Source organism: Pseudomonas sp. UBA4617 (assembly GCF_002386445.1).
GTDB lineage: Bacteria > Pseudomonadota > Gammaproteobacteria > Pseudomonadales > Pseudomonadaceae > Aquipseudomonas.
The window spans coordinates 1-225,179 of the sequence record NZ_DGIR01000027.1; the positions used below are offsets into that span (position 1 = coordinate 1).

General features: G+C 64.2%; 219 protein-coding genes and 4 pseudogenes (1 of these 223 running past the window's edge). 105 read left to right on the plus strand and 118 right to left on the minus strand.

The window, feature by feature from the left end:
* Positions 1–63: 63 nt before the first annotated feature.
* From B4L76_RS12370 to icmH, 3 genes are read right to left on the minus strand one after another with little or no spacing between them, the layout of a single operon-like run.
* Positions 64–987, minus strand: a complete 924-nt coding sequence (locus tag B4L76_RS12370) for a hypothetical protein (protein ID WP_296232827.1) — start codon at positions 985–987, stop codon at positions 64–66.
* Positions 987–3,065 (minus strand): type VI secretion system Vgr family protein, encoded by a 2,079-nt coding sequence (locus tag B4L76_RS12375; protein ID WP_296232829.1) that lies wholly within the window; start codon positions 3,063–3,065, stop codon positions 987–989. The genes B4L76_RS12370 and B4L76_RS12375 overlap by 1 nt, the downstream gene beginning before the upstream one ends.
* Before the next feature lie 15 nt (positions 3,066–3,080).
* Positions 3,081–3,947 (minus strand): type IVB secretion system protein IcmH/DotU, encoded by an 867-nt coding sequence (icmH, locus tag B4L76_RS12380; RefSeq protein ID WP_296232830.1) that lies wholly within the window; start codon positions 3,945–3,947, stop codon positions 3,081–3,083.
* Positions 3,948–4,171: 224 nt separating this feature from the next.
* Here icmH and treS point away from each other — a divergent pair, with 224 nt between their 5' ends.
* From treS to B4L76_RS12395, 3 genes are all read left to right on the plus strand, one after another.
* A complete protein-coding gene (gene treS, locus B4L76_RS12385; protein ID WP_296232832.1) occupies positions 4,172–6,238 on the plus strand; it encodes a maltose alpha-D-glucosyltransferase in 2,067 nt (688 codons plus the stop codon).
* A gap of 81 nt (positions 6,239–6,319) precedes the next feature.
* Positions 6,320–6,946, plus strand: coding sequence for a riboflavin synthase subunit alpha (locus tag B4L76_RS12390; protein ID WP_296232833.1), 627 nt, complete (start codon positions 6,320–6,322; stop codon positions 6,944–6,946).
* 9 nt (positions 6,947–6,955) lie between these two features.
* Positions 6,956–7,657 (plus strand): YoaK family protein, encoded by a 702-nt coding sequence (locus B4L76_RS12395; protein ID WP_296232835.1) that lies wholly within the window; start codon positions 6,956–6,958, stop codon positions 7,655–7,657.
* Here B4L76_RS12395 and proP read toward each other — a convergent pair whose 3' ends face one another.
* The 7 genes from proP to B4L76_RS12430 all read right to left on the minus strand — a co-directional run bounded on the left by proP (position 7,658) and on the right by B4L76_RS12430 (position 15,567).
* Entirely contained in the window at positions 7,658–9,160 is a 1,503-nt protein-coding gene (proP, locus tag B4L76_RS12400) for a glycine betaine/L-proline transporter ProP (protein ID WP_296232837.1), read from the minus strand.
* A 140-nt stretch (positions 9,161–9,300) separates the two neighbouring features.
* A complete protein-coding gene (hemB, locus tag B4L76_RS12405; RefSeq protein ID WP_296232839.1) occupies positions 9,301–10,275 on the minus strand; it encodes a porphobilinogen synthase in 975 nt (324 codons plus the stop codon).
* Between the two features lie 120 nt (positions 10,276–10,395).
* Positions 10,396–11,289, minus strand: coding sequence for a PA4780 family RIO1-like protein kinase (locus B4L76_RS12410; protein ID WP_296232841.1), 894 nt, complete (start codon positions 11,287–11,289; stop codon positions 10,396–10,398).
* An 87-nt stretch (positions 11,290–11,376) separates the two neighbouring features.
* Entirely contained in the window at positions 11,377–12,768 is a 1,392-nt protein-coding gene (gene gabP, locus B4L76_RS12415) for a GABA permease (protein ID WP_296232844.1), read from the minus strand.
* 149 nt (positions 12,769–12,917) lie between these two features.
* On the minus strand, positions 12,918–14,168 hold the full coding sequence (gene lhgO / locus B4L76_RS12420) for an L-2-hydroxyglutarate oxidase (RefSeq protein ID WP_296232846.1): 1,251 nt from the start codon (positions 14,166–14,168) through the stop codon (positions 12,918–12,920).
* 113 nt (positions 14,169–14,281) lie between these two features.
* Positions 14,282–15,259: a glutarate dioxygenase GlaH gene (gene glaH / locus B4L76_RS12425; protein ID WP_296232848.1), complete on the minus strand. Its 978-nt coding sequence runs from the start codon at positions 15,257–15,259 to the stop codon at positions 14,282–14,284.
* On the minus strand, positions 15,256–15,567 hold the full coding sequence (locus B4L76_RS12430) for a hypothetical protein (protein WP_296233213.1): 312 nt from the start codon (positions 15,565–15,567) through the stop codon (positions 15,256–15,258). Before B4L76_RS12430 ends, glaH begins: the two co-directional genes overlap by 4 nt.
* Between B4L76_RS12430 and csiR the strand changes: the two genes are divergently transcribed.
* From csiR to B4L76_RS12445, 3 genes are all read left to right on the plus strand, one after another.
* Complete coding sequence (csiR, locus tag B4L76_RS12435; RefSeq protein ID WP_296232850.1) at positions 15,458–16,156, plus strand: DNA-binding transcriptional regulator CsiR; 699 nt, start codon at positions 15,458–15,460, stop codon at positions 16,154–16,156. The genes B4L76_RS12430 and csiR overlap by 110 nt on opposite strands.
* A 103-nt stretch (positions 16,157–16,259) precedes the next feature.
* The gene (locus tag B4L76_RS12440) at positions 16,260–16,940 is read left to right on the plus strand and encodes a response regulator transcription factor (protein WP_296232851.1); all 681 of its coding nucleotides are present in this window, start codon (positions 16,260–16,262) and stop codon (positions 16,938–16,940) included.
* On the plus strand, positions 16,918–18,309 hold the full coding sequence (locus tag B4L76_RS12445) for a sensor histidine kinase (protein ID WP_296232853.1): 1,392 nt from the start codon (positions 16,918–16,920) through the stop codon (positions 18,307–18,309). Before B4L76_RS12440 ends, B4L76_RS12445 begins: the two co-directional genes overlap by 23 nt.
* Before the next feature lie 136 nt (positions 18,310–18,445).
* On the opposite strand, the gene cysS is transcribed toward B4L76_RS12445, so the two are convergent.
* Positions 18,446–19,828: a cysteine--tRNA ligase gene (gene cysS / locus B4L76_RS12450; RefSeq protein ID WP_296232854.1), complete on the minus strand. Its 1,383-nt coding sequence runs from the start codon at positions 19,826–19,828 to the stop codon at positions 18,446–18,448.
* A gap of 9 nt (positions 19,829–19,837) precedes the next feature.
* On the minus strand, positions 19,838–21,541 hold the full coding sequence (locus B4L76_RS12455; protein ID WP_296232856.1) for a glutamine--tRNA ligase/YqeY domain fusion protein: 1,704 nt from the start codon (positions 21,539–21,541) through the stop codon (positions 19,838–19,840).
* Positions 21,542–21,789: 248 nt separating this feature from the next.
* Between B4L76_RS12455 and B4L76_RS12460 the strand changes: the two genes are divergently transcribed.
* Positions 21,790–22,290 (plus strand): peptidylprolyl isomerase, encoded by a 501-nt coding sequence (locus B4L76_RS12460; protein WP_296232857.1) that lies wholly within the window; start codon positions 21,790–21,792, stop codon positions 22,288–22,290.
* Complete coding sequence (locus tag B4L76_RS12465; RefSeq protein WP_296232858.1) at positions 22,287–23,009, plus strand: UDP-2,3-diacylglucosamine diphosphatase; 723 nt, start codon at positions 22,287–22,289, stop codon at positions 23,007–23,009. Before B4L76_RS12460 ends, B4L76_RS12465 begins: the two co-directional genes overlap by 4 nt.
* A 95-nt stretch (positions 23,010–23,104) precedes the next feature.
* Here B4L76_RS12465 and B4L76_RS12470 read toward each other — a convergent pair whose 3' ends face one another.
* A complete protein-coding gene (locus B4L76_RS12470) occupies positions 23,105–25,396 on the minus strand; it encodes an acylase (RefSeq protein WP_296232859.1) in 2,292 nt (763 codons plus the stop codon).
* Between the two features lie 219 nt (positions 25,397–25,615).
* Here B4L76_RS12470 and B4L76_RS12475 point away from each other — a divergent pair, with 219 nt between their 5' ends.
* Entirely contained in the window at positions 25,616–25,990 is a 375-nt protein-coding gene (locus B4L76_RS12475; RefSeq protein WP_296232861.1) for a fe2+ zn2+ uptake regulation protein, read from the plus strand.
* A 36-nt stretch (positions 25,991–26,026) separates the two neighbouring features.
* Here the strand turns inward: B4L76_RS12475 and B4L76_RS12480 are convergent, their stop codons facing one another.
* Entirely contained in the window at positions 26,027–26,215 is a 189-nt protein-coding gene (locus tag B4L76_RS12480) for a hypothetical protein (protein ID WP_133324186.1), read from the minus strand.
* 152 nt (positions 26,216–26,367) lie between these two features.
* Between B4L76_RS12480 and B4L76_RS12485 the strand changes: the two genes are divergently transcribed.
* From B4L76_RS12485 to B4L76_RS12500, 4 genes are all read left to right on the plus strand, one after another.
* Positions 26,368–26,826 (plus strand): hypothetical protein, encoded by a 459-nt coding sequence (locus B4L76_RS12485; RefSeq protein WP_296232864.1) that lies wholly within the window; start codon positions 26,368–26,370, stop codon positions 26,824–26,826.
* A gap of 250 nt (positions 26,827–27,076) precedes the next feature.
* Positions 27,077–27,457 (plus strand): Mor transcription activator family protein, encoded by a 381-nt coding sequence (locus tag B4L76_RS12490; RefSeq protein WP_170029688.1) that lies wholly within the window; start codon positions 27,077–27,079, stop codon positions 27,455–27,457.
* Between the two features lie 66 nt (positions 27,458–27,523).
* Positions 27,524–28,180, plus strand: coding sequence for a DUF2589 domain-containing protein (locus B4L76_RS12495; RefSeq protein ID WP_414707188.1), 657 nt, complete (start codon positions 27,524–27,526; stop codon positions 28,178–28,180).
* 64 nt (positions 28,181–28,244) lie between these two features.
* Positions 28,245–28,799 carry a DUF2589 domain-containing protein gene (locus tag B4L76_RS12500; RefSeq protein ID WP_296232870.1) on the plus strand — a complete coding sequence of 185 codons (555 nt, stop codon included), beginning with the start codon at positions 28,245–28,247 and terminating at the stop codon, positions 28,797–28,799.
* 18 nt (positions 28,800–28,817) lie between these two features.
* On the opposite strand, the gene B4L76_RS12505 is transcribed toward B4L76_RS12500, so the two are convergent.
* Genes B4L76_RS12505 through B4L76_RS12515 form a run of 3 tightly spaced genes read right to left on the minus strand, consistent with a single transcriptional unit; the run spans position 28,818 to position 34,934 of the window.
* Positions 28,818–32,492: a translocation/assembly module TamB domain-containing protein gene (locus B4L76_RS12505; RefSeq protein WP_296232873.1), complete on the minus strand. Its 3,675-nt coding sequence runs from the start codon at positions 32,490–32,492 to the stop codon at positions 28,818–28,820.
* Positions 32,489–34,231: an autotransporter assembly complex protein TamA gene (locus tag B4L76_RS12510; RefSeq protein ID WP_296232875.1), complete on the minus strand. Its 1,743-nt coding sequence runs from the start codon at positions 34,229–34,231 to the stop codon at positions 32,489–32,491. The genes B4L76_RS12505 and B4L76_RS12510 overlap by 4 nt, the downstream gene beginning before the upstream one ends.
* Before the next feature lie 52 nt (positions 34,232–34,283).
* Positions 34,284–34,934: a GNAT family N-acetyltransferase gene (locus B4L76_RS12515; protein WP_296232876.1), complete on the minus strand. Its 651-nt coding sequence runs from the start codon at positions 34,932–34,934 to the stop codon at positions 34,284–34,286.
* Between the two features lie 167 nt (positions 34,935–35,101).
* On the opposite strand from B4L76_RS12515, the gene xthA reads away from it, so the two are divergent.
* Complete coding sequence (gene xthA / locus B4L76_RS12520) at positions 35,102–35,914, plus strand: exodeoxyribonuclease III (protein WP_296232878.1); 813 nt, start codon at positions 35,102–35,104, stop codon at positions 35,912–35,914.
* Between the two features lie 76 nt (positions 35,915–35,990).
* Here the strand turns inward: xthA and B4L76_RS12525 are convergent, their stop codons facing one another.
* A complete protein-coding gene (locus B4L76_RS12525) occupies positions 35,991–36,743 on the minus strand; it encodes an anti-sigma factor family protein (protein WP_296232880.1) in 753 nt (250 codons plus the stop codon).
* Complete coding sequence (locus tag B4L76_RS12530; protein ID WP_296232881.1) at positions 36,740–37,261, minus strand: sigma-70 family RNA polymerase sigma factor; 522 nt, start codon at positions 37,259–37,261, stop codon at positions 36,740–36,742. Before B4L76_RS12530 ends, B4L76_RS12525 begins: the two co-directional genes overlap by 4 nt.
* Positions 37,262–37,385: 124 nt before the next feature.
* On the opposite strand from B4L76_RS12530, the gene B4L76_RS12535 reads away from it, so the two are divergent.
* The 5 genes from B4L76_RS12535 to B4L76_RS12555 all read left to right on the plus strand — a co-directional run bounded on the left by B4L76_RS12535 (position 37,386) and on the right by B4L76_RS12555 (position 41,221).
* A complete protein-coding gene (locus B4L76_RS12535; RefSeq protein WP_296232882.1) occupies positions 37,386–38,438 on the plus strand; it encodes a catalase family peroxidase in 1,053 nt (350 codons plus the stop codon).
* A complete protein-coding gene (locus tag B4L76_RS12540; protein WP_296232883.1) occupies positions 38,435–38,968 on the plus strand; it encodes a cytochrome b in 534 nt (177 codons plus the stop codon). The genes B4L76_RS12535 and B4L76_RS12540 overlap by 4 nt, the downstream gene beginning before the upstream one ends.
* A gap of 85 nt (positions 38,969–39,053) precedes the next feature.
* Complete coding sequence (locus B4L76_RS12545; RefSeq protein WP_296232885.1) at positions 39,054–40,259, plus strand: MFS transporter; 1,206 nt, start codon at positions 39,054–39,056, stop codon at positions 40,257–40,259.
* Between the two features lie 82 nt (positions 40,260–40,341).
* Entirely contained in the window at positions 40,342–40,887 is a 546-nt protein-coding gene (locus tag B4L76_RS12550) for a cupin domain-containing protein (RefSeq protein WP_087500627.1), read from the plus strand.
* Positions 40,888–40,939: 52 nt separating this feature from the next.
* The gene (locus B4L76_RS12555) at positions 40,940–41,221 is read left to right on the plus strand and encodes a DUF7693 family protein (protein ID WP_296232888.1); all 282 of its coding nucleotides are present in this window, start codon (positions 40,940–40,942) and stop codon (positions 41,219–41,221) included.
* On the opposite strand, the gene B4L76_RS12560 is transcribed toward B4L76_RS12555, so the two are convergent.
* Both B4L76_RS12560 and B4L76_RS12565 read right to left on the minus strand, forming a co-directional pair.
* Positions 41,194–41,808, minus strand: a complete 615-nt coding sequence (locus tag B4L76_RS12560; RefSeq protein ID WP_296232889.1) for a 2-hydroxychromene-2-carboxylate isomerase — start codon at positions 41,806–41,808, stop codon at positions 41,194–41,196. The two genes, B4L76_RS12555 and B4L76_RS12560, sit on opposite strands and share 28 nt — an antisense overlap.
* A gap of 30 nt (positions 41,809–41,838) precedes the next feature.
* Entirely contained in the window at positions 41,839–42,570 is a 732-nt protein-coding gene (locus B4L76_RS12565) for an SDR family oxidoreductase (RefSeq protein ID WP_296232890.1), read from the minus strand.
* 89 nt (positions 42,571–42,659) lie between these two features.
* Here B4L76_RS12565 and B4L76_RS12570 point away from each other — a divergent pair, with 89 nt between their 5' ends.
* Positions 42,660–43,223 (plus strand): TetR/AcrR family transcriptional regulator, encoded by a 564-nt coding sequence (locus B4L76_RS12570; RefSeq protein WP_296232891.1) that lies wholly within the window; start codon positions 42,660–42,662, stop codon positions 43,221–43,223.
* On the plus strand, positions 43,210–43,800 hold the full coding sequence (locus B4L76_RS12575) for a DUF4157 domain-containing protein (RefSeq protein WP_296232892.1): 591 nt from the start codon (positions 43,210–43,212) through the stop codon (positions 43,798–43,800). Before B4L76_RS12570 ends, B4L76_RS12575 begins: the two co-directional genes overlap by 14 nt.
* Before the next feature lie 51 nt (positions 43,801–43,851).
* On the opposite strand, the gene B4L76_RS12580 is transcribed toward B4L76_RS12575, so the two are convergent.
* Positions 43,852–44,844 (minus strand): bile acid:sodium symporter family protein, encoded by a 993-nt coding sequence (locus tag B4L76_RS12580; RefSeq protein WP_296232894.1) that lies wholly within the window; start codon positions 44,842–44,844, stop codon positions 43,852–43,854.
* 120 nt (positions 44,845–44,964) lie between these two features.
* Between B4L76_RS12580 and ampC the strand changes: the two genes are divergently transcribed.
* Together ampC and B4L76_RS12590 are read left to right on the plus strand one after the other, a co-directional pair.
* Positions 44,965–46,107, plus strand: coding sequence for a class C beta-lactamase (ampC, locus tag B4L76_RS12585; protein WP_296232896.1), 1,143 nt, complete (start codon positions 44,965–44,967; stop codon positions 46,105–46,107).
* Between the two features lie 300 nt (positions 46,108–46,407).
* Positions 46,408–46,740 (plus strand): hypothetical protein, encoded by a 333-nt coding sequence (locus B4L76_RS12590; protein ID WP_296232897.1) that lies wholly within the window; start codon positions 46,408–46,410, stop codon positions 46,738–46,740.
* A gap of 46 nt (positions 46,741–46,786) precedes the next feature.
* On the opposite strand, the gene B4L76_RS12595 is transcribed toward B4L76_RS12590, so the two are convergent.
* From B4L76_RS12595 to B4L76_RS12610, 4 genes are all read right to left on the minus strand, one after another.
* Positions 46,787–47,098: a hypothetical protein gene (locus B4L76_RS12595; RefSeq protein WP_296232898.1), complete on the minus strand. Its 312-nt coding sequence runs from the start codon at positions 47,096–47,098 to the stop codon at positions 46,787–46,789.
* Positions 47,099–47,237: 139 nt separating this feature from the next.
* Complete coding sequence (locus B4L76_RS12600) at positions 47,238–47,426, minus strand: hypothetical protein (protein ID WP_296232899.1); 189 nt, start codon at positions 47,424–47,426, stop codon at positions 47,238–47,240.
* A 139-nt stretch (positions 47,427–47,565) separates the two neighbouring features.
* Entirely contained in the window at positions 47,566–47,886 is a 321-nt protein-coding gene (locus B4L76_RS12605) for a YbjQ family protein (RefSeq protein WP_296232900.1), read from the minus strand.
* Positions 47,887–47,945: 59 nt separating this feature from the next.
* Complete coding sequence (locus tag B4L76_RS12610) at positions 47,946–48,830, minus strand: EamA family transporter (RefSeq protein WP_296232901.1); 885 nt, start codon at positions 48,828–48,830, stop codon at positions 47,946–47,948.
* 234 nt (positions 48,831–49,064) lie between these two features.
* Between B4L76_RS12610 and B4L76_RS12615 the strand changes: the two genes are divergently transcribed.
* Positions 49,065–50,462: a purine-cytosine permease family protein gene (locus tag B4L76_RS12615; RefSeq protein WP_296232902.1), complete on the plus strand. Its 1,398-nt coding sequence runs from the start codon at positions 49,065–49,067 to the stop codon at positions 50,460–50,462.
* 159 nt (positions 50,463–50,621) lie between these two features.
* Here the strand turns inward: B4L76_RS12615 and B4L76_RS12620 are convergent, their stop codons facing one another.
* Entirely contained in the window at positions 50,622–51,233 is a 612-nt protein-coding gene (locus B4L76_RS12620) for an FMN-dependent NADH-azoreductase (protein ID WP_296232903.1), read from the minus strand.
* Positions 51,234–51,365: 132 nt separating this feature from the next.
* On the opposite strand from B4L76_RS12620, the gene B4L76_RS12625 reads away from it, so the two are divergent.
* Positions 51,366–52,268: a LysR substrate-binding domain-containing protein gene (locus B4L76_RS12625; protein WP_296232904.1), complete on the plus strand. Its 903-nt coding sequence runs from the start codon at positions 51,366–51,368 to the stop codon at positions 52,266–52,268.
* The gene (locus tag B4L76_RS12630) at positions 52,261–52,647 is read left to right on the plus strand and encodes an MmcQ/YjbR family DNA-binding protein (RefSeq protein WP_296232905.1); all 387 of its coding nucleotides are present in this window, start codon (positions 52,261–52,263) and stop codon (positions 52,645–52,647) included. Before B4L76_RS12625 ends, B4L76_RS12630 begins: the two co-directional genes overlap by 8 nt.
* Here B4L76_RS12630 and B4L76_RS12635 read toward each other — a convergent pair.
* Both B4L76_RS12635 and B4L76_RS12640 read right to left on the minus strand, forming a co-directional pair.
* Positions 52,629–53,042, minus strand: coding sequence for a DUF1294 domain-containing protein (locus B4L76_RS12635; RefSeq protein WP_296232906.1), 414 nt, complete (start codon positions 53,040–53,042; stop codon positions 52,629–52,631). The genes B4L76_RS12630 and B4L76_RS12635 overlap by 19 nt on opposite strands.
* Complete coding sequence (locus B4L76_RS12640; protein ID WP_296233185.1) at positions 53,035–53,865, minus strand: undecaprenyl-diphosphate phosphatase; 831 nt, start codon at positions 53,863–53,865, stop codon at positions 53,035–53,037. Before B4L76_RS12640 ends, B4L76_RS12635 begins: the two co-directional genes overlap by 8 nt.
* A 387-nt stretch (positions 53,866–54,252) precedes the next feature.
* On the opposite strand from B4L76_RS12640, the pseudogene B4L76_RS24340 reads away from it, so the two are divergent.
* From B4L76_RS24340 to B4L76_RS12695, 12 genes and pseudogenes are all read left to right on the plus strand, one after another.
* Positions 54,253–54,924: pseudogene (locus B4L76_RS24340) on the plus strand (cache domain-containing protein); the annotation flags it as partial.
* Positions 54,925–55,062: 138 nt separating this feature from the next.
* Positions 55,063–55,797 carry a methyl-accepting chemotaxis protein gene (locus B4L76_RS24345; RefSeq protein WP_414707190.1) on the plus strand — a complete coding sequence of 245 codons (735 nt, stop codon included), beginning with the start codon at positions 55,063–55,065 and terminating at the stop codon, positions 55,795–55,797.
* A gap of 113 nt (positions 55,798–55,910) precedes the next feature.
* Positions 55,911–56,477: a nicotinamide riboside transporter PnuC gene (gene pnuC / locus B4L76_RS12650; protein ID WP_296232908.1), complete on the plus strand. Its 567-nt coding sequence runs from the start codon at positions 55,911–55,913 to the stop codon at positions 56,475–56,477.
* Positions 56,474–57,043 carry an AAA family ATPase gene (locus tag B4L76_RS12655; protein ID WP_296232909.1) on the plus strand — a complete coding sequence of 190 codons (570 nt, stop codon included), beginning with the start codon at positions 56,474–56,476 and terminating at the stop codon, positions 57,041–57,043. Before pnuC ends, B4L76_RS12655 begins: the two co-directional genes overlap by 4 nt.
* A gap of 297 nt (positions 57,044–57,340) precedes the next feature.
* Complete coding sequence (locus B4L76_RS12660) at positions 57,341–57,778, plus strand: hypothetical protein (protein ID WP_296232910.1); 438 nt, start codon at positions 57,341–57,343, stop codon at positions 57,776–57,778.
* Position 57,779: 1 nt separating this feature from the next.
* Entirely contained in the window at positions 57,780–58,358 is a 579-nt protein-coding gene (locus B4L76_RS12665; protein WP_296232911.1) for an adhesin, read from the plus strand.
* A gap of 50 nt (positions 58,359–58,408) precedes the next feature.
* Entirely contained in the window at positions 58,409–59,860 is a 1,452-nt protein-coding gene (locus tag B4L76_RS12670) for a heme utilization protein (protein ID WP_296232912.1), read from the plus strand.
* Positions 59,861–59,922: 62 nt separating this feature from the next.
* Positions 59,923–60,603, plus strand: coding sequence for a C39 family peptidase (locus B4L76_RS12675; protein ID WP_296232913.1), 681 nt, complete (start codon positions 59,923–59,925; stop codon positions 60,601–60,603).
* 45 nt (positions 60,604–60,648) lie between these two features.
* Entirely contained in the window at positions 60,649–61,401 is a 753-nt protein-coding gene (locus B4L76_RS12680; protein ID WP_296232914.1) for a hypothetical protein, read from the plus strand.
* A 46-nt stretch (positions 61,402–61,447) separates the two neighbouring features.
* Entirely contained in the window at positions 61,448–62,728 is a 1,281-nt protein-coding gene (locus B4L76_RS12685) for a hypothetical protein (protein WP_296232916.1), read from the plus strand.
* A 135-nt stretch (positions 62,729–62,863) separates the two neighbouring features.
* Positions 62,864–65,065, plus strand: a complete 2,202-nt coding sequence (locus B4L76_RS12690) for an LTA synthase family protein (RefSeq protein ID WP_296232917.1) — start codon at positions 62,864–62,866, stop codon at positions 65,063–65,065.
* Between the two features lie 95 nt (positions 65,066–65,160).
* On the plus strand, positions 65,161–65,889 hold the full coding sequence (locus B4L76_RS12695; protein WP_296232918.1) for a DUF899 domain-containing protein: 729 nt from the start codon (positions 65,161–65,163) through the stop codon (positions 65,887–65,889).
* A 69-nt stretch (positions 65,890–65,958) separates the two neighbouring features.
* On the opposite strand, the gene ureG is transcribed toward B4L76_RS12695, so the two are convergent.
* From ureG to B4L76_RS12765, 14 genes are all read right to left on the minus strand, one after another.
* On the minus strand, positions 65,959–66,582 hold the full coding sequence (ureG, locus tag B4L76_RS12700; protein WP_296232919.1) for an urease accessory protein UreG: 624 nt from the start codon (positions 66,580–66,582) through the stop codon (positions 65,959–65,961).
* An 11-nt stretch (positions 66,583–66,593) separates the two neighbouring features.
* The gene (locus B4L76_RS12705) at positions 66,594–67,268 is read right to left on the minus strand and encodes an urease accessory protein UreF (protein ID WP_296232920.1); all 675 of its coding nucleotides are present in this window, start codon (positions 67,266–67,268) and stop codon (positions 66,594–66,596) included.
* Entirely contained in the window at positions 67,268–67,813 is a 546-nt protein-coding gene (locus tag B4L76_RS12710; protein WP_296232921.1) for a HupE/UreJ family protein, read from the minus strand. Before B4L76_RS12710 ends, B4L76_RS12705 begins: the two co-directional genes overlap by 1 nt.
* Positions 67,814–67,830: 17 nt before the next feature.
* Positions 67,831–68,340, minus strand: a complete 510-nt coding sequence (gene ureE / locus B4L76_RS12715; protein ID WP_296232922.1) for an urease accessory protein UreE — start codon at positions 68,338–68,340, stop codon at positions 67,831–67,833.
* Between the two features lie 10 nt (positions 68,341–68,350).
* On the minus strand, positions 68,351–70,054 hold the full coding sequence (gene ureC / locus B4L76_RS12720) for an urease subunit alpha (protein WP_296232923.1): 1,704 nt from the start codon (positions 70,052–70,054) through the stop codon (positions 68,351–68,353).
* Positions 70,051–70,368: an urease subunit beta gene (locus tag B4L76_RS12725; protein WP_296232924.1), complete on the minus strand. Its 318-nt coding sequence runs from the start codon at positions 70,366–70,368 to the stop codon at positions 70,051–70,053. Before B4L76_RS12725 ends, ureC begins: the two co-directional genes overlap by 4 nt.
* A gap of 19 nt (positions 70,369–70,387) precedes the next feature.
* Positions 70,388–70,690 (minus strand): urease subunit gamma, encoded by a 303-nt coding sequence (locus B4L76_RS12730; protein ID WP_186674355.1) that lies wholly within the window; start codon positions 70,688–70,690, stop codon positions 70,388–70,390.
* Between the two features lie 9 nt (positions 70,691–70,699).
* Positions 70,700–71,533, minus strand: coding sequence for an urease accessory protein UreD (locus B4L76_RS12735; RefSeq protein ID WP_296232925.1), 834 nt, complete (start codon positions 71,531–71,533; stop codon positions 70,700–70,702).
* A gap of 229 nt (positions 71,534–71,762) precedes the next feature.
* Positions 71,763–72,677 carry a site-specific integrase gene (locus tag B4L76_RS12740; RefSeq protein ID WP_296232926.1) on the minus strand — a complete coding sequence of 305 codons (915 nt, stop codon included), beginning with the start codon at positions 72,675–72,677 and terminating at the stop codon, positions 71,763–71,765.
* Positions 72,678–72,911: 234 nt separating this feature from the next.
* Positions 72,912–75,185, minus strand: coding sequence for an ATP-dependent DNA helicase (locus B4L76_RS12745; RefSeq protein ID WP_296232927.1), 2,274 nt, complete (start codon positions 75,183–75,185; stop codon positions 72,912–72,914).
* A complete protein-coding gene (locus tag B4L76_RS12750) occupies positions 75,182–76,831 on the minus strand; it encodes a VRR-NUC domain-containing protein (protein ID WP_296232929.1) in 1,650 nt (549 codons plus the stop codon). Before B4L76_RS12750 ends, B4L76_RS12745 begins: the two co-directional genes overlap by 4 nt.
* Positions 76,832–76,957: 126 nt before the next feature.
* Complete coding sequence (locus B4L76_RS12755) at positions 76,958–78,331, minus strand: GntR family transcriptional regulator (RefSeq protein ID WP_296232932.1); 1,374 nt, start codon at positions 78,329–78,331, stop codon at positions 76,958–76,960.
* Entirely contained in the window at positions 78,331–79,716 is a 1,386-nt protein-coding gene (locus B4L76_RS12760; RefSeq protein ID WP_296232933.1) for a hypothetical protein, read from the minus strand. Before B4L76_RS12760 ends, B4L76_RS12755 begins: the two co-directional genes overlap by 1 nt.
* 512 nt (positions 79,717–80,228) lie before the next feature.
* On the minus strand, positions 80,229–81,251 hold the full coding sequence (locus tag B4L76_RS12765) for a zinc-dependent alcohol dehydrogenase family protein (protein WP_296232934.1): 1,023 nt from the start codon (positions 81,249–81,251) through the stop codon (positions 80,229–80,231).
* Between the two features lie 206 nt (positions 81,252–81,457).
* Here B4L76_RS12765 and B4L76_RS12770 point away from each other — a divergent pair, with 206 nt between their 5' ends.
* The 3 genes from B4L76_RS12770 (at position 81,458) to B4L76_RS12780 (ending at position 83,628) form a co-directional block, all read left to right on the plus strand.
* Positions 81,458–82,372 carry a LysR family transcriptional regulator gene (locus B4L76_RS12770; RefSeq protein ID WP_112249302.1) on the plus strand — a complete coding sequence of 305 codons (915 nt, stop codon included), beginning with the start codon at positions 81,458–81,460 and terminating at the stop codon, positions 82,370–82,372.
* Positions 82,373–82,678: 306 nt separating this feature from the next.
* Entirely contained in the window at positions 82,679–83,272 is a 594-nt protein-coding gene (locus B4L76_RS12775; protein WP_296232937.1) for a GNAT family N-acetyltransferase, read from the plus strand.
* Positions 83,269–83,628: a cupin domain-containing protein gene (locus tag B4L76_RS12780; RefSeq protein ID WP_296232938.1), complete on the plus strand. Its 360-nt coding sequence runs from the start codon at positions 83,269–83,271 to the stop codon at positions 83,626–83,628. Before B4L76_RS12775 ends, B4L76_RS12780 begins: the two co-directional genes overlap by 4 nt.
* 113 nt (positions 83,629–83,741) lie before the next feature.
* On the opposite strand, the gene B4L76_RS12785 is transcribed toward B4L76_RS12780, so the two are convergent.
* Positions 83,742–84,284 (minus strand): AAA family ATPase, encoded by a 543-nt coding sequence (locus tag B4L76_RS12785; RefSeq protein WP_296232940.1) that lies wholly within the window; start codon positions 84,282–84,284, stop codon positions 83,742–83,744.
* A gap of 802 nt (positions 84,285–85,086) precedes the next feature.
* Between B4L76_RS12785 and B4L76_RS12790 the strand changes: the two genes are divergently transcribed.
* Positions 85,087–86,334: an MFS transporter gene (locus B4L76_RS12790; RefSeq protein WP_296232942.1), complete on the plus strand. Its 1,248-nt coding sequence runs from the start codon at positions 85,087–85,089 to the stop codon at positions 86,332–86,334.
* A 7-nt stretch (positions 86,335–86,341) separates the two neighbouring features.
* Complete coding sequence (locus tag B4L76_RS12795; RefSeq protein WP_296232944.1) at positions 86,342–87,595, plus strand: arsenic transporter; 1,254 nt, start codon at positions 86,342–86,344, stop codon at positions 87,593–87,595.
* Between the two features lie 65 nt (positions 87,596–87,660).
* Here the strand turns inward: B4L76_RS12795 and B4L76_RS12800 are convergent, their stop codons facing one another.
* Positions 87,661–88,548, minus strand: coding sequence for a MerR family transcriptional regulator (locus B4L76_RS12800; RefSeq protein ID WP_296232945.1), 888 nt, complete (start codon positions 88,546–88,548; stop codon positions 87,661–87,663).
* Between the two features lie 147 nt (positions 88,549–88,695).
* Between B4L76_RS12800 and B4L76_RS12805 the strand changes: the two genes are divergently transcribed.
* From B4L76_RS12805 to B4L76_RS12835, 7 genes are all read left to right on the plus strand, one after another.
* On the plus strand, positions 88,696–89,142 hold the full coding sequence (locus B4L76_RS12805) for a PAS domain S-box protein (RefSeq protein ID WP_296232946.1): 447 nt from the start codon (positions 88,696–88,698) through the stop codon (positions 89,140–89,142).
* A 104-nt stretch (positions 89,143–89,246) separates the two neighbouring features.
* Positions 89,247–89,669 (plus strand): nuclear transport factor 2 family protein, encoded by a 423-nt coding sequence (locus B4L76_RS12810; protein ID WP_296232947.1) that lies wholly within the window; start codon positions 89,247–89,249, stop codon positions 89,667–89,669.
* Entirely contained in the window at positions 89,666–90,418 is a 753-nt protein-coding gene (locus tag B4L76_RS12815; RefSeq protein WP_296232948.1) for an SDR family NAD(P)-dependent oxidoreductase, read from the plus strand. Before B4L76_RS12810 ends, B4L76_RS12815 begins: the two co-directional genes overlap by 4 nt.
* Positions 90,419–90,423: 5 nt before the next feature.
* Complete coding sequence (locus B4L76_RS12820; protein ID WP_296232950.1) at positions 90,424–91,671, plus strand: NAD(P)/FAD-dependent oxidoreductase; 1,248 nt, start codon at positions 90,424–90,426, stop codon at positions 91,669–91,671.
* Positions 91,668–92,477: a DUF1365 domain-containing protein gene (locus B4L76_RS12825; RefSeq protein WP_296232952.1), complete on the plus strand. Its 810-nt coding sequence runs from the start codon at positions 91,668–91,670 to the stop codon at positions 92,475–92,477. Before B4L76_RS12820 ends, B4L76_RS12825 begins: the two co-directional genes overlap by 4 nt.
* Positions 92,452–93,699 (plus strand): SAM-dependent methyltransferase, encoded by a 1,248-nt coding sequence (locus B4L76_RS12830; protein ID WP_296232953.1) that lies wholly within the window; start codon positions 92,452–92,454, stop codon positions 93,697–93,699. Before B4L76_RS12825 ends, B4L76_RS12830 begins: the two co-directional genes overlap by 26 nt.
* 2 nt (positions 93,700–93,701) lie before the next feature.
* Positions 93,702–94,190, plus strand: a complete 489-nt coding sequence (locus B4L76_RS12835; protein WP_296232955.1) for a DUF2878 domain-containing protein — start codon at positions 93,702–93,704, stop codon at positions 94,188–94,190.
* On the opposite strand, the gene B4L76_RS12840 is transcribed toward B4L76_RS12835, so the two are convergent.
* The 11 genes from B4L76_RS12840 to B4L76_RS12890 all read right to left on the minus strand — a co-directional run bounded on the left by B4L76_RS12840 (position 94,164) and on the right by B4L76_RS12890 (position 102,353).
* A complete protein-coding gene (locus tag B4L76_RS12840) occupies positions 94,164–94,310 on the minus strand; it encodes a DUF2256 domain-containing protein (RefSeq protein ID WP_296232957.1) in 147 nt (48 codons plus the stop codon). The genes B4L76_RS12835 and B4L76_RS12840 overlap by 27 nt on opposite strands.
* Positions 94,307–95,848: a cryptochrome/photolyase family protein gene (locus B4L76_RS12845; RefSeq protein ID WP_296232959.1), complete on the minus strand. Its 1,542-nt coding sequence runs from the start codon at positions 95,846–95,848 to the stop codon at positions 94,307–94,309. The genes B4L76_RS12840 and B4L76_RS12845 overlap by 4 nt, the downstream gene beginning before the upstream one ends.
* The gene (locus B4L76_RS12850; protein WP_296232960.1) at positions 95,842–96,147 is read right to left on the minus strand and encodes a DUF6482 family protein; all 306 of its coding nucleotides are present in this window, start codon (positions 96,145–96,147) and stop codon (positions 95,842–95,844) included. Before B4L76_RS12850 ends, B4L76_RS12845 begins: the two co-directional genes overlap by 7 nt.
* Positions 96,144–96,680 carry a DUF3833 domain-containing protein gene (locus B4L76_RS12855; protein WP_296232961.1) on the minus strand — a complete coding sequence of 179 codons (537 nt, stop codon included), beginning with the start codon at positions 96,678–96,680 and terminating at the stop codon, positions 96,144–96,146. Before B4L76_RS12855 ends, B4L76_RS12850 begins: the two co-directional genes overlap by 4 nt.
* Before the next feature lie 14 nt (positions 96,681–96,694).
* A complete protein-coding gene (locus B4L76_RS12860) occupies positions 96,695–97,210 on the minus strand; it encodes a chalcone isomerase family protein (RefSeq protein ID WP_296232962.1) in 516 nt (171 codons plus the stop codon).
* 107 nt (positions 97,211–97,317) lie between these two features.
* Positions 97,318–99,756, minus strand: a complete 2,439-nt coding sequence (locus B4L76_RS12865) for a TonB-dependent siderophore receptor (protein ID WP_296232963.1) — start codon at positions 99,754–99,756, stop codon at positions 97,318–97,320.
* A gap of 76 nt (positions 99,757–99,832) precedes the next feature.
* Positions 99,833–100,663, minus strand: a complete 831-nt coding sequence (locus tag B4L76_RS12870) for a FecR family protein (RefSeq protein ID WP_296232966.1) — start codon at positions 100,661–100,663, stop codon at positions 99,833–99,835.
* On the minus strand, positions 100,660–101,184 hold the full coding sequence (locus tag B4L76_RS12875) for an RNA polymerase sigma factor (protein WP_296232967.1): 525 nt from the start codon (positions 101,182–101,184) through the stop codon (positions 100,660–100,662). Before B4L76_RS12875 ends, B4L76_RS12870 begins: the two co-directional genes overlap by 4 nt.
* Positions 101,185–101,277: 93 nt before the next feature.
* Entirely contained in the window at positions 101,278–101,922 is a 645-nt protein-coding gene (locus tag B4L76_RS12880; RefSeq protein ID WP_296232969.1) for a DUF2238 domain-containing protein, read from the minus strand.
* A 33-nt stretch (positions 101,923–101,955) separates the two neighbouring features.
* Entirely contained in the window at positions 101,956–102,180 is a 225-nt protein-coding gene (locus tag B4L76_RS12885) for a DUF2188 domain-containing protein (protein ID WP_296232970.1), read from the minus strand.
* Between the two features lie 14 nt (positions 102,181–102,194).
* Positions 102,195–102,353 (minus strand): hypothetical protein, encoded by a 159-nt coding sequence (locus B4L76_RS12890; RefSeq protein ID WP_225778124.1) that lies wholly within the window; start codon positions 102,351–102,353, stop codon positions 102,195–102,197.
* A gap of 46 nt (positions 102,354–102,399) precedes the next feature.
* Here B4L76_RS12890 and B4L76_RS12895 point away from each other — a divergent pair, with 46 nt between their 5' ends.
* The 3 genes from B4L76_RS12895 (at position 102,400) to B4L76_RS12905 (ending at position 104,026) form a co-directional block, all read left to right on the plus strand.
* Positions 102,400–102,708 carry a hypothetical protein gene (locus B4L76_RS12895; RefSeq protein WP_296232973.1) on the plus strand — a complete coding sequence of 103 codons (309 nt, stop codon included), beginning with the start codon at positions 102,400–102,402 and terminating at the stop codon, positions 102,706–102,708.
* Between the two features lie 20 nt (positions 102,709–102,728).
* Positions 102,729–103,424 carry a type 1 glutamine amidotransferase domain-containing protein gene (locus tag B4L76_RS12900; RefSeq protein ID WP_296232974.1) on the plus strand — a complete coding sequence of 232 codons (696 nt, stop codon included), beginning with the start codon at positions 102,729–102,731 and terminating at the stop codon, positions 103,422–103,424.
* A 191-nt stretch (positions 103,425–103,615) separates the two neighbouring features.
* On the plus strand, positions 103,616–104,026 hold the full coding sequence (locus tag B4L76_RS12905) for a response regulator (protein ID WP_296232975.1): 411 nt from the start codon (positions 103,616–103,618) through the stop codon (positions 104,024–104,026).
* Positions 104,027–104,085: 59 nt separating this feature from the next.
* Here B4L76_RS12905 and B4L76_RS12910 read toward each other — a convergent pair whose 3' ends face one another.
* The 4 genes from B4L76_RS12910 to B4L76_RS12925 all read right to left on the minus strand — a co-directional run bounded on the left by B4L76_RS12910 (position 104,086) and on the right by B4L76_RS12925 (position 106,328).
* Positions 104,086–104,883, minus strand: a complete 798-nt coding sequence (locus tag B4L76_RS12910) for a DUF3618 domain-containing protein (RefSeq protein ID WP_296232976.1) — start codon at positions 104,881–104,883, stop codon at positions 104,086–104,088.
* A complete protein-coding gene (locus tag B4L76_RS12915; protein WP_296232978.1) occupies positions 104,880–105,308 on the minus strand; it encodes a phage holin family protein in 429 nt (142 codons plus the stop codon). Before B4L76_RS12915 ends, B4L76_RS12910 begins: the two co-directional genes overlap by 4 nt.
* Positions 105,308–105,904 carry a hypothetical protein gene (locus B4L76_RS12920; protein WP_296232979.1) on the minus strand — a complete coding sequence of 199 codons (597 nt, stop codon included), beginning with the start codon at positions 105,902–105,904 and terminating at the stop codon, positions 105,308–105,310. Before B4L76_RS12920 ends, B4L76_RS12915 begins: the two co-directional genes overlap by 1 nt.
* Positions 105,905–106,076: 172 nt before the next feature.
* Complete coding sequence (locus B4L76_RS12925; RefSeq protein WP_296232980.1) at positions 106,077–106,328, minus strand: hypothetical protein; 252 nt, start codon at positions 106,326–106,328, stop codon at positions 106,077–106,079.
* Positions 106,329–106,506: 178 nt separating this feature from the next.
* On the opposite strand from B4L76_RS12925, the gene B4L76_RS12930 reads away from it, so the two are divergent.
* Both B4L76_RS12930 and B4L76_RS12935 read left to right on the plus strand, forming a co-directional pair.
* The gene (locus tag B4L76_RS12930) at positions 106,507–107,727 is read left to right on the plus strand and encodes a zinc-dependent alcohol dehydrogenase (RefSeq protein WP_296232981.1); all 1,221 of its coding nucleotides are present in this window, start codon (positions 106,507–106,509) and stop codon (positions 107,725–107,727) included.
* Positions 107,724–108,002 (plus strand): annotated as a pseudogene (locus B4L76_RS12935) (short-chain dehydrogenase); the annotation flags it as partial. The gene B4L76_RS12930 and the pseudogene B4L76_RS12935, both read left to right, overlap by 4 nt.
* A 190-nt stretch (positions 108,003–108,192) precedes the next feature.
* Here the strand turns inward: B4L76_RS12935 and B4L76_RS12940 are convergent.
* Together B4L76_RS12940 and B4L76_RS12945 are read right to left on the minus strand one after the other, a co-directional pair.
* On the minus strand, positions 108,193–108,717 hold the full coding sequence (locus B4L76_RS12940; protein ID WP_296232983.1) for a hypothetical protein: 525 nt from the start codon (positions 108,715–108,717) through the stop codon (positions 108,193–108,195).
* 149 nt (positions 108,718–108,866) lie between these two features.
* Positions 108,867–109,100, minus strand: a complete 234-nt coding sequence (locus tag B4L76_RS12945; protein ID WP_289131281.1) for a PLDc N-terminal domain-containing protein — start codon at positions 109,098–109,100, stop codon at positions 108,867–108,869.
* Between the two features lie 188 nt (positions 109,101–109,288).
* Here B4L76_RS12945 and B4L76_RS12950 point away from each other — a divergent pair, with 188 nt between their 5' ends.
* From B4L76_RS12950 to B4L76_RS12960, 3 genes are read left to right on the plus strand one after another with little or no spacing between them, the layout of a single operon-like run.
* The gene (locus B4L76_RS12950; RefSeq protein ID WP_296232985.1) at positions 109,289–109,792 is read left to right on the plus strand and encodes a CinA family protein; all 504 of its coding nucleotides are present in this window, start codon (positions 109,289–109,291) and stop codon (positions 109,790–109,792) included.
* An 11-nt stretch (positions 109,793–109,803) separates the two neighbouring features.
* Complete coding sequence (locus B4L76_RS12955) at positions 109,804–110,310, plus strand: hypothetical protein (protein WP_296232987.1); 507 nt, start codon at positions 109,804–109,806, stop codon at positions 110,308–110,310.
* A gap of 12 nt (positions 110,311–110,322) precedes the next feature.
* Positions 110,323–110,766: a DUF421 domain-containing protein gene (locus B4L76_RS12960; RefSeq protein WP_296232988.1), complete on the plus strand. Its 444-nt coding sequence runs from the start codon at positions 110,323–110,325 to the stop codon at positions 110,764–110,766.
* On the opposite strand, the gene B4L76_RS12965 is transcribed toward B4L76_RS12960, so the two are convergent.
* Positions 110,750–111,820 carry a M28 family peptidase gene (locus B4L76_RS12965; RefSeq protein ID WP_296232990.1) on the minus strand — a complete coding sequence of 357 codons (1,071 nt, stop codon included), beginning with the start codon at positions 111,818–111,820 and terminating at the stop codon, positions 110,750–110,752. The genes B4L76_RS12960 and B4L76_RS12965 overlap by 17 nt on opposite strands.
* 69 nt (positions 111,821–111,889) lie before the next feature.
* A complete protein-coding gene (locus B4L76_RS12970; protein ID WP_296232992.1) occupies positions 111,890–112,186 on the minus strand; it encodes a DUF6555 family protein in 297 nt (98 codons plus the stop codon).
* A gap of 192 nt (positions 112,187–112,378) precedes the next feature.
* On the opposite strand from B4L76_RS12970, the gene B4L76_RS12975 reads away from it, so the two are divergent.
* Both B4L76_RS12975 and B4L76_RS12980 read left to right on the plus strand, forming a co-directional pair.
* On the plus strand, positions 112,379–112,843 hold the full coding sequence (locus B4L76_RS12975) for a hemerythrin domain-containing protein (protein ID WP_296232993.1): 465 nt from the start codon (positions 112,379–112,381) through the stop codon (positions 112,841–112,843).
* A gap of 50 nt (positions 112,844–112,893) precedes the next feature.
* Entirely contained in the window at positions 112,894–113,139 is a 246-nt protein-coding gene (locus B4L76_RS12980) for a hypothetical protein (protein ID WP_296232995.1), read from the plus strand.
* Between the two features lie 18 nt (positions 113,140–113,157).
* Here B4L76_RS12980 and B4L76_RS12985 read toward each other — a convergent pair whose 3' ends face one another.
* On the minus strand, positions 113,158–113,871 hold the full coding sequence (locus B4L76_RS12985) for a DUF72 domain-containing protein (RefSeq protein WP_296232997.1): 714 nt from the start codon (positions 113,869–113,871) through the stop codon (positions 113,158–113,160).
* A 146-nt stretch (positions 113,872–114,017) separates the two neighbouring features.
* On the opposite strand from B4L76_RS12985, the gene B4L76_RS12990 reads away from it, so the two are divergent.
* The 6 genes from B4L76_RS12990 (at position 114,018) to B4L76_RS13015 (ending at position 119,432) form a co-directional block, all read left to right on the plus strand.
* Positions 114,018–114,161: a hypothetical protein gene (locus B4L76_RS12990; protein WP_296232998.1), complete on the plus strand. Its 144-nt coding sequence runs from the start codon at positions 114,018–114,020 to the stop codon at positions 114,159–114,161.
* Positions 114,162–114,406: 245 nt separating this feature from the next.
* Positions 114,407–115,330: a ubiquinol oxidase subunit II gene (cyoA, locus tag B4L76_RS12995; protein ID WP_296233000.1), complete on the plus strand. Its 924-nt coding sequence runs from the start codon at positions 114,407–114,409 to the stop codon at positions 115,328–115,330.
* Positions 115,331–115,335: 5 nt separating this feature from the next.
* A complete protein-coding gene (gene cyoB / locus B4L76_RS13000; RefSeq protein ID WP_296233001.1) occupies positions 115,336–117,309 on the plus strand; it encodes a cytochrome o ubiquinol oxidase subunit I in 1,974 nt (657 codons plus the stop codon).
* 3 nt (positions 117,310–117,312) lie between these two features.
* A complete protein-coding gene (gene cyoC, locus B4L76_RS13005; RefSeq protein WP_296233002.1) occupies positions 117,313–117,924 on the plus strand; it encodes a cytochrome o ubiquinol oxidase subunit III in 612 nt (203 codons plus the stop codon).
* Positions 117,924–118,262: a cytochrome o ubiquinol oxidase subunit IV gene (cyoD, locus tag B4L76_RS13010; protein WP_296233003.1), complete on the plus strand. Its 339-nt coding sequence runs from the start codon at positions 117,924–117,926 to the stop codon at positions 118,260–118,262. Before cyoC ends, cyoD begins: the two co-directional genes overlap by 1 nt.
* A 45-nt stretch (positions 118,263–118,307) precedes the next feature.
* Complete coding sequence (locus B4L76_RS13015) at positions 118,308–119,432, plus strand: mechanosensitive ion channel family protein (protein WP_296233004.1); 1,125 nt, start codon at positions 118,308–118,310, stop codon at positions 119,430–119,432.
* Between the two features lie 34 nt (positions 119,433–119,466).
* Here B4L76_RS13015 and B4L76_RS13020 read toward each other — a convergent pair whose 3' ends face one another.
* Positions 119,467–119,685: a hypothetical protein gene (locus B4L76_RS13020; RefSeq protein WP_225778150.1), complete on the minus strand. Its 219-nt coding sequence runs from the start codon at positions 119,683–119,685 to the stop codon at positions 119,467–119,469.
* 281 nt (positions 119,686–119,966) lie between these two features.
* On the opposite strand from B4L76_RS13020, the gene B4L76_RS13025 reads away from it, so the two are divergent.
* Positions 119,967–120,476 carry a ferritin-like domain-containing protein gene (locus B4L76_RS13025; RefSeq protein ID WP_296233005.1) on the plus strand — a complete coding sequence of 170 codons (510 nt, stop codon included), beginning with the start codon at positions 119,967–119,969 and terminating at the stop codon, positions 120,474–120,476.
* A 43-nt stretch (positions 120,477–120,519) separates the two neighbouring features.
* On the opposite strand, the gene B4L76_RS13030 is transcribed toward B4L76_RS13025, so the two are convergent.
* The 4 genes from B4L76_RS13030 to B4L76_RS13045 all read right to left on the minus strand — a co-directional run bounded on the left by B4L76_RS13030 (position 120,520) and on the right by B4L76_RS13045 (position 123,260).
* Positions 120,520–121,398, minus strand: a complete 879-nt coding sequence (locus B4L76_RS13030; RefSeq protein ID WP_296233006.1) for a manganese catalase family protein — start codon at positions 121,396–121,398, stop codon at positions 120,520–120,522.
* A gap of 60 nt (positions 121,399–121,458) precedes the next feature.
* Positions 121,459–121,878, minus strand: coding sequence for a general stress protein (locus tag B4L76_RS24350; RefSeq protein ID WP_296233007.1), 420 nt, complete (start codon positions 121,876–121,878; stop codon positions 121,459–121,461).
* Positions 121,879–122,223: 345 nt separating this feature from the next.
* Positions 122,224–123,021 carry an exodeoxyribonuclease III gene (gene xth, locus B4L76_RS13040; protein WP_296233008.1) on the minus strand — a complete coding sequence of 266 codons (798 nt, stop codon included), beginning with the start codon at positions 123,019–123,021 and terminating at the stop codon, positions 122,224–122,226.
* On the minus strand, positions 123,018–123,260 hold the full coding sequence (locus B4L76_RS13045; protein WP_186674449.1) for a hypothetical protein: 243 nt from the start codon (positions 123,258–123,260) through the stop codon (positions 123,018–123,020). The genes xth and B4L76_RS13045 overlap by 4 nt, the downstream gene beginning before the upstream one ends.
* Before the next feature lie 159 nt (positions 123,261–123,419).
* On the opposite strand from B4L76_RS13045, the gene B4L76_RS13050 reads away from it, so the two are divergent.
* Together B4L76_RS13050 and B4L76_RS13055 are read left to right on the plus strand one after the other, a co-directional pair.
* The gene (locus B4L76_RS13050) at positions 123,420–123,827 is read left to right on the plus strand and encodes a low affinity iron permease family protein (RefSeq protein WP_296233010.1); all 408 of its coding nucleotides are present in this window, start codon (positions 123,420–123,422) and stop codon (positions 123,825–123,827) included.
* 77 nt (positions 123,828–123,904) lie between these two features.
* Complete coding sequence (locus B4L76_RS13055; RefSeq protein WP_296233012.1) at positions 123,905–125,692, plus strand: thiamine pyrophosphate-requiring protein; 1,788 nt, start codon at positions 123,905–123,907, stop codon at positions 125,690–125,692.
* Positions 125,693–125,769: 77 nt separating this feature from the next.
* On the opposite strand, the gene B4L76_RS13060 is transcribed toward B4L76_RS13055, so the two are convergent.
* The 11 genes from B4L76_RS13060 to pedF all read right to left on the minus strand — a co-directional run bounded on the left by B4L76_RS13060 (position 125,770) and on the right by pedF (position 137,436).
* Positions 125,770–126,384, minus strand: a complete 615-nt coding sequence (locus tag B4L76_RS13060; RefSeq protein WP_296233186.1) for a hypothetical protein — start codon at positions 126,382–126,384, stop codon at positions 125,770–125,772.
* Between the two features lie 666 nt (positions 126,385–127,050).
* Complete coding sequence (locus tag B4L76_RS13065) at positions 127,051–128,775, minus strand: PAS domain-containing hybrid sensor histidine kinase/response regulator (protein ID WP_296233014.1); 1,725 nt, start codon at positions 128,773–128,775, stop codon at positions 127,051–127,053.
* Entirely contained in the window at positions 128,759–129,922 is a 1,164-nt protein-coding gene (gene ercA, locus B4L76_RS13070; RefSeq protein ID WP_296233016.1) for an alcohol dehydrogenase-like regulatory protein ErcA, read from the minus strand. Before ercA ends, B4L76_RS13065 begins: the two co-directional genes overlap by 17 nt.
* A gap of 89 nt (positions 129,923–130,011) precedes the next feature.
* A complete protein-coding gene (gene pqqD / locus B4L76_RS13075) occupies positions 130,012–130,284 on the minus strand; it encodes a pyrroloquinoline quinone biosynthesis peptide chaperone PqqD (RefSeq protein WP_296233017.1) in 273 nt (90 codons plus the stop codon).
* Positions 130,285–130,335: 51 nt separating this feature from the next.
* Complete coding sequence (gene pqqA / locus B4L76_RS13080; RefSeq protein ID WP_003253598.1) at positions 130,336–130,407, minus strand: pyrroloquinoline quinone precursor peptide PqqA; 72 nt, start codon at positions 130,405–130,407, stop codon at positions 130,336–130,338.
* A gap of 270 nt (positions 130,408–130,677) precedes the next feature.
* Positions 130,678–132,198 carry an aldehyde dehydrogenase family protein gene (locus tag B4L76_RS13085; protein WP_296233018.1) on the minus strand — a complete coding sequence of 507 codons (1,521 nt, stop codon included), beginning with the start codon at positions 132,196–132,198 and terminating at the stop codon, positions 130,678–130,680.
* 164 nt (positions 132,199–132,362) lie between these two features.
* Positions 132,363–134,147, minus strand: a complete 1,785-nt coding sequence (gene pedH / locus B4L76_RS13090) for a PQQ-dependent alcohol dehydrogenase PedH (RefSeq protein ID WP_296233020.1) — start codon at positions 134,145–134,147, stop codon at positions 132,363–132,365.
* A 167-nt stretch (positions 134,148–134,314) separates the two neighbouring features.
* Positions 134,315–135,247 carry a quinoprotein relay system zinc metallohydrolase 1 gene (locus B4L76_RS13095; protein WP_296233021.1) on the minus strand — a complete coding sequence of 311 codons (933 nt, stop codon included), beginning with the start codon at positions 135,245–135,247 and terminating at the stop codon, positions 134,315–134,317.
* Between the two features lie 41 nt (positions 135,248–135,288).
* On the minus strand, positions 135,289–136,050 hold the full coding sequence (locus B4L76_RS13100; RefSeq protein WP_296233023.1) for a quinoprotein dehydrogenase-associated SoxYZ-like carrier: 762 nt from the start codon (positions 136,048–136,050) through the stop codon (positions 135,289–135,291).
* A gap of 43 nt (positions 136,051–136,093) precedes the next feature.
* Positions 136,094–136,969: a substrate-binding periplasmic protein gene (locus B4L76_RS13105; RefSeq protein ID WP_296233024.1), complete on the minus strand. Its 876-nt coding sequence runs from the start codon at positions 136,967–136,969 to the stop codon at positions 136,094–136,096.
* A 5-nt stretch (positions 136,970–136,974) separates the two neighbouring features.
* On the minus strand, positions 136,975–137,436 hold the full coding sequence (pedF, locus tag B4L76_RS13110) for a cytochrome c-550 PedF (RefSeq protein ID WP_296233026.1): 462 nt from the start codon (positions 137,434–137,436) through the stop codon (positions 136,975–136,977).
* 253 nt (positions 137,437–137,689) lie between these two features.
* Between pedF and exaA the strand changes: the two genes are divergently transcribed.
* Positions 137,690–139,570 carry a quinoprotein ethanol dehydrogenase gene (exaA, locus tag B4L76_RS13115; RefSeq protein WP_296233027.1) on the plus strand — a complete coding sequence of 627 codons (1,881 nt, stop codon included), beginning with the start codon at positions 137,690–137,692 and terminating at the stop codon, positions 139,568–139,570.
* 64 nt (positions 139,571–139,634) lie between these two features.
* Positions 139,635–140,294, plus strand: coding sequence for a pentapeptide repeat-containing protein (locus B4L76_RS13120; RefSeq protein ID WP_296233029.1), 660 nt, complete (start codon positions 139,635–139,637; stop codon positions 140,292–140,294).
* A gap of 106 nt (positions 140,295–140,400) precedes the next feature.
* Here the strand turns inward: B4L76_RS13120 and B4L76_RS13125 are convergent, their stop codons facing one another.
* Positions 140,401–141,039 carry a response regulator gene (locus B4L76_RS13125; protein WP_296233031.1) on the minus strand — a complete coding sequence of 213 codons (639 nt, stop codon included), beginning with the start codon at positions 141,037–141,039 and terminating at the stop codon, positions 140,401–140,403.
* Positions 141,036–142,313 carry a HAMP domain-containing sensor histidine kinase gene (locus B4L76_RS13130; protein WP_296233032.1) on the minus strand — a complete coding sequence of 426 codons (1,278 nt, stop codon included), beginning with the start codon at positions 142,311–142,313 and terminating at the stop codon, positions 141,036–141,038. The genes B4L76_RS13125 and B4L76_RS13130 overlap by 4 nt, the downstream gene beginning before the upstream one ends.
* A gap of 157 nt (positions 142,314–142,470) precedes the next feature.
* Between B4L76_RS13130 and B4L76_RS13135 the strand changes: the two genes are divergently transcribed.
* From B4L76_RS13135 to B4L76_RS13160, 6 genes are all read left to right on the plus strand, one after another.
* Positions 142,471–143,664, plus strand: coding sequence for an ABC transporter substrate-binding protein (locus B4L76_RS13135; RefSeq protein ID WP_296233034.1), 1,194 nt, complete (start codon positions 142,471–142,473; stop codon positions 143,662–143,664).
* A 32-nt stretch (positions 143,665–143,696) separates the two neighbouring features.
* The gene (locus tag B4L76_RS13140) at positions 143,697–144,686 is read left to right on the plus strand and encodes a YVTN family beta-propeller repeat protein (protein WP_296233035.1); all 990 of its coding nucleotides are present in this window, start codon (positions 143,697–143,699) and stop codon (positions 144,684–144,686) included.
* Positions 144,683–145,423 carry an ABC transporter ATP-binding protein gene (locus B4L76_RS13145; RefSeq protein WP_296233037.1) on the plus strand — a complete coding sequence of 247 codons (741 nt, stop codon included), beginning with the start codon at positions 144,683–144,685 and terminating at the stop codon, positions 145,421–145,423. Before B4L76_RS13140 ends, B4L76_RS13145 begins: the two co-directional genes overlap by 4 nt.
* The gene (locus B4L76_RS13150; RefSeq protein ID WP_296233039.1) at positions 145,420–146,211 is read left to right on the plus strand and encodes an ABC transporter permease; all 792 of its coding nucleotides are present in this window, start codon (positions 145,420–145,422) and stop codon (positions 146,209–146,211) included. Before B4L76_RS13145 ends, B4L76_RS13150 begins: the two co-directional genes overlap by 4 nt.
* Before the next feature lie 282 nt (positions 146,212–146,493).
* Positions 146,494–147,054 (plus strand): PQQ-dependent catabolism-associated CXXCW motif protein, encoded by a 561-nt coding sequence (locus B4L76_RS13155; protein ID WP_296233040.1) that lies wholly within the window; start codon positions 146,494–146,496, stop codon positions 147,052–147,054.
* A gap of 56 nt (positions 147,055–147,110) precedes the next feature.
* A complete protein-coding gene (locus tag B4L76_RS13160; RefSeq protein WP_296233041.1) occupies positions 147,111–147,776 on the plus strand; it encodes a response regulator transcription factor in 666 nt (221 codons plus the stop codon).
* 5 nt (positions 147,777–147,781) lie between these two features.
* On the opposite strand, the gene B4L76_RS13165 is transcribed toward B4L76_RS13160, so the two are convergent.
* From B4L76_RS13165 to pstS, 9 genes are all read right to left on the minus strand, one after another.
* Positions 147,782–149,731 (minus strand): PAS domain-containing hybrid sensor histidine kinase/response regulator, encoded by a 1,950-nt coding sequence (locus B4L76_RS13165; protein WP_414707189.1) that lies wholly within the window; start codon positions 149,729–149,731, stop codon positions 147,782–147,784.
* Positions 149,661–150,824 (minus strand): nitric oxide-sensing protein NosP, encoded by a 1,164-nt coding sequence (gene nosP / locus B4L76_RS13170; RefSeq protein WP_296233044.1) that lies wholly within the window; start codon positions 150,822–150,824, stop codon positions 149,661–149,663. Before nosP ends, B4L76_RS13165 begins: the two co-directional genes overlap by 71 nt.
* Positions 150,825–151,100: 276 nt before the next feature.
* Complete coding sequence (locus B4L76_RS13175; RefSeq protein ID WP_296233046.1) at positions 151,101–152,285, minus strand: porin; 1,185 nt, start codon at positions 152,283–152,285, stop codon at positions 151,101–151,103.
* Positions 152,286–152,552: 267 nt separating this feature from the next.
* Positions 152,553–153,152 (minus strand): hypothetical protein, encoded by a 600-nt coding sequence (locus tag B4L76_RS13180; protein WP_296233048.1) that lies wholly within the window; start codon positions 153,150–153,152, stop codon positions 152,553–152,555.
* Positions 153,152–153,850: a hypothetical protein gene (locus B4L76_RS13185; protein ID WP_296233050.1), complete on the minus strand. Its 699-nt coding sequence runs from the start codon at positions 153,848–153,850 to the stop codon at positions 153,152–153,154. The genes B4L76_RS13180 and B4L76_RS13185 overlap by 1 nt, the downstream gene beginning before the upstream one ends.
* 46 nt (positions 153,851–153,896) lie before the next feature.
* Positions 153,897–154,658, minus strand: a complete 762-nt coding sequence (gene pstB / locus B4L76_RS13190) for a phosphate ABC transporter ATP-binding protein PstB (RefSeq protein WP_296233200.1) — start codon at positions 154,656–154,658, stop codon at positions 153,897–153,899.
* 73 nt (positions 154,659–154,731) lie between these two features.
* A complete protein-coding gene (pstA, locus tag B4L76_RS13195; protein ID WP_186676964.1) occupies positions 154,732–155,625 on the minus strand; it encodes a phosphate ABC transporter permease PstA in 894 nt (297 codons plus the stop codon).
* Positions 155,625–156,590 carry a phosphate ABC transporter permease subunit PstC gene (gene pstC, locus B4L76_RS13200; RefSeq protein ID WP_296233051.1) on the minus strand — a complete coding sequence of 322 codons (966 nt, stop codon included), beginning with the start codon at positions 156,588–156,590 and terminating at the stop codon, positions 155,625–155,627. The genes pstA and pstC overlap by 1 nt, the downstream gene beginning before the upstream one ends.
* A gap of 72 nt (positions 156,591–156,662) precedes the next feature.
* Positions 156,663–157,694, minus strand: coding sequence for a phosphate ABC transporter substrate-binding protein PstS (pstS, locus tag B4L76_RS13205; RefSeq protein ID WP_296233053.1), 1,032 nt, complete (start codon positions 157,692–157,694; stop codon positions 156,663–156,665).
* Between the two features lie 289 nt (positions 157,695–157,983).
* Here pstS and B4L76_RS13210 point away from each other — a divergent pair, with 289 nt between their 5' ends.
* The 3 genes from B4L76_RS13210 to B4L76_RS13220 all read left to right on the plus strand — a co-directional run bounded on the left by B4L76_RS13210 (position 157,984) and on the right by B4L76_RS13220 (position 160,311).
* Positions 157,984–158,349, plus strand: a complete 366-nt coding sequence (locus tag B4L76_RS13210; protein ID WP_296233055.1) for a hypothetical protein — start codon at positions 157,984–157,986, stop codon at positions 158,347–158,349.
* A 46-nt stretch (positions 158,350–158,395) separates the two neighbouring features.
* Positions 158,396–159,835 carry an MFS transporter gene (locus tag B4L76_RS13215; protein WP_296233204.1) on the plus strand — a complete coding sequence of 480 codons (1,440 nt, stop codon included), beginning with the start codon at positions 158,396–158,398 and terminating at the stop codon, positions 159,833–159,835.
* A gap of 95 nt (positions 159,836–159,930) precedes the next feature.
* Complete coding sequence (locus B4L76_RS13220) at positions 159,931–160,311, plus strand: termination factor Rho (protein WP_296233056.1); 381 nt, start codon at positions 159,931–159,933, stop codon at positions 160,309–160,311.
* Positions 160,312–160,342: 31 nt separating this feature from the next.
* On the opposite strand, the gene B4L76_RS13225 is transcribed toward B4L76_RS13220, so the two are convergent.
* Positions 160,343–160,591, minus strand: coding sequence for a hypothetical protein (locus tag B4L76_RS13225; protein WP_296233057.1), 249 nt, complete (start codon positions 160,589–160,591; stop codon positions 160,343–160,345).
* A gap of 327 nt (positions 160,592–160,918) precedes the next feature.
* On the opposite strand from B4L76_RS13225, the gene B4L76_RS13230 reads away from it, so the two are divergent.
* The 5 genes and pseudogenes from B4L76_RS13230 to B4L76_RS13250 all read left to right on the plus strand — a co-directional run bounded on the left by B4L76_RS13230 (position 160,919) and on the right by B4L76_RS13250 (position 166,742).
* Positions 160,919–162,145, plus strand: coding sequence for an MFS transporter (locus B4L76_RS13230; RefSeq protein ID WP_296233060.1), 1,227 nt, complete (start codon positions 160,919–160,921; stop codon positions 162,143–162,145).
* Between the two features lie 698 nt (positions 162,146–162,843).
* A pseudogene (locus tag B4L76_RS13235) lies at positions 162,844–164,251 on the plus strand (circularly permuted type 2 ATP-grasp protein).
* 3 nt (positions 164,252–164,254) lie between these two features.
* The gene (locus B4L76_RS13240; protein ID WP_296233062.1) at positions 164,255–165,205 is read left to right on the plus strand and encodes an alpha-E domain-containing protein; all 951 of its coding nucleotides are present in this window, start codon (positions 164,255–164,257) and stop codon (positions 165,203–165,205) included.
* Positions 165,202–165,981, plus strand: a complete 780-nt coding sequence (locus tag B4L76_RS13245) for a transglutaminase family protein (protein WP_296233064.1) — start codon at positions 165,202–165,204, stop codon at positions 165,979–165,981. The genes B4L76_RS13240 and B4L76_RS13245 overlap by 4 nt, the downstream gene beginning before the upstream one ends.
* Positions 165,982–166,019: 38 nt before the next feature.
* A complete protein-coding gene (locus tag B4L76_RS13250) occupies positions 166,020–166,742 on the plus strand; it encodes a proteasome-type protease (protein ID WP_296233066.1) in 723 nt (240 codons plus the stop codon).
* 65 nt (positions 166,743–166,807) lie between these two features.
* Here B4L76_RS13250 and aroE read toward each other — a convergent pair whose 3' ends face one another.
* From aroE to B4L76_RS13275, 5 genes are read right to left on the minus strand one after another with little or no spacing between them, the layout of a single operon-like run.
* The gene (aroE, locus tag B4L76_RS13255; protein WP_296233068.1) at positions 166,808–167,626 is read right to left on the minus strand and encodes a shikimate dehydrogenase; all 819 of its coding nucleotides are present in this window, start codon (positions 167,624–167,626) and stop codon (positions 166,808–166,810) included.
* Positions 167,623–168,855, minus strand: coding sequence for a CaiB/BaiF CoA transferase family protein (locus B4L76_RS13260; RefSeq protein WP_296233069.1), 1,233 nt, complete (start codon positions 168,853–168,855; stop codon positions 167,623–167,625). Before B4L76_RS13260 ends, aroE begins: the two co-directional genes overlap by 4 nt.
* Positions 168,852–169,307, minus strand: coding sequence for a MaoC family dehydratase (locus B4L76_RS13265; RefSeq protein ID WP_296233070.1), 456 nt, complete (start codon positions 169,305–169,307; stop codon positions 168,852–168,854). The genes B4L76_RS13260 and B4L76_RS13265 overlap by 4 nt, the downstream gene beginning before the upstream one ends.
* Positions 169,304–169,702: a VOC family protein gene (locus B4L76_RS13270; RefSeq protein ID WP_296233071.1), complete on the minus strand. Its 399-nt coding sequence runs from the start codon at positions 169,700–169,702 to the stop codon at positions 169,304–169,306. Before B4L76_RS13270 ends, B4L76_RS13265 begins: the two co-directional genes overlap by 4 nt.
* Positions 169,699–170,646, minus strand: coding sequence for a ketopantoate reductase family protein (locus B4L76_RS13275; RefSeq protein ID WP_296233072.1), 948 nt, complete (start codon positions 170,644–170,646; stop codon positions 169,699–169,701). Before B4L76_RS13275 ends, B4L76_RS13270 begins: the two co-directional genes overlap by 4 nt.
* Positions 170,647–170,739: 93 nt before the next feature.
* Here B4L76_RS13275 and B4L76_RS13280 point away from each other — a divergent pair, with 93 nt between their 5' ends.
* From B4L76_RS13280 to B4L76_RS13290, 3 genes are all read left to right on the plus strand, one after another.
* The gene (locus B4L76_RS13280; protein ID WP_296233074.1) at positions 170,740–171,651 is read left to right on the plus strand and encodes a LysR family transcriptional regulator; all 912 of its coding nucleotides are present in this window, start codon (positions 170,740–170,742) and stop codon (positions 171,649–171,651) included.
* Positions 171,652–171,782: 131 nt separating this feature from the next.
* Positions 171,783–172,244 (plus strand): hypothetical protein, encoded by a 462-nt coding sequence (locus tag B4L76_RS13285; RefSeq protein ID WP_296233075.1) that lies wholly within the window; start codon positions 171,783–171,785, stop codon positions 172,242–172,244.
* Positions 172,245–172,437: 193 nt separating this feature from the next.
* Complete coding sequence (locus B4L76_RS13290; RefSeq protein ID WP_296233076.1) at positions 172,438–172,836, plus strand: tetratricopeptide repeat protein; 399 nt, start codon at positions 172,438–172,440, stop codon at positions 172,834–172,836.
* 7 nt (positions 172,837–172,843) lie between these two features.
* On the opposite strand, the gene B4L76_RS13295 is transcribed toward B4L76_RS13290, so the two are convergent.
* Both B4L76_RS13295 and B4L76_RS13300 read right to left on the minus strand, forming a co-directional pair.
* Positions 172,844–173,548: an SDR family oxidoreductase gene (locus tag B4L76_RS13295; protein ID WP_296233077.1), complete on the minus strand. Its 705-nt coding sequence runs from the start codon at positions 173,546–173,548 to the stop codon at positions 172,844–172,846.
* A gap of 88 nt (positions 173,549–173,636) precedes the next feature.
* Entirely contained in the window at positions 173,637–174,542 is a 906-nt protein-coding gene (locus B4L76_RS13300; RefSeq protein ID WP_296233079.1) for a LysR substrate-binding domain-containing protein, read from the minus strand.
* 232 nt (positions 174,543–174,774) lie between these two features.
* Here B4L76_RS13300 and B4L76_RS13305 point away from each other — a divergent pair, with 232 nt between their 5' ends.
* A complete protein-coding gene (locus B4L76_RS13305) occupies positions 174,775–175,680 on the plus strand; it encodes a LysR family transcriptional regulator (protein ID WP_296233081.1) in 906 nt (301 codons plus the stop codon).
* 99 nt (positions 175,681–175,779) lie between these two features.
* Complete coding sequence (locus B4L76_RS13310) at positions 175,780–176,376, plus strand: hypothetical protein (protein WP_296233082.1); 597 nt, start codon at positions 175,780–175,782, stop codon at positions 176,374–176,376.
* Positions 176,377–176,396: 20 nt separating this feature from the next.
* On the opposite strand, the gene B4L76_RS13315 is transcribed toward B4L76_RS13310, so the two are convergent.
* Positions 176,397–177,275, minus strand: a complete 879-nt coding sequence (locus B4L76_RS13315) for a DMT family transporter (RefSeq protein ID WP_296233084.1) — start codon at positions 177,273–177,275, stop codon at positions 176,397–176,399.
* A gap of 247 nt (positions 177,276–177,522) precedes the next feature.
* Between B4L76_RS13315 and B4L76_RS13320 the strand changes: the two genes are divergently transcribed.
* A complete protein-coding gene (locus B4L76_RS13320) occupies positions 177,523–178,347 on the plus strand; it encodes an aldo/keto reductase (protein ID WP_296233086.1) in 825 nt (274 codons plus the stop codon).
* Between the two features lie 25 nt (positions 178,348–178,372).
* Here B4L76_RS13320 and B4L76_RS13325 read toward each other — a convergent pair whose 3' ends face one another.
* The 4 genes from B4L76_RS13325 to B4L76_RS13340 form a co-directional block, all read right to left on the minus strand.
* Positions 178,373–178,867, minus strand: a complete 495-nt coding sequence (locus B4L76_RS13325) for a GNAT family N-acetyltransferase (protein ID WP_296233087.1) — start codon at positions 178,865–178,867, stop codon at positions 178,373–178,375.
* Positions 178,868–178,971: 104 nt separating this feature from the next.
* Complete coding sequence (catA, locus tag B4L76_RS13330; protein WP_296233089.1) at positions 178,972–179,907, minus strand: catechol 1,2-dioxygenase; 936 nt, start codon at positions 179,905–179,907, stop codon at positions 178,972–178,974.
* Positions 179,908–179,950: 43 nt separating this feature from the next.
* On the minus strand, positions 179,951–180,241 hold the full coding sequence (gene catC / locus B4L76_RS13335; RefSeq protein ID WP_296233090.1) for a muconolactone Delta-isomerase: 291 nt from the start codon (positions 180,239–180,241) through the stop codon (positions 179,951–179,953).
* 63 nt (positions 180,242–180,304) lie between these two features.
* Complete coding sequence (locus tag B4L76_RS13340; RefSeq protein ID WP_296233092.1) at positions 180,305–181,432, minus strand: muconate cycloisomerase family protein; 1,128 nt, start codon at positions 181,430–181,432, stop codon at positions 180,305–180,307.
* A 134-nt stretch (positions 181,433–181,566) separates the two neighbouring features.
* Here B4L76_RS13340 and B4L76_RS13345 point away from each other — a divergent pair, with 134 nt between their 5' ends.
* Positions 181,567–182,439, plus strand: coding sequence for a LysR family transcriptional regulator (locus B4L76_RS13345; protein WP_296233093.1), 873 nt, complete (start codon positions 181,567–181,569; stop codon positions 182,437–182,439).
* Between the two features lie 165 nt (positions 182,440–182,604).
* Here B4L76_RS13345 and B4L76_RS13350 read toward each other — a convergent pair whose 3' ends face one another.
* The 3 genes from B4L76_RS13350 to B4L76_RS13360 form a co-directional block, all read right to left on the minus strand.
* The gene (locus B4L76_RS13350; protein ID WP_296233094.1) at positions 182,605–184,098 is read right to left on the minus strand and encodes an aldehyde dehydrogenase; all 1,494 of its coding nucleotides are present in this window, start codon (positions 184,096–184,098) and stop codon (positions 182,605–182,607) included.
* Between the two features lie 70 nt (positions 184,099–184,168).
* Positions 184,169–185,551, minus strand: coding sequence for an aspartate aminotransferase family protein (locus tag B4L76_RS13355; RefSeq protein WP_296233095.1), 1,383 nt, complete (start codon positions 185,549–185,551; stop codon positions 184,169–184,171).
* A 43-nt stretch (positions 185,552–185,594) separates the two neighbouring features.
* Positions 185,595–186,437, minus strand: coding sequence for a helix-turn-helix transcriptional regulator (locus tag B4L76_RS13360; RefSeq protein WP_296233096.1), 843 nt, complete (start codon positions 186,435–186,437; stop codon positions 185,595–185,597).
* 276 nt (positions 186,438–186,713) lie between these two features.
* Here B4L76_RS13360 and B4L76_RS13365 point away from each other — a divergent pair, with 276 nt between their 5' ends.
* Both B4L76_RS13365 and B4L76_RS13370 read left to right on the plus strand, forming a co-directional pair.
* On the plus strand, positions 186,714–188,090 hold the full coding sequence (locus B4L76_RS13365) for an APC family permease (RefSeq protein ID WP_296233097.1): 1,377 nt from the start codon (positions 186,714–186,716) through the stop codon (positions 188,088–188,090).
* 154 nt (positions 188,091–188,244) lie between these two features.
* Positions 188,245–189,603, plus strand: a complete 1,359-nt coding sequence (locus B4L76_RS13370) for an 8-oxoguanine deaminase (protein ID WP_296233098.1) — start codon at positions 188,245–188,247, stop codon at positions 189,601–189,603.
* A 71-nt stretch (positions 189,604–189,674) separates the two neighbouring features.
* Here the strand turns inward: B4L76_RS13370 and B4L76_RS13375 are convergent, their stop codons facing one another.
* Positions 189,675–190,166: a GNAT family N-acetyltransferase gene (locus tag B4L76_RS13375; RefSeq protein ID WP_296233099.1), complete on the minus strand. Its 492-nt coding sequence runs from the start codon at positions 190,164–190,166 to the stop codon at positions 189,675–189,677.
* A gap of 154 nt (positions 190,167–190,320) precedes the next feature.
* On the opposite strand from B4L76_RS13375, the gene B4L76_RS13380 reads away from it, so the two are divergent.
* Together B4L76_RS13380 and B4L76_RS13385 are read left to right on the plus strand one after the other, a co-directional pair.
* On the plus strand, positions 190,321–190,920 hold the full coding sequence (locus tag B4L76_RS13380) for a biliverdin-producing heme oxygenase (protein WP_296233100.1): 600 nt from the start codon (positions 190,321–190,323) through the stop codon (positions 190,918–190,920).
* A gap of 183 nt (positions 190,921–191,103) precedes the next feature.
* Complete coding sequence (locus B4L76_RS13385) at positions 191,104–191,472, plus strand: hypothetical protein (RefSeq protein WP_296233206.1); 369 nt, start codon at positions 191,104–191,106, stop codon at positions 191,470–191,472.
* A gap of 41 nt (positions 191,473–191,513) precedes the next feature.
* Here the strand turns inward: B4L76_RS13385 and B4L76_RS13390 are convergent, their stop codons facing one another.
* Positions 191,514–191,660 carry a DUF2986 domain-containing protein gene (locus B4L76_RS13390; protein ID WP_296233101.1) on the minus strand — a complete coding sequence of 49 codons (147 nt, stop codon included), beginning with the start codon at positions 191,658–191,660 and terminating at the stop codon, positions 191,514–191,516.
* A gap of 154 nt (positions 191,661–191,814) precedes the next feature.
* Between B4L76_RS13390 and B4L76_RS13395 the strand changes: the two genes are divergently transcribed.
* Positions 191,815–193,593 carry a phosphoethanolamine transferase CptA gene (locus B4L76_RS13395; protein WP_296233102.1) on the plus strand — a complete coding sequence of 593 codons (1,779 nt, stop codon included), beginning with the start codon at positions 191,815–191,817 and terminating at the stop codon, positions 193,591–193,593.
* 115 nt (positions 193,594–193,708) lie between these two features.
* Positions 193,709–194,182 carry a YMGG-like glycine zipper-containing protein gene (locus tag B4L76_RS13400; RefSeq protein ID WP_296233104.1) on the plus strand — a complete coding sequence of 158 codons (474 nt, stop codon included), beginning with the start codon at positions 193,709–193,711 and terminating at the stop codon, positions 194,180–194,182.
* A 48-nt stretch (positions 194,183–194,230) separates the two neighbouring features.
* On the opposite strand, the gene B4L76_RS13405 is transcribed toward B4L76_RS13400, so the two are convergent.
* Complete coding sequence (locus tag B4L76_RS13405) at positions 194,231–195,136, minus strand: LysR family transcriptional regulator (RefSeq protein ID WP_296233105.1); 906 nt, start codon at positions 195,134–195,136, stop codon at positions 194,231–194,233.
* 193 nt (positions 195,137–195,329) lie between these two features.
* On the opposite strand from B4L76_RS13405, the gene B4L76_RS13410 reads away from it, so the two are divergent.
* Positions 195,330–195,716, plus strand: a complete 387-nt coding sequence (locus tag B4L76_RS13410) for a VOC family protein (protein WP_296233108.1) — start codon at positions 195,330–195,332, stop codon at positions 195,714–195,716.
* 152 nt (positions 195,717–195,868) lie between these two features.
* On the opposite strand, the gene B4L76_RS13415 is transcribed toward B4L76_RS13410, so the two are convergent.
* The 3 genes from B4L76_RS13415 to B4L76_RS13425 form a co-directional block, all read right to left on the minus strand.
* Positions 195,869–197,548 carry an MFS transporter gene (locus tag B4L76_RS13415; RefSeq protein ID WP_296233110.1) on the minus strand — a complete coding sequence of 560 codons (1,680 nt, stop codon included), beginning with the start codon at positions 197,546–197,548 and terminating at the stop codon, positions 195,869–195,871.
* Between the two features lie 181 nt (positions 197,549–197,729).
* Positions 197,730–198,140 carry a VOC family protein gene (locus B4L76_RS13420; protein WP_296233112.1) on the minus strand — a complete coding sequence of 137 codons (411 nt, stop codon included), beginning with the start codon at positions 198,138–198,140 and terminating at the stop codon, positions 197,730–197,732.
* A gap of 71 nt (positions 198,141–198,211) precedes the next feature.
* Complete coding sequence (locus tag B4L76_RS13425) at positions 198,212–199,138, minus strand: alpha/beta fold hydrolase (protein WP_296233115.1); 927 nt, start codon at positions 199,136–199,138, stop codon at positions 198,212–198,214.
* Between the two features lie 186 nt (positions 199,139–199,324).
* On the opposite strand from B4L76_RS13425, the gene B4L76_RS13430 reads away from it, so the two are divergent.
* The gene (locus B4L76_RS13430; RefSeq protein ID WP_296233117.1) at positions 199,325–204,223 is read left to right on the plus strand and encodes an NEL-type E3 ubiquitin ligase domain-containing protein; all 4,899 of its coding nucleotides are present in this window, start codon (positions 199,325–199,327) and stop codon (positions 204,221–204,223) included.
* 3 nt (positions 204,224–204,226) lie between these two features.
* Here B4L76_RS13430 and B4L76_RS13435 read toward each other — a convergent pair whose 3' ends face one another.
* Positions 204,227–206,698: a UvrD-helicase domain-containing protein gene (locus B4L76_RS13435; RefSeq protein WP_296233119.1), complete on the minus strand. Its 2,472-nt coding sequence runs from the start codon at positions 206,696–206,698 to the stop codon at positions 204,227–204,229.
* A 220-nt stretch (positions 206,699–206,918) separates the two neighbouring features.
* On the opposite strand from B4L76_RS13435, the gene B4L76_RS13440 reads away from it, so the two are divergent.
* Complete coding sequence (locus B4L76_RS13440) at positions 206,919–207,617, plus strand: pirin family protein (protein WP_296233120.1); 699 nt, start codon at positions 206,919–206,921, stop codon at positions 207,615–207,617.
* Between the two features lie 57 nt (positions 207,618–207,674).
* On the opposite strand, the gene B4L76_RS13445 is transcribed toward B4L76_RS13440, so the two are convergent.
* A complete protein-coding gene (locus B4L76_RS13445) occupies positions 207,675–208,163 on the minus strand; it encodes an isochorismatase family cysteine hydrolase (protein WP_296233121.1) in 489 nt (162 codons plus the stop codon).
* Positions 208,164–208,365: 202 nt separating this feature from the next.
* On the minus strand, positions 208,366–219,459 hold the full coding sequence (locus B4L76_RS13450) for a peroxidase family protein (RefSeq protein WP_296233122.1): 11,094 nt from the start codon (positions 219,457–219,459) through the stop codon (positions 208,366–208,368).
* 551 nt (positions 219,460–220,010) lie between these two features.
* On the opposite strand from B4L76_RS13450, the gene B4L76_RS13455 reads away from it, so the two are divergent.
* From B4L76_RS13455 to B4L76_RS24355, 4 genes and pseudogenes are all read left to right on the plus strand, one after another.
* Positions 220,011–221,747 (plus strand): type I secretion system permease/ATPase, encoded by a 1,737-nt coding sequence (locus B4L76_RS13455; protein WP_296233124.1) that lies wholly within the window; start codon positions 220,011–220,013, stop codon positions 221,745–221,747.
* A 6-nt stretch (positions 221,748–221,753) separates the two neighbouring features.
* The gene (locus B4L76_RS13460; protein WP_296233126.1) at positions 221,754–223,094 is read left to right on the plus strand and encodes an HlyD family type I secretion periplasmic adaptor subunit; all 1,341 of its coding nucleotides are present in this window, start codon (positions 221,754–221,756) and stop codon (positions 223,092–223,094) included.
* Position 223,095: 1 nt separating this feature from the next.
* The gene (locus B4L76_RS13465) at positions 223,096–224,424 is read left to right on the plus strand and encodes a TolC family outer membrane protein (protein ID WP_296233127.1); all 1,329 of its coding nucleotides are present in this window, start codon (positions 223,096–223,098) and stop codon (positions 224,422–224,424) included.
* A gap of 62 nt (positions 224,425–224,486) precedes the next feature.
* Positions 224,487–224,663 (plus strand): annotated as a pseudogene (locus tag B4L76_RS24355) (class I SAM-dependent methyltransferase); the annotation flags it as partial.
* Here the strand turns inward: B4L76_RS24355 and quiC are convergent.
* Positions 224,660–225,179, minus strand: the 3' portion of a protein-coding gene (gene quiC, locus B4L76_RS13475; protein ID WP_296233207.1) for a 3-dehydroshikimate dehydratase QuiC. It continues 1,388 nt past the right edge of the window; 520 of the gene's 1,908 nt are visible here — the last part of the coding sequence; the start codon falls outside the window, past its right edge; it ends in the stop codon at positions 224,660–224,662. The pseudogene B4L76_RS24355 and the gene quiC overlap by 4 nt on opposite strands.

Sequence of the window (225,179 nt, forward strand, 5' to 3'; positions counted from 1 at the left end):
ACATGCACTGGTCGTGCGGCAGGCCGGCTTCGGCCGCCGCGATGGCGATGCGTTGACTGATGGTCATGAACGACTCTCGGATGTCGGCAGGGATTCGGTCAGGCGGCGCCATTGCTCCTCGGAGTAACGGGCCAATGCAGGCGCAAGGGGGCGTTGTTGCCCAACGATTGAGCTGATCAGTTCGCGAACCGCAGCAACGTTGTGCAACCGAGGATGAATACACAGTTGGTGGAGGGCAAAAACCGCGATGTCCTCCGCTTCGCTCAACCCCAGCGCCCGCGCATTATCGATGTGGTTCGATGCACGCACGGCGGCAAACGGCGGAATCGAACATGGGTAGGCCTCGCTCGCCCCAGCCCGCAACGCTCTCCAGATGCCCAAAACGCGTTCCACCAACGCCGCATCGTCCTGGATCCGCTGGGCAGGCGCTGGCAGAGGATGAAGCTGCTGAGCCAGCCCTTTCAGGTTTACCAGCCGCCCTCCACTGCTGAGGAACAACCATTTGCTGACCGGCCACCACGGGCCGTGCTCAACCTGCTGGTAGGTCGCTGCGAGCAGCTCCAGGCGAACCGGTTCGTAGACTGGATAGAAACTGAACGCCCCTTTGCCATCGGGTACCCGGCACAAGGCCGCTAGGTGCGAAGCAATCGTGACCGACGGCGCCTCACTGAAGAGCCAACCGCACAGGTAGCGCCGACGCTGATACAAACCTTGCTGCGCCGCCCGCGCTGTCTGTTCCAGCAATGAGCGACTGGGCGCGGCTCCAGGCATAGCCAGACAAACCAGTACGGGATACAAATGGGGCGCATGGGCTAGATCGGCCCTTGGCACGTTAATCAGTGCAGGCTCGCCCAAAGCGCTGCGCAGCTGCACAAGCAAGGCGTGGTCGCCATTGTCAGGAAGCGCAAGCGGGTCGATCAGCACATGGCAATGCAAATGGGGTTCGTACTGTTTTTCAATGAGGTTGGCCAGGCCTTCGAAGCCCATCAGAGCTGGCCCTCACACTTGTCGCTGGGGTTCGGCGTCAGCAACAGTGACTGGGCGTCGCCTGTGCCCTTGGCGAGCGCCGTGGTTTGCCCCTGCAGGTCGAGTGCCAGCCCATTGATGGTGATGCCTCGCTCATCCAGCAGAATGCTGCCACCCGCGGTTCTGAATTCGATGCGTTCGCTGGCCCGCACCTGGTAGATCGTCGTGTGGTGCTCCATACCCTGCCCGACAGTGACCTTTTGCATACCTTTGACGACAAGCTCGCTGTCATTACCGACAGACACCTGCTGATTGCCTCCCGTTGATTCGCTCCGGTTGTTGCCGACCTTCTCGACCAGGTCCTGCCTGATATCCAGGCGGCAGGTCTGCCCGACCAAGCGGGTATGGTCGCGCCCGACTTCTTCGCGCAAGTCATTGCCGATGCTGGATTGCTCGTCATGCCCTACCTGCTCGACACGGTTGCGCCCGACACGCGTGGTCTCATCATTGCCAACGACATTGTTCTGGTCCCGCTGGGCGTGGATGAACACCTCCTCCTTGCCCAGTTCATCCTCGAAACGCAGCTCGTTGAAGCCGTTGCCCTTGTGGGTCTGGCTCTTGATGGTCATGCGCGTCTTGTGCTGCGGCAAGTCATAGGGCGGCAATTGGTCGCCGCAGTAGGTACGCCCGATGATCAATGGCTGGTCGGGGTCGGCGTTGACGTACTGGATGATCACGTCCTGGCCGATGCGCGGGATGGCCATCGAGCCCCAGCTGCCGCACGCCCAGCCCTGCGACACGCGCACCCAGCAGGAGCTGAATTCGTTGTCCCGGCTCTCGCGGTCCCAAGGGAAGCTGACCTTGACCCGCCCCCATTCGTCGCAATAGATCTCTTCACCCGGCGGGCCGACCACGGTGGCCATGTGCGGGCCGTCGATACGTGGTTTGGCCAACGGCGCCGGGCGCCATTCGCCTCTTCCCGGCACCAGCACCGCTGCCTGCTGGTAGCGCGTGCCTTGCTCACTGCCAGCAGCCTCTTCCTGCAGGCTGGTGAACTGGATGCCCTCGTGGTGCACGCGGATAGTGCGCCAATGCACATTGAGGTCCTCGCGAGGATGTTCGACCAGGGTGAAGCTCAACCCCGGTTGCAGGCGCACATCGTCACCCTCCACCTCGGCGAGGCGGGCGTCATGGCGCAGGGCCGTGAGGCGGGTGGCGGTGAAGGGGACACCGACCGCATCGCGCTTGTAGCGGCCTGGATAGTCGAAACGCTCATAGTCCAGCGACTGATGGGTGATGCTGCTGTCGCTCGCGCGATGTTCCTGGCGGTACTGCGGGTTGGTGAAGGTGTAGTCCCGTTGCACCTGCTTTGCGGTACGCACCTGCTCGCTGTAACGCAGGCTCCACAGGCAGGGTCGGGCCTGATCACCACCGCTGTTGGCGCGGTACAGCACCCGGTCGGGACCGACGTCGTCCTCTTCATGGAAGCCTTCGTCATCGTCTTCGCATTTGATGGCACCACGACTGAGCTGACCCAGCGCCAGCAGCCGATCGCTGATGACCAGCTGGTGATATTTCGGCGTGTGTTCGAAGCGGTAGACGAAACCCTCCTCGGCGGCCAGGCGGGCCATGAAGTCGAGGTCGGTTTCACCGGCCTGTACGCAGAACTCTCGCCCCTGATGTGCGCTGGTACTGTTGATTTCGAAGCGGCTGATGCCCTGGCGCTGGAGCATCAGTTCGAGAATCTGCGGCACGCTCTTCTGCTGGAAGATGCGCCAGTTCGAACGCAGCCCGGCCCGCGCCAGCACGGGTTCGACCAGCGCGCGGTAACGGGTGCGGAAATGGCCTGTCTCACCCTGGCTGAAGCGGCTGACCAAGCCGTGCACATAGCGTAGCGGGCGTTTGCCGCGCCACAGGGTGAACAGTGCCGGTTTGTCGAGCACCGCGCCGAAGTCGACGTCGCTGTCGAAACTGATCAGCTCCAGGCTCAGCTGGAAAGGTGAGCTGAGCGCTTCGTCGAGTTCGAACGAAACCACTTCGAACTCAAGCCGGCTCGCCAGCGGCTGAAAGGTAAAGCGCAACTCGGATTGGCTAGGCATGCAGGTTACCCCTGGCTACGGCTGCAGAATGATGCTGTCGAGCGATTCCAGGACCTCGCCGGTGATCAGGCTCAGGCGGTAGCTGTAGTAGCAGTAGGCGCACACCATGGCGACGGCAGACACCACCAGCGGGCTCCACCAGGGCCAGGTCCGGCGCCGCCGGCGATAGGGACGATCGACAACGTTGGTGTAGGGGTCGCAAATGCTTTCGGGGGTGGGACCACGCAGTTCGCGAAGTTCCTTGTGCATGCGTGAAATCAGCGCATTGATGATTTCATCGCCCTTGGGATCGAGCGCGTACTTGCCCTTCAGGCCCAGGCAGAAACAGAAGTACAGGAACTCCAGCACATCCTGGAACTCCGCAGGCGACTGCATCATCCGCTCCAGCAGCACGAAGACCTTTTCGCCACCGTGGGTTTCGTGGTGGAACACACTCAATAACGGTTCCTGGCTCCAGCACGAATTGCAGCCCCAGGGGCGGCTCATTACCGCCTCGTCCAGGTACAGGCACAGCGCGTAGGAGTACGCTTCGAGATGCGCAGCGGGATAGCCGTGCTGCTGGATTTCCTCGCGGATGGCGCTGATCTGCGTTTGCAGGGTCTTGTGCACGTATTCGATGTTTGGCAGGTCATCCAGGGTGCGCAGGCGAATGACCAGGCCGAACAACGGGTTTGCCGCGTCGAGCATCAGGTTGTCGAAGCCGCCGCGTAGCTGGAACTCAGGGTCGGCCGGGTAACCTGCCAGCTCTGCCGCCGCAGCCAGGTAGGGCGACTGAGCTTCCTGCGGCGCCTCGAGCATGGTGTTCAGGCTGTTTTCCATGACGTCGTGAGCAGCCTTGGCGCCCCCGATTTCTTCAGGTGGGTTGAAGCGTGGCCGGGGCATGAGAAGGTCCTTGTCTTCCAGCGGACTGAAGGCATGAACGCTATCGGGGAAGCCATTCTGGGAGAAGTCGGGGCCTTCCCAAGCCGTTGTAGGACATTTCGACTGGCCTGTGCCGGGTTTGGAAACAGCCCCAAACGCATCGCCTGCAACCAATGCATCCAAGTGAAACGTTCCGCCTGCAAAGCCGTCATAACCTGAGCCGGTGAACGCAATGAGGAAGCGCAATGACCCAGCCCGACCCGTCCTATGTCAAATGGCTCGAAGAGCGCGCCATGCTTCAGGCAGCCCAGCAGCGTACCCATCTGTACTCAGGCCAGTCGCGCCTGTGGCAGCAGCCTTACGCCGAAGCCCAGCCGCGCCGGGCCATCGAGATCGCCTCGGTCTGGCTGACGGTCTACCCTGACGCCATCATCGCCCCCGAGGGCTGTTCGGTACTCGGCGCCCTGGCCCACGAAGCGCTGTGGAAACGCCTGTCGGAGATCGGCGTCCAGGGCCTGCACACCGGCCCGATCAAACTGTCCGGCGGCCTTCGTGGCCGCGAACTTACGCCCAGCGTGGACGGCAACTTCGACCGCATCAGCTTCGACATCGACCCGCTGTACGGCAGCGAGCAGGAGCTGATCCAGATGAGCCGCATGGCCGCCGCACACAATGCGGTGACCATCGACGACCTGATCCCCTCGCACACCGGCAAAGGCGCCGACTTCCGCCTCGCCGAGCTGGCCCACGGGCCCTACCCGGGGCTGTACCACATGGTCGAGATCCGCGAGGAGGACTGGCCGTTGCTGCCGGACGTCCCCGCCGGACGCGATGCGGTCAACCTGCTGCCGGCACAGTGTGATGAACTCAAGGCCCGGCACTACATCGTCGGCCAGTTGCAACGGGTGATCTTCTTCGAGCCCGGCGTGAAGGAAACCGACTGGAGCGCCACGCCGCCGGTGACCGGGGTGGACGGCAAGACCCGGCGCTGGGTATACCTGCACTACTTCAAGGAAGGCCAGCCGTCACTGAACTGGCTGGACCCGACCTTCGCCGCGCAACAGATGATCATTGGCGATGCCCTGCACGCCCTGGACTGCCTGGGCGCGCGCGGCCTGCGCCTGGATGCCAACGGCTTCCTCGGCGTAGAAACGCGCGCCAGCGGCACAGCCTGGTCGGAAAGCCACCCGCTGTCGCTGGTCGGCAACCAGCTGATCGGCGGCATGATCCGCAAGGCTGGCGGCTTCAGTTTTCAGGAACTGAACCTGACGCTCGACGACATCGCGCAGATGTCCAAGGGCGGTGCCGACCTGTCCTATGACTTTGTCACCCGGCCCGCCTACCAGCATGCTCTGCTGACCGGCGACACCGAGTTCCTGCGCCTGATGCTGAAAGAGATGCATGCCTTCGGCATCGACCCGGCCTCGCTGATCCATGCCCTGCAGAACCACGACGAACTGACCGTGGAGCTGGTTCACTTCTGGACCCTGCACGCCCATGACATGTACCTGTACAAGGGCCAGACCCTGCCCGGCGGCATCCTCCGTGAGCACATCCGCGAAGAAATCTACGAGCGGCTGTCCGGCGAACATGCACCCTACAACCTGCGCTTCGTCACCAATGGCATCGCCTGCACCACAGTCAGCCTGATCGCCGCGGCACTGGGCATCCGCGACCTTGGGCAGATCGGCCCGGCAGAGGTCGAGCTGATCCAGAAGGTGCACCTGTTGCTGGTCATGTACAACGCCATGCAGCCGGGCGTGGTGGCACTGTCCGGCTGGGACTTGGTGGGCGCCCTGCCCTTGCCCGCCGAAGCGGTGGCAGAGCGGATGACGGATGGCGATACCCGCTGGATTCACCGGGGCGGTTACGACCTGGCCGGGCTCGCCCCCCAGGCCGAAACCTCGGTGCGTGGCCTGCCGCGGGCGCGGGCGCTGTATGGCAGCCTGGACAGCCAGCTGGAAAACGGCGATTCATTCGCCTGCAAGGTGAAAAAGCTACTGGCGGTGCGCCAGGCCTATGGTATAGCCAGCAGCCGCCAGTTGCTGGTACCCGACGTCAACAGCCCCGGGTTGCTGGTGATGGTGCATGAGTTGCCGGCCGGGCGCGGCATCCAGATCACTGCGCTGAACTTTGGCCAGGAAGCGATAGCCGAGGAATTGCAGTTGACCGGGTTCACCCCGGGGCCGGTGGTGGACATGATCAATGAGACGGTCGAGGGGGACCTGACCGAGGACGGGCGGCTGATGCTCAACCTGGACCCGTACGAGGCGCTGTGCCTGCGTATCGTCAATAGCAGCGGGCATGTCTGAACCAGCCTGGCCAGGCTTGCATTTGCCGCGCCACGGGCATAGCGTTCGGAAGTTTTCTTTCTCTGTGCCCAGGAGCAACCCATGTATACCGGCATCGTCCAGGCTGTCCGCCCGCTGCTTGAAGTGACCAGCTACCCGGGCCACAACCAGTTCACCATCGACCTTACCCCGGCGCTGCTCGACGAACTGAAGATCGGCGCCAGCGTCAGTGTCGAGGGGACTTGCCTGTCGGTGACCGAGATTGACGGCACGCGGGTCAGGTTCGACGCCATGACCGCCACCCTCGAGCGCACCAACCTGCGCTTCTTCAAGCCTGGCCAGGGCGTCAACATCGAACGCTCAGCGAAGATGAACGCCGAAGTCGGCGGCCACCTGATGGCTGGGCACATCGCCACCACGGCAGAGATCGTCGAGCTGTCGATCCAGCCGACCGGCGCCTTCATCAGGTTCCGCATGCCGGCGCAATGGGGCAAGTACGTATTTGCGCGCGGTTTCATCGGGGTCAACGGCTGCAGCCTGACGGTCGCCGACGTGGAAGACAACGTAGTCACCATCAATCTGATCCCCGAAACCCTGCGCCAGACCACCTTCGCCCGTTACCAGGCCGGCGAGTTGCTGAATATCGAGGTCGACCACCAGACCATGGTGCTGGTGGATGTAGTGGAACGCACCATCAAGAGCACCCTCGCTCGCGAACTGCCGCGCTGAGGACCAGGCATGCTGCCCAACGCCCTCCCCGCACGCACGGCACGCCGGCTGCGCCTGCAGATCCTGCGTGGCCGTGTCGGCCTTGGCCTGGTTGCCGGCCTGTCGGTCCTTGCCGGCATGACCGACGCCATCGGCCTGCTGGCCTTGGGCGACTTCGTGTCGTTCATGAGCGGCAACACCACGCGCCTGGCAGTGGCCATCAGTGAAGCGGACCTGGCCATGGTGCTGCGCCTGAGTGGCGCCGTGCTCGGTTTTGTCGCCGGTAATGCACTGGGCGTGCTGTTGGCGCGCGGCTTCCGCCGCCGGGCCTGGCCAGTGCTGCTGGTGGTCGCCGTACTGCTGACCTTCGCCGCAGGCTGGCGCCTGGGCAATACCTTCCCGGCGCTGCTCGCCGCCACCTTGGCCATGGGCATGATCAATGCCGTGGTCGAACAGGTGAACGGCCTGCCAATCGGCCTGACCTACGTCACCGGCGCCCTGTCACGCTTCGGCCGTGGCCTGGGGCGCTGGCTGCTGGGCGAGCGGCGCAACGGCTGGCGGGTGCAACTGGTGCCCTGGGCCGGCATGCTGCTAGGCGCTGCGCTAGGTGCCTGGCTGGAGCAACGCCTGGGTCTGCAAGCCCTGGCCGGCAGTTGCACGCTGGCCTGCGTGCTGGCCTTGGTGTCGCGCTTCATTCCCCGCGCGTGGCAGCGTGGCTACATGCCGCGCTGATCAGTCGATGCGGGGGTGCTGCTGCACCAGCAACTTGCGCTTGGCCTCCAGTTCGGCAATCTGCGCATCGATGTCCTCGATCTTCTGCTCGATATTGTCGTGGTGCTCCTGCAGCAGTTCGCGCGCTTCCTCGATATCCGATGCAGCCGGTGCCGCGCCGCGTAGCGGCTTGTTGGCGGTTTCCTTCATGGTCAGGCCGGTGACCAGCCCCACCGCGGCAATCACCATCAGGTAATAGGCCGGCATGTACAGGTTGCCGCTGCTCTCCACCAGCCAGGCAGCGAGGGTCGGCGTAAGCCCGGCAATCAGCACCGAGATATTGAAGGCGCTGGCCAGGGCGCTGTAGCGGATGTGCGTGGGGAACATGGCTGGTAGCGTCGAGGCCATTACCCCAATGAAGAAGTTCAGCAGCACGGCAATGATCAGCAGCCCGGCAAAAATCACCCCCAGCACACCGCTGTTGATCAGCATGAAGGCTGGGATGGCCAGCACGAATAGCCCGACGCTGCCGACGATGATGAACGGGCGTCGGCCGAACTTGTCGCTGAGCAGCCCGATCATCGGCTGCACGAACAGCATGCCGATCATGATCGCGATGATGATCAGCACGCCGTGGTCTTCGCTGTAGTGCAGGTTGTGCGACAGGTAGCTGGGCATGTAGGTGAGCAGCATGTAGTAAGTGACGTTGGTGGCGATCACCACGCCGATGCAGGTCACCAGGCTGCGCCAGTGCTGGGTGGCGACTTCCTTGAACGAGACCTTGGGCCCGGCGGCCAGCCCTTCGCGGTCGCCCTGCTCCAGCTTGTCGACGTGCTGCTGGAAGGCCGGCGTCTCCTCCAGCGCGTGGCGCAGGTAGAGGCCGATGATGCCCAGCGGCAGGGCGAGGAAGAACGGCAGGCGCCAGCCCCAGTCGAGGAACTTGTCCTCCCCCAGCACGGTAGAGATCAGCACCACCACGCCGGCCCCCAGCACGAACCCGGCAATCGAGCCGAAGTCCAGCCAGCTGCCAAGAAACCCGCGCTTGCGGTCGGGCGCGTATTCGGCGACGAAGATCGAGGCGCCGGTGTACTCGCCCCCTACCGAGAAGCCCTGGGCCATCTTGGCCAGCAACAACAGGATCGGCGCCCAGATGCCAATGCTGGCATAGGACGGTATCAAGCCAATGGCGAAGGTGCTGAGCGACATGATCACAATGGTCGCCGCGAGGACTTTCTGCCGCCCGAAACGGTCACCCAAGGCACCGAAGAACAGCCCGCCCAATGGCCTGATCAAGAAGGGCACTGAGAACGTGGCCAATGCCGCGATCATCTGCACACCGGGGTCGGCGTTGGGAAAGAACACCTTGCCCAAGGCGTAGGCGACGAAGCCGTAGACACCGAAATCGAACCACTCCATGGCATTACCCAGGGCGGCTGCGGTAATCGCCTTGCGCATCTTGGCGTCGTCGACGATGGTGATGTCCTTGAGGCCGATTGGCTGGACGCTTTTCTTGCGAGGTTTCATGTCCGTATCCCTGTCGATGAATGCTCTAAGGGATGAGATACAACGGGACACTAAATAATTCAGCGCTTACTGCTTTTTCGTGCTTTCTCGGCAACTGGAAGCCGCTGCGATGACAGCGGCTTACACGCGCAAAGGCCCGGTCAGAAACCGTCGCGGGCCAGGTCCATGGCGAAGTAGGTGAGGATCAGGTCGGCACCAGCACGCTTGATCGCGCCGATGCTTTCACGCACCACCCGGCCTTCATCGATGGCGCCAGCCAGGCCGCCGAACTTGATCATCGCGTATTCGCCACTGACCTGGTACGCGGCCAGCGGCAGGCGCGAGGCAGCACGGATATCGGCAATCACGTCGAGGTAGGCGCCGGCCGGCTTGACCATCAGCACGTCGGCCCCTTCCTGCTCGTCGAGCAGCGACTCGCGCACTGCTTCGCGGCGGTTCATGGGGTTCATCTGATAGCTTTTGCGGTCACCCTTCAGCGCGGTACCGCCGGCTTCGCGGAACGGGCCATACAATGACGAAGCAAACTTCGTGGAATAGGCCATGATCGCGGTGTCGTGGAAACCGGCACTGTCCAGCGCGCTGCGGATGGCCTGCACCTGGCCGTCCATTGCCGCCGAAGGGGCGATGAAATCGGCACCGGCAGCGGCGGCGATGACTGCCTGCTTGCCCAGGTTGGCCAATGTGGCATCGTTGTCCACGCCGTGGTCATGCAACACGCCGCAGTGGCCGTGGCTGGTGTATTCGCAGAAACAGGTGTCGGACATCACTACCATTTCCGGCACGGTGTCCTTGCAGATCCGCGACATGCGCGCGACCAGGCCGTTTTCGTTCCAGGTGTCGCTGCCAACGGCGTCCAGGTTGTGCGAAACGCCAAAGGTCATCACCGACTTGATGCCGGCACGGGCATAGCGCTCGATTTCCTGGGCCAGCAGCTTCTCGGGGATGCGGTTGACGCCCGGCATGCTGGTGATCGGCACGAAGTCGTCGATGCCCTCTTCAACGAAGATTGGCAGGATCAGGTCTTCAAGGCGGAACTCGGTTTCCTGGAAGATCGTGCGCAGGGACTCGTTCTGGCGCAGGCGGCGAGGACGAACGGACGGGAATTGGTTGGACATGACTGCTCCAGGGAATTTGAACGGCGTATACCTTATGCCTGTCCCGCGCCAGTGAAAAGGCCAAATGACGAGATATTGTCGTGCGTCAAAGGCAAAGGTTGCTGCGGCACAGGCGACCTGTTATCGAAGCCAGGGCGGCGTCGGCTCATCGGCCCCAGCCGGCCCATGCTCGGCTTCGGCCCGCGCCGCACGCCGGCGCGCATCATCCCGCCGGGCCGCATCGATCTCGCGCATGACGCCAGCGACGTCGGCATCCTGCGCGGCCTCCTCGTACAGCCCTGTCAGCGGGCTATCCGGGCGCAGTTCGCCCGCCTCGTACAAGGCCCACATTTCCTGCGCGTACCGGGTATTTTTCAGCTCCGGCGCAAAACGCCCGAAGTAGTGCGCCATGTTGGCCACATCGCGTTGCAACATGCTGAAGGCATGGTTGTTGGCCGCTGCATCCACAGCCTGCGGCAAGTCGATGATCACCGGGCCGTCGGGGCCGAGCAGCACGTTGAACTCCGACAGGTCGCCATGCACCAGACCGGCACACAGCATCAGCACGATCTGGCGGATGACGAAGGCGTGGAAGGTGCGGGCTTCCTCGGCCTCCAGATGCACGTCGTTCAGGCGCGGTGCCGCGTCGCCGTCGGCGTCGGTCACCAGCTCCATCAACAGCACGCCGTCCTGGAAGTCGTAGGGGTGTGGCACGCGCACGCCGGCAGCGGCCAGCCGGAACAACGCCGCCACTTCGGCGTTCTGCCAGGCATCCTCGGCTTCCTTGCGGCCATACTTGCTGCCCTTGGCCATGGCCCGCGCCTGACGGCTGTTGCGGACCTTACGGCCTTCCTGGTACTCGGCGGCCTGGCGGAAACTGCGCTTGCTGGCTTCTTTATAAACCTTTGCGCAGCGTACCTGGCTGCCGCAGCGCACGACATACACGGCAGCTTCCTTGCCACTCATCAATGGCCGCAGTACTTCATCGACCAGGCCGTCTTCGATCAGGGGTTCGATTCTTTTCGGTGTCTTCATCAGGCTGCGTTCGGGGTCCTGGCTGTGATGGCGGACATCCTCTCACAGCCGGGAGCGACTTGCTCGTCTGTCTTCAGAGCGCCAGGATCATGCGCCCTGCCCCGCACCACCTGGCACCATCCCGCGTGCGCGGCGCCGGGTAACCAGCAGGCCGGAACACACCACCAGCAGCGCCAGCACCAGGGTCGACACCACCTCTATGCGGTGGTCCGGACGGAACAACATCAATACCAGCACAGCGCTGATGAACAGAATCACCGCCCAGGTCAGCCACGGGAACAGCCACATGCGGTAACCCAGGGTCCTGCCCTGGATGGTCAGGCGCTGTCGCAGGCGCAACTGGGAAACGGCAATCACCAGGTACACCAGCAAGGCAATCGCGCCGGAGCTGGCCATGAGGAAGCCGAATACCTTGGCCGGTACCAGGTAATTGGCAATGACCGCCAGGAACGCCGCCCCGGTGGACAGCAGTACCGCCACCACCGGCGTGCCACTACGGCTGGTCAGTTGCGCGCAGGCCGGCGCATCACCGCGGCGGCTCAGCGAGTAGACCATGCGCGAGGCGGTGTACAGCGATGAGTTGAGGCAACTGGTGACCGAAGTCAGCACGACAAAGTCGATGATCGCCTTGGCATGCGGCACGCCGAGGGTATCCAGCACCGTGACATAGGAGCCCTCGCTGGCCAGGCGCGGGTCGGTCCATGGCACCAGGGCGATGACGATGAAAATCGACAGAATATAGAACAGCGTGATCCGCCAGATCACAGAGTTGGTGGCCCTGGAGATGTGCTTGCCCGCTTCATCGGACTCGGCTGCGGCGATAGTCACTACCTCGGCACCGAGGAACGAGAACATGGTGATGAGCATGGCACTGAGCACCGCGCCGAAGCCGTTGGGCATGAAACCGCCCGTGTCCCACAGGCGCGACACGCCGCTGACAGCGGAGCCCGGCAGCAGGCCGAAGATGGCGCACGCCCCCAGCGCGATGAAGCCGACGATGGCCAGCACCTTGACCAGCGCCAGCCAGAACTCGAACTCACCATAGTTCTTCACGCTGAACAGGTTGGTCGCGGTCAGCAGCAAGGTGATGACCAGCGACAGCACCCAGATTTCCAGCTGCGGAACCCAGGAATTGATAATGGTGGCGGCGATGTTGGCCTCGATCGGGATAATCAGCACCCAGAACCACCAGTACAGCCAGCCGATGGTATAGCCGGCCCATTTGCCGATGGCGAGGTCGGCATAGGTAGAGAACGAACCGGTGTCCGGCGAGGCCACCGCCATTTCCGCCAGCATGCGCATTACCAACACCACCAGGGCACCGGCCAGGATATAGGCGAGGATGGTGGCCGGCCCGGCTTCGGCAATCGCCCGGCCGGAGCCGACGAACAGGCCGGCACCGATCACGCCGGCAATGGACAGCATGGTGACATGCCGTGATTTCAATCCATGACTCAAATTGTTGTTGTGGTTTTGCATGGTGCTACCTTGTTGTTTTTGTCATGCCCACGCAGGGGCCGCCGGCTTGCACGTCACCGGCGCAGGCGCGAAAAAGCCCGCCCTGCCCTGGAGGGTGAGCAGGGCAGTACGGGTTGAGTAAACGAAACCGCAGGGTGTGTACGGCTACTTCAGCTGGCTGCCCGCTGCCGCGGCATCAGGTCGGCCTTTGGCGTATTGCTGCCCTGGCGGCTGACTTGCTCACAGACTTTCTCGACGATGTAGGCACCGATCGGGATGGCAGACGTGGCAGCCGGCGACGGGGCATTGCAGACATTGACGCTGCGCGCGGTGTTGACGAACAGGAAGTCGTCGATCAGCTTGCCGTCTCGCGACACGGCCTGGGCACGCACACCGGCCGGGTAAGGCGTAAGGTCGGCCTTGGTGATGCTCGGGCAGTACTTTTGCACCTGCTTGAGGTAGCCGCCCTTGAACAGCGAGTTCTTCATCTCGATCAGGCCCGGGCGGAAGTTCTTCGCCAGTACCTTGAGAATGCCGGGGGTGGTCAGGGTCTGGAACAGGTCGCCAGGGCTGATGTCGGTCTTGCGATAGCCCTCGCGCTTCATCGCCAGTACGGCGTTGGGGCCGACGGTGACGGTGCCGTCGATCATGCGCGTCAGGTGCACCCCGAGGAACGGCATGGATGGGTCGGGAATCGGGTAGATCAGGTGGTTGACGATCTGGTTGTGCTGCTGGGGCAGCAGGTAGTATTCACCCCGGAACGGGCAGATGACGAACTCGGTGCGCAGGCCCAGCATGTTCACCACGCGGTCGGCCATCAGGCCCGAGCAGGTCACCAGGAAGCGGCTGCGCAGCTCGTCGCCCGGGGTGCGCACGACCACTTCGCTGGCCAGTTCCTGCAAGCCGACCACCTCGGCGCCATAACGGATTTCGCCACCGGCACGCTGGAATTCGGCGCCCATCGCCGCTGTCACCTGGGCGTAATTGACGATGCCGCTGGAGGGCACGAAGATGCCGCCCAGGCCCACGATGTTGGGCTCGCGCTCGTGCAGCTCGGACGCTGACAGCCAGTAGCGTTCCAGACCATTGGCCGCGGTGCGCTCCCACAGCGCCTTCATGCGTTGCATTTCCAGTGCGTTGGTGGCCACCAGCAGCTTGCCGCACTCGTCGAAGCGGATGCCGTGCTGGGTGCAGAAGGCTTTGGTGGCCTTGTTGCCTTCCAGGCAGAAGCGCGCCTTGAGGCTGCCCGGGGTGTAATAAACGCCGGCGTGGATCACGCCGCTATTGTGGCCGGTCTGGTGGCGGGCCGGTCCGGACTCTTTCTCCAGCAGGAGAATCTTCGCATCCGGATAGACCTTGACCAGGTGCATGGCCGTGGACATGCCCACAATGCCACCGCCGATGATGATGAAATCGTACACAGCCTTACCTCACACGCAGGCTTTGCCTGGCTGGCTCACCAAGGTCGCACGGACCCTGGTGGCATCGTCTGTTACCTGAACGCACGGGCGGGCGCCCGCCCCGCGCATTGTCATTATTGCCCGCGCTGGTACAGCGGTTTGGGGAAGGCGAGGTAACCGCGCTGGCGCATCAGCTCGCGGCGCAGGCCTTCATGTGGCGTGAAACGGTCGCGGCCATGCAGCCAGAACAGGTTGTTGATGAGCAGGAAGCTGCCCACGCCGACCGGTACCGAAAGCTTCTTCGCACTGCCTTCCAGCGATTCCGACAAGGCGTTCAGCCAGATGCCTTCTTCATAGTTTGCCGGCTGCACGAACTGGTCAATGTAGCGCATGGTCGGGCGGCCTTCAGCATCGGTGTCGAATACCGCGTGGAACACATCCTCGGACACCTTCTTGCTCGGCGGCGCGGTCCAGCGCATTTCGCGACGTGCCAACGGGTGGCGGAAGAACTCGTCGCACTGCTCCCAGTCATCCAGGTGCAGCAACAGCGAGTTGCCGCCTTCCATGTTCTTTTCGTCGATTTTCAGCATCAGCACGTAGTCGGTGATCTGGTTGACGAAAGTGCCGTCATTGTGCAGCTCCATGACCCGGTGCGGCTGGCGCAGGTAGCTGTCGGAATTGTCGGTATTGACCACCACGAAGCGGGCATAGAACTGGCCACTCATGGCGTCGTAATTGCTGCGCCCGATCAGGTGTGCGCAAGCGGTGGTGAACTTGACCATGTCTTCGGCCTGGCTCACGTCATCCAGGCCGACCGGGTTGATCAGCATGCCGCCGCTGGCGCGATCGAGGATGGTGTTGAGCAATACCGGACGCAGGGTGCCCTGGCACAGCTCATCGAGGATCTCGCCGACGCGGAAACGCAGGAACGACTTGTATTCCAGCGCCTGTACCGGCCACTGGGCAACGGCCTGGACGAACGCTTCGACCGTTTCGCGGGCAAAAGTGATCTCCAACAGGCGCGGCGACTGTGGTGAAGGGGCGATGGTGTAACCATGCGGTTCGAGCGGCAGTGGCATCACAAGTTCGTCGATCTGCGTAAAAGCGTTCATGGCAATGTCCTGGCAAGAAAAGGTTGATGGCGCCGTCCGGTCATGACGTGGATCTGTGCGGGCGCCACAGAAAATATCGCCATAAATATAAAATGTCTACATTTTTGTTTTTCAGCGACAATTTGCTCGTTTGTCCATTGTTTTTCGCCAGCAGGCGCTTTCGGTATGATCGCCAAAACGGTTTGAGGAAACAGGACCTTGGAAGCGCTCGCCCCCCGACAAAACTCAGCATTCAGCGGGTATGAGAGGCTCAAGAAGGACATCATCCGCGGCGTGTTCAAGCCCGGGGAAAAGCTGTTGATGAGCACGCTGAAGGAACGTTACGACCTGGGCGTCGGCCCTTTGCGCGAGGCACTGTCGCAGCTGGTAGCCGAGCATCTGGTCAACGCGATCAGCCAGAAGGGCTACCGCGTGGCGCCCATGTCGCTGGAGGAAATGAACGACATCTACGATGCCCGCGCCAACCTGGAGGCGATGATCATCACCCTGGCCATCGAGCGCGGGGATGATGCCTGGGAAGCGTCGATACTGGCCCACTCGCATACCCTGGCCAAGGTGGTGGAGGTGAAAACCCGCGAGCAGCGCCTGGATGTCTGGGATGAACGGCACAAGGCGTTCCACACCGCGATCGCATCGGGTTGCGGCTCCCGGCATCTGCTGCAGGCGCGTACCTACCTGTTCGACCAGGCCGAACGCTACCGGCACCTGTGGCTGACCCAGACTGTGTTTTCCGAGCAGGCCCTGGAACTCAAGCGCCAGGAACATGCGGCACTGGTCGAAGCGATTCTCGCCCGGGACGCCAAGCGCGCCAGTGCCATGATGCGTTCACACCTGATGACCCCGGTGCCGATCATTGCCCAGATCATGCATGCCGAAGGCATCGGCGCGCACGTGTAAGACGCGGCCCTGCCCGTCCAGGCGCCTAGATGAATTTTTCTTAAATCGCCGGTTGACTATTCTTTGGCACAATCAACTTTCCATCAGATGCCCGGAAACCAGCATGCCTCGCGTACTGACCATCGAAGACGACGCCGTCACCGGCCAGGAAATCGTCGCCGAACTTACCAGCCACGGCCTGGAAGTGGATTGGGCCGACAACGGCCGTGAAGGCCTGGCCAAGGCCATTGCCGGCGGCTACGACCTGATCACCCTGGACCGCATGCTACCCGAGGTCGACGGGCTGACCATCGTCACTACCCTGCGCAACCTCAAGATCGCCACGCCAATCCTGATGATCAGCGCCCTCTCGGATGTCGACGAACGGGTGCGCGGCCTGCGTGCCGGCGGTGACGACTACCTGACCAAACCGTTCGCCTCCGACGAGATGGCTGCACGGGTCGAGGTCCTGCTGCGCCGCAACAGCGTGCCCGTCACCCAGACCCGCCTGCAGGTTGCCGACCTGCAACTGGACCTGATCAGCCATGAGGCCCGACGCGGCAATCAGACGCTCAACCTGCTACCCACCGAATACAAGCTGCTGGAATACCTGATGCGCCACAGCGGCCAGGTGATCACCCGCATGATGATCTTCGAAGAAGTCTGGGGCTACCACTTCGACCCGGGCACCAACCTGATCGACGTGCACATTGGCCGCCTGCGCAAGAAGATCGACTCTCCCGGCCAGTCGCCGCTGATCCGTACGGTGCGGGGCTCCGGCTATGCCATTGCTGAACCCGTCTAAAGGCTGGAGTTCCTCGACCAGCCGCCTGCTGGCGCTGTACAGCTTCCTGTTCGTGGCCTGGAGCAGCATCCTCATGGGGGTGCTGTATTTCGAAGTGTCCAGCTACCTGAACAAGCTCACCCGCCATTCCATGCTGCAGCGCCAGCACCTGTTCGCCCACATGAGCGGCAAGCAGCTGGATGACGCCCTGGTCGCCAGCCAGGCCCTGGAAGAGCGCAGCTTCGACGCCTATGGCCTGTTCGACGGCCAGCTCAAGCCGCTTGGCGGGCGCATTCGCACCATCCCGGCGGAACTCAAGCTCGATGGCAAGGTTCACGAGCTCAAGCGCTGCCTGGACGCTGCCGACCCACACATGCCGCGCGACAGCTGCGATGCCGTGGCGATCAAGGTGCAGGACGGTCGCTGGCTGGTGCTGGTACGTGACAACGGCTCGCTGTTCGTGGTCACCCGGATCATCCTGCATGCACTGCTGTGGGGCATCTCGTTGACCCTGATCCCCGGCTTTGCCGGCTGGTACCTGCTGCGTCGCAGGCCGCTCAAACGCATCCGCGCGATCCAGGCCCAGGCCGAGCTGATCGTCGCCGGCGACCTCACCCACCGCCTGCCGTTGTCGGCCCGGCGCGACGAGCTGGACATGCTCGCGGCCATCGTCAACGCCATGCTCGATCGCATCGAGCGGTTGATGCACGAGGTCAAGGGCGTCTGCGACAACATCGCCCACGACCTGCGTACCCCGCTCACGCGCCTGCGTGCCCAGCTCTACCGTATTCGCCAGCAGAGCGACAGCGATTCCACCCAGGCCGAGGCGCTGGACCAGGCCATCGGCGAGACCGACACCTTGATGGCACGTTTCCGCGGGCTGCTACGGATCAGCGAACTGGAAGACCGGCAACGCCGCGCCGGTTTCGTACAGCTGGACCCACACGCCTTGCTGGTGGAGCTGCATGACTTCTACCTGCCCTTGGCCGAAGATGGCGGCATTCGCCTGGAACTGCAGCAGCCCACGGAATTGCCGGCCTTGCATGGTGACCGCGAACTGTTGTTCGAGGCCTTGGCCAACCTGGTGGGCAACGCTATCAAATTCACCCCCGAGGGTGGCCAGGTGCGAATGAGCGCGACGCAAGACGACAACGGCCTGCACCTGGCCATCGAAGACAGCGGGCCAGGCATTCCCGAAGACGAACGCGCTGCGGTGCTGAAGCGGTTCTATCGCAGTGAGGAAGGCCATCGCCATGCAGGGTTCGGGCTGGGGCTGTCGATCGTTGCGGCGATCGTCGACCTGCACGGGTTCGGGCTGGAAGTGGGAGCAAGCGAGTTGGGTGGGGCCAAGCTGGTTCTGCATTGCCCGTTGGCCACGTCAGGCAAGTAGACAATGGGGCTGCTTTGCAGCCCATCGCGGCACAAGGCCGCTCCTACAGGGGCGACGCAAGCATCCTATGCTGCGCTATTCCTGTAGGAGCGGCCTTGTGCCGCGATGGGCCGCAAAGCGGCCCCGTCTGTACTGATCAGTCAGCCAGGCGCCAGGTAGTACTACCCTTGCTGTCTTCCAGCACAACCCCCAGGGCGGTCAGCTGGTCGCGAATACGGTCGGATTCGGCCCAGTTCTTGTCCGCACGCGCCTGCAGGCGCGCCTGGATCAAGCCCTCGACCTCGGCGGCATCCACCTTGCCTTCAGCACCGGCACGCAGGAAGTCATCGGCGTCCAGCTGCAGCACACCCAGCACGTCGCCCAGTTCGCGCAGTCGCCCTGCCAGGCCAGCAGCCGCGTCCGGGTCGCTGTCACGCAGGCGGTTGATCTCGCGCACCAGGTCGAACAGCACGGCGCAGGCTTCGGGGGTGCCGAAGTCGTCGTTCATCGCCACGCTGAAACGCTCGACAAACGCTTCGCCACCCTTGGCTGCAACCCGCGGCAGACCACGCAAGGCGTGGTAGAAGCGCTCCAGGGCACCCTTGGCATCGCGCAGGCTGTCTTCCGAGTAGTTGATCGCGCTGCGATAGTGGCTGGCCACCAGCAGGTAACGCACCACTTCCGGGTGGTACTTTTCGAGCACGTCGCGAATGGTGAAGAAGTTGTTCAACGACTTGGACATCTTCTCGCCGTTGATACGGATCATGCCGCAGTGCATCCAGGCGTTGGCGTACTGCTTGCCGGTGGCCGCCTCGCTCTGGGCGATCTCGTTCTCGTGGTGCGGGAACTCCAGGTCGCTGCCACCGCCATGAATGTCGAAGCTTTCGCCCAGGCAGCAGGTGGACATCACCGAGCACTCGATGTGCCAGCCCGGACGGCCCGGCCCCCATGGCGATGCCCAGCTCGGCTCGCCCGGCTTGGCGCCTTTCCACAGGACGAAATCCAGCGGGTCCTGCTTGGCTTCATCAACCTCGATGCGCGCACCGATACGCAGGTCTTCGATCTTCTTGCGCGACAGCTTGCCGTAGCCGACGAACTTGCCGACCCGGTAGTACACGTCGCCGTTGCCCGGGGCGTAGGCGTAGCCCTTGTCGATCAGGGTCTGGATCATCGCGTGCATGCCGGCGATATGATCGGTGGCGCGCGGTTCCTGGTCCGGCGGCAGGATGTTCAGGCGCCGCTCGTCTTCGTGCATGGCGTCGATCATGCGCGCGGTCAGGGCGTCGAAGGTTTCGCCGTTCTCGTTGGCCCGGTTGATGATCTTGTCATCGATGTCGGTGATATTGCGCACATAGGTCAGCTCGTAGCCGCTCTTGCGCAGCCAGCGGGTAACCAGGTCGAAGGCCACCATGCTGCGGCCATGGCCGAGGTGGCAGTAGTCATATACGGTCATGCCGCACACGTACATGCGCACCTTGTTGCCATCCAGTGGCTTGAAGACTTCCTTGGCTTTGCTCAGGGTGTTGTAGATGGTAAGCACGGCGGTTCCTCAGCTGCCCCAGGAGTCACGCAGGGTGACAGTGCGGTTGAACACCGGGCGGCCCGGCTGGCTGTCTTTCAGGTCGGCGCAGAAGTAGCCCTCGCGCTCGAACTGGAAGCGGTCCTCGGGCTGGGCCTGGGCCAGCGACGGCTCGGCACGGCAGCCGTGCAGCACCTGCAGCGAATCCGGGTTGATATTGTCCAGGAAGCTGCCGCCCTCCTCGGTCTTTTCTGGGTTCGGCGAGCGGAACAGGCGGTCGTACAGGCGCACTTCGCACTCGACGCTACCCTCGGCCGGTACCCAATGGATAACCCCCTTGACCTTGCGGCCTTCAGGGTTCTTGCCCAGGGTGTCCGGGTCGTACGAGCAGCGCAGCTCGACGATGTTGCCGTCGGCATCCTTGATGGCCTCGTCGGCGCGGATCACGTAGCTGCCGCGCAGGCGCACTTCACCGGCCGGTTCCAGGCGCTTGTAGCCCTTCGGCGGCGCTTCCATGAAGTCGTCGCGGTCGATGTACAGCTCACGGGAGAACGGCAGCACGCGTACGCCCATGTCCTCCTTCGGGTGGCGCGGCAGCTCGAGCTGCTCGACCTGGCCTTCCGGGTAGTTGGTGATGACCACCTTCAGCGGGCGCAGCACGCACATGGCGCGAGGTGCCGTACGGTCCAGGTCGTCACGGATGCTGAACTCCAGCATCGACATGTCGACCACGCCGTCGGAACGGTTGGTGCCGATCATTTCGCAGAAGTTGCGGATCGAGGCCGGGGTGTAGCCACGGCGACGGAAGCCGGACAGGGTCGACATGCGCGGGTCGTCCCAGGCTTCGACGTGCTTTTCGTCGACCAGCTGCTTGAGCTTGCGCTTGGAGGTAATGGTGTAGTTCAGGTTCAGGCGGCTGAACTCGTACTGGCGCGGGTGGGCCGGCACCGGCAGGTTGTCGAGGAACCAGTCGTACAGCGGACGATGCCCTTCGAACTCCAGGGTGCAGATCGAGTGGGTGATACCCTCGATGGCGTCCGACTGGCCGTGGGTGAAGTCGTAGTTGGGGTAGATGCACCACTTGTCACCGGTCTGGTGGTGGTGGGCATGGCGGATGCGGTACAGGATCGGGTCGCGCAGGTTCATGTTCGGCGACGCCATGTCGATCTTGGCCCGCAGCACGCGCTCGCCGTCCTTGAACTCACCGGCCTTCATGCGGGCGAACAGGTCAAGGTTCTCTTCCACGCTGCGCTCACGGAACGGGCTGTTCTTGCCGGGCTCCTTGAGGCTGCCACGGTATTCCTTGGCCTGCTCGGGGGTGAGGTCGCAGACATAGGCCTTGCCGCGCTTGATCAGCTCGACCGCCCAATCGTGCAGCTGGTCGAAGTAGTCGGAGGCGTAGCGCACATCACCGGCCCAGTCGAAGCCCAGCCACTTGACATCGCTCTGGATGGCGTCGATGTACTCCTGGTCTTCCTTGGCCGGGTTGGTATCGTCGAAACGCAGGTGGCAGACGCCACCGAATTCCCTGGCCAGGCCGAAGTTCACGCAGATCGACTTGGCGTGGCCGATGTGCAGGTAACCGTTGGGCTCCGGCGGGAAACGGGTGACGATGCGGCTGTGCTTGCCCGAGTCCAGGTCGGCCTGGATGATCGGCCGCAGGAAGTTCGCAGGGACAGCGGGGGCGCCTTTGGCAGCGGCGTTGGGCGCGTTGTCGGCAGTGGGCTTGCTCATAGGATCCTTGAATGCACGTAGCCGGCCTGGGTAGGCCGATTGAATCAAAGGGCCTATCATAGCCGAAGCAGTCAAGCTGCTGACAGTCGGGCCCGGACAAACAGGCGTGATTTATCACGGCTTTTTGCCGCAGCCTGGCAAAATGGCCAGTGCGCGCAATGTGTCGCGACCGCCTGATCCTGCGTCAGGTGGTAACCCGCGCCCTGCGCACCCTAATTCCCGATTGCCTTGAAAGAGCGAGTTTCAGCATGTCCAAAGTCAAACTGAGCACCAACCACGGCGACATCGTCCTGCAACTGGACGCCGAAAAAGCGCCGCTGACTACCGAAAACTTCGTTCAGTACGTCAAGGATGGCCACTACGACGGCACCGTATTCCACCGCGTGATCAAGGGCTTCATGATCCAGGGCGGCGGCTTCGAGCCTGGCATGAGCCAGAAAAAAACCCGCGCCAGCATCCAGAACGAAGCCGACAACGGCCTGAAGAACAAGAAGTACAGCATTGCCATGGCCCGTACCATGGAGCCGCACTCCGCCTCGGCGCAGTTCTTCATCAACGCCGCCGACAACGACTTCCTCAACCACAGCGGCAAGAACGTGCAGGGCTGGGGCTACGCGGTGTTCGGCGAAGTGATCGAAGGCCGTGAGATCGTCGATGCCATCGAGAAGGTCGCTACCGGTTCCAAGGCCGGCCACCAGGACGTGCCGAAAGACGACGTGGTCATCGAGAAAGCCGAGATCATTGAGTGATCCTGCTGATCTCCGATCTGCACCTGCAAGAAGAACGCCCGGACATTACCCGGGCGTTTCTTGATTTGCTCGATGGCCGTGGCCGCCACGCGGAGGCCTTGTACATTCTCGGCGACTTCTTCGAAGCATGGATCGGCGACGATGCCATGACGCCGTTCCAGCAGTCGATCTGCCAGGCCTTGCGGCGCTTGAGCGACAGCGGTACGGCCATCTACCTGATGCATGGCAACCGTGATTTCCTGATTGGCCAGGCCTTCTGCGAAGCTGCGGGCTGCACGTTGCTGGCCGATCCCAGCGTGATCGAACTGGGCGGCGAACAGGTGTTGCTGATGCATGGCGACACCCTGTGCACCCGCGACCTGGGTTACATGAAGATGCGCCGCCTGCTGCGCAACCCGCTGAGCTTGTGGGTGTTGCGTCACCTGCCGCTGGCTGCGCGCTACAAGCTGGCGCGCAAGCTGCGCAACGAAAGCCGCTCGCAAACGCGAATGAAGGCCACCGAAATCGTCGACGTTACCCCGGAAGCAGTGCCGCAGGTGATGGCCGCGCAGGGTGTGCGCACGCTGGTGCATGGCCATACCCACCGGCCGGCGATCCACAAGCTGGTGGTCGATGGACAACCGGCGCGGCGTATCGTGCTAGGTGACTGGGACCGCCGGGGTTGGGTCTTGCAGGTTGATGAACAAGGCTTTCAGCTGGCGCCGTTCGAGTTTTCCTGACGCTGTAGCACTGGCACAAACTGGTCGCTTCGCGGATAAATCCGCTCGCAGGGACTGCACCGCTTGCTGTCATGGTGCAGTGCCTGGGAAGCGCCTCAAGGCTGACTGGCCAGCGCGCCCTTGTCTCCCTCACTGATCACATACTGCCGGTATTCAGGATCGGCCCGGATTTGTGCCTCGGTAAACGGTAATGGCAGCAGTTGCTTGGCCGCGAAGGCCTTGGTCTGGTCGCCGAAGTGCGCCGAACCGGCTTCGCTGGACTGAGAGAACGCCAGCAACCCGCGCGCCTCCGGCCCCTTGTCGGTAAAGCTGACCAGTTGCAGGTAGCTGGTACCACTGACCACCAGCCGCTTGCCCTGCCCGTGCGGCACGCTGTGGATCGCGTTGTACACGCCCAACCCTTGCGGGCCGCCCGGCACCGGCGTGCCATCGACTGCCTGTTGCACATGGCCCCAGCGCACCTGCCCTGCCACACCACTCTCATTCACCTGCCTGAGCGAAGCCAGCGCCGCCTGGTGCAGACGCTTGCGTACCGCTGCCTGCTCGACCGCCAGGCCACGCGGGGTGTGCTGTGGGTCAGCCGGGTCGAAGGCCACTCGCCAGCTTTGCGGGTGCTCGGCCAGCGCCTCGAACAGGTTGTTGAAGTGTACCAGGCCAATGCCACTGTCGAGGTCGGCCTTGCCGTTCCAGGCCGCCAGGCTGCTGCATACGGCCTGCACGTCTGCGGCGGCGCCACGGCACCACTGCAGCAGGTCGGGCAGCACCAGGCTGGCCAGGTAGACCTCATCGTCGGTCACCATGCGTTGCAGATCATCGATACCCAACCGGGCCTTGCCCTGCAGGCGTTGCAGGGCAAATCGGCCACGCATGCCCAGCGGCTGGTCGCTACGGCTTATCAGCGGCGAATAGCCGGTCAGCGGCTGCGCCGGGTTGGTCATCCAGGCCGGGTCGTTGGAGTTCTGTACGAAATCGCTGCGCTGAAGGCTTGGCAGCAGGCGTGCCGGGAAGATACCCGGCTGTGCCGCCTGCGTATCCACCTTCCATGCGCACGCGCTGCGCGAACCATCCAGCACTACCAGGCGACCCTGGGCCTGCGGATTGCTGCAGGTGTCCAACAACTGCTGGTCAACATAGGGCACCACCGACTGGTTCAGGTACAAGGCCTGGCCGTCCTGGTCCACCGCCAGCGTGTTGACCCAGGGAATACCCTGCAACTGGCCGATCGAACCCTGCAGCGTTGCCAGACTGTCGGCGCGGTTGATCTGGTACCACTGCTGCAATACCCGGGTGTTTTCCAGGTTGGCATCGCGCAAGCTATAGGCCGTGCGGCTGTCCCAGTCCAGGCGCCCCGGCCATTGCACCACCGGGCCGAAATGCGAGCTGTAGACCTGGCGTTGTACCTGGCTCAGGCTGCCATCCTCGGCCTTGACTGCAACGCTGATGGTCTGCCGGACCAGCGGCAGCGATTTACCATCGAGCAGGTAGCGGGTCGGGTCCTTGGGATCGAGCTGCAGACGGTACAGGGTAAAGTGCTGCGACGTATCGACCGTGTGCGTCCAGGCCAGGTGCTGGTTGAAACCGATGTTGACCACGGGCAGTCCCGGCAATGCCGCCCCCATCACATCGAGCTTGCCGGGAATGGTCAGTTGCATCTGATAGAAGCGCATGCCCCCCCTCCACGGGAAGTGCGGGTTGGCCAGCAACAGGCCGCGACCATTGGCCGAACGCCGGGCGCCCAAGGCCACCGCATTGCTACCGCGCTCCAGGGCAAACCGCTCCTGCCGAGCCAGCGCCGCGGCATACCCGCTGGTGGCCTGCCGGTTGGCCAGACTTGGCGGTTGCGCGCCCGCCAGGGCTTCGACGAACTGCCCGACACCCCCTTCGGCCAACAGCCGGCGAGTCAGCTTGACCAGGTCTTCGCTACTGATCGGTCGCAGCCACTCGCCGTTGCCGCACTCGGCGGGCAACCCTTGGCCACGGCGCTCGGCCAGGGCCCGGTTGTAGCCACTGGCATAGCCCGCCAGCAGCGCCTGGACCGAGTCCGGTTGCGCCTGCAAGAACGCGTTGACTGCCGAGGGGCTGTTGAGCCAGGTGAAGAACAAGTCACTCGCCAGGTTGTCGCGCTGCTCCAAGGTCTTGCCGCTGGCGCCGAAATATCGGGACCGTTCGCCGCTTACGGTCAGCACTTCGTTGCCCAGCAGGCACAGGTTGTCCTGGGCATAGGCGTAGCCGATGCCATAGCCCAGGCCCCGCTCATCCTTGGCCACGATATGCGGCACCCCGTAGCTGGTGCGACGAATCTGCGCGCTGGCATCGCCTGCGGCGGGCTGCGCCGGTACACCTGCGCTGAACACCACCAGGGCGGCGGCCAGACCAGCGCAAGTCATGGGACGGAAAAGTGGAAACACAGGTATTCCTCGATTTCGGGGCTCATCCCGATCAGACGAATACCTGAATGAAAATTTTACGGACCACCCGCTGATGAAACGTCTTGAACAGAAACCGGCATTTTTTTTCGCTGAAGGGCTGCAGTTTTTCCCTTCTCATTCGTCTTAGTCAGTGAGGCACCCACTATTTCGGGTTCGTCGACGAAAAGGAGCATTCACATGTACAACCCGCAATCCTCGATCCAGGCCGGGCACACCCCGGGCAAAGCGCCCCAGGAACAGGACGCACTGGCCGACGAACGCACCGGCAACGAACAGATCCGCGAGTTGTTGCGCACCTTCGGCCTGCGCACCAGCCTGATCCGCCTCAAGGTGATCGACGCCCTGCATGTCGCCCAGCGCAGCGGCCGCAGCATCGGTGTGCGCGGTGTGCACGCCCAACTGGAACAGCTGGATATTCCGCTGTCGTTCCTCAGCGTGCGCGAAGTGCTCAAGCGGCTGTGCGCCGAGGGCGTCATCCAGTTGGGCAGCGACAAGTGCTACAGCCTCAACCCGCAGGCACGCGCCGTACTGGAGCAAACGCAGTCAAGCTGAACGTACGGCCGGCCACAGCTGGCCGGCCCGCACAGGTCAGGGCTTGACCTTGCGCCGCAAGATGCCGTTGATCACCACGACCACCACAGCGATGGCAATCGCCAGTATCTGGAAGGTCTGTTCACTGATCGTACCCTGCTTCTGCAGGTGCGACAGGCCCAGCATCAGGCCCAGTACAACCAGGATGATCAGAAGGGAATATTTGAGGCGCTGCACATGTGTCATCGAAGGTTCCTTGCAACATCTGGGGCAAATGGCTCGCGACGAGCCGCGGTAATGATACAACGGCCACCGGCCACCGCGCTGCATTTCCTGCTGGGTGCGGCGGCGCTTGCCTGCAAGCATGGCGCTCCCAAGCACCCACCGCCGGAGGCACCATGTACAAACCCCTGCTGTTCGCATCCCTGCTTCTCACGCCCTTTTCCCTTCATGCATTGAACACCCGCCAGGTTTCGACCGAGCAACTGTTCGAACTGGGACGCGACCTGGCGGCCCAGGCCGGCGCCAGCCAGTGGCAACAACTATGGCAACGCGTGCGCCAGGCTGGCTACCTGCAGGAAAACCGGGCATCGGTACATTTCAGCGTAGCGCCGGCACTGCTGCCCGAGCTGGCCCGGCAAACCTTGGCCCAAGCTGACCAGGTACAAGCGCAGCAACAAACCCTGGCGTTGTACCGACGAAACTTCGCCGACCAGGTCATAGGCCAGCGCAACGGCCAGCCGCTGAATGCGCTGTGCCTGCTGGTCGATTGGCGCACGTTGCCACAGAACATGCTCCATGCTCCCGAGGCCTATCTGCGCGGCGCCAGCCTGCTCAGCAGCTATCCGTGCGATTGAGGGTCACCAGACCCAGCAGGCCGATCCAGAAGCTACTCGATGGGAAACCACGCACCACGGCCAATTGTTGAAGCCATGTCCTACAGCGCCGGATATCGCTGCCTGCAAAACCTGTTCTCCGAGGCTACAAGGCCCAACCCCTATGCCGCCTAGCGACCTGCTTTGCCCGTCGCAGAGAATTCAGTCACACCGTCGACATAACGCCGCTGGTGATCGGGTAGTAATCCCATCCATCCCCAAGGAGCGCCACATGGAATTGCCAGACTTGAGCCACATCGATATCAGCCAACTCCCCCATTCGTTGCAGGCCCTGATCGACTGCATCGGTATCGACAACGCCTACCAGCTCACTTGTGCCTACGGCGGCAGGCCGAAGTACATCCCCAAGCACCGCGAGCGCACCAAGCTCGCCGATGTGCTGCCGGCAGATGCACTTGATGCGCTGATCAAGCGCTTTGCCGGGGTCGCCCTGGAGATTCCCAAGGCTGACCACTTCCTGCGCCAGTTGCGCAACCAGCAAATCCAGAAAGAAAGCGCCAGCGGCTTGTCACGCAGCCTGCTGGCCAACAAATACGGCCTCAGTCTGCGCCAGATCGGCAACATTCGTCGCCAGGAAGCGTGCGTGCGCTGAGCCCCACCCACCGTGGCCGGTCGCTAACGATCGCTTGTCACACCCAACCAGAGAGAGAGACCAGTCATGATAGATAACAGCCTCATCGGATCCGTCATCAACTCCTTGCCGATGGATCGCATGATTGCCGGCCCGCTGCAAGCGATGGTCCAGGCCCAGGTCACCGCGAGCAAGTCGTACGCCGACTTCCTGATGCAAGTCTGCATCCAGGACGGCAAGGCGGTCGCCATCCAGTTCGACTACGACGAAACCATCGTCGACGAACAGGGCGAATACAAGGGCGTGGTCAGCAAGACCATGAAAGTGCCGCTGCTGGCGGCCATCACCCACCCGAACATTGCCATCGAAGAAGGCAAAGTCGAATTCGAACTGACCATCCAGCAGTCGGCCGAAGACACATCCAGTAGCGATAGGAGCGGCGAAATGGCCGCCTCGCTGGGCTGGGGGCCGTTCAAACTGAGCATGAAGGGCAGCATCAGCCACAAGTCCACGCAAACCCGCAAGACCGATACCCGCGCCCGCTATGCCTTCAACACCACCATCAAGCGCCAGGATCCGCCAGAGGCGCTGATGCGGGTGATCGACTTCCTGACCGACGCCGCCACCAAACCGACCGTCGTCCAGTCAGCAACGCTGGAAAGCCCCGAGGCGATCTCCAGGGCCGACACGCTGAGTAGCAGCGGCGCCGGAGCAGGTGCAGGAGCTGGCGCCCCGACTCCTTGAGCCACGCAAACCCGCCCCCCCACCCGCGTGGTGGGGGAACCACCCGCCCAAAGGAGCCAAGTGAGTGAGCAAAGTTCCCGCCCCGATGACCTCCATCGACCTGCGTGAAATTACCCGCGGCCTGCAAGAAGCCGCCAGCGCTACCAATAGTCTTATCGCGCAGCAGTACATCAACTTGTTCGATCAGTTCTTCGATTGCGACACCGAAACCTTGGGTGCGCCCATGAAAGCCAAGATGGTCGAGGTAGCCATCGACAGCCAGCACATCATGCGCGTGCCGCTGTTCGCGCTGGTCTCACCCAAGGGCCTGGCGCTGGAACGTATGCAGGTCGACCTGTCGGTGCGGGTCAAGGGCACCGAAGCGCAACAGGCACTGCTGACCGCTGGCGAAAACAATGCGGCGAGCTTCAAGGTCACGATCGGCGGCCAGAGCCGTCAAGGTGAAAGCCGTGACCCCGACGAAGTACAGATCCGCATGCAGTTCCAGGCCAGCGAACCACCTGAAGCCCTCAGCCGGCTGATCGAGCAGTACACCAACCTGATTATTCCGGTACGCGCTCCCAGTCCGCCACCCGCGCCCGATAGCAACGAGTTCATCGAGGCGGCCACCGTCCGTTGACGGCCGCCCTTGCGCGGCTCAAAAGTCGCGCTTGTAGAAGATGTCCAGGGAGCTGGCCAGCCCACTGGCAGCTTCGAGGTAGACCTTCTTGCTCAGCTTGTAGCGCAACGCAATGGTGTTGGCGGGCTCGAACACACCTACCCCGTAGCGCAGGCTCAGTTTCTCGGTAAGGTTGCCGCTGGCGACCACGCTGGTGGTGGTGCCGGAACCTTCGGTGTCCAGCTGGAAATCATCGATCCCCAAACTCGAAGCCAGGCTGCCGGTGATGCCGGCGCTACCCGCCAGGCCCAGGCCCAGAGCGGCCTCGGCAAGCATGTTGCTGTCTTCGCCGGAAGCACCCAGTGGCCGTCCCAGCACCAGATATGACAATGCCTGTTCCTGGCTCATGGCCGGTTCCGAGAACACCTTGGTCGCGGGTTGCTCGGCATTGCCGGTCAGGCGGATACCGGCAATCACGTCATCAACCTTGCGGATCGCTTCGATGTCCAGGTACGGTTGGTCGATCGGCCCGGCAAACAGTAGCCGCGCACGGCGAATGGTCAGGCGCTGGCCGTAGGCACGGTAGCGCCCGTCGGCCAGGCTCAGCTCACCACGGGTATCGAGATTGTCGCCGATGTGCACATGGCCGAGCAGGTTGGCCGTCAGACCAAAGCCACTGAATGACAGCTTGTCTTGACCCACCTCGACGTCGATGTCCATGGCCATCGCCATGGGAGGAGTGCCCTCTTCGGTCTGGTGGCCGACGATCACCGTGTCCTCCGAAACTTTAACGGTGGACGGTGGCAGTTCACGCACGGTGATAGTGCCTTTGGGCACTTGCACCTTGCCGGTGACTGCCAGCTTGTCATCGACCAGGCGCAAGGTCAGGTCAGGGGCGACCTCCAGCGTTGCATAGGGCTCGACGGTAACGGGCAGTTGCTGGCCTTGCAGGCGCAAGTCCATGCCCAATGCCTGGCCCCAGGTGAGGTTGCCGCGCAACTGTCCCCGCCCCGCCTCGCCACTGCGCCAGTCACCCACAAGCTGTACCTGCTCACCGGCAATCAACGCCTGCAACGACAGGCCTTCGAGGCTGACCGGCAGTTCGGCGCCACTGACCTCGCCGCCGCTGAGCATCAGGTTGCCGTTGACCTGCGGCGCCAGCAGGGTACCCGACAGCCGTCCAGTGCCATTGAGTTGCCCGGCCAGGCGCTCGACCATCGGCACGAACGGGCGCACCACTGATACGTCGAGACCGGCCAGGCGGAAATCACCTGACAACGGCTTGTTCTTGCCCAGCGGGTCGAGGCGGGTATTGACGTTCAGCTCACCCAGGCGCTGGCCGCGAAACACCAGGCGGGTATCGATGCGCCGCGGCGCCAGTGCGCTGTCCAGGCGCAGGGCCTGGTAGGGGAAATCGACCCAGCGTTCCTGGTCACGCATTCGCAGGGTACCGCCACTGGCGTCGACGACGATGCTGCCCTTGGGACCGCTGGCGGGAATGTCCAGATTGATGTCGGCATTGAGCAGGCCCTGCCAGGCGAAGTCTTTCGGCAACCATTGGGCCAGGCTGTCCAGCGGGAACTGCTTGAGGTGGTAGCGCAAGCGCGGATCCGGGGCCAGGCGCTGGTCCTCGCCACACAGGCTGGCCTGACCGGAGCGCCAGCAATGGGCACCGAAATCCAGCTGGCCGCTGGCCAGCCGCTGCAGGCGGGCCGGTGCCTGCAACTGCCAGTCCTGGCCACCGGCCTGGATTCGTCCGCTGGCCAGGCGCCCACGCCAGTCCCCCTTGCTCAGCTGGCCATCCAGGCCCAGGTCGAGTTTGAGTTGCGGGCCGTCCAGCGCCAAGGCCAGGGCTTGCTGGCGGATATCGCCCTTGCCGTTGGCCTGCAGGTCACCCAATGCCGTGTCACCCAGGTGGATGCCGCTGGCCTTGAGCACGACGACGCCGTGCTGGGCGTTATCCAGGCGGGCATCCAGGCCCAGCTGCTGCAGGCGGTTTTCAGCCAGGGCCAGGCGTTGGCCTTGCACGGCCAGAGTACCTTGCGGGGCTTGCAAGGTACCGGCGACGTCCAGCCGGCCCTTGACCTGGCCCTGCAGCCTTGGCCACAACTGGCCCAGCCGCGGCAGGTCGAGGTCGATCCGCCCGGCCAGGCGCTGTTGCAGGCTGCCACTGCCATTGATTCGGTTGTCCCCCAGCTGGATGGCCAACGCGCCCAGCGTCCAACGCTCCCCTGCCCCCTGGGCGTCGACCTTGAGCACTGCCGGCTGGCCGCGCAGACGGCCTTTCAGGTCAAGCTGGGCCTCCAGGCTCAGCGCATCACCTTTGAGCTCGCCCTTGCTGCGCAGCGGCCCGGCCAAAGTGCCTGGCAGCTCGGCCAGCCAATAGGCCGGGTCGAGCGCCGAAAGCTGCAAGGCAACGTCCCATGCCAGGTGTTCGGCAAAACCCACGGCAACACTGCCTTCAGCCTTGCCTTGCCCGGCACTCAACGCCAGCTGCGGCAGCTTGACCTGGCTCAGGTCCCCCTGGAACGGGCTGGCCAGGTTGAACGGCCCGGCGGGGCCATCCAGGTCGCCGTCGAAGGTGCCCTGGTAATTGCCATCGCGGTAATGCACCTGCGCGATGAAGCGCTTGAGCGTGACCTGGGGCGGCGTCTCCAGCGGATACAGACGCAGCCACGGAAAGTCCTGCCAGTCCACCTGGGCATCGGCGACCAGGCCTTGCTGCCAGTCAGCCGTGGCTTGCAGCTTGACGCGCTGGGTGTCGCTGGCGCTCAGGTCCAGGGCATCCAGCCTGGCCCCTTTACTGTCGACCAACCCAGACAACAGCAGGGCCACTGGCGACTGTTCGGCAGGCAGGCTGGCAGAGCCCGACAGCTGATAGCCGCTGAGCAAGTTGCCCTTGGCATCGAGCTTGAGCTGGTTGAACTGCAGGGTGTCGGGTAGCGAAGCGGCCGGTTTGAATGCCTCGGCGCGGACCTGCAAGGCTGCCGGCAGATGCTCGGCCAGCGCCTGCAACTGCCCGCTCAGCGTAGCGTCGAGGTAGCCGCTGCTGGTCCCTGCAAGCTGCAAGGTATTCTGCAGTTCGCCGCTGGCGGTCAGCGCCACCTGCCAAGGTTTGCCGTCGACAGCGGGCAGTTGCAGCTGTGCCTGCAATTGTACCGGCCAGTCACCTTCGGGCTGCAGGTCGCCCTGCAGGTTCAACTGCAGGTCATCACGCCGCAGCTGCAGGCTGTCGATACGCATCCCGCTGCGTGTCCAGTGTGCAGCCAGGTGCAGGTCACCCAGCAGATCACTGCCGTCCAGGCGCAACTGGCCAACCTTGACTTCACCCAACTCGACCGCCAACGGCAAACGCAGGGCCGGCAATTGCAGCGGGGCGCTTTCGCTCGGCTCGGCCCCTGGGGCGACGGCCATGTCGATGCGCTGCGCCTGCAACTGGTCGATGCACAAGGTGCCGCGCAGCAAGCAGGCAGGCGACCAGGCCAGCAGCGGTGCCTGCAGCTCTACCCTGCTGCTGCCATCGTCCCAGACCAGCCGGCTGGCTTGCCAGCTAGCGCCCAGGCGGCCCTGGAAATCCGCCACCTCAAGCCCGGGCACCTGGCCCAGCGTCCAGCGGCTGCCCGCCTCGGTCCCCAGCATCAGGCCCACGACCACACCCAGGCTCGCAATGCTCCCGAGCAGGCCTGCCAGGAGATACTTGATCACGCGTTTCACAGCTCAGGCCCCATGGAAAAGTGCAGGCGAATGCCCCCTTCGTCATCCAGCGCCCTGGCCAGGTCCAGGCGCAACGGCCCGACCGGCGATACCCAGCGCACACCGAAACCGACGCCGGTCTTCAGGCTCGGCAGTTCAAGGTCGTTGAACGAGTTGCCCTGGTCAACGAAGGTAGCCAGTCGCCACTTCTCGGTCAGCGAATATTGGTACTCGACACTGCCTGCTACCAGATAGCGCCCGCCAATGCGGTCACCATCGCTGTTTTTCGGCGACAGGGTCTGGTAGTCGTAGCCGCGCACGCTCTGATCGCCACCGGCGAAGAAGCGCAATGAGGGTGGAATGTTGTTCTTGAAGCCATTGGTCGCACTGCCTCCGAACTGCACCCGGCCGAGCAGCCTGTGGTTGTGGCCCAGGGTGGTCAGGCCCTTGAGCAGCACGTTGCCATGCAACAGGTTGGTGTCCGAAACCAGCCCTTCCTTGGCGGCCTGCACATCGAACTGCAGGCGGTAGCCGTTATGCGGGTCGATGCGGTTGTCGCTGCGCAGGAACGAGAAGCTCACCCCCGGCATCAGCAGGTTGCTCAAGCCGGAATCGTCGCCCAGGCGATACTCTTCCCGCTGGTACTTGAGCGAAACCACCCGCTGCCAGCCACTGGGCAACTTGCTGTGCCACTCAGGGCCGACCGTCAGCAGCTTGCTGAGCGTGTCGGTGCCGGCGATTTCCTCGTTCTGGTAGCCACCGGCAAAGCGCAGCTTGTCGGTGAGCGGCGGGTCGAGCGGTATGTCGTACCACAGGCCAACGTTCTGCCGCGGAGCCGACAGTTCGGTTTCCCAACCATAGCTATGGCCCTGGGGGTTGACCCAGTGGCGGGTCCAGTTGGCCTTGCCGCGGGGGCCGACGTCGGTCGAAAAGCCCAGACCCAGGCCGAGTGTGCGCGGCTTGCGCGTTTGCAGGTGGACATCCACCGGGACCTCTTCGCCGACAGCGGCGGTAGGCGCCGCATCCACGCGCACGCCTTCGAAGTAGCCGCTCGATTGCAAGTCATTGTTCAGTTCGGCCACCAGTTCGGAGTCGTAGGGTGTACCTGGCTTGAACGAAACCATGCGCTGCAGCAGGTCGTCGTCCAACGGGGTGTCACCACCGAAGGTCACGGCGCCCAGCCGATAGCGCGGGCCGCTCTGGTACACCAGCTCGATATCGGCTACGCCAGCCTGGGGGTCAACCGCCAGGCGCTGGCGGCTGAAACGCCCACTGAAGAAGCCATAGCGTGACGCCTGGTTCTGGATCAGCCGCTTGGCATCTTCGTAGTGGCCATGGTTGAGCTGCTCACCGGCACGCAGCGCCTTGCTGTCGGGCAGGCGAAAAGCCGTCAGCTCGCTGGCGGGCCCTTCGATGCGCACGGTGACGTTGCGCAGGCGAATCGGCTCGCCCGGGTCGATGGTGATGATCAGTTGCGGGGAACGGTCAGCCGCGCTGGCAGGCTTGACCTCGGTGTCGATCTGCGCCTGATAGTAGCCAAGTGCCTGCGCGGCTTTGCGCGCCTGCTCCTCGGCGCCGCGACTGAAGCGCAGCAACGCTTCTTCATCACGGTCGCCAAGGGTACCGATATAGCCTTCGACATTGGCCTTGAGCGCCTTGTTGGCTGGTTCAACCTTCACCAGCAGCTCGCTCTGGCCCCATGCTGCGAAACTGGCAGCCCAGATAACCAGGCCCCAGGTAAATCTTCCTGAATACGTCATGCGGCGCATGCTACCAGAGCCGCGCGCTCAAGTGAGCCGCTGCGCTGCCCGCCTAGGCAAAAGCGGAATCGGAAGAGACCGGGTTGGGATGAAAGAATACCCTCTCTCGGATTGGTCCTACAGCGACCTCGCCAATTTCTTCGTAACCCAGACGCTGGTAAAACGCCAGGTAGTGCTCGTTGCCGGTGTCCAGTACCACTCCTTGGGTATTCGCGTCCGCTGCGCACCAGTCGTGCACAGCTTGCAACAATTGTTCGCCGTACTGCTTGCCCTGAAACTGCGGATGCACGCCGAGCAACGGCAGCACATGAACCTTGTCGGTGGGCAGGCAACTGGCAAGCGCAGCCTGGTAGTCCATGTAGCGACGCGTACAGCGCAGGCCGGTGCCCAGCATCATGCGCAGGCGCCAGGCCCAGCTATCGGCCACGCCCAGCCGGCGCAGCGGTGGCACGATCAGGGCCAGGGCGATCAGGCGGTCGTCCAGCAGCAGGCCGATGGCGGGCAATTGCAGGTAGAAATGCTGGCGAACCCATTCGCGCACCATCACCCGCAAACGCCGCTCATACCCCGGGCGCTGGGCCTCGAAGATATAGGCACAGGTCGGTTCGTGGCGGTAGGCGTTGTACAGCAGCGAACGCGTCTCGCGGCTGTAGCCGTCATCGAGCAGGCAGACACGGGCCGGAGCGGCGGTGGTTTCGGGCATTGCGGACAGACCTCCTGGAATGGGCATACAGTGCCTTGGAGGTGCCTCAGCGTACATCGTTCACCCCCCCCTGCAAAGCACGTTAGCAGCAGCCTCGCGAAGCCGCCATGCTGGTGGTGATGGGCGATGTCGGCTAGCATCGCGCCTTTTACCAGGATTGTCTTTCCATGAAGATCGTCTGTTTCAACATCAATGGCCTGCGGGCCCGCCCGCACCAGCTGGCGGCGCTGATCGAAAAGCACCAGCCGGACGTGATCGGCCTGCAGGAAACCAAGGTCAGCGACGATCAGTTCCCAGCGGCCGATGTGCAGGCACTGGGTTACCACGTGCACTACCACGGCCAGAAAGGCCACTATGGCGTGGCCCTGCTCTCGCGGCAGGCACCGCTGAGCCTGCACAAGGGCTTTGCCAGCGATGAAGAAGATGCCCAGCGCCGCTTCATCTGGGGCACCTTCGCCGACGCCGACGGCACCCCGGTCACCATCATGAACGGCTACTTCCCGCAAGGCGAGAGCCGCGACCACCCCACCAAGTTCCCGGCCAAGCAGCGCTTCTACAGCGACCTGCAGGCGCTGCTCGAAGGCCAGTTCCGCAACGACCAGCCACTGCTGGTGATGGGCGACATGAATATCTCGCCGCAGGACTGCGACATCGGCATCGGCCCGGACAATGCCAAGCGCTGGCTGAAGACTGGCAAATGCAGTTTCCTGCCGGAAGAGCGCGAGTGGCTGGAGCGTTTGAAAGGCTGGGGCCTGGTTGACAGTTTCCGTCACCTGCACCCGGACGTTACCGACCGTTTCAGCTGGTTCGACTACCGCAGCCGTGGCTTCGAAGACGAGCCCAAGCGTGGCCTGCGCATCGATCTGATCATGGCGTCACAGCACCTGGTGCCACGCATCAAGGCGGCAGGAGTGGACTACGAGCTACGCGGGATGGATAAACCGTCGGACCACGCGCCGATCTGGTTGGAGCTGAGCTGATCGCACTGCCCGGGCGGCCTCGCATGACCAGCCTTTGCGTTGCAAAGGGCCACACCTGCGGGGCCGCCGCTGATTTTCACAACCCCAAGCGCAACGCCTCGCCCACCCCTGCCCCGCGCACGTCGTCGGCCGCGCTGACCAAGGCAAAGTTGTAGGCCCCGTGCGACCAATAGCGCGCCTCCAGCTGGCCCTCCACGCGCTGCCCGTCGGGCATGCGCCGGTATTGCTTGCCCGGTGAGCGCAGGAACAGGCTGATGCGCTGCCCCTTGCCGTCCTCGAACACCAGCAACGCCGCCGGGCCTTGCTCGTTGCTCAGCAGGCGCGCGCCAACCGGCGTGAAGCCGTAGCCTGCCAGGTCTGGCAACTGGCCCACGCGGCTGAAATGCCGGCCCAGCCAGTCGCGCAACTGCGCCGGGTCGCTGGCCTGGATATCCAGCGCCTCGCTGTCGGCGAACAGACGGTGCGCCTGGACGGCATCGGCCATCGGCAGGCTGGCCTGCGTCAGGCTCAGGTCGCGTACCTGCCAACCACCCAGGCCGCCCACACCCAGTGCCAGCAGCAGTACCGCTGCCGTCGCCCAGCGTCGCTGACGGCGCTGGCGCACTTGCCGCTGCAACCGAGCAAAGTCCAGCTGTGCCGCCCCGGGCAGTTCGGCAAAGCCGGCCAGCGCTGCACGCAACCGGCGGGCATCGGCACGCCAGCCCTCGACCTTGGCCGCTGCCTGCGGGTTGGCCGCCAGCCAGGCCTGCACTTCGGCGCGGCGTGCGGGCTCGAGGCGCTCATCGACATAAGCGTGCAATTCTTCTTCGCTGGGGATCAGGCGCGTCATTTGAGTCTCCGCAAGGCCGTTGGCTGGGGGGCACCTTCGGTGAGTTGGCGCAAGGCATTGCGCGCGCGCGACAGGCGCGACATCACGGTGCCGATGGGGACGCCAAGCGCCTGGGCGGCCTCCTTGTAGCTCATGCCTTCGATACTGACCAGCAGCAACAACGCACGTTGTTCTGCCGTCAGCCGGGCAAACGCCTGCAAGTCGGCCTGGGCCAGGATGGTGGCTTCGAGGTTGTCGCCAACCGGTTCCTCGTCACGCTCGCCACCGCCAAACCAGGACAGCCAGCGCGCATGCAGGCGCTCACGGCGTTTAGCGTCAAGGAACAGCCGGTAGAGAATGGTGAACAGCCAGGCGCGCAATGCATCGGCGTCACGTTGTTGATCGCGCCGGCTCAAGGCCCGCTCTACCGTGGCTTGCACCAGGTCATCGGCGCTGCCCGGCTCGCGCGTCAGCCACACGGCAAAGCGGCGCAGGCGGGCCAGCAGCTCGCGCCACTGGTGGTCGTCCAGATCGTGCATGGCAAAGTCCCGGCCTCTGAAGGTGTCAGTGTAAGGGGCAGACGCCTGTCATGAAATTTTATTCCAGCCGAGGGAATAAGCCTTTGCCGACGGCGTCGTACCGGCACCTTCACTGAACCGGACAATGACCATGAACTCACCCCTGCACGGCCAGGCCAGGGCCTTGCGCCTGGCGGCCATCGGTGCCGTGATGCTGGCCGCCGGCGCCAGCTTTGCCTATGCCGCCGGCTGGCTCGGCGAGCCCCGGCTGACGCCACAACGAATCATCGACACGTTCGCAGCCCAGGCTGGGCACTACCCAGGCTATCGCAAGAACCACGCCAAAGGCCTGTGCGTCAGCGGCTACTTCCAGGCCAGCGGGCAGGCCGCCAGCCTGTCCACGGCGCGCGTTTTCAGCCAGCAGCGGGTGCCGGTCACCGGCCGTTTCGCGATCGGCGGCGCCAACCCGTTCGCCCCCGATACCGGCATACCGGTACGCAGCCTGGCTATCGAGCTACGCACCGATGACGGCCAGGTCTGGCGCACCGGCATGAACAACCCGCCGGTGCTGGCGGTCAGCACCCCGCAAGGGTTCTATGAGCAAGTGCTGGCGAGCGCGCCGGACCCGGCTACCGGCAAACCCGACCCAGGCAAACTGCAGGCATTCTTCGCCGCCCACCCGGAAAGCGCGGCGTTTCGCCAGTGGATAGCCGCCTACAAGCCCAGCAACAGCTTCGCCAGCACGCAATACCACAGCATCAATGCCTTCCGCCTGATCGATACAGCCGGCGGCGCCCACCCGGTACGCTGGCAACTTGAGCCACACACCGCGTTTGCCGCGTTGCCTACCCAGGTCGATGACAAGCAGTTCCTGCAACACGACCTGCAGCAACGCCTGGCCCAGGGCCCATTGCGCTGGACCCTGCGCCTGGTCCTGGCCGAGCCGGGCGATGCGGTGGATGACCCGGCCCGCCCGTGGCCTGCCGAGCGGCGCAGCGTGGATGCCGGCACCCTGGTGCTGGAACAGGTCGATGCCCCCGAACAAGGCGCCTGCCGTGACCTCAACTTCGACCCGCTGATCCTCCCCCACGGTATGGAAGCGTCGGCTGACCCGATCCTCGCCGCCCGCTCCGCCGCCTATTCGGAATCCTTCAACCGCCGCAGCCGTGAATCGCTCAGCACTGGAGCCCGCCCATGAGACCCGAAGCCTTCCACCCGGTCGCCCGCCTGCTGCACTGGCTGATGGCCATCCTGATTCTGGCCATGTTGTTCATCGGCGTGAGCATGGTCGCGGACCTGTCGCCGCGCCATACCGTGCTGATCGGCCTGCACAAGGCTACTGGCCTGGCCCTGCTGGTGCTGGTAGTGCTACGCATCGGCGTACGCCTGGCTCTGCCCCACCCGCCTTTGCCAGGCGACCTGCCAGCTCCGCAGCGCTGGGCCGCCGGGGCCTCGCACCTGCTGCTGTATGGCTTGATGCTGGCCATGCCACTGCTGGGCTGGGCCATGCTGTCGGCGGGGGGCTACCCGCGGCCGCTGGGCCTGCCGGCGATCGCCCCACACGACCTGCAGCTCTACGCCGTGTTGCGCCAGGCGCATGGCTGGGCCGGCTACCTGCTGTTTGCCACCGTGCTGGTGCACGTGGGGGCTGCATTGATGCATGCGTGGGTGCGTCGTGACGGGGTGTTGCGCAGCATGTGGCCCGGCCCTTTGCGCCGCAACCCGTGACCGCCAGCAGACCGGGCGCTCGACAACCGATGACGATTCCTGATCAACTTGGCCTTCTGTCTGCCGCATCGCCCTGGACTGCCTGATGAATGCTGCAAAGGATCCTGCCACTCTCCTCCCGGCCAGCGCGCTGGACCTGCGCCCGCTGCTGCTGGCCAACATGGCCTGTACCTTGTCGATGATGGCCTTTGTCGCCCTGATCGGCCCGATTGCCCGGCAGCTCGGCATGGCCACCTGGCAAGCCGGTGCCGCGGTTACCGTGGCGGGAGTGGTCTGGGTGCTGCTGGCACGCCCCTGGGGGCGCGCAGCGGATCGCTTCGGCCGTCGGCGCGTCCTGCTGCTGGGCAGCGCCGGCTTCACCCTGGCCTATTGGCTGATGTGCCTGTTCATCGAAGGTGCATTGCGCTGGTTGCCGGGCGCGACGCTGGCGTTCATCGGCCTGACCGTGGCGCGCGGCTGCATCGGTGCCTTCTATGCCGCCATACCGGTGGGCTGCAACGCGCTGATCGCCGACCATGTCGAACCCCAACGCCGGGCACGAGCCATGGCCGCGCTGGGCGCCGCCAACGCCGTTGGTCTGGTGGTTGGGCCAGCATTGGCCGCGCTGTTGGCGCGGCATAGCCTGAGCCTGCCGTTTCACATACTGTCGCTGCTGCCAGCCAGCGCCTTCCTCGTCCTGCTGTTCAGCCTCAAGCCACAGGCGTTGCCGCACCGCCATGTCCCGCGCCCGGTGCAGCTGAACGACCCGCGTCTGCGTCGCCCCCTGCAGGTTGCATTCTGCGCCATGCTCAGCGTCACGGTCTCGCAGATCGTGGTCGGCTTCTTCGCACTCGACCGCCTGCACCTGGGCCCAGCCGAAGCCGCCCAGGCCGCCGGCATCGCCCTGACCACAGTGGGCGTGGCACTGATCCTGGCGCAAGTACTGCTGCGCCAGCTGGAGTGGCCACCACTGAAAATGATTCGGCTGGGCGCCACGGTGTCGGCCCTGGGTTTTGCCTGCGCGGCACTCGCAATCACCGCACCGTGGCTGTGGGCCTGCTATTTCGTCGCGGCGGCGGGCATGGGCTTTGTGTTCCCGGCGTTTTCGGCGTTGGCGGCCAATGCCATGCACGCGTCGGAGCAAGGCGCTACAGCCGGCGCCATCGGCGCGGCGCAGGGCATGGGCGCGGTGATCGGGCCGCTGGCGGGCACCTTGGTATACGCCCTGGACCCAAGCTTGCCGTTCCTGGCCGTTGCGGCCCTGTTGCTGCTCGTCGGGCTGTGGCCGATACCCAGCGCACAACGGCCCTGACAAGCACAGCGCGCAAGCGTGCAGAGTGTGTTCTAATGCGCATCGCTCATTATTTTTGACACCTCTTGAATACAAGGCGGCTATGGACACGGGGACGCGACTCAAACTGGTGCGTGAACGCAACAACCTCTCCCAACGGGAACTGGCCCGCCGCAGCGGGCTGACCAATTCGACCATTTCGCAGATCGAGCAGAATCGCGTCAGCCCTTCGGTCAGTTCCCTGAAGAAACTGCTCGAAGGCATCCCCATGAGCCTGGCCGAGTTCTTCAGCTTCGACGAGCCGGTGCGCGAAGAGCGCTACGTGTTTCGTGCCGGTGAACAGCCAGACCTGGGCCGCAATGGCTTGCGCATGCTGCTGGTGGGCGCCAGTGTCGAAGGCCGACAGATGCGCATGCTGCGTGAACTGTACGCACCGGGTGCCGACTCGGGCGAACCGATCGTGCATGCCGAGGGTGAAGAGTGTGGCCTGGTCACCCGCGGTACCGTCGAGTTGTGGGTCGATGGCCAGGTGAGCGTGCTCAACTCGGGCGACGGCTACTACATCCCCACTACCTTGCCGCACAGCTTCAAGAACATCGGCCCGGACGAGGCCGAGATCATCAGCGCCAACACCCCGGCGAATTTCTGATCCGGCCGAACTGCCGCGAAGGGCCGCACAGCGGCCCCCCGACAGGAGCAGCATGAACACTCGGACTATCTACCAATGTCTGCGTGATGCAGCGCTTGGCATCCATGCCTTGTCCGTTGAAGCCCGCCACGATCACGGCCTGGTCGATATCGATATCCAGGGCTGGCAGCTGACCCTCGTTATGGATGCCGAAGGCCTGGCCCAATGCATTCACTGCAAGGCACCCAACGGTGAACAGGCCGGACTCGAGGATTGGCAGCGCTATGGCACCAACCCGACCGACCTGCTCAGCCTATGGGAGCGCACTCAGCTGGAACGGCTGCTGTCGCCCTGACACAGCGCCTGCTCGACAAAGTCCAGGCGGTCCTGGCCAAAGAACATTTCGTCGCCGACAAAGCAGGTCGGCGCACCAAACACCCCGCGCCCCACAGCTTCGTCGGTCACCTGCCTGAGCGCAGCCTTCACCAGCTCATCCCCCGCCAGCGCGCGGAATGCCTGCGGGTCGAAGCCGCCCTGGCTGAGCGTATCGTCGAGGACCGCGCTATCGCCCAGGTTGCGGCACTGCACAAACAGCCCAGTGAACAGCACCGCCAGTAACGCCTCGAACCGCTCCGGCGAGCGCAGCTGGGTGCCCAACGCCCCACGCATCAGGGTCAAGGTGTTGACCGGGAACCCCGGCGGCAGCTCGAATGCAACCCCATAGCGCGCGGCGAAGCGCGCCAGGTCGATGAACATGTGACGCCCCTTGGCCGGGATCATGACCGGCGAGGCGTTACCGGTGGCCTGGAAAACCCCACCCAGCAGCATTGGTCGGTAGCGCAGCGTGGCACCTTGGCGGGCACACAGCCCTGGCAGTTGGGTCCAGGCCAGATAGCTGGCCGGGCTACCCAGGTCAAAAAAGAAGTCGACAGTCTTGTGCATGGTGACGGTCCTTGCTCGGCGAAGGGGGCTTTACCAACGTTCCAGCCAGGGGCGCAGGTCCAGCTCGAAGGTCCAGGCGTCGCGGGGCTGGGTGTGCAGGAACCAGTAGCTGTCGGCAATGTGGGCCGGGTCGAGAATGCCATCCTGATCCTTGAGGGCGTAGCGCTCGGGGAAACTGTCACGGATGAAGGCAGTGTCGATGGCGCCATCCACCACCACGTGGGCGACATGGATGTTTCGCGGCCCCAGTTCGCGCGCCATGCTCTGCGCCAGGGCGCGCAAGGCGTGCTTGGCCCCGGCGAATGCCGCAAAACCCGCCGCGCCACGGGTGCCCGCGGTGGCGCCGGTGAACAGCAGCGTGCCGCGCTCGCGCTGGACCATGCGCCGGGCCACCGCCTGGGCGGTGAGGAAACCGGCAAAACAGGCCATTTCCCAGATCTTGAAGTATTTGCGCGGGGTTTCTTCAAGCACACTGCAGGGCACATTGGCTCCAATATTGAATACAAATGCTTCGATCGGGCCGATATCACGCTCGATGGTATCAACCAGCGCCGCCACGTCCTCCTCCTTGCGCGCATCGGAGCCAAAGCCGTGGGCCTGGCCGCCGGCAGCGCGGATTTCGTCCACCAGTGGCTGCAACCGGTCAGCCTGACGCCGGGTCACACAGGCGATATAGCCCTCGCGGGCAAAGCGCTTGGCAATCTCGCCGCCAGTCGCATCGCCCGCCCCTACCACCAGCACTACTTTCTGTTGTTCTGGCATGCCTGCACCCATTAGTGAATGATCGTTTAGTAAACGAACGCTATGTTATGATCGCCGCCACCGTCAAGCCCGCCCGCAGAGGCAAGCGAATGCGCTACACGAACGAACACAAGCAGCAAACCCGTGAGCGGCTGCTGGCCAGCAGCGGCGCCCTGGCCAAGCGCGGGGGCTTTGCCAGCACCGGCGTGGCCGGGCTGATGAAGGCGATCGGCCTGACCGGCGGCGCCTTCTACAACCACTTCCCGTCCAAGGACGACCTGTTCACCGAGGTAGTGCGCCAGGAACTGTGCAATAGCCCGCTGGCGCGCCTGGCCAACCAGGAGGCCAGCCGCGAACGCCTGGGCCGTTGCCTGCAGCAGTACCTGAGCCTGGCCCACCTGCACAATGCCGAAGGTGGCTGCCCGCTGCCGCCGTTGGGGGTGGAGATTGCCCGGGCCCAGGCCTCCGTGCGCGCGGTGGCCGAGCATTGGCTGGTGGAACTGCACCGGGCCTGGAGCGCGACCCTGGAGGACGACGAGTTGGCCTGGGTGCTGATCAGCCAGTGCGTCGGCGCCTTGCTGGTCGGGCGCATGCTGGCCACCGAGCGCGTGCAGTCGCAGGTGCTGGATGCTAGCCGCCACTTCGTCCAGAAGGCCCTGCATGAAGCGGATTAGTCTCCTGCTGGGGCTACTGACCCTGCCTGCGTTCGCCGAACAAGCCTGCCCACCAGGGCAGTACCAGGTGTGCCTGATGGGGTGTTTCTGTGCGCCCATTGACCCCGGGCAGGCCGGGCAGATTTTCAGGGACGTTGAAGTGCTGGCTTCTTCCAGCCTGACCTACGCCTTGCAGCAGGCCCGCGACCAGGCCACCGCCGACGGCGTGCAACCGATCCCGCTGCATATCCGCGCGCAACTCGAACCCTGGTATGACTTCGCCGTGCTCGACGCGGCACGTTTCCGGGTGGGTGACGAACAGCAGATGAGCGCGGCCAACGCGCTACTGCAGAACCCTGATGTGAATGCCGTGACGCTGATCGACACGATCATCTTCCGCCGCGCTTCCGACGCCGAGGACAACGTGGCCTTGTGGGCACACGAGCTCAAGCATGTGCAGCAGTATCAGCAACTGGGTGTGGAAGAGTTTGCCCGCCGCTACACGCGCAACTATGACGAGCTGGAAGCGCCGGCCTACAAGATCGAGGCTGAAGTGGGCAAGGCGCTGCGCGCGCGTGGTTCAGGGCAGGCCAGGTAAATGCCGACGGTCGCCGTGCAAGGGCGACCGGGTCGCTGGCGAAACCGCGTGTCAGGACGCCGCCGATACCTCTTCGGGCACCTGCTCACGGCTGGCGTAACGTTGCGCCAGTACCGCACAGACCATCAGCTGGATCTGGTGGAACAGCATCAGCGGCAGGATCATCGCGCCAATGCCACTGCCGACGAACAGCACCTGGGCCATCGGTACCCCGGTGGCCAGGCTTTTCTTCGAGCCGGCGAACAGGATGGTGATGCGGTCCTCCAGGTCAAAGCCCAGCAGCTTGCCGAGCAACCGGGTACCGTACAGCACCACTGCCAGCAAGATCCCGCATACGGCAAACAATCCGGCCAGGTGTTGTGGCGATACCGTGTGCCACAGCCCGGTGACTACCGCCTCGCTGAAAGCGGTGTAGACCACCAGCAGGATCGAGCCCTGGTCTACCACCTTCAACCAACGCGCATTGCGCTTGACCCAGGCGCCGATCCAGCGCCGCGCGATCTGCCCGGCCACGAACGGCACCAGCAATTGCAGGGTGATCTTCAGCACTGCGTCCAGACCCGAGCCGGTATCGCCACTGGTTCCGAGCAACAGCATGACCAGCAAGGGGGTGAGGAAGATGCCCAGCAGGCTGGATGCCGCCGCGCTGCAGATGGCCGCTGGCACGTTACCGCGTGCCAGCGAAGTGAAGGCGATGGCCGACTGCACCGTAGCCGGCAAGGCACACAGGTAGAGCACGCCCAGGTACAGTTCGTTGCCCACCAGCGGTACGAACAGTGGCTTGAACGCCAGCCCCAGCAGCGGGAACAGCACGAAGGTGCAGGCGAATACCAGCCCGTGCAGGCGCCAGTGCCCGGCACCGGCGATGATCGCCTCGCGCGACAGCTTGGCGCCATGCAGGAAGAACAGCAGGCCGATGGCCAGGTTGGTCAGCCAGCCGAAATACACCGCACCGTCGCCCGAGCAGGGCAGCACGGTGGCGATCAGTACCACCGCGAGCAAGGCCAGGGTGAAGTTGTCGAACAACATGCGCAAATATTTCATTACCGTTTCCGTGTTGTCATTGTGCAAGGGCAGACGATAAGGTCTTCGGCTTTTCGCCGCTAACGCCGGAACCCCCACCGGTATCGCTCAACGGACACTCTCCCGCAAAAGGACCCGCCCATGCCTTTCCCCCGCCTGGCCGCACTTGCCGCCGCCCTTTTCCTCAGCCTGGGCCATAGCACCGCCGAGGCCGACGACCAATTGCAGGCCAAGGTCGACCGGATCATTCGCCCGCTGATGCAGGAACAAGGCATCGCCGGCATGGCCGTAGCAATCTATGCCCGCGACCATGCTCACTACTTCAGCTATGGCGTGGCCAGCAAGGCCGACAACGTGCCGGTCAGCCGCGACACGCTGTTCGAGGTCGGTTCGCTGAGCAAGACCTACACCGCCAACCTGGTCGCGCTGGCCAGTGCCGAGGGCGCGCTGGACCTCGCCGCCCCGGCCAAGCGCTATCACCCAGCCCTGGCCGGTGCCCCCATCGGCGAGGCGAGGGTGCTGGACCTGGGCGCCTACAGCGCTGACTGCCTGCCGTTGCAGTTCCCGGATGCGGTGCAGACACCGCAGCAGGTGGTCGATTTCTTCCGCCACTGGCAGCCCCGCGCCGAAGCGGGTGTCCAGCGTTGCTACTCCAACCCCAGCCTGGGGCTGTTCGGCGACCTGGCAGCGCGGGCCCGGCATCAGCCGTTTGCCACGCTGATGAGCGAGGGGTTGCTGGCGAAAATGGGCCTGCAGAACACGTATCTGCAAGTTCCGGCCGACGCCCGGGGGCTATATGCCCAGGGCTACGACGCCAACGACCGTCCAGTGCGGGTCGGCCCTGGTCCTTACGCAGACGAGGCTTACGGCATCAAGACCAGCGCCAGCGACCTGCTGCGCTATGTGCGCCTGCACATGCAGCCGGACGGCCTGCCTGCCGCCCTGGTGCAAGCGACAACCACCACCCGGCAGGGCTATTTCCAGGTTGGCGCCATGACCCAGGGCCTGGGCTGGGAGCGTTACCCGTATCCGGTCACGCTGGATACCCTGGTCGCCGGCAACGGCCCACGGCTCATCCGTGAACCTCAGGCAACCACGCGCTTGCAACCTGCCCTGCCCGCGTTGGCGGCCGCCTGGTACAACAAGACTGGCTCGACCAACGGCTTCGGCGCATACGCCGCTTTCGTGCCTGCCGAACAACTGGCCGTCGTACTGCTGGCCAACCGCAACTACCCGAACGAAGCGCGCGTGCGCGCAGCCTTTGAGATTCTCTCCGGGCTCTAGTAGCGGCTGCGATTGTCAGACAAAACGACATAATGTAGTGAGCAGAAATATTCACTACAAAATGGTTGACGCCGTTTATCGCCCTTGGGCATGATGAAGCCGTCTCCCTGATCGGGAGCGGTGGCAAGGGTGTTCCAGACGGCCTGCGCGGTAACGCAGGCCGTCCGTGGAGAGGGAAACTGTCCAAAAGGCAGCGTGAGAAAGCCCCTGTTGCGATGCTGCTGTAGCAGCCTTGGTAGTGCGCTACACCGCGATAGCGCCAACTGTGAAAAATCACTACGACTGGGTAATGGGGGCTTTATGATGAACCTGAACAACAATCCGACTATCGACCAATTGGCTCAGCTGTTCGCCGTACGCAAGGACAGCCTTGACGACCACCTGCTGTGGGTCAGCCAGACCGGTGAAGTGCGCCTAGACCGCCTGCCACCGAACACCGTCGAAGATGAATTCGAAGAGCACCTGCCCAGCATGCGTGCTCGCTTCAAGGTCTACCGTCGTGGCCAAGGCTACGTCGGCAAGAAGGCCGCCGCCGACACCGAGTTCGTCGGCCGCGTCCTGCAGACCCTGCAAAAGGAATGGCCCACTGCCCGTGAGCAGCAGGCCGTCAAGGTGATCGAATCGATCAATTGAGGGTTCACACCATTACTTGAGCCCGGCCTGCATAGGCCGGGCTTTTTCATGCCTGGCGCCGGTGGTTGCGGGTTTCCGGCAGCGGCAAGGCACCGGTGGCCATGGCGCGGGCGCGGTTAACGCCCCAGACCAATGCACGGGTCATGGTCTCGCCTGGCCGTGCAGGGTAATACTCCTCCAGCAATGCCCGCCCGTCCCGGCCATACAAACCCAGGAACAGCTGGGTCGCCCCCAGGCGCGACAGGCGCACCTGCACGTCCAGCGTGGTGCCGTCACTGAGCGCTTCATCATGGCAGCGGCTATGCAGCTGGGCATCGGCCCACTGCCAATAAGTCTCTTCCCTGACTCGCATGAGCATTCATCCTCCGTTACAGGAATGCGACGTCAGGAAAGCACAGCCTTGGCAATCCGGCGAGCGCTACCCGGCAATGCCATGAGGCGGATCAACGAATTGCAATAAAAACCCCGCCGTTCGGCGGGGTTGTACCAGGGCGGCATCACTTTTTCAGTGGCACCCGCGGCATGAAGCGGCCTTTCTTGCTGCGCTGCAAATGTGTTGGCTGGAGCTGTTCGGAATCATCCAGCGTCATGTGGGCGAAACCCAGGCGGAATGCCGCCTGGCCGCAACGCACCTGGCTGTTGATCGGGAACGCGTCGTTCAGGTCTTCGAAAAAGGATTCGCTCATGCCCTGTCTCCCTCCAGTGGCGGACGCGCCGACAACCAGAAGGGTTGCCCAGGTAAACGCGCCCAGTGAAAAAGAGACTAGCCGGTCATTTGCAGACCGTTCGGACTGCAACCCCGAACCCGACCAGCGGCGGAGCGCTCTACTTCAGGCGCACCGCCGTGCCGGTGGCAAATACCACGACCATGCCGCCCTGTACCGACGGCATGCTGATCTCGAAATCCACTCCCACTACCGCATCGGCTTGCAACTGGCGTGCCCGCGCTTTCAGCTCGTCGGTGGCCTGTTCCCGGGCTTCGCGCAATGCGCTTTCCAGGGTTTGCGAACGGCCGCCGAAAAAATCGCGAAAACGTGCAAAGAAATCGCGCACGAAATTGATGCCCTGCACCGATTCGGAGCTGACTACGCCCAAATATTCGGCAATCGGGCGGCCTTCGAGCTGGCTGGTGGTGGAAATGATCATGGGTGCACTCCATTGGCCTGGCAAAAGAGCCCGATTCTAGCAGCCCCGAGGGCCTTCCTTCATGCACTGACCGCGCGCAAGCGCTGGCCGATGCGCGCGCCAAACACGTTCACCAGCAGCCCTGCCATCACCAGCAAGGCCCCCCAGCCCTGGGTTGCGCTCAGGCGCTCGCCCAGCAACAACGCCGACGAGCTCAGGCCGATGACCGGCACCAACAGGGAAAATGGCGCTACCTTGCCTGCCGGGTGGCGCGACAGCAGCTTGCTCCACAGGCTGTAGCCCAGCATGGTGGCGACAAACGCCAGGTAAGCCAGGGCCAATACCGAACTCCAGCTGATATTCGCCAGGGCATGACCGATGCGCTCCGGCCCCTCCAGCCACCAGGACAAGGCCAGGAACGGCAGCGGCGGGATCAACCCTCCCCAGATCACCAGTGCCACCAGGTCAACCGAGCCAAACCGCCGGGTGATGATGTTGCCCAGCCCCCACATGGCGCCGCCGCACAGGGTCAGCACCAGCGCCAGCACCGGGACATGGCCACCGTCTTCGCTGCCGATCAGCGCCAGGCCGCTGGCTGCCACCAGCAGCCCTAGCACGCTGGCCAGGCGCAGCCGCTCGCCGAGGAACAGCGCGGCAAAACCGAGGGTGAAAAAGGCCTGCGACTGCAGGATCAGCGAGGCCAGCCCTGGCGGCATGCCGCTGTACATGGCCTGGAACAGGAAGGCGAACTGGCCGAGGGAAATGGTCGCACCGTAGGCGAACAGCCAGCGCCACGGCAACTGCGGCCGCTTGATCAGCAGTATCGCCGGGAACGCCACCAACAGGAAGCGCAGTGCCCCCAGCAGCATCGGTGGCAAGCCATCGAGGCCAACTTTGATGACCACGAAGTTGACTCCCCATGCAACGATCACCACCAGGGCGATGAGCAGGTCCTTGAGCGGCATTGCGTTATCCTTTTCCAGGCGTTCTAGACATATTTCGTTACAGCATAAGGCCATTCCTCCACCGGCAACCAGCACAGTTGCTGCCCAACCTTACGCAACAGTGCACTGTTTTACCTTGGCAACTTCACTTGACCCTACTTGTATATACATGCTGATATTGCTGGCGATATCATCGGCCTCGCCTGCCGCCGATGACTGACTCGCCAAGACAAATACAATGAAGCGGAGCAGCGTATGTCCAGCAAACCCGTAATCGAGCGGCGCTCGATCGACTACATACCCGAAACTGAGCGCCATGGCCGCGTGTACAGCCAATTCACCCTGTGGCTGGGCGCCAACTTGCAGATCACTGCCATCGTCACCGGCGCACTGGCCGTGGTGCTCGGTGGTGATGTGTTCTGGTCGCTGATCGGCCTGCTGCTCGGCCAGTTGATCGGCGGCGCGGTCATGGCCCTGCATGCTGCACAGGGCCCGCGCCTGGGGTTGCCGCAGATGATTTCCAGCCGCGTTCAGTTCGGAGTCTACGGCGCGGCCATACCGATGGTACTGGTATGCCTGATGTACCTGGGCTTCACTGCCACCGGCACGGTGCTCTCCGGGCAGGCGATCGGCCAGCTGCTAAGCGTCAGCGACAGCACCGGCATCCTGATCTTCGCCAGCGTCATCGTGCTCGCCACCCTGGCCGGATACCGGGTAATCCACTGGATCGGCAGAGTCGCCAGTGTGCTGGGCATCATTGCCTTCGTCTACCTGTTCAGCCGTATCATGATGTTGGCTGACATCGGCCAGTTGCTCGACAACCGCCACTTCAGCTGGGCATCGTTCCTGCTGGCCGTCTCACTGGCGGCATCCTGGCAGATCGCCTTCGGCCCGTATGTCGCCGACTACTCGCGCTACCTGCCAAGCAGCACCTCACCACTCAAGACCTTCCTCGCCGCAGGCCTGGGCTCGGTGATCGGCGCCCAGGCGTCAATGGTCCTCGGGGTGTTCGCCGTCGCCATTGCCGGCGGCCAGTTCTCCGGTCGCGAAGTGGCCTACATCGTTGGCCTGGGCGGTGCCGGCGGCACCGCAGCGCTGCTGTATTTCTGCATCGCCTTCGGCAAGGTGACCATTTCGACGCTCAATTCCTATGGCAGCTTCATGTGCATCGCCACCATCATCAGCGGTTTCCGTGGCCACCTGGTGGTCAGCCGCGCACAACGCCTGCTGTTCGTACTGGCTATCGTCGGTGCGGCCACCTTGCTCGCCCTGCTTGGCCAGCATTCGTTTCTCGGCGCGTTCAAGTCGTTCATCCTGTTCCTGCTGACGTTCTTCGTGCCCTGGAGTGCGGTCAATCTGGTCGACTACTACTTCATCACCAAGGAGCGTTACGACATCCCTGCCCTCGCCGACCCGCAAGGCCGCTATGGCCGCTGGAACTGGCCCGGGATCGTCGTCTACACCGTGGGTGTGGCGATACAGATGCCGTTCATCGACACCAAGCTGTACACCGGGCCGATGGTCGCGCACCTGGGCGGCGTGGATGTATCGTGGATGATCGGCCTGGTAGTGCCGAGCGTGCTCTATTACCTGGTGGCGCGTCAGCAGGCACACCACGCGCCAGCGTCGATGATCGTGCCTGGGACGCACTGAACCGCGCAGACACGGCCTGCAGCAACCTAGCGGCCTCGTATCGCGAAAAGGCCGCAAAGCGGCCCCAGTTTCAGCGTCAGCGCCGAGTTCTCTGGGGCTGCTTGGCGGCCCTTTCGCGACACAAGGTCGCTGCTACAGCGTCAGCGTCTGGTACTTGACTCAGGCAGCAACGAACAGTTCGTTGGCAATTTGCGCCTGGGCAGCGTCGATCGCCTGGCTGCGCTGCTCAGGGCCGTAGGCCAGGCCATGGGCGCGAACGATTTCCAGGTCGGTGATACCGATGAAGCCGAGGAACACCTTGAGGAAGTCTTCATGCCCGGCAGCGGTCGGCTGGCCAGCGTGCAGGCCACCGGCAGTCGACACCAGCACGACTTTCTTGTTGCCGCACAGGCCTTCCGGGCCGGCCTCGGTGTAACGGAAGGTCTGGCCGGCAACGGCAACGCGGTCGATCCAGGCCTTGAGCTGGGTCGGCACGGTGAAGTTGTACATTGGCGCACCGATTACCACCGCATCCGCGGCAAGGAACTCTGCCAGGGTTTCCGCGCTCAGCCTGGCTTCGAAGGCCTGGGCTGCGTCGCGCATGTCTTCCGGGGTGCCTGCCGCTACCAGGGTGGCAGCGGAGAAGTGAGCGATGGCGTCAGCGGCCAGGTCACGGTACACCACTTGCACGCTCGGGTCGGCCGCTTTCCAGGCGTCGACCACTTCACGGCTGAGTTGGCGAGAGGCGGAATTGTCGCCCAGGATGCTCGAATCGATATGCAACAGTTTCATGGGATTCTCCTGTGAATGACGACCGCAGCGTTGGGCGATCAGGATGGGAGAATCCTATCGGGGTAGCCAATGAGTGATAAGACCTCGAAAATGCGTTAGTTTGTCCCACATATGGAACAGTGAGACATTCCCATGCAAGACCTCAACGACCTTTTCTACTTTGCCCGCGTGGTCGAAGCCGGTGGTTTCGCAGCCGCCGGGCGCCAGCTGGGCATCCCCAAGTCCCGCCTGTCGCGGCGCATCGCCGAGCTTGAGGAACGCCTGGGCACCCGCCTGTTGCAACGCACCACCCGGCAACTGAAGCTCACCGCCGTGGGCGAGCGCTACCTGCACCACTGCCAGGCCATGCTGCTGGAGGCCGAAGCCGCCGACGAAGCGGTGGCCAGCATGAGCAGCGAGCCGCGTGGGCGCTTGCGGGTGTCCTGCCCGGTGGCGCTGGCCCACGCGTTCCTGCCGGATGTCGTCAGCCGTTTTCTCGAGCAGTATCCACTGGTGCAATTGGACATGGTGCTGCTCAACCGCCGCGTCGACCTGATTTCCGAAGGCATCGACGTGGCTTTGCGGGTACGCGACCTGGGCGATGAAGACCCGGCCCTGGTCACCCGCCGCCTGCGCCAGGCACAGATGCAGCTGGTTGCCGCACCGGGTTTCGCCGACCACATCCGCGAACCCGCCGAACTGGCCTCGTTACCGGTGCTGGGCGCCGCCGAAGCGGACCGCCTGGTACACTTTCGCCTGTTCGGCCCCCACGGTAAACGGCAGGAAATCGCCCTGGAACCGCGGCTGGCCATCGATGATTTCGTAGTACGTAATGCAGCCGTACGGGCTGGCCTCGGGTTTACCGCACTGCCCAGCATGTTCTGCGAAGAAGAACTGGAACGTGGCGAACTGGTGCGCCTGCTGCCGGACTGGTCGCTACCGGGCGGCTACCTGCAGGCGGTGTACCCGCACCGCCGGGGTTTGCTGCCGGCGGTACGGGTGTGGATCGACCATCTGGCGGCGTCATTCGAGGCCTGTGGAGAACAGTATGTCTGAGCGAAGCCTGAGCGAAGCCGAGGTGGCGGCGTTCTGCCTGAGCCTGCCAGGGGCGCGGGAAGACTGCAAATGGGGCGGCATCCGGGTGTTCTCGGTGGCGGGCAACAAGATGTTCGCGGTACTCGACCTGGCGGGCGCGGGGTTGTCGTTCAAAGTGGCCGACGAGCTGTTTCTCGGCTACTGCGACCGCCCGGGGGTGCGGCCTGCGCCGTATCTGGCGCGGGCACGCTGGATCAGCATGGCGCCGCCCTACCCGATGGCGCGCGAGGAACTGTGTGATTTGCTGCGGCGCTCGCACCAACTGGTGGTGCGGCGCTTGCCCAAGCGGCTGCAGGCAGGGTTGCTGTTGTATCCTTGCGATCAACCAAAGGCTAGATAACGCCCGTCAAGAAACAGCCAGTGCGCCCAGAACACCTGGTGCAGCAGCACGATGCCCCAGCACACCAGCTGATACGAGACCTTGCGCGTCTTGTGCCGAAACAGCTGCTGCGCCAGCAGTGCCCCCGGCCAGCCACCCAGCAGCTCACTGCCATGCAGCACCTTTTCCGGCGTACGCCAGGCTTGGCTGCGCGCCTGTTGTTTATCCTGCCAGTACAGCAGCAGGCTGATCAGGCTCATCGCCGGGTACAACGCCAGCAACCACCAGGCTTGGTCGAGCCAGGCCATGCGCGCCACTCCCTGGCCTGGCAACAGGCACAGCAGGCCCAACAGCAGCAGCTTCAGGCGCACCTTGCGTACGCCCTCCCGCGGCGCTGCCCTTGTTGCCTCAGCCATGTGCCGTCGCCCAGTCAACCCAGCCGAACTGCCAGGTCGCCAGAATCAACAGGCCAAAGGCGATGCGATACCAGGCAAACGCCGCGTAGCTGTGGTTGGCAATGAACTTGAGCAGCGCACGCACTGCGATCATGGCGAAAATGAACGAGGTCACGAAACCAAGGGCAAAGACCGGCAGGTCGCCGGGCTGGAACAGTTCGCGGTACTTGTAGCCAGAGTACACCGCGGCCCCCACCATGGTCGGCATGGCCAGGAAGAACGAAAACTCGGTGGCAGCCTTGCGCGACAGGCCGAACAGCAGGCCGCCGATAATCGTCGAACCGGAGCGCGAAGTGCCCGGAATCATCGCCAGGCACTGGATGAAGCCGATCTTCAGGGCATGGCTCCAGCGCATGTCGTCCACGTGGTCGACCTCCACACGGTGCTGGCGACGCTCGGCCCAGAGCATGATCACCCCACCCACCACCAATGCCGCCGCTACAGTGATCGGGTTGAACAGGTATTCATGGATCAAGTCGGCGAACAGCACGCCCAGCACCACTGCTGGCAGGAATGCCAGCAGCAGGTTGCCGGTGAAACGCCGCGCCGTCGGCTGGCTGGCCAGGCCGAAGACCACGTCGAGAATCTTGCCCCGGAACTCCCACACCACCGCCAGGATCGCCGCCAGCTGGATGATGATGTTGAACGCCATGGCCCGTTCGCCAGCAAACCCGATCAGGTCGGCGACGATGATCTGGTGACCGGTACTGGATATCGGCAGAAACTCCGTCAGCCCTTCGACCACACCCAAGATGATTGCCTGAAAGGCAGTCCAAAAATCCATCATTCCCCCGCTGGGGCGCTGCTCGTTGCAGGCCCCTTGTTCTTGATTTGCTTGAAATTGCCGCGCGCGGCCTGGCTGTTTTACAGCGTCTGTTGGGCGCAATGCCAGCAGAAAAGTTCGCCCCGTCTAAAGGTTTCATCTTGCGCGGCCGACATCCTAGCAGAGCGCCTTTGCAATCGCCTCGTACGACCGCTGCAGGCTATCAGTCGCATAGCACTTAGCCATTAGTCGAGTAGGGCCATGGCGGAAAGCATGCTTGGATGCACCGGAATAAAAAGAACAATGCGGGAGCTGTGGATGAAAACCCTGAGATCGATGTCTATCAGCCGCCGCCTGTGGCTGATCCTGCTGGTCGCGGTGGCCATGCTGCTGGTGCTGGGCCTGCTGATGCTGCGCCAGATCCATGGCGACCTGTACCAGGCCAAGGCGGAAAAGACCCGCCACGTGGTGCAGACTGCCGCCGGCGTACTGGCTTATTACCAAGGCCTGGAGACGGCCGGCACGCTCAGCCGCGAGGCGGCCCAGCAACAGGCGTTGCAAGTGGTGCGCGCGCTGCGCTACGACCATGACGACTACTTCTGGATCAACGACCTGGGGCCGAAGATGATCATGCATCCGGCCAACCCCAAGCTCGACGGCCAGGACCTGTCAGGCATTCGCGACCCCGACGGCTTTGCGTTGTTCAACGAGATGGTCGCCCTGGCCCGCAAACAGGATGCCGGGCCGGTCAACTACCGCTGGCCCAAGCCCGGTGCCAGCGAGCCAGTGGCCAAGACCTCGTATATCCAGCTGTTCAAGCCGTGGGGCTGGATCATCGGCTCGGGCGTCTACGTCGATGACGTGCAGGCCGAGTTCAACCGCCAGTTGCGCGACGCCTCGCTGGTCGGCCTGGCCATTGCCCTGCTGATGGCGCTGGTAGTGATGCTGATTGCCCGCAGCATCGCCCGCCCGCTGCAGGAAGCAGTGCAGGCCATGGGCAACATAGCCAGCGGCGAAAGCGACCTGACCCGGCGCCTGGACACCCACGGCCGCGACGAAATCACTTATCTGGGCGAGCACTTCAACCGCTTCAACGGCAAGCTGCAAGGTGTGGTCGGCCAGTTGCAAGGGGCGGCCCATGCCCTCGCCCAGTCGGCCGGGCATGTGGGTGACAATGCCGGTGCCGCACAGCAGCACAGCGCCCAGCAATCGCTGCAGATGGACCAGGTGGCGACCGCCGTCAACGAGGTCACCTACGCCGTGCAGGACGTGGCCAAGACCGCCGAGCAGGCGGCCGGGGAAATGCGTACTGCGCAGCAGCAGGTGGCGCACGGCCAGCAGGCCATCCACGGCAGCCTGGCGCAGATCGACCAGCTGTCGCTGACCATTGACCAGGCCGTGCAGGTGATCCGTGACCTGGCCGGGCACAGCACACGCATCGGTGGCGTGCTGGACGTGATCCGCTCCATCGCCGAGCAGACCAACCTGCTGGCGCTGAACGCGGCCATCGAGGCGGCACGGGCCGGCGAGCAAGGCCGAGGCTTTGCGGTGGTCGCCGACGAAGTGCGCCTGCTGGCGCAACGCACGGCGCAGTCGACGGCCGAGATCCACACCATGATCGAGCACCTGCAAAGCCAGTCGGACGCTGCAGTCAAGGCCATCGACACCAGCAGCGAGGCCTCGCGCCAGACCGTCGAGCAAGCCCGCGAAGCCGGTGCCAGCCTGGACGCCATCAACCAGGTGCTGAACAACCTCACCGCCTTGAACGCCTCGATTGCCAGCGCCACCTTGCAGCAGTCGCATGTGGTCGAGGAGATCAACCGCAACGTGCTGGATACCGCCGGCCTGTCGCAACAGACCGCCGATGCGGCGCGGCAGTCCAGCGAAGCCGGCGCGGCGCTGGGGCGGTTGAGCGAAGAGCTGGAACAGCTGTTGCGGCAGTTCAAGGTGTAACGTCAGGAATACCGGGGCTGCAAAGCAGCCCCGAATGCCCCGACGCCCTACACCTGGCCCAACCGACCCGCTACAATCGCCGCTCTTTCCGATAGTCTCTCCAAGGATCGCCGATGTCCGGCCTTGAACTCATCGCCGCCGTCCTCGGCGTCATCGCTGTCTGGCTCACGGTCAAGCAGAACGCCTGGTGCTGGCCGATCGGCCTGGTCATGGTGCTGATCTATGGCTGGCTGTTCTACGAGGTAAAGCTGTATTCAGGCATGCTGCTGCAACTGGCCTACGCCCTCCTGCAGTTGTATGGCTGGTGGCAATGGAAACGCCCGGGCCATGCTGAAGACGCCCGCCAGGTGTCGCGCCTGCAGCGCCCGGCGCTGCTTACCGGCCTGGCCACCGGGGTGCTGCTGAGCGCCGCGCTGGGCGCTGCCATGGCCAACTGGACCGACGCCGCCCTGCCCTGGCTGGACGCCAGCCTGACCGGCTTCAGCCTGGTCGCGCAATGGTGGATGGCACAAAAACGCCTGCAGTGCTGGCCGCTGTGGGTGGCAGTCGACATCATCTACGTAGGCCAGTACCTGCACCAACAACTGTACTTCACGGCGGGCTTCTTCGTCGTGCTCACCGTCATTGCCTTGCGCGGCTGGCTGGAATGGCATCGCGACCCGGCACTGGTACAGCCATGAGCGCGGCCCAGGCGATGAAAGTACTGGTGCTGTGCGGCCCGGAATCCAGTGGTAAAAGCTGGCTCAGCGGCGTGATCCAGACGCATTTCGGCGGCGTGGTGGTGGCCGAATACGTGCGCCACTTCATTGACCGGGAATGCCGCGACACCTGCTACGCCGATATTCCCACGATCGCCCGCGGCCAATTGGCGTGGGAAGACCGCGCCCGTGCCAAGGCGCCGCCACTGCTGATTCTGGATACCCACCTGCTCAGCAACATGCTCTGGAGCCAGGCCCTGTTCGGAGATTGCCCGGCATGGCTGGAGCCGGCGTTGCTCGCGCGGAAGTATCACCTGCACCTGTTGCTGAGTCCGCAAGGGGTGGACTGGGTAGCTGATGGCCAACGCAGCCAGCCAGCGCTGAGCGATCGCCAGCGCTTTTTCGACGACAGCCTGCACTGGCTGCAGCGGCATCACCAGGCGTACAAGATAATCGAGGGCGATTGGCCGCAGCGCCAGTTGCTGGCTCTGCAAACAGTAGCTAGTCTGATTGATAGCGATGCGCCAGCTAGCCCCACCATGTGTTAAACCGCCGACACAGTGCGGTGGGCCAAGGCTCCCGAAACTGCGGGGGCCTTGCCCGGTTCCGCCGCCAGTGTCAACGTGCTGAAACACCGGCGCAAATCCCTTCCCGCGCAAAGCCTCCCCTTGACCTGGCCGATAGACCCCGCAGTTGCCTGTTTCACGGCTGAGACAGAACACGCCGCAGTTTGCCACGCCCGCGCGCCAACCTGTTGATCCATAACGTTTTCCCAAAAGCGGCACACCTTCTGCTTTCCCGTTCGCATCGCTGCGGGGCCAGCACGCACAGAAGGAGTTGCCGTCGTGAGGAAAACTGACAAAGGCCTTCATCACCTGCTGTTGCTGGGCTGCGTGTTGGGTTCGTTGAGCCTGACCGCGCAGGCAGACAAGGGCATCATCATCATTACCCGAGACGTGCAGACGCGTAACGCGACGGTCCCGCCGCTGATCCCCGATCCGTCCCCCACCACCGTCAATGCCAACCCGTCTGCCCACGTCCTCAGGCAAACCAATGAATTGAGCGATGGCGACTTCGCCAACATCAGCAGCGGCGCCGGCATCAGCAACATGATCACCCAGCAGACCAACCATCTCGGCGGCAACCTCGGCAATCAGACGCAACTGCCCAACCTGTCCGGCGGGCGTGGCACAGGCTCCGGCAATGGTATTGCCAACATGGTCAACTCCAGCGTGCAGCGTGGCCTCGCCCCGCTGCAGATCCTGACCGGGGGAGGCAAGTGACATGAAGTCCTCCCTGCTGATCCTGGCCACACTGTGCAGTGCCTCGGCGCTCGCCCAATCGCCAGTCCCCGTGATCAACCACGCTGACATCGACAGCTCCGGTAGCCGCTACCAGGGCAACCTCTCGGTCAACCAGGCCGCAGGTGACCAGCAACAGCAGGCGAATGCGCGCGCCATTGCCGTCGGGCCTGAAGCACACGCCAGCACCCAGATACGGCAACGGCTGGGTACCCCCGCCAACCCGGCAATGGATGCCGGCGCGGCTATCCAGGGCAACGCCTTCAGCAACGGCAGCGGTGCCCTCGGGGTCAACCAGAGCGCCGGCGCCAATACCCAGCAAGCGAACGCACTGAGCATCAGCGTCGGTGCCCAGCCGCAAAGCATCGATGACAGCGTCCTCCTGCAGCAGAACGTGGCGCTGCTCAACAGCTCCGGTCCAATTGACACGCCAACTGGCCATCGCCAGGTCACCACCAGTGACCAGGCCTTCACCGGTAGCCGTGGCGTGATCCAGTTGAACCAGAGTGCCGGGGTGGGAAACCGCATGGCCAACACCCTGAGCATCCGGGTCGCGGATTGACCCGTTCAGTCAAGAACGACACTTAACCTGATAACGTACGGAGAATCACCATGAAACCCTCGATGGCAATCAAGCCTCTGGTTTTCGCAATTGCTGCGGTCATGGCTGTTGCTGTACAAGCTGAACAGAACGGCCGGAGTGGCGGGCACCACAACGGTCACCACAATAACGGGCAGCACACGCCTCCTCCCACCAGGATCCCTGTGTTTGCCACTGCCAACGCCATTGACAGCCAGCGCAGCACCGGCAACACCATCACCAACCAAGGCACCGTCAACGAAGCCGAGATGAGCAGCTCGGCCACCGGTGCCAGCGGCAACGTGGGGGTCAACGTGGCAGCCGGTAACGGTAACCAGCAGGACAATGCCGCGGCCATTGCCAACGCATCGTCCGAGTCCAGCCTGGATAACAGCTTCGTGTTCGGTACCGCCGAAGCCACCGCTGACGTTCGCCAGTTCAGCAACAACAACCGCGTCGACAACTGGTCCACGCAGAACTCGGCAGTGATGACCGGCTCGGCCGATGGCGCAGAGGGCAACGTCGGCGTCAACATCGCCGGTGGCGACCTGAACCAGCAGAAGAACACCATGGCCATCGCCAACACGGGTGCTCCGCTGGGCAATGCCACTGCCACCGCCTCGGCCGAGCAGAACGGCCCGGGGCTGGTGGTCAACAACGGCGCCGACCGCACCTACCGCGTGGACACGCTGACCTTCACCACCAGCAAGAGTGGTTCCAGCTCGCGTGAGGGCACGTTCAACTCGACCGACGACCGCAGTGCTTCCTCGAGCTTCAGCGTGGCCGGCTCGCAAAGCGCCAGCTCCAGCGGCTCCAATGGCTGGAGCTCCAGTGGCTCGAGCAGCACCAACGCCAGCGGGTCGCACAGCGCCACTGCCAGCGGCTCCAACAGCTGGAACGCCAGTGGCTCGATGGCCGGCAACGCCAGTTCGTCGAGCAGTTCCAGCCTGAGCGCCACCCTGGCCGCTGCAGCTGATGCTACCCGTACCCTGAGCACCGATGACGGCCGCCGCGAGCGCACCCGCACCGACAGCTTCGATGCCTCGCTCAATGCCTCGCTCAACGTGGACGTCGACCGCTCGCAGGAAAGCGCCTATGACGCATCGTTCGAGAAGGCATTCGATTCGTCGTACGACAAGACTCGGCAATCGAGCTACGAGAAGTCTCGCGACTCTTCGTATGAAAAGGCCCACGAGTCGTCGTATGCCAATGCATCGGAATCGGCGTTTGAAAAGTCTGGCGAGAAGTCGTCGCAATCTTCGAACGACGTGTCGAAGAGCTACAGCGAAAGCAGTGCCTACGACTTGAGCAATACCGTGTCCTTCCAAGTGCTGACCCCGACCGGCTGGGCCAACCCTGTCACCAACACTGCAACCCTTAGCGGTTCGGTGAATGGCGGCAGCGGCAACCTGGGCGTGAACGTGGCGGCTGGGGTGGGCAACCAGCAAAGCAACTCGCTGGCCATTTCCAACACCTCGTTCTGATCGCTGTGCTTGAGGCCCCCTTCGGGGGGCCTTTCCAGAAGACGAAGGGAAGGCATCCGATCATGCGTATTATCGCCTTGGCGTGTCTGCTGTGCCTGGCCAGCGTGAGCGAGGCTGCACAAATGCCGCTGTCCGTCCTGCCGGGCGGCGCGGTGGTATTCAAACCCGTCCAGAGTGTGCGCGAGCGCAAGTTTGCCGACCTGGTGCAACAGAAAACCGACTTCAGCTGCGGCGCCGCCGCCCTGGCCACCATCCTGCGCCAGGCTTACTGGCTGGATGTGGACGAGCAACAGATCATCGAAGGCATGCTGGCCCACGCCGACCAGGACCTGGTGCGCACGCAAGGCTTCTCGATGCTCGACATGAAACGCTACGTGGAAAGCCTCGGCATGCGTGCCCGCGGCTACCGGGTGGCGCCCGAGACCCTGCACAGCGTGCGCATCCCGGTCGTGGTACTGATGGATGTACGCGGCTACAAACACTTCGTGGTCATGCAGAAAGTCGACAAGGGCTGGGTGTATGTCGGTGACCCGGTGCTGGGCCACAAACGCTACAAGGTCGACGATTTTCTCAAAGGCTGGAACGGCATCATCTTCGCCGTGATCGGCCAAGGCTACGACAAGAACAACGTCTTGCTCGACCCGCCCCTGCCACTGACCGCCAAGGGCCGGGTGAACGACTTCACCCCGGTGCAGGATGCCGAGCTGCTGGACTTCGGTTTCATCAAGAGCGATTTCTTCTAACGACTCGTCGAACGACAAGGGGCATTGACGCTCCGGGGAGCAAGCATGAGGAATCCATTGTGGCTGGCCATGGCGTGTCTGACAGCCAGCCTGCCCATCCAGGCCGAATCCTTCAGGCCCGTCGAACTGAAGGACCATGAGCTGGCGAGTTTGCGTGGCCGTTATGTGATGCCGGGGCGCATCGTCAGTTTCGGCATCGTCATGACCAGCACCTGGCAGAATGCCCATGGCGACGTGATCGGCGCGACCAGCACCCTGCAGGTACAGCAGTCGACCATCAAGCCGCAATTCTATGTGTCGATGATCGACGAACAAGGCGGCGGCACGGCGTCAGCCGGGGCCCCTGCTGCCGGCAATGGTACCGTGACGGGTGGTGCCGGGCTTGCCACCACCGAGGGTGTCACCCAGGTGGTCCGCGCGGCGGGCGACAACAATACCGCCTACAACAACGTCGACATCAATGTGACCAAGGCCAGCCAGGCGCCCACCGCGCAACCGCAGGGCCAGGCGCTGGGCACCGGCCAGACGCTGACCGGCGAAAACGGCGCAGGTGCGCTTAGCGTTTCCGCCAGCGGTATGGGTGTGCAGTTCACCATCAACGCCAGCAATAACCAGGGTAGCAGCATGCAGCGCCTGGCCCAGGGCGGCCTGATGCAGAACTCGACGCTGCTGGGCAGCGGCAACCGCGTCAACAACATCACCTCACTCAACGTGGTCATGCGCGAAAGCGTGCCGACAGCGGCTTCGCTGAACGGCAGCCTCGACCAGCTGAAAGGTCTTCGTACTTTTGGATATTGATCTACGCTCAGTTCCATCAAAAGTAGTCGGCAGGGACGGCAATTCCATGCACCGATCGTTAACGCTCAAAGCTTTTGTATGTTTGACCAGCCTGGCCCCGGCCACCTTCCTCTATGCAGCTGCCGACCCAGAGGTCGAGGCCCTCAAGCAGGAACTTATCGAATTGAAGCGCCGCTACGAAGCCCAGCAGCAAGCGCTGATGGTGCTGGAGCAGCGCGTGCGCCAGGTTGAGGAAACCCCTGCAGCGCCCCCGCCAAAACGCCTTGTCAAATCCCCTGCCGAAGGGGTCAAAGGCGGGCAAACCGTCGCCTCCGGCGCGCCGGGTACCACCGGCAGTTCGTACGGCCAGGCGCTGACGGCCGATTCCGAGCCGGCGCAGAGTGTATCCAACCTGTATGACGAGGCCAGCGGCTTTTTTGGCGGTGGCAAGTTCAGCTTCGAAACCGGTCTTACCTATACCCACTACGACACCCGGGCGCTGGTGCTCAACGGTTTCCTGGCGCTGGACTCGATTTTCCTGGGCAGTATCAACCTCGACCGGATCAAGGCCGACAACTGGACCCTGGACATGACAGCGCGCTACAACCTGGACCAACGTTGGCAGTTTGATATCAACGTCCCGGTGGTCTACCGCCAGTCCACCTACTCCTCCGGTGGTGCGGGTGGTGCCGGGGCGAGCACTTCGGATGAAACCGTGACGCGCGACCCGGAAATCGGCGATATCAACGTCGGCATCGCCTACAAGTTCCTCGACGAAGACGAGACCTGGCCCGATGCCGTGGCAACCCTGCGCATCAAGGCCCCGACCGGCAAGGACCCGTATGGCATCAAGCTGCGCGAAGTGCCCGGCAACGACAACCTGTCGGTACCCGAGAGCCTGCCGACCGGCAACGGCGTCTGGGCGATCACCCCGGGCATCTCGCTGGTCAAGACCTTCGACCCCGCCGTGCTGTTCGGCAGCCTGTCCTACACCTACAACATGCAAGACTCGTTCAGCGACATCAGCCCGCAGGTCAACAGCAAAGTCCCGGGTGACGTAAAGCTGGGCAACTCGTGGCAGATCGGCGGCGGTATCGCCTTTGCCCTCAACGAGAAGATGAGCATGTCGTTCTCGGTGTCCGACCAGTTCGCCAGCAAGAGCAAGATCAAACCGGATGGCGGCGACTGGCAGTCGATCTCCAACAGCGACTACAACGCCGCCAACTTCAACATCGGCATGACCTTCGCCGCCACCGACAACCTGACCATCGTGCCCAACCTGTCCATCGGTCTGACCGACGATGCGCCAGACTTTTCCTTCAGCCTGAAATTCCCCTACTACTTCTGATACTTGCCATTGTCCGGGCCGGTGCGCGCGGCCCGGACTTTGGTTACCAGCCGTGTAGCGAAACGTGTTCCCTGGCCCAGGCTGTTATCATCCAGCACAGATGTATGACGTTTTGATGGCAAAAGGGAATTTTTTGTGAAGAACCTGTCAGACCACCTACCTACCCGGCTTGCCGCACTGGCAACTCTGGTCCTGGTGATCCCACTGGGTACGCGCGCCATGCTGGGTTGGTCCAACCCGCTCGGTTACCTGTCCGACATGGCCCTCGGCAGCCTGCTGGTATTGCTGCTGCACCGCCGGCCCTGGTGGCTGGCCTTACCCGTGCTGCTGGCATGGGCCGCCTTGTGGGTGGCCTCGGCTGAACTGGTGAGCGCGGTAGGCAGGTTGCCTACCAGCGCCGACCTGGCCTACCTGGCCGACCCGCAGTTCATGGAGAATTCGACTGGCGGTGGCCTGGCCCATGCCTGGCTGCCCTGGGCGCTGGGCATCGGCCTGCTGGCCTGGCTGGCCAGCACCTGGCGCCACCGCAACCAACCCAGCCAGCCGCTGCCACGCAAGGCCTGGGCCATTCCGCTGCTGCTGATCGCTGGCCATTGGGGCAGCCAACACCTGGCGCCTGCCGACGCCGAGCAATGGCGGCTGTACAACCTCCCCCATCAACTGATGTCGGCCGCCGCCGGCGATCTGCAGCGCCACGTCGAGGGCTGGACGGGCCAGACCCAAACCTTCACGCCGCTGGCCAGCAGTGGCCTGACCCAATCCGACCTGCATGGCCAGCGCCTGCTCGCCGGGCCGGGCACGGCCCGCAACCTGCTGCTAATCACCGTGGAAGGTATCCCCGGTGCCTACCTGCGGCCTAACCGCCAGGCCCTGCATAGCCGCTTCGACACAGAGCTGATGCCCAGGCTCAGCCAGTGGGCCGAACGCGGCATGAACACCCCGGACTACGTGCTGCATACCCATCAGACCATCCGTGGCCTCTATGCCATGCTTTGTGGTGATTACGACAAGCTGGCCAACGGCACGCCCAAGGGGGTCGAGCTGCTGACCCAGAACGAACGCAACCAGGCCTGCCTGCCGGCGCAGCTGCGCCAGGCCGGCTTCACCACTCACTACCTGCAGGGGGCCGGCCTGCGTTTCATGGCCAAGGACCGCATCATGCCGCACATCGGCTTTGATGCAGTGCATGGCGTTGAATGGTTCCGCAACAGCAACTACCTGGAGTTTCCCTGGGGCAAGGACGACCGGGCCTTCTTCGAAGGTGCGCTGGGCTATGTCGACCAGTTGCAGAAACAGGACAAGCCCTGGATGCTGACCCTGCTCACCGTGGGCACCCACCAGCCGTACTCGGCACCTGACAAATACCTCGAGCGCTACGACACACCGAAACAGGCGGCCGTCGCCTACCTCGATGACGCGCTGGGTGCCTTCCTCGACAGCCTCGAGCGCCAAGGCGTGCTCAAGGATACCCTGGTGGTGATCACCTCCGATGAATCCCATGGCATCGATGGCGTGCGCCTGGCCTCGTCGTGGGGCTTCAACCTCACCCTGGCGCCTGATCAGGCGCAGTTGCCACGGATCAAGCGTGGCACCTACGGCCATGTCGACCTGGCGACCTCGCTGCTGGACTACTTTGCCCTGCCCATTCCCATGGCGCTGGGTGGGCGCTCGCTGTACCGCGACTATGACAGCGGTCGCGAAATGATCTCGTACACCAACAGCATGCTGCGCTATCACGACGGCCAAGGTGTGTTCACCGAATGTGACTTCCAGCAGCGCTGCCGGCGTTATGCCAGCGAGGGTTTCATCGCCGACCGGGCACGCTACCTTGGCCCGGGCGACAGCCTGATCGGCCAGCAGATCGCAGCGCTGGCCGGGGTGCTCGACCAATCCCTGCAACACACACCGCTGAACCTGCGCTACCAGTTCGGTGGCCCATCGCCGATCCGCCTGCGCAAGCGTATCCAGGATGACTGGGCTGACAACCTGATCGGTGCGCAGTACCTGGAAATGCCCGAGGGCACGCACACCCGCGTGCGGGTCAAGGTACGCTCGCTGGACCCAAAGCGCGCCGCCTATATCCAGCTCAAGGCCAAGCAGTCGGAACAGGACGTCCCGCTGGGCTTGCCTGAGCAGATGAAAGTCACCGCCGATGAGCCATTGGAAATGGAGTTCGGCTTTGACAACCCGACCGCACGCAAGGCGTTTTCCTTCCACTTGCTGGGCTATGGCGGTGGCCAGGTGGAAGTGAGCGACTTCAGCGTGGTTACTGCGCTGCCCGGCGAAGATGACGTCACGGAGGAAATGGCCGACGGGCATATTGCCCATTCGGGATGACTGACGATGCCGCTCATCGGGCTGCCAGTATTGCCTGTCGATTCTGGCCACCGGTGCTCGACCAGTGTGTGAACCCCTAGAGCGGAGACAGCACCATGAGCACCAGCGAAAGCAGGCACCCGGTGGTTTCCCGCAGCCAGTGGCTGGCGGCCCGCCAGCAGCTGTGGCTGCACGAAAAGGCCTTTACCCACCACCGCGACGCGCTGGCCGCAGCGCGTCGCGCCTTGCCCTGGGTAAAGGTCGAGCAGGACTATCGCTTCCAAGGGCCCGATGGCGAACTGGACCTGGCTGGCCTGTTTGCCGGTCGCAGCCAGCTGTTGATCTACCACTTCATGTTCGCAGAGGGCTGGACCGAAGGCTGCCCCGGCTGCTCGTTCCTCGCCGACCATTTTGATGGCGCCAACCTGCACCTGGCGCACCATGACGTGTCGCTGGTAGCAGTGTCGCGGGCACCGTATGCGCAATTCCAGGCGTTCCGCCAGCGCATGGGCTGGCGTTTTGCCTGGTATTCAGCACACGGCAGCAGCTTCAACGAAGACTTCGGGGTGAGTGTTGGCCGCGAAGGCCAGCGCCAGTACAACTACGCGCCGTATGACGGTGAGGAAAGCGAGTTGCCCGGGCTGAGCGCGTTCTACCGGGAGCCGGATGGCAGTGTGTACCACACCTACTCCACCTATGCGCGCGGGCTGGATATCCTGGTCAATACCTACAACTTCCTCGACATCGCGCCACTGGGGCGCAACGAAGGCGGGACCATGGACTGGGTACGGCACCATGACCGCTATCAAGGGCAGGCAGAGCCAGGCCATTGCTGCCACGAATGACCCAAGCCGAGCGCAGCGCTGGCAGGAGCGGCCTTGCGCGACACGAGGTCGCCCCTACAAGCTGTCACATCACGCGCGCACGCCCAGCATGCCGCGCTCGACGATGAAATCGATCACCGCCTGCAGCCCCTCGCCCTTCTTGAGGTTACTGAAGGTCCACGGCCGCTGCGGGCGCATGCGCTGGGTATCGCGCGCCATCACCTCCAGCGAGGCGCCCACATAAGGCGCCAGGTCGGTCTTGTTGATGACCAGGAAGTCCGACTTGGTGATCCCGGGGCCACCCTTGCGCGGTATCTTCTCGCCCTCAGCCACGTCGATCACGTAGATAGTCAGGTCGGCCAGCTCCGGGCTGAACGTGGCGCTGAGGTTGTCACCGCCACTTTCGACGAAAATCACCTCCAGGTTGCCAAACCTGCGCGCCAGTGCTTCGACCGCCGCCAGGTTCATCGAGGCGTCCTCACGTATCGCCGTGTGCGGGCAGCCGCCGGTTTCCACGCCGACAATGCGCTCCGGCTCGAGGGCACCGGCTTCGGTAAGGATGCGCTGGTCTTCCTTGGTGTAGATGTCGTTGGTCACTACCGCGATCTGGTAGTGGTCACGCATGGCCTTGCACAAGGCCTCGAGCAATGCGGTCTTGCCGGAGCCGACCGGGCCGCCGACACCGACGCGCAGGGGTTGTTGATAGCTTTGCATGCAGGCAGTCCTCAAGAGCGGAACAAACGGGTGTATTGGGTTTCGTGACGCGACGAGGCAATGGCCAACATCGGCAAGCCACTGCCGAGCTGGTCATCGCCCAGGGCCAAGGCCTGGTCAAGGGCGGCCGGCAAGCCTGCGCCCAGTTCGCGTAGCAAGGTCTGGGCAGCCTGCTGGCCGAACGGCACCAGCTTGACCCCGGCCATTACCGCGCCCTCCAACCAGGCAAAGGCATGGCCCAAGGCCAATTGGCGCAGCGGGATTGCCCAGTGCGCGGCCAGCCAGGCCATGCCGCCCAGCTGGGTAAGCTCAAGGCTGGCACGCCAGGCTGGATCCTGGCCCAGCTGCCAGCCGTCGAGCAGCCGTGCCAACGCCGCACCGCGTTGCTGTTCTTCCAGGCGCAGCTCGGCGGTTTCGCGGTTGGCCAGCAGGAACCGGCTCCAGTGGCCGAAGGCCAGGGCGTCCTCGGCCTGGCAGGCGCGATACAGGCGGGCCAGTACCGGCCAGTCGAGGCCGGCCAGGGTGTCGTCGATCTGTTCACGCTGCCATGCGGCGAAACCGTCCACGCCCCGGACCCAACCCGCCTCGACCGCCCACTCCAGGCCTTGCGAGTAGGTGAAGCCGCCCACCGGCAAGCCCGGGCTGGCCAGCTGCAGCAGGCGCAGCAACGCCAGGTCGCTGTCCATCAACCGGCCAGTACCAGTGCGGCGCCGGCCAGCAGGCCACCGCCAAAGGCTTTCTGCAAGCCGCTGTGGCGGCGCAACAGGCAACCGACGGCAAAGCCGACCGCCAGCAGCAACCCGCTGACGGCGACAAAGCCGGCGCTGAACTGCCAGAACGCGCTTGGCGTCGCTTCCACGCCATGGGCCCAGCCATGGAACAGGGCGAACACCGGCATGGCCATGGCCAGCAGCAGTTGCCGAGCGGGTAGCAACACGGCCGCTGCAGCCACCAGCAGCGACACGGCGATCAGGGTTTCCATGCCCAATACGTCGCCGAACAGATGACCACACAGCGCACCGCCGAACATGGCCACCAGGGTAGCCGCAGGCAGCGCCAGGCTGCGCCGGGTCAACGCGGCAAGTACGCCGGTGCCGAGCAACATCAGCAGGTGGTCAAGACCGGTCAGCGGGTGCAGCAAGCCATCCTGAAGCGGCTGGCTGTCGTGGCCCGGGTGGGCGAAAGCCGGCAGCGCCAGCATCAGCAGAAACAGGGCGAACGTCTTTTTCATTGGTTGCTCCAGGCAGTTCAGGAATGGGCGGGCAAGCGCACGAACGGGTGATCGTGCGCATGACCATGGCTATGGCCATGACTATGGTTATGCGATGCGCTCTGATAGGCCCCCGCCTCCGGCTCGAACGGCGCTTGCTCGGCCTCCACCGTCAGGCCCAGGCCACGCAGCATGTCGTCGAGCACATGGTCGTGCTGGAAGCGCAACAGGCCGGGTTCGATCTGCAACGGCACATGGCGGTTGCCCAGGTGATAGGCAGCGCGCGCCAGCAGGTGCGGGTCGGCGCAGCGCACCGTGGACACAGCCTCCGGCGCCGCCAGCACGCGGATCAGCTGGGTGCCCTCGGCGTCGCCCAGCAGTTCGCCGCCGCGTAGCAGGTGGCCGCGCTCAAGCATCAGCCCGGCTTCGCGGCCATCGTCGAGGGTTACCCGCAGGCGGCTCTTGATCCGGCTGTCCACATCAAGGGTGACGCTGCCGGTTTCGCCGTGCGTGCCGGGGTCGTTGATTCGGCGGGTCAAGACAATCATCGTTCCTCCTTCAGAACAGGAAATAGCGCTGGGCCAGCGGCAGTTCGCGGGCCGGCTCGCACACCAGCAGTTCGCCATCGGCACGCACCTGGTAGGTCTGCGCGTCGACTTCGATCAGCGGTTGCAGGGTGTTGTGGAGCATGTCGGGCTTGCGCACCCGACGGCAGCCCTGCGCCACGCCGATCAGGCTGCGCAGGTTGAGTTGCTCGGCCAGGCCGCGGTCCATCGCCGCCTGCGGCAGGAAGGTCATGCGCGTGGCATGCCGCGCCGCGCCCAGGGCGCCGAACATCGGCCGGTAGTGCACCGGTTGTGGCGTGGGAATGGAGCCGTTGATGTCGCCCATGGGGGCGGTGACGATCATCCCACCCTTGATCACCAGCGCCGGCTTGACCGCAAAGAATGCCGGCGACCACAGCACCAGGTCGGCCAGCTTGCCCGCTTCCACCGAGCCCACTTCATGGCCGATGCCATGGGTCAGCGCCGGGTTGATGGTGTACTTGGCGATGTAGCGCTTGACCCGGAAGTTATCGCTGTAGCTGGTGTCCGGCGCCAGTGGCCCACGGCGCAGCTTCATCTGGTGGGCGACCTGCCAGGTACGCAGCACCACCTCGCCCACCCTGCCCATGGCCTGTGAGTCGGAGGACGTCATGGCAAAGGCGCCCATGTCGTGCAGGATGTCTTCTGCGGCAATGGTCTCGCGGCGGATGCGCGACTCGGCAAAGGCCACGTCCTCGGCGATGCTCGGGTCCAGGTGGTGGCAGACCATGAGCATGTCCAGGTGCTCGTCCACGGTATTGACCGTGTACGGCAGGGTCGGGTTGGTCGAGGACGGCAACACGTTGGCCTGCCCCGCCGCGCGGATGATGTCCGGCGCATGCCCGCCGCCAGCCCCTTCGGTGTGGAAGGTATGGATGGTGCGTTCGCCGATCGCCGCCAGGGTGTCTTCAATGCAGCCGGATTCGTTCAGTGTGTCGGTGTGAATCGCCACCTGGATGTCCATTTCCTCGGCAACCCCCAGGCAGCAGTCGATGGCCGCCGGTGTCGAGCCCCAGTCTTCGTGCAGTTTCAGGCCCACGGCGCCGGCGGCTATCTGCTCGCGCAGCGCTTCGGGCCGCGAAGCATTGCCCTTGCCGAGCAAGCCGATGTTGATCGGCAGGCTGTCGGCGGCCTGGAGCATGCGCGCCAGGTACCAGGGGCCGGGGGTACAAGTGGTGGCGTTGGTGCCGGTGGCTGGGCCGGTGCCACCGCCAATGAAGGTGGTCACGCCGCTGTTCAGCGCCTCGTCCACTTGCTGCGGGCAGATGAAGTGGATATGTGAATCGACGCCGCCTGCGGTGACGATCTTGCCTTCGGCCGCGATCACCTCGGTACCCGGCCCCACCGGCACAGTGACGCCCGGCTGCACATCGGGGTTGCCAGCCTTGCCGATCACCGCGATGCGCCCGCGCTTGATACCGATATCGGCTTTGACGATACCCCAGTGGTCAATGATCAGGGCGTTGGTCAGCACCAGGTCCATGGCCTCGGCAGCCAGCATCTGGCCCTGCCCCATGCCGTCGCGGATGACCTTGCCGCCACCGAACTTGACCTCTTCGCCATAGACCGTGAAATCCTGCTCGACCTCGACCCACAGCGCGGTGTCGGCCAGGCGCACGCGGTCGCCCACGGTGGGGCCGAACATGTCGGCATAGGCCCGGCGTGAAATACGGCTCATGCCTTGCCCTCCAGCGCACCCATCACCTTGCCCTGGAAACCAAATACCTCGCGCTTGCCGGCGTAGGCCACCAGTTGCACGGTGCGCGCCTGCCCCGGCTCGAAGCGCACCGCGGTGCCGGCGGCAATGTCCAGGCGAAAGCCCAGGGTCGGCGCGCGGTCGAACACCAGCGCCTGGTTGACTTCATAAAAGTGATAGTGCGAGCCGACCTGCACCGGCCGGTCGCCATGGTTGGCCACGCTGACGCTGACCGTCGCGCGGCCGCTGTTCAGCTCGATGTCGCCGTCGGCGACCTGGATTTCACCTGGGATCATGCAGGGCTCCTTGGCTATTTCAGACGATGGGGTCATGCACGGTCACCAGCTTGGTGCCATCCGGGAAGGTCGCTTCGACCTGCACGTCGTGGAGCATTTCGGCAATGCCCGGCATCACCTGCTCACGGGTCAGCACTTCGCGCCCCAGGCTCATCAGTTCGGCTACGCTGCGGCCATCGCGAGCGCCTTCGAGCACTGCGGCACTGATCAGCGCTACCGCTTCCGGGTAGTTGAGCTTCAAGCCACGGGCCAGGCGCCGCTCCGCCAGCAACGCGGCGGTAAACAGCAGCAGTTTGTCTTTCTCTCTCGGGGTAAGCTCCATGGCGCTCTCTCAGGTGGCCCAGATACGCGGGGGGCAGGCAGGCAGGCCAAGGACAGCCGGGCGCAGCACATGCCACAGGCGTTGCAGGGTGCGTTGCAGGTGTTGGTTGTCATGGTCGAGCAGACGTATCACCAGCAACGACCCGAGCAGGGTCGCGCCGGCCGGGTTGCCCAGTTGTTCGAGCAGCGGGCGAACCTGCCCCAGGACGGCCTGGTCGGCAGGTGCAGCGCAAAAGGTGGCCAGCAGCGGGTGCCCGCCAAGCTTCTCCAGGCGCCCGCCTTCGACACGCAGGCGCTCGTGCAGGCCCACTTCGTCGGGCAGTTCGATGTGCAGGCGGCTGTCGACGGCACCTTGGTCAAAACGCTCGCTCATCACCGGGCGCCCCAGACATAGGGTTTCCCAGGCCAGCAGGCGTGCCCCCGGCTCGAGGATGAAACGGCTGTCGAGGCTGGCGCGGGCGCCGGAGAAGAATATGCTGTCCTGCGGCAGCCACTCCAGGGTGCTGCCGGCGGCCAGGTGAAAGCGCTGGGCCAGCCGCGCGGTCGGGCCGATGCTGCGGTAGAACTTGCTCGCGCCGGGCATGGTCAGCAGCGCGTGGCTGCCCGGCTCCAGCTGGATGTCCAGTTCCAGGCGGTCGCCGCCGACGATGCCGCCGGGTGGGTGCAGCACGTAGACATGGCACGGCGCACCTTCCGGATAGAAAGGCCGCTGCACCAGAAGAGGTCCGGAATGCCGCCACGCACCAAGGCGGGTCACCGTGTCGCGCCTGACGAAGCGCAACTGCAGGTAGGCGCTCCAGCCAGTGTCGTCTAGTGTTTGTTCGATCTGCTCCGCGAGCGACATCCTGCGGCCCCTGAAATCCGTGGCCTGCTGGCCGTTTAGAGGGTCAGGCATGCACGCCTGGGGCGCGCGCGGCCTGACCACTCGATCAAATTCGCAGGCTGGATATAGCAGGTTGTGGGCCAACTTCGCAGGTGAACGAAGATGAAACATCCGTGCCAGCTGATCGGGTTTCGGGCATACGGGAGGTTGGCGCACAAAGCAGGGGCGTGATCGGGCCCTGTTCAGGTGCTCAGTAGTCGAAGCGGTCCACCGCGCGCCGACGCTCGTTGTCATCACGCCGGTCATAGATGGCCGTGGTCTGGATATTGGCGTGGTGCGCGAGTTTCTGCGCAATCGACAGGTCGTGCTCTTCGATCACCCGGGTAATGAATGCCCGGCGGAAGTCATGTGGCATGATCTTCACCCCTACCTGGGCACCGCGCTGGCGTGCGATGTAATAGATGGCGTGCTTGGTGATACGCGCCCGGGTGATGTGGCTGCCACGGCGGATGCGGTTGAACAGGAACGGGTCGTCCTCGGCGCCTGCCGGCAGGTCCTGGCGGCGCAGGTCGAGCCACGCCTGCAACTTCTCGAACGCCCATGGCGGCGCGTACTTGATCAGTTGGCGGTTGCCCTTGCCCAGCACCTGCAGGCTACGCGCCTCGAAATCGACCTGGCCGAGATCGATGTCCACCGATTCGGACTTGCGCATGCCGGTACCGTAAAGCAGGGCAATGATCGCCGCATCCCGTACGCCCTGTGGCCGGGGGTCGGCCGCGCATACATCCATCAGCTCGCGAATCAGGCTACGCCGCAGGTTGCGCCCCGGTGGCAGGCGGCTGCCACTGTCCGGCTTGACCTCGCGAATGCGCAACAACTGTTCATGTTCGATCAGCCCCTGACGCCAGGCTTCGTTCACCACCCCGCGAATGGCATTGACGTACAGCGACGAGCTGTTGGGCGCGTAACCATCGGCGCGCAGCGCCGCGACCAGGGCGATCACATGGCCGGGCTCGAGCCGGTGCCAGGGCACATCAACGATATTGCAGTCGACAAAACCCAGTCGATCGGCAGCGTCCTGAAGAATGTAGCGCATGGTTTGCTGGCTGGATGGGGCCAGGCGGGCCATGTACTGCAGCAGCGGGTTTTTCGAGAGATCGGACAAAACGTGAATCCTGTAACGAAGCGTTGGCAACGGCGGACCGCACCAGCCCCTGAAGCAAGCCAAAACGACAGACATAGGAGACGACATGATAGTGCCGCAGGCATCGCATCATCACCCTGAGACAATGCCATCACCTTGATATGAAAGGGGTTTGCAGCTGGCACGGATCGTGATCTTACCCCAAATGCAGCCTCCTGACCGAACCAACCGGGATGCCCAAGCGATGCATGCGGGCTAACCAGCACTCAGCTGCTCGGCCACTGGCCACCATCCCGGGAACATCTGCTGAACCCGGGGCTCGGCGAAACGTTCGTCGATCAGCACCAGCACGCCTCGGTCCTGGTCACCGCGGATAACCCGGCCCGCTGCCTGAATGACCTTGCGTACACCCGGATAGAGGTAGGCGTAATCGAAGCCCGCACCGAACTGCCGGCCCAGGCGCTGCTTGAACTGTTCATTGACTGGGTTTACCTGCGGCAGCCCGAGCGTGGCGACGAACGCGCCGATCAGCCGCGTGCCGGGCAAGTCCACGCCCTCACCGAAGGCACCACCCAGGACGGCAAAACCGACGCCACGGCCATCCGCCACAAAGCGGTCGAGAAAGCCCTGGCGGGCGGCTTCGTCCATACCGGGCTCCTGGCGCCACGAGGGAATCCTCGCATGCTGCTCGGCCAGCAGTGTGGCCACCTGCTGCAGGTACTCGAAACTGCTGAAGAACGCCAGGTAGTTACCGGGCATCCGCGCATACTGTTCGGCAATCAGCGCGACGATCGGCGCCAGCGAGGCCTGGCGTTGCTGGTAGCGGGTGGACACCTGGCTGGCGATACGGACTTGCAGCTGTTCGGCGCGGAACGGCGCCGCCACCTCCAGCCAGGCGGTATTTGCCGGCATGCCCAGCAGGTCGCTGTAGAAATGCCGCGGGCTCAGCGTGGCGGAAAACAGCGTCACACTGCGCGCCGCCTGCATGCGCGGGGCCAGCAGGCGCGCCGGGTTGACGTTGCGCAGGCTCAGGCTGGCCAGCCGCCGCTTGCGCGGCCCCTGGCGCTGGCTGATGTCGAACAGGAAATGCTCGTCGAACAGTTCGGCGACCCGGCTGAACTGCAAGGCCTGGTAAAAGAACTGCAGTACTTGCGGGTCGATTTGCCCAGGTGCCTGGTTCATCTGCTCCTGGATCAGCCCGATGCACTGCTGCAGTGCGCGCAACAGCCCATCCGGCAGCGCGTCGCTGGCCTGGTAAGGCGCCCGCTGCTCCTTGTATAGCGCGTTCCACTGCCGGTTCAAGCGGTCCAGCGCACTGACCAGCCCAGGCGGCTTGCTCTGACGCAGTGCCAGCAACTGGGCCTGGTCGAGGCTGGCGCTGTACATGCCACGCCCGCGCTCGACCAGGTTGTGCGCCTCGTCCACCAGCACCGCTACGCGCCACTGGTTGGCCTGGGTCAGGCCGAACAGCAAGGCGTGGGCATCGAAATAATAGTTGTAGTCCGCTACCAGCACGTCGACCCAGCGCGCCATTTCCTGGCCCAGGTAGTACGGGCACACCTGGTGCGCCAGGGCCACGTCACGCAGCTGTGCGCGGTCGAGCAGCGGCAACGCGGCCGCTGCTTCGCGCGCGGCGGGCAGGCGGTCGTAGAAGCCCGCCGCCAACGGGCAGGACTCGCCGTGGCAGGCCTTTTCCGGGTATTCGCAGGCCTTGTCGCGGGCGATCAGTTCCAGGGTGCGCAGGGCCGGTTGCGGCGTGGCCTCGGTGATCTGCTGCATGGCATCCAGGGCCAGGGCCCGGCCTGGCGTCTTGGCCGTGAGGAAGAACAGCTTGTCCAGTTGCTGCGGCGCCATGGCCTTGAGCAGCGGGAACAAGGTGCCGAGGGTCTTGCCGATGCCGGTGCTGGCCTGGGCCATCAGGCAACGGCCAGTGCTCACCGCCTTGTACAGGGTTTCTGCCAATTGGCGCTGCCCCTGGCGAAACGCCGGATACGGGAAGCCGAGCGCCTGCAGGCCCTGGTTACGCTCGGCCAGGCGCTGCTCCTGCCGGTGTGCCCAAACCAGGAAGCGTTGGCACTGGGTTTCGAAGAAGGCTTGCAGTTCGGCGGCGGTGCAGTGCTCGCTGACCAGCGTCTGGCCGTCGGTGTCCACGTCCAGGTATACCAGTGCCACCTCGATGGCCGACAGTTGCCGTGCCTGGCACATCAACCAGCCGTAGACCTTGGCCTGTGCCCAGTGCAACTGGCGATGGTTGGCCGGCTGGCGCGCCAGGTCGCCTCGGTGGGTCTTGATCTCTTCGAGGCGATTGCAGGCAGGGTCATAACCATCGGCGCGGCCACGCACCTTCAGGGTTTCGAAGTGCCCTTCCAGGGCGATTTCCGACTCGTAGCCCGCAGCGCGCCGTGCCACGACCCGCCGATGCCCCTCGATCCCCTCCTGGGCGGTGGGCGATGGTGTAAAGCGCAGGTCCAGGTCGCCGACCTTGGCGCTGAATTCGCACAGGGCGCGCACCGCCACGCTGTAACTCACGGCGTATCGCTCCAGCGCACATGGCATACCGCGACAGGCAGGCCGTGCGCCCGGCAGAACGCCAGCCAGCGCAGCTGGTTGTCCTGCAGGCGGTCGCCGGGGCCCTTGACCTCGACCATGCGATAGCGGCCCTCCCCGGGCCAGAACTGGATCAGGTCGGGCATGCCGGCGCGGTTGTTGCGGATGTCCTGCAACAGGCGCAGGAAACACTGCTTCAGATGCACTGCGGGCAGGCAGGCCAGCGCCTGTTCAAGCAGCGCCTCGCTGAGCATGGACCAGAACACGAAGGGCGATTGCAAGCCTTGCTTGGCGGCATAGCAGTCGAGAATGGCCTGGTGATGGCTACCGTCGTCAAGCCGCCCCAGGCAACGTTCGAACAGTGTGCTGCGCCGTAGCTGGAAGTCGCTGTCATGCAGGTCCTGGGGCGCAGCCTGGAACGGGTGGAAGAACGCGCCAGGCACCGGGGCGAAGATCGCCTCCCAGCAGAGCAGGCCGAACAGGCTGTTGAACAGCGTGTTCTCCACGTAATGCACCGGTCCACCGTCCTCGGCCAGATGCTGGCGCACGGCCTCCTCCACCCCCAGTGCGGCGTGTTCGCGTGGTAGTTCCAGCTCGATAAGTTCAAGGGCAGCCTCACGCCGGCGTGGCTGTGGCGGGCCGCCGAGCTTGCGTGCCAGGCGTGGCAACATGCGCTCCAGCGCCTGCACTTCCAGTGCGTTGGCCGGTGTCGCCGCCATGTGCAGCGCCAGGGCATGCGCCTCGGACCACTGCTCGCTGCGCTCCAGCACCCGCACCTGGCGGATGCGCGCCTGGGCATGCTGGCATTGCGCGTAGACAGCCATGGCCTGCACCCAGTCGCCCTGGCGCTCGCACTGCTGGCCCAGGGCGAATTGCAGGCGCGCATGACGCCGGGCCAGCCACGGGTTGTCGCTGTGCAGGCCGTGCAAGGCGGTGAGGATCGCCCCCGGGTCGTCGCCCTGCTCCAGACGCTCTGCGCACTGGTGCAAGGCCATGGCCAGGTCGACTTCGGCGCGTTTCTGCAAGGCTCGCGAATCGTTGCTGAATGGCACCTGCTCATAGCGCAACAAGCCCAGGTCGGCGAGGACGAAGTCAGACCAGTCCTGGTGAAGGTTGCCGAAAAACAGCAGGCGCATGCGGTCACACAAGGGCTGCTGGCACCACTGCAGGATGCGCACGCCACTGTCGGGGAACCACTCGGTCAGTGCCCGGGCTTGCAGGCCCAGCGGTTGCAGCTGTGCCAGCAGTTCATGCTTGGCGGCACGCGGACGGCTCAGGTACCGGGCAAAACAGCGGGCAAGTTCGTCCTTGCGCAACAGGGTGAACAGCTGTTCCAGCGCCAGTTGCCCGGGCTCCTGCACCCAGCCGAGGGCCAGCAACGGCTGCAGCGCCTGCCCGGTGTCGCCGATTTCGGCGTAGTCGAGGCGGTCGCTGCGAAACAGCTCGCCCTTGCGCATGACCATGCGCACCATGAGGGCCTGCGCCGGGACAGCCAGCTGGCTGAAGGCGCGGATGAAACCCAGGTCCTGATCGTCGAGCAGGTCTGCGTAGCGTTGTTCTACCCACTGCATTACCTGGCGGAAGTTGTGCAGGTAGTAGAACGGGTCATCGACGGAATGGGCGATCACTGGGCTGGGTCAGGCGGCTGGAATGGACACTGGTTATACATACAGATCAACTGGCTGACAAGTGCCGCAGGTCGTGCCGCGGTCAACCCGCGGCGCGGCAGCTGCGCAGCGCCCGGCGTTGTTCCATCACTGCTCCCGCGCCCCTCGACCGACCGTCCCGGCGGGCCGCCCGCAGCGCAATTCCAACGCCTGGGCCAGGCGTTCCACGGCCTGTTGCAGGACCTCCGCCTGCCCGCCAACCCATACCAGTGCCAGGTACTGCTGATACCGCCCCTGCAGGCTGAACTGCCCGCCCGCAAGCGCATGCAGTGCCGAGCCAGTCAACGCCGCGACAATGTTTTCCCAGACCAGCGGCTGGCGAAAACGCACCCAGAGTGCCTGCCCGCCCTCGGGCATTTCCAGCACCACGCGCTGGCCGAATTGCAGCTCCAGCGCACGCGCCAGGCATTGCGCGCGTCGTTGCAGGTCCGTTCGCAAGCGGACCAGTTGCGCCTCGACCTCACCCCTGCCCAGCATCTGCGCAAGCGCCTGCAGGCGCAGTGGCGCAAGCCGGAACCCGCGCTCGGCGAACGCCCCGGCCAGCACGGCCCCCTGCCCCAGAACATAGGCATAGGGGGCCTCGGCCCCTATGACAGCCTCGAACGCCCCCATTACCAGCAACCAGCGCGGGTCGGCCCAGTCACGCAGGCGCCTGGTCGGGGGCCCGCAGTAGCAGTGGTCACTGTCCAGATCGTTTTCCAGCAGCCACACCGGGTGGCGGGCCAACAGCTCGCCCAGCTGCTGCTGGCAGTGTGGCGTGACCAGACGCCCCTGAGGCATGCCAAGGCACGACGGCATGACCACCATGCCCACTGGCTCGCTTTCCAGCAGCCGGGCCAAGGTACGCAGGTCCGGGTTACCGCGCGGGTCTGCCGGCACTTCCAGCACGCGCATGCCGGTGCGTTCCAGGGCGCGCAGCAATTGCGGACAGCAGGGCGAATGGACGAGCACGGTCTCCCCCTGCAAGGCCAGCGCTGCCAGCAATGTTTCCAGCAGCGCGGGAACATCAGGGGCCAGTTGTACGTCCTCGGCACGCCAGTACTGGCCGGAGGAACGGGTGTAACGCGCTGCCAGCGCATTGCGCAGACGGACGCTGCCGAGTTCTGCCCAGCCCGCGGCACTGTGCGCACGCTGGCGCGCCAGGCGCCGTTCATGGCTGAACAGGGCACGTTCGAGCGTTGGCTGCGCCGGCAATGGCGCCTGGTGGGGCATGGCCGCAGCTGCACGTGTCGCAGCACCTTGTATGTAGTAACCCGATCTCGGCAGGCATTGTACCCGGCCCTCCTCTTCCAGCAGGTTGTAGGCGCTCTGCACGGTGGCCAGCGATACCCTCAGCCGGCGCGACAGCGCGCGCAACGACGGTAAGCGGCATGTGCCCGCCGCCGGCGCCTCGTCGATCAGCGCTATCAGGTAGCGGTACACCTTGCGATAGGCAAACTCGCCGCGAACAGCCCGCGCCATCAGGATTGCCCCGCCACATCACGCCACCGCCCTGCCGCGCAGCGCGGCACCCAGCGCAGGTGGATATCGCGCTGCGCCAGGTTGCTCATCAGGCGCCAGGCCGTCAGGCGCAAACGCCCGCCATAGATCGCCCGCAGCTGCCCCAGCGACAGGCCGCTGGTGTTGACCAGCCAGTCCTTGACCGCCTCCGGGCAGCTTTTACCCTGCAGGGCCCGGTGCAGATAGGGCAACGCCACCAGCATGTCGGCATGCCGACACTGCAGGAACCGCTCGAGGTTCCTCCCCTGCCTGGCGAACGGCCTGAACAGTACGCACACCAGTTGGGTCTGGTTGATACCGTAGGCTTTGCCAAACTGCACCGGCTGCACATCGCCGTGGCGACTGCCGCCAGCCTTGCCAGCCAGGCTTAGGGCAGGTCGATCGGCCTGTGGTTCCAGGCTGTAGTCGTGCAGTTCATGCAATTGCACCAACGCCGACGGTTCGATGAACGCCGCCAGCGGCCAGGCATCCCGGGCGCCATCGTCACAACAGCCGAGCATCACGTCGAGCTGTTGCACATCCAGCAGATGGGGTAGCAGGTCGTCGATGGCAAACACCCGCACCGGCGCCTCTTCCGTGACAACGCTTGCGGCAGGTTCGCCCTGCGCGTCCAGCGCCCCGTCGACGGTGCCGTGCAGCCAGCCCAACCCCTGGGCCAGCGTTGCCACGCACTGATGCACCTGCTGCGAACCGTGCGCGCCTGCCAGGCGCAGGCTGCGCCGGGCCCAGGCCAGATACTTGCGCCGCTGCCGCGCGGGGACGGCAGTGACCAGGACGTCGGCAGGCGCCTGGTCCCGCAGTGCAAGGCCCACGGTTTCGGCCAGCTCCAGATGCAGCCGGCTACCCAACAGGGCTTCGGGCGTGGCATCGACCAGGTGGCCAAAGACCAGCATGGCATCCCGCGCTTGCCGCCACCGCTCGCCTGCAGCCGCAGGCCGACAGCTGAACGGCACTACCTCGCGCCCCTCGATCATCTCCAGCCGCACCCGTTGATCATCCTGCATGAACAGGCCACTGAAGCAGCGTTCATGGCCTTCGAGCGTAGCGCGGTCCGCGCTCGGCAAGCTGACCACCAGCACCCGCAACTGGAAGGTGACCGGCGCACGCAGGGCAATGCTCAACTGCGCGGCACGCAGCATGGCCAGTAGCCGCGTACTACGGCGGTCGCTGCCCTGCAGCACCAGCAGGCGGAAGGTGCCAATGTATTCGGGCCCACCTGCTGCAACCAGCAACCGTTGTATCAGCAACTGCAAGGAGGCACGCTGGGCCTGGGACATGTGACTCAGCAAGCGTTCGAGCACCTGCTGGTAGATATAGTGCATTGCCTGGTCGTGAATAGCAGTCACGAAATCACCTCATCAACTTCAAGCAACCCAAGCAAGCCGAACAGTGAATTGCTCGAGCAAATGCCTCGGCGTTTCCAGAAGAAATTTCCTACAACCAAATGGAAGTAATGACGTAACCACTCTCTGTCGCCAAGCCATCGAAAAGAACGCACCAGCACGCCAGTCCACTGCTACCAAATACTGCCCTGGCTCGGGCATAGCCCTGCTCATCCCACGCTCCTTGTGCAAACTATCATCGGGCCATTATCGAGGGATGGAAAGCGAATAGAAGATACAGATCAGGGTATAAAAACCATTCAGAGAAAACGGAAAAACACATTGACCGCAGGAAGGCGATAGTTCAACACAGAAAACCTGGCAAGATATTTCGTTATGCCACGGAGGCCCAATTTGTAAGTAATCCGGTTCTCTGGTTGCTGTAAGTAATTTCTGTTTTTAATAGTTGACTCATTTTCCACGGCGCAAAAAAAACCCGGGGCAAAGCCCGGGTTTCCTGACCATTCGAACAACCCTCAGTGCTGCGCCATATCCAGCACCACACGCCCGCCGCACGGGCATTGGTCCATGTAGCGGTGCGCCTCCACCACCTGCTCGAAGGGGTATACCTTGATGATCTGCGGTGTCAGCAACTGGTCGGCCGTGAACTGGTTGATATCGCGCAGGGCACGCTGCAACGCCACTTGGTCCTGACTGATACCCAGCTCCGGCTTGCCAGTGAAGTTTCCGATGCAATGCACATAGAACTGGATGTTCTTCTGGAACGCCGCGCACGCCGGGAACGGTGTCTGGTTGCCACCTTGCAGGCCATACAGCACCAGGCTGCCACGCGGCGCCAGGACATCGCCCAGCAGCGACATCTGCGGCCCGCCCATGCCGTCGAGGACCATGTCCACGCCACGGCCATCGGTGTACTTGCCAACCTGCAGCAGCAAATCCTGCTCTTCGGTGACGATCACCTTGTCAGCCCCCAGGCCCAGCAGGTATTCACGCTGTTCCGCTTCCTTGGTGGCGGCGAACACTTTCAGCCCGAGAGCCTTGCCCAGTTGCACGAACGCCGGGCCCGCGCAATGGCTGGCGTCGGTGACCAGCGCCGTTTGCCCGGCCTTGGCCCGGGCCAGGTCGACATAGGCGAAATAGGCGATCAGCAGCGGCGTGTAATGCACGCTGGCCTCGATCGGTGTGAGTACATCCGGGTAGCGGGTAATGGCGGTACGTGGCAGTACGATTACGTCGCCATAAACCGGGTGCTGGTTGGCACTGGTGGCCGGGAAACTCGCCACCCGGTCGCCAACCACGATGTCCTCGACACCTTCGCCAACCGCAGTCACCACCCCGGCCATTTCGTGGCCGATGCCTGCCGGCAGGCGTGCCTGGGAGGGGGCCAGGTTCTGCCGCCAGAGCACGTCATACCAGCTGACGCCAACCGCTTCGACGCGGATTTGCACCTCGTCGACAGCGGGTGACGGTTCGGCCTGCTCCTCGCAACGGAGCACATCGGCAGCACCGAACTTGTGGAACCGGATCATGCGGGACATCGCATACCTCGCCTTTGTGAACCTCTAATTACCCTGAACTCTATCCGGGCTTTACCGGTTAGACCATCAGTGGTCATTAATAGTCGACATGCTTGTCATCGATTGGGCACCAGACTTTCCTTGCGATTGGCCCCCGTAAACCCGTGCAGGGTACCAGCCTTTGGCCTTAAGATTCACCCCTGCCCCCTTTCAGGCGAAGCGCCCCGATGAATCGAAACGACCTGCGTCGCGTAGACCTCAACCTGCTGATTGTGTTCGAAACGCTGATGCACGAGCGCAGTGTGACCCGTGCGGCGGAAAAGCTGTTCCTCGGTCAGCCCGCTATCAGTGCGGCCCTGTCACGCCTGCGCAACCTGTTCGACGACCCGCTGTTCGTGCGCACCGGCCGCAGCATGGAACCTTCGGCCAGGGCGCATGAGATCTTCGCCCTGCTATCCCCTGCACTGGACTCGATTTCCACCGCCGTCAGCCGTGCCGCCGAATTCGACCCGGCCACCAGTAATGCGGTGTTCCGCATCGGCCTGTCGGACGACGCCGAGTTCGCCCTGCTGCCGCAGTTGCTCAAGCGTATCCGTGCCGAAGCACCGGGCATCGTGCTGGTGGTGCGCCGGGTCAACTACCTGCTGATGCCGACGCTGCTGGCTTCCGGCGAGATCTCGGTGGGGGTCAGCTACACCAGCGAACTGCCAGCCAACGCCAAGCGCAAGGTGCTGCGCCGCAGCATGCCGAAGCTGTTGCGCGCCGACAGCGTTCCCGGCGCCATTACCCTGGACGACTTCTGTGCCCGGCCGCACGCGCTGGTGTCGTTCGCCGGTGACCTGTCGGGGTTCATCGACGAAGCCCTGGAGGAAATCGGTCGCAAGCGTCATGTGGTGCTGGCGGTGCCGCAGTTCAACGGGTTGGGGAGCTTGCTGGCGGGCACCGATATCGTGGCCACGGTGCCGGATTACACGGCCGATGCGCTGACCGCAGCGGGTGGGCTGCGGGCGGAGGACTTGCCGCTGGAGGTGCGCAGTTTCGAACTGCACATGGCCTGGCGCGGAGCGCAGGACAATGACCCGGCAGAGCGTTGGTTGCGCTCGCGGATACAGATGTTTTTCGGTGACCCCGATAGTCTTTGACTGGGGTCAACCAAGCGCCATAGCCCTTTGAATACATGGCGCTAGCTATTGGCTGTAGACCAGCGCTTCGCGGCCCCTCATCGCCGGCAAGCGCGGCTCCCACAGGTACAGCGCAGGCCTGAAGGCTGGTGATTTTCCTGTGGGTCAGAGCCTTTAAACAGCCAGGTAACCTTGGGCAGCGTCGCACACCGTGCCGATGGTGTTCGCCCAGAGCATGATGGCAACCGTTCTACCCGCCTACCCTGCCACCCTGTCAAAGGGGGAAATCCTTGGACACCAACCACCCGAGCCCATGGAACACTTTACATGCCTATCGACTTCAGGCCCGCCCAAGCCTCGGACGCACATGATATTGCGCGCTTCTTTCAACTGACATCGGAGGGTATGGCCGATTACATCTGGAGCAAGCTTGCCGCACCCGGAGAAGCATTGCTGAGTGTCGGTGCGTCTCGTTATGCCAGGGAACAGGGCGACTTTTCCTACAAGAACTGCCTGATGGCCACTTTCGAAGGACGTGTCATCGGCATGATGCATAGCTATGCCTTGCGCGAGAGCCCCGACAGGCCTGCCGAGACAGACCCGGTCCTTGCGCCTTATTCAGACATGGAAATACCCGACACCTTGTACATATCCAGCTTGGCCCTGGATGAGGCATGGCGCAGCCAGGGGCTGGGCGCCCAGTTTCTGCGCCTCGCCCAGCAGCGCGCCGAGGACGCTGGCCTGGACGGGATGTGCCTGATCGATTATGCAGAAAACCACGGTGCACGCCGCTTCTACGAACGTCACGGTTTTCAAATTGTTAAAACCTGCCAGATCGTTCCGCACCCGATGCTGGGCGTAACCGGTGAAGCCTATTTGATGTATCGCCCTGCCCATAACGTGCTCGAGAAAAAACCATGACCAAGAAACTTACCGTGTTCCGCGAACTGGATATCGAACCGGTGCGCGACCTTCCGTTCTTTGAAGAGGTCGTGGAAGGCACCCCGCATACGCTGACGTCCAAGTACTATCACGATGAACAGCAAGGTCGCATTTCCGGAGAATGGGAAGCCAGCACCGGAGCGTGGCGTATCGACTACAAGGTCTGGGAGTTCTGCCATGTCCTGAGTGGACGCTGCGTCATCGAGCTCGAGGGTTGCGCTCCCATCACCCTGGCCGCTGGCGACACGTTCATTATCGAACCGGGCGCCAAGGGCAAATGGACCGTGCTGGAGGACATGAAAAAGAACTTCGTGATCCTATTGCCCGCTATCTAGGCACGAGGTCGCGTTTCATCGAGCGCAGCGCAAGGGACTGAGCTGCGCTGTCGCGCATGGAGCCGACCCTTGGTGGGAACCGCCTCAGGTCGCGAAAGGGACGCAGCACGGCCCTACGATCTTGAGGCTGCCTGGTCAGGCTGTGTGCCAATACTCGCCAGAAAAACCTCGGTATCGCGATTGCTTCGCAGGCAGACCGTGCGACAACCCGACGGGGCCATTGCCACCAATCGCTTCATGGCCTCCCGAGACGAGGTTCTTGTCCGCCACATGAACCTGAAAAAGGCTGGCAGGTTGGCCAGCAGTTCCGGGCAGTTGTCCGGCAAGTCTGGTCGGGTTCGACCGCGGTTCAACATCGTCCTGAGGAGTACGCGCCAGAATCGAAGCGGCGCCGGGCGATCAATCCATATCAACATGTCGGCACGGGCCAGGCGGTGGTTCCACGTGGCCGAATGCCCGCCTTCGAAGATCCAGCACTCACCGGCCTCGACCTCGTGGCAAAGACGCGTCTTCTCCTCCCGGCTCCGTTCGACCCATCCGGGCTGCCAATGAATCCTGTCGATGTGCACGACCGGCAAGCCTGTGCGTTCGCCAAGCTTGCGTGCCAAGGTACTTTTCCCAGACCCTGGCTGACCAATGATCATCACCCGTTGCATTGAAACTCCCTGTCGCCATGCCAGCTGGATGTCAGGCTCGCCATTGTACGCAACAGTTCCTGCCATTTGCGCTGAGGCGTATGGCCTGAACCCTTCCCGACATCTGCAACGTCCCACATTTCCTGATAGGCTGCCCCGAGGACCAAAGCCCTACCAGCTCTCAAGGACGTAGATGAACCCGCCAAGCATTGTGCGTTACTGGCATGCGGTCGAGTTGCTGCAACCGCAAGCCGTTCCCAAGCTGAAAAAGCGAGACGCCGACTACCAGCCCTTTTTCCAGGACATACCCAGCACTGCCCCAACCTGCTGAACGTTGCTGCCACCCGGGCCAAGGGACGGCTGTATGTCATTGGCGATCGGACAGATTGGCAAAATCGACAGTTGTTTTGCGATGTGATGGATCTGCTGCCTGCACTTCCACCGCTGGTGATGGCTAGCAACAGCGGTACACCTGCGTAAACACCTGCCATGGCGACGAGCCTCTTCCCCAGAGGTTCATGCTCAATCTGCGGAGCTTGCGCCTTGGCGTGGCTACTGTATTTCAAGGTCGCGCACGGTATGGTTGGCCCACGCCAGGATTGGCGGTGTGCCATGGCCTTCAGCAGGATCGCCAGCGCGGAAAATCGGATTTTCATCAAGTACTACCGTGAAACGTGACATTCTCCTCGTTGTTCCACTGCCCTCGGCCATCGGTCGCTCACCCGCTTCGTTACCCCATCGCGAAGCGCCCCTGCCTATCGGCTGAATCCGGCACTCGCGGCTACCGCTCGCGCTCCCCCATGGCTTTCACGAGACGACCTCCTTGGCAAATTCAAGGCCCCTCGCTTCCCATCACCGTGCCCTCGACTGGCTGAACTTCTTCCTTGCCGACGTACGCGACGGCCTCGGCCCTTACCTGGCCATCTACCTGCTCGCCATGCACCAGTGGCAGCCGGCCAACATCGGCTTGCTGATGAGCCTGGCCGGCATCGTCGCGCTGCTGGCGCAGACGCCGGCCGGGGCCCTGATCGACCGTACCCCGGCCAAGCGTGCGGTGCTGGTGATTGCGGCCCTGCTGGTCACCGGCAGTTGCCTGTTGCTGCCGCTGATTTCGTCATTCGGCTGGGTAGCCCTGACCCAGACGGTCAGTGCCCTGGCAGGCTCGGTGTTCGCCCCGGCGATAGCCGCCATCTCGCTGGGTATCACCGGCCCCAGGGCGTTCACCCGGCGGGTCGGGCGCAACGAAACCTTCAACCACGCCGGCAATGCCTGCTCGGCGCTGCTGGCCGGCGGCCTGGCCTGCCTGTTCGGCCCGGTGGTGGTGTTCTACCTGATGGCGGTCATGACCGTGGCCAGCATCGTTGCCGTCGCGCGCGTGCCCGCCGCAGCGATCGACCACCAGTTGGCGCGCGGGCTGGCCCATGGCCCGAGCGGTGATGACCACCCTGCCGGGTTCAAGCTGCTGCTGCACAACCGCACCCTGCTGGTCTTCGCGGTGTGCTGCGCGTTGTTCCACCTCGCCAATGCGGCGATGCTGCCCCTGGTGAGCCAGAAGCTGTCGCAGGTCGACCTGCGCCTGGCCACCCCGCTGACCTCCGCCTGCATCGTCGCGGCGCAGCTGGTGATGGTACCCATGGCGCTGCTGGTGGGGGCCAAGGCCGAGCACTGGGGGCGCAAGCCGTTCCTGCTGGCCGGCTTTCTCATCCTGCCCCTGCGCGGGGCCTTGTACGTGGTGTCCGACAACCCGTTCTGGCTGGTCGGCGTGCAGCTGCTCGACGGCGTCGGCGCGGGTATCTTCGGCGCGCTGTTCCCGATCGTGGTCAAGGACTTGACCGACGGCACCGGGCGCTTCAATGTCAGCCTCGGTGCGCTGGCGGCGGTATTCGGCCTGGGTGCCGCGCTCAGCCCTGGCATCGCCGGGCTGGTGGTTCAGGCCGCTGGCTATGATGCAGCATTCCTGACCTTGGCCGCGATTGCCGGCGCCGCCTTCTTGCTGGTGCTGGTCGCGCTGCCCGAGACCCAGCCCGACGCTTCGCCATCACCCTCCTTGACGACCCTTGCCGGAAACTGAACAGCCCATGCCAGTCAGCGAACACGCATCGATCATCTGGGCGATAGCCGCCCTGGCCACCGCTGGCGTCATCTTGCGCCCCTGGCGCATCCCTGAATACGTCTGGGCCATGGGCGGCGCCTTGCTGCTGGTCGGCCTGGGCCTGATCACAGCGCCCAGCGCCCTGGCCGCGGTGGCCGAGGGCAGCGACGTCTACCTGTTCCTGGTCGGCATGATGGTGCTGGCCGAGCTGGCCCGCCAGGAGGGGCTGTTCGACTGGCTGGCACGCTACGCCGTGCAGCACGCGCAAGGCTCCGGGCAACGGCTGTTCGACCTGGTGTTCCTGGTTGGTACGCTGGTCACCGTGTTCCTTTCCAACGATGCCACGGCAGTGGTACTCACACCCGCGGTGTATGCGGCGTGCAAGGCGGCCAAAGCCGAGCCTTTGCCGTACCTGTTCATCTGCGCGTTCATCGCCAACGCAGCCAGCTTCGTGCTGCCTATCTCCAACCCGGCCAACCTGGTGGTATTCGGCAGCAACATGCCACCGCTGCCAGACTGGCTCAGGCAGTTCACCCTGCCATCGCTGGCGGCAATCGCCCTGACCTACCTGACGCTGCGCCTGGCCCAGCGCCGGCAGATCAACCAGCCGCTGGCATTGAGCGTGCACACCCAGCCGCTGTCGGCTGGTGCCCGCCTGTGCGCACTGGGCATCGCGCTGACCGCCGCCTTGCTGCTGGGCGCCTCGGCACTGGACATGGCGCTGGGCCTGCCGACGTTCGGTGCCGGCGTCGCGATCACGGCGCTGATCCACCTGCGCCAGCGGCGCAGCCCGATGCCGGTACTGCGTCATGTCGCGTGGGGCGTGCTGCCGCTGGTGGCGGGCTTGTTCGTGCTGGTCGAAGCGGTCGCCCAAACCGGCCTGGTCGTGCGCCTGGCCCAGGCGCTGGCCACGCTGGCAGAGGCTGCGCCGGGCCAGGCCAGCTGGCTGGCGGGCGTGGGTGTCGCCATTGCCAGCAACCTGATGAACAACCTGCCCACCGGGTTGATGGCCGGGTCCATGGGCTCGCTGGTGCAACTGCCGCAACAGACGACGGCTGCGCTGCTGATCGGCGTCGACCTGGGGCCGAACCTGTCGATTACCGGGTCGCTGGCAACGCTGCTGTGGCTGGTCGCGATCCGTCGCGAAGGCGAGCATGTGAGCGCCTGGCAGTTCCTGCGCCTGGGGCTGCTGTTGATGCCCCCTGCCCTGGTGGCGGCGCTGTTGACGTTGCAGGTGTGATGTGGGGCTTCACGGCAGCCAAGCTGCCCTCGCGCCATCCTGCCTATGTGCCGCCCAGCTACCGCTCACACATCCAGGGTGCCTCTGAGCAACGCATTGAGCACCGCTGCCACATCACCGCCCTGGGTATCGAGCAGGCACACGGGCGCGCCGTCGAGTGGCGCCTGCGACAGCACAGGCCCCGCGCCCGCCAGGGCCAGCGGGCAGGCGATCTCCATCTGCAGCCAGCGCAGGCGCTTGGCCAGTGCGGCATTCAGCGGCCCTTGCATCGCCACCACGAGCGCTGCCGGTTGCGCCGCCGCACACACCAGTGCCACCTCCTCCAATGGCAGCGCACCACCCAGGGCCTCGATGCGTTGCTGCTCGCCACTGAGCACCAGCGCAGTACCCAGCAGTACCAGCTCTGGCTGTTCATCGCCAGCCACCAGCAGCACGCGCGGGGCATCGGCCTGGTTCAGCTGCAGGCGCAGCAGTAGCCGTGCCCGCAGGAAATAATCGAGAAACAGCCATTGGCTGCGCGCCCCCAGCGCGTCGCTGCCGCGCAGTTCCTGCCACACCGGCAGCAACACCTGCCCGAACACGACCGCTTTCGGCAACAGGGTGAACAGCTGCCCGTGCAACGCTTCCAGCGCCTGCACATCGTAGGTTGCAGTCGCCCGTGCCAGCGCCGCCCGCCAATCGGCGAACTGTTCGTCGCCCTGCCGTTGCTCGACAGGCTGCCGGTTCAGCAACGGGCCGACCTTGCTGATCGGCAGGCCATTGGCAGTCCAACGCAGGATGTCGCGGATACGCTGTACGTCGCTGGCCGTGTACAGGCGATGCCCGCCTTCGGTGCGATGCGGCTGGATCAGGCCATGGCGGCGTTCCCAGGCACGCAGGGTAACCGGGTTGATGCCGGTGAGGCTGACCACGTCACGCATGGGCAGCAAATCGGTGGGGTTCGTTTCAGTCATACTGGGATTCGTCCGCAAGGTGCGCTCATTCTAGCCCCATCCACCCCTTCTGCGGCGAGCCGGTATGGTCCATCATGGGCAAAACGCGTCGCCTGGCCTGGCCGGCCAGGCTGCGCATACCCCAGACAGACTCCCGGGTGGGCTTGAATGATCAACGCAAAGCTCCTGCAACTGATGGTCAACAACTCCAACGACGGCATCGTCGTCGCCGAACAGGAAGGCACCGACAGCATTCTCATCTATGCCAACCCCGCCTTCGAACGCCTGACCGGTTATCGCAACGAGGACATCCTGTACCAGGATTGCCGCTTTCTACAGGGCGATGACCACGATCAGGCGGCGCTGGAAAGCATTCGCCAAGCGATCCGTGAGGGTCGCCCTTGCTGCCAGGTGCTACGCAACTATCGCAAGGACGGCAGCCTGTTCTGGAACGAGCTGTCCATCACACCGGTGCACAACGACGCCGATGAACTGACCTACTACATCGGCATCCAGCGCGATGTCACGGCGCAGGTGCACGCCGAACAGCGTGTGCGTGAGCTGGAGGCGGAAGTCGCGGAGTTGCGTCGGCAGCTCGCCGTAAAGAAATCCTGAGCAAATAATTGTACAAGACCGTTGCGCTTGTACAATTTTCGCCATAGGCTTCAGTCATACCTGTACAAGTTAGGTGATTTGTACAGTTTTAACTGGAGCTGCACATGTCCGTCTACCTTCAGCGGTTCGCCGAGCGGTTTGCCTGCCTTCAGCGCGACAACCTGCACATTCTTGGCGAGTTATATGACGATTCGGTCACCTTTCGCGATCCCCTGCACCATATCGAGGGGCTCGATGCGTTGCGCGCCTATTTCGGCCAGTTGTATGCCAACGCGCGCGATGTCAGCTACAGCTTCGCCGGCTACGACGAGGTGCGACCAGGCCAGGGCTACCTGCGCTGGCACTTGCGCTTCTGCCACCCGCGGCTGAACGGCGGCAAGCCCATCATTCTGCAAGGTTGCAGTTTCCTGCAGTGGCGCGAACGGGTGTTCAGCCACCAGGACTACTTCGACGCTGGCGCGCTGTTGTATGAACACGTTCCGGTCCTCGGCGGCGCAGTTCGCTGGCTCAAAGGGCGGCTGGCATGACCCGCTGCTGGTTGACCGGCGCAAGCAGCGGCATCGGCGCCGCGCTTGCCGAGCGACTGCTCGAACAGGGCCACCAGGTCGCCGTGGGCGGGCGCCATGCCGAGCGCCTGGCGCCGTTGGCGCAACGCTTCCCCGGCCAGGTACTGCTGGCCGTCGGCGATCTCGACGACCCGCACCAGGTCGAACAGATCGCCGCCCGGATCAGGCAGGCATGGGGCGGCCTCGACATCGCCATCCTCAATGCCGGCACGTGTGAATACCTGGAACCGGGGCACTTCGCCCCGACCCTGGTCGAGCGGGTGCTGCGCACCAACCTGCTGGCTACCAGCCACTGCCTGGCGGCCGCCCTGCCCCTGCTACGCGCCGGCCGTCGCCCCCACCTGGTGGTGGTAGGCAGCTCGGTCACCTGGCTGGCCCTGCCTCGGGCCGGCGCCTACGGTGCATCCAAGGCGGCCTTGCGCTACCTGGTGGAATCCCTGCGCATCGATCTGCTCAATGAAGGCATCGACGTCACCCTGGTCAGCCCGGGGTTCGTCGATACGCCGCTGACCCGGCGCAACGATTTCCCGATGCCACAGATGTGGACTGCCTCCCGCGCAGCACGCTACATCATCAGCCGCTTGCCACGGCGGCCGCTGGAAATCAGTTTCCCGCGCGGCTTCATCCTGGTACTGCGGCTGCTCGGCAGCTTGCCGGCCCGCCTGCGCCTGGCCATCGGACAGCGCCTGGTACGCAGGCAGGAAGGGTGAAAGCCATGCGTATCGCGATCATTGGCAGCGGCATTTCCGGCCTGACCTGCGCCCACCTGCTGTCGCGCCGACATCAAGTGACGGTGTTCGAGGCTGACAGCTGGATCGGCGGGCATACCCACACGGTCGATGTCAGCTGTGGCGGTAGAACCTATGCCATCGACACCGGTTTCATCGTCTTCAACGACTGGACATACCCGCACTTCATCCGCCTGCTCGAGCGCCTGGGCGTCGCCTCACAGCCGACCGAAATGAGCTTCTCGGTGCACGACCCGGCAAGCGGCCTGGCCTACAACGGGCACAGCCTGAACACCTTGTTCGCGCAACGCCGCAACCTTCTGTCGCTGGGTTTCTGGGGCATGCTGAGGGATATTCTGCGCTTCAACCGCGAAGCGCTGGCGGACCTCGACGGCCAGCGCCAGCAGGCAGCTACCACCCTTGGTGAGTACCTGCGCGCCGGGGGCTACGGCCAACGCTTCATCGACCACTACATCATCCCAATGGGCTCGGCGATCTGGTCGATGTCGCGCGCCGACATGCTCGCTTTTCCGCTGGCGTTTTTCGTGCGCTTCTGCCGCAACCACGGCTTGTTGTCGGTCAACCAGCGCCCGCAGTGGCGGGTTATCCAGGGTGGCTCGCGCAGTTACGTGGAACCGCTGTGCAAACCGTTCGCCGACCAGCTACGCCTGGAGTGCAAGGTCCACCGGGTGGTACGCGACGACGGCGGGGTCACCCTGCACAGTGCCGCCGGCACCGAGCGCTTCGACAGTGTCGTGTTCGCCTGCCACAGCGACCAGGCGCTGGCCTTGCTGGAGGCGCCCAGTATCCAGGAGCGCGAGGTGCTCACGGCTATCCGCTATGCCAGCAACGACGTGGTGCTGCATACCGACACCCGCCTGCTGCCGCCGGTCAAGGCAGCCTGGGCCAGCTGGAACTATCGCCTGGGCGGGCCCGCCCAGGCGCCGGCGGCGCTGACCTACAACATGAACATCCTGCAAGGCCTGCAGGCGCCGGAAACCTTCTGCGTCAGCCTCAACCAGACCGCGCTGATAGACCCCATGCAGATCCTTGCCCGCTTCCAGTATGCCCACCCGCAATACAGCCTGGCGGCGACCGCGGCTCAGGCACGCCACGCCGAGCTGCAGGGCCATCTGCACAGCTACTACTGTGGCGCCTACTGGGGCAACGGCTTCCATGAAGACGGCGTGGCAAGCGCCTTGAAAGTCGCCGAACGGTTCGGAGAAACACTGTGAACAGCAGGCTTTGCCAAGGCTGGGTCAGTCATCGCCGGCTGCTGCCACGCGCGCATGCGTTTCGCTACCGCATCGGCATGTTCGACCTCGACCTCGACGACACCGCCAGGCTGCCGAAGCTATCTCCCTGGCTGGGGCGCTGGCGCCTTGCCCCGCTGTGCTGGCGCGAGACCGACTACCTGCCAGGCTTGACCCGCCAGGGGCTGAGCCTGGCCGATGCCGCCCGCCACCTGGTCGGGCTGGCCACCGGGCAGGCGCCCAGCGGTCCGGTTCGCCTGCTGACCCAGCTGCGTTGCTGGGGGTTGTCGTTCAACCCGGTGAGCTTCTACTTCTGTCACGATGCCGAGGCACACCTGGTGGCCATCCTGCTGGAAGTGCGCAACACGCCCTGGCGTGAACGCTTCCATTACGTGCTGCCGGTGCAGGCCGGCCTCGACCGGCCCTACCGCATGGCCAAGGCCTTCCATGTGTCACCGTTCATGCCGCTGGCCATGGACTACCGCCTGCGCTTTCACCTGGACGCCGAGCATGTGCGCCTGCACATGGAAAACTGGCACGCCGGGCACAAGGTCTTCGAGGCCGACCTGGCGCTGCAACGGCAGGCGCTCGATAGCCGGTCGTTGCACCGCCACATCCTGGCGTTCCCGTGGATGAGCCTGCGCACCCTGTCGGCCATCTACTGGCAGGCATTGCGCCTGCTGTTCAAACGTACCCCTGTCCATGACCACGCTGCCAGCCAGGGCAACCTGGCCGTTGGCCAACCCTGTGAGGATCCTGAGCATGCACAATCCCAGCGTGAGCGTTAGCAAGTCCGCCGGAGTGGTCCCATGGCTGGGCGGCCTGGTGCTTGCTCAGCTCGGCAAGCTGCGCCACGGCTACCTGCGAGTGAGCCACGGTGGCCAACAATGGTGCTTCGGCAGCGCCGACAGCCCCTTGCAGGCTGAACTGGAAATTGTCGACGACAAAGCCTGGCGCCTGATTGCCTGCAACGGCTCGATCGGTGCCGGCGAAGCGTACATTCACGGCTACTGGCGCAGCCCTGACCTGGCCGCCGTGACGCGCCTGTTCGTGGCCAACCTCGAGGTCCTCGACGCCATGGAAAGCGGCCTTGCCCGCTTGGGGCGGCCGGCACTGCGGCTGCTGCATTGGCTGAACCGCAACAGCCGACGCGGCGCCAGGCGCAATATCCTGGCGCATTACGACCTGGGCAACGCCCTGTTCGAACAGCTGCTCGACCCGACCATGATGTACTCGGCAGCGATGTTCGAGCACGAGGGGCAAAGCCTCGAGCAGGCCCAGTTGAACAAACTGGAGCACATCTGCCGGAAACTCCGCCTGCACCCCGGCGATCACTTGATCGAGATCGGTTGTGGCTGGGGTAGCCTGGCCATTCACGCCGCCACCCAGCATGGCTGCCGGGTGACTACCACGACGCTGTCGGAAGCCCAATATGCGTATACCCGCCAGCGCGTGGAGGCGCTGGGCCTGGAGCAGCGCGTGACCGTGCTGCGCGAGGACTACCGCGACCTGCGCGGCACGTTCGACAAACTGGTGTCGATCGAAATGATCGAGGCCGTCGGCCACCGCTACCTGCCCGACTACTTCAACCAATGTGCCAGGCTGCTCAAGCCGGACGGCCTGATGCTGCTGCAGGCCATCACCATCCGTGATCAACGCTACCACCAGGCCCGCCGCTCGGTGGACTTCATCCAGCGGTACATCTTCCCCGGCGGGGCCTTGCCCTCGTTGACCGTGCTGCTGCAAAACGCCACCCGGCAAACACCGCTGAACCTGGTGCACCTGCAGGATTTCGGCCTGGACTACGCGCGCACACTGCGGCATTGGCACGACAACCTGCGCCAGGCGCGCAGTGCGCTGACGGCCTTGGGCTATGACGACGCGTTCCAGCGCCTCTGGGAGTTCTACCTGTGTTATTGCCAGGGCGGCTTCGAGGAGCGTGCGATCGGCGTAGCGCAGTTGTTGCTGGCCGCGCCCAAAGCCTTGCGTGCCCCACTGCCCGAGCGTTGAGCATGACCAAGCGTGGGCTGCTGGCCAACGCCGTGTGGCTGCAGGCGGGTTGGTGGCTATGTGTGTATGGGGCCCATCGGCCCTGGTTACTTGGCCTGGTGCCCATCGGCCTGGCCTGGCATTTCGCCTGCTGCCGGGACCGCCAGCGCGAGTTGCACGCAGTGTTGCGCTGCACCCTCGCCGGCTGTGTGCTCGACAGCCTGCTGGGTGTGCTGGGGGTGTTCCGCTTCGACAGTTGGCCGCTGCCGCTGTGGCTGGCCTTGCTCTGGAGTGTGCTGTGCTGCGGCCTGCGCCACAGCCTGGCTTGGCTGGCCCGGCGCAGCTGGCTTGCCGCCCTGTTCGGCGCGGCAGGTGGCCCGCTGGCCTATGTGGGCGGGGCCAGGCTGGCCCAGGTCGAGCTGCCGCTGGGTACGCTGGCGACCGCTACGCTGCTGGCGGCGGTCTGGACGCTGGCCCTGCCCTTGCTATTGCGCCTTGCCACGTGGCGCTGAGCGCCGGCAGCGCTGCGAACAGTAGAGCACCTGCTCCCAGCAACGCGCCCAGCGTTTGCGCCAACTGAATGGCCGGTTGCACACCACGCACAGCTTGCTTGGCAGGTGCTCTTTCTTCACAGCGACGCCCCTGCATCGAGCTGCGCCAGCAACTGCTCGCCACGCGCCCACACCGCTTCCCGTCGCGCCGTCGGCATACCGTCCAGGCTGCGATACACCAGCTGCAGCCGCGGGTTGCCGGCCAATTGCCGGCGATGGCGGATCAGGAAGTGCCAGTACAGCGCGTTGAACGGGCATGCCTGCGCTTCGCTCACCTGCCTGATGTTGTAGGCGCAAGCCTTGCAATGATCGGACATGCGCTGGATATAGCGGCCACTGGCGCAGTACGGTTTGGAGCCGAGAAAACCACCGTCGGCGTGCATGACCATGCCGAGGGTATTGGGCAGTTCCACCCAGTCGAACGCATCCAGGTACACCGCCAGGTACCATTCGCAGATGGCTGCGGGCAGTATCCCGGCGAGCAAGGCGAAGTTGCCGGTCACCATCAGCCGCTGGATATGGTGGGCATATCCCAGGCGCAGCGTCTGGCCGATGGCTTGCGCCATGCAGCGCATGCGCGTGCGCCCGGTCCAGTAGAACTCCGGCAGCGCACGCTGGTTGCCCAGGTGGTTGAGCGCGGCGTATTCGGGCATGCGCAGCCAGTAGATACCGTGGACGTATTCGCGCCAGCCGATCAGCTGGCGGATGAACCCTTCGGCGGCATTGAGTGGCACTCGCCCGTCACGCCAGGCGTGCTCGACATCCTGGCACAGGCGGCGCACGTCCAGCAGGCCGATGTTCAGGGCGGCGCTGATGCGCGCATGAAACAGGTACGGTTCGTCTTCGGCCATGGCGTCCTGATAGTCACCGAACGCTGCCAGGCCAAAGTCCAGGAAGTGCTGCCACAGCTGTTCGGCCTGAGCGTGGGTAACGGGGTAGGAAAAGCCTTCGAGCGCACCGTAGTGGCCAGTGAAGCGCCGGCTTGCCAGGCTGATCACCGCCGCCGTGATGTCATCCACGGCGAACTGCAGTGCAAAGGGCCCCCGCAGCCCACGTGGCAGGGTCTTGCGGTTGTCGCTGTCGAAGTTCCAGGCACCGCCGGCAGGGCCGCCATCGGCTTCCAGCAACAGCCCGCAGCGTTTGCGCATGCCACGGTAGAAATGCTCCATGCGCAGCTGCTTGCGCCCCTGCGCCCAGCGCGCGAAAGCACCCCGCGAGCACAGGAAACGCGTGTCCGGGTGCCATACCAGCGGCAGCCCGGCCTCGCGCAAGGCGTGTTCCAGCCGCCACTCGCCACATTCGGTCAAGTGGATCTCGGCGCAGCCCAGCGCCTGCTGCCAGCGGCGCAGCTCACCGGCGATACTGCCGCTATTGCCAGGTGCCTCAAGTTCGACGTAGCGCACCTGCCAACCGCGCTCGCGCAGGGCCTGGGCAAAGTGGCGCATGGCACTGAAGATCAGCACGATCTTCTGCCGATGGTGCGGCACATAGGTAGCCTCGTCATGCACCTCGGCCATCAGCAGCGTGTCGCGGGCCGGGTCCAGCGCTGCCAGGCTGGCCAGGTCGAACGATAGCTGGTCGCCCAGTACCAGGCCCAGGCGTGGCGGGCGCGCTACCATTGCGTCCCCAGTGACACGGGCACCCGCAGCGGCGCGATGGGGCCGTCGCGCTGGCCGCACATTTCGTCATGCACCACTTGCTGCACCAGCATGCAGGGCAACGCCGGCCACCCGGCAAGCAGCTCGCGCACCTCGGTTGTCGAGCGCAGGCGCGTGGCCTGCCCGTGCTCATCGCTAAGGGTCACCGGGCCGGCGTCGGTCATGGCCCGCAGCACGTAGAAACCGCCCTCCAGCGACAGCAGTTCGAGTTCGTTGACGGCGCCGGCGGCGGCCAGCTCGGTAAGACGTTGCAGGTTCATGGTGTGACCTCCGGCATGCGGCGAAAGAACAAGGTAACCTGGCCAATTTCCACGCCCAGCTTGCTCATGCTCGAGCGGTTGATCAGCGTGTCTTCATCCATCAGGTACATCCAGTCGTCCAGTTCCACTTCCCAGTGCTTGCCGTCAACCGGCAGGTCCAGGCGGTAGCGCCAGCGCAAGGCGTTACCCGCCAGCTGCCCGCGAGCCTCGCCGATCACATCGCCCGCCGTGCCCTTCCACTGGCCGCGGCCGTCCGGCACCAAGGTCCAGGTGCGCTGCTGTCGGGTGCCATCGCTGTAGGTGAAGTGCTCGTCGAGGATCAGCCGCTCACCGTCGCGTCGGCTGTCGATGCGCACATGAAAGCGCTTCACCACCTCGCCGGAACGCTTCTGGAACATGCCCCAGGCTTGTACCGGCTGCGAGAAGAAGGCCACCAGGTCGAGGGCTGGCGTTTCCCGGGCGTAGTGGTCCACGTCGACATTGCCGCAGCTGGTCAGAAGCAGGCAGGCGGTCATCAGCAGCACCTTGTACATGTTCACCCCCATGATTAACGGCCCAGCAGGCGGCCGCGCAATTGCTGGTCCCTGGCACCCTCGCCCAACCAGATGGCGAAAAATGCCTTGGCGAAGGCGATATCGCTGATTTCGCGGCGCAACTGGTCATCCACGTAGAAGCGGCACCCCACGCCCGGCAGATACACACCGGTGATCCGTTGGCCTGGACTCACATCGACAAAGGCCGCTTCCATCAGGCCGCGCCAGGCCGCCAGTTGTTGCGGCGCGGCGCCCAGCCTGCGCATTTCCTTCAGGCTGGCCTGCACGAGGGTGTCGCGGGACAGTTCCACGTGGTAGCGCAGTTCGAGCGCGAACGGTTGCTGCCAACCCTGTACAGGCCCGCCGGACCAGAGCCGGGCCGTGTACAGGCGCAGCCCGAACCAGGTGAATTCGCCGCTGCCGGACAGCTGCGCAGCGGGAATTGCCGACCGCCAGTCGGCGGGGGCCGGCCCGGCGAGCAGGAGCAACAGGGCCAGCCCTGCCCAGCGCGCTACAGTGGATGTCGCCATCGCCTCGACTCGAATACTATACAAAATTAAATTATTGTACAGTTATAGCCGAATATCTATACAGCGCGACCTACCATCGGTCCCCAGCTGCTGCTCGACAGGTAGCGTCACCAGTTGTGCGTATAGCTGGCGGTCACCACCGCGCCTGGCGCCGGCAAGTTGCTGGTATTGTTGTTGTTGCGCAACAACTGGCTGTAGAGCGGGTAGTAGTCCCGGTTGAACAGGTTCTGGATGCCGACGCTCACCTTGTCGTCAGCGGACACCTGATACTGGCTGATCAGGTCGACGGTCGTATAGCTGCTCACTTCATGTCGACCAAAGCTGTCCAGGCCATCGAGCCTGTAGTCCTTGCCGTCGAAGAAGGTGGCTTGCAAGCGGTTGCTCCAGTCCGGGGTCGGCTTGTACTGCACGTAGGCGGTCAGTTTCAGCGGCGGCACACGGTAGCCGGTCATGTCCTGCCAGCCTTTGCCGTCCGGCTTCTCGCGCCCGCGCATCCAGCTGGCACTGCCTCCGGCCCCCCACACCGCATCGTCCGACAGCCAGTCGGCGCTGGCTTCGACCCCATAGATGCGCTCCTTGGTCCGGGTAAGGATCAGGCCATTGTTGAAGCTCTGCACATCGCCCAGCTTGGAGGTGGTGTAGAACACGGCCAGGGTGGCGAGCGTGTTAGCGCCCAGCTCACCGCGCCAGCCGAACTCATAGTTGTTGGTCTTGACCGGCTCCAGGTTCGAGGCGCCGAGGTCGAACCCACGCCGTGCATTGCGCAACTGGATGCCCACGTCAGGCAGCTGGAAGCCCTGGCTGAAGGAGGCGTAGAGCTCCTGGCCAAGCACTGGTGAATAGACGATGCCGAAGTTCGACAGCAGCGCATCGTAATGGATCTTCCCGCCCTCCACCGCCACCGGTGAAGCCGCCCTTGATTCGGACAACGGCACGAAATCATCGAATTCGGCAGTGGAATACTCGTAGCGCAAGCCGCCGTCCACCGACCAATGCTCGTCGAAGCGATGCTGCAGCTGGGCGAACGCACCGGCGCTGCGGGTCTTGAGCGGTGGCATGTAGGTCAGCCTGCCGATCTTGGCGAAGACCAGGCCGCCGCTGGCATCGTAGGCCGCCGGGTCGAACACATCGATCGGCATGTCGCTGCGTTCCTGGTTGTAGTCGCCGCCCCACACCAGCTCGGTGTTGCCACTGTCGCCAAGCGGTGTACGCAAGGTCAGGCGGCTGCCGAACACCTCGCTGTTCTGCATGATCTGGTCGACATTGCCACCACGGGTGGCAACGGCGCGGGCATCGAAGGGCGTGAAGCGGGTGAAGTAGTCCCGGTAGTACAGCTGGGCAGACAGCTTGCTGCCGAGAATGTCGAGGTGCTCGTATTCCAGGTTCAGCAGGGTGTTGCGGATATGGTTCTGCTCGTCCAGGTCCAGGCCCTTGATCGCGTTGGCCGGCAGCGAACCGGCCGGGGCCTTGGCGACGCTGGGGTCGGTGGCGTAATCGGTATCCTGGCGTGCCTCGTAGTGGCTGGCCGCCAGCTGGATACGCTGGTTGTCGTCCAGGTGCAGCCCCAACTTGCCGCCAACGTTGTAGATATTCGAATCGAACAGGTCGCCCTGGCTGGGCTCCGGGGCAATGCGGTCGCCGTGCGCATCGTACGAAGCACCGATATGCCGGGTACCGAAGTCGAAGGCATAGTCGACTGCGCCCTGCGAGCCTGCGAGGTACTGCTGGAACTGCCCGCCCAGGCCATCGCTGCCCAGGCGGGTCAACGGCGAGGTGGCGCTGAGGCTGGTTTCGGCGCGGTTGTCACCACCGGCAGGCCGGGTGGTGATGGAGATGATCCCGCCAGTGGCGCCGCTGCCATAGATGGCGCTGCTGCCACGGATGACCTCGACCCGTTCGATCAGTGCCGGGTCGATGTTGGCCAGGTTGCGCGACGAGTCGCGGTTGGTATTGAGCGGCACCCCGTCGACCAGGACCAAGAGGCTGCGCCCGCGAAGGGTTTGCCCGTATTCAGTGACCGTGCGGCTGGAGTCGGACATACCCGGCACCGCCTTGGCCAGTACCGTGGCCAGGCTCTCCGAGCCCTGGCGCAGCTCCTGCAGTTGCTCGTGCTCGATAACGGTGGACTGCCGCGTCGCCGAGACCAGGCTGCTGCTGGTACGCGAAGCGGTGATTTCCATCTGCGCCATTTCCACCGGCGCACTCTGGGCTGGCGGCACAGCTGCGGGTGCCCCCTGGGCAACGACGACGAAGGTGCGTTCGTCCCTGGCCTGGGCTTGCAAGCCGCTGCCCTCGAGGAGTACCTGAAGTGCTTCCTCGGCAGTGAAGCGGCCCTTCAGCGCAGGGGTCTGGCGACCTGCGCCGAGGTCGCTGGCGAACAGGATCTGCACCGAAGACTGTTGCGCCAGGGCATTGATGGCCTCACCCAACGGCGCAGCAGGCAGATCGACGGTGACCTTGTCCCGGCCTTCGGCCGACATTGCGACAAGTAAGCTACTGGCCAGCAGTGATAGGCGGAGTTGACGACTGCGGAGCGGTAAATGCACTTCTCGAATTCCTTTGTGGCTGGGCTTTTTTCACTAGCCGCCACGGGCGTCGGGAAACCCTACCTGCGCCTGAGAATTATTTTCGCAGCGGTTTGCGCCGAATCTGCACGCTGCCGTCCGCCTGTTGTTGCACGGCAACGGGCAGGATGCTGGGTAACAGCTGCAACAGCCGGTCGACATTGTGCGCGTCGAACACCCCGCTCAGCTTGAGCGCGGCCAGGCTTGGGTCGTCCAGGCGAATGGCTGCCTTGCGATAGTGGCGCAACAGGGAAACCGCTTCATCCAGCGGCGTCTGTTCGAAGACGATGCGGTCCTCCTTCCAGGCCATTGCCCTGGCGGGGTCGACCTTGGCCACCGGCAGCAGTTGCCCGCCAATCGCATCGACCTGCTGCCCTGGCCTGAGGCTGACAGGCGTATTCCCCGCAGCGGCGACCTGCACGCGCCCGCGCGCCAGTGTCACACGCACCTTGTCGTCATCCAGACGGCGCACATTGAACAGCGTGCCGAGCACCTCGACTTGCGTCAGCCCCGCTGACACCACGAACGGGCGGTACACCGCCGAGGACACATCGAACAGGACCTGACCGGCTTGCAGGCCGGCTTCGCGGCTGCGCAGCCGCCAGCTGACATCGACACGGGTGCCGCTGTCGAGCAGCAACTGGCTGCCATCGCCCAGCAGCACGGTGCGTCGCTCGCCAATGGCGGTGGCGAACCGCTCGGTCTTGTACACGGGGTTCAGCCAGGCCAGGGCGGCAAAGGCAAGCGCAACGGTCAGCGCCACACCAGCCGACCTTGCCGGTTTCGAAGGCGCAGGCCTGGAAGGCGGCACAGGGAACAGTTGCTTGAGCTGCTCACGATGTCGCCCCAGGGCATCGTCCAGTGGCGCCTGTTCGGGCGTGTTGCTCATGCAGTCACCTCGTCGCGCCCAAGGCGTTCCCTGCAGGCCGCCACGCCCAGGCGCAGATGCTTCTCTACGGTCTTGATGGAAATACCAAGGTGTTCGGCTACTTCGGCCTGGGGCATCTGGTGAACCTTGTGCAGGATGAAAACGGCCTGGCAGCGAGGCGGAAGGCTGGCGATGGCATTGGCCAACAGCTGGAATTCGCGCTCGGCGTCATACCGGCTGACTGGCGTCGGGGCCGGGCAAGCCGCCTCTGGCAGCTCGGCGAACGCCTGCACCCAGGCCCCGCGGCGGCGATCGCTGCGGTAGCGGCTGACAGCAGTGTCGCTGGAGATCTTGCGCAGCAACGCCAGTGGCGCACGAACGTCATCTTTGTCGCCGCGCTCGAGCAGTTGCACGCACACGTCGTGCACCACGTCGCGTGCCATGCCTCGGTCACCGAAGCGTCGGCGAATGTGGTCCACCAACTCGTCATAATGACGTACCAGGGTAGACAGTAGCGTCGGTTTGGCGGGCTCGAACGACACGATACATCCTGCAAGAGCGCTAGGCTGCGAAGAGAGGCACGAAGTGTAAATGAGAAATAATCGCGAATAAACACCCGCTTCGCTTTCGCCGACCTAGGCAGGCGGCCCGGGCCGATTGCGCGCAACCAACCGCTGGATGACCAGGCACGCGCATGCACCCGCCAATGCCAGGGCCATGTCCTTTTGTGCGTCCCAAGGGTCTTTCTGAGTGGCCAGGAATGCTTGCGCCCGGTCTTCGCCCAGGTACTGTCCACCTACCCATTCGAACAATTCATACAGGGCCGACGTCGCCAGCACCATCGCCACCGCACACACCGCCAGCCACAGGCCATTCAGGCGTGCCTGGCGTTGCAGCAGTTCCCTGATCGGCCAGACGCACAGCAAGCCATAGCTCAGATGCACCAGGCGATCGAACTGATTGCGTTGCCAGCCCATCGCAGTATTCAGCGAATGGCCGGTGAGCGCATCCAGCCAGGCGTCGTAAGGCACTTTGGCGTAAGTGAAATGCGCCCCCAGTTCGTGGATTGCCAGCAGCATGACGATGGCCAGATAGGCAGGTGGCGAAAACCGCCAGCGGCGACAGGTCAACGCCAGGGTCAGTAACAATGCTACCGGTAGAACGTTTTCGACCAGCCAATCTGCCCGGTCCAGCGGCGCCAGCCCGGAGGCCAGCACCATCACCGTGGCCAGGGCCAGAAAACCTGCGGTCTGCCGGGGTGTACTCACCTTCTCGCGCATGCCGATCACCCGTGCGCCACGACCACCGCAAAATCAGCCCTTGGTGCGTCTCGGGTCGGCGGCGCGCGGATAGGTACGCTCTTCTTCAATGCTGCCGTCGGCCTTGTGGATTTTTACCGAGGCAGTCTTGCCGGCAAAATAATCAGGCAGCAGGCCGAGCAACTCGGCTTTGCTCGCACTACGCCTGGAAGCCCGGTCGGCCCCTGTCTTCCTGAGTTCCCAGCCGTCCCCCGCCGGGCTCACATGGTAAGTGTCCATCGCGCTGCTCCTGTTCAAAGCGCCTCGCCGTCATCGTCGATGTCCTGCTCGGACTCGGCCGCGTCCGTGGCATCGGCATCGTTCAGCGGTGGGGAGGTGGGCTTGAGTGGGTCGTTGATGAACGGGACCTTGCCCGGTCCCTGCTGTTCAAGTCCTTCGGTTTCTGGTTGCATGGCGAATCCTCCAGGTCACCTGCCATTGGAGGCCGCATGCGCGGCAATGTTCAGTTTTACCCGCTTCACCTCGGCCCTTGTGCCGCTCGCGCCCGGCACACTGCGTCGCCCGGGCGGCTGGTGTTCACAGCTGAGTATCGCCAAAGGCAACGTTCATTTCCTGAAAAGCCCGGCATTGGCAAGCCCGCCGCGACTACTGGCCCGCTTGATCGCAAGACGTGACATCGCCCACCCGGCAGACATCCGCGCCACGTTCGGCAATGCTGTGGTGCTGCGGCTCCTGGAAAGTCATGGAACGCTTTGCTGCGCCAACCCTCCCACAGTAATGCAGGGCGAGCCGCGCACTGCCCATTGACGTTCGGAGGACATGCTTGCATGAAAAAAATCCTGATGGTCCTGACCTCTCATGACCAGCTGGGCGACACCGGCAAGAAAACCGGTTTCTGGCTGGAGGAATTCGCCGCGCCCTACTACGTGTTCATCGATGCCGGTGTCGATGTCACCCTCGCTTCGCCCAAGGGCGGGCAGCCGCCGCTGGACCCGAAGAGCGATGAGGCCGACGCCCAGACCGAGGCAACCCGGCGCTTCGCCCTCGACACCGAAGGGCAAATGGCCCTGGCCGACAGCGTACCGCTCGCGGAAATCGACCCCTACCACTTCGATGCGGTGTTCTACCCCGGCGGGCATGGGCCGTTGTGGGACTTGGCCGAGGACGCCAGTTCGCGGACCTTGCTCGAGGCGTTCTATGCCTCGAACAAACCGATTGCAGCGGTGTGCCATGCACCGGGTGTGCTGAAGCACGTGAAGGCACCCGACGGACACCCGGTGGTCAAGGGCAAGCGGGTGACCGGCTTCGCCAACAGCGAAGAACAGGCGGTCGGGCTGAGCGAGGTGGTGCCGTTTCTGGTGGAAGACATGCTCAAGGCCAACGGTGGGGAGTATTCCAAGGCTGCCGACTGGGCCAGCCATGTAGTCGAGGATGGCCACCTGATCACCGGCCAGAACCCTGCGTCATCCGAAGCCGCGGCACGGGCACTGCTCAAGCGCCTGAGTCAGGAGCCCGATGCCTGACCTGGCCGATAACCCCGGGCATGCCGACGCGTGGCGCTGCCCGGTCGGCTGCACAGATCCGCTCAGTAAAAAATGAATTTTCGGCAAGCAGTCGCTGTCGCATGATAGCGCACTGCCACTGCCTGCATTGAGCGTCGCAAGCTGACCCGGACTTCCCTACTTTCCACCCGTGCGCGATGTTGAGTATTGCCATGAACACCTACGAGTCACCCGCTGTTTACCCAACCATCCTGCTGGTGGAGGACGAGCCGATCCTGCGTGAACTGCTGACCTGCGCCCTGCAAGAGCTGGGCGCCTCGGTCTTTGCGGTGGGTACTGCCGAAGAGGGCCGGCGCCTGTCGCTGCAGCAGGCGTTTTCGCTGCTGCTCACCGACGTCAGAACGCCCGGCCCGTTGAACGGGCTGGCGCTTGCGCAGGAGATTCGTGAGCGTCAACCGGCGACCCGGATCATCGTCATGAGTGGTTACCACGACGCAGCCAGCACCCGGTTACCGACGGGTGCGGTATTTCTGCCCAAGCCCTGGTCCCTTGACCAGTTGCTCGCGGTCATTGGCGAGCAGTTGGGGGAGATCGAACCGCCGGTCGTCAGGCCTGCGGCCTGACCCCGGCAGCTGCCCCCTCCAGCGCATGCCGAAGGGGTGGCGCTGGACACGCAGCAGGTTCAGGAATTGAAGCCCAGCCCTGATGACAGGTCAGAGCCGCGGCCTGGCTGCACCGGCTGTGTGTCGGTGCCCTGGGCAAGGGTCTGGGAGACCGTGGCCTTCACCTCGCTGCCTTTGGTCTTCAGGGTTTCCGCCAGCCGATCACTGCTGGCGCCCATGAGCTGATCCTCCTTGTGGGTACCGGGTAGCGCCGCGCCCAACGCAGCCCCCAGGGCAATGCCCAGCGCGGCCAACAGCAGCGGCTGCTCGTGCAGCAAATGGTCAAGCTGGCCTTTCAGTACCGTTGCCTGGTCGCCGACCTTGTGTGCGGAACCGCGCAGGGTATCGGCAGATGCCCCCATGGATTCACGCGCACCGCTGCCCAGTTCACTGGCGCGGTCGCGCATGTCGTGCGCTTTCATGCGGACTTTCTGGCTGGCGTCGTGCATCGCCTCGCCTGCCGATGCGAAGGCGCCCTTCACGGTGTCCACCGCCTCGCCAAGCTTTTCGCCAAGCCCTGGCCCCTGGTGCGCCGGCCCCGGGTTGAACGGGCGGTTCTGGTTGAGCCCGAGCCACGCCAGGCCCAGCACGGTCAGGGTGGCCGGCACGGGGTTGTTCTTCAGGGTGGTGCCCAGGTTGGTGAAGAACTCGCCGCCATTGCCCTTGGCGTAGGCCAGCACCCGGTCGACCATTTGACCCGGGCTCAGCCGCTGTTCCAGTGCATCGACCAGGTCGCTGATATGCTCGCGCTTGGCATTGATTTCCTGCTCGAGTTGCTCCGGGTCCTTGTGCGCTTCGTGTTCGAAGGAGGTGGTCATGGCAGTTTCCTCGTCAGCGTGTCCTTGTCCTGTTGCATGGCATGCAAGGTGCGGTCAGGGGCCAGGTGGCCAGGCTCGAACTGCTTCTTGCCCGACTGCAGCATGATGAAGCCGATCACCACCGTGACCGCACCCACGATCAGCGCCGCCAGCCATGGCTGGACCACCAGGGCCAGTGCGTAGACCGCGGCCAGCAACAGCATGATGAACCCCGCCAGGACCACGATTGCTCCGGCCGCCACCGCTGCAGTGCCAGCCTTCAGGGTAGCCAGGTTGTGCTGCAGCTCGGCCTTGGCCAGGGCCAGTTCCTTGGTGAACAGCTCTGGCACCTCACGCATCAACTGACGCAGCAAGCCACCGATGCCGACCGGGTCGTCAGCCGGTGTATGCAACCCTGGGGTAGTGTGTAAAGGATCCTTGTTCATCATTCGCCTCCTTTGAGCGGGTCACGTTCGAACGGGCTGCCACTGACCGGCGTGCCGGCACCGGGCCCGATCGGGTCGACCGGGGTATAGGGTTCACGGGTAGAGACGTCACTGCCCCGGTCGGGCGTGACTGGCTGCGCTGGCCGCGGCTCGGTGAAGCCAGGCTCTGGTACCGAGGGTGAGCCCGCATGGGGATCGCTGGCACGCATGAAGCGTGAAATGGCAAAGCCGACGGCCACGCTGCCGGCGAGGAACAACGCCGGATTGCTCCGCGCCAGCTGCGCACCGCGTTGCAACAGGCTTTCGGCGCTTTCGTGACGCACCTGCTCGGCAAAGTCGCCCATGCACTCCGCCGCCTGGGTCAGGTACCGCGACAGGCCAAGGCTGTCATGGCCTTCCAGGGCGGCTGCGGCCGACCGTGCGCCTTCCTGCAAGGAGTCGAGCTGGTCGGCTGCACTGTCGCGGTAATGCTCCAGCTGCTCGCTGCCTTTCTGCCTGGCCTCACCCAGCAAGGCCCCTGCTTCTTCGCCAATGGCATGTACGTGGTCCGCGTTGCGGTCGGGCGGAGAGGTCGAGCTTTGATCGGTCTTTTCCATCATTACGTCCTCGAAGCGGGTTGTTGGACAAATGCCGGATTTCTGCAGGCATTCCATTCGAGGGACGTAGCCACGCGTCGATGAGTTCACTCGTGATGATCTGTGACATCTGCCCAGCGGACCAATGAACCGCGCGCCTGTAATCCGGGGACCGTGCATTGGCGCAAGAGCTTCAGTGGCCGTGGTAATCAGCGCCGGCAATAGCCTTGAGGAAGGCGCGGTCCGCCAGCCGCCGCAGGTCACGGCACTGCTCCCAGCACACCAGGCCAAGGCGGTCCATCTCTTCGGCCTGACGGAGCAGTTCCTCGTGATGGCTGCTGGGGCAGTCACGCCTTCGCTCGACATCGTCGAACAGGCAGAACCAGCGGTTGATCGCCTCGAGCCGGCGCTGCTCCATGCTGATCTGCCCGCTAAGCGCATTCATGTCGGCCGCCCTCCAGTGTTTGTCAGTCGAGCCCTGACGACGAAACAAGGTTCATTCGAACGCGCTCACCGAGGCGCCGGGTTCGCCACTGAATGATTCCACCTGAACTTTCCCGCTGCCCCTGGCTTCCCCTGCATAGAGCAGCATCAAACCCACCCGCATTGCAGGAGCTGAACCCATGAGAGCATTGACATACCACGGGGCCCAGGACGTCCGGGTCGACAATGTCCCTGACCCGGCCATCCAGGACGAGGACGACATCATCCTGCGGGTTACCGCTACCGCCATCTGCGGATCCGACCTGCACCTGTACCACGGCAAGATCCCGCAGACCGAGCCCGGCGATATCTTCGGCCACGAGTTCATGGGCATCGTCGAGGAGACCGGCCGTGGCGTCACCAACCTGCAGGTTGGCGACCGGGTGGTAATCCCCTTCGTGATCGCCTGTGGCAGTTGCTTCTTCTGCCAGCTCGAGCAATTCGCCGCTTGCGAAACCACCAACACCGGGCGTGGCGCGATCCTCAACAAGAAGGGCATCCCGCCAGGTGCTGCACTGTTCGGCTACAGCCACCTGTACGGCGGCGTACCCGGTGGCCAGGCCGATTTCGTGCGGGTGCCGAAGGCCAATGTCGGCCCGTTCAAGGTGCCCACCGCCCTGCCCGACGACAAGGTGCTGTTCCTCTCGGACATCCTGCCGACGGCGTGGCAGGCCGTGACCAATGCCCAGGTCGGCCAAGGTTCGACCGTGGCCATTTATGGCGCCGGTCCGGTCGGCCTGCTGAGTGCAGCCTGCGCACGGATGCTCGGCGCCCAGACGATCTTCATGGTCGATGACAACGACTACCGCCTGGCATTCGCCCGCGACGCCTACGGCGTGGTACCGATCAACTTCGAGCAGGATGACGACCCGGCCGACAGCATCATCCGCCTGACCCCAGGCATGCGCGGCGTGGATGCAGTGATCGATGCGGTCGGCTTCGAGGCCAAGGGCAGTACCACCGAAACGGTGCTGACCACGCTGAAGATCGAGGGCAGCAGTGGCAAGGCGCTGCGCCAGAGCATCGCCGCCGTGCGCCGTGGCGGTGTGGTCAGCGTGCCGGGGGTGTATGCCGGGTTCATCCACGCCTTCATGTTTGGCGATGCTTTCGACAAGGGCCTGACCTTCAAGATGGGCCAGACCCATGTGCAGAAGTTCCTACCCGAACTGCTCGAACATATCGAAGCCGGGCGCCTGGCGCCTGAACTGATCGTCAGCCACCGCCTGGCCCTGGAAGAAGCGGCCATGGGCTACCGGATGTTCGACCAGAAGCAGGACGACTGCCGCAAGGTCATCCTCGTGCCGGGCGCTGCTGCCGGCACCTTGGGACCAGACCACGCATTCGGGGGGAGCCGACCATGATCGATCCGGCAACCGGCATGAGGCCGGGCGAGCGATACAGTGTGGAAAGCCTGGAGCGGGCGCATCAGTTTCCCGGGTTCTTCCTTGACGGCAGATACTACCTGGGACCCGAACTGCTGACCGCCGCCGGTTGGCTCGAAGGGCAACGGTTCATCTATGACGCGCTCGACGCCACCGGCGAACCGGTGTTCCCGGGCCGTGCGGCTGGCGATATAAAGGACCTGACCTTGACCCTGGTCGACGGCACGCCTCTGCAGTTGACCCCCATCGATGCCTGGGCAGTCGAGAGCGATCGGCGCAGACCGCCGGGCGGGCGCCCCAAGCGGCACGACAAACCTGGCTTGCTGGCTGTCACGGCCATGCTGCTGTTGAGCGGCTGCGTACTGGCCGCACTGCGCCGTAGTCGACACTGAGCCAGTACGGGGCCTTCTTGGCAAAGGCCCCTGCGCCCAGAGCGGCACGACCTCAGGCCAGCTGAATGAACACCGCGTAACCCCCCAGCACGATCCAGAACACCAGGAATATCCACGGTGTGCGCAGCGAAAACAGCAACGACTTGCGGTGGCCCGCCTGCGAGGTTTCGGCCTCGCTGAACAGCGGCGACTCATCATAGGCCAGGCCCATCAATGGCTCGCTGCGCAGCAGGTGGCTCTGTTTCAGTTGCCAGTGCTCGATGATCTTGTAGGCGGCCCGAATGCCCGGCCAGGCATTGAGTGTACTGAGCACTCCAAGCAAGGCGAGAAACGGCGGCACGATCAGGGTGAACATCTCGCCCCAGCTCTGGTTCAGGTTACCCATCGACGATACGAATGCAATGACCAGAAAGGACTGTGCCGTGAGGTAGGCGTCGGTGCGATTGGCAAGGATGCTGGTTTCGTACTGGATCTCATGGCGGTAGAAATCCAGCCGCTCCTTTGGCGAACCGAACATGCGGGCGTTGTGTTCGTCGATTTCGTGCTCGGGGGTAGCGGGAGTGATGATGCGTGGCACGATGGCTCCTGGAAGGTGAAAGTGATGTGGCCTGCACAGGGTTCGTCGAGCCGGTACGGCCGGTGTGGGCGCGGGTTGCCCCGCAGACACCAGCACAACCGGTGCCATGCAGCGCCTGCCCACAACGTCCGTACTGCCGCCCCGGCGCCCTATCCCTTGCTGTGTTCAGGTGAAGACGGCCCGGTGCCGCGCTTGATGCCGCGCGGTCCGAGCACACCCCAGATGGCCAGGCCGACAACCGGCAGGGCCAGCAACAGCAGCGCCCACATGGCCTTGGTTACATCGCGCTTGTCGCTACGGAACACGCTGACGATGGCCCACAGGTCGACCAACAGAATGATCGCCGCCACGGCGATCCAGAAATACGTTACAGGCTCGGTCATGATCGCCTCTCCTCTGGTTAGACCGGCAGCGGTGCAATGCTGCGCACCACCACCCTCCTACTAAGAGGAAGCCACCAGGCCGGGCAAAGTTCAGCAGGCTTTCCCCGGCGTTGATGGGCGGCTCACATGCACTGAACCAACCGTGCAAGAAACACGTCCACCACAAAACAACGCATGAGTGACCTGCCATGGCGACCGACCCCCTACGCGAGGCCATCGATTACCTGAAAACCCACAAGCTGGTGCTGACTACTGCAGAATCCTGCACGGCCGGCGCCATGGTTGCGCTGCTGGCGGCAGTGCCCGGCACCGGTGAGGTGCTGGAAAGCGGCTACGTGGTATACGCGCCCAGCGCCAAGAAACGCCTGCTCGGCGTCAACCCACAGACCATCGAACGCTACGGGCTGACCAGCGAAGCGGTAGCCTGGGAGATGGCCCTGGGCGCCCTGAAAGACAGCGATGCCACGGTAGCGATTGCCTGCACCGGTGTCGCCGGGCCGGAGCCGCAGGATGCCATCCCACCTGGCACCCTGTGTTTCGCCTGGGCATTCACCGGTGAACCGCTGGCCGTGTTCACGCGTACCCAGCGCTTTTTTGGCGAACGGGCAGATATCATGCGCCAGGGCGCGCTGTATGGCTTGTCGCACCTGGCCCATTACCACCAGCGCTGGTTGCGCGGCGAACGCGCCTGAGGGCCAGGCGCATGAGCGACGACGAGCTGGTTTCGAGGCATCATCCGGTCGAGGAAGACATGCGCATGCAGCAGCGTGTGTGGCGCTTCGAACGGGTCGGCTGGTACGTGCTGGTGGCGATCGTGCTGCTGGCCTTGGCCGGGCTGTTTGGCAACGGCCCGCTCAGTGACGCTCGGGTGGCCAGTGATGATGGTCGCGTGCAGGTCGAGTATCAGCGGCTCAGCCGCAGCGGCACCACCGACAACCTGCGCATCACGGTACGCGGCAAGCCGGGGGAGCCGGTGGTGGTGGAGCTTGGCGGCAGCCTGCTGCGCGAAGCCAGCATCGAAACGATACAGCCCGAGCCGCAAGTGTCACGTTCCCATGGCCAGTCGCTGCAGTTGCAGCTTGGCACCAGCGAGGACGGCGTCGCTACCCTGTACCTGACCTTGCGCAGCGAACATGTCGGCAGGCTCGAAGGTGTGGTCAGGGCAGGACAGAGCAGCGCCGTGCATTTCGCCACCTTTCTCTACCCCTAGGAGTTCGACGACATGGATTCGATCCTGCGCGCCACAGCCATGTACATCGCCCTGATGCTGCTGTTTCGCGTGGCCGGCAGGCGCTCGCTGGCCGACCTGACCACCTTCGACTTCGTCCTCCTGCTGATCATCGGCGAAGCGACCCAGCAGGCATTGCTCGGCGAGGATTTCTCCTTTATCAATGCCATGCTGGTGATCGCCACGCTGATCGTGCTGGATGTCGGCCTGTCACTGGCCAAGCTCAATTCCCGACGCCTGGCACGCCTGCTCGACGGCCACGCGACCCTGGTGGTGGAACAGGGGCGTTTCCTCCATCAGCGCATGCGGCGGGCACGCCTGACCGAAGACGATATCCTCGAGTCGGCCCGCGACAGCCAGGGCCTCGAACGTGTCGAGCAGATCAAGTTCGCCATCGTCGAACGCAACGGCAAGATCTCGATCATCGCGCAGGAGTGACCGCACCGTCCGGTTGCAGCACATACGCCAGCAGGCTGGCGGCACAGGCGCTGATGCCCTCCAGCAGTATCATCTCGAAACCGTGGGTGTTCTCGGTCGGGATGGCAATGCACCCGGCGCGGGCATCGGTCCCCGTGCTGAGCACTGCGCTCGCGTCCGAGGCGAAATCCACCAGCAGGGCCGGCTGCGGTGTGTACCCTGCCCTGCGCGTGGCGGCCATCAGCGCCTGCACCACGCTGCGGCTGTAATAGCCCTTCTGGTCGCCGGTATTGATGATCGGGTCGGCTGACAGGCGGGTGCCGTATTCGTCCAGCACCGGTCCGACCTCCACCGCAATCGTCGTGTCGCCCGGCAGCCTGGCGGCGGCATACATGGCGCCGGCGTTGGATTCTTCTTCGTGGGTGGTCAGCACGAACCAGACATCCTGGCGCAGTTCGCTGCGCCGCCGTTGCAGCAGGCGCGCGCAATGAATCACCGCCGCCAGCGGGGCGCGGTCATCGAGAAAATGCGCGGCAATGCAGTCCTCGACCTGGTACGGTTGCCGCCAGTGCTGGCTCAGTACCACTCGCGTGCCCGGGCGCACACCGGCCTGCTCGAGTGCCAGTGGGGTCAGGCGGGTGACGACGTAGACATCCTTCCATTGCACGGCCCCGGACAACACATCACGTCCACTCCCCGACTGCCCGCTGTTGTGCATCGAACCGTAGGACAGGACACCGGGGAGCATCCGATGATCGGCCATGATGTCGACCGGGCACACGCCGAAACTGATGGGCTGCGCACCACCCAGCGCCAGCACCTCGAGGTTGCCGTCCGGCCTGACCTTCTTGACGATCATGGCGATTTCATCGAGGTGAGCCATGATCCGTATCGCCGCTGCTGGGTCGGCCGGGACCGCCGAGCGGATGACACCGATAACGTTGCCGGCGCTGTCGTCATGCACCTCTTCGCAACAGGCGGCCAGCGCTTGCCGGGCTACAGCCCGGACCTCGTCTTCCTGGCCGCCCGGGCCACGCGCCAGCAACAAGGTATTGAGTAACGGCAGAATCTCCACAAACCTTCCTCTGCGATCAAGGGCCGCAGGTGCGGCCCTGATTGACAACGTCATGGCCAGCAAGGCACTTCACGCCTCGCCGGAAGACCCGCTCGAGAACTTCTTCACATCGATGGGGGGCGCGACGAACTCAGGCCCCTGGCCCGATGCCCGCCAACGCACATTGGCCAACCCGTAACGCTCGGCCATCGGCCGGCTGACCTTCTTGATCTTGTGCTGGCCAAACCTGGGGATGATTCCCACGCCGGCATCGCAACTTGCCCAGTGCCAGGCTTCGGCATTGTCCATGCGTTCCTGACGGATGATGAACGTCCGATATTCCCCATGAAGCTCGTACTCGATCACAAACAACTGCTGTCCTGCCATTGGGCTCTCCTCCGTTGATTCAGGCTAATTGAGCCCGCGAATGGCCAAAAGATTCATTTATTCTGACTCGCTGGTCATCCCCACCCCGTGCCGCTGCTGCACGGTGCGTTGATCAACCGCTTTGAACCTTGCGCCCAGCGCTTCACTCCATCGAAGGCAACCGTGATTTTTCCGAGCCCGAAGAGGTGATTCATGAACGCAATCGATCTGTTGGTCCAGGACCATGAACTGGTGAAGAAGCTGCTGGAAGAGCTGTCCTCCACCACCGAGCGTGCGGTGAAAAAACGCAGCGAGCTGCTCGAACGCATCAAGCAGGAGGTGTCCATCCATACCGCCCTCGAAGAGGAAATCCTCTACCCGGCGATCAAGCAGGCCGGTGGCAAGGAAGAGGCGAAGATGTACTACGAGGCCAAGGAGGAGCACCGTGCCGTCGATTCCCTGGTGCTGCCGGACCTGCTGCAGACCGACACCGGCACCCTCGAGTTTGCCGGCCGGGTCAAGGTCATGAAGGAGCTGCTGGAGCATCATATCGAAGAAGAGGAAAGCGAGCTGTTCCCGACCGCCCGCAAACTGCTGGGTAACGCGGCGCTGGAGGAGATGGGCCAGGCCATGCAAGCCCAGAAGAAACTGCTCAAGGGCGAGCAGAACGCCGCCTGATAACGGCCTGCGCGCCCCGCCGGGCGCGCAGGCGCGCGTGGAAGTGTGTGATGGAATATTGGATCGACTGGTTGCAATGGCCCGCCATGGCCCTGACCGTGCTGGCCGCCTGGTGCATTGGCTCGCGCCGCCCTGGCCGACGCAAGCTGGGTTTCTGCTGTTTCATCGCCAGCAACCTGCTGTGGGCGATCTGGGGCTGGCAAGTCCAGGCCTGGGCACTGATCATGCTGCAGGTCTGCCTGTGCGCGATGAACCTGCGTGGATGGAAAAAGAACACCGCCATGGAAGCGGGCTGAACGCCCGCTTTGTCTGACTCAGCGCAGGTAGCGCTGAAGCCTCAAGGCGTCCCCCACTGCAGCACCGGAGGCCGTGTTGTCGAAGATGCACCAGGTCGGCACGCCAGCGGCGCGGCTGCGCTGCAACTGCTCGGCCAGGCGCCGGAGACAGGCGTCGGGGTAGGTGCTGTGATAGATGCGCGGTTCGCCATGCAGGCGCCAGTAGACCAGGCCGGGCCAGCCGCCTGGCTGGGCATCGGTGTCGAAGCGCGAAGGGCTGGCTGCCACCTGGGCGATCTGCAGGTCGGTAAGCATCGAGTGTGCGGCCTGCCAGCTGACGTGCCTGGGCTCCAACGCTACCGGCCCGGCATAGCGGGTTCGCAGGTCTGCAAAGAACTGCCAGGCGGTGTCGGGGGCGTAATCCAGCGAAGGGGGCAATTGCACCAGCAGGCAGCCCAGGTGCTCGCCCAACTGGCCGCACTGGGCGAGAAACGCTTCCAACGCTGGCATGGCCCCGCGCAGGCGCTGTTCGTGGGTAATGCGCTTCGGCAGCTTCACCGCAAAGCGAAAATCCGCCGCGACGGACGCTGCCCAGCGGGCATAGGTCTCGGGCCGATGCGGCCGGTAGAACGAACTGTTGATCTCGACGGCGTTCAAGCCCGTGGCATAGCGCTGCAGGTGGCTGCCGGGCGCTGGAAACTCATCGGCGTACTGGCGAGGCAGACTCCAACCTGCGCAACCCAGATGAATCATTACCTATCACTCCTGATCGTTCCCCGGTGACGGGCTCCCTCAATGGAACATCCCCGAGACGCGACGTTCCATTGGCGACATCCAGTTGAACAGCTGGCGAACCAGGGCGACCTAAGTCAGGTAACCAACCTGCAAGGAGACACGTCATGATCGACCCCAACCACCCCGACCCGTATGTCGACGAGGTGCCGCACAATCCCGGCGAGCCTGTTCCCGAACCTGAACCTGAAGAGGAAGCGCCCGATTGGCCGGAAGGCCAGGTGCCACCCGAGGAACAGTCCGACGGCTGAGGTTCAGCCGCCAAGTGAGTCGACACCGGACGCCTGACGCCCGGTCGCCATCCGCAGAGCGCATCCCTCAACCGCGCCCGGCCCATGGTTTCGCCGGGCATAGGCTGGTTCGTCCAAGGATGCGCGACAGCCACTGCACACCACCACTCGTCGCCTATGCGCAGATTCCTTACAACCTTCCCCCGCCTGCCCTTCTTCTAACTCAACGAGCCTGAACATTCGGTAACACAATACGGGACTAGAACATGGCAAAGGCATATACGGAAGCCGCTAGGCTGCTCGGCCTGCTGGTGCTGGGGGGCATCGCGCTGCAGTTGTCCGGGTGCGACATGGTGCTGTTCAACCCCAAGGGCCAGGTCGGCGTCGAGCAGCGCAACCTGATCATCCTCGCCACGCTGCTGATGCTGATCGTGGTGCTGCCGGTGATGATCATGGCGCTGGTGTTCTCGGTGCATTACCGGGCCTCCAACGTCAAAGCGCGGTACACGCCGGAGTGGAGCCACTCGCGGGCTATCGAGCTGGTGGTCTGGGGCGTGCCGCTGGTCATCATCATCGTCCTCGGCATCGTCACCTGGCGCTCCACCCATGCGCTGGACCCCTACCGCCCGCTACAGTCCGACGCCCGCCCGATCAAGGTGCAGGTGATCGCCACCGACTGGAAGTGGCTGTTCGTCTACCCCGAGCTGGGCATTGCCTCGGTCAACGAGCTGGCCATGCCGGTGGACACGCCAGTGGACTTCCGGGTGACTTCGGACGGTGCCATCACCTCGTTCTTCATCCCCGCCCTCGGCGGGCAGATCTACGCCATGGCCGGCATGCAGACGCAGCTGCACCTGATCGCCAACCATGCCGGCAGCTATACCGGCATCGCCGCCAACTACAACGGCCCCGGTTTTTCCGACATGCACTTCAAGGCCCTGGCCCTCGACCCGACCGGCTTCGACGCCTGGGTGGCCAAGGTCCGTGGTTCGCAGCGGCGTCTCGATCAAGCCAGCTACACGCAGCTGGCCAAGCCCAGTATTGCCCACCCGGTGGAGCACTACGCCGCCGTCGACGAACACCTGTTCCAGTCACTGATCGACAAGTACCAGGGCGTCAAGCGCTCGCGCGAGGTCGAGCGACGTCTGAGCGACCCACAAGCTGATGCAGCGCAACCCGGCAAGGAGTAACGCACATGTTCGGAAAACTGACCTGGGATGCCATCCCCTTCGGCGAGCCCATCATCATGTACACGCTGGCGGTGGTCGGGCTGATCGGCATCGGCGGCATCGGCGCAATCAGCTACAAGCGCAAGTGGACGTACCTGTGGCGGGAATGGTTCACCTCGGTCGACCACAAGCGCATCGGCGTGATGTACATCGTGGTCGCCCTGGTGATGCTGCTGCGCGGCTTCGCCGATGCGCTGATGATGCGCACCCAGCAGGCCATGGCCGCCGACGGCTCGCCGGGCTACCTGCCACCGGAGCACTACGACCAGATCTTCACCGCCCACGGGGTGATCATGATCTTCTTCATGGCCATGCCGTTCGTGGTCGGCCTGATGAACATCGTGGTGCCGTTGCAGATCGGCGCCCGCGACGTGGCCTATCCGTTCCTCAACGCGGTCAGCTTCTGGCTGTTCGTTGCCGGCGCCCTGCTGGTCAACATTTCCCTCGGCATCGGCGAGTTCGCCCGTACCGGCTGGGTCGCCTACCCGCCGTTGTCCGGCATCGGCTACAGCCCGGGCGTCGGCGTGGACTACTACATCTGGTCGCTACAGATATCCGGCATCGGCACCTTGCTCACGGGCCTGAACTTCTTCGTCACCATTCTCAAGATGCGCACCACCGGAATGACCCTGTTCCGCATGCCGGTGTTCACCTGGACCGTGCTGTGCACCTCGATCCTGATCCTGGCGGCCTTCCCCATCCTTACTGCGACGTTGTTCATGCTCACCCTGGACCGCTACCTGGGCATGCACTTCTTCACCAACGAACTGGGCGGCAACCCGATGATGTACATCAACCTCATCTGGGCCTGGGGCCACCCGGAGGTGTACATCCTGATCCTGCCGGCCTTCGGCATCTTCTCCGAAGTGGCCTCGACCTTTTCGCGCAAGCGCCTGTTCGGCTACTACTCGCTGGTGTGGGCGACCATCGTCATCACCGTACTGTCGTTCATCGTCTGGGTGCACCACTTCTTCACCATGGGCGCCGGGCCCAATGTCAACGCGTTCTTCGGCATCATGACCATGATCATCGCCGTGCCGACCGGGGTGAAGATCTTCACCTGGCTGTTCACCATGTACCGGGGGCGGGTGCGCTTCGAAACGCCGATGCTGTGGACCGTGGGTTTCATCGTCACCTTCAGCATCGGCGGCATGACCGGCGTACTGCTCGCCGTGCCGGGTGCCGACTTCCTGCTTCACAACAGCCTGTTCCTGATCGCGCATTTCCATAACGTGATCATTGGCGGCGCAGTGTTCGGCTACCTGTGCGGCCTCACCTACTGGTTCCCCAAGGCCTTCGGCTTCAAGCTCTACGACCCGCTGGGCCGTGCGGCGTTCTGGTGCTGGCTGGTCGGTTTCTATTGCGCCTTCATGCCATCGTACTTCCTTGGCTTCATGGGCATGACCCGGCGGCTGAACCACTTCGACGTGCCGGAGTGGCGGCCGTTGTTGCTACTGGAGATGCTCGGCGTGCTGATCATCCTGTGCGGTGTGGCCTGCCAGGTCATGCAGCTGGTGGTGAGCATCCGCAAGCGCCACGAAAACCGCGACCACACCGGCGACCCGTGGGACGGCCGGACCCTGGAATGGGCCACCGCCTCGCCGCCACCGTTCTACAACTTCGCCGAGCAGCCCGTGGTACATGGCATCGATGCCTATTGGGGGATGAAGGAGAAAGGCGTGAAAACCCTGGTGGAGGCAGACTTCCGCAAGATCCACATGCCATGCAACACCAGCCTCGGCGTGGTGCTCGGGGCCCTCGCCACGGTGATGGGCTTTGCCCTGGTCTGGCACATCTGGTGGCTGGTCATCGTCAGCCTGTTGGCCACGCTGGCGACGCTGGTGGTGCGCAGCTATGACCAGCACACCGAGTACTACGTGTCGGCCGAGGAAGTCGAGCGCGTGGAAACCGAACGGCGCCAACTGCTGGCGGAGGCCTGAGCCATGTCCCCTATCGTGCTGCAAGAAACCGCCCATCAGCAAGAGCAAGGCTACGAGGATGCCGGTTCCCTGAGCCTGTTCGGCTTCTGGGTGTACCTGATGACCGACTGCATCCTCTTCGCCACGCTGTTTGCCACCTACGCCGTGCTCGGCCAGGCGGTGGCCGGCGGGCCGAGCGCGGCGGACATCTTCGAGCTGCCGTATGTACTGGTCGAAACCTTCCTCTTGCTGTTAAGCAGCATCAGCTACGGCTACGCCATGCTGGCCAACCACCGCAAGGACAAACGCCGGGTGCTGCAGTGGCTCGGGGTGACCTTCCTGCTCGGCCTGGGCTTCATCGCCATGGAACTCAACGAATTCCACCACCTGATCGCCGAAGGCGCCGGCCCGCAGCGCAGTGCATTCCTGACCGGCTTCTTCACCCTGGTTGGTACCCATGGCCTGCATGTGCTGGTCGGCCTGATATGGATGGCCTTGCTGATGATCCAGGTGCAGCAACGCGGCCTGTGCTGCGTCAACTCCACACGCCTGAGCTGCCTGAGCCTGTTCTGGCACTTCCTCGACATCGTGTGGGTGTGCGTGTTTACCGTCGTCTACCTGTTCGGGGTGATCTGATGTCCAGTGAAAGCCAGGTCCACAGCAGTGCCGGTGCCAGCCAGAGCAGCCATCAATCCTACAACGTGGGTTTCCTGCTGGCCGCCATCCTCACCCTCGTGCCCTTCGCGCTGGCCATGTACCCCAGCCTGCCGCGCCATCTCACATTTCTGCTGGTGACGGTCTGCGCCGTGGTGCAGATCCTCGTGCACATGCTGTTCTTCCTGCACCTGAGCACGGCACGGGAACAACGCTGGAACCTGGTGGCGCTGGTGTTCACGGTGGTGATCATCGTGCTGCTGGTAGGGCTGTCGTTGTGGATCATGTACTACGTGCACGCCAACATGCTGGGTCTGTAGGCCCGGCCCCTTTCACCCGACCCTGACGGAAGGAGGCAAGCCCTCATGAGTGATCGCATCATCGCACTGTTCGCCGAGACCACGCTGTTCGGCATTTCCATCCTCAACCTGTTGCTGGCATTGGCCGTTGCCATCGTCACGTTCCTGGTCGCGCGGGCGGCCATCAGCTTCGTGCTGCGCCGTGTCAGGCGCTGGTCCGAACACGACGGCGTACTGAGCCAGGTGCTGGCCAAGGTCCTCGCGGGCACCAGCAATTTCCTCTTGCTGCTTGCCTCGCTGCTGGTCGGCCTGAGCATGCTCGACCTGCCCGAGCGTTGGCTGACGCGGGTCGGCAGCCTGTGGTTCGTGGTCGCGGCGTTGCAGATCGGGTTGTGGGCCAACCGCGCCATCGGCCTGGGCCTGAGCCGCTACTTCACGCGGCACAGCAGCAGTGGGCTGAACCAGGGCAGCGCGCTGGCCACCTTGTCGGCCTGGGGCGCCCGGGTATTGCTGTGGTCCGTGGTCCTGCTGGCGATGCTGTCCAACCTGGGCGTCAATATCACCGCCTTCGTCGCCAGCCTGGGCGTGGGCGGCATCGCCGTCGCGCTGGCGGTGCAGAACATTCTCGGTGACCTGTTCGCCTCGTTGTCGATCGCCGTGGACAAGCCCTTCGAAGTGGGCGACTTCATCGTCATCGGCCCGCTGGCCGGCACGGTGGAACACGTCGGGCTGAAGACCACGCGCATCCGCAGCCTGGGTGGCGAGCAGATCGTGATGGCCAACGCCAGCATGATCAGCAGCACCATCCAGAACTACAAACGCCTGCAGGAGCGGCGCATCGTGTTCGAGTTCGGCCTGTCCTACGACACGCCCACCGAGGCGGTGAAGAAGGCGCCGGCGATCGTCGAGGAAGCCATCAAGGCGCAGGACCAGGTCCGCTTCGATCGCGCTCACCTGCGCGGCTTCGGCAAGGAAGCGCTGGAGTTCGAGTGCGTGTACATCGTCAAGGACCCAGGTTACAACCTGTACATGGACATCCAGCAGGCCATCAATTTCCACCTGCTCGAGCGCTTCTCGAAAATCGGCGCCCAGTTTGCCGTACCGGTGCGCGCCATCAAGGTCACTGCCCTGCCGGAAGAAGCCCGTACCCAGGGGCAAGGCCGCGGGAGCCTGGGTATTCGTGGAGCATGAAGGGGCATCCTGCCCCATTCATGCAGCCTGAGGTTCAGGGCTGCTGGTAATGGCCCGGCGAAGTGCCGGGCTGGTGCTCGTGTTCCAGGCGCTGGACCTGCACATCGGTGAAAGAAGTTGCCTCGTTGCGGTGCAAGCCTTGCAGGTAATCACGCGCAGCCTCCCTGCTCAGGTCTTCTTCGTCACTGCGCAACTCGCAGGTGCCCGGTTGGTTGTCGAGAATGTAGCTGATCAGGTACAGGTACTTGGCCATCGGAAGAACTCCTACTGGGCTGGATGTAAACGGACGACGCACTGGGTTGATCCGGGGGCGGGCGATTCCGTTCAACAGCGATGACGGCTGGCCGCAAAACATCCGTTGCGGCGCAGGAAGGCACCGACTGCGCCGGTGATACGCGGCCATGCCCGCTGCCACCTGGCTTGTGCACGCCTTTGGCGCCGCAGCATCGGCTGCCATCCGTCGAGTGGTTCGACCGTTCCAGCCCGTACGGGCCTCACAACAGTACCTATCACTGGAACGGAGAGGTACTTGAAATGGCAACGGTACAAGACAACCTGCTGGACTGGCTGCGCGACGCCCATGCCATGGAGCAACAGGCCGAAAGCATGCTCAAGGGCCAGGCCGAGCGCCTCGAGCACTACCCGCAGCTCAAGGCCCGTATCGTGCAGCACATCGAAGAAACCCAGGGCCAGCAACGTCTGCTGCTGGAATGCATCGAGCGGCTGGGTGGCAGCACATCCACCCTCAAGGACCTGGCCGGCAAGCTCATGGCATTCGGCCAGGCCGTCGGGGGTATGGTCATGAGTGATGAAGTGGTCAAGGGCGCCATGTCGGGCTACGTGTTCGAGAACATGGAGATCGCCTCTTATACGGTCCTGATCGAAGCCGCCGAGGCGGCTGGCGACAACGCCACGGCCGAGGCATGCAGGTCAATTCTGAAAGAAGAGGAAGCCATGGCCCAGTGGCTGAAGGAGCACCTGCCAGAAATCACCCGGGCGTTCCTGGCTCGCTCCGCCGACCCGGATGCCGAAGCCAAACGCTAGAAAGGGCCCGCAGCGGATCGCATGAGCCGTTGCGGGGTTTCCATTACAGCGGCTCGTCACCGTTGACTTTGCCCAGTTCTGCCCCGGTCAGGGGCTGCAACTCGGGGTTGGACAGGGTTCTGGCCTTCATCGCTTCGGCCGCAGCCGCCGACTGCTCGTCGAGCCGCACCGTCGCCATGCCGTCGCCACCGTCCACCGCCGGCTCGGGCTGGTCGACATAGATCCAATCCTGGCCCTCGTTCCATGAGCCACGCATCTCGCCGCCGTGGGACATGTTGAAATAGGTGCGGTTGACCTCCGGGTCGCCAGGCAGCTTGCCTTGCGGGAAGTTCGGCTGAATCGAGTGCAAGGCTTTTTCGAACGACAACTGGTGAGCGATTTCACGGCTCATCAGGAAGCCCAACGCATCCTTGATACCCGGGTCGTCGGTGACATTGATCAAGCGTTCATAGACGATCTTCGCCCTGGCCTCTGCGGCAATGTTGGAACGCAGGTCCGCCGTCGGTTCGCCGATAGTATCGATGTAAGCTGCGGTCCAGGGTATGCCACCGGAGTTGACCAGCGCTGCACCACCGCCATACAACAGGCTGGTGATATGTGAGTCGTTGCCGGCCCCGGTCAACGACCGGTACAACTCGCCTTCGGCCTCTACCCCTTCGGCCAGACGCCCCCTGGCGCCCTTGTTCAGCATCACCACGATCGAGCCGATGATCTCCAGGTGGCTCAGCTCTTCGGTGGCAATGTCGAACAGCATGTCCTTGCGTCCCGGGTCATCCTCGGTCACCGCCTGGGTGAAGTAGCGCATCGCTGCGGCCAGTTCGCCCTGCGGGCCGCCGAACTGCTCCAGCAGCAGGTTCGCCAGGCCGGGGTTCGGCTCGGCGACGCGCACCGTATACTGCAGTCGCTTGTTGTGCATGAACATTGGCAAATCCTCATCAGCGTGCCGGGGCGGCCATGGCCGCCCCGGTCAGTTCAACGGTGATCAGCGGTTGTCATCGCTGTTGCGGCCACCGCCATGGCTGTGCTGGCCGCCTTTGCGACCGGCTTCGGAGGCTTTCTCGCGGTCATTGGCAAAATTGCCGCCGGAGGCTTGCCCGCCCTTCTGGCCTGCCTCGGAGGCACGTTCAGGATCGTTCTTGAAATTGCCGCCGGACATTTGCCCGCCTTTGTGGCCGGCCTCCGCAGCGCGCTCAGGATCGTTCTTGAAATTGCCACCGGACATCTGCCCGCCTTTGTGGCCGGCTTCAGCCGCGCGTTCAGGGTCGTTCTTGAAATTGCCACCCGACGCCTGCCCGCCCTTGTGACCCGCTTCCGATGCCTTCTCGCGGTCGTTGGCGAAATTACCAGGGTTGCTGTTGGCGCTACCGCCCTGGTTGCTGCGTTTGTCGTCGTTGTTAGCCATGATGGTTCACCTCATGTGGTTAACACAGGTTGGTCTGTGTTCACTAAATGACCGAAGGCAAACGCTGCAGGGTGAAAGTGTTTTCACTATCGCTGACGAAATGCTTTAAGCACTTGGGCACAAGATATTCGGGCTAACAAACCCTCTGCCGGGTATTGCTGCAGGTCTGCATCCGAGGTGCCAATTGTTTGCAAGCGTCAGGTCGCGGACAGCTGCTTGCCCAGGCGCGTGAAGCAGAAGCTCGAGTTCCACCCTATGAAGCTGCAAGTGTTGGCTACCGCGCGGTAGCCAGGGAGGCAGGCACCGGCCATGGCCGATGCCATGAGACGGTGCACGCTGGAGCCGCTAGGTCTGCCGGCGCCGCGTGCCCAGTTCGATCCATGTTGGCGCATGGTCGCTGGCCTTGGCTTCGTTACGCACCCAGGCATCGACACCCGCGCGCTTCAGGTATGGCGCCAGATCAGGGTTGAGCAACAGGTGGTCGATACGCAGGCCGGCGTTGCGCGCCCAGTGGTTGCGGAAATAATCCCAGAAGGTGTAGATCCGCTCGTCCGGATACAGCTGGCGGATGGCATCGACCCAGCCCTGGCCCAGCAAACGGGCGAAGCACGCCCGCGACTCCGGCTGCAGTAGCGCATCCTTCAACCAGGAGCGCGGATTGTAGATATCCATGTCGGTGGGGACGACATTGAAATCACCCGCCATCACCGTAGGGTGGCCATTGCCGTGCAAACCCTGGGCATGCTGGATCAGGCATTCGAACCAACGCAGCTTGTAATCGAATTTCGGCCCCGGTTGCGGGTTGCCGTTCGGCAGGTAGAGGCATGCCACCAGCACCCCATGCACTGCCGCTTCCAGATAGCGGCTTTGCGTGTCGTCCTCCATGCCTGGCAGGCCACGACGCACCTCCAGCGGCTCGCTGCCCCGCGCCAGAATGGCCACGCCGTTCCACGACGGCTGGCCCTGGTAGACACAGCCATACCCCGCCGCCTCTAGCGCCTGCCGGGGAAACTGCTGATCCGCCGCCTTGAGTTCCTGCAGGCAGGCGATATCCGGCTGTTCCCGTTCCAGCCAGGCCAGCAACGCCGGCAGGCGGCTGCGAATGCCATTGATGTTGAAGGTGGCGATCTTCAGCGCTTTCATGCGTCGGGGTCACTGACATGCGCCTGCACGGCATCTTCCAGGGCGTGCACGTGGGCATCGTCGGCCAGTGCCTTGAGTGCCAGCCAGTCGTCCCAGTCAATGGCGCCGTCGTCGCGCAAGGCTTCGGCGGTGCGCACCAGTTCATGGTGGTAGGCATCCGGTGACTCGCGCCGGTAGCTGATGTCGTCGTACTGGGCGTACCAGGCCGCAAGCTCGGGGATGCTGCGTTCAATGCTCATCAGGGGAGCCCTCCACTGTACCCTTTGCATGTAAGAGCCCCCTCATCGCGCGACGTTCAACTTCAGCGCGGCATACCGTGCGTCCCAGGCCAGCTGAAAAAAACAACTTCCCGGTTGCTGTCACGGTCCCAAGCTACAGGCGCACCTGGAGACCAGACCATGAAATTCGCTCAATTCTGCCAATGGCTGTCCAACCACGCCGGACGCCCTCGGACATTCCTCATCGCGCTGCTGCTCATCGTCACATGGGGCATTACCGGGCCCTGGTTCCATTACAACGATACCTGGCAGCTGATCATCAATACCTCCACCACCATCATCACGTTCCTGATGGTGTTCCTGATCCAGAACACCCAGAACCGCGACAACGACATCATCCACGTCAAGCTCGACGAGCTGATTCGTGCGACAAAGCACACAGAGATGTCGGTACTCGACCTGGAGGACATGGACAGCAAGACGCTGCAGGCACTACGCAAGGAGTACCGTGCCCTGGCTGAACGCGACCGGGGCGAAGGCCTGCACCTCGACGCCGAGTCGAAGGAACAGCGTGACCAGCAACGCTAGGGCGCGGTCATGCGGGTGAAACTTTCACCCGGCGCGCCAAGTCCAGACCCCTATCGATGACAGCCCGGGAGACGAGCATGACTGGCACGGTAGGCGATTTTCTGGTGGAGCGTCTGTATCAATGGGGCGTAAGACGCATCTTCGGTTACCCCGGCGACGGCATCAATGGCGTGTTCGGTGCATTGGCCAGGGCCAATGGCAAGATCCAGTTCATCCAGGCCCGGCATGAGGAGATGGCCGCCTTCATGGCCAGCGCGCATGCCAAGTTCACTGGCGAACTCGGCGTATGCATGGCCACCTCCGGCCCCGGCGCTTCGCATCTGCTGACCGGCCTGTACGACGCCCGCATGGACCATCAGCCGGTGCTCGCCATCGTCGGCCAGCAGGCACGCGCGGCACTCGGCGGGCACTACCAGCAAGAGCTGGACCTGCTGTCGATGTTCAAGGACGTGGCCGGTGCTTTCGTCCAGCAGGCCTCGACGCCGGCACAAGTGCGCCACCTGCTCGACCGTGCGGTGCGCACTGCCATCGGCGAGCGCCGGGTCACCGCCATCATCCTGCCCAACGACCTGCAGGACCTGCCCTACCACGAACCGGCCAGGGCACACGGCACCGTGCATTCCGGCGTCGGCTACAGCAGGCCCAGGGTGCTGCCTTTCGAGGCGGACCTGCAGCGCGCCGCCGAGGTGCTCAATGCCGGACGCAAGGTGGCAATACTGGTCGGCGCCGGTGCCTTGCAGGCCAGCGAGCAGGTCATTGCGGTGGCCGAGAGGCTGGGTGCCGGTGTGGCCAAGGCGCTGCTGGGCAAGGCCGTGCTGCCCGACGACCTGCCGTGGGTCACCGGTGCCATCGGGCTGCTCGGCACCGAACCCAGCTACCGGCTGATGAGCGAATGCGACACCTTGCTGATGATCGGTTCCGGCTTCCCTTACGCTGAGTTCCTGCCCAAGGAAGGCCAGGCCCGCGGCGTACAGATCGACCTGCAACCGGACATGCTCAGCTTGCGCTACCCGATGGAGGTGAACCTGGTCGGCGATGCCGGTGAAACCCTGGCGGCGCTGTTGCCGTTGCTTGAGCACAAACCCGAACGGGGCTGGCGCGACGCGATCGAAAGCTGGCGTGCGCAGTGGGACAAGACCCTGGCCAAACGCGCCCACGTCAAGGCTGAGCCGCTGAACCCGCAGCGCGTGGTGTACGAACTCTCCCCGCGCCTGCCGGACCACGCCATCATCACCAGTGACTCCGGTTCCTGCGCCAACTGGTTCGCCCGCGACCTGCAGATTCGCCGCGGCATGCAGTGCTCGCTGTCCGGTGGCCTGGCCAGCATGGGCGCCGCCGTGCCCTACGCCATCGCCGCCAAGCTCGCCCACCCGCAGCGCTGTGTGGTGGCGCTGGTCGGTGACGGCGCGATGCAGATGAACAACCTGGCCGAGTTGATTACTGTGGCAAAGTACTGGCGGCAATGGGAAAACCCGCAATGGATCTGCGCGGTGTTCAACAACCAAGACCTCAACCAGGTCACCTGGGAGCAACGAGTGATGGAGGGCGACCCGAAGTTCGAGGCATCGCAATCGATCCCCGACGTGCCCTATCACCTGTTCGCCATATCAATTGGTCTGGAGGGCATCCATGTAACCCGCGAGGAAGACATCAGCCCCGCCTGGGAGCGTGCGTTGGCAGCTGATCGGCCGGTGTTGATCGAATTCAAGACCGACCCGGACGTGCCTCCGCTGCCGCCGCATATCAAGCTGGAACAAGCCAAGAAGTTCGCCAGCGCCCTGCTCAAGGGCGACCCTGACCAGACCGGTATCATCGTGCAGACGGCCAGGCAAGTTCTCAGTTCGGTATTGCCGGGCAAAAAATGAGCAACCAGGTGGCCGCCATCAGCTCGCCGCGAACCGGTTTCCCGGTTCGCGGCGCAATCGATGGGTCGCTCAGGCACTCAGCCTGGAATACCGGCAAACTGCCAAACAGGCAGTTGAGCCGGTTCGGCCTCGCTGCGTTTGCGCGCCCACTGGGTCAGGGCGGCCATCAGGGCAAAGCCAAGCAGGATCATGACGGGGTAGGCCAGCAGCAACTCGGTCAGCGAGTACTTCCAGGCCAGTGGCCGACCGACACCGAGCATGGCCGCATACAACCAGGATACGCCGGACAGCGCACCGGAGAACAAAGCAAACATGCGCATGCTGAAGTTCAGTTCGAGCAAAGAACCCGCTTTGAGCAGGGCCGGCAAAACATAGCGATGCAAGAGCATGCCGTTGAAAGTCAACAACAGGACAATAATAAGCTTTGCCTGAAGTTTGGGGTTGGCAAAATAATTCATGCCTTTGTCAAGGTAGTCGATACCTACTACGGCGGCCCCGGTCAGCCATAAAAAAATGAGAGCATTGGCCACCGACCGTTGCAAACTTGTCATATGTTTGCCGTCTTGCCGGGTATTCGTATGGCCCTTCAGCAAGTTCCTGACCATCTCCACATCGCTGGCGAAGACCAGGCCGATGGCAATACAGCAGGCCAACAAATGAACGTAAATCACTGACAACCGCACCAGCTCCATGGATTCTTTTTGCCCGAACAGGCTAATAATTGTATTGATCTCCACGACGTATTCTCCACGTAATGCGTTAATGCTAGATGATCTTGCCATAGGCGTGCGAAAGGAGTGCTCGCAGCGGCAAGAGCAAATTCATATCGTTTTAAGTGCAAACAGCAAATGATTATTTCAGGTGCACAAACAGGCACCCGAACAGCCTCGGTCAGGCATGGCGTTACTCCACTATTCAAAAAAAGGAAGCCCCCACAAACATCCCTGCGATGCTGATGAGGTTGAACGTCCATAAGTTCCGGGGCGAGTGCGCGAGGGCGAGATCCGGCGGGGAATGCCCTGCTGGCAAATAGGAGTCACACACGTCCAAATCGTTCATTTCTCGAGCGAAACGACCGACAGGCGGCGCACTTCATTGCATTAGTTAGTTTGCTAAGTTATTGCAATTTGACCGCTTGGATAGTTTTCCCTGACAACTGGATCCAACTTGGCGAGCGGCGTTAGGTTGCTCTATTCCGCTGTTTCCATGTAAGCGGTTTGCACACTGCCCTTGCCTGTTGTGCCATTCGTTTGGTCTGATCTTGCAGTTTCATGAACTTGAGCCGAGCCTGCGAAAGCGGCTTCAGCCGCGAACACGGTGCCATCGATGCTGCTGCGCATGCCTGCGCCGACGGTGGCCTAGCCCAGCAACTGGCTCAATACCGCACGCAATTTCCCCGGCTTGACAGGTTTGTTCAGCAATGGCGCACCGAGCTTGTGCAAGGACCGGCGGCACTGATCGCTGCGGTCAGCGGTGATGATCACCGCAGGAATGGCCTGGCCGAAATGTTCGCGCAAATGCCTGACCACTTCGCAACCGACAACACCGTGGTCCAGGTGAAAATCGGCCAGGATCAATTCCGGCGCCCGGCCTTCCAGGGCCAGCAATGCCGCGGCCTGGTCGGTGGCAGTCAGCACTTCGCAGCCCCACTGCTCAAGCAGCGCCCCCATGCTCTCGAGGATGCTCACCTCATTGTCCACCACCAGCAGCCGGCGGCCTGGCAACGGGTTGCCGGTGCCCGGTTGCGGCGCTGCCGGGTGCACCGGCAGCGGTACCGCTTGGCCAAGCGGCACTTCAATGCTGAACACCGAGCCACGTCCCGGCCACGAGCGCACCTCGACCCGGTAGCCAAGGATCTTGGCAATCCGTTCGACAATGGCCAGCCCCAGCCCCACACCCTTGCGATCGGCAGCACGGCCTACGTCCAGCTGGTTGAACTCGAGGAATATCGCCTGCAGCCGATCCTGCGCGATACCCCGCCCGGTGTCCCAGACCTCCAGGCGCAAGTGCCTGCCCCGGCGCCTGGCACCTAACAGGACCCGGCCTTCCTCGGTATAGCGGCAGGCGTTGCTGAGCAAGTTGCGCAGGATTCGCGTCATCAGCCGCAGGTCGGTGCTGATGGCATAGTCGCCAATCCGCGCGCGCAGCTTCAGCCCCGCTGCGTCGGCCACCGTGCGGAATTCCGAAACCAGCGGCGCGAACAGTTCGTCGAGACGGTACAGCGCCACATCCGGCTTGACCGCGGCCTGGTCAAGCCGGGAAATGTCGAGCAGGTCGGTGAGCAGGTCTTCGGCGCCTTCGAGGGCTTGATGGGTACGCTCCACCAGCACTTTTTCCGCTTCCGGCAAGGGCCGTTCGCGCAAGGTCGAAATCAGCAGCCGCGCCGCATTCAGCGGTTGCAACAGGTCATGGCTGGCTGCAGCGAGGTACTTGTCCTTGCTGCGGTTGGCGGTTTCCGCAGCATCGCGGGCAACCCTCAGGGCACGGGCGATCTGTTTGCGCTCGGCGATCTGCTGTTGCAGGTTGCGGTTGGCCTCCAGCAGTTCATCGGTGCGCGCGGCCACCCGTTGCTCGAGCTCGTCGTTGAGTTGCTGCAGGCGCTGCTGGGCCAGCTTGCGTTCGGTGATATCGGCGACGAACCCTTCCACCAGGCCCTCATGCCCAGGCTTGAGCAGCAGGTTCATCAGCACATCGAGGTGGCTACCATCCTTGCGCCGCAAGCGGGTTTCGTAACCGTGCAGGCTACGCTCACGGGCCAGGGTCGCGGTGATGGCGTGCAATTCGTCGGCCTCGACGAACAGGTCACTGGCAAAGTCCGTCAGGCATTGCAGCAATGCTTGCGGGCTGTCGTAACCGAGCATGCGCGCCAGCGCCGGGTTGGCCGCACGCATGCCGTCTTGCAGGCTGGCCTGGAAGATCCCGTGCACGGCATTCTCGAACAACCATTTGTAGCGGTTGCGTTCTGCCTCCAGCTCGTCCAGGCGCGCCGCCAGCTCCGGGTAATGGCTCTTGCGTGCCGAGTGATCGCCCAGCCCCAGCAGCCCGGCCAGCGCCCGCTGCTGGTCGTCAGAGGGCCTCGCCATAAACCACCTCGACATCACGCTGGCTCGACGCACGCGGGTTGGTAAGGATGCACGGGTCACCCATCGCGTGTTGCGACAGGAACGGAATATCGGCTGTGCGCACGCCGTGCAGGCCCAAGGTTTCATGGAAGCCGATGGCATGCTTCAAGGCGATCAGGTGTTCCACCAGGCGCGCGCAGATCTGCCGATGATTGAGGCCGCGGCAGTCGATGCCCAGCACTTCGGCGATCACCTTGAAGCGCTCCGGCGCCGAGCTGTAGTTGAACGCCACCACGTGCTCCACCAGCACTGCATTGCACAAGCCATGTGGCAGGTCGAGGAACCCGCCCAGGCTGTGCGACATGGCATGCACTGCCCCCAGGATCGCGTTGGAAAACGCCAACCCGGCCTGCATGCTGCCCAGCATGATCTTCTCGCGCAAGGCAATGTCGCCGGGGTTGGCAATCATCTCCACGAGGTTGCCGTTGATCAGGCGCATGGCTTCCAGTGCATGGGGGTCGGTCAATGGGCCGTGGCCAGTGGAAACGAAGGCTTCGATGGCATGCACCAGCGCGTCGATGCCGGTGCAGGCCGACAGGAACGGATCCATGCTCAGGGTGGTCTGCGGGTCGATCAGCGACACGTCCGGTACCACCGCCTTGCTGACAATGGAGAACTTCATGCGCTCCTGCTGGTTGGAAATGATCACGAACTGCGACACATCGGCCGAGGTACCGGCCGTGGTCGGGATCAGGATCAGCGGCGGGCTGGGCACGCGGATCGTGTCCACGCCCTCGAATTCGAGGATGCTGCGCCCGTGGGCGACCACGATGCCGATGGCCTTGCCGCAATCCATCGGGCTGCCACCGCCGACAGCGACGATCACATCACAGTGGTTCTGCCGGTAGATCTCGGCACCGAGCATCACCTCCTCGACCCGTGGGTTGGGCGACACGCCGCTGTACAGGCAGTAGTCGATGCCCTGTGCCTGCAGGCTGGCCTCGACATCGGCGACCCAACCGGCGGCAATCACACCGGAATCGCTGACCACCAGCACCTTGCGCGCGCCGAAGGTCTTGGCGTAATTGGCCACGTTATGCCGGCAACCGGCACCGAAAATGATTTCAGGCGAAACGAACTTGCGAAGCGGGCTGAAACTCTGGCTCATCGGAAAGCCTGTTCTTATTGTTCTGGAAGGTAACCGCCAGCGTAAAGCATCCCGTGGCGAAAGCAACCAGACCAAAGCCTGGCCACGGCTCATTCGACCCAGCACTTGGCGCGGGCCACCTCCAGGAACGCCAGCACGTCCTCGTCGAGCCCGGTCGCCCCGGGGAAACGCTGCGCCAACCGGGCGATGACTGCCGCCACGCTACGCTGGCCGTCGAGCAGTTCGAGCACCCAGGCGGCGCTGGCGTTGAGCTCGATGACGCCCGCCGCATGCTGCAACACGGGGCACGCCAGGTGCGGCTCCCAGCGCAGACGGAAGCCACGGGCCAGGGATAGGGTCTGCTCGGGATCGATCAACTCCATAGGGGCTTGGTACACAAGGTCCGGCCATCGCAACGATGGCCGGCCCGGACATCAACGATTGGCGAAATACATCGTTACTTCGAAACCGATGCGCAGGTCGGTAAAGGCGGGTTTAGTCCACATGGGGCGGTCCTCTTGTTATGCCGGGCGATTCCGGTAGAGGCATTAATGCATGCTGGGCGCCAGGGCCGAATGCTACTTTGGAACGAGCTTGCGAGGTGCGTTGGTAGGAGGATCGGTTGCGCGATACCTGTAGAAGCGGCCTTGTGCCGCGAAAGGGCTGCAAAGCAGCCCCAGGAATATAGCATGAACGCACAGATCGCCGGGGCCGCTTCGCAGCCCTTTCGCGGCACAAGGCCGCTCCTACAGTCGACCGCGTCAATCGACCAGATGTTAGAAGAAGCCCAGCGGATTGATGTCGTAGCTCACCAGCAGGTTCTTGGTCTGCTGGTAGTGGTCGAGCATCATCTTGTGGGTTTCGCGCCCCACCCCCGATTTCTTGTAGCCACCGAACGCGGCATGCGCCGGGTACAGGTGGTAGCAATTGGTCCACACCCGCCCAGCCTTGATCCCGCGGCCCATGCGGTAGGCACGGTTGATGTCGCGGGTCCACAGGCCTGCACCCAGGCCAAACTCGCTGTCGTTGGCGATGGCCAGGGCCTCGGCTTCGTCCTTGAAGGTGGTCACGCCCACCACCGGGCCGAAGATCTCCTCCTGGAACACACGCATCTTGTTGTGGCCCTTGAGCAGGGTCGGCTGGATGTAGTAACCGCTTGCCAGGTCGCCGGTGAGCCGCTCGGCAGCACCACCGGTGAGCAACTGGGCGCCCTCCTCCCGGGCAATCTCCAGGTAGGAAAGGATCTTGTCGTACTGCTGCTCCGAAGCCTGGGCACCGACCATGGTCGTGGTGTCCAGCGGGTTGCCGCGGGTGATCCTGGCGATCTTCTTCATCACTTCGGCCATGAACGGCTCGTAGATCGACTCCTGGATCAACGCCCGCGACGGGCAGGTGCACACTTCGCCCTGGTTGAAGAACGCCAGCACCAGGCCTTCGGCAGCCTTCTCGATGAAGGCCGGCTCGGCCTGCATGATGTCGGCGAAGAAGATGTTCGGCGACTTGCCGCCCAGCTCGACGGTCGAGGGGATGATGTTCTCGGCGGCACATTTCATGATGTGCGAGCCCACCGGGGTGGAGCCGGTGAAGGCGATCTTGGCGATGCGCTTGCTGGTGGCCAGGGCCTCGCCGGCTTCTCGGCCAAAGCCTTGGACGATGTTCAGCACGCCGGCAGGCAGCAGGTCGGCGATCAGCTCGGCGAACACGGTGATCGACAGCGGTGTCTGCTCGGCCGGCTTGAGCACCACGCAGTTGCCGGCGGCCAGGGCCGGCGCGAGTTTCCAGGCGGCCATCAGCAGTGGGAAGTTCCACGGGATGATCTGCCCGACCACGCCCAAGGGCTCGTGCATGTGGTAGGCCACGGTGCCTTCGTTGATTTCCGCAGCACCGCCTTCCTGGGCGCGGATGCAGCCGGCGAAGTAGCGGAAGTGATCGGCCGCCAGCGGTACGTCGGCATTGAGGGTTTCGCGCACGGCCTTGCCGTTGTCCCAGGTTTCGGTCACGGCCAGCACTTCCAGGTGCTGTTCGATACGGTCGGCGATCTTCAGCAGCACCAGGGCCCGCTCCTGCACCGAGGTCTTGCCCCAGGCATCGGCAGCGGCATGCGCCGCGTCCAGGGCGCGCTCGATGTCCTCGGCGCCAGAGCGCGGGAACTCGGCAATCGGCTGGCCATTGACCGGCGAGCTGTTGGTGAAGTACTGGCCACCCAGCGGCGCCACGAACTCACCATTGATGAAGTTGCCGTAGCGTGGCTTGAAGGACACGATGGCGCCAGGGGTTCCGGGTTGTGCGTAGATCATGCTGAGCCTCTGTGGTCGATGCCTGTCCGGCGACAGGCGATGAACCGATGGTAAAAAGCCCCGCCTGCCGGGCGAATGCATCGTTGGCAGCGGGGCTCTCGTCATTTGGTAGTAGGGCCGCTTGCCGCCACCGGGTAGCTGGCGGCAGGCGGCAGTGCATGGCATCAGCGCTTGGCGCTGGCGGTTTGCAGCTGCTTGGGCAACTTGAAGGTCCAGAGCATGCCGCCCTGGTTGAAGTCCTTGACCCGCTTGGCCACTTCGCCGCCCCACAGCGGCACCGCGCCGCCCCAGCCGGAGACCACCGAAACGTATTGCTCGCCGTCCATTTCCCAGGTGATCGGCGAACCGAGCACGCCGGAACCGGTCTGGAACTCCCAGACCTTGTCACCGGTCTTGGCGTCGAAGGCCTGCAGGAAACCTTCCGGCGTGCCGGTGAACACCAGGTTGCCCTTGGTGGTCAGCACCCCGCCCCACAGCGGCGCATAGTTCTTGTGGCGCCATACTTCCTTGCCGCTGACCGGGTCGATGGCACGCAACACACCGATGTAGTCTTCGTTGAGCGGCTTGATGGTGAAGCCGGCACCGAGGAACGCCGCACCCTTCTTGTAGGCGATGCCTTCGTTCCAGATGTCCATGCCCCACTCGTTGGTAGGCACATAAAACAGCCCGGTGTCCTTGTTGTAGGCCATCGGCATCCAGTTCTTGGCGCCGAGGAAGGCCGGGGCGACGAATACCGAGCTACCCTTGGCTTCGCTGCCTGGTGCGCCTGGGCGGCTGGCCTCGTTGTAGATCGGCCGGCCGTCCTTGTCCAGGCCGCTGGCCCAGGTGATCTTGTCGACGAACGGGAAGCCGCGGATGAACTTGCCATTGGTGCGGTCCAGCACGTAGAAGAAGCCGTTGCGGTCGGCGGTGGCGGCAGCCTTGATCTCCTTGCCGCCGGCCTTGTAGTTGAACGAGATCAGCTCGTTGACGCCGTCGAAGTCCCAGCCGTCATGCGGCGTGCTCTGGAAATGCCACTTGATGGTGCCATCGTCTGGGTTCAGGGCCAGGCGCGACGAGGAGTACAGGTTGTCGCCCGGGCGCAGGTGCGAGTTCCAGGGGGCCGGGTTACCGGTACCGAACAGAACAAGATTGGTTTCCGGGTCGTAGTAGCCGCCCAGCCAGGGCGCTGCACCACCGGTCTTCCACAGGTCGCCAGGCCAGGTCTTGCCCGCCTCACCGCCGGAAATGCCGTTCTCGATCGCCTTGCCGTCCTTGTACACATACCCCATGTGCCCTTCCACGGTCGGGCGCATCCACAGCAGTTCGCCGTTTTCCGGGTTGTAGGCCTGGATCTTGCCCACCACGCCGAACTCGCCACCAGCAACCCCGGTGATCAGCTTGCCGTTGACGATCATCGGCGCGGCGCTGATGGAGTAGCCTTCCTTGTGATCGGCCACCTTCTTGCTCCACACCACCTTGCCGGTGTCCTTGTTCAAGGCGACCAGCTTGGCATCCAGGGTGCCGAAGAACACCAGGTCGCCATACAGCGCCACGCCACGGTTGATCACGTCGCAGCACGGGCGGATGTCATCGGGCAGGCGCGCATCGTATTGCCACAGCTTCTTGCCGGTGCGGGCGTCCACGGCAAACACCCGCGAGTAGGAGCCGGTCAGGTACATCACGCCGTCCTTGACCAGCGGCTGGGCCTGCTGGCCGCGCTGCTTCTCGCCGCCGAAGGAGAACGCCCAGACCGGCCGCAGGTCCTTGACGTTGTTACTGTTGAGCAGGTCCAGCGGGCTGTAGCGCTGGCCCTGCACGCCCAGGCCGTTGGTCACGATCTGCTGCGGGTTCTTCGGGTCCTGGAGGATTTCTTCATTGCTGACAGCAGCGTGGGCCGTGCTGGCAAGCAGCATGGCGCTGAGCACCAGGCTCACGGCGAACACAGGGCGACGTGGGGATCGGGTCATGACGGCTACCTTTGGTTTTTTTGTTGTGCCCGGGAAAATTTCCCGGTGTGCCGAGAATTCTTGGTCGCTGCCTGCTTGCCAACAATTGCCCGCAGTGCGGAGTTTTCTAGTTCCTTGGTATGGGGCTGCGCACCAAGGCCTGCGCACGCCATCTGCGAGCTGGCGCGTCAGTCATCGGTGTCGATGCGCCGCAACTGTTGACGCTCGTAGCGGGGATACAGGTGGCTGACACTGCGGATCAACTCATATCGGGTCAGGCTGATACCGGCGAAACGCTGCGGGATCGGGCTGCGGATCATCTCCGCCATGTCATCGCCACGCGCCGCACCGGCGCGCATCAGCCCGTCCAGCCAGCCCAGGTAGTCACGCATCTGGGCAAACGGCCGGGCATCACTGGCCAGCGGGCCATGGCCGGGTACCAGCAGCTTCCAGGGCAGCGCCTGCAGGGTATCCAGGTCATTCAACCAGACCTCCAGCCCCGGACTGTTGGGCGTGGTCAGCGCCCGCTCGTAGAACACCAGGTCACCGGCAAACAGCACGCCGGTGGTTTCATCCAGAATCGCCAGATCGGCACCGGTATGCCCGCCTAGCGCCAGCAACCGCAGCCGGTGCCCACCTACCTCATGCATACCTGGCTCGAGCACCCGGGTCGGCAACACCACCTCGGTGCCGCGCATCCAGTCGCCGACCAGGCGATACATGTTCTCGGCCATGGCCTCGCCCTGCTGGCGCAGCAGCTCGCCGGTGCCGCCCAGCGCGCCGATCGGCACATCGGCGAAGGCCTGGTTGCCCAGTACATGGTCGGGGTGATGGTGGGTCAACAACACCTCTACCACCGGCTTGTCGGTGGTGGCGGCGATCGCCCGGCGCAGCGCTTCGCCGTAGCGCTTGGACGGCCCGCTGTCGATCACCACCACCCCGCTGTCGGTGACAATGAACGCGCTGTTGACGATGTTGCCGCCGTTGTCCTTGGCGAAATTGGCGGTACTGCCTTCAAGCAGCCAGGTGCCTTCGGCGATCTGTCGAGGCTGCAGGTGATATTCCAGGCCTGCCTGGGCTGGCAGGCCCAGGCACAGCAGCCATAGCATGAAGCAACGCATGTCGGGTGCCTCGGGTCAGTCAGTTGAAAAGGGCAACCTGCTCAGGGCAGCGCCGCCTCGAACCGGTTGCCGCTGTTGTCCTGCAACAGCAAGCGGGTCGGCCCGGGGACCAGGATGTCGAAACCCAGATTGGGGTTTTCGCTGACCGCCGGGTAAAGCTGCAGGCTGGCCAGGCGCTGGCCGTCCGCGCCTTGCAGCTCGGCATGGTTGAGGAAGAACTCCGGAATGCCGCTGACCAGGCCGTTGTCCATCGGATGGGCCACCTGCAGGCGCAAGCGGCTGCTGTCGCCGCGCGGGTAGCGCCCGCCCAGCACTTCGCCGAGGTGCTCCTCCCAGCCGGGCTGGGTGCGGACCACGCTGGGCGCGGTGCAACCGCCGCCGGCGGCATCGATCAGGGTCGAGCCGACATGCCACAGGCCGTCGCGTGTCAGCACCGCAGCGCGCAGCGGCGTGGCCTGTTCGATGCGAATGCGGATTGACAACCAGGGCAACACGCGCTCGCCGGGTTCGAAATCGACAATCCGCGGCAACGGGTTGAGCTCGGCCCAGGCCAGGATCCGCACCACTTCGCCGCTGAATGCCCGCGCGTCGATTTCCAGCGGCACCTGGCGTGCGTCCTCGGCAAACGGTGGCGCCAGCAGCTTGACCCGGTCATCGAAGACGAACGCGGCCTGGCCCAGCAGCTGCTTGTGGTAGAAGTCCCACATCACCGACGGCACCGGGTCCGACGTGGCATTCGGTTCGCTGGCCTGGGCTGCCCAGGGCAACCAGCAGGCCAGCAGGAAAGTCGCTCGCCAATTCATGGCCCGCTCCTTGATGGCACGATTATCCAATGAGCCAGCGCTGTTACTGATACATCTCCGGCACCTCATAGCGCAGGCCGTAACTGGCGTAGATCGCTTTCATCCGTCCTTCGCGGATCAGCGTCTCGAGCGCTTCCTCCAGCGCATAGGCCAGCTGCCGGTTGCTCTCATGCACCGCCATGCCGATGTCCCAGGCCTGCTTGCCGAGGTTCGGGTAGGCGTTTTCCGCCAGCGCCAGCTGCGCGTCGGCGGCCTGGTGCAGTTGCCAGTCGACCTCGCCGCGCATGGCCATCACCGCGTCCACCTGGCCAGCCTGCATGGCGCCGAAGGCCTGCTGCACGTTGGGGTAATGGTGGGTCCTGGCACTGAGCATGCCGTTGAACACCGAGGTCAGGTAGAACGACGGCACGCTGTCCACCTCGACCCCGATGGGGTGCTGCTGGAACACCGCGACACTGGCCACCGAGGCCAGGCGGCGACGATCGTAGGCCACTTGCCAGCGCTCCTGCTGATAGGGGCCGAACATCACCACCTGGGCGTTTTCCAGTTCGCCGACATCGTTGCGCCGCTGTGCGTAGGCGTGGTCGTAGGGCACCCGCATCATCAGGTCGGCCAGCTGCTGGTTGCGCAGCGGGCTGCCGCGCCAGATGTAGTCGCGCAGGTCGTCGTCGAGCTTTTCCCCGGGCGGCGCCCAGATCAGCTGCAGGCGCACCCCCAGCGCACTGGCCAGGGCCTGCGCCAGCTCCACGTCGACCCCGCGCGGCTGGCCGTGATCCTCGAAGCTGTAGGGAGCGAAATCCTTGTACACCGCCACCTTCAATTCCCCGGCGGCGATGATCGCGTCGTAGTTGCGCACCTGCGCCTGGGCTGCCGCGCACCACAGCAGCAGGCCAGTCAACAGCACCGCCAACAGGCGCATGGCCGTCACTCCTCGACGTGCACGCTGTCCAGGTAGGTGCGTACCGCCCACAGGGCTTCCTGGCTCAGGTAGTCGGCCATCTTCGGCATGTACACCCGGCCGTCGCGAACCGCGCCGTGGCGCACTCGCTCGACGAACCACTCGTCGCCAGCCTCACCGGCGTCGAGCATGCGCAGGTCCGGGGCGATACCGCCAGACTTCGCTTCCAGGCCATGGCAGGCGGCGCAATTCTGGTTGTAGGCCGAGGCGCCAATTTCCACGGCCTTATCGTGCTCGGGGGAATCGCGATACGGGTTGACCGCTGCCCAGCCGTCGCCGTCCACGGCTACACCGGCATCCTTGACCGGGGTCAGGCCTTGGGTTTCCACAGCCTGGGGCACCACATTGCCATGGGCCCAGACCGTACCGGTCAGCACAGCGCCGGCCAGCAGGCCTGCAGCAAGCAAGACGTTTCGTTGTGTTGTCATTGTTATGCCCTCACCATTGCACGCATGGCCTCAACCACAGAGGCCGTGCCGCCATCTTAGGAACAGCCTGTACAGCGCCGTATCCTGCTTTGGTGGCCGGGCCTTAGTCCCTTGGTAGTAGGGCATGTGGCGAAGGGCCAAAAGAGGTGCCGGGCGGGAACTTTTCCCGGCCAGCGCGGGAAGTTTTCCGTATCCCGCGACAATCGCCCCAGCTCACCCTGTGCAGGCCAAAACTCCACAGGGAACTGCAACCATGACAACAACAACGCTACCTGCCCTTTCCCCTTTGAGCCTGAGCCTGCGGGCCGTGCTGCTGGCCGGCAGCCTGGCCCTGGGCACGGTGGCCACGGCGGCACCTGCGAGCAACAACGTGACCTGGGAAGATATCGCCAACGATCACCTGACCACCCAGGACGTGCTGCAATACGGCATGGGCACCAATGCCCAGCGCTGGAGCCCGCTGGCCCAGGTCAATGACCAGAACGTGTTCAAGCTGACCCCGGCGTGGTCCTTCTCCTTCGGCGACGAGAAGCAACGTGGCCAGGAATCCCAGGCCATCGTCAGCGACGGCGTGGTCTACGTCACCGGCTCCTATTCGCGGGTATTCGCCCTCGATGCGCGGACCGGCAAGCGCCTGTGGACCTACAACCACCGCCTGCCGGAGAACATCCGCCCGTGCTGCGACGTGGTCAACCGCGGCGCGGCGATCTATGGCGACAAGATCTACTTCGGCACCCTCGACGCGCGGGTAATCGCCCTCGACAAGCGCACCGGCAAAGTGGTGTGGAACAAGAAGTTCGGCGACCACAGCGCCGGCTACACCATGACTGGCGCCCCGGTACTGATCAAGGACAAGAACAGCGGCAAGGTGCTGCTGATCCACGGTAGCTCGGGTGACGAGTTCGGCGTGGTCGGCCAGCTGTTCGCCCGCGACCCGGACACCGGCGAGGAAGTGTGGATGCGGCCGTTCGTGGAAGGCCATATGGGCCGCCTGAACGGCAAGGACAGCACGCCCACCGGCAACGTCAAGGCACCGTCCTGGCCGGATGACCCGACCAGCGAAACCGGCAAGGTCGAAGCCTGGAGCCACGGCGGCGGCGCCCCTTGGCAAAGCGCCAGTTTCGACCCCGAGAGCAACACCATCATCGTCGGTGCTGGCAACCCGGGCCCATGGAATACCTGGGCACGCACCTCGAAGGACGGCAACCCGCACGACTACGACAGCCTGTACACCTCTGGCCAGGTTGGCGTCGACCCGAGCACCGGCGAGGTGAAATGGTTCTACCAGCACACTCCTAACGATGCCTGGGACTTTTCCGGCAACAACGAGCTGGTGCTGTTCGATTACAAGAACAAGGACGGCAAGCTGGTCAAAGCCACCGGCCATGCCGACCGCAACGGCTTCTTCTATGTGGTCGACCGCAGCAACGGCAAGCTGCAGAACGCCTTCCCCTTCGTCGACAACATCACCTGGGCCAGCCATATCGACCTGAAGACCGGGCGCCCGGTGGAAAACCCCGGCCAGCGCCCGCCCAAGCCGCTGCCAGGGGAAAGCAAAGGCAAGCCGGTGGAGGTCTCGCCGCCGTTCCTCGGCGGCAAGAACTGGAACCCCATGGCCTACAGCCAGGATACCGGGCTGTTCTACATCCCCGGCAACCAGTGGAAAGAGGAGTACTGGACCGAGGAAGTGAACTACAAGAAAGGCTCTGCCTACCTGGGGATGGGCTTCCGCATCAAGCGCATGTATGACGACCACGTCGGCACCTTGCGTGCCATGGACCCGAGCACCGGCAAGCTGGTGTGGGAACACAAGGAGCCGCTGCCACTGTGGGCCGGGGTGCTGGCGACCAAGGGCAACCTGGTGTTCACCGGCACCGGTGACGGCTTCTTCAAGGCGTTCGACGCCAAGACGGGCAAGGAGCTGTGGAAGTTCCAGACCGGCAGCGGCATCGTCTCGCCGCCAATTACCTGGGAACAGGACGGCGAGCAGTACATCGGCGTGACTGTGGGCTACGGCGGCGCGGTGCCACTGTGGGGCGGCGACATGGCCGAGCTGACCAAGCCAGTGGCCCAGGGCGGCTCGTTCTGGGTGTTCAAGATCCCCAGCTGGGACAAGCAGACCGCACAACGTTGACCCTCGGCGGGGAGCGGGCCTTCGCCCCTCCCCGTACCGTCACCTTCCTGCCGGGACCTTTGCCATGAACTACCTGCCATTGGCGTTGCTATTGGTACTTTCCCCTACCTTGGCCATGAACGCCGACGACGCTGAAAGCGATACCCCCTTGACCATCAACGGCTGCCGGATCGCCGAAGCCAGCCAGTGCCCGGGGGCCGACCTGCGTGGCGCCAACCTGGCCAACCAGGACTTGCGCAAGATGAACCTGGCCGGCGCCGACCTGCGCGGTGCCGACCTGCGCCACGCCCGGCTGGACCTGGCCAACCTGGAAAAGGCCCGCCTGCAAGGCGCCAACCTGACCCGTGCCAGCCTGCAGCAGAGCAACCTGCGCCTGGCCGACCTGAGCGACAGCAAGCTGGTGGCGATCCAGGGCTGGGGCTTGTTCGCCCAAGGGGCGCAGTTCGCCAAGGCCGACCTTGGTGCGGCCGACCTGGAATTCGCCCGGTTGTCCGGGGCGAAGATGCACCAGGCCAACCTGCGGGCGGCGGATCTGGAGATGGCCTGGCTGAGCAAGGCTGATCTGCAGGGGGCGAACCTGGGCGATGCCAACCTGCAGGAGGCCAAGTTCGGCCAGAGCAACCTGGAGGGCGCCGACCTGCGTGGGGCGCGGCAGCATTACGGGAATTTCCAGGATGCCAACATGCAGGGATGCAAGGGCTGCCCCGAGACCTGGGACAGATGAAGGGTCCGGCGTGACAGGTTCAGCGCCTGGGAGACCGAGCGCCGCCCGCGCGGCGCATCGCGAGCTGCGCTCGGTCTCACAGGCGCCGCATCTGCCAGGCCGAACCTCACCCCGCCACCCGCACCACCCCCAAGTCGATCCCCAAATGCACCAGCTCGGCATGTGAACTGACCTGCAGCTTGCTCTTGAGCAAGGTCAGGTGATTGGACACGGTCTTGGCACTGATGCACAACTGCTCGGCAATCACCCGCACCGGCGTACCCTTGGCCAACATCACGAAAATCTCCAGCTCACGCTGGGTCATGCTCTGCAAGCGTGGGTCGCCGGCCCCCTGATGCGCAGTGCAGGCAAGCTGGGTGGCCAGCGGTTGCTCGATATAGGCCTGCCCGGCCAGCACCCGCTGCACCGCCTCGATCAGCACTTCAGGCGCCGAATTCTTGGTCAGGTAACCCGCGCCCCCCGCGTCCAGCGCCTGGCGTACCAGCGGCAGTTCATCGTGCATGCTGAAGAACAACACGCGCAGTTGCGGCAAGCGCTGGCGCAGGCGCCGGGTGGTTTCCAGGCCGCTGATACCGGGCAGGCCGAAGTCCATGATCACCAGGTTGGGCACCTGCTCCTGCACCCGCGCCAGCGCCTCCTCGCCACTGCCCGCCTCGCGCACCTGCACCGTCGGCAGCACCGCCCGCAGCAAGCTGGCATAACCCTGGCGGACCACGGCGTGGTCATCAACCAACACGATATTCATTGCACCTCCATGGGGATGTTCAAGGCCAGCGCCCAGCCGGCACCCGGGCGGCTGAGGATGCGCAGTTCACCGCCCAGGCTGCGGGCGCGCTCAGCCATCGAGTGCAGGCCGACCCCGGGGCGCAGCGGCTGCGGCGCGCCGCACCCGTTATCGCGAACCAGCAGGCGCAAGCCCCTGGCGCTGCGTTGCAGGCGCACCCGCACCTGGCTGGCCGCAGCGTGGCGGGCGACGTTGGTCAACGCCTCCTGCAACAAGCGATACAGGTGCGTGCGGCTCGCCCCGGGCAGTGCTGGCAGACGCGCACCGACCCGCAGGCGACAATCGATGCCTTGGCTGGCCTGCCATTGGTTCACCAGCAGGGCTAAAGCCTCCGCCAGCGGCATGTGTTGCAGCGCCAACGGATACAGGTCATGCACCAAGGCGCGAAACCCCTCCTGCAGGCGCTGACAATCGAGTTCCAGGGTGCGGCTGGTCTGCTCCACCGCGGTGGGCTGGTCGGCCACCATGCGCAGCAGGCACAGCTGGGCACGGATGCCCGCCAGGTATTGGCCGAGGTCGTCGTGCAGGGTTTGCGCCAGCTGGGTGCGTTCGCGCTCCTGCACGGCCAGCAGCGCCTGGGTCAGTTGGGCATTGTCGACCCGAGCCTGTTCCAGCGATGCAGCCATGTGGTTGAAATGCCTGGCCAGCTGGCGTGCCTCCGGCAGGCCAGCCTCGCGCAGGCGCGCGCTCAACTGCCCGCCGGAGACCTGGCGCAAGGCCTGCAGCAGTTCATCCAGCAAACCCATGCCGCGGCGCACGGCCCAGCGGATGGTCAGCAGGCTCAGCAACAGCGCCAGGCCGCACAGGCCCGCCAACTGTTGCAGCGAATCGCGGACTTCGTCGATCTCATCCCGCGCATCCACGGCAATCGCTACCCGGCGGCCATCACTCAGCTGCAGCAACCGGGTAGCGTGGTGGCGCTCGCCGAGCAGGTGGCGGCCAAGCCAGGCATCCACGCCACGCGCCTGCGGCAGCGGCAGCGCTTCATCCGCCGCCAGCCAGTGCACCCGCACGTGGCGCAGGCTTTGCGTCAACCTTGGCTGCAGGCGCGCGGGGTCGCGCTCGGCGGTATCGCCAAGGTACGCCACTACCGCTTCGGCCGATTGCAACTCGCGCTCGACATCGGCCACCGCCTGGTGCAACAGCACCCCGGCACAGGCCAGCATCACCAGCAGGAAAAACACAGTGACGCAAAGGTTGATCCGCCACAGGGCCGACAGGTCAATCAGGCGCATGCGCGGTTTTCCTCAGTGTGGCGAGATTGCGGTCCATCGTAAGACCGGGGCCAGCGTGGCGAATTACTACCTTGGTACCGGCCAGGCGCTACTTTCTGCATATTTCCCCGGCGTGGCGGGCTTCCTATGCTGGCGCCATCTGCCGTGGAGTCGCTCTATGCGCCAGCCTGCCCACCTTGTCCTGACCTGCCTGCTGGGCGTCGTCGCCACCCTGTCTGCGGCCCCGGCTTCCGCCGCCGCGGGCCAGGCTGGCGAGCCCTTGCAGGTGCGCATCGGTTACCTGGGCTATCGCCCCGACCCAGGCCCGCTGCTGTCCAATGTCATCCCCGAGCCCGGCGACGCCGGGCTGCAAGGCGCCAGGCTGGCGATTGTCGACAGCAACAGCAGCGGCCGCTTCCTGCAGCAGCAATTCCAACTGACCGAAGCCAGCGTCGACAGCCCCGCAGCCCTGCTGCAGGCCGCCAAGGCCCAGCATGAGCAAGGCCTGCGGCTGTTCGTGGTCAATGCCCCCGCGGCCAGCTTGCGCGCCGTGTCTGCGGCATTGCCTGACAGCTTGCTGTTCAACGCCGGCAGCCCGGACGACAGCCTGCGCAGCAGCCAGTGCCTGGGCAATGTGCTGCACAGCCTGCCCGGCCGCGCCATGCTGGCCGATGCCCTGGCGCAATTCCTGGTGTTGCGCAAATGGCAGCGGGCGCTGCTGATCGTCGGCCAGACCGATGACGACCGCGCCTACGCCGCTGCCCTGCGGCGTGCCGCGAAACGCTTCGGCCTGCAACTGGTGGCCGAGAAACCCTGGACTTTCGACAACGACCAGCGCCGCAGCGCCCAGGCCGACATGCCGCTGTTCACGCAGACTGCCGAGTACGATGTGGTGCTGGTGGCCGACGAGCGCGGCGACTTCGGCGAATACCTGCCCTACCAGACCTGGTACCCACGCCCGGTCGCCGGGACCCAGGGCCTGACCCCGACCGGCTGGCACAAGACCGTGGAAACCTTCGGCGCGGCGCAGCTGCAAAAGCGTTTCGAGGCCCAGGCCGGGCGCTGGATGAACGACCGCGACTTCGCCGCCTGGATGGCCGTGCGCAGTGTCGCCAGCGCAGTCAGCAAACTGCGCCAGGCCGAACCGCGCACCGTGCAGCAGTTGCTGCTCAGCGAACAACTGCCGCTGGACGGCTTCAAGGGCCGCAAACTCAGCTATCGCCCGTGGAACGGTGAGCTGCGCCAGCCGATTCCGCTGGTGCAGCCACGGGCGCTGGTCAGCACTTCGCCGCAGGAAGGTTTCCTGCACCCGTTCAACGAAATGGACAGCCTGGGCTACGACAAGCCCGAAGTCAGCTGTAGCTACCCTTGAGCCGATAACCACAACAAAAAAAGGATTTCGCCATGCCTCGCCGCCTGTTCCACCGGGCCCTGCTTTGCCCCAGCCTGCTCTCGGGCGCCCTGGCGCTCGCCAGCGGCCAGGCCATGGCCGCCACCGCCTGGGTCTCGAACGAGAAGGACAACAGCCTCAGCCTGATCGACCTGCACACCCTGGAAGTCACCGAGACCCTGCCGGTAGGCCAGCGCCCGCGCGGCCTGCTGCTGTCCCACGACCACAAGCTGCTGTACATCTGCGCCAGCGACTCGGACCGGGTCCAGGTGATGGACGTGGCCACGCGCAAGATCATCAAGGAGCTGCCCTCCGGCAAGGACCCCGAGCAGTTCGCCCTGCACCCCAACGACCGCTGGCTGTACGTGTCCAACGAGGACGACGCACTGGTAACCGTGATCGACACCCAGACCGACAAGGTGCTCGGCCAGATCGATGTCGGCATCGAGCCTGAAGGCATGGCGGTGAGCCCGGATGGCAAGTGGGCGGTCAATACCAGCGAAACCACCAACATGCTGCACTGGATCGACACCAGCACCCAGACCCTGGCCGAAAGCACCCCGGTCGACCAACGGCCACGCTTTGTCGAATTCAGCCAGGACGGCACGCGGCTGTGGGCCTCGGCGGAAATCGGCGGCACTGTGACCATCCTCGACGTGGCCACGCGCCAGGTGCTGAAAATCCTCAACTTCCAGATCAAGGGCGTGCACCCGGACAAAGTGCAGCCGGTGGGGATCAAGCTCAGCGCCGATGGCAAGTACGCCTTTGTCGCGCTGGGCCCCGCCAACCATGTGGCGGTGGTCGATGCCAGGACCTTCGAGGTGCTTGACTACTTGCTGGTGGGGCGGCGGGTATGGCAGCTGGCATTCACCCCGGATCAGAGCCAGTTGCTGACCACCAACGGCGTCAGCGGTGACGTATCGGTAATCGATGCGAAGAACCTCAAGGTGCTCAAGTCGGTGAAGGTCGGCCGCTACCCCTGGGGTGTGGTGGTGACGCCATGAACACGCTGGAAGTGAGTGACCTGAGCTTTGCCTATGGCCAGCGCCAGGCGCTCAGGCAGGTCACGTTCAGCCTGGCGCCCGGGCGCTTCGCCGCGCTGCTGGGTCCCAACGGGGCCGGCAAGTCGACCCTGACAGCGCTGCTTACGCGGCTTTACGACCTGCAGCAGGGTGACATCCACGTGTGTGGCTGTTCCCTGCGCAACGCCGCGCGTCCGGCCTTGCGCCAGTTGGGCGTGGTGTTCCAGCAAAGCACCCTGGACCTGGACCTCAGCGTCGAACAGAACCTGCGCTACCACGCCTCGCTGCATGGCCTGTCGCGGCGCCAGGCCAACCTGCGGGTGGAAGCCGAACTGGCCCGCCAGGGCCTCGATGAGCGCCGGCGCGAGCCAGTCCGGGCATTGAACATCGGCCATCGACGCCGGGTCGAGATTGCCCGCGCGCTGCTGCACGAACCGCGCCTGCTGTTGCTCGACGAAGCCAGCGCCGGCCTCGACCCGGCCAGCCGCCTGGCGCTCAACCAGCACCTGCGGCTGCTGTGTCGCGAACAACGCCTCAGCGTGCTGTGGACCACCCACCTGCTGGACGAAGTCCAACCCAGCGACGACCTGCTGATCCTGCATCAGGGGCGCCTGGTGGCCTGCGGCACGGCCGCGGCCCTGAGCCAGGAGCACGGCGGCGACCTCGACCACGCCTTCGCCCGCCTGACCAGCGCACCTTCAGGAGCCAATGCCCTATGAACGCCTACTGGCAATGCTTCAACGGCATTCTGCTGCGCGAATGCCTGCGTTTCGTCCTGCAGCGTACGCGCTTTCTCAGCGCCCTGGTGCGCCCGCTGCTGTGGCTGCTGGTGTTCGCCGCCGGGTTTCGCGCGGCCCTGGGCATCGCCATCATCGAGCCCTACGACACCTATATCCCCTACGAGGTATACATCATCCCCGGTCTGGCCTGCATGATCCTGCTGTTCAACGGCATGCAAGGTTCGCTGTCGATGGTATATGACCGCGAGATGGGCAGCATGCGGGTGCTGCTGACCAGCCCGTTGCCACGGCCGTTCCTGCTTGCCAGCAAACTGTTGGCGACCTCGCTGATCTCCCTGTTGCAGGTGTACGCCTTCCTGGCCATTGCCTGGCTGTACGGCGTGCAGCCACCGGCCGCAGGCTTGCTGCTGGCGCTACCGGCACTATTGCTGGTGGCATTGATGCTCAGCGCCCTGGGGTTGTTGCTGTCGAACGCGATCCGTCAACTGGAGAACTTTGCCGGGGTGATGAATTTCGTGATTTTCCCACTGTTCTTCCTGTCTTCGGCGCTGTACCCGCTGTGGAAGATGCAGGAGGCCAGCCAGTGGCTGTACTGGCTGTGTGCGGTCAACCCGTTCACCCATGCGGTGGAACTGGTGCGCTTTGCCTTGTACGAGCGCCTGAACCCGCTGGCGCTGGCGGTGTGCCTGGGCCTGACCGCGCTGTTCGCCCTGCTGGCGATCCTCACCTTCAACCCCCAGCACGCGGCATTGCGCAAGCCGCGCTGATTGGCAGCTGTCCCCCTCCGGGCCCCTTCGCCGGCCCCGTTGAATGAACAGCGTCCGTATGGGAGCGGGTTTACCCGCGAAGAAGGCGACGCGCTGCATGGCACCGGCTTGGCCGGTATTCGCGGGTAAACCCAATCGCGCACGCATTCGGATATTGGGCAGGATCAGGCCAGAGGCACCCGGCTTTCTACTACTTTAGTACTACCTTTGCTGTCTGATCGTCGAATTCACAATGCACCGCCGCTGGCATGTAATGGGCCTATAACAAAAAGGATGACCCCCATGCCCCGTGCCCTGCCCCGGCTGCCGCGCCCCTTGCTGGTGGCCTTTTCGCTGAGTCTGTCGCTGGGCATCGCCCAGGCCGGCACGGAGCCGTTGTTTTCCGCCGACGGTTATCGCACCGGCGTCTACCGCAGCCCGACACCGCAACAGGTGGACGGCGCAAAGGTCATCGACACCGCCACACTGCAAGGCCTGCTGAAGCAGACCCCCGCCCCAGTGCTGATCGATGTCTATCGGCGCCAATGGCTGCAAGGCCGCTTCATCGAGGACGAACCGCACAGCAATATCCCCGGCAGCCGCTGGTTGGCCAACACCGGTGACGGCGAGCTGAGCTCGGCCTGGCAAGGCTATTTCGCGCGCCACCTGCAAGATGCCACCGCCGGGCGCCGGCAGCAGCCACTGGTGTTTTACTGCCGCTCGGATTGCTGGTTGAGCTGGAACGCGGTAAAACGCGCAAAAGCCTTGGGCTATAACCACCTGTACTGGTATCGCGACGGCCTGGACGCCTGGCAGCAGGCCGATCTGCCGGTCGCCCCCGCGCAACCGGAACCCTTCCCCTGAATTCACTTGCCGCATGCGTGCCCCGCTCCATCCCATAAAAACGAGGTGAAAAGGCCATGTACAAAATTCTGATTGCCGACGATCACCCGCTGTTTCGCGAGGCCATCCACAATGTCATCAGCGACGGGTTCCAGGGCTGCGAAGTCATGGAAACTGCCGACCTCGACAGTGCCCTGGCGCTGACCCGCGAACACGACGACCTCGACCTGATCCTGCTCGACCTGAACATGCCTGGCATGCACGGCCTCAACGGCCTGATCACCCTGCGCAACGAGGCCCCCACCACACCGGTGGTGATCGTCTCGGCCGAGCAGGAAAAGCAGATCGTGCTGCAGGCCATCACCTACGGGGCGGTGGGGTTCATCACCAAGTCCTCGCCACGTTCGCAGATGATCGACGCGATCGAGCAGATCCTCAACGGCAATGTCTACCTGCCGCCCGATATCATCCGTGCCCAGAAAAGCAGCACCAGCCGGCGCCTGAACGATACCCCGAGCTTCCCGCCGGAAATGCTCCAGGCGCTGACCCGCAAGCAATTGCTGGTGCTCGAGCGCATGACCAAGGGCGAGTCGAACAAACAGATCGCCTACACCCTGGACATCGCCGAAACCACGGTCAAGGCCCACGTTTCGGCGATCCTGCGCAAACTCAACGTGCACAACCGGGTGCAGGCAATCCTCAGCGCCGGCGATATCGACTTCGGCGATTACCTGCGCCGCTGAACCGGCTATGCGCCAAGCGATGGCTGGCTGCTGGAAAGCAGGTGGCTCATCGCCGTTTTCAGCTTCATCGGCCGCACCGGCTTGTGCATCAGGGTGTGGCCCAACTCGCGGATCTGTTGCTTGAGCTCGTTGCTGTAGTTGGCGGTGATCATCAACGCCGGTAGCGGCTGGGTACGGCGGGCGTTGATCCGCGCCACCGCATCGACACCATTGCAGTCGTTGTCGAGGTGGTAGTCGGCAATCAGCAGGTCGGCATCGGCGTGGTAGTTGTCCACCTGGCGGGCCAGGTCTTCTTCCGACAATGCAGTCACCACCTGGCACCCCCAGCCCTCCAGCAAGGTGCGCATACCGGCGCAGATGGCGGCATCGTTATCCAGCACCCAGACCCGTGCCCCACGCAGGCGTTCCAGCATCGGTTCGCTGATCGCCAGGCTCGGCTGGGCCTTGGGCGCGGCAGTGGTCACCGGCACCTCCACCGCGAACACCGAGCCTTTGCCAAGCCAGGAACGCACCCGAATGCGGTGGCCAAGGATACCGGCGATCTTCTCCACGATCGCCAGGCCCAGGCCCAGGCCACGGTCCTGCTGCGGGCGCTGCACATCACCGCGGCGAAATTCCTGGAACATTTCCTCCAGGTGCTCTTCGGCGATGCCGATGCCGCTGTCCCATACTTCGATGCGCAGGCCGCCTCGCAGACGCCGGCAGCCCAGCACCACGCGCCCACGCGGGGTATAGCGAATGGCGTTGCTGAGCAGGTTGCGCAGGATCCGCGCCAACAACTGAATATCACTGCGCACCACGGCCGAACAGCTCACGAAATGCAGCGCCAGCCCTTCGCTGCGGGCCACTTGGGCATACTCGGCGGCCAGGTTGTCCATCAGTTCGCCAAGGGCGAAGGGTGCGACGTCGGCCTTGATCACCCCGGCGTCCAGCTTGGAAATATCCACCAGGGTGCCCAGCAGGTTCTCCACATCCTCCAGCGAGTTGCTGACATTGCGTACCAGCTGCGTGCTGTGCTGCGGCTCGCGGCTTTCGAGCAGCGCACTGGTGAACAGCCGCGCTGCGTTCAACGGTTGCAGCAGGTCATGGCTGACCGCCGCGAGGAACTTGGTCTTCGACAGGTTGGCCTGTTCGGCCTCGCGCTTGGCCTCGCGCAGGCGCGCTTCGGCGCGGCTGCGCTCCTCGATCTCCCGCAGCAATTGTTCATTGAGGCTGGTCAGTTCGGCCGTGCGCTCACGGACCCTTTGCTCGAGGTGCTGATAGGCCTGGTGCAGCGCCTGCGCCGTGTTGCGCCGCTCGGTGATGTCGCGGATCAGCACGAAGATACCGGCCACTTCGCCACTGGCCAGGCGGTTCGGCACGTAGGAACGCAGCATGTAGCGTTCCTGCCCGCTGCTGTTGGTTTCAGCGAACTCGAACGTGACGCTTTCGCCTGCCAGCGCGCGTACCACATAAGCTTCCAGGCGCTGGTAATGCTGTTCGCTGTGGGCCTCGCGCAGGCTCAGGCCGAGCATCACGCCGGGTGGCCAGCAGTACCATTCTTCGTAGACCTTGTTGGTGAATTCGTAGACCAGCTCGGCGTTGAGGTAGGCGATCAGCGCCGGCACATTATCGGTGATCAGGCGGATCTGGTGCTGGTGGGCAGTCTCGGCCCGCTGCCGCGCCTCGCTGAGCAGGCGGTTGACCGCCTTGAGCTCGGCCATCGCCTGGTTCAGGGCATCGGTGCGCTCGCGCACCTGCTCGGCCAGCACCACCGAGTGCTGGAACGCGGCGTAGGGGTCGTTGCCGCGGGTTACGCCGGACTCGACACGTTCGATCAGGGCGCCGTTGATACGTTGCAGCTTGTGGTTTTCATGCTGCAGCCGGGCGACCTCGGCCTGCAGGTCAGCGATTGACGGGAGGCCGGTTGCGGGCAATGGCGACGCCGGTGAAGGTCTGGTTGATGTGCATGCCATTGAACTGTTCTCCGTAGGTGTTGAAGCCGATCACCCGTTGCTCGCGCAGGAATGCGCCGATCGGCTCCAGGCCGTGCTGGCCTTCCAGTTCCAGCCGCCGCAGGAAGCAATCGCAACCGATGCTCAGCAACAGCGGGCCAAGACGCTGCTGCAGGCCGTCGAACAGCTGGTGCAGATTGGGCAACAGCGGGCCGGGCGTCATGGCGGTGAGGACGATGCCGTTCTCCACCGCGCAGTAGAAGCTCAGGCTCTGGTCCGGGTGAACTTGCTGGATCGCGCGCACGTAGTACTGGTCATGGATGCGCACGGCCAACGGGTGAGCGGCGAATACCTGATGATCGAGCTCGGCCACCGGCACGCCGATGTGCCGGGCGTACTCCTCGGCTGCCGGCTCGGCATTCAGTTCATAGACCCGGCGCAAGGCACTGTCGGCGCCCGTGACCACCAGCTTTTCCTGCCGCGCCAGGATGTGGTGGGTGGTGAACACCTCGAAGTCGAGCCAGGTATTGACCAGCACCACCACCGCCGCGCCATTATGGAACGCGCCGCCGAAATACACGTGGGTGCGGGTCAGGTAGTTGTCGTCGCCGGCCGAACCGCCAAAATGCGGAATATCCCCGAGGGCGGCGCTGAGTGCGGCGAGCACCATCTCTTCACGGCTGGACAGGCCGTCGAGCAGGGTCAGGGCAAAGCTGTGGCCCTTGATCGGCGCCAGGGTATTGCTGCGGCAGGTACCGACCAGGCGCTCGACCATTTGCTGGGCATCGATCAGGCTGAAGTGCTCCATCTCGTCGATCAGCCCGGTGGCGATGGAAAAATGCCGATGGTCGAACCCGACCGCCGTGATGCAGTTGCGGCCATAGCCCAGCGGGGTGATTTCGCCGGCGCTGGTACAACCGACCAGGCGGATTCCGCCAAACCCCTGCTCCAGGGCCTCGCCCAGCACCTGCAGGTCGTATTCGGCGGAACAGAAGAACAGCACGAAGCCCAGATGCGGGTGCAGCAACTGCACTGCCAGCTCCTGGGCTGCCAGCCGGGCGTCGGTTGCCTGGGACATGGCACTGACCACACCGTCGTTGTGAGCCTGCTGCATCCTGGTCTCCGGCGCGGGTTGGCTGAGCAAAGAGTGTACGAAGGCGACCATTGGCGACGAATGCTACTTGGGTAGCAGGTGGGCGGTCCCATGGTTGTAATAGCGCTCCCTGACGATTGCCGGGGCCGCTGCGCGGCCCTTTCGCGGCGCAAGGCCGCTCCCACAGTTACCGCGCAGGGTTCGTGAAATTGGCCTTGTGCGTTCGATATGGGAGCGGCCTTGCGCCGCGAAAGGGCTGCACAGCAGCCCCAGCAATCTTGAGTCGAGGCCGAGAACCTACCAGGTGAGCACCGCCCCAACCGCAAAGGTATCGGTGTCTTCGTCCTGCGCACTGGTTTCATGACCCTCGATGGAGAACTGGTTGTACTCGGCAACCAGCTTGAGGTTGTCATTGATGTCATGGAACAGCGCCACTCCACGAGTTTCGTAATCCGCACCGCTGTCGACCGCGCCGTTGCCATCGTCCTTGGTCTTGCCATAGGACAGCGCCACACGGTTCTTGCCGACCTTGTACGAGCCCTGCAGCAGGTAGCCGTCACTGTCGACATTGCGCAGGGTCGGTTCGCCAGCGTTGTTGGTGAAGAACGGGTTGATGCCCTTGGCCTGGAACCCCGAACCAGTCAGCGACAGCCCGCCCATCTTCGCCTGCACGCCGTAGCCGACACCTTTGGAAGTAACCGACTGCACTGCCGGGTCGGTGTTGTCGGAGGTCTGGTAGCTACCGTTGACCCAGCTGTAGATCTGCGCCCCGCCCAGGTCGAACTGGTAGGTGATCTCGCTTTCGGTGCGCGGGTTTTCCTGGTAGGCCTTGCCTGTCGGGCTGCTGTCGTTGGTGTCCACCGGGTCCATGATGCCTACCGCGACGCGCAGGCCGTCCATCACCGGGGTGCGGTAGGTGATCTGCGAGGTGGGGAACGGGTATGGGTAGCCGCTGCCGATGTTGCCGAACGATACCCCGCCGCCGTCCACCAGGCCCAGTGTGTCACTGACCTGGCCATAGCCGGCCAGCAGTTCGTCGAGCAGGATGTTGGAGCGGGCGAACAGGCCGAAATCCTTGCCAATCAGGACCTCGCCCCATTCCGGGTTGGCCACGGTACCGTAGAACTGGCGTACGTCGATGGCGGTGTCGGTGCCGTTGGTTTCGCTGTCGTTGATGGTCACCCAGAACGAGGCGCGCGCGCCGAGCTTGAGGTCGTCCACCTGCTTGCCCATGTTGAAGCCCAGGTAGTTGGGCAGGAAACCCATCTTCACCCGCGACTGGCGGCGGTCGAACTGCTCCCCCTCGCGGTCGACATCGCTGTTGACATAGAAGGCATTGATATAGCCGTCGGTGGAAAACGTCGTCTGGTCCTTGTCGTACAGCATGATCTCGGCCTCGGCGATACTGCTCAGGCAAAGGCTCGACAGGCTGACGGTGACAGCCGCCAGCAAACGGGGGGACAGATTCTTATTGTTGTACATGGCGCGCTCCGAAACGGGGACGGGATGTCGGAGGCGATTATCAGAACCGGGCAAAGGGCCAGAAACGCTGCTTTGGAGCGGGCTGGCGGGTGCTTTGGGTCGGCGTGTGGGGCCTGAGCATTCGGGCCCGCTACCGGATTGGGCCGGGAGGCAAGACTTAGGGTTTAGGCATTAATGGCAGGCAGGTACCAATACAAAAGCCCGCCCGCGCAGGAACCGCAGAGCCCTTGATCTGGCCATTAGCCATGGACGCGCAATCGCTTGGCTTCAGGACGCCAGTGCTTGTGAACGTAGCCGCACCGGCACTTCATAGCGGTGCGGTTGCTGCCAGGCCAGCTGGGCCTGCACATCGACCGCGGCATCCTTGACCTTCTGCACCCAGTGTTCATCTTTCGGGCACACCACCAGCACACGGAAACCGTGGTCGACGCCTTCCAGCCGCACCCCCTCGGAATCATCCACATGCAGATCGATGTCGAACGCCGAGGGCAATTTCGACGGTGCATGGCCAAGCCCGTTCATGGCCAGGACATGCTGGTGCCGGTCGCTGTTGACCACCCCGTCGACACGGATGCCGTAAAGCATCAGCCAGCGGCGGATGTAGGACGGTGTGCGCCCCGACGAGGTATAGATCCAGATGCTGCAGCCCTGGCGGCGCAGGTCGCGGATCAACGCGCGCGTGCCACTGCGCAGGGGTTCGCCCAACCAGCGATGGACAAATGCCGGCAGCCTGCTGTGCTCGGCAGCGGCGTGGTCCGGCTGGCAGGCGAGCGTGTCGTCGATGTCGAACGAAATGCGCACCTTTGGCCGGTTGAATCGGCGCTCGACGGCCTGCCAGCCACGCTGCAGCAGTGAAGACCCGTGCATCAGCGGCACCTCTTGCAGGCTGGCACAGGCATGCCGCCCAGGAAAAACTGGCCCGGTTCAGGCGCCTTCGCTTCAAGGAACGCGGCGTACTTCTTCTTGATCTTGGGTAGTTCGTACAAGGCCTTGACACCATGTTTGGCGGAATTGCGGATGACCGATGACGGGTTGAAGTAGCCCTCGGCGTTGTCCAGCGACAGCACGAAGGGTGGCAGCCCGGCGCGCATCAGCAGGTAGCTGACGAGCAGCGACCCGGTGCGGTTGTTGCCTTCGATGAACAGCTGCGGCTTGCTGAGGATGCGCACGTAGACACCGGCGGCGCGCTTCCAGATCGAATCACTGCGGTACGCCCAATACCAGTTGTACAGATCCTTGATACCGCCTTCGACGTTGTTGAAGAAGCGCGCCTCGGTCGCGGCAAGATGCGCGGCGAACTCCCGGCGCCGGGCAGGATCGCTGCCACACAGCACAGTGGCATTGATCTCCAGCATCAGGTTCAGCTGCTGCAGGTCGAAAAGGTCGATACCGCGTGCGACATACTCGTCAATCAGGGCATAGCCTTCAACCACATTCAGCAGCACCTCGTCGGTGAACGGATCGCGCGGCTCGGTGAAGTGTTCGCTGAGTTCGGCAAAACGGCCCTGCACCTCACGCAGTGCGCGCTCTACCGCTGACAGATCAAGACGACGCGTGGCTGGCATTGGAAATCCCGAGTAACACTTCAACGGAAAATGATGCGGCCAAGGTTCAGCTGAACTTGCCGCTGATGTAGTCAGCGGTCAGTTGCTCGCGCGGGTGCTGGAAGATCTGCGTGGTCGGGCCCATTTCCACCAGGTAGCCGGTGCGGGTGCCCTGGGAGATGTCGACCGAGAAGAACGCGGTTTCATCAGCCACGCGAATCGCCTGCTGCATGTTGTGGGTAACCAGCGCGATGGTGTAGTCCTTCTTCAATTCGACCATCAGTTCTTCCACCCGGCGGGTGGCGATGGGATCGAGCGCCGAACACGGCTCGTCCAGCAGCAGCACTTCCGGCTCGGTGGCGATGGCGCGGGCGATGCACAGGCGTTGCTGCTGGCCACCGGACAGCGACAGGCCGCTGACCTTGAGCTTGTCCTTGACTTCGTCCCACAGCGCGGCACCCTGCAGTGCATGCTTGACGCGGTCGCCGATATCACCCTTGTAGCGGTTCAGGCGCAAGCCGAAGGCGACGTTGTCGAAGATGCTCATCGAGAACGGGTTGGGCTGCTGGAACACCATGCCGATATAGCGGCGCACCACGACCGGGTCGACCCCCTTGCCATAGACATCCTGGCCGAGGAAATGCACGTGGCCTTCGAAGCGGAAGCCCTTGACCAGGTCGTTCATGCGGTTGAGGCTGCGCAGCACGGTACTCTTGCCGCAGCCGGACGGGCCGATGAAGCCGGTGATCTGGTTCTTGCGGATCGGTACGTGGCTGTCGCGCACGGCCATGAAGTTGCCGTAGAAGATCTTGTCCAGCTTGCAGTCCATGACGATGGGTGCTTCGCTGACCACGGGAGCGGCTTTTTGCGCAGTGGAGACGTTCAAGATCGGGTGCTCCCTTTCAATACTTGGGCTTGCCGAATACTCGGCTCAGAATGTTGATTACCAGCACGATCATCACCAGTACCAGCGAGGCTGCCCAGGCGAGCTCGAGCTGGTTGTCGAATGGCATGCCGGAGAAGTTGTAAATCAGCACGGCCAGCGAGGCCGTAGGGTTCATGACGGCCAGGTCGCCGTCATGCAGGATCCAGTAGTTGCTGAACAGGGCGGTGAACAACAGCGGCGCCGTTTCGCCAGCGGCACGTGCCACGGCCAGCATGACCCCGGTGAGGATGGCCGGCAGGCCGGTAGGCAGGACGATTTTCCAGATCACCTGGGCCCGGGTGCAGCCCATGCCATAGGCGGCATCCTTCATGATCTTGGGCACCATCTTCATCGACTCTTCCGCGGTCAGCACGACGATGGGCAGCATCAGTACCGCCAGGGCCACGCCGCCTGCGGGCGCCGAGTAGGTACCGGTGGTCATCACCACCAGGGCGTAGGCGAATACCCCGGCCAGGATCGATGGCAGGCCGGTGAGCATCCGGGCGGCGAAGCGCGCAGCGTTGGCCAGCTTGCTGTCCGGGCCGAGTTCAGCCAGGAACACGGCGGCCAGAATACCCACCGGCACAGCGATGGCAGCGGCAATGCCGACCATGACGAAGGTGCCGACCATGGCGTTGCCAAAGCCCCCGCCCATCTCGAAACCGGTGGGCGGCAGCTCGGTGAACACCTCGAGGTTGAGGCGTGCGCCACCACGGGTGATCAGCATGTACAGCACGGACACCAGCGGCACGCTGGCCACCAGTGCCGCACACCAGGCCAGCGTGGTCAGCACCAGGCTGCGCAGGGAGCGGCCTTCCAGCTTGCGCTGCAGGCTGGGCAAAGCCTTGGTCGGGGTGGTCAGGTCGGTCATCATTTGTTACCCCGCTGGGCGTAGAGCATGATCATCGAGCCGAGTACGTTCACCAGCAGGGTGATGAACATCAGTACCAAGGCGGCGTACATCAGTACTTCGACCTCGTTCGGCCCAGCCTCCGGGAAGTTCAGCGCCAGCAGCGCGGCCAGGGTGTTGGCCGGGGCGAACAAGGACACGGATATGTTGTTGGCATTGCCGACCAGCATGGCCAGTGCCATGGTTTCGCCCAGTGCCCGGCCCAGGCCGAGCACCAGCGAACCGAAGATGCCGGTGGCCGCGGACGGCACCATCACCTTGAGGATCGCCTCCCAGTGGGTGGCGCCCAGGCCATAGGCCGCCTGCTTGGTTTTCATCGGCACGCTGGTCAGCGCATCCTGCGAAACGGCGGCAATGGTCGGCAGAATCATGATGGCCAGTACCAGCGCGGCAGGCAGCAGCCCGGGCCCGCTCAGGGACGTACCGAAAAAGGGAATCCAGCCCAGCTCGCTGTTCAGCCAGGTGGTCAGCGGGCGGATGGCCGGGATCACCACGTAGATCCCCCACAGGCCGTAAACCACGCTGGGGATCGCAGCAAGCAGCTCGACAATGGTGCGGAACACTGCTGCCAGCTTGGCCGGCAGGAAGTCCTGGGTGAGGAAAATGGCCATGCTGACGCCGAAGAAACCGGCGATCAACAGGGCGATCAGGGCGCTGTACAGGGTGCCCCAGATCGCCGGCAGAATACCGTACTTGCCTTGGTTGACGTCCCAGACACTGCCGAACAACACATCGAAGCCGTGCTTCTCGATGCCGGGCAGTGCCTTGCGCCCTACTTCGTAGACCAGCGCGAAGACCAGCGCCAGCACCAGCACCACACCGATGCGTGCCAGCGCACGGAAGGTGCGATCAACCAGGAAGTCTTTCGCAGACGGCGGCTGGCACGCGGAGTGAGGGTTTTCCGGGATGGCGAAAGGTGTGTTCATGGGCAGGTTCCGGGACTGGGGACAAACGTCCCCGGCATGGCGGCATGACCACACCGGGAGCGCCTGGCGGTATTACTGGATGTTGGCGGACGCTTTGCGCACCTGGTCGACCACCGATGGCGGCAGCGGGATGTAGCCCATCGAGTCGGCGACTTTCTGCCCTTCGGTCAGGCTGTACTCGACCATCTCGCGCATGGCCTTGGCCTTGGCCGGGTTGCCGTTGTCCTTGCGGAAGATCATCCAGGTGTACGAGGTGATCGGGTAGGACTTGGCACCGTCCGGGTCAGGCAGCCAGGCCACCAGGTTTTCCGGCATGTTCACCGCAGCCAGCGCCTCTGCACCGCTTTCGGCGTTCGGCACCACGTACTGGCCGGCCTTGTTCTGCAGCTGGGCGAAGTCGACCTTGGCCAGCTTGGCGAAGCCATATTCGATGTAGCCGATGGCACCCGGGGTCTGGCGCACGGTGGCGGTTACCCCATCGTTCTTCGGCGACTTGATGAACTTGTCGCTGGCCGGCCAGTTGACGGTGTTGCCTTCACCCAGCGTTTGCTTGAAGTCGGCGTTGATGGCCGCCAAATGCTTGGTGAAGACCGCGGTGGTACCGCTGGAGTCGGCGCGCACGACCACGGTGATCGGGGTGGCTGGCAGTTTCAGCTCAGGGTTGGCCGCGACGATCTGCGGGTCGTTCCACTGGGTAATCTTGCCGAGGAAGATGTTGGCGTACACATCGCGCGGCAGTTTCAGCCCCTTTGGGTTACCTGGCAGGTTGTAGGCCAGGACGATTTCACCGGCGGTCATCGGCAGCAACTGTACACCTTCACCGACCTTGGCGATTTCTTCCGGCTTCATGGCCGAGTCGCTGGCAGCGAAGTCGACAGTCTTGTTCAGAAAGTCCTGAACACCGGCCCCGCTCCCCTTGGACTGGTAATCCACGGTGACGCCGTCAGTTTCCTTGCTGAAGGCCTTGAACCAGGTCAGGTAGATAGGTGCTGGGAAGCTGGCGCCGGAACCGGTCAGGCGTACGTTCTCTGCGGCGAACGCGACCGAAGTGGCGCAGACAGAAACGGCAACGGCAAGTGCAGCAGACTTCATCAGGCGTATCATGGAAAAGCGCTCCGTGTGATGGCCGGCACACTTTGCAGCAGCAATGTTACAGCTTTGTGACCGACGAAAGGCATGCCGCGGGTTAGAGCCGCCCGCTCGCGCCATCACGGCGTAGCCTGGCTTCCGAAAGACCCGACGCACGCGCAGGCGCCAGCCGCAACCTTAAACCGCCGATATGTCGTTTGCATGACTGCCTCCATGGCCCCGGCGCCCGTCTGTCGCCGGCACGGCACCCATGCGCAGGTTGCGGGCCGAACAGTGGGTGACCCACTGTAAAAGGAGATTCACCATGCAAACGATAACGGCTCGATCGATGCTGCTCGCCTTGTACCTGGGTATCAGCGCCCCCCTCGCGCTGGCCGCCACGGATGTGATCGACCAGCCCGCCCCGGGCAGCCAGCCTCACGATAATGGCCATATGAACGGCCAAGGTGGAGCGAGCGGCTCCGGCACCCCGGCTGATGGCATGGGTACAGGCACGGGCGGCACGGATGACAATGGCACCGACAGCACGGGTGGCGATGGCACTACAGGTGGTTCGGGCAGCGGTAGCGACACGGGGACCGGGGCTGGCAGCGGAACGGGCAGCGGCACCGGCGGCGGCAGTGGCGGTTCGAGCGGTGCGGGTGGCGGCGGCGCAGGCTCCGGCAGCTGAGGCTGGCAACCGAGGGCCTGGCGTGACGACAGCTCCCGGCAAAGCCATGGCGCAGGTGCGCCTGCACAGCACCGACATACCAGCCCGCCTCGACCGGCTGCCCTGGACGCGCTTTCATACGCTGCTGGTGCTGGCGCTGGGCATCACCTGGCTGCTCGATGGCCTGGAGGTGACCTTGGCCGGCTCGGTGTCGGGCGCCCTCAAGGACAGCCCGGCCCTGGCCATGAGCAACACCGACATCGGCCTGGCGGGAGCTGCCTATATCGCTGGCGCGGTGCTCGGCGCGTTGTGCTTCGGCTGGCTGACCGACCGCCTGGGGCGGCGCAAGCTGTTTTTCATCACGCTGTTCCTGTATATCGGCGCCACCGCGGCCACGGCGTTTTCCTGGGACCTGTGGAGTTTCCTGCTGTTCCGCTTCTTCACCGGCGCCGGCATCGGCGGCGAGTACACTGCGATCAACTCGACCATCCAGGAATTCACCCCGGCGCGCTATCGCGGCTGGGTCGACCTGACCATCAATGGCACTTTCTGGATCGGCGCAGCGCTAGGCGCGGTGGCTGCGGTGGTGCTGCTCGACCCGGCCGTGGCCGGTGGCGAACTGGGCTGGCGCCTGTGCTTTGGCATTGGCGCAGTTCTGGGCCTGGTGATCATGCTGATGCGCCTGTGGATACCCGAGAGCCCGCGCTGGCTGGTGGTTCACGACCAGCCGGAGGAAGCCGAGCGCATCGTTGCCGAGATCGAACGCCACTACCGCCACCGCGGCATTGCCATACCGCCGGTGCAGGCCCCTCCCCTGCGCCTGCGCGCGCGTAGCCATACGCCATTGCGCGAGGTCTTCCACAGCCTGTTCATCGAGCATCGGCGCCGGGCACTGGTAGGCCTGAGCTTGCTCACGGCCCAGGCCTTCTTCTACAACGCGATCTTCTTCACCTACGCGCTGGTACTGACCGACTTCTATGGCGTGCCGTCGGCGCAGGTGGGCTGGTATGTGCTGCCGTTCGCCCTGGGCAATTTCTGCGGGCCGTTGCTGCTGGGCCGGCTGTTCGACTCGTTAGGCCGGCGCATCATGATCAGCGCGACCTACCTGGTATCAGGCGTCCTGCTGGCGCTCAGCGGCTACCTGTTCCAGCAGCAACTGCTCGATGTGACCCAGCAGACCATCGCCTGGATGGTGATCTTCTTCTTTGCCTCGGCTGCGGCCAGCTCCGCCTACCTGACAGTGGCAGAGACCTTCCCGCTGGAAATCCGCGCGCTGGCGATCGCCGTGTTCTACGCCTTCGGCACCGGGCTTGGCGGCCTCATCGGCCCGACCCTGTTCGGCGCGCTGATCGAGTCGGGTGAACGTCTGAACGTGCTGTATGGCTACCTGCTCGGCGCGGCGCTGATGATCATCGCCGCGCTCACCCAGGCAGTGTGGGGCGTGGCTGCCGAGCGCCGCTCACTGGAGCACGTGGCCAGGCCATTGTCGCAGGTCAGCGACACCTGAACCGGGCCGGGCAACGGACCGCTCGTCCATTGCCCGGCACTCTGCCGGTGCACCCGTTTCAACCGTTCAGGCAAACCCAAGCAGGAGAAAAGACCATGCCACGCGGTGACAAGGACAAATACACAGACAAGCAGAAGCGCAAGGCCGAACATATAGAGGAAAGCTACGAACACAAGGGCGTGTCAAAGGATGAAGCCGAAGCGCGTGCCTGGGCGACGGTCAACAAGCAGTCCGGAGGCGGCGAGAAGAAAGGCGGCTCCGGCAGCAAGACCTCTTCTGCAGAGCAGAAAACCGCGCGCTCGGATTCGGCCAAACGCGCCGCCAAATCGCGTCAGGGCCATTCACGCACTTCGGGCGCCTCGCTGGAGACGCAGAGCAAGGAAAGCCTGTTGAAGGAAGCGCGCAGCAAGGACATCAAGGGGCGCTCCAGCATGACCAAGGCACAGTTGGTGGAGGCGCTGCGCAAGCACGCTTGATGCACGCTCAAGACATTGCGTACAACGCGGATCAGCCCATGGCACCCAGACCGTTGCCAGCCATGGGCGCGTCCTCGGCATCCGGGCACCGGTTGCGGCATTCACATTCGAACTCGGCTTGCGCGCGGGTTGGAAGATTCAGGCTAAGGCGAACCTTTTCTTGCGTGTCATAGAGGTCGTACCCCTCCCCCAGGGCTGCGGGAAAGCCAAGCCCGCGGGGATAGGTTTCTTTCTTGAGAGGCACAGCGGGAACCACAACGAAACGCGTCTGCATGATCATCCCCCTTCGGCAGTACCATAGTATTAGTATGGCTATGTGAAAGCATCAAGCTGACTCATGCAATAAATCTCGAGGCGCAGTACCTGCGCCTGATTTCCCTGATGGGCGGCCGAACCGCGGCGCTCCTTGCTGCAGACAATCGCCTTCTTCCCTATACTGCAGGGCCCACAGCGTGGCACTGTGCCAGGCATCGCATCGATTGCATCGATGATTACTATCGAACGACGCGCCTGTTGGCCAGGCAAAACCGCCCCTTACAATCGCTTTCAGATTTCCCCCCGCTTGTACGCCTGCTCCAGGCGACTCCCTGTTTCGGAATCCAATACCATGCCAAATTCCAGCCCGGCCCCTCGCGGCCTGCCCGAACATGCCCAGCAAAGCGTCAAACAGCAGTGGCTGGCGATCATCTCGGTCGCCGTCGGCGCCTTTGCGCTGGTGACCAGCGAGTTTCTGCCGGTGGGCGTACTCAATGATGTTGCCAGCGACCTTGGCATCAGTGCCGGCCATGCCGGCCTGATGGTGACCCTGCCCGGCATCATGGCCGCCCTTGCCGCGCCGCTGTTGTCGGTGGGCATCGGCGCCCTGGATCGTCGCTACCTGTTGATCGGCCTGACACTGATCATGATCGTTGCCAACGCGGTGGTGGCCTACGCCAGCGACTTCAGCCTGCTGCTGTTCGGGCGCGTGCTGCTGGGCATCAGTATCGGTGGCTTCTGGGCCACCGCCATCGCCCTCAGCGGCCGCCTGGCGCCGAAGGGCGTCGGCGTTGCGCAGGCCACCTCGATCATCATGGTCGGGGTGACCCTGGCCACCGTGCTGGGCGTGCCGGTGGGCACTTGGCTCAGTGGCCTGATGGGCTGGCGCATGACCTTCCTGCTCACCGCGCTGCTGGGTGTCCCCGTACTGCTGGCTCAGGTGCTGTTGCTGCCCCGGCTCAACCCGGACAAGGCCATTCGCATCAGCGACCTGCCGGCGCTGTTCATCAACCCACTGGCGCGCGTCGGCCTGATCGCCGTGTTGCTGATCGGCCTGGCGCACTTTGCCGCGTACACCTATGTTGCCCCGTTCTTCAAGCAAAGCGCCGGCTTCGATGGACCGACCATTGGCTCGTTGCTGCTGCTTTATGGCGTGGCCGGGGTTATCGGCAACCTTTTTGCCGGTTTCGCCGCCAACCGCAGCGTGCGTCACACCCTGCTGCTGGTCGCGTTGATGATCGGCATCAGCACCGCCCTGTTCCCGCACTTCGCCACCGGCCTTACCGGCGCGGCGATGCTGATCGGGCTGTGGGGCTTCGCCTTCGGTGCGTTCCCGGCCTGCGCCAGCATCTGGATGTTCGTGGTCGCGCCGAAGGATGTCGAACGCGGCATGCCGCTGTTCGTTGCGATGTTCCAGGTGATCATTGCGTTGGGCTCGTTCTTCGGCGGGCGCATCGTCGACCAGCTGGGCAGCGCGGTGCTGTTGAGCCTGGCCACCGCACTGGTGGGCTGTGGCTTCGCTGCGGTGCTGGTGCTCGGGCGCAAGGTCAGCAACAGCCTGGCGGTCCAACCTGGCTGACGGCCCGATTGGCTTGGGCCAGGCCCCGCTGCTGGTACGCTTGCATCATCCTGTGTCGGGTCGACAGATCGGCGGGTATCAAATGTTCGATTCGCAATGACTCCACCGTGATGTCCGGGAAATGCCGGCCATCAGCTTTTTTCTGAGGGATAGTGAGCGGATAGGGCTGTAGTCGTGAGTCGCTCCTGGGCTCTGTACGAAGAGATGTCGCATACAGAGATTTAGTACAGAACGTAGCACCAGGTTGGAGTCGTTGTTGCACAGGCCGATGCGTGGGACGTCGATAGCCCCTTGGAAAGCGGCAGGCACCCAGTCCATTTTTCGCCCGATGGTCGCTATCGGGACCGGCAAGCACCAACTCGGGTCAAACCCTGCGGTCAGGCGCAGAACGCGCCTTTTTGATGCATGCCCGCCGGCAGCCCTGCCCACAGCCCCGTCCCGGGTGTGCGCTGCGCAACAGTAACCAGCACAGAAAAGCCGCCCTGATTCAAAGGGTTGCCGCTCATTCACCACCACTTCCGCGCTACGCCGGCCTTTCGGCACCTTCATTGCAAAGGCTTCTCCACGCCAGGCGCACTTGCCTGACCGAACCAGAGGCTCACGGCAGACACAGGACCCACCTACCCCAGCAAGGCTGCACCGAGAGATTTGTAGATGAACCGCAATGAAGCTGCCGGCAACGGTGGCAAGGAGTGGGTATGTCCCGGGCATTTTTCAATGAAATGTATGACACGAACGGAAGTTGCCGCCCGCACTACCAAGAGTTCGCCCGCTGGTTGGCCAACACCCCGCTGGAGTTGCTGGAGCAACGCCGACGCGAAGCCGACCTGCTGTTCCACCGCGCCGGCATCACCTTCACCTTGTACGGTGACAAACAGGACACCGAGCGCCTGATCCCCTTCGACATCATCCCGCGCAGCATTCGCGCCAGCGAATGGCGCATGGTCGAGCGCGGCTGCATCCAGCGCGTGCAAGCCCTGAACCTGTTCCTGGAGGATATCTACGACGACCAGCGCATCCTCAAGGCCGGCATCATCCCGCCGGAGCAAGTGCTGGCCAACGAGGGTTACCAGATCGCCATGCAGGGCCTCGGGCTGCACCGTGGCCTGTATGCCCATATCGCCGGCGTCGACCTGGTCCGTGATGGCGATGGCAGCTACTTCGTGCTGGAAGACAACCTGCGTACCCCCAGCGGGGTCAGCTACATGCTCGAAGACCGCAAAATGATGATGCGGCTGTTCCCCGAGCTGTTCGCCGCCCAGCGTATCGCCCCGATCGACCACTACCCCAACCTGCTGCTGGACACGCTCAAGAGCGCCAGCCCGCTGGACAACCCTACCGCTGTGCTGCTGACCCCCGGCCGCTTCAACAGCGCCTATTTCGAACATGCCTTCCTGGCGCGGGAAATGGGCATCGAGCTGGTCGAAGGCGCCGACCTGTTCATCCGCGACGAGCATGTCTACATGCGCACCACCGCCGGCCCGCAGCAGGTCGACGTGATCTACCGTCGCCTCGACGACGATTTCCTCGACCCGCTGTCGTTCAACCCTGACTCGATGCTGGGCGTGCCGGGGCTGATCTCGGTGTACCGCGCCGGCAATGTGGTGCTGGCCAATGCTGTGGGCACCGGGGTCGCCGACGACAAGTCGATCTACCCCTATGTCGACGACATGATCCGCTTCTACCTGAGCGAAGAGCCGATACTGAACAACGTACCCACCTGGCAGCCGCAGGCCGGCCGACCTGTCGCATGTCCTGGCCCACCTGCCCGAGCTGGTGGTCAAGGAAACCCAGGGCTCCGGTGGCTATGGCATGCTGGTCGGGCCGGCGGCGACCAGCGCCGAGATCGAGGCGTTCCGTGCCCGCATCAAGGCCCGCCCGCACGCCTATATCGCCCAGCCTACCCTGTGCCTGTCCACCTGCCCGACCTTCGTCGACAGCGGCATCGCGCCGCGCCACATCGACCTGCGCCCGTTCGTGCTGTCCGGCAGTGAAACCCGCCTGGTGCCAGGCGGCCTGACCCGCGTGGCCTTGCAGGAAGGCTCGCTGGTGGTCAACTCGTCGCAGGGCGGCGGTACCAAGGACACCTGGGTGGTGGAGGACTGAACCATGCTTTCAAGAACCGCTTCCGACCTGTACTGGATGTCCCGCTACCTGGAGCGCGCGGAAAACCTGGCGCGCATGCTCGAGGTCAGTTATTCGCTGTCACTGATGCCCCAGGCCGGGCGCAGTGACGGGCATGCCGAGTTGGCCATGTCGCTGCTGGCGTCAGGGACGCTGGACGACTACCGGCGCCGCCACAGCGAACTCGACAGCGAGCGCATGCTGCACTTCTTCGCCCTCGACGCGAGCAACCCCAGCAGCATCTATTGCTGCCTGCAGGCGGCCAGGACCAATGCCCACGCAGTGCGTGGCCGTATCACTGCCGACATGTGGGAGAACATCAACGCGACCTGGATCGAGATGCGCAACATTGCCGGCAATGGTCTTGGCCGTTATGGCATCAGCCAGTTCTGCGACTGGGTCAAGGAACGCTCGCACCTGTTCCGCGGAGCAACCTCAGGCACCATCATGCGCAATGATGCCTACAGCTTCATCCGCCTGGGGACGTTCCTGGAGCGGGCAGACAACACTCTGCGCCTGCTCGATGCCCGCTATGAAATGTTTGGCGAGGCGTCCGAAGAGGTCAGCGACGACTCTGCCCGCGGCTATTACCAGTGGAGTGCCTTGTTGCGCGCACTGACCTCCTACGAAGCCTTCAACGAGCTGTACCGGGCCGCGCCCAGTGCACGACCGGTGTCCGAGCTGCTGTTGCTGCGGGTGGACGTGCCCCGCTCGCTGCACGCCTGCATCGAGGAACTGGACCAGATCCTTGCCAGCCTGCCGGGCAGCAACCGCCGCGCCGCCCAGCGCATGGCCGCCGAACTCAATGCGCGCCTGCGCTACACCGCCATCGACGAGATCCTCGAAGCCGGCCTGCACCCGTGGCTGAGCGACTTCATCGGGCGCATCAACCAATTGGGCCAGGCAGTCCACCACTCCTATCTGGAGGTCGTATGAAACTGTCCATTCGCCACGACACCACCTACAGCTATGCCAGCGAGGTGTGCAACAGCATTCAGTTCCTGCGCCTGACGCCGCGCAGCAGCGAGCGTCAGCGCATCGATGAATGGCAGCTGGAACTGCCCTGCGAGGTCAAAGGCCAGATCGATCCGTATGGCAACATCCTGCACGTGCTGACCCTGGACAAACCCCACGGCCACCTGGCCCTGACCGCCAGCGGCCAGGTGGAGATCGACCCGGAACGCGAGCAGGAGGCTGGCGAGCAGTCGCCGCTGCCGTTCCTGCGCGGCAGCCACCTGACACAGGCCGATGACAGGCTCAAGGTCTTTGCCAGCCGCCACTGCGGTGAACACCGCGACCGCGCGGCGTTGATCGGGCTTATGCACGGGCTGGCCGAGCACATGCCCTACAGCCCGGGCGCAACGTCGGTGGGCACCACCGCCATCGAAGCGTTCAGCGGCGCAGCCGGGGTCTGCCAGGACCACACCCACGCCTTCCTCGCCTGCGCACGCAGCCTGGGGGTACCGGCACGCTACGTCTCCGGTTACCTGTGCACTGAAGACGAGCAGCACCTGGCCAGCCATGCCTGGGCCGAGGCCTGGGTCGACGGCGCCTGGTACAGCTTCGACATCACCAACCGCCTGACCCGGCCGGAGCGTCACCTGAAGCTGGCCGTGGGCCTGGACTACCTCGATGCCTGCCCGGTCAGGGGCGTGCGCCGTGGCGGCGGCGCCGAATCGCTGCAGGCCAGCGTCCATGTGCACCGACAGTGACAGGCGCCGCCCATTACTGGAAAAACAAGGAAACCAGCATGACCTACTGTGTCGCCATGCACCTGGCGGACGGGCTCGTCTTCATCAGCGACTCACGCACCAATGCAGGCATCGACCAGATCGCCAGCTTTGCCAAGCTGTTCGTGTTCGGTGTGCCGGGCGAACGCCTGATCGTCCTGCAGACCGCCGGCAACCTGGCGACCTCGCAGTCGGTGGTAAACCTGCTGCGCCAGCGCACCCGCGGCCCCGATACCCACCTGCTGAACGTGGCCACGCTGTACGATGCGACGGTGCTGGTCGCCGACACCCTGCGCGAAGTGGTCAGCCGCGATCGCAGCAAGTTGTCGGCCGGCATCGACCTGAGCAGTTCGTTCATCGTCGGCGGCCAGATCGCCGGCGACCCGATGGCCATCTACAACGTCTACGCGCAAGGCAATTTCTTCCAGGCCACGCCGGACACGCCGTTCCTGCAACTGGGCGAAAGCAAGTACGGCCGACCGATTCTGGACCGCAACCTTGGCTACCACACGCCGCTCGATGAAGCCTTGCGCTGCGGCCTGATCTCGTTCGACTCGACCATTCGCAGCAACCTGTCGGTGGGAATGCCGCTCGACCTGCTGGTGTACCACAAGGACAGCCTGGAAGCGCCGAAACGGCAGCGGATCACCAGCGACGATGCCTATTACCAGCAGATCCGCAGGCAGTGGAGCGACGGGTTGAAAAGGCTGCTGGCCGAGCTGCCTGCACCGCCCTATGGCTGAATGGCCTGGCGCTGATTTGCCGGCTGGCGTTGAATCTCTGTAGAAGCGGCATGCCCGCTCAGGACCTATGCCAGGGGAATGGTCAGGCGGTCGATCACCGCCCGGGTTGCCGGGCGCACCCCGCGCCACCAGGCAAACGCCTCCGCCGCCTGCTCCACCAGCATACCGACACCGTCGGCCAGACGCGCCACACCTTGTTCTTGGGCCATGCGCAGGAACGGCGTCAGGCCTTTGCCATACACCAGCTCGTACGCCAGCCGTGTCTCGCCCAGCACATCGTCCGGTAGCGGGGGCAGCTCACCGCTGAGGCTCGCGGAGGTAGCGTTGACCACGATGTCGAATGCCTGCCCCTGCAGTTCCTCATAGCGGCTTATGCGCAGGCGCGGGTGATCCAGTTCGTTGCGCAGGGTCAGCGCCTTGGCCATGTCGCGGTTGGCCAGCACCAGCTCGCGCGGCCCGGCCTGCAGGAACGGCAGCAACGCACCGCGCACCGCGCCACCGGCGCCAAGCAGCAGCACCCGGCGATTGGCCAATGGCTCAGCCAGGTTTTCTTCGATATCGCGCAACAAGCCAATGCCATCGAAGTTCTCGGCGACGATTTGGCCATCCTCGAACTTCAACGCATTGGCCGCCCGCGCCAGCTGTGCGCGCTCGCTGCTCTGGTCGGCCAGCTCGAAAGCGCGCAGCTTGAACGGCGCGGTGATGTTCATGCCCAAGCCGCCCTCACTGCGGAACCGCAGCACCTGAGCCTCGAAACCCGCGAGGTCGCCCTCGATGGCGCTGTACAGCAGGGACTGGCTGGTAGCCTGGGCGAACAGACCATGGATCAAAGGGGACTTGGTGTGGTTGATCGGTCGGCCGATCACTGCATAGCGGTCGTTCATGATGCATCTCCGTGGGTGAACAGCACACCGTCTGCCTGCAAGGCGGCGATTTCTTCAGGGCTGAAGCCAAGCCCGGCGGCCACTTCGGCATTGTGTTGCCCCAGGTCCGGGGCTACCTGGCGGATCGTGGTATCGCAGTCAGAAAAACGGAACGGCAGGTTCGGCAGGCGCAAGGTGCCGTAACGCGGGTGCTGCTGTTCGAGCACCATGCCACGCGCCTGGATCTGTGGGTCGGCCACCACTTCGTCGATGCGCTGCACCTTCGCGCTGGGGATGTCGACCGCATCGAGCAGCTGCAGGATATCCGCGACCCGACGTGCGCCGACCCAGTCACGGACCACGGCGAGGATAGCCTGGCGGTGGGCGTTGCGACCGTTCAGGCTGTGGTAGCGGCTATCGCTACCGAACCCGGGCGGGCCACCGTTGGTTTCGAGCATCGCGGCAAAACGTTTCCAGGCATCGTCGACCTGGGCGGCGATCACCAGGTCGCCATCGGCGGCGCGGAATACACCGTACAAGGTGGAGGTCGGCATGTCATGGCCGGTCTGTTCGGGCAGCACCGTGCCGTCGGACAACGTATAGCACTGCACGGCGTATTCATGCATCGACACCAGCGTGTCATACAGGGCCATGTCGATGTGCTGGCCACGGCCACTGTTGACCCGGCCCAGCAACGCCGCATTGATCGCTGCCACGGCATGGATGCCGGTGTACATGTCGCCCAGGGAAATGCGCAGCAACGGCGGCGCTTCGCCCGGCACGCCGACCATCTGCATGATCCCGCTCTTGGCTTCGGCGATCAGGCCGAAGCCGGCGCGGTGGGCATCCGGCCCGGTGTGGCCATAGGCGGAGATCGAGCAGTATACCAGGCGTGGGTTGCGCGCGGCCAGCTCGGCATAGCCCAGACCCAGTTTGTCCAGGGCACCGGGGCGGTAGTTTTCGATGAACACGTCGGCCGAGTCGGTCAGGCGCTGCATGAACGCCTTGCCGCGCGGGTCCTTCATGTTCACGCTGACACCCTGCTTGCCCATGTTCAGCTGCAGGAAGTAACCGCTCTGCTGATCGTCCAGGGTGAATGCGTGCTGGCGGCCGGCATCACCGCTGCCGGGCCGTTCGACCTTGATCACCTCGGCCCCCAGCGCGGCCAGGCAGCGCCCCACGTAGGGCCCGGCGAGGAAGTGGCTGTAGTCGATCACGCGGATACCCGCCAATGGCAGTGCCGGGCTCATGGCTGCGGCCTGCGCGGCACCATCAGCCGGTGCTCGCCACGCTGCACGACCTCGCCGTGCTGGTTGATCAGCTCCGACGGCAAGACCACGATGCCCCAGCCCGGGCGGCTGTTGCTCGGGCGCATCGCCCCCACGCGCATGCGCACGTGCAGCACATCGCCGACCTTGATCGGCAGCACGAAGTCCCAGGTCCAGCCCAGCGACATGCCGGGCACGAAGCGGTACTCGCACTGGGTCTTCAGGCCGTCGGCGATCGACAAGCCGAACAGCCCGTGGGCAACCAGGCAACCGAAGTGGCTCGCGTTGGCATACGCCTCGTCGACATGCACCGGGGTGTGGTCACCGGTGAGGTCGGCGTAGGCCAGGATGCGCTCGCGGGTCACGTTGTAGCTGGGGCTGATGCAAACATCGCCTTCGCAGGCATCGTCCCAGTATTTTTCCACCACGCTCATGCCTGCACCTGCGCACGTGGGTCGATGGCCAGTGCCTGGGCGACGCACTGCGCCGGCCTTGCCTGGATGAATTCGATGGCCAGGCCGTCGGGCAGGCGCAGCCAGTTGCGGCCCTGGGGCATTTCACTGACGCCAAAACGTCGGGCGGCCGCCAACGCGGCCTCCAGGTCTTCGCACATGATGCCCAGGTGCGCCAGGCGCCCTTCCGGGCCGGTGAAGTCCGGCTGGTGGATGAACTGCAGGCCACCGAGGGTCCAATATTGCGCTGGCTGCTCGACGTCGCCCTGGACCTCACGCATGGTCATGCCGCACACCTCGCTGAAAAAGCGGATGTGCCAGTGAATGTCGCGCACCCAGAAAGCAACATGTTCGAGGTAGGCTTTTGGCTGGCTCATGAATGACTCCTTATCTGCTGATCGGCCATGGCGCGCTCGATACCTTTGATACAGGCCACCAGGGTCGCGTTGACCGGCGTAGCCACGCCGTGGCGCTGGCCCCAGCGCACGACGGAGCCGTTGATGAAATCGATCTCGGTGGCCGAGCCCTTTTCCAGGCTCTGCAGCATCGAGGTGCGGAAGCTTGCCGGCAGGCCTTCGGCGGCCAGCCGCCACGCGGCGTCCGGGTCGGCAAGGCTCAGGCGGATACCGGCGCGTTCGGCGACAGCGATGGCTTCGGCGACCGCGGCCTTGGCGGTGCTTTCCAGCAGCGGCTCGCTGTACAGCTGGCCATAGCTGAGCCGGGTAATGCCGCTGAGCGCGCCAGTGGCGACATTGACCAGCAGCTTGTCCCACATGGTGCCGAGAATGTTGGCGCTGACCGTGGTGGCGAGCCCGGCGCCGTTGAATGCTTCGGCAATCGCCTGCACGCGTGGTGTGTGCGTGCCATCGAGTTCGCCGATGAATGTCTGCTTGCCGGCCACCCCGGCACGGATCGAACCCGGTGCCAGCAGCACGCCACCAACGTAGGTCTTGCCGGCCAGCACCCGCTCCGGGCCCACGGCCTCGGCCAGCAGGTCTTCGTGGCCGAGACCGTTCTGCAGCGACAGCACCAGCGTCTGCGGGCCGATCAGCGCGGCTGCCCCTGCGATCGCCTCGCGGGTGTGAAACGACTTGACCAGCACCACCACCAGGTCCGCCATTCCCACATCTTCAGCAGCACAGGCGGCGTTCACCTGCACCTGGCGCACGCCGCGCTCGTCCTGAACTTGCAGCCCGTGCTGCTGCATCGCCTCGACATGCGCGCGGCCCCGGTTCAACAGCCAGGTTTCATGCCCCGCCTCGCTCAAGGCTGCACCAATGGCGCAACCCAGAGCACCGGCGCCCAGAATGCAGATTTTCACGTCGCGGACCTCCTGTGGTTTGCGACTACCTTATGCAGCGGGCCTTATTGACGCTATACAATGCCTTCAATACATGTATTGAGTTTCACAATAATGAGCACACTCGACACCTTGCCCGATCCCAAGCTGCTGCAGCTGTTCGATGTGCTGTACCAGTGCCGCAGCGTGACCCGTACGGCTGAACAACTGGGCCAGAGTCAGCCGACAGTGAGTATCTGGCTGGGTCGCTTGCGCGAAGAACTGAACGACCCGCTGTTTGTCCGCACCCCGGGCGGCATGGCCCCCACCCCGCGGGCTGACCAGTTGATCGGGCCCTGCCGCGAAGTGCTGGAGTCGCTGCGGCGCCTGACCACCTGGGCGCCGCAATTCGATCCGGCCACAGCGCAGCGGCGTTTTCGCCTGTGTGTCAGCGATGCCAGCCACATCACCTTGCTGCCCAGCATCCTCAACCACTTGCGCAGCCATGCGCCAGGCATTCGCCTGGAGGCGGCACGCATCGATGGCAATACCGAAAGTGCCCTGGAATCGGGCGAAGCGGACCTGGCCATCGGCTTCGTACCCTGGCTGGGCGCCGGCATGTACCAGCAGGTGTTGTTCGAACAGGACTGGGTCTGCCTGAGCAGCCCGCAACACCCACGCCTGGGCCAAGGTATCAGCGTGGCGCACTACCAGGCCGAAGGGCACGTGCAGGTCAGTGCCGGGACCGGGCAGAAGTTGCTCGAGGCCGGCCTGGCGCGGGCCGGCATCGAGCGCAGGATCATGCTGGAGCTGCCGGGGTTTCTCGGCCTCGGCATGATCGTCGGGTCGACCGACCTGGTGGCCACGCTACCGCGGCACATCGGCCAGACACTGGCCGACATGCATGGTTTGCAGGTGCACGATTGCCCGTTTGCGGTGGAAGGCTTCACGGTCAAGCAGCATTGGCACGCCCGGTACCAGCAGGACAGTGGCAATCGCTGGATGAGGGAGGTGATCCGGGCGTTGTTCCAGGCCCGCAAAATCTAGCATAGGTGCGTTTCACTGGCCGGCCAGCAAAGCAGGTCCAGGTGCATCCTGTCAGGGTATTGGAACTAAAAATGCAACCTCCTGTCGTATGGGCTATCGAGCACCCCTGCGCCTTCTGGAGGCGAACAAACATGAGAAAAACCCTGGTTGCCCTGTTTACCTGCGCCTTTGCGTTCGGCGCAACGGCACTGTTGCCAGCCGATATTTCGCCCATGGCTTCGGCCTATGCCAAGGGCGGTGGTGGTGGTGGTGGCGGTCACGGCGGTGGTGGTGGTCATGGCAATGGTGGCGGCCATGGTGGTGGCCTGGGCGGCGGTTTTGGCGGTGGCAAGGGTAGCCACTCTGGTAACGGCATGGGCCAAAGCGATGACCATGCCGGCAAGGCCACGCGCGACCGTGGCTTGAGCGGTAACCACTACGGCAGCTCGCGCAACAGTGACAACGGCCACGGCACTACCACTTCCGGTATTGCACAATCCAGAGACACCCGCGGTCTGGCGAAATCGACGGCGATCTCTGGCACTACGCCAGGTGACCACAACGCCAAAGGGCTGAGCGGCGCGGCCCGAAATTCGTCGAAGAACGATCGTTGAGGCTCGACACGGCCATCGTCGGACACGGTTGAGACCTGCACGCCCGGCCAACTGCCGCAGCGTGCAGATCAATCCCACAGCGCACTCAACCCTGGTGCGCCCCGGCTATGCTGGCCGCCCCCCGGCCAGCATTGTGACGCCCACCCTTGCCCACCGACCAGGGCCTGGCAAAGCCTTGTCGAGACCACCGCCAATGCCCAGCACACCTGTCCTGTCCGCCTTGCTGTTGTTGTTCAGCGCCACCCTCGTACCCGAAGCACTGGCCGGCGAGCGCTGCGCATCGGCACGCAGCAACAATGCCTCGACCTTGCTGATCGAAACGGCTTCGCAGCAGTATGCCGAAGGCCAGCTGGACCAGGCGGCGGCCACCCTGGAGCGCGCGCTGCACATCCAGCCGAATAATCCGGCAACCTTGCACTACCTGGGCGTGCTGCGCCTTCAGCAAGGGCAGTACGAACAGGCCGAAACCCTGGCGCTGCGCTCCAACCTGCGTGTCGGCGCCAACCATGCGTTACGCAATCGCAACCTGCAGCTGATAGAGGCCGCGCACAGTGCCCGGCGCTCAGGCATGCTGCCGACCGCTGCGCAATGACGGCGACCTAGACACTCCGCGTCAGGCCGCCATCGACCCTGATGTTCTGCCCGGTGATATAGGCGGCCCCTTCGCTGGCCAGGAAGGCGATGGTCGCGGCAATTTCGTCGCTGGAGCCATAGCGCTTGAGCGGTACGCTGTCGCGGCGCTGCTCGGTGGCCGGCAGGCTGTCGATCCAGCCAGGCAGCACATTGTTGATGCGCACGTTGTCGGCGGCGTAGGTGTCGGCGAAGATCTTGCTGAACGCAGCCAGCCCCGAACGGAACACCGCCGAGGTGGGGAACATCTCGTTGGGTTCGAACGCCCAGGCGCTGGAGATGTTGATGATGGTCCCGCCCTTCTGCCGTTGCATGATCGGCGTTACGAGGCGGGCCGGGCGGATGACATTGAGCAGGTAGGTATCCATGCCCTTGTGCCAGTCTTCGTCGCTGATCTCCAGGATTGGCGCGCGTGGCCCGTGCCCGGCGCTGTTGACCAGCACGTCGACGCGCCCCCACTGCCCGACCACGGCATCGACCAGGCGCTGCAGGTCGGCAACCGACTGGTTGCTGCCAGTAATGCCAATACCGCCCAGTTCACAGGCCAGCGCTTCGCCCTTGCCCGACGACGACAGGATGCCGACCTTGAAACCCTCGGCGGCCAGGCGGCGTGCCGCTGCGGCGCCCATGCCGCTGCCACCGGCGGTGATGATGGCTACTTTTGCTACAGACATGTTGCCTCCCGTGATACCCAGCATTGTGTTTGCAAGTGCGTTCACACTAGCAGCCACGCTGGCAGCGAGGGAGGCAGCCCGGCCTCGCCTAGACGATAGATTTTCTATCGTGCGCTTGCGCCTGTAACCACGCCCTGACGATCTGCAGGGTGGCAGACGGCTGCCTTTTGCGCGGCCAAACCAGGTAGAACGCCCTGTCCAGCTGCAATTGCTGCGGGAACACCTGCACCAGGCGGCCGGCGGCAATGTCGTCGCTGACAAAGGCCTGGCTGGCCAGGGTAATGCCCTGCCCGCCAATCGCAGCGTCAATGGCCAGCGACGTCTGGTTGAAGCGCACGGTGCGGGCGCTGGCGGGCGGATGGCCTGGGAACACCGCGGCGTAGAACTGCGGCCAGAAGTTGTGCGCATCGTGCAACGCCACATAGCGCTGCAAGGCGCCGAAATCCCCGGGTCGCCCCATTTCGGCCAGCAACCCCGGGCTGGCCACCGCGATCACTGCGGGGGCCATCAGCAACTCGGCATTCAGGCCCGGAGCAAATGGCGGCTGGCCATAACGTACGGCCAGGTCCACGCCGTCGGTGTGAAAATGACACAGCCGGTCGGTGGCCAGCACCCGCAGGTCAATCTCGGGGTTGCGCTCGGCAAAGTGCCCGAGCCTGGGGATCAGCCATTTCGAGGCAAAGGTTGGCGTCACGCTGACGGTGAGCTGGGACGGCGCCGGGCGCAACAGCCGCGTGGCTTCGTCGATCATCGCCAGGGCGCTGCGCACGCTGGTGCTGTAGGCGTGCCCGGCATCGGTCAGGCCAAGGCCACGCGGCAGGCGCTCGAACAGGCGCACCTGCAGGCTGGCCTCCAGCCCGCGCACCTGCTGGGCAACCGCCGCCTGGGTCACGCCAAGCTCCTCGGCCGCCAGGCGGAAGTTCAAGTGACGCGCCACCACTTCGAACACGCGTAGCGCATTGAGCGAAGGCAACCCGGGGTAACCTGCAGGCATGGCGATGGTTTTTCTATCGGCTGAATATTGCGCGAGGCTAACCTTGTCAGCCTGGGAAGTCGATGCCCTGGCGCTTGCATGGCCCTGCAGCGACGGTTCACAGCTGCGCATGCTGTAAGCCCGGCGCACACGCTGGCAGAATCCACCAGCCCTGCGCACATCCCTACAAGGCACAACGCCCTGCAGCGTGCTTCACTACACCGCCAAGCCCTCTGTCCCGGAACCGAGCCCCATGAACCGCAACGACCTGCGCCGCGTCGACATGAACCTGCTGGTGGTGTTCGAAGCCCTGATGATCGAACGCAACCTGACCCGCGTCGGCGAAAAGCTGTTCATCACCCAGCCCACTGTCAGTGCCGCGCTGGCGCGCCTGCGCGAGCTGTTCGACGACCCGCTGCTGATCCGCAACGGCCGGGCCATGGAACCCACGCCCAGGGCCATGCAGATCTTCGCCGAGCTGGGGCCGGCCATGGATGTGATCTCCGCCGCCATCAGCCGCGCCCGCGAGTTCGACCCGACCAGCAGCTGCAACGTGTTCCGCCTGGGGTTGTCGGACGATGCCGAGTTCGGGCTGTTCCCGGCCCTGCTCCAGGCCCTGCGCGAAGAGGCACCGAACATCAGCGTGGTGGTGCGGCGAGCCAACTTCCTGTTGATGCCGGGGCTGTTGTCCAGTGGCGAGATCTCGGTAGGAGTGAGCTACACCACCGACCTGCCGGCCACCGCCAAACGCCGCAAGCTGCGTGACATCGGCGTGCGTGTGTTGCGTGCCGACGACCGTCCGGGCCCGCTGAGCCTCGACGAATACTGCGCGCGCCCGCATGTGATGGTGTCGTTCTCGGGCGACATGAGCGGCAACATCGACCTCGACCTGGCGCGCATCGGCCGCTGCCGCAAGGTGGTGCTGGCGGTGCCGCAGTTCGGCAGCTTGCGCGCCTTGCTGCGCAACACCGAGCTGATCGCCACGGTGCCGGACTATGCCGCCTGCGCCTTGGCCGACGATGGCAGCCTGCGCGCCGACCCGGCGCCTTTCGAGATCACCGAGGCCGAGCTGTCGATGGTATGGAGCGGTGCCCAGGACAACGACCCCGCCGAGCGCTGGTTGCGCGAGCGCATCCTGCAGTTCATGGCGGCGCGGTAAACCATCGACCTCATCGATAGCCACCATGAATGCCATCGAGTTCCGCTGCGCCTGGTGCGGGCGGAAGATAGCGGCATTCACTGATGGATGAGGCTTCCCATGAAAACCGGCATGATCGCTGCCCTGCTCGCCTTGCTGGCCACCCTCGGCGGTTGCGCCAGCCCAGCCAGCACCGCCACCCAGCCCTACGCGCATTTCTATGCGGCCACCGCTATTTCCGGCGTGGCCCTGGCCCCTGGCCAGCGAGTGGCAGTGTTGCTGGGGCGGGATACCGAAGCCACCCTCGAATACCTCGGCAGCCATCAAGCCCAGGCTGCCACGCCGACCCGGGGCCAGCGCATACCGGTGGCGACCCTGAACAGCGAGAGCCAGGCGTACGACTGGCTGGCACGCTCGCTGGCGCAGCAGTTCGCCGAAGTGACCTTCTATGACGACCTCGACACGCTGCTGGGCGACCACCCCGATGTCATCGTGCTGCTCGATACTGAAAGCCGCCTGGCCAGTGCCGAGATCGAAAGCCGGGTGGTGGCGCGCTTCTTTGACGACCAGCTGACCTACATCGGCCGGGCCGAAGGCCGCGCGCACAAGCGCCTGGGCGACGTGGCGCGGGTGGCCGAGGATGAACGCGCGGTGCAGGCCGATGCCTTGCGCGACTTTGACGATTCGTTGCAGGTGCTGTTGAAGCGCCGGGTATGAAGGCGCGATCGCGGGGTTTGCTACTTGCCCCGCTGCATCCACGCCGCGCCCAGCCCACTCAGGCAGATCACCGCGATACCGACCAGGCTCAGGGTATCCGGTACCTGGCTGTAGGCCACCAGGCCAAGCAACCCGGCAAACACGATCTGGCAGTAGCTGAACGGCGCCAGCAATGCCGGCGCGGCATGGCGGAAAGCCTGGGTCAGCAGCAGGTGCGCGGTCATGCCGAAACCGCCCAGCGCCAGCATCAGCAAGGCGTGGTCCCAACGTGGCATTTCCCAGAAGAACGGCACCAGCGCGCTCATGGCCAGGGTATTGCACAACCCCGCATAGAAGTTGCTGGTAGTCGGGCTGTCATGCGCCGCCAGGATGCGCGTCAGCAATTGATAGAAGCAGAAGCCCAGCGCCGAACCGAACGGGTACAGGATGGCGGGGGTGAACATCGCCCCTCCCGGATGCACCACTACCAGCACGCCAATGAAGCCCATCACCACCGCGACCCACTGCCCCACCGTGACCCGCTCCTTGAGCAGCGGCGCCGACAGCGCAGTGACCAGCACCGGGGCGAGGAAGTTGACCGCAGTCGCTTCGGCCAGCGGCAGGTACTGCAGGCCACTGGTGAACAGCAGGCTGGTACTCAGCAGGCTCAACGCACGCAAGGTCTGCAACAGCGGGCGGCGCGTGCGCAACACGTTGAGCCCGGCCCTGGGCAGGAAAATGCCGGCCATCAGCAAGGTATGCACCACATACCGGGCCCACACCACCATGATGACCGGGTACAGGCCGCCCAGGAACTTGGACAGGGCATCGTGACTGGCGAACAGGAACGTCGCCACCACCACCAGGGCAATGCCGCGCAGGGGTTGGTTGACTCCGGACAGCGGTGTGCTGGAACTCATGGCACTCTCGATGACGGCGCGGCTGGGTGCGGCGCCCGGGGAAGGCCCGCGCAGGCATGGCCCGGCGGATGCAACAGCTGGAATTCTAGAAGAGATGCCGCAGCATAAGGAAGTTTCATCGCCGCTCGCCCAGGCCGATTGCAGATTCTGTTCGCTGATCGACCACTTTTCGCCCGGCACGCATGGCCCGTGCCGTGCTGATCGCTGACCATCGACTGCGATCCCCCGCAGCTGACAAGGAATCTACATGCAAAGGCTCACTACCCGTAACGGCCTGAACCTGCCTGCGATCGGCCTGGGCACCTGGCCAATGACCGGCACCGAGTGCACCCAGGCCGTACGCCAGGCACTTGAACTCGGTTACCGACACATCGACACCGCCGCCGCCTACGCCAACGAAGCTGCCGTCGGCCAGGCTTTGCGCGACAGCGACGTGCCACGCGAGCAGATCCACCTGACCACCAAGGTGTGGTGGGACCGCCTGGCACCCAAGGCCATGCGCCAGTCGCTGGAAGACAGCCTGCGCGCCCTCGGCACCGAGCAGGTCGACCTGTTCCACATCCACTGGCCTGGTCAGGACTGGGACCTGGTGCGCAGCATCGAAACCCTGGTGGCACTACGTGACGAAGGCAAGGCACGCAGCATCGGCGTGGCCAATTTCCCGCTGGGGCTGCTGCGCCAGGTAGTGGAAAGCCTGGGCGCGCCGCTGTCGGCGATCCAGGTCGAATACCACGTGCTGCTCGGCCAGCAAGCGTTGCTGGAGTATGCCCGCCGCCACGACTTGCTGCTCACCGCCTACACCCCGCTGGCCCGCGGGCAGGCGGCGGCACAGCCGCTGATCCAGGCGATTGCCCGCAAGCATGGCGTGCTGCCCAGCCAGGTGGCGCTGAAATGGTTGCTGGACCAGGATGGCGTGGCAGTGATCCCCAAGGCCGGCAGCCGCGCCAACCAGCTGGCCAACCTGGCGGCAATGAACGTGCAACTGGATGACCAGGACCGCGCGGCGATTGCCGGCTTGCCGAAGGACCAGCGGGTGGTCAGCCCGGCGTTTGCACCGGACTGGAACAGTTGAGTGCGGCCCGCCTTGCAGCTAACGGCTAATGACGCGCGCCCGTCACCAGGTAATTGACCAGGTCAGGCTCGTTCTCCAGGGCGATCGCCTGCGCCGGCCGCGATAACCCCGCCAGCACGGCGTTGCAGAAGGCCACGGCAGGTGCATCCTGGGCGTAACAGCGCAGCAGCCAGTCGCCCTCGCCGGCCAGCAGTTGCAACGCCACCGCCCGGCCGATGCCCTGCCGTCGGTACTTTTTCAGGATGAACAAGTCAGCCAGCTCGAATGCCTCGATACCGGGCAACTCGCTGCGCTCCACCAGCACGAAGCCGGCAATGAAGCCGTCTGCCAGCACCAGGTAGGCGCCCCAGCCAGCGGCCTGCCAGTAGCGTTGCAGGTGCGCGTCATGGATGTAGAAGCGACCATCCACCTCGACGTCTTCCTGCTCCCAGTCGGAGGACTCGTAGGCGTAGAACTGGTACAGGTTGCGGATCAGCGGGGCCTGGTCGGCGGTGGTGGCCAGCAGTTCGATGGGCAGCATGGTGCGGGGCTCGGGCAAAAGACGGATACCAGTTTACTTGCTCCGGGCAATAAAAAGCCCGGGCCTTCCCCGCACGGAAAGGCCCAGGCAAAAAGCTTCAGGGCTCAGTTGCTTTGCAATGCCCGCGGACGATGGCTGCGCGCCTCGGCCGCCGGGGCCTCGGCTGCCTGCAGGTGGAAGTCGAAGGCCAGCTCGGCAAAGCGCTCGCCCAGTACACCGCGGTCGCGGGCTTTCGCGGCATCCTCGACAAAGTGCAGCTCGCCGACCAAGCCGTCACGGGTGGCATAGGCAAAGTCATCCCACAGGTACTGGTCACCGGCAAAGTTGATCTGCGTGGTCAGATGACGGTGCCCGGGCGCCGAGATGAAGAAGTGCACATGCGCCGGGCGCTGGCCGTGGCGACCGAGCAGGTCCAGGCATTCCTGGGTCGGCCCCTGCGGGTCGCAACCATACCCCGAGGGCACGATTGAACGTGCGCGGTAGCGGCCCTCGGCGTCGGTGATGATGCGGCGGCGCAGCTTGTATTCGGACTGGCTGGAGTCGAAGTAGGAATACGTGCCTTGGGTATTGGCATGCCACAGGTCGACGGTGGCACCGGCCAACGGCTTGCCGTCAGCACCGAACACCTGGCCCTGGAGGAACATCACCACGCCCGGGTCAGTGCCATCGTCCATCCGCGCCTCACCCTGCGCCAGCGGCGCACCCGCCACATACAGCGGGCCCTCGATGGTACGCGGGGTGCCGCCGGTAAGGCCGGCCTCGGCGTCCTTGGCGTCCTGCAGCAGGTCGAGGAAGTGCTCAAGGCCCAGGCCCGCTGCCAAGAGGCCGGCTTCATTGCGCCCGCCCAGGCGGTTGAGGTAGTCCACGGCATGCCAGAACTCGTCCTCGGTGATTTCCAGGTCTTCGATCAGGCGGGCGCTGTCCTGCAGTACCCGCAGGATGATCTGCTTGAAGCGCGGGTTGCCTTCGGCATGGCCCAGGCCGGCCACTTCGCTGAAGAACGCTTGAACATCGGCAGTGTGGGAAATCTTTGTGGTCATCGTGCTTTCCTCATCTTGTTCTTGTCAGGCACACAGGTGCGCGTCAGCGGTCGTCGCTGTGGATCGACGAGGGGTGCCGGCACAGGCCGTCGACCTCGATGTCCATGTACGGGAACAGTGGCAGTTGCACCAGCGTATCGTGTAGCGCTTCGACACTGGCGACATCGAACACGCTGTAGTTGGCATAGTGCCCGGCAATGCGCCACAGGTGGCGCCAGGTACCTTCGCGCTGCAGGCGCTGAGCCAGTTCCTTTTCGTCGGCCTTGAGCCGGGCGGCCTGGGCCGGGTCCATGTCGAGCGGCAGTTTCACGGTCATCTTCACGTGGAACAGCATGGCGAGGTACTCCTTGCGTATGACTGGATCGTTTGGTTGGCAGAGCCCTTGGTCGGAGCGGGTTTACCCACGCACACGGGCGAAGCGCGCCAGGCGCTTCTCGTCCAGGCTCAGGCCCAAGCCTGGGGTGCGTGGGATGTGCAACTGGAAGTCGCGGTACTGCAGCGGCTCGTTGACGATCTCTTCGGTGAGCAGCAGCGGGCCGAACAGTTCGGTGCCCCAGGTCAACTGGCGCAGGGTAAGGAAGGCATGCGCCGAAGCCAGGGTGCCGATCGAACCCTCGAGCATGGTCCCGCCATACAGGGCAATACCGGCGGCCTCGGCAATTTGCGCGGTGCGCAGTACGGCGCGCGGGCCACCGTTCTTGGCGATTTTCAGGGCAAAGATGCTGGCCGCGCCGTCGGCGGCCAGGCTGAAGGCGTCTTCGACGCTTTCGATCGATTCGTCGGCCATGATCGGTGCCGGGCTGCGCTGGTTCAGGCGCACCTGGCCGCTGCGGTTGCTGCGTGAAATCGGTTGCTCGATCAGGTCGATGCCGTTGTCGCCGAGCACCTGGCAGGCACGGATGGCCTGGGACTCGTCCCAGTACTGATTGACGTCGACCCGCACGCTGGCGCTGTCGCCCAGCTCGCGCTTGATCGCCAGCACATGCTTGAGGTCCTGCGCTACCGGGTTGGCGCCGATCTTCAGCTTGAACACCCGGTGCCGGCGACTTTCCAGCATGTGCCGGGCTTCGGCGATGTCGCGGGCGGTATCGCCGCTGGCCAGGGTCCAGGCCACTTCCAGGCTGTCGCGCACGCGGCCGCCAAGCAGTTCGCTGACCGGCAGGCCGAGACGCTTGCCCTGCGCATCAAGCAGGGCGCTCTCGATGCCCGACTTGGCAAACGTGTTGCCCTTGGCCAGCTTGTCCAGCTGGAGCATGGCGGCATTGATATTGTCGGCGGGCAGGCCGACCAGCGCCGGCGCCAGGTGCGCATCGATGTTGGCCTTGATGCCCTCGGGGCTTTCGTAGCCGTAGGCCAGGCCACCGATGGTGGTGGCTTCGCCGATGCCTTCGATGCCATCGCTGCAGCGCACCCGCAATACCACCAGGGTCTGCTGCTGCATGGTGTGCATCGCCAGCTTGTGCGGGCGGATAGTCGGCAAGTCGACGATAATGGCTTCTATACGTTCAATCAACGCGCTTGTCATTGGTGCCAGTCCCGTTTTATCGAGCTGCCAGCGGCAGGCCCGGATGGTGCATTTACTTGATCGCTCAAGGATTGCGCGAGACCCTGACGGCCGTCCAATATCGAATGAATCTCCCACCATACCCTGGAGGTCTGATGGAACTGCGCCACCTGCGTTACTTCAAGGTGCTGGCCGAGACCCTGAACTTCACCCGTGCCGCCGAGCTGCTGCACATCGCCCAGCCTCCACTGAGCCGGCAGATCAGCCAGCTCGAGGACGAACTGGGCACGTTGCTGGTGCTGCGCGAACGACCGTTGCGGCTGACCGAGGCAGGTCGCTTCTTTTACGAACAGACCTGCACCGTGCTGCAACAGCTGCACAACATCAGCGACAACACCCGCCGCATCGGCCAGGGCCAGCGCCAATGGCTGGGTATCGGTTTCGCCCCCTCGACCCTGTACACGGTGTTGCCGGAGCTGATCCGCGAACTGCGCCAGGACAGCGAGCTGGAGCTGGGCCTGAACGAGATGACCACCTTGCAGCAGGTGGAAGCGCTGAAAAGCGGGCGCATCGACATTGCCTTCGGGCGCATCCGCATCGATGACCCGGCGATTCAGCAGCAGGTGCTATGCGAAGACCCGTTGGTGGCCGTGCTGCCCAAGGGCCACCCGCTGGCGGGCGCGCCGCTCACCCTCGCCGAATTGGCGCGCGAGGCGTTCATCCTGTACCCCGCCAACCCTCGGCCCAGCTATGCCGACCATGTACTGGCACTGTTCGCCCACCACGGCATGAGCATCCGCGTCAGCCAGTGGGCCAACGAACTGCAGACTGCCATTGGCCTGGTGGCTGTCGGCGTGGGCGTGACGCTGGTGCCGGCCTCGGTGCAACAACAGCACCGCACCGATATCGCATACGTCGCCCTGCTCGACAGCAGTGCCGTCAGCCCGATCATCCTCAGCCGGCGCAAGGGCGACGTCAGCCCGATGGTGCAGCGCTGCCTGGCATTGATTGCCCGGCAAGCCAGGTAAGGCCTGAATGCAGGAGCGGATTTATCCGCGATGCAGGCGACGCAGTGGATGGCGTCGGCTGTGCCGGTGATCGCGACAGAAGCCGCTCCTGCAGCCGGCACAGTACCTATGAGGGCGGCCGTGCCGGCGGAGAGCCGCAGGGCCGCCCCGATCGATCAACCGGCATCAGCCGCGCAGTTGATACCAGGTGGTCTTGAGCTGCGTATACTTGTCGAACGCATGCAGCGACAGGTCGCGACCAAACCCGGACTGCTTGCCACCGCCGAACGGCACCGCCACGTCCAGCGCATCGACCGTGTTCACCGACACCGTGCCGGCCTTCAGCGCCCGTGCCACGCGGTGGACCTGGTTGAAGTCATCGCTCCACAGCGACGCCGCCAGGCCGTAAATGCTGTCATTGGCCAGGCGCACGGCCTGTTCCTCAGTGTCGAACACGCTGACCGCCAGCACCGGCCCGAATACCTCCTCCCGTGCCAGGGCCATGTGGCCCCCGACATCGGCGAAGATGGTCGGCTCGATGTAATTGTCCGAACCGTCGATCGTCAGGCGCCGGCCACCACACACCCTTCGTGCACCCTCCTGCCCTGCCCGGGCAATGGCCGCCTCGATCCGGCCGGTCTGCTGCGCATCGACAATCGCACCGGCCCGGCTCGCCGGGTCCAGCGGATTACCCGGCAGCCACTGGCGGGCCTTGGCCTGCAGGCGCTCGATGAATGCGTCATGAATGGACCGTTGCACATACAGCCGCGAGTTGGCCGAGCACACCTCGCCCTGGTTGAAAAAGATGCCGAACGCGGCCTTTTCCGCAGCCAGGTCCAGGTCCTGGCAGTTTTCAAACACCAGGTTGGGGCTCTTGCCGCCGCACTCCAGCCATACCTGCTTGAGGTTGGACTGCGCCGAATACTGCATGAAGTACTTGCCCACCTGGGTGGAGCCGGTGAACACCAGGCAATCCACGTCCGGGTGCAGGCCCAGTGCCCGCCCGGCCTGCTCGCCCAGGCCCGGCAGCACGTTCAGCACGCCCTCCGGCAGGCCGGCCTGCAACGCCAGCTCGCCCAGGCGCAGGGCCGAGAACGGTGACTGCTCGGCGGGCTTGAGTACCACGCTGTTGCCGGCGGCGAGGGCCGGGGCGAGCTTCCACGCCGCCATGTCCAGCGGGAAGTTCCACGGCACTACCGCGGCGACAACGCCCAACCCCTCACGGGTAATGGTGGCCAGCGCGTTGGGTGCGGTGGGGGCCACCTGGTCGTACAGCTTGTCCAGCGCCTCGCCATACCAGGCGAACACATGGGCCGAGCCCGGTACGTCGATGTTGTAGGCGTCCATGACCGGCTTGCCCATGTTCAGCGAGTCCAGCAGGGCCAGTTCTTCGCGATGGGCCATGATCAGCTCGGCCAGGCGCAGCAGGACCTTCTTGCGCTCGAGCGGAGCCATGCGCGGCCACGGGCCTTGTTCGAAGGCACGGCGGGCACTGGCGACGGCCAAGTCCACTTCGGCCTGGCCGCAGGCGGCAAGCTGTGCCAGCACGGCATTGGTGGCGGGGTTGATGGCGGCGAAGGTGGCGCCGTCCTGCGCGTTGACGGGCTTGCCGTCGATCAGCGCCTGCGCCGGGAGGGACAGGCCCGAGGCGCGTTGTTGCCAGAATGCGAGGGTGTACATTTGTACTCCTGGTAACGGTTGGAGCAGTTTTCTTCAGGGTCCACAGGCATTGCGATACGCTGACAAATCCTTAGAGCTTGCCGACCAGGCGCGCCGTGCGGTCCACGGCGATGCGGGTCTTTTCCACCAGCTCGTCCAGCTCGCTGTGGTTGGCGACCAGCGCCGGCGCCATGATCATCCGGCCCAGGGTCGAGCGAATGACCACCCCCTCCTCGAAACCGAAGGTGCGACATTGCCAGGCCAGGTCATTCTCGTTGGCAAAGCGCCTGCGCGTCGGCTTGTGCTCGGCGAACTGCAATGCTGCCACCAGGCCCGCGCCCTGCACCTGGCCGATCAGCGGGTGATCAGCGAACACTTCACGGAGGATGCGCTGCAGGTACGGCCCGGTGTCGTCCCTGACCTGGCGCACGATGCCTTCGTCGCGCAGCGCTTTCAGGTTGGCGATGGCCACCGCCGCCGCCACCGGGTGGCCGGAATAGGTCAGGCCATGGGCAAACACCCCGCCCCGCTCCACCAGCGCTTCGGCAATGCGCTTGCTCAGCACCAGACCACCCATGGGCACGTAGCCACTGGTCAGGCCCTTGGCGATCGACAGGGTGTCAGGCTGGAAGCCGAAATATTCATGGGCAAACCATTCTCCGGTGCGGCCAAAGCCGCCGATCACTTCATCGGCACACAACAGCACATCGTACTGGCGGCAGATGCGCTGGATCTCGGGCCAGTAGCTTTCCGGCGGGAAGATCATGCCACCGGCGCCCTGGAAGGGTTCGGCGATGAAACCGGCGACGTTTTCGGCACCCAGCTCAAGGATCTTTGCTTCCAGCTGCAGGGCACAGCGGCGACCGAACTCGGCCGGGCTCAGGTCGCCGCCCTCGGCGTACCAGTAAGGTTCATCGATGTGTGCCACGTCCGGTATCAGCCCGCCCATTTCGTGCATGAACTTCATGCCGCCGAGCGCCGTGGCAGCGAGGGTCGAGCCGTGGTAGCCGTTCCAGCGGCCGATCATGATCTTCTTGGCCGGCTGGCCGACCACCTGCCAGTAGCGGCGCACGGTGCGGATCAGCACCTCGTTGGCCTCGGAGCCGGAGTTGGTGTAGATCGCGTGGCTGTAGTGCGCGGGCAGCAGGCTGAACAGCAGCTCGGAAAGTTCGATCACCGCCGGGTGGGTGGTGTGGAAGAACATGTTGTAGTAGGCCAGCTGGTCCATCTGCGTGGTGGCGGCGGCGGTCAGGTCGCGACGGCCATAACCGAGCTGGGTGCACCACAGGCCGGACATGCCATCGAGGTAGCGCTTGCCCTCGCTGTCCCACAGGTGCAGGCGTTCACCGCCGACGATCACCCGTGGCCCTTCGGCGTTCAGCGCCTTCTGGTCGAGGAAGGCATGGATGTGGTGGGCGGCATCGGATGCCTGGTAGTCGCGGGTCTGGCGTAGCGGGGCGAAAGGCGCATTCATTGTTGGTTTTCCTTTGCGGTGGGGGGGTGCGGGCTGCCGGCGCTCAGCGCAGCTTGCCCATGTAGCTTTCCAGCGGGTCCTTGCCCAGCACGCCCTGGGCATTGGCCAGCGCGTCGATGAACAGGGAGAACAGTTCGGACTGGGTGCCGATGTCGAGCTTGGCGTAGACGTTCTTGCGGTGCGACTTGATGGTGTCTTCCGACACGCCCAGGCGCTCGGCCAGCGATCTGGTGGAGTGGCCACGCAGGATCAGCTGCGCGATACGGCACTCACGCTCGGTGAGCAATGAGCTGCCGAAATTGTTCAGGGCCGCATGGATGCGCTGCTCGAGAAGGTTCTCGAAGCGCCCGGCACGGCTGTCGAGCCCGGCGAAATGCCTGCCGAGCACTGCCAGCACCCAGGGCGTGATGCAACCGAACAACGCGCGGCTGTGCCCATCGAGCTTGTCGGTGAAGGCCAGCGACACGGCCAGGCTGTGCCCGGGCACCCGCTGCAGGATGTAGTTCAGTTCATCCTGCAGGTGCGAATGGCGGTAGAACGACTGGTAGTACTCGCTCACCTCGAAATGGTCCGGCGCCACCTCGAACAGGCCATAGCAGCCGGATTCGACCTGCTCCACGCAGGCACCGTAGAACGGGTCGAGCAGATAGAAGCCCGACAGGTAGCGGCTGACATTGCCTTCGGGCTGCCAGGGCGCCTTGTCATCCTGCTCGAACAATGCGCTGGGCATGCCGTGGTGCGGGTAGAGGTACACCGTGGTCGCCTGGATCGGGTGAATCACGCCCAGTGCGGCGAACAAGGTGGCAGCAAAGCCCGGGCGGCCGATGGCCTCGGTGACCTTGGCCTGGTGCTCGAACCACTGTTGTGTAAGCAATCGATGGGTCACGGTGGGCCTGCCATTTCAAGTAGGGCACCGCCGCAATGCGGTGCGTTGTCGGGGAGATACTCCCATGGCGGCGCCTGCATCGAAATCACCCTTTGGGGTGAGCGCCGGTGCGCGCCGTCCGGCTCACCCCAAAGGGTGATTCCGGGCACCTGCAGGGTGTGGGAGGATCAAGCCGCCCCACGCTGCGAGCCCCGCGCTCGACCTCCTTGCACAACGCCCCGGTAGCGAGCCCGCTCGCCTGCTGCGGTGCCCTGCATCCCTTTCCAGGAGCTAGCAATGCATACAACAACAAGTACAGCTCATTCTCCCGCCGCGCATGCCCCCGCTTCGATCCCGAGCGGGCGTTTGCGCACCTCCATGGGCATGACCGCACTGATCCTGTTCGGCCTGGCCTACATGGTGCCGCTGGCCGTGTTCACCACCTACGGGCTGGTTACCCAGATGACCAAGGGGCACCTGCCCACCGCCTACCTGCTGACCCTCGCCGCCATGCTGCTGACCGCCTACAGCTATGGGCGCATGGTCCAGGCCCACCCCTATTCCGGGTCGGTGTATACCTACGCGCGCAAGGCGTTCGGCAGCCACATCGGCTTCATTACCGGCTGGACGCTGCTGCTCGACTACATCTTCCTGCCGTTGCTCAGCTACCTGCTGATCGGCATCTACATGGCGGAGTATTTTCCGGCCATCCCCGCCTGGCTATGGGTGCTGGGCTCAATTGCCCTGGTGACCTGCCTCAACCTGGTTGGCATTGAATCGATCACCCGGGTCAACTGGCTTCTGGTGATGCTGCAACTGGTGTTCATCGTCGTGTTCGTTGCCCTGTCGATACGCAACATTGCCGGCCAGGCCGAACCGGCTTCGCTGCTGGCGCCCTTCCATCACGACGGCTTCAGCGTGCCACTGATCATGACCGGCGCTGCCGTGCTGTGCCTGTCGTTCCTCGGCTTCGATGCGGTATCGACCATGGCCGAGGAAACCAGCAACCCGACCTATCGCATTCCGATGGCCATTCTGGCGGTGTCGCTGATCGGTGGCCTGCTGTTCCTGCTGGTGTCGTACTGCGCGCAGATGGTGTTCCCCGACTGGGGCAGCTTCGCCGACCCCGATTCGGCCTCGGTGGACGTGATGCGGCGGGTGGGCGGTGAGTTGCTGGTGACCGCCTTTACCGCCACCTACGTGGCCGGTTGCTTCGCCTCGGCCATGGTGTCCCAGGCCAGCGTGTCGCGGGTACTGTTCGCCATGGGCCGCGACGGTGCACTGCCCCGGGCGTTCGGCCGACTGGTGACGAAAAAGCGCGTGCCGGCCGTGGCCATCGTGGTGGTCAGCCTGCTGTCGCTGGTCGCCCTGGTGATCACCCTCGACACCGTGGCCAACATGATCAGCTTTGGCGCGTTGTTCGCGTTCTCGGCGGTGAACCTGGCAGTCGTCAAGCACTACCTGGTCGACCACCGTTTGCGTGGGGCCCGCAACTACCTGCTGTATGGCGTGGTACCTGGCCTGGGCTTTCTCAGCACGCTGTGGCTGTGGGGCAGCCTGACCAGCCTGTCGTTCAGCATCGGCCTGTGCTGGATGGGCCTGGGCCTGGTGATGCTGCTCGGGCTTACGCGGGCGTTCCGGGTGAAGCTACCGGAGTTGCAGATGGCCGAATGACGGGCGCGCCTGAACGATCCGGGCGGGCGCTGGTTCACCCGGACCGTGGCGGGTTCGAACATGGCGGGTGTATACAATCCTTGTGGACTCTGTTTACATATCGCAGCGCCTACGACAGCGACAATCGTCGCTGGGTATTGCGCAGGCACATGCTATGCCCAAGACGCTATTGGTAAAAAACGCCGCCCTGCTGGTCACCATGGACGGCGAACGCCGCGAGATCAGCAACGGCGGATTGTTCATCGAAGACAACCTGATCCGTCAGGTCGGCCCCAGCGACACCCTCCCCCAGCACGCCGACGTGGTGCTGGACATGGCCGGCAAAGTGGTCATCCCTGGCCTGGTCAACACCCACCACCACATGTACCAGAGCCTCACCCGCGTGGTGCCGGCGGCCCAGGACGGCGAACTGTTCAACTGGCTGACCAACCTGTACCCGATCTGGGCGCGCCTGACCCCCGAGATGATCGCGGTGTCGACCCAGACCGCCATGGCGGAACTGATCCTGTCCGGCTGCACCACCTCCAGCGACCACCTGTACATCTACCCCAACGGCTGCAAGCTCGACGACAGCATCCACGCCGCCGACGAGATCGGCATGCGCTTCCACGCCGCCCGCGGCAGCATGAGCGTGGGCCGCAGCCAGGGCGGCCTGCCGCCGGACACGGTGGTGGAGAAGGAAGCCGACATCCTCAAGGAGTCCCAGCGCCTGATCGAGGACTACCACGATGCCGCTCACGGCGCGATGCGCCGCATCGTGGTGGCGCCTTGCTCGCCGTTCTCGGTCAGCCGCGACCTGATGCGCGAAGCGGCGCTGCTGGCGCGCCAGTACGGCGTGTCGTTGCACACCCACCTGGCCGAGAATGTCAGCGACATTGCCTACAGCCGCGAGAAGTTCGGCATGACCCCCGCCGAATACGCCGAGGACCTCGGCTGGGTCGGTCACGATGTGTGGCATGCCCACTGCGTACAACTCGACCAGCACGGCATCGAGCTGTTCGCCCGCACCGGCACCGGTGTGGCCCACTGCCCGTGCTCGAACATGCGCCTGGCCTCGGGCATCGCCCCGGTGCGCAAGATGCGCGACCATGGCGTGCCGGTGGGCCTCGGGGTCGACGGTTCGGCCTCCAACGACGGCGCCAGCATGATCGGTGAAGTGCGCCAGGCCTTGCTGCTGCAACGGGTCGGCTTCGGCCCCGACGCGATGACCGCGCGCGAAGCGCTGGAAATTGCCACCCTCGGCGGCGCCAAGGTGCTGAACCGCAATGACATCGGCGCCCTCGCCCCGGGCATGGTCGCCGACTTCGTCGCCTTCGACCTGGGCCACGTGGCCTATGCCGGCGGCCAGCATGACCCGCTGGCGGCGCTGGTGTTCTGCACCCCGACCCAGGTGCATACCAGCGTGATCAACGGCCGGGTGGTGGTGCAGGACGGCCAACTGCTCACCGTCGACCTGCCACGGGTGCTCGAGCGTCACAATCTACTGGCGCAGCAGCTGGTCAGCGGCGGATAAAGCGGCAGGCCTCGTGTCGCGACAGGCTGCCAGCAACCCTGTCGCGACCCGGGCCGCGCACGCTGAATCGGTCAGAGGACCATCACCATCTCATGCCAGGCCATGCCACCGTGCGCCGACGGCGATGGCTGCACGTACTGGTAACCCATCTTCTGGTACAGCGGCACATGCTGCTGTTTGCACATCAGGTGGATGCTCTGCTTGCCCGCGGTCTTCATGCGCCTGACGAACTCGTCCATCAGGCACCTGGCGTAGCCTTTGCCCTGGTGCGCCGGGTCGACCACCACCGACATGATCACCACATTCGGCGCTAGCGGGTCATGCCCGACCAGTTCCTTGAAGGCTTCATCGGCCATCACCACCTGATGGGCGCAGCCGCTGTTGATGAAGCCGACGATCTCTCCCGCCTGCTCCAGCATCAGGAAGCCTTGCGGATACTGCGCGATACGGGTGCGGATCTTGTCCAGCGTGGCCGCCTCGTCCCCTTCGTACGCGCCGATCTCGATGGCGTAGCAACGCTCGGCGTCTGCGGCGGTGGGGGTGCGGAACTGCGGGGTGCTCATGACGGGTTTCCTTGACGATGATTGGCAAAGCGGCCGCCATGGTAAATGACTACCCAGCAGAGCGGCAGCTTTCTCAAACCTGTTACTTGGCGCTTGCTGTAGGCCAGGGATGACAAGCATCATGGCGCATTGCCCACATGCTATGGATACGCCGATGGCCTCAGTGCCGCTATCGCTCACCGAACCCAGCCGCTGCAAACGCTTGAAGGCTGCCAGCAGCCAGGCCCACGACGATGTCGATCAACGAGTAATGGCGGCCAGGCCTTTCGAGAGCCACGAACGCTACGGCCGCTTCCTGCAGGTGCAGCATCGCTTTCACGGCAGCCTGGTGGCGATGTACCGCGACGAACAGCTCAACCTGCTGCTGCCTGGGCTGGCGCCACTGTCGCGTTTCGCAGCGATCGAGCATGACCTGGGCGATCTAGGCCTGCCAGTGCCGGCGCTCCCTTCACAGGTCTGTGCCAGCCCGGCCCAGGCGTTGGGCTGGCTGTATTGCAGCGAGGGGTCGAACCTTGGGGCTGCGTTTCTGCTCAAGCATGCCCAGCGCCTGGGGCTGCACGCCGGCCTCGGCGCTCGTCACCTGGCGCCGCATCCGCAGGGCCGGGGGCTGCCCTGGCGGCAGTTCGTCGCCAGGCTGGACGGCTTGTCGCTGAATGCGCAGGAAGAAGCCGAGGTGGTCGCTGGCGCGATTGTGGCGTTCGACAGCTATCAGATGCACCTTCGCGCGGTGTTTGCCTGTATCAGCAACCGCTGATCAGGTTGTTTCAAATGTTGTACAAGTTGTTGCCATAGCGAACTTTTTTCCGTTTGCCGGTCTATGTGGGAGGCACAGAAAGGTAGCGGGACGCGAGACAGAATCGCCAACCACCTGCTGGCCAGATGGCTCAATTGTTCTCAGAGGTTGGCTTCGCTCATGAAAATACATGTCGCAAGGTTGATGCTGCTCGGCCTGTTCTCGTTGGCGGCGATGGGCACGGCATCGGCAACCCCCATGAAACCGTCCGTAGCGGCTGCCCCGGCGGTGCAGTCACCCCAGCAGCCTGCCGCTAACCCCTGGGCGAAGCTGGCCAGTGTGGCCGATGGGCAGCCCGCCACGCTGCTCGCCCATGGTGACGACCGCTGGCATGAGCACAGAAGCGACTGGCGCCGCGAACAGTGGCGTCGCGAGCAGGCCCGACGTGACTGGGAGCGCCGCCGCCACTGGGAATACCGCCGCGACTGGGAACGCCGGCGAGACTGGGAGCGCCGCCATGAGCGGGCCATGCACCAGCGCTACCATGACGATTATCGTCACTACCGCCGTTGAGGCGCGGCAACTGGCGCGGCCTTGACGGCTGCGCTGGTTGGTCAGGTGGCGGTATCCGCCGCCGCCTCGGCTTCCATCTTCAGGCGGTCCGCCTTGCAAATGTACTTTGGCTTGCGTGGTGCCAGCTTCGCACTGGCCTTCTTGGCATGCGCCTGCAACAGCTGCTTGATCTTCTTGCGACGGTTCATTCTCACTCGACCTGTCAGTGCGGATTGCCCGGGCACATCATACCTTGCCTGGGCCAGCGCCTGATTGACGTTATTTTCACACGCGGCAGATTAGCGTCACGGCTTTTCCGGCGCCGGGCAGATCCGCTGGCCGCCATGGTACGACGAGGCATCCGTGTCACACACTTCTTCCCCTTCTGCGCCGCAGCGCGTGGACTGGGCCGGCCTGGGCTGGCTCCTGCTGTTTTTCTGGTACTTCTCGGGCGTGACCCAGGCGCTGCTGCTGTTCAGTGGCACCACCGGTTTCGCCGGTTTCCGCGATGCCCTGTTCCTCAGCAGCCTGTGGCTGGCCCCGGTACTGCTGCTGCCACGCTTCACCCGTGCCACGGCCGCGGTCATCGGTGTGATCCTGTGGGCTGCATCGCTGGTGGGCTTGAGCTACTTCGCCATTTATCGTCAGGAGTTCTCGCAAAGCGTGATCTTCGTGATGTTCGAGTCCAATACCGCCGAGGCCGGTGAGTACTTCAGCCAGTACTTCAGCGTCGGCCTTGGCCTGGCACTGCTGCTGTACACGCTGGTCGCCGTGTGGCTGTGGAAGCGCGTGCGCCCGGTGCGCCTGCCGCTGCGCAGCCGCCTGCCAGTGGTTGCCCTGTTGCTGTTGGCCAACCTGGTGTATCCGTTCTACAAACAGCTGGTCACTCAGCAGCGCAGCTTTGCCGACGCGGCAGAAAAGGTCCAGCAGCGCATGGAACCGGCCGTGCCCTGGCAATTGCTGGTCGGCTACCGCCAGTACCGTCAGCAGTTGAACAACATGCAGCAACTGCTGGCGCGCAATGCTGCGCTGCCGCCCTTGCAGGACCTGCGTGACAGCAGCGGTGCCGCGCCACGCACACTGGTGCTGGTACTGGGCGAATCGACCACCCGCGAACACATGCACCTGTACGGCTACAACCGTGACACCACGCCCAACCTCGATGCCCTGGCGGCCAGCGACGACGGCCTGACGGTGTTCCGCAACGTGGTGTCGCCACGCCCCTACACCATCGAAGTGATGCAGCAGATCCTCACCTTCGGCGACGAGCAGAACCCGGACCGCTTCCTCACCGATCCGTCGCTGATCAACCTGATGAAGCAGGCCGGCTACAAGACCTTCTGGATTACCAACCAGCAGACCATGACCAAGCGCAACACCATGCTGACCACGTTCTCGCAGCAGACGGACGCGCCGGTCTACCTGAACAACCAGCGTAACCAGAATGCCAGCCAGTACGATGAGGTGGTGCTGGCGCCGTTCGACAAGGCCCTGCAGGACCCGGCACCGAACAAGTTCATCATCGTGCACCTGTTGGGCACGCACATGGACTATCGCTACCGCTACCCAGGCGACTACGCGCATTTCACCGACCGTCAGGGCGCGCCCGCCGTGCTGACGAGCGAGCAGGTGAAAACCTACAACTTCTACGACAACGCGGTGCGCTATAACGACTACGTGGTCTCGAGCCTGATCAAGCGTTATTCGGCCACTACCCCCAATGGCTTCCTGCTGTACCTGTCTGACCATGGCGAGGACGTGTACCGGTCCGGTAACCACGACCGCCTGGGGCGCAACGAAGGCGCGCCAACCCGGCCGATGTACACCATCCCGTTCCTGCTGTGGACCTCGCCAAGCTGGCGGGCCGAGCACCCGCGCGACTTGCAGGCGATGGTCGACCGCCCTTACAGCAGCTCGCACCTGATCCATACCCTGTCCGACCTCGCCGGGCTGAGCTACGACCGCTACGAACCGGGCAAAAGCCTGGTAAGCCCACAGTTCGTGGTGGCCCCGCGCTGGATTGGCGACCCGTACCGCAAGGATAGCCTGCGCGAGTTCGACCACCTGCCACTGGACAAGGCCGAGCCGCTGCAGGAGACCGTCAGCAACGGCCCAGCGCAGAACGACGCAGGCCTGAACTGACGTTTGCTGCGCAGGCTGATGCAGTTCCTGTTGGAGCGGATTCACCCGCGAAGCAGGCGCCGCGCAGAAGGCGAACTATTCTGAAAGTCGGGATCCCGCCCGCTGGAGGTGTAGCATGCGTAGATTGACGTGGGGTTACCTGTTGGTGCTGCTGTGCGCGGCACCGGCCGCCCTGGCGCAGTCGGTGGTGCCGCTCAAGGGCCAGGGCAGCCAGCAGATGCAGCTGGATATCAATGATTGCAACACCGTCGCGACCAATGCTGAGCACAGCGCCGCGACGGCCACCGCCCCGCATGTCGGTGGCCGTGTGCGCGGTGCCGCCGCCGGCGCGGTTGCCGGAGCGGCAGGTGCGCAGGTGCGTGGTAACCAGCACGACGCGTTGTACGACCGGGTCGGCGAGGATGCCAAGCAGGAGTACCGGCAGAATCGTGCCGGAGAAGTGGCCGCCGCCGGGGCGGCAGTCGGTGGCATGCGCCAGCGTCAGGAGCGGCGCCAGGACCGCCGCGGCCAGGACCAGGCAAAGGCCCAGGCCCGTGCCAGTGCCTACAGCGGCTGCTTGCAGGGGCGCGGCTATCAGGTCAACCCCTGAGCAGCAGGCACGCCATGCCAGGGCCGTGGGCGGCATGGCGTGCCCGTTTCAGAACTTCGCGAGCTCTTCGCGGCAGAACTCGACAAACAACTGGGCCGGCTTGGTCAGTTGCACCCGTTTCAACCATGCCGCGGCCAACCCGGATAACGCTACCGGCTCGGCAATATCCACCATCGCCAGGCGCTGGCCGTCATAGCTGTACGGCGAATGCGGGCGCGTCACCAGCAACGAAAAGCCGAAACCCTGGCCAACCATGCCACGCACCATCTCGATTGATGGCGAGCTGAAGATGATGTTGGGCGTCAGGCCCATTTCATTGAACAGGCTGACGAAGTAGGTGCGACTCGGTGCCACGTCCAGCAGGATCATCGGCTCAGGGCACAGGTCGCGCAGCGACACCTGGGCCTGGCCGGCGAAGCGGTGCTGCTCGGGCAGCAGCACGTAGGGCTTCTGCGGCGGCATCAGCGGCTCGGCCTCGATGGTGCCGTCCAGGTCATGGTCGTAGAGAAACGCCAGGTCGAAGGTGCCGGCGGTCAGGCCCTGGATCAGGTCTTGCTGTTCGCCGTCACGCAGCCGGATATCCACCCCGGGGTAGCGTTGGCGAAAGCCGGCGATCAGGCGTGGCAGGTACAGCGGGGCGACGGTTTCGAAACAGCCGATGTCGATCTGCCCAGCCACGGTGTCGTTATCGGCCAGGGCGTTCTGTTCGAACTCGTGGGCCATCTGCAACAGCGACTTGGTCTTGGCATAGAAGCGCTTGCCGCTGGGTGTCAGCGACACGCCCTGGGCGTGGTGGCGGATGAACAGCTGCACACCAAAGCTTTCCTCCAGGCTCTTGATCGCCGTGGAGATGGACGGCTGGGCGATGTACAGCTGGCGCGAAGCCTCGGCAACGCTGCCGGCCTCCACGGTGGTGACGAAGTATTTGAGTTGTCGCAGGGTATAGGCAGCCACGGGCACCTCGCTGGCGCCGCTCCGGGCGCTGGAATCATGCTTGCCACTTTACCCTCGGCAGCTGTCACGCGGGGGCCGGATGATGAAGGATTTAGCGATGGCTTGAACAGGTTTTTCGTAAGGGTGCCACTGGTCAAATACCCCCAACCGTCTTTACTGGTATTCATCGGCCCCAAGCATACGGTGTGTGTCTATGAAGATCGTGGTCACCAGCATTCTTGTCGACGACCAGGCCAAGGCCTTGGCTTTCTACCACTACGTACTCGGTTTCGAGCCCAAGCATGACATCCCCATGGGCCGGCATCGCTGGCTGACCCTCACCTCCCCCAACGACCCCAACGGCGTCGAACTGCTGCTGGAACCCGACGCGCATCCGGCTGCCAGGGCCTACAAGGCCGCGCTGAAGCAGGACGGTATCCCGGCCACCTCGTTCGGCGTGCGCGACATCCAGGCCGAATACACCCGGCTGTGCGCCGCAGGCGTGCTGTTCACCCAGCCACCCACCGCCCAGGGGCCGGTCACCGTGGCGGTGTTCGATGACACCTGCGGCAACCTGATCCAGATCGCCCAGAAGCACTAGCGGCTAGCCAGGCACTGGCGGCAGCCGCAAGGCCGTCGGCCTGGGTCGTGAGGGCAATGCTGTTGCCTTCGAGGTTCTGCAAGCGCATCGGCTGCCGGTGCTGGCCCGTTCGCAGGTGAACACGCGAATGGGCCAACACAAGCGCCCCTCTCTCATGCGTGATGAATTTCCCGGTCCTTGGTCTCCGGCAGGAAGAAGATGCCCAGCACCGCCGTCATCACCGCAATCACGATCGGGTACCACAAGCCGTAATAGATATCACCGGTCGCCGCCACCATGGCAAACGCCACGGTCGGCAGGAAGCCGCCGAACCAGCCGTTGCCGATATGATAAGGCAGTGACATCGAGGTATAGCGGATACGCGCCGGGAACAGCTCTACCAGCCAGGCGGCGATCGGCCCGTAGACCATGGTCACGTAGATCACCAGCAGCGTCAGCAGCAACAGCACCATCGGGTAATGGATCTTCGCCGGGTCGGCCTTCTCCGGGTAGCCTGCCTCTTTCAATGCGCCGCTGAGGGTGGCGGTGAAGGCCTCGCTCTGCGTCTTGAAGTCCGCCGCTGCCAGGCTGCTGCCGTCGAAGCTGGGCAGGACCCGTTCACCAATGCGGATCTGCGCCACGCTGCCTGGCTCGGCCGCTTCGTTGGTATAAGGGATGGCCCGTTTGGCCAGCAAGCTCTTGGCGATATCGCACGAACTGGTGAATTTGGCCTTGCCCACCGGGTCGAACTGGAACGCGCACTGGTCTGGGTCGGCTACCACCACCACCGGGTTCTGCTCCTGGGCGACGAACACGTCCGGGTTGCCGTACTGGGTCAGCGCCTTGAAGATCGGGAAGTAGGTCAGCGCCGCGATGATGCAGCCGGCCATGATGATCTTCTTGCGCCCAATGCGGTCGGACAGGCTGCCGAAAAAGATGAAGAACGGCGTGCCGATCAGCAGCGAGCCGGCAATCAGCAAGTTGGCGGTCTGTGGCTCGATCTTGAGCATCTGCAGCAGGAAGAACAGTGCGTAGAACTGCCCGGTATACCACACCACGGCCTGCCCGGCAGTGCCGCCCAGCAGTGCCATGATCACCACCTTGAGGTTGTCCCAGCGGGCGAACGACTCGGTCAGCGGGGCCTTGGACGCCTTGCCCTCGGCCTTCATCTTCAGGAACACCGGCGACTCGTTGAGCTGCAGGCGGATGTACACCGAAATCGCCAGCAGCAGGATCGACAGCAGGAACGGCACACGCCAGCCCCAGGCCTCGAACACCTCGGTACCCATGGCCGTGCGACAGGCCATGATCACCAGCAGCGACAGGAACAGCCCGAGAGTGGCAGTGGTCTGGATCCAGGCGGTGAAAAAGCCGCGACGCCCCTTTGGCGCATGCTCGGCTACATAAGTGGCCGCGCCGCCGTATTCGCCACCCAGGGCCAACCCCTGCAGCAGGCGCAGGGTGATCAGGATGATCGGTGCCGCCACGCCGATGGTGGCGTAGCTGGGTAGCAGGCCGACCACGGCCGTCGACAGGCCCATGATCACGATGGTGATGAGAAAGGTGTACTTGCGCCCGATCATGTCGCCCAGGCGGCCGAACACGATGGCGCCGAACGGCCGTACGGCAAAGCCGGCGGCGAAGGCCAGCAGAGCGAAGATGAACGAGGTGGTTTCATTGACCCCGGCGAAGAAATGCTTGGCGATGATCGCCGCCAGTGAGCCGTACAGGTAGAAGTCGTACCATTCGAACACTGTCCCCAGGGACGAGGCGAAGATGACCTTGCGCTCCTCCCGGGTGATACCGCGTTGGGGCCCACTACTGCCCGTGGTTGTGCTGTCGAGAACCGCCATGGGGTGCCTCCGTCTTGTCGTCATGCAGGCCGGGAGCACCTCAACCGCTGTTGTACCGTCGCACCCAGGCCCTGGGGGCTTGCTTTGGATATGCGAAGCACGACGAGGCGGGCCGCCTCGGATCGCAGCAAGGTATCTGAAGCATAATAGGCTTTGGCGGGATATCCACTATCGGCCGCCGCTACGACACTGGCCCTTTCAACTCGACCTGGTTGCCATCCGGGTCGTAGCAGTACAGCGACGGCCCTTCGCCTTCAGCGCCGTAGCGCCTTTCCGCAGGCGCCACTGGCACCCCTGCAGCCTGCAGGTACGCCCTCAGCGCCGCCTCGTCGAACGGCTCGATGCGCAGGCAGAAATGGTGCAGGTTGCGCCCCTCGGGCCCCGGTGCCGCACCGCCAGGCTGGCCCAGCGGGCCATCGAGGGTGACCAGGTCGATCATGGCCGTGCCGGTGGCCAGATGGACCATGCCCAGGTCTTCGCGCACGCGACTGATGGTGCAGCCGAGCAGCTCGGTATAGAACGCAATGCTACGCGGCAGGTCGCTGACCCGTAGAACGAGGTGGTCGATGTGCTTGATGGCGAACGGGCGCATGCCGGGGCTCCTTGTGGCAGTCGGCTTCCTGTAGTGGACGTCAGCACGATAGCCCAGCGGCGCACCTCCCGCTATTCGTTCACCAGGCGTTGCAGCACGCCGCCTTCATGGCGGGCCAGGATCCGCAGCAGCTGGTCGACCAACGCCCGGTCCGGCGAATCCAGGTGGAAGTGGTGCCCGCCTGGGTGCCACGACACCTTGGCGTGGCCAGGCAAGGCTGCCTGGCGCCGGGTAAAGGCTTCGCCGGTGAATGCCCCCTGACGGCCGAACAGCAGGTAAAGCGGGCAGCGGATCTGACTGAGCAGCTCGCAGGCTTCGCGCTCGGTCAGCGGCATGGGTTCGGGCAGCACCAGGCGCGGGTCGTGGCGCCAGCAATAACCATCGCCCAACTGCAGCAGGTCGCGCAGCGCCAGCAGCCGTGCCGCCGCTTCCGACAGTTCGGTGTCCAGGCGTTCGCGACGTTGCTCCAGCGCAGTGTCCAGGTCTTCGAAGCGGCACACGTCGGGCTCGGCGAAGCCCTGCAGCTGGCTACGCTGGACCATGCGCTTGAGCCGGTAGGACCGGGCCAGATGTTCGACGCGGTCATCCTCGGCCACCGTGAACGGTGCGCCCATGCCGTCGAGGAAGGTCATGCTGGCGATACCGCTGGTCATGGCCGCGAGCAGCGATGCCACACCGGTGCCCATGCCATGGGCCAGCACATGAAACTGCCCCAGGCCCAGGCTTTCGGCCACCGCCAGCATGTCCTCGGCGTGCTCCCACAGGTAATAGGCACTGTCGTGGCGGCGATGATCGGAGCGGCCGTGACCGACCAGGTCGGGGGCCACCACGAAGCAACCATCGAGCATCGGCGCCAGGCGCTCGAACGAGGCGGCATTGTCCAGCCAGCCATGCAGGGCCAGCACCGGTATACCGTCCTCCGGGCCCCAGCAGCGGACTGCTATTTCAATGCCGTTGTGGTCCAGCAAATGGTCCCTGGGTGTCGATGATGAGCGCATGGTTAGCTTCCTGTCTAAGGCCTGGCAAGACGGCGACGCCCTACCTTGGCCCGATGCCCTGCCCGCCATTGATACCTGCCCGACCCTGGCATAGGCGATACCGACACTCGTCGAGTAGTTATCTACCACTCTTTGGCGACCTGCCTGTCATGCAATGGCGCCTTCCCCCTTGAGGAGCAACCCATCATGACCTCCACGACGCCGTACCACCTGCGTCAGCTCCAGCGGACCTTGCCGCATTGGCCACGCCAGCTTGCCAACCATCACGTCAGCGCCCTGCTTGGCAGCCAACGCCTGGACTACCTACAGGGCAACGGCCAGCCCTTCGACTGGTATGCAACGGCAACCGATGAACAACGCCAGGCACTGCAAGGCGCTATCGAGCAACGTGACCGCAGCCGCAATGCCCTGTTCGAGTCGCTCAAACCGCTGAAGGGTATCAGCGAGTTTTGCAAGCCACTGCTACAGGCGCACCTGGGCATTGCCGAGCCGGTGGATGAGGCGGTCTATTTCTTCCAGCCATTCAAGCGCAGACCATCGGTGCATGGTGAGCCTGAAGCCGGGTTGGGCACCACCGCGGAGGCGGATCGCTTCGAATACGACCCCGATGGCTCGCCGCGCAAGGTCACATTACTGGAAGCTGCCCTGCACAATTTCACCGACAGCCATGAAGCCGGCCCATATAGCCTGCTGCAAGCCAGCCGGAGCAACCCGACGCGGCTCGTCGGCTGGACTGCGCCCAGCTTTATCGAAGCATGCCGCAGCCTGGACCTGGGCAAACAGTACCAGGCCCACCTGGCCTCGATCTATGACAGCCCAGCGCAGGCGACTCTCGCGCGGCAATCCATCCAGGCCAGCCGCGACGAGCTGCTGGTACAGGCATGGATCGCCGTGCTGCGCGGAAAACTCAGCCCGGCAGGCTTGAAAGCGCTGCAGCGGGTGTGTGGGGGCAAGGTTCCGCTACAGTTGAAATGCTGGCGGCTGAGCCTGTACCAGACGCCCTTGCACGAAGTCATGGTGATCGGGCAGGACGTTCCCGGCAAAGTGACGCCCCGTATCGTCTACATTCCGGGTGCGCATGACTTCCCGCTGGTGGAGTATCCGTCGGCCAGCGTCGCCGCACGGAGCCTGACGGCTCGCCTGCAGGACGAGCGGCGGCTGCAGCACGTTATCCGTTATGCCCCGCAATCCCAGCAACCAGCACTGGCCAAACGCTTGCGACAGGACCTGTTCGATAGCGTGGTCGCGCCAAACACCCCGGCCATCCTGCCCAAGCCTTCGCCGCGCGTGTTGTATCAGGCTACCGAACTGCCTGCCGACCTGTGGCCTTACTGGTATCGGACCCATGTCGCCAGGCTCAAGGCCGACGCCGCCACCTTGGCCGTACCCACCGCCAAGGTGGACGCAAACGCCAGGCTGGAGCTACTGGAGCATTGGCTGTCGATTGGGCTGGACCTGGCCAACGTGGCGGCCCTGTTCGTGCCTGGCCTCAATACTCTCATGCTGGCCGTAGGCGGCGCGCAGCTGATGAACAGCGTATTCCACGGTATCGAGGCCTGGGAGGCTGATAACAAGGCAGAAGCCGCCGCGCAACTGGAATCGGTGCTGCTCAACCTGGCAATGATTGGCGCAATCGGCGCGGGCGCCAACCTGCTCAAGCATTCGCGCTTCGTCGACTCGCTGGTGAGTATCGAACATGCTGGCGGCGAACGCCTGTGGCAACCCGGCATCGACCGCTATGCCAGTCGCGAAGTACTGCCCGATACGGTACTGGCCAACGAGCAAGGGCAGTACATTCATCAGCAACGACATTTCATCCGGCTCGATGGTGAGTTGTATGAACAGGCCATGGATCCTTCAGGACAGTGGCGCATCACTCACCCTGACAACCCCGAGGCGTTCCGCCCTGCCATCCGCCATGTGGGCGACGGCGCCTGGCGCGCCACGGCAGAGCACCCGCTGGACTGGCAGCAACGCCAGTTGCTCAGGCGCATCGGCCCGATAACGGACAACCTCAGCGATATCGACCTGGCGACAGCGCTACGCTGCACCGGCACCGATGAGCAGGTGTTGCGTCAGACGCATGTCAGCGAAGCACAAGCGCCGACGCTGCTGACCGATGCGCTCGAGCGCCTGGCCATCGATGAGGAAGCCACTGAGCTGATCACCCGGGTCCGCCATGGCCTCTCGGTGGCGTCCTACAAGCAATATGCACTATCTGGCTTGCTCGAACTGCCCGGCTGGCCGGCCGATCATGTAGTGAAGGTGTTCGACGGGCCAGAGCCATGGGGCCATGCCGTTATCTATGGCGACACCACGTTGCCCTCACCGGTGGTGATCGAGGTGACCCGTAACGACCTGGAACTCGGCAAGCTGAGCCAGGCCGTATTGGACCAATTGCCAGAACCGGCAGCAGACACACTGGTGCCCAACACCCACAGCGCATCACGCGCCCGGAAATTGGACGCTTTGCTGGCAGATCATCTGACGGCGCGCCGCGATGCACTGTTCGATGCGCTTCAGCGCAGCAGGCTGCAGCCCCTGGATAGTGGTGCCCAAGCGTTGCAACAACAGTTCGGCAGCCTTCCCAACCGGGTACTCAATGCAATCGTCGCGCAGGCGAGTACGCTAGAGAGAACACGCATGCTCGGCAACCGCGTCCCCCTGCGCATCGCTGAAGAAGCCCGGGTGCACCAGGCCCATCTGCGCCTGAACCGCGCTCTGCTCGGCCTCTATCGCCCGACCCTGGCCAATGCCGACAGCCAACGGCTGGCGGCGGCCTTGCTGGCCGAACAACCCGGGGCCAGCGCTGCCGAGCTCATGGAAATGGCGCTTGCCGATCGGCAGCGGGCCGCGCGACTGCTTGGCCAGCAGCCGATCCGGCCCGGCTATCGCTCACCTTTGCGTCTTGCCGACGGACGCCTTGGCTATCCCTTGAGCGGCCGTGGCAGCTGGCGCGACTGGATCAGGCTGGGGGGCACTTCCATTGAAGAACGCAGGCTGCAAGAGCTTTACCCCGCGCTTTCCACGCGGCAACGTCGTGCGCTGCTCGACCAGTTGCGCCAGCGCGGAGACATCGCGGAGCAATTGAGCCATATTCAGCGCGAACGGGCAGCGCTGGACCAGAGCCTGCGCTCCTGGCGCGATGAGGCCGAGGGCGAAGCCTGGCACAACCGCCGTGCATTCGGCCGCGCGCTGCGCCGCGCTGCCAGGCAGGATGACGGCAATGCCTTGATCTTGCGGCATATGACACTGGCCAGCCTGCCCGAGCTGCCGGCACGTTTCGACCACATCCAGACGCTGGAGATCCACAGCCTGGGCCTGCACACCCTACCTGCGGGATTCTTCGAGTCCTTCCCACGCTTGGAACGACTTCGTCTTGTTGGTAATCCCGACCTGCAATCCGACACGCTGTTCAACGCTTTACGCAATACACCCCAGCTACAGACCCTGGAAGTGGTCGATAGCCCATTGCTCCATCTGGACGTTACTGCCAGAAGCGCACTGACCCGGATGCGCCGCCTGCGTGCGCTGAGGTTCAGACACAGCCATTTGTCGCTCACCGACACCGACCTGCAAATGCTCGCAGCGCTGCCCCTGGAGGAACTGGACCTGAGCGGGAACCAGATCACGCTTACCCCGGCGCTGGCAGAACGCTTCGGCGAATTACGCCATCTGCGAGACTTGAACCTGTCCCTCAACCCGCTCAACATTCCGCCACGGCTGAGCACCTTGCTACGTTTGCGAAACCTGACTCTCAACAGCTGCGCCCTCGGCGCCTGGCCGGACGACCTGACTGCACTGATGAGCAGGCCCGACTACGCACTGCGCAACCTGGAATTCAGCAATAACGAAATCCAGCAACTGCCCGATGTCGAGCTGATATTGCAGACCCCTTATGCGAGCAATCTGCTGACCCGGCATAACCAGCGCTGGGAGTTCCATTTCAACAACCTGCAACCCGAGGCGGCTGGCCGGTTACGTGCAGCCGGTGTGGGTATTGTGGAAAATGACCACTTCCTGCCCGAAACCGAGGCACTGGACTGGCGGGCCAGCGGCAACCAGGCACAGCAGCAATTGTGGGACAGCCTGTTCGAAGGCGGCGCCAACCGCGACCTGCTCGAAGTGGTGGAGCGCGTCGGGCGCTCGGCGCAAGCGCAGAACAACCAGTACTCGCTGGCGCGGGAAGTGTGGCAACTGCTGGAAGCGGCCAGCCAGGACGAGGCACTGCGCGAACATCTGAACGAAGTAGCCGGAGACTTCCCTGCCACCTGCGGCGATGCCGGAGCCGATGGCTTCAGCACATTGCTGGTCGAGCAACTGGCCTATCGCGAAAGTAGCCAGGCAATGGTCAAAGGCCCCTATCTGTTCCAGTACTACCGACGCCTGTTCCGTCGCGAGCAGGTCAACCAACTGGCCGCACGCATCCACGCTACACGTCTGGCGCGGCAAAGCGCCTTGCTGGCCCGGGACCAGGAGATCGCGCAGAGCGGAGCGGCCCTGCCCCGGCTGCCCGACGCCGATCCGTTGGATGACATCACCCTCGACGAGCTACGCGAAGGCGGGCTCGACGATATCGAAATCCGACTGGCATTGCGCCAGTCGCTCGCGGAGCCACTCGACTTTCCTGAACCCAGCCAGGACATGCTCTATCGCGACAGTGCTCGCATCTCCGACCGCGTCGTCGACAACGTCGAAGCGGCGGTCGACGCCCTTGACCAGCAACCCGCCACACGTCAGGCCTGGATTGCCGCCCAACCAAGCTGGCGGCGTTTCCTCAGGCGGCGTTACGGCCAGCGCTTCGCAGCACTGGATGAACGCTGGTACCGGGGTATCGAGTACCTGGAATATTGCCTTGACCCGGAGAACGAGGCGGTAACAACCCTGGACGCGCCGGTACGCGAAGTGTTGAACGAAGTGCTGCCCGACGCTGTGCCAGACGCCACAGGCGCACTGCCCCGTCTCGAGCTCGACAGCCAGCGGTACAACGACGCGCTTTCGCGCCTGGGCGCCAGCCGCCAGGCAGAGGAAGACGCCCTGTACCTGCGGCTGACTGCCCAGCAAGACCCTAACCCGAGGAGCTGACCCTCACTGCCCGCGCAGGTCTTCGAAGAAGGCCTGCCGGCCTTCCACCTGGCTCGAGGCGCGCGGGGCCGTCGCGGCTTCACCGTTGGCAGCTTCGACATGCCAGTAACAGTGCTGTACCGCACGGGTCACCGCCACGTAGGCCAGGCGCTGCACTTCCTCCTTCTGCGCCGTGTCGAACGGTTGCGCATCGCCAGGCTTGCCCAGCCCGGCCTGGCGATACACCTGGTTCTTGTACGGTGAGCTGGTCAGGTACTGGCAGTCGCCCAGCATGAACACCGCGTCGGCCTGCAAGCCCTTGGCACTGTGGTAGGTCAACTGGCGCAGCCGGCGCTGCTCGGCCGGCAACGCCGCCTCGGCCTGCAGCACGCTGTGCAGGTGCTCGTTCATCAGCGCCCGGTCGCTGCCCTTGCGGTACAGCATCATGACCGTCTCGCCACGCTGGTAGTGCTCGATCAACGTTTCCCCCAAAGCGGCCTCGTCACGGTCGAACACCTTGACCGGCGAGCCCGGCAGTTCCGCCGCCGGGCCACTGGCCCTGGCCCTCTTGCCGGCAATCGCCGGGGTGCCCTTGACCAGGTGCTCGGCCGCATCGATCACCTGCTGCTGGCAACGGTAATTGTCGACCAGCATCACCCGCGTGTTGGCCGGCGACGGGAAGGCCTTGGTGAACTCCATGAAGTACTTGGGCGAACTGCCCCGCCAACCATAGATCGACTGCCAGTCGTCACCCACGCACAACAGCGATGAATGCCGGGCATTGCGCCCGTTGTACATGGCCGGCCCGCGCCGGCGAATCTCGGCGAGGCTGGCGCGCAGCCAGCTGACGATCTGCGGCGATACGTCCTGGAACTCGTCGATCATCAGGTGCGCCAGTGGGCGTAGCAAGGGGTCGGGCAGCAGCTTCAGGTTTTCCGGGTTGTTCTCACCGAACAGGGCGAACATGCGGTTGTAGCTCATGACCGGTGGCGACTGGTCCAGCAGGTGCGCCTCCAGGGCCTTCCAGTACAGGGCCAGGGCCTCGAAGAACAACGCGTCGCTGTCACCGGGCGGAAAGCTCATCGCCGCCACGGCAGGGTTGACCTCCAGGCCGAGGTTCTCGATGAAGTTGGCGGCGCCGACGAAGGCATCCAGCAGCGGCGCCGGCGCCAGCTCGCCCTTGACCTTGTATTCGAAGCCGGGGCCGGCCACCGCATCACCGGCCAGCGAAGCGGCCAGGCGCCGGGCCATGGCATAGTTGTCGAGCCAGATCAGCGGCCGGTCGCAGAAAGCCTGCAACAGGGTACGTTTGACCGCCCACTCGGCGCGCACCGCCAGCTTGGCGCCGGGGCGCTGGTACTGGGCGCTTTCTGCCGGGTCGAAACCCAGCACCACCAGCGGCCCGTGGCCAGCCAGACGGCCATGCACATGGAACTGACTGCCACGGATCGCGACCGTCTCGCGGCAGGGTTCGATGCCCTTGATCGGCCAGGCGCCGGCGGCGAACCACAGGTCCTCGATCACGTCACACAGTTCTTCGTCACGCTGGGCGGCCAGTTGGGTCACCTGCGCGCGCTTCTGCACTTCGGGGTTGTTGGGGTCCAGCGGCTTCAGTTGCAGGGCTTCGCTGCGCAGCAGGCCGACCAGCTCGGCGAAACGCGGGCTGCTACCCAGTAAATTGCTGTAGCACTGGTTCAGTTGCTGGCGCTGGGCGTCGTTCAGGCGCAGGTCGAACGGGTTGCTCTCGGCATCGGCTTCTCGCCCGGCGGGCATCTCGTTGCCCAGCGTTTCGAACGCACGCACCTGGGCAAAGCCCGGCAGGCTGCGTACCAGTGGCAGGATGCGCGAATGGAAGGTGCGCACCAGCTCGCGCGCCTGCGCTGCCTGCAAGTCGACCTGCCACAGGGCGAAGACCTGCATCAGGCGCTTGATGAAGTCCTTGCGCGACTCGCGGGTGAAGGTGACCACGGTCATCGCATCCAGCTCGTAGCCCAGGTAATGGCGCAACAGCAGGATGCGCAGGACCAGCGAGGTCGACTTGCCCGCCCCGGCCCCGGCAACCACACAGGTGGACGGCGTGTCGCTGAAAATCAGCTTCCACTGCGCGGCACTGGGCTGGGCCGCAGCGGGCAAACGCTGGGCGACATCGGCCTTGAAGCGTTTTTTCAGCTCGGCAGTCAACGGCAGGCGCCAGTCATCGAACAAATTCTCGTCCTGACCGGGGACGGCGGCAACCTCGGGGCGAGTATCGCGAATCACCAGCACCTGGCGCCCGGCCTCATAGCCCTCCACCCGGCCGCGCTCGAAGCCCTCACGCATGCCCTCGGCATGGCCGCTGCGCTGGCCGCTGACATGGCCGAGGAACCATGACTCGCGGTGCTGCGCCCCCAGGCGGGTCAGGCCGCGGCCCAGCAGGCGCGCCGCCAGGCGGCGAAACCAGGGTAACTGGGCAGGTGGGGTAAGGTCGGCTGGGGCCTGGGTTTGCTCGTGGGCCACGGTCACTCCGGTGAAAACCAAAATCAGCGGGCATGTTCGCCGCAACGACCGAAAATCGCCAGCGAATGCTTGCAGATCAGTGAATTAGGCGATGAAGCGGGCAAGCTACGTCACTTTAAACATCTATTTAATCGATCATTTTGAGCCGATATTTACGCTTATTTTCGATCTTTAGTTGACGCATCATGGCCCCATTCCACTGATTCAAGGAGCAACGACCATGCTGCAACTCCGACCCTTCGAAAGCCTCGGCCACGCCAATCACGGCTGGCTCGATGCCCACCACCACTTCTCGTTTGCCGAGTACTATGACCCGGCGCGCATGCACTGGGGCAACCTGCGGGTCTGGAACGACGACCTGATCGCTGCCGGCAGCGGCTTCCCACCGCACCCGCACCGCGACATGGAAATCATCACTTACGTGCGTGAAGGCGCGATCAGCCACCAGGACAGCCTGGGTAACAAGGGCCGCACCGAAGCCGGTGACGTGCAGGTGATGAGCGCCGGTACCGGCATCGTGCACAGCGAGTACAACCTGGAAGACGTCGATACGCGCATCTTCCAGATCTGGATCGTACCGGAACGCACCGGTGAAGCCCCGCAGTGGGGCACCCGGCCGTTCCCCAAAGGTGAACGCGGCGAAGGCTTCGTGACCCTGGCCAGCGGCCGCGCGGGTGACGAGGACAGCCTGCAGATCCGTACCGATGCCCGCCTGGTGGCCGCCACCCTGCGTGCGGGTGAAACCGCCGAGTACCGCTTCGATGCCGCACGCCGGGGCTACCTGGTGCCGGCCAAGGGGCTGGTGGAGGTCAACGGGCTGCGGACCAGGGCGCGCGATGGCGTGGCGATCGAGCAGGAGGAGGTGCTGCGGGTGACCGCCATCGAGGACAGCGAGATCGTGCTGGTGGATGTGGCCTGAAGCCCATACGCCTGCTTGGTTGGCGCGATTACAGGAGCGCAGGCCAGCGACGGTTTTCTACTGGCCGCGTGCGGCCAGACCTGCAAGCACCTCGGCGGAAGTAGTGACCTGGCGGAAGTGATGCTTCCACAGCTCGATGCCCAGCTTGCCCGACCGGTCCAGCGATGAGCCGACGGTCATGTCGGTGACCAGGGTGGGCATCAACCCCGCGTCGAACAGGGCGAAACCGGCCGCCAGCACACAGGTTTCGGTCTGCAGCCCACACACCAGCACGCGCTCCACGCCCAACTCGCGGATGTACGCGAGAGCCTCGGCGCACTGCCCGTAACCATGCTTGACGAATACCTGGTCGGCCTCGACCAGGCTTTCGTCGTCGGCCGCCGGATGCCAGCCGAGTTGGCGCTCGAACGGGGTGACCTGTTCGTCGTGCAGTTCGACCGAGGCAATGGTGGGTATGTTCGCCGATAACCGGCGCAGGCCATCGACCAGCCACTCGGGCGGACTGAAGGTGGACTGGACATCGACAATGAGCAAAACCTGGCGCATGGGCGGATTCCGGCAGGGGCAAAAAGGCGCGGAGTATAGCGTGATCACATTGCGCTGGCGCTGGCGTTGAACCGGCGCGGCCCGTCACGACACAAAGCCGCTGTTGCAGGCGCTACGCGAACGCTTGCAGCAGCGGCCTTCTGCCGCGACGGGCTGCCCGGAAGCCCGTGCATTTCAAGCCAGCAGCTTGTCTCTCGGTTCCTCACACCGACAGGTTGAAGTCCGCCGCAGTCACTGTGGTTGCATCCGCCACTCCCACCAGGCGAATAGAGTCGTTGGCACCGATGCTGACCAGCGTATCGTCGCCGACATCGGCGATGGTGACGTTGGCGGCAAAGGTGGCCGCGGTGATGTTGAAGGCCGTGATGTCCAGCCGGTCCTGGCCGCCGATTGCATTGCTGTCGAAGTTGATGATCAGGTCATTACCGAAGCCTGCGGCGAACTGGAAGATATCATTGCCATCCGTAGCCATCATGGTATCGTCGCCTGCCCCGCCGTTGACCGTGTCATCACCAACCGCACCGTTGAGGAAGTCACTGCCGCTGCCACCGGAGAGGGTGTCGTTGCCATCACCACCAAACAGCGTGTCATTGCCTGCGCCACCATTGAGGACGTCATTGCCAAGGCCGCCATCGAGGCTGTCGTGGTCGTCGCCACTATTGAGGGTATCGTTACCGATGCCACCGAGCAGCTGGTCGTTGCCCGCCCCACCAGTGAGCAGGTCATTGCCAGCCCCGCCTCTGATGATGTTGTCCAGCGTGTTACCACTACCGTTGAAGTTACCCACCCCGGTAAAGGTGAGGTTTTCGATGTTGCCGGACATGCGGTAGCTGGCCAGCGTAGTGAGCACGGTATCCGTTCCGCCCGCAACGACCTCGATCAACCCATCCCCGGCATTATCCACCACATAGGTGTCATCGCCGAGACCGCCCACCAGGCGGTCGGCACCCGCGCCACCATTGAGCAAGTCGTTGCCAGCGCCTCCTCTGATGGTGTTGTCCAGTGTATTACCAGTACCGCTGAAGTCACCCTGCCCGGTATAGGTCAGGTTCTCGATATTGCTGGTCATGCGGTAGCTGGCCAGCGTGGTGCGCACGGTATCCGTACCGCCAGCAGCAACCTCGATCAGCCCATCACCAGCGTTATCCACTACATAGGTGTCATCACCGAGACCACCAACCAGGCGGTCCGCTCCCGCACCGCCATTGAGCAGGTCGTTGCCAGCGCCGCCGGTGATGATGTTGTCCAGCGTGTTACCGCCGCCGATGAAGTTACCCGCCCCGGTATAGACCAGGTTTTCGACATTGGCGCCCAGGTTGTAGCTGGCCAGCGTGGTACGCACGGTATCCGTACCGCCCCCCGTAGCCTCGACCACCGCATCCCCGGCGTTGTCGACCAGGTAGGTGTCGTTGCCCAAACCACCGACCAGGCGGTCGGCACCTGCACCGCCGTTGAGCAGGTCATTGCCAGCGCCGCCGATGATGATGTTATCCAGCCCGTTACCGCCACCGATGAAATTGCCCACACCGGTAAAGGTGAGGTTTTCGACGTTGGCACCCAGGGTATAGCTGGCCAGGCTGGTCTGCACCAGGTCGACACCGCCATTGAGCGCTTCGATTACCCTGTCGCCGACGTTGTCGACCACGAAGGTGTCATTGCCACCACCGCCGGTCATGGTATCGGCGCCAAGCCCGCCGTTGAGGATGTCGTTGCCAAGGCCGCCAAACAACAGGTCGGCACCGTCCAGACCGGAGATCACGTCGTTGCCCGCACTGCCGCTCAGTACATCCGGACCGTTGGTGCCTACCAGCGTCAAGGCAGGCACTGGCGCGGTTGCCGCTGAAGTTACTGCCTCCTGCGCGCCGAAGCCATCGGTGTAGCGCACGATCACCCGCAGTTGCTGACCTCCCTGATCCAGGCCCGGGGTGAAGGTGACCGCAGTGGCACCGATGATGTTGGTGAAGATGCCGCCAGTACCTTGCTGCCACTGGAAGCTGAACGCACCCAGCCCGTCCAGGTCGGCAATACTGCCGGTAAGTGCCGTCAGCGTCTGCCCCAGGGCTGGCGTGGTATCGCTGATCAGCACGGCACCGCCAGGTGCATCATTGACATTGGCCACCGGGTCGAGGATGTCGGAAGCAATGCTTTCCTGCACCCCGAAGTCATCCACGTAGCTGACCACTACCCGCATGTTCTGCCCCACCTGGTCCTGGGTAAGGACGAAGGTGCTGCTGATGGCGCCAGCAATGTTGACCCAGCCAAGGCCTCGGTTGGACTGCCACTGGAAGGTGAATTGGGGGTTGCTCAGGCCGTCGGCATCAACGATGGTTGCCGGGTTGACGGTGAGGGTCTGGTTCTGCACCAGCAGCCCGGTCACGGTCGGCCCGGCGCTCGGAGCGCTGTTCGGCGCCGAATCGACGATTTCCAGCGTGCCCTTGGCATCCTGGTACACCCCGCGTACGCGGATGTTCAGGCCCGCCACATCATCCGTGACCCGGTAAGTGGTGCCGGTAGCCCGCGACACTTCTCCGGCAGCGACAAAGGTAATGTCTTCATAGACGCCCGAACCTGGCAGCGTCTCGACTTGCCAGTAGTACGCCACAGGGCCGTTGACGGCACCGCTCGCATTGCCGGCGCCGACATTGTCGGCATCGTGCACCGCCAGGTTGCTTACCCGCAGCAGCTGGCCGCTGACCGAGGTGTCATTGCGCAGCCCGGTGGCAGCGTCGAGGATTGCCAGGTTGCCGGTCGGCCCGGCGTTGACGGCAGTGCCCACCCCGGAAGCCTGCGAGCTGTCCGAGAACTGCAGGCGCTCGATGCCGGTCAGGCGGTCGACGCCGTCACGGCCTGCTACCAGGTCGGTAACGATCACCGCGTTGCCATCGACCACCACGCTGTAGTCGCTCGCTACCCCTGAGAACACTGCCGTGTCATAGCTGTCGGTGCCGTCGAGGATTTCCCGCACGATCACCAGCTGGCCCGGGTTGTAGGTGCCATTGAGCATCAGCGGCACCATCGCCTCCATGCTGTCGTAGCTGGCGATTTCCGGGCCGGTCCCGTCGCTGTTGGCGCGCACGCTGATGCGCACGTTCAGCCACTTGTCACCGTCGAGGACATCGTCGCCGCCACGGCCTTCGATCAGGTCGCTGCCGCTGCCGCCGAGGATGATGTTGCCACCGTCGTAGAACGTCGCGCCGGCGGCCAGCAGGCCCGACAGGCCGTTGATCAGGCCAATGTTGGTCAGCACGCTGCCGTGGGCGCCGTTGGTCGGCAGGCTGGCAGCGTCTGCGTTGTCACCACGCAGGAAGTCGCCATGCGCCGACCCCGACAGGCCTTCCATGATATCGAAGCGCACCAGGGTAGAAGCGCCCGAGCCCGGTACTGGCGGCACATCGAAGAAGCGGTCGCTGTAGTCGATGGTCACGCCCTGGGCCAGGCCCTTGAAGGTCGCCCAGTCGTAGCCGGAGCCACCGATGTAGCGGTCACCGAAGCCCAGGCTGCCGACCATGATGTCATCGCCGCCTTCACCGTTGAACTTGTCGTTCTCGTTGCCGCCGATGAACACGTCGTTGCCGATGACCGGGTCGTTGCCGAGCGGGTCGAAGTTGTCGCCAGGCGCACCGTCCGAGGTGCCCTTCTCGATCCAGTCGTCGCCTTCGTTGCCCATGTCCTGCTCATTGGCCTTGCTGCCCAGGATAAAGTCGTTGCCCTGGCCGCCAATGGCTTCGGAGGCATCCTCACCGGTGACGATGAAGTCATTGCCGAAACCGCCGATGATCAGGTTGACGCCATTACCACCGTGCAGCACATCGTTGCCGTCGCCGCCCTGGATATTGTCGTCACCGCCCATGTCGCTGATGATGTCGTCGCCGGCACCGCCACGCAGCTGATCGTTGCCGTCGCCACCCTCGATGCGGTCGTTGCCGCCATCGCCCCAGACCGTATCGTCACCCTCGCTGGACACCAGGATGTCGTTACCCTCGGTGCCACCCAGCACGATGTGCTCTGCACCGGCATAACGGATGTAGTTGGTGTCCGGGCCAGCCGTGAGCGGGCTGTCGCGGAACACCACCTGCTCGCCGTTTTCGCCCAGTGGGTCGACATTGCCCAGGCCTTCGTTGAACTGCTTGCTCTGGTCCACTTCCAGGTAGAAGCCTGGGTCGGAGAACACCAGGCCCGGCAGGTGGGTGGCCGAGGTGTTGGCCATGATCAGCTTGGCGAACGAGTTGCTTTCCAGCTCGGCGTTCATCGACAGGCCGGCAGTGCGTTCCAGGTAGTAGAAGCGGTCGCCGTCCTGCAGTTTCTCCATCTGGTTTTCGAACACGAAGTTGAAGGTGGTGCCGAGCATGCCGCCGAACGGGGTTTTCGCTTCGGCCAGGCCGCCAATCCACAGGTCGATGGCATCGACCCCGGTCACGGTCACCGCGCGCAGGTCATCGACAGTGCCCAGTACGCCATCCTTGCCAGGCAAGGTGACGTTGGCATAGGCGCCAGTGCTGTTGAGGAAGTCCAGGCGATCGGCTGGCGCGCCGTCGCCACCGAACACCAGGGCCATGGCTGCCGCACGCTTCTCAAGCAACGTGGTGGCGTCGGTGATGGTGCTGTGGGTGCCGTAGGCGGCGATGAAGTTGATCAGCGACTCCGGATGTTTCAGGTGCTGCACCAGGTCGACCCAGCTGGTGTACGGCTTGAGCTGGGTGTCGCCGGTCTGCGCATAGATGTCGCGACGCACGGCATTCAGCGAAGGGATGCCAACGTCGCGGCCACGGGCGATGTTGATCGCCGGCAGGTCAAGCGGCAGGCCGAGCAGGTTGTTGCGCAGCGCCTCGGTGACGAACTCGTCGATTTCGTTGCCGGCCTGGCGGGTGACCCCGCGCACGATGGCGCTGGTGGCATCCTCGGGAGTGACGCCACTGGCGGCATACGCCAGCGGGTTGAGGAACGCCGCGATCAGGCCCAGTTGCTGGTCCGGGTTGGCACTGGCCGGGTCCTGGATGACGTTGAAGTCGACATCGAAGCGGTCGACGGTCTCGGTCAGCATCGAGTGGCCGAAGCGGTACACGGTGTGGGCGAACTCGGCCACGATCGATGCATCGAGGTCGACGTCGTACACCTGGGTCGGGGCAAAGAACAGGTCGACCCGTGGTTGCACGGTGCGGGCGAACTCCTCGAACACCAGGTGCTGGTACTGCATTTCGGTACCGAACTTGGCCGCCTGGAACAGCCGCTCGCCATTCCACACCAGCGCGTCGATCTCGGCCTGGCTGGCCGGCAGCGCGGTCAGCGGGTTGAGCAGCCACTCGTTGAGGAACGCCAGGTCGCCCGAATCGAGCACGGTGTCCTTGGTCTGTGCCACCAGCCGATTGTGCTCGGCGTGGAAGATCGCATGCACGGCGGTCAGGCCGATGTTTTCATTGACCCGGCCGTCGCCGGCTATGTAGTGCGCATCCAGCAGTTCATTGTCGTAAGCCAGGTTGGCACCGGTCTGCGGGTTCACCGGCACGGCGTTGCCGGTGTCGGTGTCGGCATCCGGCACCAGCACCCCAGCGCTGAACACCGGTACGGCATTGTGGGCGATGTCGGCGAGGAACTGGTGGCCGGTACGCACGGCGTTGGTCAGGTCGATCGGCGCCGCCGGGTTGCCTTCGACCTGCTGGTCGTCGGCCGTGCCGGCAATGCCATCAGCGCCTTTCATGATCACCATCGGGAAGCCATTGGGCCCCTTGATGAAGTTGCCGTAGGCGTCGGTTGCCAGCAGCGGTACGTTGTCCACATCGGCGTCGGTCAGGTTGATGCCGAGCACGTCGCGGGCCTGGGCCTTGACTACCTTCCAGGTCGCCATGCCGCCGATTTCGGTGTCGTCAGCGGTACCGTAGCGGCCGTCGGCGCCCAGGTCCCGGTTGGTGATCAATTGGCCGGTGGCAACAGGCCCGCCATCGGTCAGCACGTAGCCGCGCAGGAACACCTGGTGCGAAGGATGAGAGCTGTAGGTCTGGTTCTGGTCCACGAACGGCGTGGTGGTATTGGTGTGCTCGCGAATATCGTCGGCCGTGCCAAGCACGCCATCCGCGCCGGGCAGGTTGGTGGCCCGGGTGACCACCATGAAGTTGGTGAAACCGCCCTCCACGTACAGCGGGTCATCCGGTTTCAGCGGGATGTAGATGGTCCCCGAACCGCCCTTGGTCACCAGGTCCAGGCCATGGTCGAAGAACTGCCCGAAGAAGGTCATCCAGGCGTTGAACGGCGCGGACAGGCCAGCATCGGCGGCAGTGTTCTCGAACAGGTACACGTCGTGGTCGTCGGCAGTGCCGAACTGGCCGTCCAGGCCCGGGCTGGCGACGATGCGCACGCCATCCTTGAGCACGTCGTCATTGCCAGGCGTGCCGAAGTTGAGCACGCCGTCCGCACCGGCGTCATACGCCGTGGCATAGGCGGCCGGGTTGTTGGAGGTCTGGTCGACGACCAGGTTGCTGATGGTGCGCGGCTGCGAATCGAACACCGGGCCGCTGGTCTGCTGGTACGAGGAGCCCGGAATGGCTGGCGAGCCGGGGCCGAAGAAGCCGGCCGGTGCGCCTTCGGCCGGGTTGAACACCGGGTCGGTCACGCGCGGGAAGACGTTGTCGGCGGCACCGAACCCGGTATTGTCGATGCCATTGAGGTTCATCAGGTTGTTGTTCGAACCGTCGACCGCGCGCAGGCCCAGTGGCGCGCGGATGTTGGGCAGCAGCGAGAGGATGTCCGCCCCGTTGGCATCGGCCTCGGCGATCTTGATCTGGTCGAGGATGAAGTTGAGGTCGGAGCGCACCATGTGCAGGCCGGCGCCGCCGGCAGTGGCATCCACCACTGGCGTGGCTGGCGTCGGTACCACAGGCGCACCCGGCTGTACCACGGTCGTGGGTTGCGAGAACAGCACCTCGGTGGTGCCGTGGGCGTCCTGGTACATCGCCTTGACCCGCAGGCTCAGCCCGGCCAGGTCCGGCGACACCTTGAAGGTGGTGCCGTCGGCGCTCTGGAACGCCAGGTCGCCGGCCGGCAGCAGGATGATGTCCTCGAACACACCACTGCCGGGGGTGGCCTCGAACTGCCAGTAGTACGACACCGAGCGGTCGGCGAGCGTGCCGAGCGGGTTGGCGGCGCTGATGTTGTCGGCATCCAGCACGCCGGCCACGTTCACCGTCAGCACATCGCCCACGGTAATCGCACCGCCGTTGCCGTCGGTGATGGCCGGGCCGCCGGTGGGTTGGACGTTCAGCCCTTCCACCAGCACGCGCTGGCTGTCGGCGAACTGCAGGCGTTCGATGTGCAGCAAGGTATCCACGCCATCGCGACCCGCCACATTGTCGGTCACGGTCCACACATCATCGGCAGTGTCGAGCGTACCTTTGGTGTTCTGCGTCACCGTGTACTCGCCCTGCAACCCGGAGAACACCGCCGTGTCGAAGGCCGCACCACCGCTCGAGGTGCCGGGCAGGATCTCGCGCACGGCCTTGAGCTGGCCGGGGTTGTAGGTGCGGTCGAGCATGAACGGGATCATGTCGGCCATGCTGTCGAAGCTGGCGATCTCGGGGCCGGTGTGATTGATGTCATCCGCGGCATACACGGCGATGCGCACGTTGAGCCACTTGTCACCGTCGATCAGGTCATCGCCGCCACGGCCTTCGATCAGGTCGCTGCCATTGCCGCCCAGCATGATGTTGCCGGTGGCAAAGCCGGTGGTCGGTAACCCGGCATCGGCCAGAAACTGCTGCAGGCCGCGAATCAGCGCAACATTGGTCAAGGCGCTGCCGGTGGCACCACCATGGTTGAGGATGGTCACGGCATCGACGTTGTCGCCCTTGAGCACATCGGCGAAGTTCGAACCGGACACGCCCTCCACCTCGGCAAAGCGGTCGAGGATGGAGGCCGGCGATGCGCCGACCGGGTTGAACACGCCAGCGTTCTGGTTCGGCGCGTTGCCATGAGGCTGAGCCAGGGCGGCCAGGGTCAGGTCGACGGTGACGCCGACCTGGTCATTCTTGTTGGTGATCCAGTCGAAACCGGACATGCCGTCCATCTTGTCCTGGGCGTCACTGCCGACGAAGATGTCGTCGCCACCCTCGCCGATCATCTCGTCGAAGCCGGCGCCGCCGACGAAGATATCGTTGCCGACCACTTCGTCACCCAGCAGCGGCGCGAAGTTGTCGCCTGGGGCACCGTCCTGGGTACCCTTCTCGATCCAGTCATCGCCTTCGTTGCCGGTAGGTGGCAGGTTGGTCTTGGCGCCAAGAATGAAGTCATCGCCCTGGCCACCGAAGGTGGTGGAGATGTCTTCGGTAGTGATGATGAAGTCCTGGCCGTTGCCGCCGAGGATCAGGTTACCGGCCACCAGCATGCTGCCGGCGACGATCACGTCGTTGCCATCGTTACCTTCCAGGCGGTTGTCGCCGAACGAGTCGGTGATGATGTCGTCACCGGCGCCACCCAGCACCGCGTCATTGCCTGCGCCGCCTTCAAGGGTGTCGTTGCCGGCATCACCGTAGACGGTATCGTCGCCTTCACCGGAGATGATGATGTCGTTGCCGGCGGTACCACCCAGCACCACATGATCTTCACCGGTGTAGTGCAGGAAGTTGCTGTCGGGGCCCACGGTATCCGGGTTGTCGCGAATCACCAGCGGTACGATTTCTACCCCGTTGACCTGGATCCCGCCAGTCGGGTCGGCCCGGCCATCGGCGCCCAGGCCGGTGAACTGGTTGGCCTGGTTCACCTCGAGGGTGAACGTTGGCGTGAGGAACACGGTGTTGGACAGGTGGGTCACGTCGGAGTTGAGCATGATCAGCTTGGCGAAGGAGTTGTTCTCCAGCTCCGTGCCGAAGTTGAGGCCCGCCGTGCGCGCCAGGTAGTAGAAGCGGTCGCCGTTCTGCAGGGCTTCCAGTTGCGTTTCAAAGACGAAGTTGAAACTGGAGCCAAGCATGCCGCCAAACGGCATCTTCTGCTCGGCCAGGCCGCCGACCCAGAAGTCGATGGCATCGACACCGGTCACGGTCACGCCGCTGATGTCATCGGCGGTGCCGGCGATGCCGTCAGCGCCGGGCAGCGTCACGTTGGCATACGCACCCGTGCCGTTGAGGAAGTCCAGGCGGTCGGCTGGCGCACCGTCACCACCGAGCACCAGCGCCACCGCAGCGGCGCGCTTGTCGGCTTCGGTGGTGGCCCCGGTGATGGTGCCGTGGGTGCCGTAGGCCGCGATGAAGTTGATCAGCGACGCCGCGTGCTTGAGGTGGTCGGCAAAGTCGACCCAGCTGATGTACGGCTTGAGCTGGCTGTCGCCGGACATTGCATGGAATTCACGGCGCGCCTCGTTCAGGGTGGGAATACCGGTGTCGCGGCCACGGGCGATGTTCAGTGCCGGCAGGTCCAGCGGCAGGCCAAGCAGGTTGTTGCGCAGCGCCTCGGTGACGAATTCATCGATCTCGTTACCCAGTTGACGGGTAACGCCACGGATGATCGCGCCAGCCGCCTCATCGGCGGTGGCCCCACTGCCGGCGAAGGCCAGTGGGTTGAGGAAGGCGGCGATCAGGCCAAGCTGCTGGTCGGGGTTGTTGGGGTCGGCGGATAGCGGGTTGAACGCCGGGTCGAAGCGGTCGACGGTTTCAGTCAGCATCGAGTGGCCGAAGCGGTACACCACGTGGGCAAACTCGGCGAGGATGGCCGGGTTGATCGAAGTGTCGTAGCCGTTGGGGGCGAGAAACTCGTCGATCTGCGGCTGAATGGTGCGGGCGAACTCTTCGAACACCAGGTGCTGGTACTGCATCTCGGTGCCGAACTTGGCAGCCTGGAACAGCCGCTCGCCATCCCATACCAGCGCAGCGATCTCGGCGGGCGTGGTGGGGATGGCGGTGACATCGTCGATCAACCACTGGTTGAGGAACGCCAGGTCGCCAGCCGCCAGCAAGGTGTCCTTGGTCTGCTGCACCAGGCGGTTGTGCTCGGAGTGGAACACATGGTGCACGGCGGTCAGGCCGATGTTCTCGTTCACCCGGCCGTCACCGGCGATGTAGTGGGCGTCGAGCAGTTCGTTGTCATAGGTCAGGTTGGCGCCACCCGGCCCTACCGGCTGCGCATTGCCGACGGCGGTGTCGGCATCGGCCTGCAGCACACCGCCCACCACCACGGGCGCAGCATTGTGGGCAATATCGTCGAGGAATGCATGCCCGGTGCTCACCGCATTGGCCAGACTGATCGGTGCGGCGCGGTTGCCTTCGACCAGCGTAGTGACGTCGTCGGCAGTGCCGGCGATGCCGTCGGCGCCATTGCTCACGCGCATCACCACCTGCGGCATGCCGTTAGGCCCGCGCAGGAAGTTGCCGTAGGCGTCGGTGGCCAGCAGCGGCACGCGGTGCACGTCGGCGTCGGTCAGGTTGATGCCGAGCAGGTCGCGGGCCTGGGCCTTGACCACTGCCCAGGTGGCCATGCCGCCGCTTTCGCCGCTGCCATCGTCGCTGGTTCCGAACAGGCCATCGGCACCGAGGTCGCGGTTGGTGATCAGCCGCCCGGTCGCCACCGGGTCGCCGGCCGCGTTCAGCGTGTATTCGCGCAGGAACACCTGATGCGAGGGATGCGAGCTGTAGGTCTGGCTCTGGTCAACGAACGGTGACGTGGTGTTGGTCTGGCCGTCATCGGCGGTGCCCACCACGCCGTCGGCACCGGTGGTGCGGACGGCGCGCGACAGCACCATGAAGTTGGTCGGGCTGTTTGGATCGAACAGCGGGTCGTCCGGCTGCAGCGGGATGAACACGATGTCGGTGCCGCTCTTGGTAACCAGGTCCAGGCCATGGTCGAAGAACTGGCCAAAGAAGGTCATCCAGGCGTTGAAGCCGGCGGTCAGGCCGACATCGGGCGACACGTTGGGGATGAAGAACACCTCGGTGTCGTCGGCGGTGCCGAACACCCCATCGATGCCGGGGCTGATCACCGGCGCAGCGTCACCATTGGCCTCGACTGCGGCCGGGTTGTTACCTGTCTGGTCGACGATGAGGTTGCTGATGGTGCGCGGCTGCGAATCGACGACCGTACCGGTGCCGGCATAGTCACCGCTGAAGGAAGGGCTGAGCAGGCGCAGGAACGAGTTGTCAGCGGCACCGAACTCGCTTTGCCCGGTCACCAGGTTGTTGTAACTGCCGTCCACGGTACGCAGGCCGAACGGTACCTGGCTGTTGGGCAGCAGGTCGCTCAGGCTGGCGCCATCGGCGTGGGCTTCGGCGATGAAGATCTGTTGCAGGATGAATTCCAGGTCCGACTTGCTGAAATTGGCCATTTCGAATTGCCCTCGATCTGTCGGGAGATGACACACAGGGCAACAGGGTCCTTCCCGCGCCCAGTCAGTGTTGACGTGCGCAGTTTCTGGTTCGGGGTTCTGGGGGCAGTTGGGCACTACGGTTGTGCAATCGCCACTGGCCTCATCGCCGGCAAGCGGGCTCCCTCAGGAAAGCGGGAACCGTGTAAACGGTGCGGTACAGCTGTAACGCACACGCATCGACCCCAGCTCGCATGGGGGTCCGAATACACCAGACTAAAGTCGCAGAACAAAAGGTTGTCAATATTTCGTCAACAAATTCGCATGGCGATGATAACGCGCTGCAAATAGCTGTTTTTTTGGCACTTATAAAAAGTTCAATGTATTCATAGAGCAAAATGATATTACTGCGCGTTTCGTCGCAACCTACGCTCCAGCATGTGGGAGCAACGCAGCGTCTTGGACCATTTCGCCCCCAGAGCGAACCGCCTGCGAGCCGACCAGAAGCCACGACTACCGCTGTACGGGGCGCCGCAACGGCCTTCCCGTTTTGTGATGAAGGGAGGCCGCTGATGCACAAGTCGCCACGCATCCGATCCGAACTCGCAGAGGTGTTGTTTCGCCTGCGGCGCAGCTTTTTCGTCCTGGCCGCGTTCAGCGGCGTGATAAACGTCATGATGTTGACGCCATCTATTTATATGCTGCAGGTGTATGACCGCGCCCTGGTCAGCCGCAACGTCACCACCCTGACCATGCTTACCTTGCTGGTGATCGGCCTGTTCCTGCTGATGTCGGCGCTGGAGATGATCCGCACTCGCGTATTGATCCGGGTGGGCAACGGCCTGGACATGGACCTCAACCGGCGCATCTTCAGCGCCGCCTTCGAGCGTAACCTGAGCCGTGCAGGCGGCAACCCGGCCCAGGCCCTGCAGGACCTGGCCCAGGTGCGGCAGTTTCTCACCGGCAACGGCCTGTTCGCCTTCTTCGATGCGCCCTGGACGCCGATCTATCTGCTGGTCAGCTACCTGATCCACCCACTGCTGGGGCTGGTCACGCTGGTCGGCTCGCTGATCCTGGTGGCCTTGGCCTACCTCACCGAGAAAGCCACGCAAAAACCCTTGGCCGAAGCCAACCAGGCAGCCCTGTCATCGGCCAGCTACGCCAACAACAACCTGCGCAATGCCGAAGTGATCGAGGCCATGGGCATGCTGCCGGCGATCGGCAAGCGCTGGTACCAAGGCCACCTGCGCATCCTGCAGATGCAGACGCTGGCCTCCGACCGTGCGGCGCTGATCAGCAGCACCGGGCGTTTCGTGCGCATCACCTTGCAATCGGTCATCCTCGGTACCGGCGCGCTGCTGGCGATCGAAGGCAAGATCACCCCGGGCATGATGATTGCCTGCTCGATCCTCACCGGCCGTGCCCTGGGGCCGGTGGAACAGGTGATCGCCTCGTGGAAACAGTTGCTCGGCTGCCGGTCCGCCTGGGGGCGGCTGAACGAGCTGCTGCACGACTACCCGCAGCGGCCACCGAGCATGTCGCTACAGCGCCCGCTGGGCATGCTCGCCGTGGAAAACGTGATCGCCGGTGCCCCTGGGACCAACAACCCCATCGTACGCGGGGTGAGCTTCAGCCTGACCCCGGGTGAAAGCCTCGGCGTCATTGGCCCGTCGGCCTCCGGCAAGTCTACCCTCGCCCGCCTGCTGGTCGGCGTGTGGCCGGCCCAGGCCGGCAAGGTGCGCCTGGACGGCGCCGACATCTTCACCTGGAACAAGGCCGAGCTGGGCCCCTGGCTTGGCTACCTGCCGCAGGACGTGGAGCTGTTCGAGGGCACCATCGCCGAGAACATCGCCCGCTTTGCCGAAGTGGACAGCGACGCAGTCATTCGCGCGGCCCGCAGCAGCGGCGTGCACGACATGATCCTGCGCTTCCCGCAGGGCTACGACACCCGCCTGGCGGCCGATGGCACGCCGTTGTCGGGCGGCCAGAAGCAGCGCATTGCCCTGGCCCGTGCGCTGTACGGTGAACCTAACCTGGTGGTGCTGGACGAGCCCAACGCCAACCTCGACGACGTCGGCGAAAAAGCCCTGGTCGATGCATTGGCCGAACTCAAGGCACGCGGGGCTACCGTGATCCTGATATCCCACCGGCCCAATGTGCTGTGCGCGGTCGACAAGGTACTGATGCTGCGTGACGGTGCCGTGCACATGCTCGGCAGCCGCGATGAAGTGTTCGCGGCGTTGCGCAAGGCCAGTGTGATCCCGGCGGGCAGCGCGGCGCCGCTGGCTTCGGTAAAAGTACGGGAGTAACCGATCATGCAGATGACCCACCACGCCGAATTGATTCCTGCAGAGGCCCGCAATCTGATCGACCTGGATGCCAGCCGCCCGGCACGCTGGGGCATATGGCTGGTCATCGCCGGCTTTGGCGGTTTCCTGCTATGGTCGTGCCTGGCGCCACTGGATGCCGGGGTGGTGGCCACGGGCACGGTGAAGGTCACCAGCAATCGCAAGGCGGTACAGCACCTGACCGGCGGCACGGTCGAGGCGATCCTGGTACGCGAAGGCGATGTGGTGAAGAAGGGCCAGGAGGTGGTTCGCCTCGATGCGCTGCGCGCGGTGGCCGAACAGGGTGCGGTCAGTGCCCAGTACATCGTCAGCAAAACCGTGGAAAACCGCCTGGAAGCCGAGCGCGACGGCCGTGACACGATCACCTTCGACCCCGCCCTGCTCAAGCACTATCAAAACGACCCGCGCCTGCTGGCGGCCATGGACCTGCAGCAACGGCTGCTGGACACCCGCCGCGCCGGACTGGCCGGTGAGCTGAGCATCCTCGAGGAAAACCTGGCCGCCACGGCGGTGCAGCTCAAGGGCCTGCAGCAGGTGTATGGCGCGCGCGCCTCGCAGATCGGTTTCCTCAACCAGGAACTGCAAGGCACCCGGGTGCTGGCCGCCGAAGGTTATGTGCCACGCAACCGCCTGCTGGAGCTGGAACGCAACAATGCCGACCTGTCCGCCGGCCAGGCCGAAAACCTCAACAATATTGCCCGGGCACGCAGCCAGGCCACCGAGATCAAGCTGCGCATCCTGCAGCGCCAGCACGACTACCTGAAGGAAGTGGAGTCGCAACTGACCGACACCGCCAAGGAAAACACCACCTTGGCCGACCGCCTGCGGGCGCTGGACTATGAAGTGACCCACACCGTGATCCGCTCGCCGATCGATGGCATGGTCCAGGCCCTGAGCATCGCCACGGTCGGCGGCATCATCCAGGCTGGGGCCAGGATCATGGAAGTCGTGCCGCTCGACCAGCCGCTGCAGGTGGACGCGATGATCCCGGTACAGGCGATCGACAAGATGGTCCCCGGCCTGGATGTGGATATCGCCTTCCCTGCCTTCAACCATGCCCAGACGCCAAATATTCCAGGGCGGGTCAAGACCATTTCCGCCGACCGCCTGATGGATGAAGAAAGCAAGCAGCCGTTCTACCTGGCTCAGGTGGAGGTGACGCAGGCCGGCATGGGCCTGCTGGGCAGCAACCACATCCGCCCCGGCATGCCGGCCACTGTCACCATCAAGACCGGTGAGCGCAACCTGCTCAGTTACCTGCTCAAGCCGATGCTCGAACGCATGGACGCCTCGTTCAAGGAGCAATGACATGAATCGCCCGTGCCTGATGTTGTGCCTGTTGGGGTTGTCCGTACAGGCCAGTGCCATGGACCTCAAGCAAGCCTGGGACCTGCTGCAGTACCAGGGTCCGATCTACCGCGCTGCGGTTCACGAGAAAGAGGCCGGCAGCGAAAACCGCGCCATCGGCCAGGCCGGCCTGCTCCCGCAGATCAATGCTGCGGGCTACTTCAACAAGGTCAATGGCAGCCAGCGGCAGAATGGCCGGGACAGCGACCTGGACTACGATTCCAAGGGCGCCAACGTGCGCCTGCGCCAACCGTTGTTCAACAAGCAGAAGATGGCCGAATACCGCCAGGGCCAGCAACGTGCCGAATACAGCGTTGCGGTGTTCGATGCCAAGAGCCAGGACGCCGCGGTACGCCTGGCCGATGCCTACTTCGACGTGCTGCTGGCCAGCGAAACCATCACTTTGGCCAAGGCCAAGCTGAACGCCTTCGAGGAGCAATTGGCGTCGGCGAAGCGGCGCATGGAGCTGGGTGCCGGCACCATCACTGACATCGACGAGTCGGTCGCCCGTCGCGACCTGGCCGAAGCCGACCTGATCGAAGCCCAGGACAACCTGGTCAATGCCCGGCGCAAGCTGGAGGAATACATTGGTGAAACGCCGCAGTCGCTGACCACCTTGCAGCCAGGCTTCAGCACCCCGCCGCTGATGCCGGGCAACTTGCAGGACTGGCTGGTCAAGGCCCAGGCCGACAGCCCGCTGATTCATGCCCGTCGACACAACCATGCGCTGGCCGAGGAAGAAGTGAAACGCGCCCGCGCCGGGCACTGGCCGACCCTGGATTTCGTCGCGGGCTATACCGCCGGCAGCAGCCAGTCGATTTCCGAGCTTAACCAGCGCAACCATTACAGCTCGATCGGCCTGGAACTGAACATCCCGCTGTACAGCGGAGGTGGTACCAGCGCCCTGACCCGCCAGGCCAGCGCCAACAGCGCCAAGGCCCTGGATGAGCTGGACGCCACCCGCCAGGAGGTGATTTCCGGCACCACCCGGGAGTTCCGCGGCGTGCAGAGTGGCGCCTTGCGTATCCAGGCACTGGAAAAAGCCGTAGCCTCCAACGAACGCTCACTGACCTCGACCCGCAAGGGCTTCAAGGAAGGCGGCACCAGCACCAACTCGGATGTACTCAACGCCGAAGAGTTGCTGTATGACGCCCGCCATGACCTGTTCGAGGCAAAGCTGAACTACCTGATGTCACGGCTGCGCCTGGCGTCGTCGGTGGGCAGCCTGGGCGATGACGACATCCAGCAGATCAACGACTACCTCGGGCCGGAGCTGGTGGTGAGCAACTGAGTACCACCCGGTATTGCTGCCGCTTGCTGGATTTCGAGGCCTGCGGACTGGTCGGCACGGCGGTCACCGACCAAGCCATCCTGTTGGCCATCCTGGGCCGTCAACCCCAGCGTGTGCCGGACCGCGGCTGCGGTGAGGGCTGGTTGCTGCGCGCCGCGGGCGAGCGTGGCATCGAGGCGGCGGGTGTCGACGCCGAGCCGGCACTGCTGGACGCCGCGCGGGCTGCCGGCAGCGCTCAGAGCACCGGCTTGCGCGCTACGCCACTGCGTGCCTTGGCCATGGCCGCCAGGCGCACCGCCACGTTGGCCGCACCATAGCCGGCATAGCCGCTCTTGCGCTGGATGATCTCGAAGAAAAAACGCTCCTCGAACGGTTCGGTGTACACGTGGAACAGCTCGCCACCCTGCGCATCACGGTCGTACAGCACGTTGTAGTACGCCAATTCGCTAAGGAACTCGTCGTCGAAATCGAAGCGCGCGGCCAGGTCGTCGTAGTAGTTCAGCGGTATCTCCAGCAGTGGCACCCCGGCCAGCTTGGCACGCGCCACTTCACGGAAGATGTCGTCGCAATCGAACGCGATGTGGTGTACGCCTGAACCACGGTAGCTGGACAGCGCATGGGCGATCGCGGTGTTGCGGTTTTCCGAAATGTTCAGCGGCAGGCGCAAGGTGCCGCACTGGCTGCGCAGGGCGCGGCTCTTGACCAGGCCGTAGGGGTCGGGCAGCACCACTTCATCGTCGGCGGCGAAGTCGAAC

Excerpts from the sequence above, each read along its gene's own strand:
- B4L76_RS13280 (WP_296233074.1), top strand. The coding sequence starts at position 170,740 with ATGAGCACACTCGACACCTTGCCCGATCCCAAGCTGCTGCAGCTGTTC.
- aroE (WP_296233068.1), bottom strand. The coding sequence starts at position 167,626 with ATGAACGACCGCTATGCAGTGATCGGCCGACCGATCAACCACACCAAG.
- B4L76_RS12795 (WP_296232944.1), top strand. The coding sequence starts at position 86,342 with ATGCCAGTCAGCGAACACGCATCGATCATCTGGGCGATAGCCGCCCTG.
- B4L76_RS13065 (WP_296233014.1), bottom strand. The coding sequence starts at position 128,775 with ATGGCGAGGCCCTCTGACGACCAGCAGCGGGCGCTGGCCGGGCTGCTG.
- B4L76_RS12485 (WP_296232864.1), top strand. The coding sequence starts at position 26,368 with ATGTACAAACCCCTGCTGTTCGCATCCCTGCTTCTCACGCCCTTTTCC.
- B4L76_RS12670 (WP_296232912.1), top strand. The coding sequence starts at position 58,409 with ATGAAACCCTCGATGGCAATCAAGCCTCTGGTTTTCGCAATTGCTGCG.
- B4L76_RS13055 (WP_296233012.1), top strand. The coding sequence starts at position 123,905 with ATGACTGGCACGGTAGGCGATTTTCTGGTGGAGCGTCTGTATCAATGG.
- B4L76_RS13085 (WP_296233018.1), bottom strand. The coding sequence starts at position 132,198 with ATGATCTACGCACAACCCGGAACCCCTGGCGCCATCGTGTCCTTCAAG.
- xthA (WP_296232878.1), top strand. The coding sequence starts at position 35,102 with ATGAAGATCGTCTGTTTCAACATCAATGGCCTGCGGGCCCGCCCGCAC.
- B4L76_RS13370 (WP_296233098.1), top strand. The coding sequence starts at position 188,245 with ATGCCCAAGACGCTATTGGTAAAAAACGCCGCCCTGCTGGTCACCATG.
- B4L76_RS12580 (WP_296232894.1), bottom strand. The coding sequence starts at position 44,844 with ATGAAATATTTGCGCATGTTGTTCGACAACTTCACCCTGGCCTTGCTC.
- B4L76_RS12640 (WP_296233185.1), bottom strand. The coding sequence starts at position 53,865 with ATGGATTTTTGGACTGCCTTTCAGGCAATCATCTTGGGTGTGGTCGAA.
- B4L76_RS13260 (WP_296233069.1), bottom strand. The coding sequence starts at position 168,855 with ATGAGCCCGGCACTGCCATTGGCGGGTATCCGCGTGATCGACTACAGC.
- B4L76_RS13445 (WP_296233121.1), bottom strand. The coding sequence starts at position 208,163 with ATGCGCCAGGTTTTGCTCATTGTCGATGTCCAGTCCACCTTCAGTCCG.
- B4L76_RS12535 (WP_296232882.1), top strand. The coding sequence starts at position 37,386 with ATGACCATGAACTCACCCCTGCACGGCCAGGCCAGGGCCTTGCGCCTG.
- B4L76_RS24345 (WP_414707190.1), top strand. The coding sequence starts at position 55,063 with ATGGACCAGGTGGCGACCGCCGTCAACGAGGTCACCTACGCCGTGCAG.
- B4L76_RS12980 (WP_296232995.1), top strand. The coding sequence starts at position 112,894 with ATGGAATATTGGATCGACTGGTTGCAATGGCCCGCCATGGCCCTGACC.
- B4L76_RS12945 (WP_289131281.1), bottom strand. The coding sequence starts at position 109,100 with ATGACCGAGCCTGTAACGTATTTCTGGATCGCCGTGGCGGCGATCATT.
- B4L76_RS12810 (WP_296232947.1), top strand. The coding sequence starts at position 89,247 with ATGTCCGTCTACCTTCAGCGGTTCGCCGAGCGGTTTGCCTGCCTTCAG.
- catC (WP_296233090.1), bottom strand. The coding sequence starts at position 180,241 with ATGCTGTTCCACGTGAAGATGACCGTGAAACTGCCGCTCGACATGGAC.
- B4L76_RS13410 (WP_296233108.1), top strand. The coding sequence starts at position 195,330 with ATGAAGATCGTGGTCACCAGCATTCTTGTCGACGACCAGGCCAAGGCC.
- B4L76_RS12765 (WP_296232934.1), bottom strand. The coding sequence starts at position 81,251 with ATGTCCCGCATGATCCGGTTCCACAAGTTCGGTGCTGCCGATGTGCTC.
- pstB (WP_296233200.1), bottom strand. The coding sequence starts at position 154,658 with ATGGACTGCAAGCTGGACAAGATCTTCTACGGCAACTTCATGGCCGTG.
- B4L76_RS12600 (WP_296232899.1), bottom strand. The coding sequence starts at position 47,426 with ATGAGCGAATCCTTTTTCGAAGACCTGAACGACGCGTTCCCGATCAAC.
- B4L76_RS13050 (WP_296233010.1), top strand. The coding sequence starts at position 123,420 with ATGAAATTCGCTCAATTCTGCCAATGGCTGTCCAACCACGCCGGACGC.
- B4L76_RS12620 (WP_296232903.1), bottom strand. The coding sequence starts at position 51,233 with ATGAAACTGTTGCATATCGATTCGAGCATCCTGGGCGACAATTCCGCC.
- B4L76_RS13440 (WP_296233120.1), top strand. The coding sequence starts at position 206,919 with ATGCTGCAACTCCGACCCTTCGAAAGCCTCGGCCACGCCAATCACGGC.
- B4L76_RS13025 (WP_296233005.1), top strand. The coding sequence starts at position 119,967 with ATGGCAACGGTACAAGACAACCTGCTGGACTGGCTGCGCGACGCCCAT.
- B4L76_RS12695 (WP_296232918.1), top strand. The coding sequence starts at position 65,161 with ATGAGCACCAGCGAAAGCAGGCACCCGGTGGTTTCCCGCAGCCAGTGG.
- B4L76_RS24350 (WP_296233007.1), bottom strand. The coding sequence starts at position 121,878 with ATGGCTAACAACGACGACAAACGCAGCAACCAGGGCGGTAGCGCCAAC.
- proP (WP_296232837.1), bottom strand. The coding sequence starts at position 9,160 with ATGAAACCTCGCAAGAAAAGCGTCCAGCCAATCGGCCTCAAGGACATC.
- B4L76_RS13420 (WP_296233112.1), bottom strand. The coding sequence starts at position 198,140 with ATGCGCCCGTTCGCCATCAAGCACATCGACCACCTCGTTCTACGGGTC.
- pstA (WP_186676964.1), bottom strand. The coding sequence starts at position 155,625 with ATGACCGACCTGACCACCCCGACCAAGGCTTTGCCCAGCCTGCAGCGC.
- B4L76_RS13220 (WP_296233056.1), top strand. The coding sequence starts at position 159,931 with ATGCCACGCGGTGACAAGGACAAATACACAGACAAGCAGAAGCGCAAG.
- B4L76_RS12490 (WP_170029688.1), top strand. The coding sequence starts at position 27,077 with ATGGAATTGCCAGACTTGAGCCACATCGATATCAGCCAACTCCCCCAT.
- B4L76_RS12470 (WP_296232859.1), bottom strand. The coding sequence starts at position 25,396 with ATGACTTGCGCTGGTCTGGCCGCCGCCCTGGTGGTGTTCAGCGCAGGT.
- B4L76_RS12675 (WP_296232913.1), top strand. The coding sequence starts at position 59,923 with ATGCGTATTATCGCCTTGGCGTGTCTGCTGTGCCTGGCCAGCGTGAGC.
- B4L76_RS12855 (WP_296232961.1), bottom strand. The coding sequence starts at position 96,680 with ATGTACAAGGTGCTGCTGATGACCGCCTGCCTGCTTCTGACCAGCTGC.
- B4L76_RS13225 (WP_296233057.1), bottom strand. The coding sequence starts at position 160,591 with ATGATCATGCAGACGCGTTTCGTTGTGGTTCCCGCTGTGCCTCTCAAG.
- B4L76_RS12910 (WP_296232976.1), bottom strand. The coding sequence starts at position 104,883 with ATGACCACCTCCTTCGAACACGAAGCGCACAAGGACCCGGAGCAACTC.
- B4L76_RS12395 (WP_296232835.1), top strand. The coding sequence starts at position 6,956 with ATGCTGCCCAACGCCCTCCCCGCACGCACGGCACGCCGGCTGCGCCTG.
- B4L76_RS13320 (WP_296233086.1), top strand. The coding sequence starts at position 177,523 with ATGCAAAGGCTCACTACCCGTAACGGCCTGAACCTGCCTGCGATCGGC.
- B4L76_RS12785 (WP_296232940.1), bottom strand. The coding sequence starts at position 84,284 with ATGCAACGGGTGATGATCATTGGTCAGCCAGGGTCTGGGAAAAGTACC.
- ureG (WP_296232919.1), bottom strand. The coding sequence starts at position 66,582 with ATGCAAAGCTATCAACAACCCCTGCGCGTCGGTGTCGGCGGCCCGGTC.
- B4L76_RS13250 (WP_296233066.1), top strand. The coding sequence starts at position 166,020 with ATGACCTACTGTGTCGCCATGCACCTGGCGGACGGGCTCGTCTTCATC.
- B4L76_RS12975 (WP_296232993.1), top strand. The coding sequence starts at position 112,379 with ATGAACGCAATCGATCTGTTGGTCCAGGACCATGAACTGGTGAAGAAG.
- B4L76_RS13350 (WP_296233094.1), bottom strand. The coding sequence starts at position 184,098 with ATGTACACCCTCGCATTCTGGCAACAACGCGCCTCGGGCCTGTCCCTC.
- pqqD (WP_296233017.1), bottom strand. The coding sequence starts at position 130,284 with ATGGAGTTGATCGATCCCGAGCAGACCCTATCCCTGGCCCGTGGCTTC.
- B4L76_RS12475 (WP_296232861.1), top strand. The coding sequence starts at position 25,616 with ATGTACAACCCGCAATCCTCGATCCAGGCCGGGCACACCCCGGGCAAA.
- B4L76_RS12605 (WP_296232900.1), bottom strand. The coding sequence starts at position 47,886 with ATGATCATTTCCACCACCAGCCAGCTCGAAGGCCGCCCGATTGCCGAA.
- exaA (WP_296233027.1), top strand. The coding sequence starts at position 137,690 with ATGACAACAACAACGCTACCTGCCCTTTCCCCTTTGAGCCTGAGCCTG.
- B4L76_RS12860 (WP_296232962.1), bottom strand. The coding sequence starts at position 97,210 with ATGGCGACATCCACTGTAGCGCGCTGGGCAGGGCTGGCCCTGTTGCTC.
- B4L76_RS13400 (WP_296233104.1), top strand. The coding sequence starts at position 193,709 with ATGCGTAGATTGACGTGGGGTTACCTGTTGGTGCTGCTGTGCGCGGCA.
- B4L76_RS13305 (WP_296233081.1), top strand. The coding sequence starts at position 174,775 with ATGAACCGCAACGACCTGCGCCGCGTCGACATGAACCTGCTGGTGGTG.
- B4L76_RS12460 (WP_296232857.1), top strand. The coding sequence starts at position 21,790 with ATGTCCAAAGTCAAACTGAGCACCAACCACGGCGACATCGTCCTGCAA.
- B4L76_RS12925 (WP_296232980.1), bottom strand. The coding sequence starts at position 106,328 with ATGAATGCGCTTAGCGGGCAGATCAGCATGGAGCAGCGCCGGCTCGAG.
- pedF (WP_296233026.1), bottom strand. The coding sequence starts at position 137,436 with ATGACAACACAACGAAACGTCTTGCTTGCTGCAGGCCTGCTGGCCGGC.
- B4L76_RS12725 (WP_296232924.1), bottom strand. The coding sequence starts at position 70,368 with ATGATCCCAGGTGAAATCCAGGTCGCCGACGGCGACATCGAGCTGAAC.
- B4L76_RS12560 (WP_296232889.1), bottom strand. The coding sequence starts at position 41,808 with ATGCACAAGACTGTCGACTTCTTTTTTGACCTGGGTAGCCCGGCCAGC.
- treS (WP_296232832.1), top strand. The coding sequence starts at position 4,172 with ATGACCCAGCCCGACCCGTCCTATGTCAAATGGCTCGAAGAGCGCGCC.
- B4L76_RS12540 (WP_296232883.1), top strand. The coding sequence starts at position 38,435 with ATGAGACCCGAAGCCTTCCACCCGGTCGCCCGCCTGCTGCACTGGCTG.
- B4L76_RS12775 (WP_296232937.1), top strand. The coding sequence starts at position 82,679 with ATGCCTATCGACTTCAGGCCCGCCCAAGCCTCGGACGCACATGATATT.
- B4L76_RS12440 (WP_296232851.1), top strand. The coding sequence starts at position 16,260 with ATGCCTCGCGTACTGACCATCGAAGACGACGCCGTCACCGGCCAGGAA.
- B4L76_RS12920 (WP_296232979.1), bottom strand. The coding sequence starts at position 105,904 with ATGGAAAAGACCGATCAAAGCTCGACCTCTCCGCCCGACCGCAACGCG.
- B4L76_RS12820 (WP_296232950.1), top strand. The coding sequence starts at position 90,424 with ATGCGTATCGCGATCATTGGCAGCGGCATTTCCGGCCTGACCTGCGCC.
- B4L76_RS12800 (WP_296232945.1), bottom strand. The coding sequence starts at position 88,548 with ATGACTGAAACGAACCCCACCGATTTGCTGCCCATGCGTGACGTGGTC.
- B4L76_RS13355 (WP_296233095.1), bottom strand. The coding sequence starts at position 185,551 with ATGAATGCGCCTTTCGCCCCGCTACGCCAGACCCGCGACTACCAGGCA.
- B4L76_RS13295 (WP_296233077.1), bottom strand. The coding sequence starts at position 173,548 with ATGTCTGTAGCAAAAGTAGCCATCATCACCGCCGGTGGCAGCGGCATG.
- B4L76_RS12595 (WP_296232898.1), bottom strand. The coding sequence starts at position 47,098 with ATGCTCATGCGAGTCAGGGAAGAGACTTATTGGCAGTGGGCCGATGCC.
- B4L76_RS13380 (WP_296233100.1), top strand. The coding sequence starts at position 190,321 with ATGGCCTCAGTGCCGCTATCGCTCACCGAACCCAGCCGCTGCAAACGC.
- B4L76_RS12565 (WP_296232890.1), bottom strand. The coding sequence starts at position 42,570 with ATGCCAGAACAACAGAAAGTAGTGCTGGTGGTAGGGGCGGGCGATGCG.
- B4L76_RS13165 (WP_414707189.1), bottom strand. The coding sequence starts at position 149,731 with ATGGCATGCACATCAACCAGACCTTCACCGGCGTCGCCATTGCCCGCA.
- B4L76_RS13140 (WP_296233035.1), top strand. The coding sequence starts at position 143,697 with ATGCCTCGCCGCCTGTTCCACCGGGCCCTGCTTTGCCCCAGCCTGCTC.
- B4L76_RS12880 (WP_296232969.1), bottom strand. The coding sequence starts at position 101,922 with ATGCGCGAGAAGGTGAGTACACCCCGGCAGACCGCAGGTTTTCTGGCC.
- B4L76_RS13130 (WP_296233032.1), bottom strand. The coding sequence starts at position 142,313 with ATGCGCCTGATTGACCTGTCGGCCCTGTGGCGGATCAACCTTTGCGTC.
- B4L76_RS12410 (WP_296232841.1), bottom strand. The coding sequence starts at position 11,289 with ATGAAGACACCGAAAAGAATCGAACCCCTGATCGAAGACGGCCTGGTC.
- B4L76_RS12625 (WP_296232904.1), top strand. The coding sequence starts at position 51,366 with ATGCAAGACCTCAACGACCTTTTCTACTTTGCCCGCGTGGTCGAAGCC.
- ampC (WP_296232896.1), top strand. The coding sequence starts at position 44,965 with ATGCCTTTCCCCCGCCTGGCCGCACTTGCCGCCGCCCTTTTCCTCAGC.
- B4L76_RS12550 (WP_087500627.1), top strand. The coding sequence starts at position 40,342 with ATGGACACGGGGACGCGACTCAAACTGGTGCGTGAACGCAACAACCTC.
- B4L76_RS12960 (WP_296232988.1), top strand. The coding sequence starts at position 110,323 with ATGGATTCGATCCTGCGCGCCACAGCCATGTACATCGCCCTGATGCTG.
- B4L76_RS12835 (WP_296232955.1), top strand. The coding sequence starts at position 93,702 with ATGACCAAGCGTGGGCTGCTGGCCAACGCCGTGTGGCTGCAGGCGGGT.
- B4L76_RS12890 (WP_225778124.1), bottom strand. The coding sequence starts at position 102,353 with ATGCAACCAGAAACCGAAGGACTTGAACAGCAGGGACCGGGCAAGGTC.
- B4L76_RS12445 (WP_296232853.1), top strand. The coding sequence starts at position 16,918 with ATGCCATTGCTGAACCCGTCTAAAGGCTGGAGTTCCTCGACCAGCCGC.
- B4L76_RS13365 (WP_296233097.1), top strand. The coding sequence starts at position 186,714 with ATGCATACAACAACAAGTACAGCTCATTCTCCCGCCGCGCATGCCCCC.
- B4L76_RS12455 (WP_296232856.1), bottom strand. The coding sequence starts at position 21,541 with ATGAGCAAGCCCACTGCCGACAACGCGCCCAACGCCGCTGCCAAAGGC.
- B4L76_RS12555 (WP_296232888.1), top strand. The coding sequence starts at position 40,940 with ATGAACACTCGGACTATCTACCAATGTCTGCGTGATGCAGCGCTTGGC.
- B4L76_RS13155 (WP_296233040.1), top strand. The coding sequence starts at position 146,494 with ATGCCCCGTGCCCTGCCCCGGCTGCCGCGCCCCTTGCTGGTGGCCTTT.
- B4L76_RS13020 (WP_225778150.1), bottom strand. The coding sequence starts at position 119,685 with ATGGCCAAGTACCTGTACCTGATCAGCTACATTCTCGACAACCAACCG.
- B4L76_RS13325 (WP_296233087.1), bottom strand. The coding sequence starts at position 178,867 with ATGCTGCCCATCGAACTGCTGGCCACCACCGCCGACCAGGCCCCGCTG.
- B4L76_RS13245 (WP_296233064.1), top strand. The coding sequence starts at position 165,202 with ATGAAACTGTCCATTCGCCACGACACCACCTACAGCTATGCCAGCGAG.
- B4L76_RS13180 (WP_296233048.1), bottom strand. The coding sequence starts at position 153,152 with ATGCACGGGTCTTCACTGCTGCAGCGTGGCTGGCAGGCCGTCGAGCGC.
- B4L76_RS13460 (WP_296233126.1), top strand. The coding sequence starts at position 221,754 with ATGCAGATGACCCACCACGCCGAATTGATTCCTGCAGAGGCCCGCAAT.
- B4L76_RS12370 (WP_296232827.1), bottom strand. The coding sequence starts at position 987 with ATGGGCTTCGAAGGCCTGGCCAACCTCATTGAAAAACAGTACGAACCC.
- pstC (WP_296233051.1), bottom strand. The coding sequence starts at position 156,590 with ATGAACACACCTTTCGCCATCCCGGAAAACCCTCACTCCGCGTGCCAG.
- B4L76_RS13430 (WP_296233117.1), top strand. The coding sequence starts at position 199,325 with ATGACCTCCACGACGCCGTACCACCTGCGTCAGCTCCAGCGGACCTTG.
- B4L76_RS12895 (WP_296232973.1), top strand. The coding sequence starts at position 102,400 with ATGTTCAGTTTTACCCGCTTCACCTCGGCCCTTGTGCCGCTCGCGCCC.
- B4L76_RS13095 (WP_296233021.1), bottom strand. The coding sequence starts at position 135,247 with ATGCGTTGCTTCATGCTATGGCTGCTGTGCCTGGGCCTGCCAGCCCAG.
- B4L76_RS12990 (WP_296232998.1), top strand. The coding sequence starts at position 114,018 with ATGATCGACCCCAACCACCCCGACCCGTATGTCGACGAGGTGCCGCAC.
- B4L76_RS13150 (WP_296233039.1), top strand. The coding sequence starts at position 145,420 with ATGAACGCCTACTGGCAATGCTTCAACGGCATTCTGCTGCGCGAATGC.
- B4L76_RS13015 (WP_296233004.1), top strand. The coding sequence starts at position 118,308 with ATGAGTGATCGCATCATCGCACTGTTCGCCGAGACCACGCTGTTCGGC.
- B4L76_RS13465 (WP_296233127.1), top strand. The coding sequence starts at position 223,096 with ATGAATCGCCCGTGCCTGATGTTGTGCCTGTTGGGGTTGTCCGTACAG.
- B4L76_RS13175 (WP_296233046.1), bottom strand. The coding sequence starts at position 152,285 with ATGTACAACAATAAGAATCTGTCCCCCCGTTTGCTGGCGGCTGTCACC.
- B4L76_RS13160 (WP_296233041.1), top strand. The coding sequence starts at position 147,111 with ATGTACAAAATTCTGATTGCCGACGATCACCCGCTGTTTCGCGAGGCC.
- B4L76_RS13455 (WP_296233124.1), top strand. The coding sequence starts at position 220,011 with ATGCACAAGTCGCCACGCATCCGATCCGAACTCGCAGAGGTGTTGTTT.
- B4L76_RS12955 (WP_296232987.1), top strand. The coding sequence starts at position 109,804 with ATGAGCGACGACGAGCTGGTTTCGAGGCATCATCCGGTCGAGGAAGAC.
- B4L76_RS12985 (WP_296232997.1), bottom strand. The coding sequence starts at position 113,871 with ATGATTCATCTGGGTTGCGCAGGTTGGAGTCTGCCTCGCCAGTACGCC.
- B4L76_RS13390 (WP_296233101.1), bottom strand. The coding sequence starts at position 191,660 with ATGAACCGTCGCAAGAAGATCAAGCAGCTGTTGCAGGCGCATGCCAAG.
- B4L76_RS12655 (WP_296232909.1), top strand. The coding sequence starts at position 56,474 with ATGAGCGCGGCCCAGGCGATGAAAGTACTGGTGCTGTGCGGCCCGGAA.
- B4L76_RS12495 (WP_414707188.1), top strand. The coding sequence starts at position 27,524 with ATGATAGATAACAGCCTCATCGGATCCGTCATCAACTCCTTGCCGATG.
- xth (WP_296233008.1), bottom strand. The coding sequence starts at position 123,021 with ATGAAAGCGCTGAAGATCGCCACCTTCAACATCAATGGCATTCGCAGC.
- B4L76_RS13145 (WP_296233037.1), top strand. The coding sequence starts at position 144,683 with ATGAACACGCTGGAAGTGAGTGACCTGAGCTTTGCCTATGGCCAGCGC.
- B4L76_RS12870 (WP_296232966.1), bottom strand. The coding sequence starts at position 100,663 with ATGAGCAACACGCCCGAACAGGCGCCACTGGACGATGCCCTGGGGCGA.
- B4L76_RS13125 (WP_296233031.1), bottom strand. The coding sequence starts at position 141,039 with ATGAATATCGTGTTGGTTGATGACCACGCCGTGGTCCGCCAGGGTTAT.
- B4L76_RS13285 (WP_296233075.1), top strand. The coding sequence starts at position 171,783 with ATGAGAAAAACCCTGGTTGCCCTGTTTACCTGCGCCTTTGCGTTCGGC.
- B4L76_RS13135 (WP_296233034.1), top strand. The coding sequence starts at position 142,471 with ATGCGCCAGCCTGCCCACCTTGTCCTGACCTGCCTGCTGGGCGTCGTC.
- B4L76_RS12780 (WP_296232938.1), top strand. The coding sequence starts at position 83,269 with ATGACCAAGAAACTTACCGTGTTCCGCGAACTGGATATCGAACCGGTG.
- glaH (WP_296232848.1), bottom strand. The coding sequence starts at position 15,259 with ATGAACGCTTTTACGCAGATCGACGAACTTGTGATGCCACTGCCGCTC.
- B4L76_RS12970 (WP_296232992.1), bottom strand. The coding sequence starts at position 112,186 with ATGGCAGGACAGCAGTTGTTTGTGATCGAGTACGAGCTTCATGGGGAA.
- cyoA (WP_296233000.1), top strand. The coding sequence starts at position 114,407 with ATGGCAAAGGCATATACGGAAGCCGCTAGGCTGCTCGGCCTGCTGGTG.
- B4L76_RS12850 (WP_296232960.1), bottom strand. The coding sequence starts at position 96,147 with ATGAACCTGCAACGTCTTACCGAGCTGGCCGCCGCCGGCGCCGTCAAC.
- B4L76_RS12515 (WP_296232876.1), bottom strand. The coding sequence starts at position 34,934 with ATGCCCGAAACCACCGCCGCTCCGGCCCGTGTCTGCCTGCTCGATGAC.
- catA (WP_296233089.1), bottom strand. The coding sequence starts at position 179,907 with ATGACCACAAAGATTTCCCACACTGCCGATGTTCAAGCGTTCTTCAGC.
- B4L76_RS12510 (WP_296232875.1), bottom strand. The coding sequence starts at position 34,231 with ATGACGTATTCAGGAAGATTTACCTGGGGCCTGGTTATCTGGGCTGCC.
- B4L76_RS12905 (WP_296232975.1), top strand. The coding sequence starts at position 103,616 with ATGAACACCTACGAGTCACCCGCTGTTTACCCAACCATCCTGCTGGTG.
- gabP (WP_296232844.1), bottom strand. The coding sequence starts at position 12,768 with ATGCAAAACCACAACAACAATTTGAGTCATGGATTGAAATCACGGCAT.
- B4L76_RS13270 (WP_296233071.1), bottom strand. The coding sequence starts at position 169,702 with ATGAGCCAGCCAAAAGCCTACCTCGAACATGTTGCTTTCTGGGTGCGC.
- icmH (WP_296232830.1), bottom strand. The coding sequence starts at position 3,947 with ATGCCCCGGCCACGCTTCAACCCACCTGAAGAAATCGGGGGCGCCAAG.
- pstS (WP_296233053.1), bottom strand. The coding sequence starts at position 157,694 with ATGATACGCCTGATGAAGTCTGCTGCACTTGCCGTTGCCGTTTCTGTC.
- B4L76_RS13345 (WP_296233093.1), top strand. The coding sequence starts at position 181,567 with ATGGAACTGCGCCACCTGCGTTACTTCAAGGTGCTGGCCGAGACCCTG.
- cyoC (WP_296233002.1), top strand. The coding sequence starts at position 117,313 with ATGTCCCCTATCGTGCTGCAAGAAACCGCCCATCAGCAAGAGCAAGGC.
- B4L76_RS12635 (WP_296232906.1), bottom strand. The coding sequence starts at position 53,042 with ATGGCTGAGGCAACAAGGGCAGCGCCGCGGGAGGGCGTACGCAAGGTG.
- nosP (WP_296233044.1), bottom strand. The coding sequence starts at position 150,824 with ATGCAGCAGGCTCACAACGACGGTGTGGTCAGTGCCATGTCCCAGGCA.
- B4L76_RS13290 (WP_296233076.1), top strand. The coding sequence starts at position 172,438 with ATGCCCAGCACACCTGTCCTGTCCGCCTTGCTGTTGTTGTTCAGCGCC.
- B4L76_RS13375 (WP_296233099.1), bottom strand. The coding sequence starts at position 190,166 with ATGAGCACCCCGCAGTTCCGCACCCCCACCGCCGCAGACGCCGAGCGT.
- B4L76_RS12665 (WP_296232911.1), top strand. The coding sequence starts at position 57,780 with ATGAAGTCCTCCCTGCTGATCCTGGCCACACTGTGCAGTGCCTCGGCG.
- B4L76_RS13300 (WP_296233079.1), bottom strand. The coding sequence starts at position 174,542 with ATGCCTGCAGGTTACCCCGGGTTGCCTTCGCTCAATGCGCTACGCGTG.
- B4L76_RS12805 (WP_296232946.1), top strand. The coding sequence starts at position 88,696 with ATGATCAACGCAAAGCTCCTGCAACTGATGGTCAACAACTCCAACGAC.
- B4L76_RS12755 (WP_296232932.1), bottom strand. The coding sequence starts at position 78,331 with ATGGCGCGGGCTGTTCGCGGCGAGTTTGCCTATCGCAAGGTGTACCGC.
- B4L76_RS12705 (WP_296232920.1), bottom strand. The coding sequence starts at position 67,268 with ATGGACAGCGACCTGGCGTTGCTGCGCCTGCTGCAGCTGGCCAGCCCG.
- cyoD (WP_296233003.1), top strand. The coding sequence starts at position 117,924 with ATGTCCAGTGAAAGCCAGGTCCACAGCAGTGCCGGTGCCAGCCAGAGC.
- B4L76_RS13060 (WP_296233186.1), bottom strand. The coding sequence starts at position 126,384 with ATGGAGCTGGTGCGGTTGTCAGTGATTTACGTTCATTTGTTGGCCTGC.
- cyoB (WP_296233001.1), top strand. The coding sequence starts at position 115,336 with ATGTTCGGAAAACTGACCTGGGATGCCATCCCCTTCGGCGAGCCCATC.
- B4L76_RS12525 (WP_296232880.1), bottom strand. The coding sequence starts at position 36,743 with ATGACGCGCCTGATCCCCAGCGAAGAAGAATTGCACGCTTATGTCGAT.
- B4L76_RS12570 (WP_296232891.1), top strand. The coding sequence starts at position 42,660 with ATGCGCTACACGAACGAACACAAGCAGCAAACCCGTGAGCGGCTGCTG.
- pnuC (WP_296232908.1), top strand. The coding sequence starts at position 55,911 with ATGTCCGGCCTTGAACTCATCGCCGCCGTCCTCGGCGTCATCGCTGTC.
- B4L76_RS12615 (WP_296232902.1), top strand. The coding sequence starts at position 49,065 with ATGTCCAGCAAACCCGTAATCGAGCGGCGCTCGATCGACTACATACCC.
- B4L76_RS12630 (WP_296232905.1), top strand. The coding sequence starts at position 52,261 with ATGTCTGAGCGAAGCCTGAGCGAAGCCGAGGTGGCGGCGTTCTGCCTG.
- B4L76_RS13100 (WP_296233023.1), bottom strand. The coding sequence starts at position 136,050 with ATGAATTGGCGAGCGACTTTCCTGCTGGCCTGCTGGTTGCCCTGGGCA.
- B4L76_RS13185 (WP_296233050.1), bottom strand. The coding sequence starts at position 153,850 with ATGCCAGCCACGCGTCGTCTTGATCTGTCAGCGGTAGAGCGCGCACTG.
- B4L76_RS13210 (WP_296233055.1), top strand. The coding sequence starts at position 157,984 with ATGCAAACGATAACGGCTCGATCGATGCTGCTCGCCTTGTACCTGGGT.
- B4L76_RS13385 (WP_296233206.1), top strand. The coding sequence starts at position 191,104 with ATGCTGCTCGGCCTGTTCTCGTTGGCGGCGATGGGCACGGCATCGGCA.
- ercA (WP_296233016.1), bottom strand. The coding sequence starts at position 129,922 with ATGAGCCAGAGTTTCAGCCCGCTTCGCAAGTTCGTTTCGCCTGAAATC.
- B4L76_RS12730 (WP_186674355.1), bottom strand. The coding sequence starts at position 70,690 with ATGGAGCTTACCCCGAGAGAGAAAGACAAACTGCTGCTGTTTACCGCC.
- B4L76_RS13230 (WP_296233060.1), top strand. The coding sequence starts at position 160,919 with ATGCCAAATTCCAGCCCGGCCCCTCGCGGCCTGCCCGAACATGCCCAG.
- B4L76_RS12590 (WP_296232897.1), top strand. The coding sequence starts at position 46,408 with ATGATGAACCTGAACAACAATCCGACTATCGACCAATTGGCTCAGCTG.
- B4L76_RS13105 (WP_296233024.1), bottom strand. The coding sequence starts at position 136,969 with ATGCGCCTGTTGGCGGTGCTGTTGACTGGCCTGCTGCTGTGGTGCGCG.
- B4L76_RS13310 (WP_296233082.1), top strand. The coding sequence starts at position 175,780 with ATGAAAACCGGCATGATCGCTGCCCTGCTCGCCTTGCTGGCCACCCTC.
- B4L76_RS12735 (WP_296232925.1), bottom strand. The coding sequence starts at position 71,533 with ATGTCGCTCGCGGAGCAGATCGAACAAACACTAGACGACACTGGCTGG.
- B4L76_RS13045 (WP_186674449.1), bottom strand. The coding sequence starts at position 123,260 with ATGAGCATTGAACGCAGCATCCCCGAGCTTGCGGCCTGGTACGCCCAG.
- B4L76_RS13415 (WP_296233110.1), bottom strand. The coding sequence starts at position 197,548 with ATGGCGGTTCTCGACAGCACAACCACGGGCAGTAGTGGGCCCCAACGC.
- B4L76_RS12390 (WP_296232833.1), top strand. The coding sequence starts at position 6,320 with ATGTATACCGGCATCGTCCAGGCTGTCCGCCCGCTGCTTGAAGTGACC.
- hemB (WP_296232839.1), bottom strand. The coding sequence starts at position 10,275 with ATGTCCAACCAATTCCCGTCCGTTCGTCCTCGCCGCCTGCGCCAGAAC.
- B4L76_RS13315 (WP_296233084.1), bottom strand. The coding sequence starts at position 177,275 with ATGAGTTCCAGCACACCGCTGTCCGGAGTCAACCAACCCCTGCGCGGC.
- B4L76_RS12575 (WP_296232892.1), top strand. The coding sequence starts at position 43,210 with ATGAAGCGGATTAGTCTCCTGCTGGGGCTACTGACCCTGCCTGCGTTC.
- ureC (WP_296232923.1), bottom strand. The coding sequence starts at position 70,054 with ATGAGCCGTATTTCACGCCGGGCCTATGCCGACATGTTCGGCCCCACC.
- B4L76_RS12770 (WP_112249302.1), top strand. The coding sequence starts at position 81,458 with ATGAATCGAAACGACCTGCGTCGCGTAGACCTCAACCTGCTGATTGTG.
- B4L76_RS12545 (WP_296232885.1), top strand. The coding sequence starts at position 39,054 with ATGAATGCTGCAAAGGATCCTGCCACTCTCCTCCCGGCCAGCGCGCTG.
- B4L76_RS13450 (WP_296233122.1), bottom strand. The coding sequence starts at position 219,459 with ATGGCCAATTTCAGCAAGTCGGACCTGGAATTCATCCTGCAACAGATC.
- B4L76_RS12915 (WP_296232978.1), bottom strand. The coding sequence starts at position 105,308 with ATGAACAAGGATCCTTTACACACTACCCCAGGGTTGCATACACCGGCT.
- B4L76_RS12480 (WP_133324186.1), bottom strand. The coding sequence starts at position 26,215 with ATGACACATGTGCAGCGCCTCAAATATTCCCTTCTGATCATCCTGGTT.
- B4L76_RS12950 (WP_296232985.1), top strand. The coding sequence starts at position 109,289 with ATGGCGACCGACCCCCTACGCGAGGCCATCGATTACCTGAAAACCCAC.
- B4L76_RS12830 (WP_296232953.1), top strand. The coding sequence starts at position 92,452 with ATGCACAATCCCAGCGTGAGCGTTAGCAAGTCCGCCGGAGTGGTCCCA.
- B4L76_RS13240 (WP_296233062.1), top strand. The coding sequence starts at position 164,255 with ATGCTTTCAAGAACCGCTTCCGACCTGTACTGGATGTCCCGCTACCTG.
- B4L76_RS12845 (WP_296232959.1), bottom strand. The coding sequence starts at position 95,848 with ATGGTAGCGCGCCCGCCACGCCTGGGCCTGGTACTGGGCGACCAGCTA.
- B4L76_RS13425 (WP_296233115.1), bottom strand. The coding sequence starts at position 199,138 with ATGCGCTCATCATCGACACCCAGGGACCATTTGCTGGACCACAACGGC.
- ureE (WP_296232922.1), bottom strand. The coding sequence starts at position 68,340 with ATGATTGTCTTGACCCGCCGAATCAACGACCCCGGCACGCACGGCGAA.
- B4L76_RS13215 (WP_296233204.1), top strand. The coding sequence starts at position 158,396 with ATGGCGCAGGTGCGCCTGCACAGCACCGACATACCAGCCCGCCTCGAC.
- B4L76_RS13340 (WP_296233092.1), bottom strand. The coding sequence starts at position 181,432 with ATGACAAGCGCGTTGATTGAACGTATAGAAGCCATTATCGTCGACTTG.
- B4L76_RS12375 (WP_296232829.1), bottom strand. The coding sequence starts at position 3,065 with ATGCCTAGCCAATCCGAGTTGCGCTTTACCTTTCAGCCGCTGGCGAGC.
- B4L76_RS12930 (WP_296232981.1), top strand. The coding sequence starts at position 106,507 with ATGAGAGCATTGACATACCACGGGGCCCAGGACGTCCGGGTCGACAAT.
- B4L76_RS12885 (WP_296232970.1), bottom strand. The coding sequence starts at position 102,180 with ATGGACACTTACCATGTGAGCCCGGCGGGGGACGGCTGGGAACTCAGG.
- B4L76_RS12530 (WP_296232881.1), bottom strand. The coding sequence starts at position 37,261 with ATGCACGATCTGGACGACCACCAGTGGCGCGAGCTGCTGGCCCGCCTG.
- B4L76_RS12710 (WP_296232921.1), bottom strand. The coding sequence starts at position 67,813 with ATGAAAAAGACGTTCGCCCTGTTTCTGCTGATGCTGGCGCTGCCGGCT.
- B4L76_RS12685 (WP_296232916.1), top strand. The coding sequence starts at position 61,448 with ATGCACCGATCGTTAACGCTCAAAGCTTTTGTATGTTTGACCAGCCTG.
- B4L76_RS12680 (WP_296232914.1), top strand. The coding sequence starts at position 60,649 with ATGAGGAATCCATTGTGGCTGGCCATGGCGTGTCTGACAGCCAGCCTG.
- B4L76_RS13030 (WP_296233006.1), bottom strand. The coding sequence starts at position 121,398 with ATGTTCATGCACAACAAGCGACTGCAGTATACGGTGCGCGTCGCCGAG.
- B4L76_RS12900 (WP_296232974.1), top strand. The coding sequence starts at position 102,729 with ATGAAAAAAATCCTGATGGTCCTGACCTCTCATGACCAGCTGGGCGAC.
- B4L76_RS13120 (WP_296233029.1), top strand. The coding sequence starts at position 139,635 with ATGAACTACCTGCCATTGGCGTTGCTATTGGTACTTTCCCCTACCTTG.
- B4L76_RS12610 (WP_296232901.1), bottom strand. The coding sequence starts at position 48,830 with ATGCCGCTCAAGGACCTGCTCATCGCCCTGGTGGTGATCGTTGCATGG.
- B4L76_RS13265 (WP_296233070.1), bottom strand. The coding sequence starts at position 169,307 with ATGAGCGTGGTGGAAAAATACTGGGACGATGCCTGCGAAGGCGATGTT.
- B4L76_RS12815 (WP_296232948.1), top strand. The coding sequence starts at position 89,666 with ATGACCCGCTGCTGGTTGACCGGCGCAAGCAGCGGCATCGGCGCCGCG.
- pedH (WP_296233020.1), bottom strand. The coding sequence starts at position 134,147 with ATGACCCGATCCCCACGTCGCCCTGTGTTCGCCGTGAGCCTGGTGCTC.